The organism is Rhodococcus sp. NPDC060176 (assembly GCF_042728675.1).
Lineage (GTDB): Bacteria > Actinomycetota > Actinomycetes > Mycobacteriales > Mycobacteriaceae > Rhodococcus_F.
In genome coordinates this window covers 913935-1143882 of the sequence record NZ_JBHWYS010000002.1, presented here as the reverse complement: position 1 = coordinate 1143882, position 229948 = coordinate 913935, and the positions used below count along the sequence as shown (strand labels likewise).

Sequence of the window (229948 nt, the reverse complement as noted above, 5' to 3'; positions counted from 1 at the left end):
TTCCGGGAATTCACCCGGTCATAGGCTTGGATTCATCGGGGGCAGTGACACATCAGCCGGAGTTCGCGGCGGCGTGTATCACCACCTCCGCAGATCGAGCGGTAGTCGACGGTGCAATTGCGTTGGCCCGCACTGCTGTCCGGGTAGCGTCCGATCCAGAACAACGCGCCCGTCTGTTGGAAGGGGTAGATCGCCGGTGAACGCGGCAATCGATACGTGGATTCACGCGCACACCGACGACCTCGTCGCGTGGCGCCGACACATCCATGCCAACCCGGAGTTGGCTCGCCGCGAATACGCGACCACCGAATTCGTCGCGACCCGCCTCACTGCCGCTGGGCTGTCGCCGAAGATCCTTCCCGGTGGTACCGGCCTCACGTGCGACATCGGACCGGAAGGTCCACGAATCGCACTCCGCGCCGACATGGACGCTTTGCCGATGCAGGAAGCGACAGGGGCGACGTATTCGTCCACGGTCCCCGGTGTGTCCCATGCGTGCGGGCACGACGCCCACACCACCATCCTGCTCGGCGCCGGACTGGCTCTGGCCACGCTGCCCGAACTTCCCGTCGGGGTTCGGCTGATCTTCCAGCCCGCCGAGGAAGTCATGCCAGGCGGAGCGCTCGACGTCATCGCGGCCGGCGCGCTCGACGGTGTGTCCAGAATCTTTGCTCTGCACTGCGATCCGCGACTCGAGGCAGGCCAGGTGGGCATGCGTCTGGGCGCGATTACCTCTGCTGCAGACACCATCGAGGTCGTCCTCGATTCTCCGGGCGGGCACACGTCGAGGCCGCACCTGACCACGGATCTGATCTACGCACTCGGCACAGTCGTGACCGGACTGCCTGGAATGCTCAGCCGTCGTATCGATCCGCGTACCGGCACCGTCATGGTGTGGGGCGCGGTCAGTGCAGGTCAGGCGCCCAACGCGATTCCGCAGACCGGCATGATGACGGGCACGGTACGTACCGGCGATCACGACACGTGGGAGTTGCTCGAACCGCTCGTGGAAGAAATCGTCCACGGACTGCTCGCACCCACCGGCGTCCGCTACCAACTCAACTATCGTCGCGGAGTGCCACCGGTCGTCAACGACGAGGTGTCCACCCGGATGTTCGAGGACGCCATCGCGACCGTCGGACAAGATGCTCTGGCGGACACCCCGCAATCCGGTGGTGGCGAAGACTTTTCGTGGTACCTCGAAACCGTGCCGGGTGCCATGGCGCGGCTCGGCGTGTGGTCGGGTGAAGGCGATCAGCTCGACATCCACCAACCCACTTTCGATCTCGACGAGCGTGCACTCGGCGTCGGTGTGAAGGTTCTCACGAGCCTGGTTCTGGGATAGTTCCGGTTCCCGTCGGGGGTACCGTTTTTCGTTCGTTCGAGTGAAGGTACGGGCATGTCCATAGGTGTGGGAGTGCGAATCGGCACATTGGTGTCGACGGCTGTCGTTGCGTCGAACGATCCGGGTTCGGCCGATCCGGTGGTGTTGGTTCGGGACACGATCCTCAATCAACGCAAGGACGGAACGACGGTGCTCGGTGGCACCGAGCAACTGGGTGCCGGTCGTGAGTTCGCCGAGAGCTGGTCTGGTTTTGTCGGTCGCGTCGGGGACCCGAGTGGCGTCGCAGGAACAGCCGATACTCGTTACCGCGCCGAGGATTTGGTGGCGACCTCGATTCGCTGTCTGTTGCAGGAATGTGAGCCGCTGCCTGATCGCGGTGGCCGGAGCGGGGGAGCCCCCGACATCGTCGCCACATACCCGTCGCGCTGGGACTCGTCCACTGCCGCCCTCATGCAGGATTCTCTCGTCTACGCGGGCCTCGAACGAGTCACACTCGTCTCGGATGCCGAGGCGGTTTCGGCGTGGTTCGAGTCGGAAATCGCGGCGCTCGCCGGCACGCTCATCGGCATCTATCACGTGGACGACACCGGAGCAGCGGTCACGCTGGTGCGTTCGGGTGTCGCCGCGGGCCGCGCATTCGGCTTTGCCGGCGACGGGAGTTCGCCGAGTTCACGCCTCGCGACGGCACTGGGTGCGTTCGGCTGGATGCCGGAGAACCTGGACGCCGTGGTCGTCACCGGTGACGGAGAACCGGCGACGGACAAAGCAGCAATGATGTCCATAGCTGCCGGGATTGCCGAAAAGCTCGGTGTCAGATGTGAACTCGGCCCCGGACCTGAGCAGTCGGCCGCGCTGGGAGCTGCGATCCTCGCTGCCGGATTCACCTCGACGTCGCACACGATCGTGCCGATCGGGTTGCCGCCTTCACACGACGTGACCGAGGTGTTCGACACTCTGGGACGCGAGAAGGTGGCGGCTGAAACTGCAGCCGGGGTGGCAACAGCCGAGCCGGAAACTGCAGTTGTCGCAGGCGAATCGGCGTCGCGCGGTTCGAAGCGCATTCTCGTCGGAGTCGCGATTGTGGTCGTGCTCGCGGCACTCGCAGTGCTCGCGTATTTCCTGCTGCTTTGAGCCGAGTATCCGGCTAGTCGGTAACTCCGTTACCCGGACCAACATTGCGGCTGTTTCGCGTCCGCAACTCTCGTACATACTCGGCCGGCGCTCCGGCAATCTCGGCAGCGTCGGCCATCACGCCGATGTAGCGGGCGGACGGCAGTCCGCCTTCGTACGCATCCATGACATAGAGCCACGCGAGGACTGCATCGCCGGCCGTGTCGACCCGCACTCGGATCTTGCGGTGCAGACCCAGTTCGGCGCCTTCCCAGCGGTCCAGACTTACTTCGTCCTCTTCCGGGACGTCGTAGAGAACCACGAAAACACTGGAGTCAGGATCTTCGACGACGGTGGCGAGAGCGCCCTCCCAGCCGAGGTCCTCGCCGCTGAAGGTCAGGCGCCAGCCTCGCAGCCACCCTGTCCCGGACATGGGCGAGTGTGGGCAGCGCAACAACATCTGCTCGGGATGCATGTTGGAACCGTAAGCGGCATAAATCGACACGGGCGCAAGCCTAAACCGTGGTCCGAGGGTGTGGCGAAGCGGACCACCGGACGCAAGTAATCTGGTACAAGCACTGCGCGACACGTAGTGCTCGAATAGCGTGACACTGGTCGACGGGAGACCCCTGCCGGCCACGCGAGGACTTGGAGGACACATGACCCGGATCGTGATCATCGGTGGCGGACCCGCCGGCTACGAGGCGGCACTGGTAGCCGCGCAGCACGGGGCCACGGTCACCCTGGTCGATTCGGACGGCGTCGGCGGTGCGTGTGTGCTGTTCGACTGTGTTCCGTCGAAGACATTCATCGCGTCCACCGGAATCCGCACCGACATGCGTCGTGCATCCGATCTCGGCATCACCTTGGATCCGGAGCAGGCTTCGGTTTCACTGCCGAAGATCCACTCCCGAGTCAAGAGTCTCGCGTTGTCCCAGTCCTCGGACATTCGCGCACGGTTGCAGACGGTTGGTGTCGAGGTTCTCTCCGGTACCGCCGAACTCACCGATCCGCTCCTCGGAATGGCGGCGCACCAGGTTCGCGCGACGCTCGGAAGCGGCGAGCAGAAGACCATCGACGCAGACGTCGTGTTGATCGCCACCGGCGCCAGCCCCCGCATCATCCCGGGAGCCGAGCCCGACGGTGAGCGAATCATGACGTGGCGTCAGCTCTACGACTTGGACGAGCTGCCCGAGCACCTGGTCGTGGTCGGTTCCGGTGTCACCGGTGCCGAGTTCGTCTCCGCGTACACCGAGATGGGCGTCAAGGTCACTCTCGTGTCCAGTCGTGACCGTGTTCTGCCCGGCGAGGATGCCGATGCGGCACTCGTGCTCGAGGACGCCCTCGCCGAGCGCGGGGTCTCCCTCGTCAAGCACGCCCGCGCGGACGCCGTCGAGCGCACCGAGAAGGGCATCGTCGTCAAGCTCTCCGACGGCCGCACGGTCGAAGGAAGCCACGCTTTGATGACCGTCGGTTCCGTCCCCAACACCAACGGTCTCGGCCTGGAACGGGTCGGCATCGAGCTGGACAAGGGTGGATACCTGCGTGTCGACCGGGTTTCGCGCACCACGGTTTCCGGAATCTACGCAGCCGGTGACTGCACCGGGCTGCTTCCGCTCGCCTCGGTGGCTGCGATGCAGGGACGCATCGCGATGTACCACGCGCTCGGTGAAGGCGTCAGCCCGATCAAGCTGAAGACTGTCGCGTCGGCCGTCTTCACGCGCCCCGAAATTGCAACGGTGGGTGTTTCGCAGGCGGCGATCGACAACGGAGAGGTGCCTGCTCGCACCGTCATGTTGCCGCTCAACACCAACCCGCGTGCCAAGATGTCCGGTTTGCGTCGCGGTTTCGTGAAAATCTTCTGCCGCCCGGCTACCGGCGTGGTTATCGGCGGTGTTGTGGTCGCACCCACCGCTTCGGAACTGATCCTGCCGATAGCGATCGCCGTGCAGAACAACTTGACGGTCAACGACCTGGCTCAGACGTTCTCGGTGTACCCGTCGTTGACCGGGTCGATCACCGAAGCTGCTCGTCAGCTCATGCGTCACGACGACCTGGACTGACAACCGACCAGAATTTTCTTACAATGTGAGAACTCTGTTTCACATACTGAAGTATTGGTGCGATAGTCGAGATACCGACCGAATCAAGGGTCGGTATCTCGGCGCTCTCCCGCCCCGTTGACCCAGGACGGCTCAGGGTGTTTTTCCTCTGACCTTCATTCTGCGTGCCCGGGAGCTTCACATGACACACGCCGCGCTGTCCGCTCGTATGGACGGACTCCGTAGTTCTGCAATTCGCGATCTACTCACCCTGACTGCCCGACCCGACGTCATCAGTTTGGCCGGCGGGCTACCTGACCCCGATTTCATTCCGCGGGAACGAATCTCGAAGGCGGCGCACGACGCACTCGGTGACCCCTCGTCCGTCCAGTACGGCGAGACCTCCGGCCTGCGGCGCCTCCGTGAGGTGATCGCCGAGCGCGAATCCACGAAAATCGGGCGATCACTCGACGCGTCCGAAGTTGTGATCACCCACGGTTCTCAGCAAGGTTTGAGCTTGCTCGCGCAGGTGCTCCTCGATGTCGGTGACGTCGTTGTCGTGGAGGAACCGGCGTATACCGGTGCGCTGCAGGTCTTTCGGACGGCGCAGGCCCGTCTCGTTCCGGTCCGGCTGGACGAGGACGGGATGGACATTGCCGCGCTCGAGGCGAAACTCGACGCCGGTCTTCGGCCCAAAGTTGTTCACACCGTGAGCAATTTCCACAACCCGCGCGGCGCGGTGCTCTCCGCGCAGCGCCGAACGCACCTGGCCGCACTGGCCGACCGATACGGATTCTGGGTTCTCGAGGACGACCCGTACGGCGAGCTGTACTTCGGCGACCAACCGCCCGCGCCGCTGGCTGCACTGTCGGACAGGGTGATTCGGCTGTCCAGTGCCTCCAAGGTGTTGGCGCCGGCGCTGCGCGTCGGCTGGCTGCACGGCGATCGGCGAGTCTGTGAGGCCGTCGAACTGATCAAGCAAGGCGCTGATCTGTGCGGTTCTTCGCTCACCCAGCAGATCGCCGCTGACCTCTTCTCCGACCGCGAGTGGTTCGACGCGCATCTCGACAAGCTCCGGGCGGGGTACGGAGCCAGAGCGAAGGCAATGGTCACAGCCGCCGAGACGGAATTGGATGGTCGTGCACGCTTTTCCGAGGTCCGCGGCGGCATGTTCTGCTGGATGGATTTTCTCGACGACGTCGATACCACCGAACTCCTGGGGGTGGCACTGAAATACGGAGTCGCTTTTGTCCCAGGTTCGGCGTTCGCAGTCGAAGCGGACCTCAGCCGAAGCGCTCGACTGTGTTTCGCGACGTATCCCGAAGCCGTGCTGGTCGATGCCGTCGGCAGGCTCCGGGACAGTGTCAGCGCAGGTACAGCCTGACCTTGTCGATCGTGTTGCGGAGCAGATCGATCTCCGTGCTCGACAGTGGGGTGGTGACGGTGACATGGTCGGCGACGGCCAGGTCCCATCCCGTCGACTCCCGTACCTGATCGACAGAGATTCCCTCGTGGACGCTGGTCAACTCCAGTTCGCCGCCGGGGCCCTGGTGTGTCAGGACGCCGAGGTTGGTGAATACCTTTCTCACTCCTGTACCTGCCGGCATGATGCCCTTTCCGCTGGCGAGGGCGCGGGCGGGGCTTGGCGAGGTGCAGAAGTCGAGCTCGGCCGGAAAGGAACTGAGGTCGTGGCGACGCATCACGACGAAGATTTCGGCGGCGTTCGCGATGATCTCGACAGCCCCGCCCGCCCCGGGCAGTCTGACCGTCGGATTCTTCCAGTCACCGATGAAACTCGTGTTCAGACTGCCCGTTCGATCGATTTGAGCGGCCCCGAGAAATCCGACGTCGACGTTGCCACCTTGCAGGACATAGCCGAAGAGCGCGGCCATGCTCAGCACGGATTCGGCACCGGAGACAACCACGGAGTCGGCGATACCCTCGGCCATGGCTGACGGGTGCGCGCCGCACACCCCGGACTCGTAGATCAGCTCGACGTCCGGATTCGACGTGTGCCTCGCGAGATCGACTGCGAGCGTGGGTAGCCCAACTCCGGCAAAGACTCGGCGCTTACCGGCCAATTCGCGTGCCGCGACGGCGACGATGGTCTCGGTGGAGGTGGCAGCCCCGGTGTCGATCGTGGTGGTCATAGTCTGCTCCCGTAGTCGACAGGTGTGGAAAGTTTTGATCCGACTTCGAGATCGGTCCAGTAGTCTGCTCCGAGTTTGGTGAGATACTCGCTGTGACTGTCGAGTGCGTACACCCAATCGTCGAGCCAATCTCTCAGCCGTGAAGGATCTTTGGAGATTTCGGTCCAGCGTCGGTAGAAGCCGCAATCGCGGTCGTAGTATCCCTGTGCGTACGACGGGTGCGCGCCGCGCGGGCAGACGACAACCGCGTCGACCGCGTGCGAGGGAATCAGAGTTCGGCTGGGGTCGGACCTGATGACCTCGTCGTCGACCAGTTCTTCGACAACGACGATCGCCTTCTTCGCGGCGTACACGGCTTCTTGCTGCACACCGGCGATGCCCCAGATCTGTGCGTTCCCAGACGAATCCGCCCGCTGTGCACCGATGATCGTCACATCCGGATTCAGTGGCGGCACGACGTAGACGCTCCCGCCGCCGTACGGGTCGTCGACGAGTCTCAGTTGCGGGTTGAGCGCGGGCAGATCACTCCCGGCGTACGACCGTAGAGGGAAGAAAGGAAGCCTGGCGGCTCCAGCCTGATACCGGCAGACCATGCCGTAGTGGCTGTATTCCTCGACCTCGAGGGGGAGCGGGTCCTGGTTCTCGATGCGTCTGCGTAACTCGTACAGAGACCCCGCGGACCCGCTGGCGAAGAACGATGCAACCAGCTTTCGGACGCAGCCGGCGGCGACGAGCTGATCGGAAACGATGTCCGGCGTCATTCGGCACAGCGTGAGGTCCTTCCTGCCCTGCCGGATGATCTCGTGTGCCGCGGCAAAGGGGATGAGATGCGAAAATCCCTCCAGCGCAACAGTCATGCCGTCTCCGACGTATCGACCGATGGCCTCTTTCATCGAGAGGGTCTTGTCCACGTGTGTACCTCTTCTTGTTCTCTCGCGCACTCGGTCGGTTTCGGAAACTTGACAGGGTCGGCCGGCGTGGCGCAACAATGTCGGGTGGAAATTCATCAGATCAACGCATTTCTCGCGGTGGCTGAGGAGCTACATTTCGGCCGTGCGGCGCAGCGGCTTCGGATTGCGCAACCTCCACTGAGTCGAACGATCAGGCAATTCGAGAAACAGCTCGGTTCGCCGTTGTTCGATCGAAGTACTCGAACCGTGCGGTTGACTGCTGCCGGCGAAGCGCTGCTGCTTCCGGCGCGCGAGATACTGGACGCGTGCCGGATGGCCGAGATCGCGGTGTCCGCGGCAGGCAAGGGAACGACAGGTCGCGTTCGCCTGGGTTTTGCGGGTACCTCGTCGCATCTGCTCGTCGGGCGGTGGGCGAAATTGGTGAGAAAGACCAATCCCGGTATCGAATTCGTGCTCGACAGTTCCGCTTTCGCGAACGAGGCGTTGTTGATGCTGCTCGATCGACGACTCGACATCGGGATGGTGCGGTGGACCGTCCCACCGCTCGGGATCACGTCGAGGCTGATCGCTGAGGAGGACTTTTTGGTTGCCATGTCGAAAGACCACCCGTTGGCGTCGAGGGACTCGGTTCGGTTGATCGAATTGGAGTCCGAGAATTGGGTGACGCTTCCGGCGGAACCGGGGTCGATTCTGCGGGAATCTCTGCTCACCGCGTCGAAGAACGCAGGGTTCCTCGCCCGAATCGTGCAGACGGCACCGGATTCGATGTCGTTGATCGCGCTGGTGTCCGCGGAAATCGGATGCTCGTTGACCATTTCCTCGGTAGCCCAGAGCATCGTGAACCCGGATGTGGTCTTTGTTCCCGTCATGGATCCACCTCCTCCTCTTCAACTGCGTATCGCCTGGCGAGAGGGAGACGACAGACCTGCTCTTCTCGAAGTGTTGAAATTGTCCGAGCAGGCGCTGCCGTCCCTGGCTTAGACGGTTGCCCGACCTGAAGGAATTTCACCCGCTTCGGATTTCGACGAGTTCGCAGTTTCGGCAAGGGTGTTCTCGAGTTCGAGTTCGTCGTAATCCGCCTGCTCGGCCGTCGAGAGTTCGCTTGCGTTGTATCCGGTACGGCGGAGCAGGAGAAGGGTGCAGATCAGCGAGACAAGTGCGTACAGCCCGGACACGATCGCGACCCCGACGATGTTGCCGGAGGTGTTGAGCATCCACTGCGCCAGTACCGGAGTTCCGCCGCCGACGATGAGGGAACACAGTTGGTACGCCGTCGACAGGCCGGTGTAACGGATGTTGGCGGGGAAGGCCCGAGCGAGAACGCCGGCGATCGCGCCGTAGAACATCGAGTGCGGGATCGTGGCCAGACACATCGCGACGACTGCAATGGTGAAGTTCCCGGTTCTGATGGCGAAGAACATCGCGGGCATGAGAACGAACTCCGGTATCACCATCAGACACATGGCTTTTCGCATGTCGATCTTGGAGACCAGGACGGCGCCGAACGGTTGGACGATGAACTGCACGACAAGCGCGATCGCGATGGCGGCGAGGAAGGTTCCTCGGTCGTATCCGAGTTCTTTCGTAGCCCAGGACAATGCGAAGGTGTTCTTGAAGTAGGTGACCTGTGCGAGGGGGAGTGCGCCGGCGCCGAGGAGAACCAGTACCCAATGCTTGCGCAACACTTCGGCGAGCGGAAGTTTGACGACCTTCTTGCGGGCGAGAACGGCTTTCATCTCGTCGGACTCTTCGAGTTTGAGGCGAATGATCATCCCGAGAATGACCAGGCCTGCCGAAACGAGAAATGGGATTCGCCAGCCGTAGAGGAGGAATGACGGCGTCGGCATCGAAGACAGCAGGAAGAATGCGATGGTGGCCAACAGATTTCCCGCGGGGGAGCCTTGTTGAGCGAACGCGGAGTAGAGGATGCTCTTGCCCTTCGGTGCGTTCTCGCTGGCGATGAGCACTGCGCCGCCCCATTCGCCACCGACCGCGACTCCCTGGATGACGCGAAGGGTGACCAGGCCGATCGGCGCCCAGATCCCTACCTGTGCATAGGTGGGAAGGAGTCCGATGCCGACGGTGGCGACGCCCATCATCATCAAGGTGATGACCAGAGTGTTCTTGCGTCCGATTCGGTCGCCGAGGTGTCCGAAGATGATCCCGCCGATCGGCCGGGCGAGGAAGCCTGCCCACAGAGTGATGAAGGCGAGGAGCGTTCCGACTCCGTTCGGGAGAGTGTCGGAGAAGAAGATGTCGCCGAATACCAGGGCAGCGGCAGTGCCGTAGATGTAGAAGTCGTACCACTCGATAGTGGTTCCGATGAACGAAGCGATACCGGCTCTTCGCGCCTTGGCGTTGATCTCCTCGGAACTGCGAGTGGGTGAACTCATGCGTGGCGACCTTTCTCTGCAACATTCGCGGCGCCGAAACGTGGCGTGCCTGAATGAGATTCGCAGAGTGGTGTAGGTCACGTCCAATACCAACTTGGTCGCCTATTGATACCTCAGGAGTATCAATAGGCGACCATGATCAGCTCTTCCGGTATGGAAGGATCGGGGTGATTATGCGGACCAGTTGTACGTCCGCTCGACGGCCTTGTTCCACTCCGCGTACAGCCGTGCCCGTTCGGACTCGTTCATCGCCGGTTCCCACGTCTTGCCGACGGCCCAGTTGTTGCGGATGTCTTCGGTGTCCGCCCAATAGCCGATGGCAAGGCCCGCTGCGTATGCAGCACCGAGTGCTGTTGTTTCGTTGACCACCGGGCGGATGACGGGAACTCCGAGGATGTCCGACTGGAACTGCATCAGGGTTTCGTTGACCACCATGCCGCCGTCGACCTTCAGGGCGGACAGTTCGACGCCTGAATCCGCACGCATGGCGTCGATGACCTCGCGGGTTTGGTATGCCGTCGCCTCGAGTGCCGCGCGGGCAAGGTGTCCCTTGTTGACGAAGCGCGTCAGGCCGACGATGACGCCGCGTGCGTCCGGTCGCCACCGAGGTGCGAACAGTCCCGAGAACGCGGGCACGAAGTAGGCGCCGCCGTTGTCGTCGACACTTGCGGCGAGCGGCTCGATGTCCTTGGCGTTCTGAATGATTCCGAGATTGTCCCGAAGCCACTGGACCAAGGATCCCGTCACCGCGACGGAACCTTCGAGTGCATAGACGGCGGGGGCTTCGCCGAGTTTGTAGCAGACGGTGGTCAGCAGTCCGTGCTTGCTGTGAACCGGCTTCGTTCCCGTATTGAGGAGCATGAAATTGCCGGTGCCGTAGGTGTTCTTGGCTTCACCCTCGGAGAGGCAGGCCTGACCGAAGGTCGCTGCCTGTTGGTCACCGAGAATTCCGGCGACCGGTACGCCGGCGAGATTGCCGCGAGGGCGGCCGGTGCCGTACACCTCGGAAGAACTACGGATTTCCGGGAGCATCGACATCGGGATTCCGAAGTCCGCACAGATCGATTCGTCCCACTGGAGGGTCTCGAGATCCATGAGCATCGTGCGTGACGCATTGGTGACATCTGTCACGTGAACACCCTCGGTCAAGTTCCACACGATCCACGTGTCGACAGTGCCGAAGCACAGCTCCCCGGCCTCCGCTTTGTCTCTCGCTCCGTCGACGTTGTCGAGAATCCAGCGGATTTTCGGCCCGGCGAAGTAGGTCGAGAGCGGTAGTCCGGTCTTGTCTCGGTACTTGTCCGGCCCTTCGTCTGCGCCCAGCTCGACGCACAGTTGATCGGTGCGCGTGTCCTGCCACACGATCGCGTTGTAGACCGGCTTGCCCGTCGAACGCTCCCAAACGACGGTCGTCTCACGCTGATTCGTGATTCCGACGGCAGCGATGTCGGCGCGCGTGAGATCGACCTTCGCGAGCGCTCCGGCGACCACCTCCCGGGTGTTGATCCACAGCGCCACCGGGTCGTGCTCGACCCAACCGGCGCGCGGGAAAATCTGTTCGTGTTCTTTCTGCGCAACGCTCACCACAGCGCCGTCGTGATCGAAGATCATGCAGCGGCTCGACGTCGTGCCTTGGTCGATGGCGGCGATGTATTGATTCACTGTGCTCCTAGGTTCGGGCGCGTTCGCAGTAATCCGTGCGCTGTCGCAGTATGTGGATCAAGCTACTAGCCTGTAAACGGATTCGTCGTCGACTTACAGGAGACCGGGTTGAGTAAGCAGCAAGGTGCGCAGTTTCTCGGCCCGCAGCAGCGTGAAGCTGCTTGGGAACAACTTCAGACCGAGCAATTCGACGTCGTCGTGGTCGGTGGCGGTGTGGTCGGTGTCGGAGCTGCTCTCGATGCGGCAACCCGCGGACTCAAGGTTGCGTTGGTCGAGGCCCGTGACTACGCATCCGGCACGTCCAGTCGCTCGTCGAAGATGTTCCACGGCGGTCTCCGCTATCTCGAGCAACTCGAATTCGGCCTCGTTCGTGAGGCGTTGCGTGAGCGCGAACTCTCGCTGACCACGCTGGCGCCGCACCTGGTCAAGCCCCTGAAGTTCCTCTTCCCCTTGGCTCACCGCGTGTGGGAACGCCCGTACATGGCCGCGGGAATCTTCCTCTACGACCGGATGGGTGGCGCAAAGTCGGTCCCCTCCCAGAAGCACCTGACCCGGGCGGGCGCGCTGCGCATGTCGCCGAGCCTCAAACGCAGTTCGCTGACCGGTGGCATCCAGTACTACGACACGGTCGTCGACGATGCTCGGCACACCATGACCGTCGCACGCACCGCTGCACATTACGGCGCAGTCGTGCGAACGTCGACGCAGGTCGTGGGCTTTCTGCGCGAGGCGGACCGGGTCTCGGGAGTTCGTGTTCGCGACTGCGAAGACGGACGTACCGCCGAGGTCAAGGGGCATGTCGTCATCAACGCGACCGGTGTCTGGACGGACGAGATCCAAGCGCTCTCACGTCAGCGCGGACGGTTCCGGGTGCGGGCCTCGAAGGGCGTACACATCGTCGTCCCGCGCGATCGCATCGTCAGTGAAGCCGCCATCATCCTGCGTACCGAGAAGTCGGTGCTGTTCGTCATTCCCTGGGGCAGTCACTGGATCATCGGAACCACCGACACCGACTGGAACTTGGATCTCGCCCACCCCGCGGCAACCAAAGCAGATATCGACTACATCCTCGGTCATGTGAACTCCGTCCTGGTCACGCCGTTGACGCACGCCGACATCGACGGTGTGTACGCCGGTCTGCGTCCGCTGCTCGCCGGTGAAAGCGACGAGACGTCGAAGCTTTCGCGCGAGCACGCTGTCGCCCGGGTGGCTCCCGGCCTGGTCGCCATCGCCGGAGGAAAGTACACGACGTATCGGGTGATGGCGGAAGACGCCGTCGACGTGGCTGCAGAAGACATTCCGGCGCGAGTGGCGTCGTCGATCACGGAGAAGGTACCGCTCGTCGGTGCCGACGGATACTTCGCACTGGTCAACCAGACGATGCAATTGGGTGAGCAGTACGGATTGCATCCGTATCGCGTCAAGCACCTGCTCGACCGGTACGGGTCGCTCATCACCGAGGTCCTCGAACTCGGCCGGCAGACGCCGGAGTTGTTGCAGCCCATCACGGATGCGCCTGACTACCTTCAGGTCGAAGCTGTGTACGCGGCTGCAGCCGAGGGGGCACTGCACCTCGACGACATCCTGGCCCGCCGCATGCGCATCGCCATCGAATATCCGCATCGCGGTGTCAACTGCGCGCAGCAGGTCGCCGGCTTGGTGGCCCCGATTCTCGGTTGGGATGCCGCCACCGTCGAACGCGAGGTCGACACGTATCGAGCGCGCGTCGAAGCGGAAATCGAGTCTCAGACCCAACCGGACGACGAGTCGGCCGATGCCTTGCGCGCCGCAGCGCCGGAGTCGAGGGCCGAGATCCTCGAGCCTGTCGTCGTGGTGCCGGATCGGGTTTGAGTCGCCTGTCGTTTGTTCTCGGTCCGCCGTGGGTAGACGGGTGTCGAATCACCACCCGTGTCAGCACAGACCGGTCGAGCGTCGCCCAGGAGGATCCCAATGTTCGGTAATCGGTCGCGATCTGCTGAGGAACACATAGCTACCGGCTATCTCGTCACTCATCTGTGCGGGGCGATGGTGGGGCTGCAGCTCTCGCGGTCGCTCTCGGACTCGTACGGCGTCTGGGCTGACGGTGAGCTGGATTCGTTGCCGGGCGAGCTCGAGTACGAGATCGAACAGCTGCTCCAACTGATCGAGGACACGCAGGGCATATCGCTGCCGCGGTACTCGAAGATCGACGCGACGGTCAATCGGATCAGACGTCTCGTCCACGTCGACGCCATCTGGCGCAACCGCCTCGTGAAGTTGGCAACACTCGAGATCATGCGGACCGCTCTGTGTGGCAAGAGCGCGATGTGGGAGGTCCTGCGAGACATTCCGGCCGGGGAGACGGAGGAACAGTACCGCGAGCTCAACGACCTGGTGTCCAAGCAGATCACCACCGTGACCGCTCTGCATCACCGCGCAGCCACGGAAGCTTTTCAGGGGACGGACGGCCGGGAATCGGCGAGCGGCGGCGACCCCATCCGCTCGAGTAAGTAAGGTTTGTACCGTTCGATGAAGAATTCGATGAACGGTAGACCCCGAGGTGTATGGAGATGGCTGAGCGCGACCAAGCACTGACAGATCCCAAGGCAGTGTTCGCGGCGTTGGCGGAGATCCTGTACTCCGCAACAGAGAGCGCCGAGGTGTACTCCGCGATTTGTTCGGCGGCTGTCGAGTTGATTCCCGGTTGCGATCACGCAAGCCTGATGCTGCGACGAGGAAACACCAACGTCACGGTAGCGGCAAGCGACGAGATTGCCGAGCACGCAGACGATCTCGAGCGGGCCACGGGGGAGGGGCCGTGCATCGACGCCCTCGACACGGAGGCGCCGCAACTCGAGTCGGACCTTCGCACACCGAGTCAGTGGCCTGAATTCGCTCGGAAAGTAGTGGCGGAGACACCCATTCGCGGATCGATGGGGTTCCGACTGATGGTCGATCGTCAGAAGTTCGGTGCCCTCAACCTCTTCTCGGATACTCCGGGGGCTTTCACGGAATCCGCTGCCGACCACGCGATCATGTTGGCGTCGTTTGCGTCCGTGGCAGTCACCGCGCTCACGCGAGGCGAGGATGCCGATTCGCTGCGGCGCGGTCTGGCCAGCAGCCGAGAAATCGGTCAGGCAGTTGGTCTATTGATGGGACTACATCGTGTGTCCGACGACGAGGCCTTCGACATCCTGGTGCGAACCTCACAGAACATGAACGTCAAGATCGCCGAGTTGGCACGCAAAGTCATCGTTCAGCATCGTTCGACTCTCGACTGAGCGCTTCGTTCGCCGGGGGCGAGCCGAGTAGTTGAGATCGCTTGCGATCCACAGTCTCTCGGAGAGTCGTCACCACAGCTGCCACTTCCGGGCGTCGCAGAGATTCCGAACGGGCCACCAACCAGTAGGAAAGTCTGACCTCGATGTGAGCCGGTAGCACGCGAATCAAATCGTCGTGCTGCTCGGCCATGAAGCAGGGGAGCAGGCCGATGCCTGCGCCGGCCCGCGTTGCCTCGATGTGCACGAACACGTTGGTGGACGTGACGGCTTCTCTCATGGAGACCGTGAGCTTGCGAGCCAGATCGAGTTCGTCGACCTGCAGCATCGAGTCGATGAAGTACACGAGCGAGTGATCGGCCAGATCTGCGGCACTCTCGGGAACAGCATTCTGACGTAGATAGTCTCGGGATGCGTACAAACCCAGCGCATAGTCGGCCAGATGGACTGCCTCGGCGCGGTGAACTTGAGGCTTGCCGACCACAACCTCGATGTCGAGCCCCGAGCGTATCTGTGACGCCTTTCTGGTTGCGACAACTATCTCCACGCTGACACGGGGATGGCGTCTGCGAACCGCTGCGCCGGCGGGGGCCGCGATGTAGGCGCTGAAGCCGTCGGTGGCCGAGACCCGCACGACGCCGTCGAGTTGCTGCTGACCGGTGGAGTCGAGTGCCAGTTCGTTCACTGCGGCCTCGATGCGCTCGGCTGCGCTGAGGGCTTGTCTGCCCAGGTCGGTCAACTCCCAGCCGCCGGATGAGCGAACCAGGACACGGCCGCCGAGGCTCTTCTCGAGCGAGGCGATGCGGCGCGAGATAGTGGTGTGATTGAGGCCCAAGTCGTCGGCGGCGGTGTTGAAGCGACCGGTGCGACCGACCGCGAGTAGCACCAGCAGGTCATCCGGGCTCAGTCCGAGATTCATATCTGCATTTTTGCACCTATATGGTGCGAGATTTGTCATTGTCGTGCCAAGAATCTGCACTGATACTCATCGAGTCACAAAAAATGTGCGAGCGGTCACATTCCTGATCGTGAAGAGCAGGCGAATCGCGAACTGAAGACGAGGGAGTCCACGATGAGCGTCGACAACATGCCGAAGCCCGAAAGCCAAGCCCCACCATCGGGGCTGAAGAAGGTGGTCGGCGCCTCGATGGCAGGCACTGTGGTCGAGTGGTACGAGTTCTTTCTGTACGGCACTGCGGCCACGCTGGTCTTCAGCAAGGTCTTCTTTCCCGGCGGCGGCAATGAGCTGGATGCGATCATCGCGGCTTTCATCACCTACGCCGTCGGATTCGCCGCCCGGCCACTCGGTGGGATCGTCTTCGGATACTTCGGAGACAAGTTCGGCCGGAAGCAGTTGCTTCAGTTCAGTTTGCTGCTTGTCGGTGCCGCGACATTCCTGATGGGCTGTCTGCCCACCTACGGTCAGATCGGTTACTGGGCACCGGCACTACTGGTCACGCTGCGCTTCATTCAAGGATTTGCAGTGGGCGGTGAATGGGGTGGGGCGGTACTCCTTGTCGCCGAGCACAGCCCGAATCGATCTCGTGGGTTCTGGTCGTCCTGGCCTCAGGCCGGCGTGCCGATGGGCAACCTGGTCGCGACGGTTGTGCTGTTGATCCTGACGTCGACGCTCTCGGACGAATCGTTCATGAGTTGGGGTTGGCGCGTGGCCTTCTGGCTCTCCGCGGTCATCGTTCTGGTCGGGTACTACGTTCGGACCAAGGTCACCGACGCTCCCATCTTCATCGCGGCACAGAAGGAAGCAGAACTGGTCGAGGCAACCTCGTACAGTGTTTTCGAGGTGGTCAAGCGCTACCCGCGTGGAGTGCTGACCGCGATGGGCCTGCGTTTCGCCGAGAACGTCATGTACTACCTCGTGGTGACCTTCTCGATCACCTATCTCAAGGTCGTCGTCCATGCGGACACGGCGCACATTCTCTGGTGGATGCTGATGGCACACGCCGTACACTTCGCGGTGATCCCGTTGGTAGGCAAGCTGTCCGACACGATCGGTCGACGCCCGGTGTACATGATCGGCGCCGTCACAGCCGGAACGTGGGGATTCTTCGCCTTCCCGATGATGAACAGCGGGCACAACGCCGTCATCCTGTCGGCAATCATCATCGGACTTGTCTTCCACGCCTTCATGTACGCCGGACAACCCGCGATCATGGCCGAGATGTTCCCGACCCGGATGCGCTATTCCGGTGTCTCCCTGGGGTATCAGGTGACTTCGATCGTCGCCGGCTCACTGGCTCCGATCATCGCGACAGCACTACTGAGCAAGTTCGACTCCTCGGTCCCCATCGCGATCTATCTGCTGCTGGCCTCCCTGGTCACCATCGTCGCAGTCATTTTCGCGCGTGAGACCAAAGGAATCTCGCTCGAGTCCGTGGACGCCGCTGACGCCCGTGTTCTCGCCAACGAGCGGGCCGGTGTTCCCGCGTGACGCTCTCTGGCAAATCGGCACTGGTCACCGGTGGTGCGAGCGGGATCGGCGAGGCTTGTGTACGGATGCTCGCTGCCCGTGGCGCGCATGTGACCGTCGCTGATCTCGACGACGTCGCAGCGAAGGCGCTGGCCGAGGAGATCGACGGCACCGCATGGGCCGTCGATCTCCTCGACACCGACCAACTCGTGGATCTGGCGCTCGAGACGGACATCCTTGTCAACAATGCAGGTATTCAACGGGTCAGTCCCATCGAGGACTTCGACGTCGAGGACTTTCGGAAGATCCAGCGCCTCATGGTCGAAGCGCCGTTCCTCCTCGCTCGGTCCGTTCTGCCGTACATGTACCGCAACGGTTTCGGCCGCATCGTGAACATTTCCTCGGTCCACGGGCTCCGTGCTTCGGCATTCAAGAGTGCGTACGTCACGGCCAAGCACGGACTCGAAGGGTTGTCGAAAGTTGTTGCACTCGAGGGCGCCCCGCGCGGCGTCACCAGCAACTGCGTCAATCCTGGCTACGTCCTGACGCCCCTCGTGCAATCCCAGATTGCCGACCAGGCAAAGGTTCACGGCATCAGTGAATCCGAGGTTGTCGAGAAGGTGATGCTCACCGAGAGCGCGATCAAACGGATGGTCGAGCCTACGGAGGTGGCATCCCTGGTGGGATGGCTGACGTCGACCGAGGCGTCGATGGTGACGGGGGCGTCGTACACCATCGACGGTGGGTGGAGCGCCAGCTGAACCACTCAGGCTGCTGAGTTGTTCAGGCTGTCGGGTTCAGGCTTCGGGGATCTCGATTCCGAACTTCTCGCGGGTGATGACCTCGGGTTCGGGACCGCCGCGAACTCCGGTGTCGAGGGCGTCGATTGCGGAGAGTTCTTCGGCGGTGAGTTCGAAGTCGAACACGTCGAAGTTCTCCGCGATGCGCGAGGGAGTCACTGACTTGGGGATCACCTGGCGGCCTTGCTGAAGGTGCCAGCGCAGCATCACCTGCGCGGGAGACTTTCCGTGAGCGGACGCGATCGCTCCGATGGTGGCGTCTTCGAGAGTCGAGCCGTGCGAGCCGTCGCGGTAGAACGTGATTCCGCCGATCGGTGACCATGCCTGCGACAGAATGCCGTGATCGGCGTCGGCCTCGAGCAAGGCCGACTGCCTGAAGTACGGATGGACCTCGATCTGGTTCACCGCCGGCACGACGGACGTTGCGCCCAAGAGTCGGGTGAGGTGGTCCGGCATGAAGTTACTGACTCCGATGGCACGGACCTTGCCATCTGCCAGCAGAGTTTCCAGTGCCTTGTACGCGTCGATGGTGCGTTCGAACTCGCTCGGCAACGCCTGATGGAGGATGAGGAGGTCGAGTTGTTCGACACCGAGCTTGCCTGCGCTCTTGTCGAAGGCGTGCAGAGTCTCGTCGTATCCGTAGTCGGTGATCCAGACTTTCGTTTCCACGAAGATCTCGTCGCGATCGAGGCCGGATCGTCGGATCGCCTCACCGACGCCCTTCTCGTTGCCGTAGGCCGCAGCAGTGTCGATATGGCGATAACCCGTCGACAGCGCGGACTCGACGGCGGCGACTGTTTCGTCCGGCGGTGTCTGGTACACGCCGAAACCCAGCGCGGGGATGTCGACGCCGTTGTTCAGCAGACTCGGGATGCTCATGTCGTCCACGGTAGCGGCGGCCGGGGGTTCGGCGGGAGTGACTGCTCAGCCGGGTAACGGCAGTACCCCTTCAGGCCAGGGAATTCGCGATCGGGAGACTCGTCAATGAGTGAGCACTATCTTCAATCCGACGATCAGAGTTGCGACGGCGGCCAGGGCAAGGGCCGCGAGGTGTGTGTTGGTACCGACTTTCTCACCGTGAAGTCGGCTGATCACGTAACTGGTGGACCCGATGCGCAGGATCAAGACGATTTCCGCGATCAACTGCGCCGTCCGCGGTTCCAGGATGTTGAACCACGCCGTCGCGAGAATGACGACAGGAACGACCGCGGAGGTGAGGATCGGGACGGAATCGCGAAGCGAGTCGATTCTTTCCGCGGTGGTGAGGCGGCGGTCGTTGCGAATGCTCTCGCCGACGCTCTCGGCAAATGTGTGGGCGATGTATGTCGACAATGCCGTGCCAACCACGATCGCGGCGCCCAGCGATTCCTGAGATTTCGTCACCGGTATGAGTGCGGCGAGGACAAGAATGTTGCCGTAGATGTACGCGGTGGTTCTCGCCGCCACACGTTCTTGTCCCAGCGGCGAACCGTGAGACGTGATCGGCCGGTTCAGCAGGGTTCGCAGGTCCCACTCCATGCTCCGAGCATGGCAGATCAGACCCTCGGGCTGTAGTGCATCGGATTATCTCGCTGTTCGAGCGGGGGTAGATTGCGCGCCGGCGTGTGGACCAGTGGTGTGTCGGCGGGGATTCGGCCGCTCGCTCGATCCCATCCTGCGCGAGCGCGTGGCTGATACCGGTAACGCCACGGCACCAGACGGAAGACGGCGTTGACGGTGCGGCCGACAGCGTTGTGAATTTTCTGATCTCGGCTACCCCACGAGTAACCGAGAAGGTCGCGAACAGGTTGGTCGTACATGCCCACCGTGAGCCACACGAATCCGCGTGCGAGGGGAATCCGCGCGAGTCGCCACAACGGATCGGGAAGCCAGGTCATGTACGGGGGCTTTCCGAGGCCGGACAGGTCGAGGACGTCGCGGGTTGCCTTGTTGTCTTCGAGTACGTTGCGGCACATGTGGTCCCAGTACTCCTGAAATGCTTCCCAGGTCTCGGGAACCGGGCGCATGCTCATTCCGTACAGGCGATACCACTGAATGTGTTCGGTGAAGAGCTGTCGCTTCTGGGCCTCGGTCAAGCCACCGGAGAAGTTGTCGGCCGTGACGATGGTGCCCATGAAAAACGTTGCGTGTGCCCAGTAGAAGGTGTCGGGATCGAGGGCGTGGTATCGGCGCCCCAACTTGTCGACGCCCTTGATTCGCGTGTGATATCCGCGGACTTCTTCGGCTGTCTGCTGCGCGCGATCGCCGTCGAACACCACGCCCGCAATGGGATACAGCGAGCGGTACAGCCGTTCCCAGCGCTCGTCGAAGAACTGCGAGTGCTCCTCGACGCCGGCGCCGAGCCCTGGATGCATGTTCTGCATCGAACCGGCCCAGACGCCTTGGAGCATCCCGCGCCAGTCGCCGAAATACTTCCAGGTCAGGGAATCCGGACCGAGAGGAACCGGGGTGCTGCTGTCATCAAGTTGACTACGCATGTTGTCAGATTAGGATCGACAACAGCGGTAGTCAAGGATCGAATACCGGTTGAAATCGAATTCCGGTTGCATCGAAGAACAAGTGTCGGCGAAGTGGGGAAGTTGTGAGCATCGAAGAACGCAGGGCCACTCGAAAGGCGACGTTGTTCGACGTCGGAGTGACACTGCTCGGTGCGGTCGACGGTCCGGCCGTCAACGTGCGTGCGGTCTGCAAGGCCGCCGGTCTGACCGAGCGGTATTTCTACGAGAGTTTCACCGATCGTGATCAGTACGTCGTCGCGGTCCACACATTCGTTGCCGAGCGCGCGCAGTCGGCGCTTGCCGCGGCAGTGGAGTCGGAGACGACATCCGAGGCCGTCGCCACGGCTGCGGTCGACGCTTTCGTCAAGCTCATGGTCGACGATCCGGCTATGGGGCGAGTACTTCTGATCGCTCCGCTCTCCGAACCTGTCTTGAGTGGACGCGGTATCGAATCGATGCCGGCGTTCGTGGATCTGGTGTACGACCAGTTGTCCGAGATAGCTGATCCGGTGGACAAGCAATTGGTGGCAGTCGGACTGGTCGGGGCGTTGTTCACGCTGTTCATCGGTTACCTCGACGGCACGATCGTGGTAGACCGCGAACGATTTGTCCGCCACTGCGTCAGGCTGCTGATCAACGCTAATCAGGCGTGAACGGCTGGCACGCAGGGCAGAAGAAGATATTTCGCTCGGTGAGCTGATCCGGTCCCAGGGTGTCTTCTCTGATGCGGGTTCCGCATCGGCGGCACGGTTTTCCGCGCCTGCCGTACACCCATGTCTGCCTACCTGGACGGGTGTCGCCGGTCGTGACCCGGATGCGACGCGCCTTGTTGACGTTGATGGTGCGGAACGACAAGTCCACTATCGCGTCGAGATTTCCGGCGAGGCGCGTCGGTGTTTTCGGGTGAATGCCTCGTAGGAAGCAGATCTCGTTGCGGTACACGTTGCCCAGCCCGGCCATTACCCGCTGATCCAGGAGCGCAATTCCGATCGGTTCGGAGTCGGCAGCGCGAAGATTTTGGGCGGCCACGGAACTGTCCCAGTCGGGCCCGAGCAGGTCCGGTCCGAGATGCCCGACGGCCTCCTGTTCCTGCCCGAGTTCGAGGATCTCGGTAATTCCTAGTGAAAAGCCCACTGCTACAGAGTCTTCGGTGGCCAAGATGATGCGTGCTTGATGGGCGGGTCTGCGCCAGCGCTCGCCGGGGCGATAAATCTGCCACTGACCTTCCATTTTCAGATGCGTGTGAATTGACGCCTCGCCCACTCGGATCAGGAGATGCTTTCCGCGGCTGGCGACGGAATCCACGCGATGGCCCGACAGATCAACGGTGGCATAACGAGGAACGCGGACGTCGCAGGTGGTGAGTACCTTCTCGGCTAGGGCCGCTCGCAGTTCGTTGGCGGCCCGCCACACGGTATCGCCCTCAGGCATGGTCGTCGCTCCCACACTTCAGGATCTCAACTGCCACGATCTCAATCATCATGACCCCAATCCTCATGACCGCAACCGGAATCCGCGAGGGGTGGCCGCGAAGCCGGCTTCGACCAGGACCGGAGCGAAGTCGTTGCCGTGGATGGTCTCTCCGTCGACCTTCTCCACTACCAACTTGTCGATAGCGCGAGAAGTCACCTTCTGAGCGAGTGACAGTGCTGCCATGCGCAACGTTCCGCCGTCGTCGGTGAATGTCAGGATCGTGCGACCGCCGCGCTCGACGAACAGAACCAACTCACCCTCCACCAGAACTACCAATGCGCCGGCTTTTCGTCCGGGCCGGTGCCCAGGGGATTCCTCACCCCCCGACGCCGGCCACGGCAGCGCCGCGCCGTACGGGTTTGCCGGATCGCACGCCGCGAGAGTGACTGCAGCCGAAGAGGTGTGGCGTCCCTCGATGGAATCACCGAACGTGCGCAAGCGGTCCACCACGGGAGGCGTGGAGAACTGGGCGCCGCCCAAGGTGTCAACGAAGTATCCGCGTCGAGCGCGGCCGTTGTCCTCGAACGTGCTCAGTACCTTGTAGATCAACGCGAAGCCGCCCGGCACGTTCTCACTCATCACCGAACCGCGGGTGACCACGCCGTACCGTTCGAGCAACAGATCGGCCGTGGCGTGCGCCCGGATGGTCGGATCCGGTTCGACGGCTGGCAGTTGGAACCACCGACCGGAGGCAGTTGCCGGTCCGGTGCGAGCGGGCGTGGAAGCGCGGGCCATTCCGCGGTACGGACGGGCCCGCGGAACACGGCGAGGTGATCGGTGACTGGTTGTTGTTCTAGCGGTGTCGGAGAGAAGTGCGCGAAGCGGTGCGACGGTGTCGTTTCCGATGTGTCCCAGCCACACCAACTCCCACAGTGCCGTCGTCACCGCGCTGTCGACCGTGTCCGCAGCCGACTCCGTAGTTCGCAACGCGTCGACCAACTGTCGGAAGAAGTAGGCACCGCCGCCGGACAACAGGTCGAGGATGCGCTTCTGCAACTCCGAGACGTCGGTGTCGGCGGGCGAATTGAGCGTGATCGGTGCCAGGTCGGCGGGGTGCAGCACTACCCACCCGTCCTTGCCGGAGATTGCTCCGGATCCGGACCACAGGACTTCACCGGTGGACGTGAGTTCGTCCAACATCGCGGGAGAGTAGTCGGCGACACGACTCGGCAGGATCAACGATTCGAGAGCCGACGCCGGAATCGGAACGCCGGCGAGTTGATCGACCACCGTTGCAACACCGTCGATTCCGCGAAGCGTGCCGCCCACGTGCTGCCAGCTGGGAAGGAATCGTCCGAGCGTTGCGGTACTGACCGGCTCGACCTCTTGGCGTGCAGCGGCGAGCGAGCGGCGGCGTAGGCGGCGCAGGACCTCGGCGTCGCACCATTCGCTCCCGGTTGCATACGGGCGGAATTCGCCTTCGAGGACCCGCTTTTCGAGTGCGAGTCGACCGAGAACGTCACGTGCGACGGAAACACCGATACCGAACCGTGCGGCAGCGTCGGCGAGGGTGAAGGGGCCGTGGGTGCGGGCATAACGGCTCAAGAGATCGTCGAGAGGTTGATCGACCGGCTCGATGAACGCGGCGGGAACGCCGATCGGTAGGGGAACGCCGAGTCCGTCGCGAAGGCGCGCGGCGTCTTCGACGACGGTCCACCAGCTCTCGCCCGCATACGAGACGTGGAGGGCACGTTTGTCGGCGACCAACTTCTCGAGCCACGAGAGCGGGTCCTCGAGACAGCGATCGGTGACTTCTTCGGTGGTCAGCGGGCCGAGCATGCGCAGGAGGTCGGCAACACCCTCGAGGTCCTTGGCCTTGCGGTCAGGGACGAGCCGTTGCAGCTCGTTTTCGGCCTGCTCGATCACTCCGGCGTCGAGTAGCTCGCGCAGTTCGACGCGCCCCAGCAGTTCGGCCAACAGCGTGGAGTCCAGCGACAGTGCGGCAGCGCGTCGCTCGGCGAGGGGACTGTCGCCCTCGTACATGAATGCGCCCACATAGTTGAACAGGAGCGCACTCGCGAACGGAGACGGCGAGGCCGTCTCCACCTCGACGATCCGGATCTGCCGTTTCTCGATCTTGCCGAACAGTTCCTTCAGTGCAGGCAGGTCGTAGACGTCCTGCAAACACTCCCGCACCGTCTCGAGCAGGATCGGGAATGTCGGGAACTTGCGGGCGACGTCCAGCAGTTGTGCTGACCGCTGACGCTGCTGCCACAGCGGTGCACGTTTTCCGGGGTTGCGGCGCGGGAGAAGTAGTGCGCGGGCGGCACATTCGCGGAATCGAGAAGCGAACAGCGCGGAGCCGCCCACCTCCTGGGTGACCAGATCTTCGATGTCTTCGACGTCGAAGGTGAACAGTTCGGCGCCGGGAGGTTCGTTCTCGGTGTCCGGGAGCCGGATGATGATGCCGTCGTCGGAGGCCGTCGGGCTGGAATCGACCCCGTATCGTTCATGGAGGCGTGCGCCGATCGCGAGCGCCCACGGCGCGTGAACCCGTTGGCCGTACGGGGAATGCAGCACCAGACGCCAGTCACCGAGTTCGTCGCGGAAACGCTCGACCACCAGCGTCCGATCCGACGGCACCTGACCGGTGGCATTCTTCTGCTCGCCGACGAGTTGAATCAGATTGTTGGTGGCATTGTGATCGAGCCCGCCGACTCGGCAACGCTCGACGACGTCGGCCTCGTTACCGAGGGCCGTCTCGCGGACGAACTGTCCCAACGCCTGCCCGAGTTCGGCAGGGCGGCCGAGTCCGTCGCCGTGCCAGAAGGGCAAACGACCCGGCATGCCGTAGGCGGGGCTGACCAGAACCCGATCGAAGGTGATCTCCTCGATCCGCCAACTGGTAGCGCCGAGCGCGAAGACGTCGCCGACCCGGGACTCGTAGACCATTTCCTCGTCGAGTTCGCCGACGCGTGACGCTTTCTCGCCCACCATGTAGACGGTGAAGAGGCCGCGGTCGGGGATGGCGCCGCCGGAAGTGACGGCCAAACGCTGCGAACCCGGGCGCCCCGTCAGAGTATTGGACTCACGATCCCACACCAGGCGCGGACGTAATTCGGCGAACTCGTCCGAGGGGTACCGCCCGGCGAGCAGATCCAGAGTCGACTCGTACGCCGAACGGGGAAGCGTTGCAAAGGAACCGCTTCGGCGCACGGTCTCGAACCAGTCGTCGACGTCGATCGGTTCGAGTGCGGTGGCCGCAACAGTTTGCTGGGCGAGGATGTCGAGGGGATTGGCCGGAACGGCCATCGCTTCGATCTTGCCTTCGACCATGCGCTCGACCGTCACCGCGCAATGAATCAGGTCGGTGCGATGCTTGGGGAAGACAACGCCTCGCGATATCTCACCGACCTGGTGGCCGGCGCGACCGACACGTTGCAGCCCGCTGGCAACCGAAGGCGGTGCCTCGACCTGAATGACCAAGTCGACGGCGCCCATGTCGATTCCGAGTTCGAGACTGCTGGTGGCGACGACGCATCGCAATCGACCCGATTTGAGGTCGTCTTCGATGAGGGCGCGCTGGTCCTTGCTGACCGATCCGTGGTGGGCGCGAGCAAGGAGAGGTTCCGCGCCGTAGTTGACCTCGGTGGGAGCCCCGATCTGCGCGGGTGGTCGTGGCAACTTGTCGAGGACGAGGCCGGCGCGCTCGGCATGAATTTCGTTGAGTCTGGCCGTCAATCGTTCTGCGAGGCGGCGAGAGTTGGCGAACACGATGGATGATCGGTGATCGAGAACGAGGTCGACGATCTGTTCCTCGACGTGGGGCCAGATCGAACCGGCTTGCGGGGTGGGGGATTCGGAACCCTCGGCCGGCGTCGCAATACCCAATTCCGTCATGTCCTCGACGGGAACACGGACGGTGAGGTCGAAGGTCTTGGCGGCAGGCGGCGCCACGATCCGGATGGGTGCCGAACCAGCGAGGAAGCGCCCGACCTCCTCGTGCGGACGAACCGTGGCCGACAATCCGATGCGCTGCGCCGGACGGTCGAGCAAGCCGTCCAGACGTTCCAGGGAGAGCGCAAGGTGTGAACCCCGCTTGGTACCCGCCACCGCGTGAACCTCGTCGACGATCACGGTGTCGACGCCGACCAGTGTTTCCCGGGCAGCGGAGGTGAGCATCAGGAACAACGACTCAGGCGTGGTGATCAGGATGTCCGGAGGCCGCTTGATCAAAGAGCGCCGATCGGCCTGGGAAGTGTCACCGGAACGGACACCGACGGTGATCTCGGGCGGAGTGAGGCCCAGACGCTTCGCAGTCTGTGCGATGCCGACCAGCGGTGCGCGAAGGTTTCGTTCGACGTCCACACCCAGCGCTTTGAGCGGCGAGATGTAGAGGACTTTGGTGGTGCGTTCGCCCTCGTCCTTGGCTGCGAGCTGATCGAGCGCCCAGAGAAAGGCGGACAATGTCTTGCCGGAGCCGGTGGGTGCGACGACAAGTGTGTGAGAGCCACTCGCGATGGATTCCCAGGCACCGAGCTGCGCAGCGGTGGGAGCGCTGAAAGCACCGCCGAACCACTCGCGTGTTGCGGGCGAGAATCTGTCGAGGACATTGGTCACGACCACCATATTGCCCCTTCCCACCGACAGCGTGTTCGTGCCCGCAGCCGAAGTGCAGAGCATACTATTTGCCCTGTTATAGCGATTCTCTTGTTATCGAGAAGGCGAGTGCCTGATGGAAGCAGTCAAGATTGTCCTCGAGCTGGCGGTAGTGCTCGGGGCGATTGTCATGGGTACCAGATCGAGCGGTGTCGCTCTCGGTCTGTGGGGCGGCGCGGGTGTTGCCGTCCTCGTGTTCGTCTTCGGAGAGGACGTCGGCAGTCCGCCGGTCGACGCTCTACTCATCGTCCTGTCCGTCGTTCTCGCGTCGTCGATGATGCAAGCGGCCGGTGGTATCGACTGGATGGTCACCATCGCAGCCAAACTGATCGAATCCCGACCGAAACAGATCACGCTGATCGCGCCGTTGGTGTCGTTCCTGTTCTCGGTCGGTGCCGGTACGTCCAACATCCTCTACCCGCTGCTTCCCGTCATCTACGACGTCTCGTACAAGAACGGTGTGCGGCCGTCACGGCCGCTGTCGCTGTCAGTCGTCTCCACCGGCGTGGCGTTGGCGTGTAGCCCGGTGTCAGCGGCGATGGCGGCCATGGTCACGCTCACCGATGTCGCGCCCTACGATTTCGAACTCATCGACATCATCAAGATCACCTTCCCGGCGGCCGTGGTCGGCATCGTCCTCTCGTCCATCGCGGTCAACCGCCTGGGCAAGGACCTCGACGACGACCCGGAGATACAGGCGAAGTTGAAGTCGGGCGAGTTGGCGGGACCGGGTGCAGCGTCCAAGACCGAACTCGTCTCGACGAAGACCGGACGAAACGCGGCACTGATCTTCCTGGCCGGCGTTCTGGCCATCGTGATCTTCGGTCTGTTCAAGGGAATTCGCCCCGAGGCCGCCGACGGCACTCCGATGGGGATGACACCGATCATCGAGATGCTGATGTTCGTCGTGGGTACGTTGATCCTGTTGGTGTGCCGCCCGAATGTCGCCGACGTGCCGTCCTCGACAGTGTTCCGTGCCGGTATGGTCTCGGCCATCGCGTTGTTCGGTCTGGCATGGCTGACGGACACGTTCATCAGCGCCCATTCCGAGCTGATCACGAGCACTGTCGGCGACTGGGTCAACGCCGCTCCGTGGATCTTCGCGCTCGGTGTTTTCCTGGTCTGTGTACTGACGACCAGTCAGTCGACAGCGACCAGGACCATTGTGCCGATCGGTCTCGCAGCGGGGATCGCACCCGGCCTCGTGAGCGGCATGTGGGCCGGAGCGTTTGCCGGCGTCTATCTGTTGCCGACTAACGGTTCTCAGATCGCGGCTGCGAACTTCGACCTCTCCGGCAGCACGAAGCTCGGTTCCAAGCTTGTCGACCACTCGTTCTTCCTGCCGACCATCATCTTGGCCGTCACGACGATTGCGGCCGGCGCGTTGTTCGGAGTGGTACTCGGCTGACTATTGCGGCTGAGTCAGCCGTTGCGGTAGTGGTCCCAGCTCGCCTTGCACGCGTGGGCGAGCTGGTCCACCCGCTCGGCATCGGGTGTCGGCCAGTCGACGCCGGGTTCCATGATGTAGGCAGCCAGTTCGTCTCCCAGTAGGAATTCTCGTTTGAATTCGGCCTGTACCGCACTCAACGTGATTCCTGCCTCGGCTGCGCGTGTATTCAACTCGGCGAATCTGGCTCCGGCCGCGATGATTTCGAAACTGCCGAGGTATGGCTGATTGAGCGCTACCGCGTCCGGATCGTCGACCTGAAATCCCTTGCGATGTGAGACCGCGAGTGCGCGAATGAGCTCCGGATCCATCGTGACGGGATTGTCTCCGCGTCGATTACCTTCGTGATCGCCACGATTGGAGAGCGCGACGACGTCGGGGAGTCGATCTGCTTCCGGCCGTTCGACATTGACGGCGCCGTCGCGGCGAGTGGTGTGGTTCATCGTGTCGTGGAACGACAACGTCGTGAACGAACGGCCGAGTTCGAAGCTCTTCTCGACCATGGTTTCGATCAGTGCGTCGCGAGTTCTCTCGTAGACGCCCAAACCGTGTTCGGCTGTCTCGGTGAAGGTCTCGGCGAGGTTCTTCCAGCCCGCGTCGTCGGTCGGCTCGAGCAGTAGTGGGTAGAACGAAAAGGTGACAGGGCGAACTGCGTCGACACCGGTGAGGTCCGCCTTGTTTCCCGCTCCGGCCTTGTGCACGCGGGCGAAGGCTTCGCGTAGTGACGCCTCCAGGTTTTCGGGCTTTGCACGGTTGGGATCACGAATCATGCGGGGGTGCGGGTTCTCCACGTACACGATGCGCGAATCGATTTCGGCCCAGCGGCGCACGATGGGACTGGTGGACATATCGGTGAAGTCGAACTGCAGTCGCTGGGTGAACTCGGGTGCGAGAAAGCGTGAGAGTTCTGCCGGAATCGCGGAACCCGAGTGTGGGCAACTGACAAGAAGGTCGGCTTCGGCGATGGCGTCGTCGAGACTGCGGGAGTCACGATCGGCATAGAACGTCAGGTCCTCCGGCGTGAACACGGTTCCGGCCGGGATGAGTACTGGTTCTCCACTGGTCATGATCCCCAGCGTAATCGAGCACGACCGTGCATACTCAATATCCGCTGAGTCGTTCCACAAGAGCAGTTTTGATCTCCGGTCGACCAGCCGCGACCAGAGTGAAGGTGGCTTCACGCATGAGCCGCTCGGGGGTGTTGCTGCCGACCAGGGCGCGGCTTCCGGTCGCAGTCACGAGTGCGGCCGACGCTCGTATCGCAAGTTCCGACGCTCGGGCGCGGGCGGCTGACATGTCGCCTCGATCGCGCAAAGCGGAATCAAGTTCTGTGCGAGCCCTGGCGGCTTGTTCTTCGAAAGCGCCGGCGTCGACGCCGAGATCCGCAAGTTCGGTAACAGCGCGGCGGGTGATGCCCATGGCCATCGCGCCGTTCAGCCATAGGCCGGGTAGCTGGGTGCTCTGGAATTGTTCGTCGCTGACGACGGAACAGACGTCGGTATCGGGGATTTCGAAAGCGTCGAACACGATTCGGACGGTGTTGCTCCCGCGCGCCGCGATCAGGGGAAGCTCCTCGGTCGTCAGGCCCGGGGCTTCGCCAACCGGTACAACGGAATGAACGATGGAATTGTCGAACTCGTCCCGCGCCGACACCAAGAGAACATCGACGATGCCCCAACCGGTGACGAAGGGTGCGATTCCGTCGAGGACGTAGCCGTCGTTCACCCGTTTCGCCCACAGGAGCGGCGGGCGGGGGATGGCGCCGGCATACGCAACTCCGCCGCGAATCGTGCCGGAAACGAGGCCGTCCCAGTATTGTTCGCGCAGAGACATATTGGGACTGGCTGCGAGGGCTCCGACGACGCCGTGATGCTGCATCCAGGTGAACGTCGTCGCGAGGCAACCGCCACACAAGGTTTCGAGGACGTCGACCAGTTCTTCGCCGCTGGGGCCACCGTCCCCGAGGGCAGCGATGCCGTAGAAGCCGTCGGCGGCGAGCGCGTCGAAATGGCTGCTGGGGATTTCTCCGTCGGCGTCGACGCTGTCGGCGACGGGAAACAGAACGGTGTCGGCGATTTCGCGCGCAAGTTCCGGCCACATGGTCACGCTGTCAGGGTAAGCCGTGAGCGGGGGTTGTGGTGTGGAACTACAGCCGCGCATCTAGAACGAGGGAGGTGAGCTCACGATGAGGAATCTCGCGACCGCATCGGTGCGATTGAACCACCGGTGCGGGATAGTCGAGGTGTAGAGGAGGGTGTCGCCGACGTGAAGAACGTGATGCTCGTCCAGTCCAACCTCGACCTCGACAGATCCCTCGAGAACATGAATGAACTCTTCGCCGGCGTGCTCGGTGTGCTCACCTGCCTCGGAATGAGGTGCTGCCGTGATCTCGTTGGGTTCCATGGTCCGTGAGCCGGTGGAGCAGAATCGAATCACCGAATCGTGTGCCAGTTCGAAGGTTCGCCCCTCACCGGCGCGGACGAGGCTGGACGGAGTTCGCTCACCCTGTGCCAAGAGTGCGTGCGCTGTGGTGCCGAGCGATTGCGCGAGGCGATGAAGGTTCATGACACTGGGTACTGCATGGCCGTTTTCGGTCTGGCTCAGGAAGGGCTGCGACAAGCCCGACTTCACGGCAACCTCGCGCAACGTCAGACCGGCTTCTTTTCGCGCCGTCCGCACGGCAGCCCCGATTGCGGTCGCTATCGCCCTTTGGTCGTCGTCCATGTGCCGAAGATAGCAGTGCTCTGGTGAAAGTTTTGATTACACAGACGAAACAAATTCGACCACGGTAAGAAATTATCGACGTGCTGAATAGTCCCGTACACGAAACACTTCCAGCTTCGGACGGAGATCGGCGCATGGCCATCCATCCTGTCGACCAGCGGCTCCCATTTGCCCGCCAGTCTGCTTTTGCTCTTCAGCACGTCCTCATCATGTACACCGGCTGCATCACGGTTCCGCTGGTTTTCGGTGCCGCCGTAGGGCTGGACCGCAGCACAGTCGCGATGCTGATCAGCGCGGACTTGCTCGTTGCAGGCATCATCACGATCATTCAGAGCCTGGGCGTCGGGAAGGTCGCCGGTGTCCGCCTGCCGATCGTCTGCGGGGCGACCTTCGCTGGGCTGACGCCGATGATTCTGATCGCCAAGGAGTACGGCCTGCAGGCCGTGTACGGGTCCATGCTGGTCGGTGGTGTTGTCGGCATAGCTTTGGCCGTACCGTTCGCCAAGATCGTCCGATACTTCCCGCCCCTGGTCACCGGCGTCGTCCTGACAGTTATCGGCATCTCGTTGATCGGTGTCGCAGGAGGCTTGATCGTCGGAAACGACCCGACCTCCCCGTCGTTTGCCGATCCGAAGAATCTGGCGCTGGCTGCGGCTGTCGTTGTGGTCGCGGTGGCGTTCATCTGCCTCGGTCGCGGGATGTGGACTCAGCTCGGTGTGCTGATGGCGTTGGTGATCGGTACCGTGATCGCCATCCCGATGGGTCTGATCGATCTGAGTGGCGTCGGCGGCTCGGCGTGGGTGGGCTTCCCGATGCCGTTCCACTTCGGTGCTCCGGAGTTTCCCGTCACCGCCGTGGTGGCGATGAGTATCGTCATGGCAGTCGTTTTCGCCGAATCGACGGCCAGCATGCTCGCCGTCAGCGAGATCACCGGAAAGCCTTTGAAGAAAGCAGATCTCGCACGAGGGCTGGTGGCCGACGGTATGTCGGGAGTTCTGGGCGGGATCTTCAACGCGTTTGTCGACACCGTCTTCTCGCAGAATGTCGGCGCCGTTGCCACTACCCGGGTGTACAGCCGGTACGTGACCGCTACCAGCGGCGCCATTTTGATCGTCCTCGGTCTGATCCCGCGAATGGGTGAAGTGGTTGCCGCCCTTCCTGATCCGGTGGTCGGCGGCGTGGGAATCATCTTGTTCTCGACGGTCGCGGTCGTCGGAATCAATACACTGCGCAAGGTCGACCTCAGCGACCCGATCAACACCACGATCGCCGCCGTATCCGTGGGGATCGGTATCTTGCCGGAATTTGCGGAGGGCATGTTCGAGCGCTTCCCGTCCTCGGCCCAGATCCTCCTCGGTAGCGGCATCACCTTGGCTGCGGCCTCGGCTTTTTCGCTCAATCTACTGTTCAACCACACCAGGCTCGGTGAACTCGCCAGGCGATCACGCGAGAGCCTCCACTCCGCTGCACATACTGAACCCGCTACCAGCTCTGCAGGAGACGCCAGTGCCATCGTCACAGTCTGAAATTTTCGAAGTTCCCGATCTTTTCGAAGTCCCTGTCGTCGACATCTCGCCTTACGTGCTCGGAGGCGCCGACGAGGACAGGGCGCGAGTGGCTGCCGAAGTCGACCATGCCTGTCGGACTGTAGGTTTCATGCAGATTCGGGGCCACGGTGTTCCGGCCGCTGTTTCTTCCGGCCTCGCCGAAGCGATGGACGACTTCTTCCGGTTGCCGATGGAGACGAAGTCGGGCTACCGAATCGAGGGCGCGAATCGTGGGTACAGCCCGCCCAAGAGCGAGTCGCTGAGCCTGAGTCTCGGCGTCGAATCCGCGACTCGGATGAACGACTTCTTCGAGGCGTTCAACGTAGGAACCGAAGCTCGATTGTTTACCGAACTCGAACTCTCGGAGGAGGATTACGGAATCAACCTGTGGCCCGCTGTTCGCGGATTCAGGGAGCGCGTAGAGGACTACTACGCCCACGGCGTGCGGGTGGCACACACACTGACCACAATATTCGAAGATGCGCTGGGTCTGGCCCCGGGATTCTTCGAGTCGATCACCGACCATTCCATCGACGTACTGCGGATGAACAACTACGCATTGCCGCAGGGGACGGTGACATTGGACGGCGAGTTGAAGGGAATGGGGGAACACACCGATTTCGGGCTGGTCACCGTGTTGTGGGCGGATCAGGTGGAGGGTTTGCAAGTGCTCGGGAGCGACCGACGCTGGCACGACGTCTGGCCGGAAGACGATGCGCTGTTGGTCAACCTCGGGGATCTCACCGCCCGACTGACCAACGATCGGTGGATGTCCACTCTGCACCGGGTCGCGCCGCCGGTGGTGAACGGCACCATCAAGCGTCGGCGATCCGCGGCCTTTTTTCACGACGGAAACGTCGACGCGGTCATTGCGACTCTGCCGAGTTTTCAGGACGACTCGGGCTTGGAATACGAACCCATCACCGTTCGCGATCACATCAAGGCCAAACTGGCCGGGTCGAGGCAGGGAAGGTCCAATACCGCCGCAGTTCGTGAGGCGGCTCGGGTGCTTGCGGCGGCAGAGTCCGAGGTCAAGCAGTGAGCGCTCGGAACATCGTCTTGATACACGGCGCCTGGGCCGGTGGTTGGGTCTGGGATCGCGTGTGTGGCCCTTTGAAGACCGCCGGCTTCGATCCTGTCGTGGTGGAGCTTCCCGGCACGGGGAGTTGGAACCCCGACGACGTGATCGATCTTGCCGCTGTTACCGAACATGTTGTGGCAGTGGTCGAGTCATTGGACGGGCCGGCAGTCCTGGTCGGCCACTCGGGCGGCGGCATCGTGGCCTCACAGGTGGCCGAGCGGATACCTTCGCAAGTAACGGGTCTCGTGTATGTCGCAGGGATGATGCTGCCGTCGCAGATGGATTTCGGAACGCTTTGTGCAGAAGTCGGTTTGGCAAGTCCGGTCGGAATCTCGCGTTGGCTGGTTCCCGTCGGCGACGGCGACGCAACGGCAGTTCCGCCGGAAGCCGGTGCCGCCGTGTTCTTCCACGAAGCGCCGGTCGCCGATGCGATCGGTGCAGCGCGCATGCTGGTCCCACAATTGGAGTCCGCCCGCCTGATGGCCCCGGTCTGGACCGAAGAGCGGTTCGGAACCGTGCCGAGGCGCTATGTCGAGTGCACCCTGGATCGAACCGTGCCGATCGAGGCTCAACGTGCCATGCAGCGACTTGTCCCCGGCGCCCAGGTGGTCAGCCTGGACACCGATCACGCACCGCAGTTGTCGGCGCTCCCGGAGCTGATCGACGCGATCACCGATTTCGCCCAGCAGGCGTTCAGCCGAACTCGACGCCTTGAGCCAGCGGCAGTTGGTCCGAGTAGTTGACGGTATTGGTGGCTCGGCGCATGTAGGCCTTCCACGAATCCGAACCCGACTCGCGACCGCCACCGGTCTCCTTCTCCCCGCCGAAAGCGCCGCCGATCTCCGCACCCGACGTTCCGATGTTCACGTTCGCGATACCGCAATCGGAGCCGTCGGCGGCGAGAAAACGCTCGGCTTCACGCTGATCGAGTGTGAAGATCGAGGATGAAAGTCCCTGAGGTACACCGTTGTGCAGCGTGATGGCCTCGTCGAAATCGGCGTATGTCAAGACGTAGAGAATGGGTGCAAACGTCTCCGCCCGTACCACCTCGGTCTGTGCGGGCATACGAACGAGAGCGGGCGTCACGTAGAACCCGGAATCGCCGACGCGGTCGCCGCCGCACACCACGGTGCCGCCGTCGGCGCGCGCGGCCGAGAGGGACTTCTGCATCGCTTCGAACGCAGCCTCGTTGATCAGCGGCCCGACCAGAACACCGGAATCGAAGGGACTGCCGACCCCTAGCTGGGCGTACGCGGCCGCAACGCGCTCGACGATATGATCGGTGATCGACTCGTGCACGATGAGCCGACGAAGTGAGGTGCAGCGCTGCCCCGCAGTTCCGGCGGCGGAGAACACGATTCCGCGTACGGCAAGCTCGAGATCTGCCGACGGTGTGACGACTGCGGCGTTGTTGCCACCCAACTCGAGGAGGCTTCGCCCGAAGCGTTCGGCGACCCGCGGAGCCACGGCGCGGCCCATTCGCACGGAACCGGTGGCGCTGACCAAGGCCACCAGTGGGTTGTCCACCAAGGCCTCACCGACATCGCGTCCGCCGATGATCAACTGGTGCACGTCGATCGGTGCATCACAGTCGGCGAGTGCGCGTCGTAGGAGGGCGTCACATGCCAGTGCAGTCAGCGGCGTGGTCTCCGAAGGCTTCCAGACGACGGCGTCGCCGCACACGAGAGCGATGGCGGTATTCCACGACCACACCGCGACGGGAAAGTTGAACGCGGAGATGACTCCGACAACGCCGAGAGGGTGCCACGTTTCCGTCAACCGGTGTCCGGGACGCTCGGACGGCATGGTGCGTCCGTAGAGCTGCCGGGAGAGACCGACGGCGAACTCGCAGATGTCGATCATCTCCTGTACCTCGCCGAGAGCCTCCGAGGTGACTTTGCCTGCTTCGAGGGTCACGATCTCCGCGAGGTCCTCCTTGTGCTCGGTAAGAAGGCTGCCCAGCCGGCGCACGACCGCGCCGCGCGCCGGAGCGGGGACGGTGCGCCAGGTGAGGAACGCGCGATGCGCCGCGTCGACGGCGTCGTCGACTTCTCTAGCGGAGTGCTGCCGAACGGTACGCAGTTGCGTACCGGTGATCGGGGTATGTGCGCTCAGGTCGCCGGTGGGCCACTCGACACCGCACGCGGCAAGGGCGCTTTCGGCGCGATCGGCGAGGCTCGAAGAATCAGGCAGGTTCACTGGGGAGTCCTCTGTTGTTGTAGGCGGCAGTGGTTATGGGCGGCTGTGGTTGTAGGCGGGAGAAAGCGCGGCACGTGACGCCTCTTGTTGTGCGTGGTACAGCTCGAACGGATCTTCGATGGTGCGGTCGATGGCGCCCTCCAATCGATCCTGCCCGTATTCGGCGCCGGGCGCATCGGAAACGAATCCGGTCACCGAATCGAGATTGGATGCGAAGATGCCGGCCGCGGAGGCCGGTAGGAAGTCCTCGTAGACGATGGGATCGCGGACGAGCGTCGATCCTTCGTTTCGGTACGTGAAGTAGGCCAACCCCGCCGCATCGAGCCCGTCTTCGGAGTGCGGAAATTCCCTGTCCCAGTGTGCATCCTCCGGCCTGGTGATCAGTCGGTCGTAGATCTCTCGACCGCTGCGGGTCAATGCGATACCGCGGGCCTCCACCTCACCGAATCTGACGCGGACCGGTTCTGTGGTGATCGATCCGTCCGGCCGGCGGAAGCGCCTGTCTTCGGCCAATGCGCGAAACGACGTCTGCCGCAGAAGCAGTGGCGGTCCACTCCATCTCGGCGGGCCTTGGATGCGGTCGATCATGGTGATGCCGCGCTCGGTCATTCGGCGGTACAACTCGTCGATGTCGAGTACCCGCGGGGTGAGGTGATTGACATGTGTCGAGCCCTGCCCCGCAATGTCTGCAGCGACCGGTGAGATCGCGGCAAGTTCGCGGTACCAGGCCGCGTCGATGGGATCGGTGCCGAGCCGAAACGCGGAGGTCGCCGCGTCGACGAAGTGTGTCGCCTCGGGCTCTGGCAGGCCGCCCTCGCGGCTCGATTGCCGTGCCCATTGAAGAAGTTCGGGAGAGAACAGGGTGCGGCGACGCAGAAACGCAGTGATCCGACGCTCGAGGTCGGAGTCGAAGAACCTGGAATCGGAGATGGTCAGTACCGAGGTGAAAACGCGAAACGGGTTCCGGGCGAGTTCGGCGGGATCGGTCGGACGAAATGCTGTCGAGACAACAGGAATAGGGGAGTCCGTGAGCCGGAGGTCGTAGTAGCCGACCGGAAACATACCGAATCCGCCGAAGACGATGGCCACGTCACGCAGTTCGTCGAGGGTGCCCAGCCTGATGGCCCCGTGACGCTCGGCACTGACCCGCGCGAGAGTGCCCAGACGCTCCGCAGAATCCGGATGTGCCGCGGCAAAGTTACGGTTCACCTGCAGCGTTACGTCAACCAGCGTGTTGTAAGCGGGGACCTCCTCGCCGTACATCCGTGCAAGTGTCGCAGCGAACCGTGCACGTAGCTCCCAGGTTTCAACCATACGAATGTCCGATTGCGTTAGCCTGCGCAGGTGCGAGAAACAGAAACCAGTGACGTTGCCGGTGTTCCGGTCGACGAAACCGATCGTCTTTTGATGCGCGAATTGGTCTTGGACGGGCGTGCCACTCTCGCGAGTCTTGCTGAGAAGGCTGGACTCTCGATCTCCGCAGTCCAGTCGAGAGTGCGTCGTTTGGAATCTCGCAAGGTGATTCGTGGGTACTCGGCGAAGATCGATCCGGAGGCACTCGGTCACAATCTGTCCGCATTTGTCGCCATCACTCCTCTCGATCCTTCGCAGCCCGACGATGCGCCTGCTCGCTTGCGTCATCTGCCGGCGGTCGTCTCGTGTCACTCGGTAGCCGGGAGTGAAAGCTACGTCCTCCTGGTCCGGGTGGCGTCACCTCGGGCGTTGGAGCGATTGCTGCAGGAGATCCGTACGGCAGCCAACGTCAACACACGAAGCACCATCATCCTACAAACTTTTTACGACGAATGACGGGCGTTCAGTAACTTTTACGGTGTTCTATCGACACTTTCGTAAAATTGACATAATCTTCGCGTATGAGTACTGCGATGCGAGACTTCGGTGACAGTGCGCTCTTTCCGGTCTACGAGGTGTTGAAGGCCAGCATCCTCGTCGACGGATTCGATCTGATTCTCGACGTCGAAGGGTCGAGGGGTTCCTACCTCCGCGACCTGCGGGACGGAACCGAGTTTCTGGACATGTTCGGTTTCTTCGGCTCTTCCGCCCTGGGGATGAATCACCCGGCGATCACAGGCGACGAGGAGTTCCAGCAGGAGTTGGCCGTCGTGGCCTCCAACAAGCCGAGTAATTCCGACATCTACACCGAACCCATGGCGCGCTTCGTTGCGGCTTTCGCTCGCGTCCTGGGGGATTCGGCACTTCCACACTTGTTCTTCGTCGACGGCGGCGCCCTTGCGGTGGAAAATGCGCTCAAGGTTGCCTTCGACTGGAAGAGTCGGTTGAACGAAAGTCGTGGATTGTCAGGAGATCTGGGGACGAAGGTCCTGCATCTGAGCGAGGCTTTTCACGGCCGCAGTGGATATACGATGTCGCTCACCAACACCGAACCGGGCAAGGTTGCGAGATTCCCCAAGTTCGACTGGCCACGTATCGACTCGCCGTACCTGGCAGACGGCCGCGATGTCGAAGCTGCCGAGAGGCAAGCTCTCGATCAAGCGCGCCGAGCTTTTGCCGACAACCCCGACGACATCGCCTGTTTCATCGCCGAACCGATCCAGGGTGAGGGCGGCGACCATCACCTCAGACCGGAATTTCTGCAGGCGATGCAGGAGTTGTGCCACGAAAACGACGCCCTCTTCATTCTCGACGAGGTGCAAACCGGGTGCGGAATCACCGGAACTGCCTGGGCTTACCAACAATTGGGTCTGCATCCGGATGTGGTGGCTTTCGGCAAGAAAACGCAGGCGTGCGGCATCATGGCTGGTGGTCGCGTGGATGAGGTGCGCGACAACGTGTTTCACGTCAGTTCCCGGATCAATTCGACGTGGGGTGGCAACCTCACTGACATGGTTCGTGCCCGGCGAATACTCGAAGTCATCGAGCAGGACCGACTGATCGACCGGGCGCGATTCACGGGTGCGCATCTCCTTGCCCGGTTGACCGAAGTCTGCGAACAGTACGCGGCGGCGACGGAGCCGCGAGGTCGTGGGCTGATGTGCGCGATCACGTTGGCAGACAGCGACCTTCGCGATCGCGTCGTGCAGCGACTACGAGAAGACGAGCACGTGATGATTCTGCCCACCGGGAAGAGGGGAATCCGATTCCGGCCCGCGTTGACCGTGACCACCGGAGAGCTGGACGACGCAGTCGATGCAGTCGAGCGCGTACTTGCTCGCGAGACTTAGGGCCTCTGCATCTCGCCCCACACCCGGTCCGGTGTCATCGGAGTGGAGTACATCCGAACTCCACATGCATTCGCGATTGCGTTTGCCAACGCCGGTGCCACCGGATTGAAGGGTGCTTCACTCATCGATTTTGCGCCGAAAGGCCCCAGCTTGTCGTACGTGTCCGCAAACAGTACTTCGGTGATCGGCAGATCCCCGATCTGTGGAACGTGGTAATTGCGCAGCTGCGGATTGATCACCCGGCCTTCCTCGATGACGATTTCCTCCGACAGCGCAGCGCCCAGGGCTTGTCCCACACCACCTTCCACCTGCCCTCGGAGCTGGGCCGGGTTCATGACGGTTCCGGCGTCGGCGCCCTGAACGGACTGCAGAATTTTCACCCGGCCGGTGTACGTGTCGACGGCGACGCGAAAACCGTGGACGTTGAAGGAGACCGAGCGGGGTGTTCCGTCGTGACGGCCGTCCGCGGTGAGCGGGCCGCCTTCGAGCAGTGTCGGGAAATCGATGCAACCGAGCGAGGATTCGACCCCGTTCGGCGAAAGATCGCGGACCTGCGCTCCGTGCCCGCTCACTCGTACAGCGCGGGTCAGTATCCGCTCACGGAGGCGTTCGCAGGCGATCAGGAGAGCCTTTCCGGCAACTACCGTTCCCGTCGACCCGAACGCTCCGGTGTCATATCCACCGGCGTCGGTGTCGGATTGAACAATCCTGATGCGATCCACCGTCGTCCGCAATTCCGTGGCAGCGATCTGTTGATGAACCGTGGTGGTTCCGTTGCCGAACTCGGCGGTCCCGATGTTCACGACGTACCGACCGTCGACCTCGAGTGTGACGGAGGCGTCGGAGAAGTGACCGCGCGGCGGAATCGTCGCAATCATCGCAATCGCCATGCCCTGGCCGGTCTTCCAACGGGACCCGGTCGGTGCCTGTTCTCCGCGTCCGCTCGAGAGCGCACCGTCGACGAGGTCGATGCACTGGTCCAACCCGTAGCTGCCGAACTCGAGATCGCCGTCTTCGACGTGCCAGTCGACGAAGTCGTCTCCGGGCAGGACGACGTTGCGCCGCCGAAAATCGAAGGGGTCCATGCCGAGACGCTCCGCGAGCTGATCCATGGCCGACTCGACGGCGAAGATGATCTGACCGAGTCCATAACCACGGAAGGCCCCGGACGGAACGTTGTTCGTGTAAACCGCCTCGGCGTCGACGCGTTTTGTCGCAGCGCGATAGACCGCCATGGATTCGGCGCAACCGTGGAACATGACTCCGATCGAATGGTTCCCGTACGCCCCGGCGTCAGAAAGGACGTCGATGGCGAGCGCGGTGAGAGTTCCGTCGGCACCGGCGCCGGCACGTACCGAGACCCGCATCGGGTGCCGCGACGGTGCGATGGTGAACTGATCGCTTCGACTGAACTCGTAGGTCACAGGTCTGCCGGTTCGCAGGACGGCCAGTGCGACCAGATCCTCGGTGAGTAGTTCCTGCTTCCCGCCGAAACCTCCGCCCACCCGCTTGGCGAACACGCGGATGCGGCTGCGGTCGAGGTCGAAGATGTGGGCCAACTCGTCGCGAACCAGGAACGGCACCTGCGTGCTGCTTCTGATGACGAGGCGGTCATCCTCGTCGAGCCATCCCACTGCGCCGTGGGTTTCCAATGCCACGTGCTGGACCCGTGCGGTTTGCCAGGTGCCCTCGACGACGGCAGCCGCATCCTGCAGCGCGCGATCCAGGTCACCGACACCATCGTGAAGTGCTGCAACCACATTGCGGGAGGCCGCGGCGATCCGGGAACTCTCGTCCTTCTCACCGTGCAGGAGCGGAGCGCCGGGGGAGCGCGCACGGTCGGGTTCGAAAACCGCGTCGACGACCTCGTAATCCACCTCGATCAGGGCGAGGGCACGCCAAGCCTGCTCAGGGGTTTCGGCGATGACCGCGGCGACGCGTTGGCCGCGGAAACGGAGAGTGCGATCGAACACCCGTGTGTCGTCTGGATCGTCGTTGCGGTCCTCGTGCCGAGCAGTCGAGAACAACACGTCCGGACTGTCACGGAAGGTGAGTACCGTCACGACGCCTGGCGCCGCTTCGGCTGCCAGCGTGTCGATCCCGGTGATGTGCGCGTGTGCGTGCGGACTCCCGAGCACCGCGGTGTGAAGCAAGCCGTTCGGCATCTCGCCCGGGGCGAAGTCCATCGTGAACTGCTCGGTACCCGTGACGATTCGAGTGGAAGCCGGCGCGGCGATCGAACGGCCTTGGGCCGAGCCCAACGCGGCCGTCTCCGTGTTCGCAGTACCCGCCAGGGCGTCACGAATCGATCTGTACCCAGTGCAGCGGCACAGGTTGCCCTTCATCGAGCAGGTGAGATCGGTCTTCTGCTCCGGAGACAGTGCCGATGCCGTGACCACCATTCCTGCTGTGCAGAACCCACATTGGAAGCCGCCCGCATCCACGAAGGCCTGTTGAGTGGGATGCAGACTCTCCGGTGTACCGAGACCGGCGGCGGTGACGATCTCGCGGCCGTCGACGCGATGGGCTGGAAAGATGCACGAGTGGGTCGGGTGCCCGTCCACGAGCACCGAGCACGCCCCACAGTCCCCGGCGTCGCACCCCTTCTTGACGGAGTTCGTTCCATGCTCGCGGAGGAGGGTTCTCAGGCACTGCCCAGGGCGGGGTTGGTCGTCGCGGGGAACTCCGTCCACCGAGTACTTCATTCCAGTTCACCTCGGATTTCTTCGGCGAGGAGCGCAGCCATCGCCTGCCGCCATGGCGCAGTTCCATGAACATCGGTGAAGTAGGCGTCTTCCGGAATCCTGTTGCGCAACGCATTCGCGAGTGCAGCGGTGTCGGGGAGCTTGTCGAATTTCAGAGCGTACGGACGTCGGGTGGCAGCGGTGACCGCCAGGGTGAAACCGTCGACGCCGCACCGGCCGGCCACGGCGACGGCAGAGCGCCCGAGCGACGTCTGCGCCAGTTTCCGCATCGCGGTGCGTGCGGTCAATGCGTGTGCGGGAATCCGGATACTGCGGATGATCTCGCCGGGGCCGAGGACGTTGCGAGAATCGTCGATGACGAATTCGACTACGGGTAACGAGTATTCGGTTCCGTCCGGGCGCCAGATCGTCAGATCGGCATCGAGGGCAGTGCACAGCGTCGTCATGGCGCCGGCCGGGAAGGACAGTGCGATGTTGCCGCCGACTGTCGCGTATCGCAGCACTTTCCACGATGCGAGCAATGCATCGGCGCACTCACGGAAGAGCGGAGCGGCGGTCCACGACGCGGGCAGTTCGGCGCGGCACAGTTCCTCGATCGTGCAGGTGGCCGCGATCTCGAGACCGTGATCGCTGACCTCGACGGCTTCCCAGTCGAGGCCCGACAGGTCGACGAGCGTGGTCAGGTGTGGCTGCGGTTCCGAATACAGCCAGGTGCCACCGCCGATGAACCCGATTCCGGGTGATGCGCAGGGGATCTCGGCTCGGCTCCGCGGCACCAGTACTTCGTCGACACTGTGCAGATCCATCGCGCCGTCACGCCTTTCCGAGGAGGTCGCGGTGTGCTCGTGCGACATCCGAGGCCACGACATCCTCGTCGACGGTGGTGACTCGGCCGTCGGCAATGACGATTCGACCGTTCACGAGCAGTAACTTCAACGGGGGAGTCGAGCCGAGTACGAGCGCCGCCACCGGATCGGTGATGCCGGCATGGGCGACGGTGTCGAGCTTCCACACCGCCAGGTCGGCAAGCTTCCCCACCTCGATCGATCCGATCTCGGCGTCGCGGCCCAGAACTCGTGCGCCGCCGACAGAGCCAAGTTCCAATGCTTTTCGCACGGTCATCGCCTGCGGGCCGCCCTTGGCACGAGCGAACAGAAGTGCGTGACGCGACTCCTCGATCAGGCTGCACGCTTCGTTGCTCGCCGCACCGTCCACGCCGAGGCCCACGGTGACCCCGCCGTTCACCAGATCCACGGCACGGGCAATACCGGCTCCCAGTCGAGCATTGGAGGTCGGGCAGTGCGCCGCCGCAGTTCCGGTTCGCGCCATCGTCTCGATACCGGCGTCGTCGAGATGGACTGCGTGTGCGTACCAGACGTCCGGGCCCACCCAGCCGACGCGTTCCATGTATTCGACAGGTGTGCAACCGAAAAACTCTTTGCAGAAGCTTTCCTCGTCCAACGTCTCGGCCAGATGCGTGTGCATCCTGACACCGGCTTCACGCGCCAGCGTCGCGGACTCGCGGAGTAACGACTCCGTCACCGAGAAGGGTGAGCAGGGTGCAACCGCGATCTGCAGCATCGATCCGGGACTCGGGTCGTGCCAGCGATCGATGACGGCCTGCGTTCCGGTCAGGATGTCATCGAGGTTCTCCACGACGTGATCCGGTGGTAGGCCGCCGGAACTCTGGCCGAGATCCATCGACCCACGGCACGGATGGAATCGGAGACCGACCTGTGCGGCAGCATTGATCTCGGCCTCGAAAACGTCCCCGGCATCGCGGGGAACGACGTAGTGGTGGTCGGTGGTGGTCGTGCACCCGGTCTTTGCCAACCAGGTGAGCCCGCCGGTGGCCGCCACGTGCACGGCGTCGGCGTCGATACCCGCCCAGACGGGGTACAGGGTGGTCAGCCACTCGAAAAGCGTCGAATCCGCAGCCAGGCCTCGGGTGATCCATTGGTAGAGATGATGATGTGTGTTGACCAGACCCGGCGTGATCAGGCAACCACTCCCGTCGATCACTTGCGCACCCGGGTATTCGGGTGGCTTTCCGGCGCCGACGTCGACGATCTTGTTGCCAGAGATCACCACATAGCCGTCGGTGTACTCGGAGCGGTCACCGTCCATCGTGACCACATGGGCGCCTGCGACGACGAGGGCTGCCCCTGGGGCTGATTCGGTCACGACAACCAACCGGCATAGGTGGTCCACGACGGTCCTGCGTCCGGCGCGTCGGATCGGCTGACCGCAGCTTGGATCAGCCCGTAGGGACGATCCGCAGCGTGGAACACCTCGTTGTCGTTCTCCACACCGAAGCGGCCGAGTGCATATTCGAAATGATGCTTGTTGGGTGCCGAGAGTCGAACCTCCGCAATGATCGGGAATTCCTCGAGAATTGCCTTACCGATGTGGAAGAGTGTCTGCTGCAGGGCAAGTGAATGTACCTGTGCGAACTGTTTGACGATCTGTGCCTTGATGCCCACGTAGACCGATTCCCAATCGACGTCGGTGGTGACGAATCGCCACTGGGCGACCAACGTCGTTGCCATGACCCGGTCGTCGGTCGGCTCGAGAACGGTGTACGGGTCTTCGAGAAAACCCGAGAACTCACTACCGGTCGATTTGAGGATCACCAGGTCCTTCAAGCCACCGATCACCCATGTCCCGGTATCGGAGATGGTGATCGACGCCGTTCGAACTTCCTGACCCTTCCGGATCCAGGTGTAGTCGTGCTCGCTGCCGTCGACAACCGCACGCTCCCAGGCATATTCCTCGATCTCGATCCGCGCGCCACTGACCGGTTCGATGTCGTCGACGAAATGACGGGCGAGTTCGAGTCCGTACGTCTCGATCGAGATCAGGCCCTTTTCCTTGGCGTAGGAATAGGCCGTTTGTTTCTGCGTGTCGGTCGGCAGAACCTTCGACTGATCACCGGTGAGGTACGCGTCGGCGAAATCTCCACGCAGGCAGGTGGAGACGTTGATGTCGTGGATCTCGTGACGAGGAGTGTCGCGATAGATTCGGACTACCCGATTTTCCGCTTTGCCGTACTGGTGGCCCGAGAGTTCGATGGATCCGCTCAACCGGTCGGTGTTCGTACTGCCAGTCGTCATGTTGCCGGTTGTGATGTTTTCGGTAGTCACGTTTTCAGCTCCCGCGATAGGTGGAATAAGCAAAGGGCGACAGCAACAATGGGACGTGATAGCCCCGTGCGGTGTCGTCCACCCGGAAGGTCACTGTCACTTCCGGGTAGAAGTTCTCTTGTCCGTTGGTCTCGAAATACGTTCCGGTGTCGAAAGTCAGGGTGTAGTGACCGGCGGTCAGGCCGCCCGGAGCAAGTTCGGGGATGCGGCCGTCGGAATCGGTCTCGGCAGTGGTGATCGTGGCGCCGCCTCGATCACGAAGTTCGACGCGAATCCCCGCCGCGGGATTGCCTGTCGTCGCGTCGAGAACGTGCGTGCTCAGGGACTTGCTCATGCTGTGCCTCCGGCGAGTGAATCGATCAGACGGGTAAGTCTGATCCGATTGATGGCGGCCAATTCGGTTCGAAGCACGGAACGCTCGGTCGCCGGGTCGTTTCGGAGACGGCCTCGAAGGATGTCGAGGAGCTCCGTTCCAGATTTCCCCGACGCGCAGACCAGGTAAACATGGCCGAATTTGTCCTCGTACTCGGCGTTCTTCTGCCGAAGTTCCGCGAGTACGTCTTCTGTCGCGGACGAAACGCCTGACTGTTCCCGGGTCGAGGACGCGCTCTCGCTTCGCTCACCGATTCGTGGGTGGCCGGACAGTGCGTCGTCGATCTCGGACTCGGGAAGCTCGGCCAGCACCGCATCTGCTTTGTCGAACAGAGCTTCCAGATCGGTGAACGGGCGAGACGAGGCGATTTCCTGTGCCCACACGGCGGAATGGCAACACTCGAGCAGGGCCGCGACTGCCTGGTGGTCACCGAGCGCATCGAAGGCTCCGAGACCACTGGAATTCGTTGTAGGCATGTCCACAGGATTACTTGAGCATGTTACGGATCTGTAGCGCAGCAATTACGGGAGATGATGTGTCTCGATCTTGTTTCTCCGGCCGCCCTTTTCCGGTGACAGATACATTCATAGGTATGACCGATACTCCGAACTTGTCTTCCGTCGTACCGTCACTGGCGAACCTCCGAGACATCGGTGGCCCCGAATCGAGCTTCGGTGGCACCGTGCGCACCGGGAGCGTGTTTCGTTCCACGGACCTGGCGTCGCTCAGTGCGGAGGGCGCACAGACCCTCGCCGATCTGGGCATCGTCACGATCTACGATCTGCGCACCGAATCCGAACGTGAGACGGCGCCGGACTTGACACCGGACGGTATCCGGGAACTCGGCCTGGACGTGTTGGCGGACAAGCAGTATCGCGCCATTCCAGCTCAGATGCAGCAGATGATCGCCGACCCGGCATTCGCTGCCGAAGCGTTGGGGAGCGGCCAGGCACTCGAATACTTCCAGGGAAGTTACCGCGATTTCGTGACCTTGCCGAGTGCGGTCGCGTCGTACCGGCAACTGTTCGTCGACTTGGCGCAGCCGTCCAGTTCGCCGGCACTCGTTCACTGCACCACGGGCAAGGATCGCACGGGTTGGGCCGCAGCCGCGCTATTGCTGTTCCTGGGTGCCTCCGAGGACGCGGTCTTCGCGGACTACCTCGAAACCAACAAGATTCTGTTGCCGATGTTCGCGCCACTCCTCGAACGATTCGAGGCGAAGGGTATCGACCCCACCCTGCTCGAAGGTGTCCTCGGTGTCAGGCGCGAGTACCTGGAGGCGTCGATGGCAGAACTCGAGCAGGTCCACGGATCGATCGAGGCGTACTTCACCGACGGCTTGAAGATCGACGCGTCGACCCAGGACCAGTTGCGGAGCAACCTGCTCAGCTGATCAGGACCTGCTCGGCTCGTCGTCGCGGGCGCTTCGACGCCGCATCACGAGGCTGACGATACCGATTCCGATGGCAATGCCGAGCAGGTCGGCGGTGCCGTCCCAGATCGAACCCGAACGCGAAATGGGCAGCGCTGCTTGAAGAACCTCCGATGTCGCGGCAAAGATCACCAACCACACCGCCGTGAGCCACGCCGGGATCCGGGCGTGCAGCGAGGTGATCGCCAACACCGCGAACATCAACGTGTGGGTGATCTTGTCGGTGTTCTCCGGGCTCGACGGCACGGTGGAGCCCGGAGAGAACAGCATGATCAGAGCAATGACCACGGCTATCGCCAGCGGCCAGTATCGGCTGTTCTTCAATTCGTCTGTCCCTCGACGACAACGAGTCCGAGTGCACCTTCGGCGAACCTCGTGACGGCCTCGGCAGCTGTCGCGAGTGCCTCGGTGTGCCCGTCGCGGGCCCAGCCGGTGAGAAGGGCAGTGGAGTCGAGAGGCGTCAGAACGACCTCGGCGAGGAGCTCACCGGTGTTGGGTTGGCAGACGGCCCAGGAGTAGACGCTGTTTTCGTGCCACTGAGCGCTCCGCTGACTCACGTACTCGGGGTTGGTGATACCGCCGTCGGCAAGCGCTGGGCGGTCGTCCACACGCTCGTCTGCGCGCAACGCCCGCAGATACCAGCCACCTGCGTTGATCTCGATCGGCTCCATCAGTCGGAGCCCCGCTCGCGGCGGCGCTTGGCTTTGCGTTCCCTGTCGGTGCCGAACAGCAGCGCACCGGCAAGGGGAATGGCGAGGAACCACAACCAGGTACCGGTGACGAAGAACAGGATCACCGCGAGAATCGGAATGACGGCCATGATCCGTCCGGACCAGTCGGGGGTGAACCCTCGCTCCGCCGGTGCGTCGGGAGGCGTCACCATCGACAGGGGAGCTGTGCCGGGGGATTGATAGTTGCCCGGTAGATCGGCGAACACCGGCACGAGTTCACTGCGAGTTGTTGCGGCACTGACGATTCCGCTTCTCTCGTCGAATTCCGTGACGGTGAGGCGCCCTGCAGCGAAGTGCTCGCTCAGGAGATCGAGTGCCTGCTCGCGTTCTGCAGTGCCGATGCGAATGTCGGGGACGTCAGCCATCGTTACAGCCTACTCAAACGACTGTGCGCCTTTCCGGTAGTGGGGACTACCGGAAAGGCGCACGGGGCCGGAGGCCTTACTTCAGTTCAGCGAGAACCGTTCCCTGCGTGATTGCTGCACCCGGCTCGACGGACAGTCCGGTGACGACACCGGCCTTGTGCGCGTTGACGGGGTTTTCCATCTTCATCGCTTCGAGAACCGCGATCAGATCGCCTTCGGCGACTTCCTGGCCTTCGGTCACTGCGACCTTGACGACGGTGCCCTGCATCGGAGCGGTGACAGCGTCACCCGATGCTGCACCTCCGCCTGCGCCGCCGCGCTTGCGCGCCTTCGGCTTCTTGCGGATAGCACCGGAGGCAGCGCCGCCGCCGTTGCCGAGCGAGAACTGACCCGGGAGAGAAACCTCGACGCGACGTCCACCGACCTCGACGACGACGTTCTGACGCGGCAGAGCCTCGTCCTCGTCGTCCGCGGGAGCACCGGAACCGGCGTACGGCTCGATGGGGTTTTCCCAGTCGGTTTCGATCCACTTGGTGTAGATGTCGAACTTCTCGCCGTCACCGACGAATGCCGGGTTCTCGACGATGTGGCGGTGGAACGGGAGGACGGTCGCGAGGCCGTCGATCTCGAACTCGGCCAGGGCGCGCGAAGCCCGCTGGAGGGCTTCTTCGCGCGTGGCTCCGGTGACGATGAGCTTGGCGAGCATGGAGTCGAACTGTCCGCCGATGACGTCGCCGGCGACAACACCGGAATCGACGCGAACGCCGGGGCCCGTGGGCTCGCGGTAGACGGAGACCGGGCCGGGGGCAGGCATGAAGCCGCGTCCGGCGTCTTCACCGTTGATGCGGAACTCGAAGGAGTGTCCACGCGGGGTGGGATCTTCCTTGATGGAGAGTTCTTCGCCGTTGGCGATGAGGAACTGCTGACGCACGAGGTCGATGCCCGCGGTCTCTTCCGTGACGGGGTGCTCGACCTGGAGGCGGGTGTTGACCTCGAGGAAGGAGATGGTGTCGCCCTGAACCAGGTACTCGACCGTTCCGGCGCCGTAGTAGCCGGCTTCCTTGCAGATGGCCTTCGCGGACGCGTGGATGCGTGCGCGCTGGTCGTCCGTCAGGAAGGGGGCCGGAGCCTCTTCGACGAGCTTCTGGAAGCGACGCTGCAGCGAGCAGTCGCGGGTACCGGCGACGACGACGTTGCCGTGCTGGTCGGCGATGACCTGAGCTTCGACGTGGCGGGCCTTGTCGAGGTACTGCTCGACGAAGCACTCGCCGCGACCGAAGGCTGCGATGGCCTCACGGGTTGCCGACTCGAACAGTTCGGGGATTTCCTCGATGGTCTGCGCGACCTTCATGCCACGTCCACCGCCGCCGAAGGCAGCCTTGATCGCAACCGGTACGCCGTATTCCTTGGCGAATGCGACGACCTCGTCGGCGCCCTTGACGGGATCCTTGGTGCCGGCCGCCATCGGTGCCTTCGCACGCTCCGCGATGTGGCGAGCGGTGACCTTGTCGCCGAGGTCGCGGATGGACTGCGGCGAGGGACCGATCCAGATCAGGTTCGCGTCGATGACGGCCTGGGCGAAGTCGGCGTTCTCGGAGAGGAAACCGTAGCCGGGGTGGATGGCGTCGGCGCCGGACTTCTTGGCTGCGTCGAGGATCTTGTCGAACACGAGGTAGGACTCGGCGGACGTCTGTCCACCGAGGGCGAATGCCTCGTCTGCGAGCTTCACGAACTGCGCTTCTGCATCGGGCTCGGCGTAGACGGCAACGCTGCCGTAGCCGGCATCCTTGGCCGCCCGGATGACCCGTACCGCGATTTCACCGCGGTTCGCGACAAGCACCTTCGTAATGTGCGCGCTGGCATGACTGGGCACTGAGCCTCCTGTGGTTCGCATAGTCTGTCTCCGCGGTGTATTCCTCTGGGATTTCACCATCGGGGGATTGGCATCACTTCGGAGTGTATGCATCGCTTCGGCGCTGGTTGTAACCGGATCGCTAAAGCCCACTCCGGCTTAGGAAACGGTTTCGAAAACTACCGATGAGTAGCTGTCGGAGGTGCCGGTGTCCGGTTCGGTGACGATTTCTTCGACGGTCCGGCGCAGTGCGGCCACGTAGGCGTGGACCGCGGCATTCGCCGTCTCGTTGCCTGGGTACCTGACTGCGAGGTTGAGGCCCTGGGGTGTGCGGTTGATCCAGATGTAGACGTCGTGTGTGTATGCCTTGCTTCGGAGTGCTCTGGCGTTCCATTCGGGCCACTGTGCGGCCTCGGGTACAAAGCGAACGTCCATGTAGGACACCACGAATCGCGGTCGGATGGGCGTTCCGAGGTGCTCGCCGATCCGATCGAACGGGACAGCGGCGGCAGGCTTGACCGAAGCGATCGAGTCGGCGGCGCGCTTCGCGAGGTCGCCGAACGAACAGTTCGATCCGACCACGAACTCGACTGGGCACAGTCCGACGAACCATCCGAGCGCACCCGCCCATTCCTGGGCGCTACGGGTGTGAACCGGCGTCACGACCTCGAATCGATCGGCTGCCGCGACTTCGCGACCCACGGCGGCAAGGCCGCCGAGCAGTCCGGCGAAATACCCCACGCCAGAGGCTGCGCACGTAGAACTGAAGGCCTTGGACTGGTCGGCGTCGAGAAGCCAGGTCGACAAGCCGTTCTGAGATTCGTTTCCACGTTCACCGATCGGTAGCGGGAACTGGGGTAATCCGTCACTGCCGAGCGCGCCGCGCCAGATCTCGACCGCAGCCTTTTCGGCCTCCATATCGGCCATCTGCTCGCGTTCGACGGCACCGAAATCGACGTAGCTGCCCACGGGGAACAGATTCGCCGCACTGCCGGTCGCCGCCTCGCGGTACAGCGCTGCGATCTCGTGAGCGACGAGCACGATGGAAAACCCGTCGATGATCGAATGGTCCGCTGCGAAGAACACGGTGAACGGACCGTCGCCACCGCGCGGCGTCAACGTCGCGAAGACGTACGACGGCCAACTGTGCGGCGACGCGTAGTCGTCGAAGAGGCGGTGAAGGTGATCGAAGTTGTCCTGGCTGGACGCGTCGTAGCCGTGGCTGACGACCCCGATGTCGATGCCGCCGATCGGGACGGTGTGCCGCGTGATCTCGCCGCTCGAGGGTTCGAGGACGGTATGCGAGCGCAGAACTTCATGACGGTCGATCCACCGGCCGAGTGCAACTCGGAAGGCGTCGACGTCGAGCGGGCCGGAAATCTCGAAAGCTGTTCCCAGCCAAGACTTGTCGCCTGCGCCGGCAGCGGAACGGTTGAGATGTGCCTCGTGAATGTAGGAGACGGGCCGCGGATCCGGAACCCAGGGCCCGGTTGCGCACGGCAACCATTCGACGAGTGCGCCGGCCGGAATCGCATAGTCGGCCAGTTCGGTGAACTCCATGTTTTCAGCCCCGCAAGTGCCGCTTGATGCGCGCGAGCATGGCCGACATTCCGCGCAGACGGAGCGGGCTCACGGCTTCTGCGAGACCGAGTGCCGAATAGAAGTCGTCGGGTACACCGAGGATCTCGTCGGCGCTGTGACCGTCGAGCCCCTGCGCGAGGATCGATGCGAAACCACGCGTGGTGGGAGCCTCGGGGGGAGCGCTGAAGTACAGGCGAACGTTGTCGCGGTCCGAATCGTCGACCGAGAGGAACAGCGGCGACTGGCATTCGGGGACCGGCTCCATCGCGCTCTGTTCGAGCTCCGCCGGCAACGGCGGCAGTTCTCGGCTGAACTCGAGGAGAAGGGTGAGCTTGTCCGAGGCTCCGACGGCTGCGAAGTCTTCGACGATCTCGGCCAGAGCCGAAGGTAGAGCGCTCATGACGCCGATACGGAGGAAGGAACGGCGCCGGGCTCTTCGCCCTGGACGATCGGGACGCGCACGGCATTGCCCCACTCGGTCCATGAACCGTCGTAGTTGCGAACGTTCGGGTAGCCGAGAAGGTGGGTCAACACGAACCAGGTGTGACTGGAACGCTCACCGATGCGGCAGTACGCGACGATGTCGTCGTCGGCCGACAGGTCGCCGTAGATCTCGCCGAGTTCCGTGCGGGTGCGGAAGCGGCTGTCCGGGGCCGCTGCCTTCGCCCAGGGAATGCTGAGAGCGCTGGGGATGTGTCCGCCGCGCAACGCACCCTCTTCGGGGTAGTCGGGCATGTGGGTGCGCTCGCCGGTGTACTCCTGCGGAGATCGCACGTCGATGAGCGGCCCGTCGCCCAAGTGTGCGAGAACGTCGTCCTTGAATGCGCGAATGGGAGCGTCGTTGCGCTCGACGACCGGGTAATCGGTCGACGTGATTTCGGGAACGTCGAAAGCGGTGTCGCGGTTCTCGGCGATCCACGCGTCGCGGCCACCGTCGAGCAGGCGGACGTCCTCGTGGCCGAACAGGGTGAAGACCCACAGTGCGTACGCGGCCCACCAGTTGCTCTTGTCGCCGTAGATGACCACGGTGTCGTCGCGGCTGATGCCCTTGCGGTTCATCAACTCCGCGAACTTTGCGCCGTCGATGTAGTCGCGGGTGACCGGATCGTTGAGGTCGAGATGCCAGTCGATCTTGACGGCACCGGGGATGTGGCCGACGTCGTACAACAACACGTCTTCATCGGATTCGACGACCTTGAGACCCGGCGCGCCGAGATTCGCCGAGAGCCATTCCGTCGAGACCAACCGGTCGGGATGCGCGAACTCGGCAAACGCGGTGGAGGGATCGGGGGCAACGGGCACGGGCGTACTCCTGAAGACGAATCGTTCGGTTCGAACACGGACTTGATCGATTCTATGCGCTGTGCGCAAGGCGAGACGCCTGGAAGCAGGTTCTGCCTGCTCGTACCCGTTGCCGAAACTAAATTCTCGGTGTTCCTGCTCCGACGCTCGAATCTCTCAATTGTTCGGTGACACTTCCGATCGGCGTCACGCCCCGGGCGCAGACCTCTCTCAGAATCCGGTCGAGCTCGGTGAGGAAATTCACCATGGTTTCGTTTGCGGTGTCGGTGTCCGGGAAGCGAGAGCGCAGCGAGAGACCGCGGTTCGTCCGCGAAATCCAGAACTGGGCATCGTCGGCGACCGTCACGTTGCTGATGTGATGAGCGTTGAGGAGATCGTGATCGTCGGTGCCGGGCAGTTTGCGGTAGTCGATGTACGACACCATGAAGACGTCGGTACGCGTGCGTCGAATCTTGTCGCCCAAAGCATCTCGAACCTGAGCCATGGTGACGCCTTCGAGCGTCAACGCAACCCGGAACGACGCGTGCGTATGCGCAAGGGATGCACCGAAATCCGCATCGGGAGTGATCTGCACCGTGATCGGCGCACTCGTGGTGAGCCAACCGATCGCGTCGGCCCATCGCGGATCTTTGCGGATGTGCAGTGGGAATTGCAGCGGAAGTGTCGACTGTCCAGTGTACGAGTGAACGGAAAGGCCCATCGCAGTGAGGATTCCGGTGAAAACGCTACCGCCGGCGGAGAGGCAGATCTCGTCGAACGTCGCCGTCAATTCCTCGTCGAGCAGCACGCGCACATCGGCGCCCTGCGGCGCGGGCTTTCCTCCTTCGACGCCGAGATCCAAGGGGAAACTCGGCGAGGTGCCGCCGCAGATCTCGTAGAACCTGGCCCACTCGCGGATTCGGGGGTCGTTGTCGACGGGAAGCAGAGCGTCGGCCTCCAATTCGCAGTACCGCACGAAACTTCCCGGGTCACCCAGCCGGTTCATCACTGCGTCGACGGCCTCGCGGTCGCCGAGTTCGGGGAGGACGATCAGTCCCTCGTAGATCTGTCGCAGTTCCCCGAGGGCGATGACCAACGAATAACCGTCGACGAGTGTGTGATCGAACGCGCTCAGAACCGTGTAGTGCTCTTCGCGTTCGACCGTGGCAAACGTGTAGGCAGGGAAGGTCAGAGGATCGCACACCGTCGTGAATCGCTTCTTGAGGTGCGCTCGTAGGTCTTCGGTGGAATCGAATTTCAGAGGCTCGGAAGTCTCGATGTGTGTGCCGTCAGGGTCGAGTCCCATTCGGGTGGTGGTGAACTCGCCCACCTCGAATCCCGTGTGCAGCGTGTCATGGCGACTGATGAACAGGCGCAGTGCGAGATCGAGTGCCGGCCGATTCAGCTCGCCGGGAAGGTCGAATGCGGCTGCCATCCACACACTCCGGCCCATGCCGTGTGTTCGCGCAGTTTCGAGATGAAAATGCTGGTTGTACGACGGTGGTACCTCCGACTCCGTGACGGCGCCGTCAGCGGGTTGGAGCGACCATTCGGTGACGATTCCGGGCTCGAGTCCGTATCGATCGATCGAGGTGACATGCATCAGGACACTCCCTCTGGTGCGGAGAACGAGTAGTCGCCCTGAGCTGCAACAGTTTTGATGATGTTGGAGACGTGCTCGGCGAAGCGGGTGGCCGACTCGTGGGCAATGGGGGTGTCGGGGTGTGACACGGCGATCCACGTACCGGTGTGCATCCGGTTGATCCACATCGACGCGATCTGAGTCTCTTTGCCGCCGACGATTCCCGTAGCCTTCGTCTCGACGTAACTGTATGGATCCGGCATGCGTCGACCGTCGATGTACGAGACGATCGGCGGCGGCGTGAGCGTTTTCGACAGTCCGCCGGGTGCTGAGGAGTTCTCGTCCGACATGCTGGAGAGAACGAGATCGATGACCTGCTGAACGGAAACGTCCAGCAGCGCTTTGCCGTCGTGGTAACCCTGCTGTCCGACTTTCGCCAATTCGGTGAAACGTCGTTTGTCGTCGACGTCGATGCCGACGGGGATCAGATTGATGTACCAACCCTGCGCAAACGAGTCGGCCTCGGTTCGCGTGCTGACCGGCGAGAGAGCGATGTACTTGTCGCGCCCGGCCAGTTCGAATTCCGCGATCGCGAGAGCGGTGAAAATTCCGCCGATGAAGTTGGCGCCGTTGGCTTTACAAATCGCGCCGAATTTTTCGCACTCGGTGTCGTCGGCCAGGTCGAATCGCGAACCGATAGCCGGTTTGGGGGCGTCCTCGGCCCCGAGTGGGAGGGGAAATCCGGGAAACGAGCCGCCGCTGCGCATGAGGTAACCGAGCCACTGGTGTACTTCGGGTGACTGCATCGTCAGCTCGGTTGTCCGTGCTTGCTCGACTCGGCCGAACTGCGCGTAACTTCCCGCAGGGCCTAGCTCGGGATGTGTCCCGGTCGTTTCCGCTGCATACAGCTGACGCAATTCTGCGTACATCAGGACCATCGAGTTCATGTCCGAGTGAGCGTGGTCGACGGCGTGAAACAGGGTGAAACTCGGCTCGGCTTCCGTGTGCGTGTGATCGTGCTCGACGGCGCCGAAAACGAATGCCGGCCACTGCAGCGCGCTGGTTTCCGTGGCGAATTTGGTGGCGACGAGCGCGCGAATCGCCTCGGCTTCGGAGACGTCGTCGCCGATGCGGTACTCGAGTTCGATGCTCTCGACCGGCACGACGTGTCGACGGACCTCGAACGAGGTGTCTGCTGCGTCGGTGGTGGCCTCGTCGAAGGAGAACCAGCTGTGCAGTGTGTCGTGTCGTCGGACGTATCGCTGCAGGGCTCGCGTCATGGCGTCGCGGTCGAGGGTTCCGGCGAAATCGAAGGCGATACCGATCCACGGAGACTGAGGATCGCCCTTTTCTGCTGTGACGCGGGCGCGTCGCAGGTGGCGATCCTGCATCGTGGTCGGGGGTAGTTCTCGGTCGATCTCGGCTTCGGCGGCTCGCTGAGCGGAAGCATGCGTGACGCCCCATTCGATTACCCGTCCAGGAAGCGGGTGCCAATGGGTGATCAAGTTCAGATCCATCGAGTAGAACTCCTGCGTGTGTCGTCGAGAAGCCTGCTCTGAAAATGGGCAGACGACGAACTATCCCATCTGCGGGACTGAATTGTCCGAAATACTACAATCTAAACAAGAACAGGTTCTAGAAGGGTCGTGTCGATTAGGATCATTCGGTGCTTCCGGACCCTTTAGGTGACGCTGTCGGCGCCGACCACAAGGGCGGACGGCGATCAACTTCTCTGACGCCCTGGCTCGGTTTGGCCACGAGTCTGGCGGCGGCGTTCATGCAGTTGCTCGACGCAACCATCGTCAATGTCGCGCTACCGAGCATCGCCGTCGATCTTCAAGCCGGCGTCTCAGCGCAGTTGCTCATGGTCAGTGTGTACATCCTGGCCTTCGCGTGTTCCTTGATCACCGCGGCCCGGCTGGGGGACCTGTTCGGTCGCAGGGTTGTGTTTCTGACCGCCCTGTCCGTATTCGTCGCAGCCTCGTTGCTGTGCGGGCTTGCTCAGAGCGCGACGATGTTAATCGTCTTCCGCGGCCTGCAAGGGCTGGCGGCCGGTTCGATGTCGGCGCAGACGTTTGCCATCATCTCGGGTCTGTTCCCGAAGGCGAGGCATCCGCGGGTGTTCGGGATCTACGGAGCGACGATAGGGCTGGCAACGGTCAGTGGACCCCTCGTCGGCGGGCTGCTCATCGAATGGAATCTCTTCGACTGGGGTTGGCGCCTGATCTTTTTCGTCAACGTCCCCATCGGTATCGCCGCCTTGATCCTCGGGTTCTTCCATCTCGTCGATGCTCGCGCCGAGCATGTGCGCTCACTGGACCTCATCGGCGCCGCACTGTCATCACTGGCGCTGTTCCTGCTGATCCTTCCCCTGGCCGAGGGAAGGGCGCGCGGATGGCCCACAGGTCTTGTCGTAATGCTCGCGATGTCGGTGCCGGTGGCAGTGGCGTTTGTGCTCTACGAATCGCGTTTGGCGAAACGAGGCGGCGATCCCGTCCTTCGTCTCGAGCTTTTCCGCGACCGAGCCTTCACAATCGGTGCGAGTCTTGCCTTCGTGTTCTTCGGGACCTTGACTTCGCTGATCTTCACCATCAGCCTCACGCTGCAGTTCGGATTCGGATTCTCCGCGCTGAGGGCGGGCGTGATGACGCTGCCGTGGGCTGTCGGCATGGGTGTGGCGGCAGTTCTCTCGTCGGCGGTGTACCGGATGCTCGGAAACCGTGTCCTGATTCTGGGGATGGTGGTTTTTGCCGGTTCGCTGATCGCATTGTCGGTGATCCTCGAACACGAGGGAACTGATCCGCGCTGGCTGGCGCTCGCCGGGCCACTGCTTCTGGGAGGCGCTGGGCTGGGACTGTTCGTGGCACCTCTGCAAACCGCGATTCTCTCGACGGTCGAGCCGGCGCACGCAGGTTCGGTGTCCGGGCTTCTCCCGACCGTTCAGCAGGTCGGTAGCTCCATCGGACTGGCATTGATCGGCGTGGTGTTCTTCTCGCTCGTGGCAGGGCAGGCTCCGCAAGCGGTGCAGGGGGAGCGGCCTGAATACGTTGCACACCTCGAAGCGGCCGGTGTGGCCCCTGGTCTCGTCGACATCGCAGAAAAGGCCTTTGTCGATTGTGCGACAAGTCAATTGGCATCGGGAACACCGATGGAGGTGGCGCCGCAATGTCGCCGCGACGGTTCCGCTGGTGCCGGGGGTCAATCCGTTCAGGTGGCAGTTGATGCCGCGTACGCATCCACTCGGGCCGCTGCCGGCGAAGCGTTTCTCGAAGCTCAGCGCCGTGTACTCGCGATCATTGCAGCAATTGCGCTCGGCATCGGGTTGGCGTCGACTGCCCTACCTCGGGTCAATTCGCCAGTCTGAGAATTGCCCTTGACTCGAACGGGTGTTCGAGTACCCTGTGTGTAGGGGATCGGGGGATTCTATGAGTGTCTATCTGTCGGACGTGGTGTCTGGCTCGGCGGTGGGGTTACGCGGACGCCTGTGGCGATTGTCTGCCGCCGAGTTACGGGCTGCTGCTGTCGAGGCGAGTGCGGAGATTCTTCGCCTGGAAGCGGTGCGGGTGGCGGTGGTGGACGAACTGGCGATGCGTCCGGATGATCAGGTGATCGCGTCCCGCGGGGTGGGTGCGTGGTTGGCGGCGAACACGATGCTGCAGGTTCGGGACGGGAAGAAGATCGCCGCGCTGGGTGCAGCGCTGCGCGCGTTTCCGGCCGTGGCGGCAGGCTTCGATGATGGGGACTGCTCGTTCGATCACGCCGTCTTGATCGTCGCGTTCTGTGAGTCCCCGCCGAAGGGGATGCCGGAGGAGGCGTTACCTCGCTGCATCGATTTGTTGTTGGCGGCTGCGTCGGGTGTGGAGGCGACGACGACGAAGGTGCGGCATGTCATCGCGACGTTGGAGCGGGTGTTCGAATCGGATGAGATTCCGCCGGCCGAAGACGTGGATCGGAACGAGCTCCGGATCGCCTCGACGCTGAATGGTCGGGTGGTGGTGCGCGGTGATTTCGACGCTCTCACCGGCGAAATGTTGCTGTCGGCGTTGTCGAATCTGACGATGCCGACCCCGGCGCCCGATGGAACGCCGGATGCTCGGTCGGCGGCGAAGCGGACGGCAGACGGGTTCACTGAACTGATCCGCCGGTATCTGGACTGCGCCAAGACCGGTACCGATGGTGGTCAACGTCCGCACATGAACGTGCACATCAACGCCCGTGATCTGGCTGAGCATCGGGACTGCGCCGCTACGCCTTCTGATGGTGAAGAGTCTCGGTCGGATCTTGATGTCGGGCACATGCCATGGCTCGGACCACTGTCGGTCTCGCAGACGAGGCTTCTCGGCTGTGATTGTTTCCTGTCGACTGTATTGCTCGATGATCACGGGGCGCCGTTGGATGCGAAACCCGGAAAACGGTTGGTCAGCGCGGAACAGAGGGTGGCGTTGATCGCCCGCGACAAGGGCTGCGCGTTCCCGGGGTGTTCATGCGTACCGGCGTGGACGGATGCGCACCATATCCGGCATTGGGCGAACGGCGGTCCGACGGTGATGAACAACCTTGTGCTGCTGTGCCGTTCGCATCACCGGCTGATGCACCGCAAAGCGGGGTTCGTCGGAAAATGGGAAATCAGAATGGGTGTCGACAACAAACCGTGGTTCATCCCGCCGCCCTCGATCGACCCGCAGCAGCACCCCAGGCCGGCGAACACCACCTTCAAAACCTGAAGACGCAAACCTCTACGGAGACAACAAAAAGACCAGCTTCGCATCGGCATGGACCCGATGCGGGGCTGGTCAGTGGTGCTTGGAGAAAACGTGCTTGGGGAAAACGGGCTTGGAGAAAACGCGTCAGAAGATGCTCTGCGTGCGCCAGAGATCCGAGACGGAAACTCCAACGCGCTCGAGAAGCGTTCGCACCAAAGGCAATCCGATACCGATGACACTCGAGGGATCGCCCTCGATCCTCTCCACGAACCAGCCGCCGAGACTGTCGAGGGTGAATGCTCCGGCAACTTGGAGCGGCTCGCCCGTTGCCAGGTATGCCTCGAGATCCTCGGTGGAAGGTTGCGCAAAATGAACGACCGTTGCGCTGTGATCCGAGGCCATGCGAACGATGCGGCCGTCGGCCACGCGCAGGACACAGTGCCCGGTCAAGAGGGTGGCGCTGCGACCGGCCATTGCAGCCCATCGCTTTCGGGCGATATCGACGCTGCCCGGCTTACCTTGAAGCTGCCCGTCGATCAGGAGCATCGAATCGCACCCGACAACCACGACGTCGGTGAGATTGTCGGCGGCGAGGCCGGGGACGATTTCGGCGGCCTTGGCTTCGGCCAACACCGTCACGACTTTTTCGGGAGCGGCGTCGGGGCCGAGGTTGTCGGCAATCTTGTCCTCGTCGACACCGGAGACACGGACAAGCGGCGAAACCCCGGCCGCCCGCAGAACTGCGAGGCGAGCCGGGGACGCTGAAGCTAGAACCAGTTGAGTCACGTCAGCAGATACTGATTGTCAGCTGCGACGGATCGCGGGGTTCAGGTACGCGTACGGCGAGAACGGCGCACGCGTGCGGTGGAACTGAGTCGGATCGCCCCAGGTCTCCGCGGGAACATTGGACTCGGGAGCCTGACCGCTGCCGGCAGCTGCAGCAAGCACGCTGACCAGTGCCGCGATCTCGACGTCGGTGGGCGAACCCTTGACGATCTTGATGACCGACGCGTCGGAGGTCGACGTCTCGGTCAGCTCGGTGAGCGGGACGTCCGTCGCGCTTCCCTCGACGACTGCACCGTTGGTCGGTGCAGTCTCCGCCAGTGCGACATCTTCGCTGAGAATGTCCTCGGTGGTTGCGGTCATAGGGGAATGTTCCCATGCTTCTTGGGCGGAAGGGAAACGGCCTTGCGCTCGAGCAGTCGCAATGCGGAGACGATTTGTCCGCGGGTGTGCGACGGAGGAATGACTGCGTCGACGTATCCGCGCTCAGCGGCGACGTACGGGTTGACGAGTGTGTCCTCGTACTCGTTCTGCAGCTTGAGGCGCAATGCATCGACGTCTTCGCCGTTCTTGGCGGCTTCGAGAAGCTGCTTGCGGTAGACGAATCCGACTGCTCCGGATGCACCCATGACGGCGATCTGAGCGGTGGGCCATGCCAGGTTGACGTCGGCGCCCATGTGCTTGGAGCCCATGACGTCGTACGCTCCGCCGTACGCCTTGCGGGTGATGACCGTGATCTTGCCGACCGTTGCTTCGCCGTACGCGTAGAGGAGCTTCGCGCCGCGGCGGATGATGCCGTTGTATTCCTGCTCGGTTCCGGGGAGGAAGCCGGGAACGTCGACGAGGGTGATGATCGGGACGTTGAACGCGTCGCAGGTGCGCACGAAGCGAGCGGCCTTCTCGGACGCATCGATGTCCAGGCAGCCGGCGAACTGGGTGGGCTGGTTGGCGACAATGCCGACCGAGCGTCCGTCGACGCGACCGAAACCGACGATGATGTTCATCGCGCGCTCGGCCTGGACCTCGAGGAACTCGTCGTCGTCGAGAATGCGACGGATGACCTCGTGCATGTCGTACGGCTGGTTGGCCGAATCCGGGATGAGGGTGTCGAGTTCGATGTCCTCGGCGGTCAGGCTGTCTTCGATCGAACCGACGATGGGGTCGGTGATCTCGCCGCGGGGAGCTGCTGCCTGGTTGTTGGACGGCAGGTAGCTGAGCAGGTCCTTGACGTAGTCGAGTGCGTCCTGCTCGCCGGAAGCGACGTAGTGGGCGACACCGGACTTGACCATGTGGGTGCGAGCACCGCCGAGGTCTTCCATCGTGACGTCTTCACCGGTGACCGTCTTGATGACGTCGGGGCCGGTGACGAACATCTGGGAGGTCTCGTCGACCATCACGACGAAGTCGGTCAGCGCGGGGGAGTAGACGTGGCCGCCGGCGGCGGGTCCCATGATCAGTGAGATCTGGGGGATGACACCCGAGGCCTGGACGTTGCGGTGGAAGATCTCGCCGTAGAGGCCGAGCGAGACGACGCCTTCCTGGATGCGCGCGCCTGCACCTTCGTTGATGCCGACGAGGGGGCGACCGGTGCGGATCGCGAGGTCCATGACCTTGACGATCTTCTCACCGTAGATTTCGCCGAGCGATCCGCCGAAGACGGTGGCGTCCTGTGAGAAGACACAGACGTCGCGGCCGTCGATGGTGCCGTAACCGGTGACGACGCCGTCGCCGACCGGGCGGTTGTCAGCGAGGCCGAAGTTCACACTTCGGTGCCGTGCCAGTGCGTCGAGTTCGACGAAGGAGCCCTCGTCGAGGAGGGCGGTGATGCGCTCGCGGGCGGTCAGCTTGCCTTTGGCGTGCACCTTGTCGATGGCGGCTTCGCCGCTCGGTGCCTGCGCCTGGGCTTGGCGATTCCGCAGGTCCGCGAGCTTTCCCGCGGTCGTGTGGATATCGGGTGCGGCCGCCGCCTCCGGCGCGTTCGGCTCTTGGACAGTGGTCATGGACGTGAGCTTAACGAGAGTGTGTGGGGGGCTTCGAAGGCAGGTCCGATTGTCGCGGTTTCGCGGGCTCAAGCTACTGACCAGTACATTCTCGCCGTCGTCATAGGCTGGGGCTATGTGGACCGACTTGAACCGACCGCCCCTCGACGGCAATGCCCTACGCCGCGCACTCGTGCGCAGCGACAACGACGACGCGCGCGTTTTCTGGAACCGCCTCGACGTGGTCGCGGAGACCGGTTCGACGAACGCGGATCTCCTTGCGCGAGCGGCAGATCCGGATGCCGACCGTCATGTTCTGATCGCCGAATATCAGGCGAGTGCGCGCGGCCGGCATTCGCGCACTTGGGTGAGTCCGCCGCAAGCGCAGATCTCGATGTCGGTTCTGTTGTCGATGCCCGGAATGAATCTCGCAGACATGGGCTGGCTCCCGCTGCTGTCGGGAATCGCGGTCGTCGATGCATTGCGCAACGTGGCGGAAGTGCCCGCAGAACTCAAGTGGCCGAACGACGTTCTCATCGGTGACAAGAAGGTGGCTGGAATTCTGGCCGAGGTGGCAAGGACGGCGCCCGATCCCGCGGTGGTGGTGGGCATCGGACTGAACGTGAGCTTGGGTGTCGAGGAACTGCCCGTCCCGACCGCCACATCGCTCCTGATCGAAGAAGCATCGACCGTCGACCGCGACACCCTCGTTCGAGCAATCGCACGCGAGTTGGCGACTCAATTCCGTGCTTGGGAATCATCGAAATGGGATACATCTGTGTTGGCTGCCGAGTACCGGCAGCGCTGCGGGACGCTGGGTAAACGAGTCCGCGCGGTTTTGCCGGGCGACAAGGAGGTGTTCGGTATCGCGACCGACGTCGACACTTCCGGCCGCGTCGTCATCGAAATCGAGGGAGCAGAAGGAGAGACCTTTGCGGTCGCAGCGGGTGACATCACACACCTTCGGGCCGCCCCGGTAACCGAATCGTGAGCCTTGCCGGATTTTCTGGCACCAAAGTGCTAATTTTTGGCCCGGACCTGTTTCGAACCAACCGTCCGTCCTTCATTTCACTCGACTGCGGGATCTACTTAGCTGCCTAGGGGCGTCATGACCACACCGATCGTTGTTCCGACCGAAGCCGAGACGGCCGAGAGCGCCCGCCGCGTACTCACCGGCGTGACGGTGTTGCTCGGTGTCCTCACATTGGGCCTGGGTATCGCGGTACTCGCGTGGCCGGATGCCACCCTGTTCGTGGTGGCGGTTGTCATCGCGATTCAGCTGTTCGGATTCGGACTCGTCCAGATCATTCGTTCGTTCGCAGACGCGACGGCTACGGGTGGAACCCGGACGTTGGTCGCGATCTCCGGAGCGTTGGCAGTGCTCCTCGGATTCCTCGTTCTCCGAAGCCCTTTGCAGACCGTGGTCCTGATCGCATTGGTGATCGGCGCGTGGTGGGTATTCCGAGGCGTGCTCGACCTGGTCGATGCGGCATCCGGTCACACGGTCGATCGCGGTCTGTCGATCGTGCTCGGAGTCATCAGCATCGTCGCCGGCGCAATCGTCCTGTTGCAGCCGGAACTTTCACTCGACGTTTTCCGCATCGTGGTCGGTGTGTGGATGGTGCTGTACGGCATCATCATCGTCGTGACCCCGCTGGTGCTGCGAAAGATCGCGCAGCCCTGAGCGTCCGCCCGAAAGTCGGTGTGCCTGAAAGTCGGTGTGCCTGAAAGTCGGTGCGGGATGGCAGACTTCCCGTCATGGGATATCCCGAAGACGCCCTCGCTCAGGACGAGGAACTGATACTGCATCGCCATCCTCATTGGAAGATGTTGGTGCTTCCGGCGCTGACGTTCGTGCTTGCCACGGCCGTCGCCGGGTTCTTGTTGGGCCTCGCTCAGACGAGATTGGACGGCACGGCTCGGGCCGTGTCGTCCATCGCCGTCGGAATCGTCTGGCTCGCCGTCGTGGCGTGGAGATCGATTGCGCCGTTCACGGTCTGGAAGTTCACGCATTTCATCGTCACCGATCGGCGTGTACTCATCCGCCACGGAGTGCTCACGCACACCGGTATCGACATTCCCATGGGGCGGATAAGCAATGTTCAGTTCCGCCACGGCCTGATCGATCGAATGCTCAAGACCGGAACTCTGGTCATCGCTTCTGCCAGTGACGATCCGCTCGAGTTCGACGACATCCCGGATGTCGAGCACGTTCACGCCCTGCTGTATCACCAGGTTTTCGATTCCACACAGCAGTCGCCACCGCCTCCGCCACAGCGGCCGCCAGGTGAAAACGACGACCCGAACGATCGAAATGGCTGGTAATCAACGTGCAAAGGCGTGTTGTCCGTAGTCTGTTCGTGTGACTGCCGTATTGCTAGCCGAAGACGACGAGGCCATTGCTGCACCCCTCTCCCGCGCATTGGGGCGTGAAGGGTATTCGGTGACGGTCGAACCGACCGGACCCGCTGCGTTGCAGCAGGCGCTCGAAGGTGATTTCGATCTGCTGATTCTCGATCTCGGCCTTCCCGGTATGGACGGCCTCGAAGTGTGTCGACAGATTCGTGCGCATCGCACCTCGCTCGCCGTGCTGATGCTGACCGCCAGGACCGACGAAGTCGACTTCGTGGTCGGCCTGGACGCCGGCGCTGACGACTACGTCAGTAAGCCGTTTCGTCTCGCCGAGTTGATGGCACGCGTGCGAGCACTCTTGCGTCGCCACGGTGGCCGCGAGGACACGATCGTCGAGGTCGGTGGCATCAGGCTCGAGCCGGCGGCGCGTCGCGTACTCGTCAACGGCTCCGAAATCGCCTTGGCTAACAAGGAATACGAACTTCTGCGAGTCCTCCTCGAGCATGCCGGGGAAGTAGTCTCGCGCGATACGATCCTTCGCGAGGTGTGGGGCGACGTCGAGCTACGTGGATCGAAGACACTCGACATGCACATGTCGTGGTTGCGCCGAAAGATCGGTGACGAAGGCCCGGCCGTGGAACGCAGAATCGCCACCGTCCGCGGTGTCGGTTTCCGAATCAACACCGATTAGCTTCTCGAGAATCAGGAACTGCCGGCATGCGGCGTCGCATATTGCAGTCGATTCTCGCTGTCGTGATCATGACGGCGTTGCTGCTGGGGGTTCCGCTGATCTACACGGCGTGGCTCTGGGTGGAGGACGTCACGCGGAGTGATCTCCGGGTGCGACTCGACCGGATGGCCGCCGAGGTCATTGCGCAAGAAGGGACCAACGGACTCGTCGAAGGTGCGTTGAACACCGATTCGCTCAAGGTCCTCACTCCCAACGACGGGCGCCTGGTTGTCGTGTATCCGACTGCCGTCGACGGCGCCGCGCGTGTCGACGTCGGCGAGGCGACGGTCAAGAACGCGCTCGTCGAATCGCTCGCGATGGGCACCTCCGGCTCGTTGCGCCTCGAGGTGCCGTCGGAGAACCTGCGCACCCAGCAGAAGCAGGCGGTGATGGCGGTCGGCGTACTCGTCCTTCTGTCCATCACGGCAGGCACCGTGGTCGCCGTGGTCACTGCGCGTCGGCTTGCCGATCCGCTGCAGGACGTGGCCGACCGGGCGGCGCGCCTCGCCGAAGGTGACTTCCGTCCAGATCCTCGTCGGCACGACATCCCCGAACTCGACCGCGTTTCCGACGTCCTCGACGCGGCAACCGTGGAGATCTCCGTGCGACTGCAACGAGAGCGCGCGCTGGTCGCGGACGTCTCGCATCAACTGCGCAGTCGACTGACCGCGGTGCGGCTGCGCCTGGACGAGTTGTCCGTTCACGAAGATCCTGACGTCGTGAACGAGGCAGAGGAAGCCATGGCTCAAGTCGACAGGCTCACCGACGGAATCGACGATCTGATTCGCTCGTCGCGTACCAGCGGGTCATCGGCGAGTTTGGTCTCGGTAGTCGGCGAGCTGGAACAGGTGACCCGCGACTGGCAGGCTCAGTTCGACGGAGAGGGGCGCAGGCTCCGCCTACGAGGGGACCGCACGGTGATGGCCGCGACCACCGGTTCGCGTCTGCGTGAAGCTGTTTCCGTTCTGGTCGACAACTCGTTCGAACACGGTGAAGGCACATGCACGGTGTCTGTCCGATTGATCGACGGTGCAGGGCGCAGTTCGTCTCGTCGTGACTCGATGGTGTGCGTCGAGGTCACCGACGAGGGCGCCGGCGTGGAGAACGATCTTGCGCCCCATATCTTCGACAGAGGATTCTCGGGGGCCGGGTCCACCGGCGTCGGGTTGGCGCTCGCACGCGCTCTGATCGAAGCCGACGGGGGGCGATTGGAACTGCAGCGGCGTAAGCCTGCCCTGTTCGCGGTCTTCCTGCCGGTGGCCAATACTGCGCCACCCGCGGACGTCGTTCCGCACCGCGAACCGCGTTGACCGAAAACTCAGGAGTGTCCGAGTTCCTCTTCGGCATCCGGAATTACCGGGTCAGGCGCGGTGGTTTCCGATAGCGCTGTGGTTCCGGACAATCCTGTGGTGTCGGATAGTTCGAGCGGTTCGGGATTCTCGTCGGGAAACACGAACTTGCGGAACGCCCAGAATCGGAACGCCATCTGCAGCAGGTTGCCGATGACGTATGCACTGATGAAGTCGGCAATGTTCTCCGTCGCCAAGCTCACTTCGGGTACGCGCAGGTTGAAGACGTAGCTGGAGATGTACAGCGGGATGAAACTGATGACCACACCGATGGCGCTGATGATGAAGAACAGCGCAGCTTCGTGCGCTGGTTCACGGCCACCACGGTTCTTGAACGACCACTCCCGGTTGAGAATGTACGACGCGATGACCGCGACGACGCCGGCGATGATCTTGGCCGTGATCGGCTTGGATTCGAGGATCGACAGCTTGAGTGTGTAGAAGATGCCGGAGTCGATCAGGAAGGTCGTGCCGCCGACGATCGCGAATTTGATCAGCTCGCTGTGACGCAGAGCGATGTCACGAAACGGTTGGGGTATGCGGGCAATGACCCCGTCGACAAATGGCACAACATATGAGTTTACGAAACGAAACCGCGTTACCACCAATTTGCCGCGGAATCATCAGCAGAATCACAGATTGGGAACGCTGAATGAACGGGCGAACGCGGCACATGACAACATAGAGAGCCGTGACCGGCAACAACGATCCCGCGCAGATCCCCGCCCGCCCGACCACCCCTCGACCGGCAAAAGCATCCATGCCCGTCGTCACCATGATCGGTGGCGGACAGTTGGCCAGGATGACGCACCAGGCGGCGGTGGCCCTGGGCCAGACGCTCCGAGTGCTCTCCGGGACCGCGGACGAACCGGCAGCTCAGGTCAGCCCCGACGTCGTACTGGGGAGCCACACCGACCTCGATGCTCTCCGCCGTGCAGCGGTCGGTTCCAACGCACTGACGTTCGACCACGAGCACGTGCCGACCGAGCACCTCGAGGTTCTAGTTGCCGAAGGCGTGAACGTTCAGCCGCCGCCGCAGGCTCTGATCTTCGCTCAGGACAAACTGCTCATGCGTCGCAAACTTGCCGAACTGGGCGCACCCGTACCCGCGTACGCCGAAGTGACGTGGGCGGAAGACGTCGTGCGTTTCGGCTCCGAACACGGTTGGCCGCTCGTCATCAAGGCAACACGCGGAGGCTACGACGGCCGCGGCGTCTGGATCACCGACGATCAGGACGAAGCAGAAGCCATCGTCACCGAGCAGCTCAACAAGGGTGTTCCGCTGATCGTCGAGGAAATGGTCTCGATGCGTCGGGAGCTGTCCGCCATGGTGGCGCGGTCGCCGTTCGGGCAGGGCGCTACGTGGCCGGTCGTGGAAACGGTTCAGCGCAACGGCCAGTGCGCTGTCGTGATCGCACCTGCCCCCGAGCTTTCGAGTGCCGTTGCCGAGGAAGCCGAACAGCTGGCGCTGCGCATCGCGTCGGAGCTCGGCGTGGTCGGCTCGATGGCCGTCGAACTGTTCGAGACGACCGACGGCACTCTCGTGGTCAACGAGTTGGCGATGCGCCCGCACAACTCCGGCCACTGGACGATGGACGGCGCCCGCACCTCTCAGTTCGAGCAGCACCTGCGCGCGGTTCTCGACTACCCGCTCGGCGATACGTCGCCGATCGCGCCGGTCACCGTGATGGCCAACGTTCTCGGTGCGCCGGAAGCTCCCGAGATGACGATGGACGAGCGTGTCCATCACCTGTTCGCGCGGATGCCTGACGCGAAGATCCACCTGTACGGCAAGGGTGAGCGCAAGGATCGCAAGATCGGGCACGTCAACATCGTGGGCGGCGCCGGATCCATCGACGATCCGAATTACGTTGCCGCAGTTCGGGAACGCGCCGAGCGCGCAGCACATTGGCTTTCGTACGCGGTTTGGACCGACGGATGGGATGTACACGGTGAGTGAGAGCGCGCAGGTCGGCCTGATCATGGGCAGCGATTCGGATTGGCCGATCATGGAAGCTGCAGCCGAAGCTCTTGCGGAGTTCGGTATCCGGTTCGAGGTCGGTGTCGTCTCGGCGCACCGCACGCCTCAGCGGATGCTCGACTATGCCAAGGAAGCTTCCGGCCGCGGAATCAAGGTCATCATCGCCGGTGCCGGCGGCGCCGCGCATCTTCCGGGCATGGTTGCATCGGCTACGCCGTTGCCCGTCATCGGTGTTCCGGTGCCGCTCAAGTACCTCGACGGTATGGATTCGCTGCTTTCGATCGTCCAGATGCCGGCCGGCGTCCCGGTGGCGACAGTGTCGATCGGTGGCGCTCGCAACGCCGGTCTGCTGGCTGCTCGGATTCTCGGTGCTTCGGATCCCGCACTGCAGCAGCGGATGGTGGCGTTCCAGGAGAGCCTCGAGTCCATGGTGCTCGACAAGGACAAGGCGCTCCGCGAAAAACTGCTGGGCTGATCTTCTCGTGTGTGCAAGACGCGGGCTGCCGCTGATCCGAGCGAGTCGGGGCAGCGCGCAGTCCGCGTTCGTCACCCGCGTCGCCCTGCTGTACGCCAGGATTCTCGGCGCGGGCATCCGCTTCGACGACGAGTCCGGAATCTTTGTCGCCTCCGGACTGCGCCGCGGGTTCGCCAGAGGCGGAACAACTCTCGGTGGTGTATATCTCACCCGACGGAACACGACTCGATCCGTCCTTCGTCACGAGGCCGTTCACGCAGACCAATGGGCCAGGTACGGAATCGCATTCGGGCTGTTGTACCTGCGTGAGGAACTGCGTCACAGGGGGCCGCGGAACCGATTCGAAATCGAGGCCGGACTCGAAGACGGCGGTTACCGCGCCTGAGTTGAAGTTGCCGAAGCTGAGTAAAAGCTACTGTTGGCGGCATGGCTCGTTTTCCGACTAGTGAGCGCTTCGTCCGTTGGAGCGCGGATCATGCTCGCGGTGTGGACATCTGCATTGCGACGGTTGCCGCACTGTTCAGCGTTGTCGTTGCGGTCGAGGCGAGTCCACTTGCGGTGTTCATCTCGCTGGGAATGACCGTTCCGCTGGCATGGCGACGCTCACGGCCGGAACTCTCGGGGATGGTCATCGCGGCGTTCGCGGTTCTGCACGTGATCGTCATCGGCAATACGCTGCTCGCGTCCGCCGTCGTAGTTCCCATCTCTCTGTATGCACTTGCTGCCTACGGCGCACGGTGGAGTTCGCTGACAGGCCTGGTGCTGGCATTGCTCGGGTCGATCGCCGGGAGTGTTCGATACTTCAGCTACGACCGAATCACCGTGTCTTCGCAGGTCATGCAGTCCGTGGCCGTCATGATCTTCATGCTTGCTGTCTGGGCGTTCGGCGATCTGCGCCGAGTGCGCACCAAACAGTTGGAAGGTCTGACCGAGCGTGCTCGGCTTCTCGAACTCGAGCGTGCGCAGGAAGCGGAAATTGCGACGATCAGCGAACGCTCGAGGATTGCGCGCGAGATGCACGACATCGTCGCGCATTCGTTGACCGTTGTCATCGCTCAGGCCGACGGCGGACGCTACAGTGCGGCCAAAGATCCTCAGGCTGCAATTCAGGCACTCGAAACCATTGCCTCCACCGGGCGCCAGGCGTTGACCGACATGCGATCGCTTCTGTCCGTCCTGCGTGAGGACACACCGCGCGATTTCTCGGTGATCCCGGGTGCCGGCGACATCGACAGTCTCTTCCACGAGTTGCGCAGCAGCGGACTCGATATCACCGTCAGTGTCAGCGGGGAACCGCGTGAACTCTCCGCCGGCGCAGGGTTGACGGCGTACCGCATCGTTCAGGAATCGCTGACGAACGTTCTCAAGCACGCCGGGCCGGGAGCTCAGGCGAGCGTCGAGATGACGTGGAGTGACACCGAACTCGTTCTCGGTATCACCGACGACGGACGAGGCGGCAGCGCCGCGCTGGTCGAATCGTCACCAGGCGGACAGGGACTGATCGGGATGGCCGAGCGAGCCAAACTGCACGGAGGCAAAGTAACCGCCGGACCGAAATCGGGCGGCGGATACAGCGTCCGGGCCGTCCTGCCGTACGAACGAACGTCTGGGTAGGTCTTGAAACGTCCGAAGGTCTTAAGGTGAGTGGCATGGACGAAAACGAGGCTCCGATCGCAGTGGCACTGATCGACGATCAGCAGCTGGTCCGCGCAGGATTTCGAATGGTCATCGACTCACAGCCGGATCTGTCGGTGGTTGTCGAGGCTTCGGACGGTCAGCAGGCGTTGACCGAGTTGGCCGCCCGTCATGTAGACGTTGTCCTGATGGATGTCCAGATGCCGAAGATGGACGGCATCGAGGCGACTCGTCGGCTCCTGGCCGACCCCGATGCGCCGAAGGTCGTGGTGCTCACCACTTTCGACAACGACGAGTACGTGATGTCGGCCATCAGGGCGGGCGCCAGCGGATTCCTGCTCAAGGACGTGCCACCGGAGCAGTTGCTCGACGCCATCCGCACCGTGCACCGCGGGGACGCGGTGATCGAAGCCCGGGCCACTCGGCGACTGCTACAACACGTCGGACCGCTCCTGGAAGGCTCGGCGCCCGAAGCGCAGTTGCCCGAAGAGTTGACACCGCGCGAGGTCGAGGTGCTCGAGGCCATGGCGTACGGGCTGTCCAATTCGGAGATCGCCGCGAAATTCCACGTCTCTGAGACGACAGTGAAAACCCATGTCGGACGGGTTCTTTCGAAGACCCATTCACGTGATCGTGTGCAGGCAGTCGTCTTCGCTTTCCAGGTCGGACTTGTCCGGCGCGCAGATCTCCTCGGTACCGAGGGCTGACGAGCAGCTCTGTTCAGTCCTACCCCGGGATGACTCCGGGCTTTCCAAGATCGCCCCGCGCTCCGACGCGGAGACCACTTGCGCTGCAATAACGTCGATTCCGTCATAGCGAGAAGCTTTACGGAGGGCAAAAGAATGCATGCGCACACCACGACGGAACCAGCCGAAGTGCCGGCGATCACTGCCCGCGGCGTCACCAAGGTGTACGGCACCGGTGAAACCACGGTGCACGCGCTCGGCGGAGTCGACGTGGACTTCGGGCGCGAGCGCTTCACCGCGATCATGGGCCCGTCCGGCTCCGGAAAGTCGACGCTCATGCACTGCCTTGCCGGACTCGACACGGTCTCGGGTGGGCAGGTTTTCCTGGGCGACACCGAGGTCACGAAACTCGGCGACACCGAACTCACCGAACTGCGGCGCGAGCGAATCGGGTTCGTCTTCCAGGCGTTCAACCTGCTACCGGTGCTCACTGCTCGGGAAAACATGCTGCTGCCGATGAAGTTGGCGGGCAGTGAACCCTCGCCCGAGTGGATGGACGAGGTGATCGGCAAGCTGGGCCTGTCGCAGCGTCTCGATCACCTGCCGCACGAGTTGTCGGGCGGTCAGCAGCAACGCGTAGCCGTCGCCCGCGCACTACTGCCGCAGCCCGACGTGATCTTTGCCGACGAGCCCACCGGCAACCTGGATTCCCGTTCCGGGACAGAGGTTCTGGGTCTCTTGCGCACCAGTGTCCGGGAGACCGGTCAGACCGTCGTCATGGTGACGCACGATCCGGTGGCGGCGTCGTACGCGGACCGCGTCGTGTTGATCGCAGACGGGCGCATTGCCGGCGAGATCGACGCTCCCACTGTCGACTCGGTGATCGGTGCCATGCGAGCCCTCGGTGCCGACGACCTGGCCGATGTTCCCGTAGCTTCGGGCGCACTGCGATGAAGGGTCTGGCTTTTGCCCAGGCGCGGGCGCATGCCGGGCGCTATGTGGCGTCGATACTTGCCGTGGTGATCGCGGTCGGATACATCGTCGCGACTTTGACATTGAGCTCGACGGTTGACGCGAGTGTGAGTAAATCACTTGCGTCGCAATACGAAACCACGGACGTTGTCGCCTCCGGTCCAGGCGTGACGGAAGCCCTCCTGAGCGCAGTGCCGGGTGTCTCGGCGGTGGCCGAGGACGTGTCGACGTACGTTCGTGTCGATTCCGAGGCGAAGGGTGCGTCCTACGGGGACGCGCTCTCGATCGCCGACAACCCCGAATTGCGTTGGGAGAAGCTGTCGGAGGGTTCGCTCCCTGTCGGTCTCGGTCAGGCGTTGGTGAGTGCGGACTCCGGTATACCGGTGGGTGCCCGAATCACTGTCACGGCACGGGATTCGACGGTAGGTGCCGCTGCGCCCACTGCGCAGGTTGTCGGACTGGTCGATCTCTCCGGTTCGGCGCAGCGCCTGGGCGGGATGAAAGTGTTCACCACTGCCGAGCAAGTGAGCGCTTGGGCCGGAGACAGCGCCGCACGTGAATTCCGCGTAGCCGGTGACGGCTCTCGCTCGCAGCAGCAGTTGGTGGATTCGGTTGAGAGCGCGTTGCCTGCGGACTCCACGGTGCTGACCGGCGAAGAAGCTACCGACAACGCGGCAGCGAAGTACATGGGCGGCACCAAGATCCTCAGCACGGTACTGCTCGCCTTCGGTGCTATCGCCGTTGTTGTTGCCGCGCTGGTGATCGCCAATACGTTTGCCGTGCTCCTCGCGGCGCGCACTCAGGAACTCGCGTTGCTCCGATGCGTCGGCGCCACGGCCAAGCAGGTTCGCCGGAGCATTCGCAGCGAAGCCGCGGCGGTCGGCGTGATCGCCTCGGTGATCGGCGTCGGGCTCGGTATCGGACTCGCCTGGGCGATCGGTCGCGTGGCCACGGCTGCGGATGTGCCGGTTCCACTTTCGTCACTCAGCGTCACTCCGTTGACCGTGGTGGTCGGCCTTGCGGTCGGCATCGTGATGACGTTGCTCGCTGCATCTGCGCCCGGTCGGGCGGCAACGAGGCTCTCCCCGTTGGCAGCACTGCAGCCGATGGAGTCCAAGCCCGAGAGCGTTCAGGTATCGGTGGTCCGACGGGTTCTCGGCATAGTGATCCTGCTCGCGGGCATCGCGATGACCGTCTTGGGCGTGACGAATCAGCAGGTTCTGGCGGCAACCGCCGGTGGACTGTTCTCGTTCCTCGGGATTGCAGCCCTGTCCGGTCGAATCGTGCCTGCACTGATCAATGCAGCCGGCGGAGTGTTGGCGAGGGTGATCGGTCCCGTGGGCAGCCTGGCAGCAGGCAACGCCGGCCGGAATCCACGCCGGACCTCGGCAACTGCCACGGCGCTGCTGATCGGCGTCGCCTTGACGAGCACGCTCGTCGTGGGAATCGCGACGGTCAAGGAAGCTGCACCCGCGGCGATGGACAGTCAATTCCCCGTCGACGTGATGGTGAGCAGTTCCGGTTCGGTGCCCCTTCCGGCCGGTTTGGGGACCGACATCGCCGCCGTCAACGGGGTCGGCGCAGTGAGCGGTCTGGAAAAAGCCGAGCTGACGATCGACGGGCGCGGCTCGTTGGCCGGATTCGGTGTCGACGCTGCCCAGGTGAAAGATGTTCTGCGTACCGAGATCTCGGTACCTGCTGCCGGTCAACTGGTGCTCTCTCCGGCCGATCTGAGCGGATACAACCTCTCGGCGGGCGATACGGCAACGGTGCGCGGGGATCGCGGCGCCGTGAACGTCAGCGTGATCGAAGGGGTGAAAGGTCAACCAGCACTGCTGGATCGAGGAGATCTCGGTGCAGCGGCCTCCGCGCCCACCACCGATTCGTACTGGGTCAGGTTGGGCACGGACACTGACGAACAGGCTTTGGCCACCACCGACCGCATCACCGAACTCGCACGCCAGGAAGCCCCGGGCAGCGAAGTTCAGGGAATGACCGAAATGCGTTCGGCCCTCGATTCGATCCTCGACACCATGCTCATGGTGGTTGCCGGATTGCTGTCGGTAGCGGTGTTGATCGCCTTGATCGGCGTCGGAAACACCATGGCGTTGTCCGTTCTCGAACGGCGCCGCGAATCCGGACTGCTTCGCGCACTCGGACTGACCAAGAAGGGAATTCGAGCCATGTTGATCTGGGAAGCACTGCTGGTGGCAGGAGTTGCATCGGTGATCGGAGTGCTGTTCGGGATGGTGTTCGGCGTAGCCGGTACCGCTTCGGTGTTCGGGATCGAGGACGTCGCCCTCAGCGCAGTCCCGTGGGTGCAGTTGGTCGCCATCGTGTTGATCGGCGGAATCTGCGGCGTGATCGCGTCACTGCTCCCCGCTCGGCGGGCGGGATTGGTCTCGCCGGTGACAGCTCTCGCGAGCTGACACTCAGAACTGCTTCGTGACCTTTTCGGTGCCCACTCGGCGCGCGGTAGCTTCCGCGTCCGGGTGGGCCACTTGCACGAGTGAGGCGCCTGCAGCGAGAACTGCCAGAAGTCCGTCGATCAACTCGTCTGCCGTCTCCCACGTGCGGCTCGAGAGGACACGATCTGTCGATGCCAGTGCGGAGTTCTTCGCCGATTCCCGGGCCGCGTCGATCGTGTCCGCAACAGACCGGCCTTCCAGTGCCGAACCGGCTCCGGCGCTACGGAATTGGTCGCCGTGTACTCGAATGGAGGTCGCGTAGTCGGTAACACCGAGCGGAAGATCGCTCAGGCCCTTGCCGAACGCGTCGAGTGAGAGCGCGGCGACTTCGGGTACGTCCGCAACATCTTCCAGGCGGTCGGCAGTGACAAAAGCGAGTTCAGCATCAGCGTCGGGGGAGAGGACCACCTCGCCGCCTGCCCACCACACACCCAACAGCACAGCGACGCTCTGCCAGTGCGCGGGAAGCAGCACGGCAACCTTGCCGCCGGGCTCGAGAGCGAACTCGTCCCGAACCATGTTCGCTGTCTTTGCCGCCCAGTTGGCCAGCGTGCTCGCAGACAATTCGATGCGCTCGCCGGTGGCGTCGTCGTAGTAGGTCACGCGAGGCCCGGCCGGGTCGGCAGTCAAGATCGGTCCGAGAAGGGCATCGGTCAGGTTGTCTACAGGCGAAGGCACCCGATCAGCTTACGCAGATGTTCAGTTAACGCAGCGCGGGCCGTTGGAGGCTGCGTCGATCGGGGGACCGGGAGGGGCCGGGGTGGGGCTGGTCTCGGTGGTGCTCGCCGATTCAGTGGTGGTTGACACCCCGCCGGACGGGGACACCGCGTCTGCGGACTGCGGTCCGCTGTAGTCCTCGGCGATGACAACACGAACCTTGCCGGAGGACAGTGACGAATCGGCCTTGACCGTCAGGCCGCCGAGTGCCTCGGCGACTGCGAGTGCAGCGTCGTCGTCCGCAGACTTTGCGAACACCGTGGATTCGGTGACGTCCGCTCCGGTGTTGTTGCCGACCTGACCCTGCTTGTACCCGAGGGCGCTCAAGGCCTCAGAGACCCCACTGGCCAATCCTGCGATGTCACTGGCGTTTGCGACGTCGACCGTGATCGAGGACGCATTCACCGTGGTCGGTGCCTCGGAGGTCTCGTCCGAGTCCTCGCTGTCGGCGCCGACCAATCCGGCGATGTACTTCTTGACGGCCTTGGGGTCGACCTTGACGATGGACTCGCCGTAGTCCGTCATGCCGTTGATGTCGAGGACGGGAATCGTCTCGAACTGCACCTTGCCGCCGGCCAGATTCTGCAACTGCTTGGCGAATTCGATGATGTCCCAGTCGTCGTCGATCACAACGGAACGCTGAACGGCCGAGGTCAACTGACTGAGCTTGCCGGGGTCACTGAGGGTTTTCGCGCTGAGCACCTTGCTGACGAGGGACGCCATGAACACCTGCTGGCGCACGATCCGGTCGAGGTCGCCGCGGGGGAGGTCGTGTCGTTGACGGACGAAGCTCAGCGCGTCGGCACCGTCGAGTGTCTGTTTCCCGGCTGCGAAGTTGGCTCCGGACATCGGTTCGTCGACCGGCGCGTTGAGGCAGACGTCGACTCCGCCCACTGCGTTGGTCAGCAGGACGAATCCGAGCAGACCGACTTCGGCGTAGTGATCGACGGTGATTCCGGTCAGATTCGCCACGGCTCCGATGAGCGCGGTCCGGCCGGCTTCCGTCGACTTCTTGTCGGCGTCGCTGTCGGACGACCCGTTGTTGACCAACTTCAGTCGCTCGGTTTCCTTGGTGGCACCGAACGCGGCGTTGATCTTCGACATACCGATACCGGGGACGTTGACGTACGCATCGCGGGGAATCGAGATCGCGGTCGCGGAACTTCCGTCGTTGGGGACGCGGATCAAGATGATGGTGTCGGTGTTGGACGCAACTTCCTCGCCAGCGCGCAACGAGTCGAGCTCGCTTTGTGAGAGCGGGTTGCCGTGTGCGTCCGTGCGACTGTCGGTTCCCACCATCAGGATGTCGATGGCGCCGTCCTTGCCGCCACCGAGGCCGAGGCCGCTGGCAGTGGCAAGGCTGTTCCTCAACGAGTCCACACCCCGCCATGCGAACCCGGTGACCAGCAGTACGAGCACGGAGAGCACCGCGACCGCTACGCGAGCCGGGCTCGTCTTGGTCCGAATCGGCGCAGGTCGTGGACGCGCGCGGCGCTGCGGTTGCTGGTGGGACACCCCTTCAGGTTACTGGTCCGATGCTCGGCCGCGGGTACCTCGACGCGGCGTGCCAGACTGAACCGTGTGACGAATATCCTGCTCACCGGCGCCCGAGGGCAGCTCGGGACCCGTGTCGAAACCCTCGCTACCTCGGCGGGTCTTCCCGTCACGGCCGTCGGATCCGACGAGCTGGACATCACCGACAGCCATGCCGTCGACGAATTCGTCTCGCCCGGTTCGGTGCTGATCAACTGCGCCGCGTACACGGCTGTCGACGCCGCAGAGGCCGACCAGGAGGCAGCGAAGGCCGTCAACGAGATCGGACCGGGAAATCTCGCGCAAGCCTGTGCGCGGGTGGGTTCGCGATTGATCCACGTCTCGACCGACTACGTGTTTCCCGGCGACGCGAGCACACCGTACGACGTCGACGCAGCCACCGGTCCGGCGACGGTATACGGACGAACGAAACTGGCCGGCGAGGTAGCTGTCCGGAAGTCCGGGGCAGACGTGGCGGTTGTCCGTACCGCGTGGGTGTATTCCGGTGTCGGCTCGGATTTCGTCGCCACGATGCGAAGGCTCGAAGCCGAACGTGAATTCGTGAACGTCGTGGACGATCAGGTCGGGTCACCTACTTACAGCCTCGACCTGGCGGGCGGGATCGTCGAACTCGCGCTGCGGGACTTCACGGGTTCGTCGACATTCCACGTGACCAATGGTGGGCAGGCAAGTTGGTACGAGTTGGCACGCGCTGTGTTCGAGGAGATCGGCGCAGACCCGGCTCGGGTGCGGCCGTGCAGCAGCGCGGACTTCGTGCGCCCTGCTCCCCGCCCGGCATATTCGGTCTTGTCCGAGCGCGCGTGGGTTACCGCGGGAATGACGCCACTGCGTCCGTGGCGAGAGGCTCTGCACGCCGCTCTGGCGTGAGCTTTGTTCGGGGCAGTGCCCGCGGACGGCTAGGCTGACCGGCGTGAGTCCCAAGCTGGCCGTGGTAACGGTGACCTACTCGCCAGGCGAGCATCTCGAGAATTTCTTGAGCACGCTCGCCGTGGCGACGACAGAAAAACCCCAGGTCATCATGGCCGACAACGGGTCGACCGATGGCGCCCCCGAGGCCGCTGATGCCAAGTACGAGCATGTTCGTCTGCTTCGAACCGGTGGAAACATCGGCTACGGCGGAGCGATAAATCGGGCAGTGGCGGAGATCGATTCGTCTATCGAATTTGTCGTGATTTCCAATCCAGACGTCCAATGGGCACCCGGTTCACTCGACGAATTGGTCGCCGCGGCAAATCGGTGGCCAAGGGCCGGTGCACTCGGGCCGAAGGTCCTCGAACCGGACGGCAGCGTCTATCCGTCGGCGCGAACCGTGCCCGACATCACCTCGGGCGTCGGGCACGCATTGCTCGGCACGGTGTGGCCGAAAAACCCGTGGACTGCTCGGTACCGTCAGGAGAACGAGGCCGTCACCGAGCGCGCAGTGGGCTGGCTTTCCGGCTCGTGCCTGCTGGTACGACGCGACGCCTTCGACTCCATCTCCGGGTTCGACTCGCGATACTTCATGTACATGGAGGACGTCGATTTCGGTGACCGCCTCGGAAAAGCCGGGTGGCTGAACGTCTTCGTCCCCTCGGCCGTCGTCACGCATGCCAAAGGCCATGCGGCAGGACGTCATCCGGAACTGATGTTGCCCGCTCATCATCGCAGCGCCTATCAGTTCCAGGCCGATCGCCATCCGCACTGGTGGCAGGCTCCGCTGCGACTCGCGTTGCGCGGTGGCCTGGCCGTGCGGTCCAAGATCGCCGTAGCTTCTGCTGTTCGCGAGCGCGCTCGCACCGACAACTCCACCGACAACCCATCAGTTTCGAACCACGGGGGAAAATGATGTCCGATCCGAATCCGACCGACGCCGTAATCCTGGTAGGCGGCAAGGGCACTCGGCTGCGTCCGCTGACGTTGTCTGCGCCCAAGCCGATGCTTCCGACCGCCGGCCTGCCGTTCTTGACACACCTGCTCGCCCGGATCGAGGCGGCCGGTATCAAGCACGTGGTGCTCGGAACGTCTTTCAAGGCAGAGGTATTCGAGGATTACTTCGGCGACGGCTCCAAGATGGGCCTCGAGATCGACTACGTCTTCGAGACCGAACCGCTGGGCACCGGCGGCGGAATTCGCAACGTGCTCCCGAAGTTGCGCGGCGACAACGTCATGGTGTTCAACGGTGACGTGCTCGGTGGCACAGACCTGAACGCCATTCTCGAGACCCACGAGAAGACGGACGCCGACGTGACCCTGCATCTGGTTCGCGTGGGAGACCCGCGTGCATTCGGTTGCGTTCCGACCGACGAGGACGGACGAGTCTCGGCATTCCTGGAGAAGACCCAGGATCCGCCGACGGATCAGATCAACGCCGGCTGCTACGTCTTCAAGCGCGAGATCATCGAGCAGATCCCCGAGGGACGACCGGTGTCGGTCGAGCGCGAGGTGTTCCCGAATCTGCTTGCCGAGGGCAAGCGGGTGTTCGGCCACGTCGACTCGTCGTACTGGCGTGACATGGGAACCCCCGAGGACTTCGTCCGCGGTTCCGCCGACCTGGTGCGAGGTATCGCGCCCTCACCCGCACTCGAAGGTCCGCGCGGCGAGTCGTTGGTGCACCCCGGAGCCGGAATCGCACCCGGCGCCGTCCTGATCGGCGGCACGGTTGTCGGTCGAGGCGCAGAAGTCGGCGCAGGTGCGCGCCTCGACGGTGCGATTCTCTTCGACGGCGCCGTAGTGGAAGCCGGTGCGGTGGTCGAGCGATCGATCCTCGGATTCGGCGTCCGTATCGGACCCAGAGCGCTGGTCCGCGACGCCGTCATCGGTGACGGCGCGGACATCGGTGCGCGGTGCGAATTGTTGCGCGGCGCACGCGTGTGGCCGGGGGTGACGCTGCCGGACGGTGGCGTGCGCTTCAGCACAGATGTGTGATCGTTAGCTGACCTACTGGAATACTGGCGGGTATGACTTCTCTTCCGAGCCGTTACGTTGCCCTCGGTGACTCGTTCACCGAGGGCGTCGGCGACGCCGACGAACGATTCCCCAACGGTCTGCGCGGGTGGGCAGACCGAGTGGCCGAGCAGTTGGCGGTGAACAACCCCGAGTTCCGCTACGCCAACCTGGCGATTCGTGGTCGCCTGCTCGGACCGATCATCGACGAGCAGGTGGAACCGGCTCTGGCGTTGAAGCCCGATCTGGTGACCATCTACGCCGGCGGAAACGACATGATGCGTCCCAAGCTCGACATCGACGCGGTCGTCGCCCGCTACGATTCGGCAATCGGCCAGCTCACGGCTTCCGGCGCGCGGGTTCTCATGTTCACCGCGTACGACACCGGATGGTCCGCCTTCTTCGGCAAGCTCCGCGGACGCTTGGCGATCTACAACGAGCTTGTTCGCGAGGTCGCGGACCGTCACGGTGCGACCCTCGTCGACTTCTGGCGATTCTCCGAGTATCAGGACCTGCGGATGTGGGACTGGGACCGACTGCACATGTCGCCCGCCGGGCACGAGAACATGGCGATGCGGGTGCTCGACGTCCTGGGCGTCGAACACGGTTTGATCCCACCAGATCTGGGGCCCGCGCCGGTTCTCACCAAAGCCGAAACTCGCCGCGAGGATCGTCAATGGGCGCGAGAGTTCTTGGTGCCGTGGGTAGCTCGGCGAGTGAAGGGAACGTCTTCGGGCGATGGCGTGAGTGCCAAGCAACCCGAACTGTCGCCGTTTCAGTCCTGATTCTTGCGCTGATGTGCGAGCGCGACCAGGTGGTCGATGGTCTCGCGTTCGGCAGTCGGCGGCAGCGCGTCCACCGGCCACCATCGGAGGTCGGTGGACTCCGCGCTCCGGACGATATGCGAATTGTCCGGTGCCACAACAAGAAACCGTAGATCGAGATGGCGAGTCGGAACCCCGAGCGAGCACGTGATCGGATGTGTGTGGGCGGAGAGTAGGTCCGCCTCTATCCGAACGTCGTGGATACCTGACTCTTCGCGAGCTTCACGCAAGGCCGCATCGACCACCGTCTCGTCGTCGGGCTCACAATGACCGCCGAGCTGAATCCACCTGCCCACCTTGGGATGCAGGGTCAACAGGACGTGGCAGCCACTCTCGTCGAGAACCAGAGACGACGCGGTGATGTGTCCCGGTGCATGGCGACGAAGGCATCCGTCCGGAGCCGAATCGAGGAACGCGAGCATTGTGTGCCGCAGTGACTCGTCCGCTTCGGAGGATGTCGCCCAGTCCTCCAGAACGCCCTTGGCCGAGGCGTGCAGCGATTCGGCTGACATGACTTACAACTCCACCAACGCGTCCCCGGGGGCGGAGACGGTGCGCGGAGTCAGGGGCTCGAGTGGGTGCCCGATTGCGACCGCGCCGAGTGGCTGCCAGTCCGCCGGGAGATCGAGCTGTTCTCGTACGAGGTCGGCGGCGAATATGGTCGAGCCGATCCAGCAGCTTCCCACGCCGCGTGTTGCCAGCGAGACCAGCAGGCCCTGCACTGCCGCGCCGGCGGCGACCGTGAACATCGTCGACTCCGCCGCGGTTCGTCTGGCATCCGGATAACTGTGTGCGCCATCGGGCACGCAGAAGGGAATGACGACCTCGGGGGCGTCGAACAGGATGTTTCCGCGGGCAACCCGGGCCTCGACGGATTCGTCACTGCGACCGTCGGCGCGAAGATCGGCGGCCCACTGCTCACGCATCTTCGCGAGGAGAGCCGTGCGGACGGACTCGGTACGCAGCCACACGAATCGAACCGGTCTCGTGTGGTGTGGTGCGGGGGCGGTCAGTGCCTCGGCGATCGAGCTGCGAATGATCTCCGCGTCGACGGGGTCAGCTGCGAACTGCCGAACCGACCGACGCAGCAGCAGTGCCTGGCCGCGGCCCATCACCGTGGCCTCCTCGGTGCCCAGCCAGAACAGATCGTCCGGGCCGCGGCGGATCAGATCCTGGCCGCTGGAACCGTCGTCCTCGAACCGAAGCCCGCGAACAACGGCGACGGGAACGCCGCCCAGCTTGCCCTTGACCAGATCGCCGGCAGCGGCGATCTCGTCCGCGATCGCGATCTCGGTGACGATCAGGTCATTGCCCTGGCTGTCCTGTGCTCCGAGATAGCCGTGCAAGACCGCAATGCCGGACGAACCGATTGCGGCGTCGGTCTGCCCGTTGCGCCACGCACGACCCATCGTGTCGGTGACGACGACCGCGACGGACTTGCCCGTGCTCTCGAGGATCCGGGCGCGCAGACCCGCAGCGCTTGCATCAGGATCCACGGGGAGCAGAGCCAACTCGGCACCGTCGACGTTGGAGCCGTCGATGCCCGATGCGGCCTGCACGATCCCGAGTTTGTTCTCGGTGATCAGAGTGCGGCCCTTGCGCGCCACGACGCGGACGGCTTCCTGATCCACCAGGAGGCGCCGCGCTGCGTCGCGCTCTTCCGGATCGGTCGGCGAGGAAACGATGCGACCCTCGACTTTGGAGAACACCTTGCTCGTGACCACAACGACGTCGCCGTTCTCGATCCACGGCGTCGCGTCGACGACAGCGGCGGCCAAGTCGTCTCCGGGCCGGAACTCGGGAAGGCCGAACACGGGAATGATTTCGATTGCGGCGCCGGGGGAGTGATCTCTGTCCTGGTTTGCTCGAGCTCCGGGTTCGGTCACAGTTCGACTCCGGCGATCTCGAAAGCAGTTCGAACCATTTTTGCGGTCTCTTCGGGGGACGTCATCAAAAGTGGGATGCTTCGCACGTCCACCCCGTCGATGTCGGCCGTGTCACCTTCGTCGACGAGCCAGCCGTCGAGAATGCCGTTGATCGAACGAGCTCCGTAGTGGCGGCCGATCGCCTCGGAAGTCGTGTCGACCCCGATTACGTCGAGGCACTCGTCAGCCATGCCGCGCAACGGTTTTCCGCCGATGACGGGGGAGAGCCCGACAACCTTCGCTGCAGTGGTTCGCAGGGCTCCGCGAATTCCGGGCACCGCGAGGATCGCGCCGACGCTCACGACGGGATTGGACGGTGCGATCAGCACGATGTCGGCACCGTCGATCGCCTCGACCACCCCTGGCGCGGGCTTGGCCTGCTCGGCGCCGACGTGAGCGAAGCTGTGAGTTTCCACCTGTGCTCGATGGCGTACCCACCACTCCTGGAAATGAATCGCCTTCTGCTCACCGTCTTCCGGATCGGTGATCACAACGTGTGTTTCGCTGCGGTCGTCGCTCACGGGAAGCAGTGCGACACCTGGATTCCAGCGATTGCACAACGCTTCGGTGATCGCGGACAACGGATATCCCGTTCGGAGCATCTGGCTGCGAATCAAATGTGTTGCGATATCGCGATCTCCGAGACCGAACCAGTCCGGCTTCGCTCCGTATGCCGCGAGTTCTTCTTTCGCATTCCAGGTTTCGCCGGCGTGCCCCCACCCGCGTTCGGTGTCGATACCGCCGCCGAGTGTGTACATACAAGTGTCCAGATCGGGGCAGATACGCAGACCGTGCATCCAGACGTCGTCCCCGACGTTGACGACGGCCGTGATGCGATGTGGGCCTTCGTATTTCTCGAGGGATTCACCACCGACGATTCCGAGCGCATTTTGTACACCTTGAAGGAAACGGGCCCCGCCGACGCCGCCAACCAATACAGTCACGTTCACGACAACAGAGCCTAGGCGGTCGGCGCGTCGCCGTGTCTGGCGGGCAGAAGGTCCCGTCAATTGGGGGCCGGAATACTAATGGATTCATCTCGTTTAGCTTGACCGCGACACGCTGGACGTGTGTAATCTCAAATGTGTCATTCCAACCGCTACTTGTGAGTTCACTTGCAGCGGGGCCGGTTTCGAACACAGTTTCGAACGGTCGACGGGGTGGGGTTGAAGATGGAGTGAAAATTCTGCGCTATTACAGGTGAGGAGGCGGAACGATGCCCAATGAAAATGTCGAGATCAGTTCTCTCGCAATGACAGTAAGCGACGAACCGCAGACCGATTCCCGAGCAGGCGCAGCAGAAGGTGCCTGCAGCAGTGAGTTCGACGGTATGAGTACTCGGCCAGTGCTGAGTCTCGTCACCGGCTTCGAAGAATTGTTCGACACCATCGAGGATCAGTGGCAGGAGCGTGCTCTCTGCGCGCAGACCGATCCCGAAGCGTTCTTTCCTGAAAAGGGCGGATCGACGAGGGAAGCAAAACGGATCTGCCTCGGTTGTGAAGTTCGTGACGAGTGCCTCGAGTACGCGCTCGCGAACGACGAACGGTTCGGAATCTGGGGAGGGTTGTCCGAGCGCGAGCGTCGGCGACTCAAGCGGGGGATCATCTGATCTGCTGCTGAATCGGTTCTGTCAGCGTCGGGGCTGACGGGCGGTCTTCGAAAGTCTGACCTGCAACGGGGAATTGCAGGTCAAGCAACGACTGTTTTGTTCTTCGTGTGGATTTACATCTTCGTGTGACATCAGTTTTTTCGTCTGACAGTGCGTCAGTCCTCGTCGGGCAGTATTAGTCCTGTTCAGGAAGTTTCAGTCCTCGTCGGGCAGTGTGGGGTCGATGACCTGTGGGTCGACGCCCAGATACGTGCCGACTTGATGGACCAACACGTCGTGCACCAGATCCGTGAGTTCTTCCGGATCCTTCGCGCGCTGCTCCAGTGGGCGGCGAAACAGCACAATTCTTGCGCGAGTGGTATTTCCGTGACGGTCGATTCCGGCCGGAATCAGTCGTGACAGTGGAACCGGGCCGTCTGCGATGACCTCCGGTGGCCACGTCACGGACTCCGGATCGTGCGCGTGAATCTTCGGGACTTCGTCGACTGCGATGTCGAGTTTCGTCAACCGGTCGTGCCACGCGAGGTCGACTGGCGAGAAGGCGTCGAGCACCAGGAGATCGAACTTCTCGGCCCGGGTACGCCGTGCGGGCACCTCCGGGGGAAGTAGCGGTCCGCGCAGGCCACGGCCGTGTCGCTCGATGGAACGAGTGGTGACCGAGCGTCGGCGGCGGGCTTGTGGCATGGCGCCCAGATTACGACAGAAGAAACTGCTCGGTGTGTCCGAGTAGGTTCCGGACGTAGGGAGGGCTAGGCTCCGTACCTGTGAGATCTCTGCGTCGCTGCTGCCGCCCCGGGTGCAAGAACCCCGCCGTCGCGACGCTTACGTATGTCTACTCGGACTCCACTGCGGTTGTCGGGCCGCTGGCAACCGTCGCCGAGCCTCATTCGTGGGATTTGTGTGACACGCACGGTTCGCGAATCACTGCCCCGAAGGGCTGGGAACTCGTCCGCCACGAAGGCGGATTCGCGTCGAGCACTCCCGACGAAGACGATCTGACCGCTTTGGCCGAAGCTGTACGTGAAGCCGGTCTCGGAGATCGCAGCAAGTCCAACGTCGACGCAGATGAGGACATACGTCCCGCAGCTCCGAGTACTGCCCGTACAGGGCGTCGTGGCCACCTCCGCGTTCTGCCCGACCCGTCCAACTGACGCGAGATTCGTCGCCGCAGACGCTAGGCTCGACCGAGTACTTCCACACCCGAGTACTGCGAATCTCCGGACGCCATGCGCCCGGACGTTCCCGTCTGTGAGGGTGCATGCACAAGGAGAGTTTTCAGTGGGGCGAACAGCCGAGTCGGTTGCTGCAATCATCAAGGCGTACGACGTGCGCGGCGTGGTCGGTGAGCAGATCGACGAAGATTTTGTCCGCGACGTCGGTGCATCGTTCGCCCGTCTGGTCCGCGACGAGGCCGGCGCCGCCACGACGGTTGTGATCGGCTACGACATGCGTGCATCGTCGCCCACACTGTCTTCGGCTTTCGGTGACGGCGTGCTCGCTCAAGGGCTCGACGTCGTCTACATCGGATTGGCGTCGACGGACGAGCTCTACTTTGCATCCGGTTTGCTGAACTGCCCGGGCGCGATGTTCACAGCGAGTCACAATCCGGCCAAGTACAACGGCATCAAGATGTGCCGGGCGGGCGCCAAGCCGGTCGGTCAGGACACCGGTCTCGCGACCATCTCCGCCGAGGTCGTCTCGGGTGTGCCCGCGTACGACGGGCCGGCAGGCACCGCCACCACCAAGGACGTCCTCGAGGAATACGCGAGCTACCTACGCGGATTGGTCGACCTGGCTGCGTTGCGTCCGCTGAAGGTCGCAGTCGACGCGGGCAACGGCATGGGTGGACACACCTCTCCGGCCGTATTCGGGCCGATGCCTCTCGAGGTTCTCCCGCTGTACTTCGAGCTCGACGGCACGTTCCCCAACCACGAAGCCAATCCGCTCGATCCGGCCAACCTCGTCGACCTGCAGGCCTACGTGCGTGAAACCGGTGCAGACATCGGTTTGGCGTTCGACGGTGACGCAGACCGTTGCTTCGTCGTCGACGAGAAGGGTGACCCAGTCTCGCCGTCCGCGGTGACGGCACTTGTCGCCAAGCGTGAACTCGCGAAGGAACCGGGCGCGTCGATCATCCACAACCTGATCACGTCACGGGCAGTGCCCGAACTGGTCGAAGAACTCGGCGGCGTCGCAATTCGTACCCGAGTCGGCCACTCGTTCATCAAGCAGGAGATGGCCGAGACCGGTGCCGTCTTCGGCGGCGAGCACTCCGCTCACTACTACTTCCGCGACTTCTGGGGCGCCGACTCCGGCATGCTCGCGGCGTTGCACGTACTCGCTGCGCTGGGCGAGCAGGACCGCCCGCTGTCGGAGTTGATGGCGGAGTACACGCGCTACGCGGCCTCGGGCGAGATCAACTCCACGGTGGCGGACGCAGCCGATCGCACGGCCGCCGTCCTGGCAGCATTCGCGGACCGCACCGAGTCGGTGGATCGCCTCGACGGAGTCACGGTCAGCCTCGAGGGAAATGCCTGGTTCAACCTGCGCGCGTCCAACACCGAACCCTTGCTGCGACTCAACGTCGAAGCACCCACGTCCGCCGATGTCGACGCATTGGTGAACGAAATTCTGGCGATCGTCCGGGCTTGAATCCGAGTCTGATCGGTTTGTCGGTGAGCCGAAGCCCTGGGATAGTTGAGGGACTGTTTCGGGAACGACGGCGTCGGGAACGAAGGCTTTGCCACCACGAACCGCGTAGAGCTGGAATGCTGGATGGTGCGGGAACTGCTAACGGAGAAGGGGGTGCGGTGAGATGACAGCGCCGATGCCGCTTCTCGACCTCGACGACAGCGAGGGTTTGTCGGCTGCCGATTCGGAGGGGCTGCTGCGGTCTGTAGCCATGGGGGGCGCACAGATTCGAGCCACCGCGTCGGCCGTCGGGGAGGGTGTGATCTCTCGGCTCGCCGGTCTGCGTCCGCGCAGCGTCGTGCTGATCGCCGGCGCCGGTGGCGCTCGACACGGAGCCAGGATCGCGCTCGCCCTCGTCGGAGATTCGATCGGGTGTCCGCTCATCGTGCTCGACCGGACGCCGTCGTGGGCCGGACCGTTGGACGTGATCGTCGTCGCCGGTGACGATGCCGGTGATCCACGCCTGGTCGAATCGGTCGACAGTGCCGTTCGCCGTGGCGCCGAAGTTGTTGTCGCCGTTCCGGACGAGGGGCCCATGCGAGCTGTGGCGGCCGGGCGCACCATGCCGTTGCCGCCGCGGCTCTACGCCTCGCCGAGGCACACGATGACGCGGTTCCTCGCCGTTTTCCTCGCGGTTGCCGCCGAAATCGAGGGCAAGGGATCGATCGAGGACCGTTCGGCGGTGCTCGGTCGAATCGCCGACGCGGTTGACACGGAAGCGTTGCGGGACGGGCCGGCCAACGAGGTATTCCACAACCCGGCCAAGTCGTTGGCCACCAGAATGAGCGGTCGACGCGTCGTTCTGTGTGGAAGTGGTTCCGTGACAACAGCACTCGCAGAGTTTTCGAGTGTTTCGCTGATGAGCTCGGGCCTGAATGCCGCTGCCGCCGAGATGTCGGAGGTGATCCGTTCGGCACGAGCGTTGTTCGCGCCCGACGCAGCTTCGCGTGATTCGGTTTTCCACGACCCGTTCTTTCACGATCCGCAACTGGACGGCGCACTGCCGACCGCGCCGGCGCGGGCGTTCGTTTTCGCGACCGAATCCACGCGCGGGGAGGCGAAACGGCGGATGGACGCACTGGCCGACGCGGATCTGGTGGTGGCGGCAGACGAAGACCAGACCAACGTGGTGATATCGGAGATGGAGCAGGTGTTCGTGTTGGCGTCTCGAGTAGACATGGCTGCGGCGTACGTGCAGTTGACGGGTGGTGCGAAGTAAGTGCGTGAACTCGAAGGTGCACTTCGTTCTTACGCGTGGGGTTCGCGAACGGCAATTGCCGAACTGCGCGGCCTCGCGACCCCGTCGAATCATCCCGAAGCGGAGTTGTGGTTGGGCGCGCATCCGGGTGACCCGGCGCGCGTGATCACCGAATCCGGAAGCGAGTCGTTGCTCGAGGTCCTGCACCGCGAACCCGAGCGTGAACTCGGGCGTGAGAACCTCGAGGCTTTCGGTGAGCGACTCCCGTTCCTGCTCAAGTTGCTTGCGGCGGAAGAACCGCTGTCGCTTCAGGCTCATCCCAGTGCGGTTCAAGCCGACGAGGGCTTTCGTCGTGAGAACGCTCTCGGCGTTCCCATGGAATCGCCGATTCGCAACTACAAGGACGGCAGTCACAAGCCCGAACTCGTTGTCGCGCTGAGCAGATTCGAAGCTCTTGCCGGATTCCGTGAGCCGACGCGCACTGTCAAACTGCTGCGCGCTCTGGCCGTCGACGAGTTGGAGCCGTATATCGGTCTGCTCGAAGGCCAACCCGATTCCGACGGGCTCCGGGCGTTGTTCACCACATGGATCACGCTGCCGTCCACGGTGCTCGGGACGTTGCTCCCTGCCGTACTTGCCGGGTGCATCACCTACGTCGCGCATCACGACGCCGAATTCGTGACCGAGATCCGCACCGCGTTGGAATTGAGCGAGGCATACCCCGGCGACGCCGGCGTACTGGCGGCCCTGCTGCTCAACCGCGTCACACTCGAGCCCGGACAGGGACTGTTCCTCGCTGCCGGCAATCTCCATGCGTATCTCCATGGACTCGCGGTGGAGATCATGGCCAACTCCGACAACGTGCTACGCGGGGGACTGACGCCCAAACACGTCGACGTGCCCGAACTGCTGAGGGTTCTGGACTTCGTCGGGGCGGATATCGAAGTGCTCGATCCGGCCCCGTCATCAGGATCAGGTCAGTCAGGTTCGGGTAGATACGAGTACGTCACGCCGGCGCCCGAATTTCGTCTGACGCGTCTGGAGTTCGACTCGAATTCCACCGACCTCGTGGTCGATTCTTCCGGCCCGCGGATTCTGATCTGCACCGACGGCGCGGTCACTGCGACGTGCGGCGCCGACACTCTCGACCTCGATCGGGGCCGAGCGGCGTGGATCGCGGCCGACGAGCCCGCGATACACCTGAGCGCACGGACTCCGACTGCGCAGGTTTTCAGTGCAGTAGTCGGGAACTAGGAGAGCGTGTGTCGGCTCATGGTGGCAAGAAGGCAATTCTGGCGGCTCTCGCAGCCAACGCCGGAATTGCCGTAGCGAAGTTCGCCGGATTCTTGATCACCGGATCGTCGTCGATGCTCGCCGAATCGGTGCACTCGGTGGCCGACACGTCCAATCAAGGGTTGCTGCTCCTGGGACAGAAGAAGGCAGAACGTGAGGCAGATCAACTGCACCCGTTCGGCTACGGGCGCAACCGGTACTTCTATTCGTTTGTCGTGGCACTGGTGCTCTTCACCCTCGGCTCGCTGTTCGCGATCTACGAAGGTATTCACAAGATTCAGCATCCGGAAGAACTCAATTCGGCCTTCGTGGCAATTGCGATTCTTGTCATCGCGATTTGTCTGGAGGGCTACAGCTTCCGGACCGCAGCGAAGGAATCACGACCGCTCAAGGGAAACGCGTCGTGGTGGAACTTCATCCGAACCTCTCGTAGCCCGGAACTTCCGGTTGTGCTGCTCGAGGACACCGGCGCATTGATCGGTCTGGTCCTTGCACTCGGCGGCGTCGGCCTCACGATGGTGACCGGAAATCCGGTCTTCGACGGCATCGGAACTCTGTGCATCGGTGTCCTGCTCGGCATCATCGCGATCATTCTGATCATAGAAATGCAGTCGCTCCTGATCGGTGAGGGCGCAACGGCGGTGGAGACCGAACTGATCCTGAACGCCCTGGTCGACGGAACTCGTATCGAACGCGTCATTCATTGCAAGACGCAGTACCTCGGTCCCGAGGAGATCCTTGTTGCTGCCAAGGTTGCGGTGCCGATCGGATCGACGATCTCGGATGTGGCGACGGCGATCGACGAGGCAGAGTCTCGCGTGCGCGCTGCCGTACCTGCGGCGCGGGTGATCTACCTCGAGCCGGACCTGGATCGTCTCAGGACAGATCGACCTGGGACAGATCTACAGGCTCCCGACAAACCCTGAACAAAGCCGCGCCTGCGGGCTTAGGCTGATGCCATCTCTCTACTTGCCCATAGTGGGACCTGCTGGTCCCCAGCAAGGAGGCGGCAATGGCTGTCAAGGACGAGCAGGCCGGATCTGGACGGTCGAAGCTGTTTCGAACGAAATCGATCGAGCAGTCCATCAAGGACACGGATGAACCGGAAACCAAACTCCGGAAAGAACTGAACTCGTGGGATCTCACCGTGTTCGGTGTCGCGGTGGTCATCGGCGCGGGCATCTTCACACTCACGGCTCGGACGGCGGGAAATGTCGCCGGGCCGTCGGTCTCCCTGGCGTTTGTCATTGCCGCCATCGCCTGCGGACTTGCAGCGCTGTGTTATGCCGAGTTCGCATCGACGGTGCCGGTCGCCGGGAGCGCCTACACATTCTCGTACGCGACGTTCGGCGAATTCGTCGCCTGGATCATCGGCTGGGATCTCATCCTCGAATTCGCCTTGGCGTCTTCGGTGGTCGCAAAAGGCTGGTCGCTGTACCTCGGCGAAGTGATGGGCTCGCGGAGTCCGATCGTCGAGTTGGGGCCGATCTCCTTCGACTGGGGAGCGGTGCTGGTGATCGTGGTCATCACGGTGCTGCTCGCGACCGGTACCAAACTCTCGTCGAGGGTTTCGCTGGTGATCACGGCGATCAAGGTCGCGGTGGTCTTGCTGGTGATCATCGTCGGTCTGTTCTACATCGACACCGACAATTACTCGCCGTACATTCCGCCATCTGAACCGGGATCGACGGGGGAGGGCATCCACCAGTCCTTGTTCTCGTACGTGACGGGGGCCGGTGGCAGCACGTTCGGGTGGTACGGATTGCTCGCGGCAGCCAGTCTGGTGTTCTTCGCGTTCATCGGCTTCGACGTCGTCGCCACGACGGCGGAGGAGGCGAAGGAACCGCAGAAGGCGTTGCCACGCGGCATCCTGGGCTCTCTCCTGATCGTCACGGTTCTGTACGTGGCGGTGACACTCGTGCTGACGGGGATGGTGAAATACACCGAACTCGAGGGCGATACTTCCAACCTGGCAACGGCATTCGCCTTCCACGACATCACGTGGGCGAAAAACGTCATCTCGTTCGGTGCGTTGGCCGGCCTGACGACAGTGGTGATGGTGCTGATGCTCGGTCAGACCAGGGTGCTCTTCGCGATGGCACGCGACGGTCTGATGCCACGACGCCTGGCGCCGACCGGCAAACACGGAACGCCGGTGCGGATCACCGTGTTGGTCGGCGTTGTGGTCGCGGTGCTCGCCGGAGTGTTTCCGATCGGAACCCTCGAGGAAATGGTCAACATCGGCACGCTGTTCGCGTTTGTTCTCGTGTCGTTGGGGGTTCTCGTGCTTCGTCGGACGCGGCCGGACCTACCCCGCGGTTTCAGGGTGCCGCTGGTCCCGCTGGTCCCGATCCTGGCCGTACTCGCGTGTCTCTGGTTGATGTTCAACCTGTCGGTGGAGACCTGGATGAGGTTCGTGGTCTGGATGGCCCTCGGTGTGGTCATCTACTTCGCCTACAGCAGACAGCATTCGTTGATCGGAAAGCGTGAACGCGGCGAAATAGAGTAATTGTACAAATTTTGCTATTTGTCTATCGCATGTACAAATCAAGTAGTACTGTCTACCTCATAGTGAACTGACTCACAGTTGTCGAGTCGGTCCGAATCGAGGAGGTAGACCGTGTCGACGCACGTGAACTCGCACTCCGGGCAGACGCTCCCGCCGGAGCAGTGGCGGGACAAGAAGAGGTATCTCTGGCTGCTCGGCCTGGTGCCGCCGACGGCGGTTTTCATCGCCGTCGGATTGGTCGCGTTGTTCAACAGTCTCGGCTGGAATGCGGTCTCGCCGGTGTGGTGGTGGATCGGGCCACTGCTCGTCTACATCCTGCTCCCGATCCTCGACATCTTCTTCGGCCCCGACGGCGAGAATCCGCCGGACGAGGTGATGGAGCGTCTCGAGAACGACAGGTACTACCGGTACTGCACGTACATCTACATACCGTTCCAGTTGGCCAGCCTCGTCCTGGCCTGCTATCTCTGGTCGGCGACGGATCTGGCCTGGCTCGGAATCGACGGGGGACTGGGGCTGATCTCCAAGATCGGTCTGGCGATCAGTATCGGTTGTGTCGCGGGAATCGGGATCAACACCGCACACGAGCTCGGTCACAAGAAGGACGATCTCGAGCGCTGGTTGTCGAAGATCACTCTGGCGCAGTCGTTTTACGGCCATTTTTACATCGAGCACAATCGCGGACACCACGTGCGTGTCGCCACGCCCGAGGACCCGGCGTCGTCTCGCTTCGGTGAGAGTTTCTGGACCTTCCTCCCGCGCAGTGTGTGGGGATCTCTGCGCTCGTCGTGGTCACTGGAAAAAGCCAGACTGGATCGACTGGGTAAGAAGCCGTGGACAATTCGCAACGACGTCCTGCATTCGTGGATGATGTCCGTTGTACTCTTCGGTGTCCTCGTCGCCGCCTTCGGGCTCTCGGTGCTGCCGTTCCTGGTGCTGCAGGCCGTGTTCGGGTTCTGCCTGCTCGAAACGGTCAACTACCTCGAGCACTACGGACTGAAGCGTCGCCGTTTGGACAGTGGGCGGTACGAGCGAGCTGCACCGGAGCACAGTTGGAACAGCGATCACATCTGCACCAACATTTTCCTGTATCACCTCCAGCGTCACAGTGACCATCACGCGAACCCGACGCGTCGATATCAGACGCTACGAAGCATGGACGGTGCACCGAACTTGCCGAGCGGGTACGCGAGCATGATCATGCTCGCCTACGTTCCGCCGTTGTGGCGAAAAGTCATGGACCCCAAAGTGCTTGCCCATTACGACGGTGACATCACCCGGGTCAACGTTGAGCCGTCCAAGCGCGATCGCATCCTTGACCGATACGGGGCAGCGTGATGAGCAGCTACCGATGCCCGGTGTGCGAATACGTCTACGACGAGTCCAAGGGTGCACCACGAGAAGGGTTTCCGGCGGGAACGCCGTGGGATGCCGTTCCGGACGACTGGTGCTGTCCGGACTGCGGCGTGAGGGAAAAGCTGGACTTCGAGCCGATGCCGGCAACGGCGGGGAGTGAATCATGAACGAATACAAGCTGTATCAGTGCGCGCAATGCGGATTCGAGTACGACGAGGCGGTCGGCTGGCCGGAGGACGGTATCGAACCGGGGACTCGCTGGGACGGCATTCCCGAAGACTGGAGTTGCCCCGACTGTGGGGCGGCGAAGAGCGACTTCTTCATGGTGGAGGTCGAGCGGCAGTGAGATGCGTCGGCGTCGAACGGACCTAGGTGCGGCGGTAATGTCGTCACCATGACTTCGACGCCCACCCGCCTGCCGCAGAAAGAAGCGTCGCGACTGCTGCTGCGTACCTCGGTGCTCGATTCGATGCGTGAATTGTTGACCGAACGCGATTGGTCGGAGGTGACCCTGACTGTTCTGGCCAAGCATGCCGGTGTGAGCCGTCAGACGCTCTACAACGAGTTCGGTTCGAGGCAAGGGCTCGCCGAGGCGTACGCGCTCAGGCTCGCCGACGGCTTCGTCGACGCGGTCGACGAGGCCATGGTGGCGCACGAGGGGCGTGCAGTCGAGGCATTGATGGCGGGCTTCGGCTCGTTTTTCGCCTCCAGTGCCACCGACCCGCTGGTGATCTCGTTGCTCACCGGTGAGGCCAAACCGGACCTGCTTCGCCTGATCACGACCGACAGTGCGGTCATCATCGAGCGGGCGTCGTCGCGGCTTGCGGAGAGTTTCCAGCGAGGGTGGATTCAAGCGTCACCCGCTGATGCCGGGATTCTGGCGAGGGCGATTGCGCGCCTCGGGCTGAGCTACATTTCGATGCCGCCGGAGTCCGGAGCTTCGGTCGCGGAGGATCTGGGTACTTTGCTCGGACCGTTCATCGACGTGGCGCGCGCGGGCCGCGCAGTAGAGGGGCGGGCGGGAGAGGGCGTCTAACCGATAGCCTGGTACACCGATAGGCTTGTGCAGAGTATGCACGTCAACCAGGAGAGGCAGATGACGACCTCAGTTTCAACAACGCCCGTGGCCGAGAGCCGTAACGGCATCGACTTCAAAGTTGCAGATCTTTCGCTCGCGGAGTTCGGTCGCAAGGAAATCCGTCTGGCAGAGCACGAGATGCCCGGCCTCATGGCGCTTCGTCGCGAATACGCAGAGGTGTTGCCGCTCAAGGGCGCTCGCGTTTCCGGCTCGCTGCACATGACCATTCAGACTGCGGTTCTGATCGAGACGCTGACCGCGCTCGGTGCCGAGGTGCGCTGGGCTTCGTGCAACATCTTCTCCACGCAGGACCACGCTGCCGCCGCTATCGTCGTCGGTCCGCACGGCACCCCGGAAGAGCCCAAGGGCGTTCCGGTTTTCGCCTGGAAGGGTGAAACCCTCGAGGAGTACTGGTGGGCAGCGGAGCAGATGCTGACCTGGCCGGGTGAGCCTGCCAACATGATTCTCGACGACGGTGGCGACGCCACCATGCTGGTGCTCAAGGGCGCACAGTTCGAGAAGGCCGGCGTCGTGCCGCCGACGGACGACGACCAGGATTCCGACGAGTACAAGGTCTTCCTTGCACTTCTGCGTCAGTCCCTCGAGTCCGACAAGGGCAAGTGGACCGCGATCGCCGAGTCCGTCCAGGGCGTCACCGAGGAGACCACCACGGGCGTTCTGCGTCTGTACCAGGTTGCCGCTGCCGGTGAACTCACGTTCCCCGCGATCAACGTCAACGACTCGGTCACCAAGAGCAAGTTCGACAACAAGTACGGCACGCGCCACTCCCTGCTCGACGGCATCAACCGCGGCACCGACGTTCTGATCGGTGGCAAGGCTGCGCTGGTCTGCGGTTACGGCGACGTCGGCAAGGGTTGTGCCGAGGCACTTCGTGGCCAGGGCGCTCGCGTCGCGGTCACCGAGGTCGACCCCATCAACGCCCTTCAGGCGCTCATGGACGGCTTCGAGGTCAAGACGGTCGAGCAGGCCATCGGCTGGGCCGACATCGTGATCACGTCCACCGGTAACAAGGACATCATCACGTTCGAGCACATGAAGGCCATGAAGCACCAGGCCATCCTGGGCAACATCGGTCACTTCGACAACGAGATCGACATGGCCGGCCTCGAGAAGTCCGGCGACGTCACGCGGATCAACATCAAGCCGCAGGTCGACGAGTTCACGTTCGCCGACGGACACTCGATCATCGTGCTGTCCGAAGGCCGCCTGCTCAACCTCGGCAACGCGACGGGCCACCCGTCGTTCGTGATGAGCAACAGCTTCTCCAACCAGGTCATCGCGCAGATCGAACTGTGGACGAAGCCGGACGAGTACGACAACGAGGTCTACCGCCTCCCCAAGCACCTCGACGAGAAGGTCGCCAAGATCCACGTCGAGGCACTCGGTGGCACGCTGACCAAGCTCACCAAGGATCAGGCAGAGTACATCGGCGTCGACGTCGAAGGCCCGTACAAGCCGGAGCACTACCGCTACTGACCCGGTGATTCATCGCTGAGGATGTAGTGCCCGCCGTCCCCCGGTCTGCGCAAGCAGGCCGGGGGATAGGCTTGTCCGCCGTGGGAACACTGGTGGCATTGGAAGGTCTCGACGGAGCTGGAAAGCGGACGTTGATCGGCAAAGTGGAGGGCGAACTCCGCCGCGGCGGCACGTCGATCGCGACTCTGGATTTTCCGCGGTACGGAAAGTCGATCCACGCGGATCTTGCTGCTGAGGCGCTCAAAGGTTCACACGGAGACCTGGCCGAGTCCGTGAACGCGATGGCAGTACTGTTCGCCTTGGACCGCGCCGGTGCAGCAGGTCAGATCTCGGAACTGTTGTCCACCAACGACATTGTTCTCCTCGATCGCTACGTGGCGTCCAACGCTGCCTACAACGCGGCGCGGGTGCATCAGGGTGTGGACGGCGAGATGGTCGCCTGGGTCCGTGAATTGGAGCTGGGCCGACTCGCTCTCCCTTCTCCTGATCTGCAGTTGTACCTCGACGTACCGGTAGCGCTCGCCGAGCAGCGCGCCCGCTCCCGCGAGGCCGAGGACGCGTCGCGTCAGCTCGACGCGTACGAGCGTGACGGCGGCCTGCAGGCCCGAACCGGTGAGCTGTACACCCAGTTGGCAGCGACGGACTGGGTCTCACCCTGGTGGATCGTGGGGCCGGAGACGGACCCGGCCGACCTGGCGCGCAGGCTCGCGGATTTCGCATGATCGGTCACCCTTGCAGCCGGGATTCGAACTTTCCGGCACAGTAGAGGGAAAGACGCGGCACGCCGCACGGCCTCGTAACGGTCTGATTCATCGCTCCGAGATGCAACGATAGGGATATGAAACCAAGGATTCTGGTTGTCGACGACGACACGGCACTCGCCGAGATGCTCACGATCGTGCTGCGTGGTGAGGGTTTCGATCCCTACGTGGTAGGCGACGGAACCCTGGCGCTCGCGGCAGTGCGTGAGACTCGCCCCGATCTCGTCCTGCTCGATCTCATGCTTCCCGGAATGAACGGGATCGACGTATGCCGGGTTCTGCGTGCGGATTCCGGTGTGCCCATCGTGATGTTGACGGCCAAGACCGACACAGTCGACGTCGTGCTCGGCCTCGAATCCGGCGCAGACGACTACATCATGAAGCCGTTCAAGCCGAAGGAATTGGTGGCGCGGGTGCGCGCTCGTCTGCGCCGCACCGAAGAGGAGCCCGCGGAGCTGCTGAGCATCGCCGACATCGTGATCGACGTTCCGGCTCACAAGGTCAGCCGCGGCAGCGAGCAGATCTCGCTCACACCACTCGAATTCGACCTGCTGGTCGCATTGGCGCGCAAGCCGCGCCAGGTGTTCACCCGTGAAGTCCTTCTCGAGCAGGTGTGGGGATACCGCCACGCCGCCGACACCCGTCTGGTGAACGTGCACGTTCAGCGTTTGCGCGCCAAGGTCGAAACTGATCCCGAGAATCCCGAAGTGGTTCTGACGGTCAGGGGGGTCGGCTACAAGGCCGGACCGCCGTGAGCGGAGTTTCCAGGTGGCGTCGTCGTCTCAACCGACGGCTGACGCCATTTCTGCGGTGGTGTCACTCGATGAGCAACACCCTCGCGCACACGTGGCGACGCTCGCTCCAGTTGCGAGTGGTCGTCTCGACTTTGACGTTGTCTCTGATCGTCATCGTCATTCTCGGTGTCGTGCTCACCAGCCAGATCACCGATCGGCTGTTGGAAACGAAGATCACCGCAGCGACCGAGGAAATGGACCGTGCCCGCGGCATCGTCGAAGACCAACTCGCGGGCGTCGACGATTCGACGGCGCTCAACGTCCAATTGGAAAGCGCTGCGTCCGGACTGACGAGTCGTAGAAACCAGACCTCGGGCCAAGCCTCCGGGTCTGCCGGCACCTTCGACCCGGTACTGATCGTCCCAGGGGACGGGCCGCGCCAGCCCACCAGTTCGGGACCGGTGGAGCAGATCCCGGACAACCTCCGCGAGTTCGTCAAGCGAGGCCAGATCAGCTACCAATTCGCGACGGTGTCCAACCCGAACGGTTACTCCGGTCCCGCGCTGATCATCGGCAGCCCCACCGCGTCGTCGATCTCGGGACTTGAGCTGTACCTGATCTTCCCGCTCGCCAGTGAAGACCGAAGCCTGTCACTTGTTCGAAGCACCCTGCTGATCGGTGGAGCAGTCCTGCTTGTGCTCCTCGCTGCGATTTCGCTGTTGGTTGCCAGGCAGGTCGTGCTCCCCATCCGCTCGGCCTCACGAATCGCGGTGCGTTTCGCCGACGGCCGACTCAAGGAACGCATGCCGGTCCGCGGCGAGGACGACATGGCGCGCCTGGCCATGTCCTTCAACGAGATGGCCGAGAGTCTGTCCAAACAGATCACCCAGCTCGAGGAGTTCGGCAGTCTCCAGAAACGCTTCACGTCCGATGTCAGCCATGAACTCCGCACACCGCTGACCACGGTCCGAATGGCCGCCGACCTGATTTACGACGGCAGCGAGAACCTCGACCCGATGCTGCGCCGGTCGTCGGAACTGCTTGTCGCCGAACTGGACAGGTTCGAAGGGCTCCTGGCGGATCTCCTCGAGATCTCCCGACACGATGCCGGTGTCGCGGAGTTGGCGTCCGAACAACTCGACGTGCGGATGTGTGCGCGAGCGGCGGTCTCCACGGTTCGCCATCTCGCCCGCGAATCCGGCACCGAACTGATCGTGGACATGCCCGACGAGCCGGTCATGGCAGATGTGGATCCGCGCCGCGTCGAACGCATCCTGCGAAATCTCCTGGCCAACGCCATCGACCACGGTGAGGGAAAGCCGATTCTGCTTCGCCTTCGCGCCGACGAGAATGCCCTCGCCTTCATCGTCCGCGACAGCGGCGTGGGGTTGCGGCCGGGCGAGGAGAAGTTGGTCTTCAACCGGTTCTGGCGCTCGGACCCGTCCCGCGTCCGCCGCAGTGGTGGCACGGGACTCGGCCTCGCGATCAGCGTCGAAGACGCGAATCTGCACGACGGCAAGCTCGAGGCCTGGGGCGAACCGGGAGTTGGCGCCTGCTTCCGGCTGACGCTCTCGCGTACCCGCGGCAAGAAAGTCGTGTCGAGTCCGCTGCCGCTCAAGCCGACGACCACCAAATTCGTGCGCACGCCGAGCGAAGCCGACATCGTCGCCGATACCGTCGGCGAGGTCACGTCGTCACTGCCGACTCCGCGCGAACCGGACTCACGGAACGAGTCCAACGGTGGTGATCGATCATGATCGCAGCCCGCCGTCGTCTGGGACTTCTTGCAACCACGCTCAGCGTGCTGTTGCTGACCGGTGCGTGCGCCAGTTTGCCGGAGTCCTCGTCGCCGCAGGCAATCGGAACTCTGGCAACTGCCGTGCCCGGGACGTCCGTCGAATCACCGGCATCGGGGCGAGAGCCGGACCTACTGGTACGCGACTTCGTCAAGGCGAGTACCGACCCGTCCAACCGGCATGCCGCAGCACGTCAGTACCTCACCAAAGACGCGTCGGCGCGCTGGGACGACGCGTCCAGCGCTGTCATCGTCGACAAGGTCGACGTGCTCTCGGTTTCTCGAACCAGCACCGAAGCCGTCTACACGATTCGTGTGAACAAGGTCGGTCGCCTCGACCCGGGCGGGCTGTATGTTCCCGAAGAGGGCAGCTTCGAAGCGAGGATGACGCTGACGTTGACCGACGGCGAATGGCGGATCAGTGATCTGCCTCCCGGTGTGATCATGGAACGACCACAGTTCCTCGGCGCCTATCAGCGGAAGTCGTTGTTCTTCCTCGACCCGACGAGTCAGACAGTCGTCCCCGACCTTCGCTGGATCTCCGGCGGTCAGGACCAGGTAGCGGCTCAGTTGATCGGTCTGATGATCGACGGACCGAAGGCGGCGCTGGCACCGGCCGTACGAAACGAGCTCGGCAACGGTGTGTCGGTGATAGGTCCGATCACCAAGGCCGACGGCAAGCCTGGGCAGGTCGGAGTCGGTCTCGGTGGCGTGCGCATCAACTTCCGCCTGGACAACCCGATGGATGCTGCGACTCGCGGATTGTTTGCAGCGCAGGTCATTTGGACGCTCGCCAATGCCGATGTCGCGGGGCCGTACGTTCTGGAGATCGACGGCGAACCACTCGACGCCGCTCATGCGGACGGCTGGACCACTGCCGACGTCGCATCCACCAACCCGCTGGCCACCACCAGTGCGACCGTCGGACTGCATGCCTTGCGCAACGGTTCACTGGTGAGCGTCACCGAGCAGGAGGCGACTCCGGTGCCCGGTTTCGCAGGCAACGCGGGCAACCTCACGGCGGCTGCTCTCTCACGGGACGGCAAGTTGGTGGCAGCCGTCGCGGACACCGCTCGGCCGGATCCAGGCACCAGGTTCGACTTGTCACTCGGGACATACGGCGATGGTTCCGTTCCGGTACTCGAAGGCAGCGCCATCACCCGACCTTCGTGGGAGCTGGACAACAACGCGGTCTGGGCGGCGGTGAACGGCAATACCGTCGTTCGGGTCGTCCGCGAACCCGGGACAGGTCGAGTGTCGGTCACCAATGTCGACGTCGGGGCCCTCTCGTCGGTCGGTTCCACGATCTCCGAACTGCGTCTCTCGCGCGACGGCGTGCGAGCCGCGATGATCATCGACGGCAAGGTTTACCTGGCTGTGGTCGTGCGCACCGCCAGCGGGGTCTACGCCCTGACGAGTCCACGCGCGGTGGCCTCTGGCTTGGGAAGCACCGCGCTCTCACTCGACTGGAGCAACAGCGACACCATCGTCATCGCACGCAGTGGCGCTGACATACCGGTCGTCCAGGTTGCGATCGACGGTTCCCGAATGGACGCGCTGCCGAGTGGAAACCTGACCGCTCCCGTCACCTCCGTGGATGCGTCGCCGACCACCGAGTACGTCGCCGACGCGCGTGCGGTGTTCCAACTGAACAACAACGACCCCGCAGGTGATCGTCGTTGGCGTGAAGTGACTGTGCTGACCGGACAGAAAGCGATTCCGGTTCTGCCTGGCTGACTTGTCGGTGCTCGTGTTCATGTCGGTGCTCTCATTCATGATTCGGCCATGGGGGACAAGAAATTCGGTGCCGGCCTGCTCGATCTGTTGTTGCCACGCGAGTGTGGTGGGTGCGCCCGCACAGGGACTCTGTGGTGTCGTGAGTGCGCGGAACTGCTGAGCGACCATCCGGTTCAACTGAGTCCGCGCGTCGATCCGGGCGCACCGGTGTGGGCACTCGGCCGCTACGACGGCCCCAGGCGTCGCAGTGTGATCGCGATGAAGGAACGCGGTCGCCGCGATCTCGCGATGCCTCTGGGGGCCGCTGTGGCCGGTGCACTGGCCATGCTGGAACGGTGGGGCGAGCTCGGTGGCGGAAATCGTGCGCCAATCGTCCTGGTTCCGGCTCCCACGCGCGCCCGGGCGGCGCGATCTCGCGGAGGTGACCCGGTTCGCCGGATAGCTGAAAGTGTGCGAGACAAGCGCAGAGTGGAAGCGTGGGAAACCGGTTGTGTCGAGGGGCGCCCGATACAAGTCTGTCCGATTCTCCGGATGACGCGAGGCGTACGTGACTCGGTCGGACTGTCCGCGGCCGACCGAGTGACCAATGTGAACGGTCATGTGTCTCTCGACACCACTGCGATCCGTTCCATTGCGGGGGACAGCGCCATCGTCCTGCTCGACGACGTCCTGACGACGGGAGCGACTGCGGCAGAGTCGGTTCGGGCTCTCTCGCTCCGTGGGATTCGGACAACTATCGTGCTCGTACTTGCAGGGGCTTAGATGAATTTCGTTGGAACAGTGGCACTCGCGCGCGTTACGTACTAGCGTCGGCGGCACACCCGAAAATACTGGTAGGAGGTGGTACTTCGATACTGGTGCCGGGCGGATCCCCTCTCGGTACTTGCAGAATTTGCCGCCGCCCACCGTGGGGCGGGGCCGTAATTGGGAGGTACGAGTGACGACCCCTTCGCAAGCCTCGTTTTTCATCGAGGACGCCACCATCGAGCGTTCCGAGAATGCCGCAGCTCCGAGATCCGACGTCGTAGTCAAGGGACGAAATGTCGAGATCCCCGATCACTTCCGAATCTACGTTTCGGAAAAGCTGGCGCGACTCGAACACTTCGACCCCTCCATATTCCACTTCGACGTGGAACTCCAACATGAACGCAACCGACGACAGGCCAAGAGTTGCCAGCGCGTCGAGATCACCGCTCGAGGTAAAGGCCCGGTGGCCCGAGCCGAAGCGTCCGCAGACAGCTTCTACGCCGCCTTCGAATCGGTGATCGACAAGCTCGAGAGTCGCCTCCGTCGAACCAAGGACCGCAAGAAGGTCCATTACGGTGACAAGCGACCGGTGTCCGTCGCGGAGGCAACCGCCTCCCTCGTCGACGCAGACTCACTCGGAGTCACACCGGACATTTCGCTGAACGGTCAAGAACCGGACGAGTACGACGGCCCGGGACGCGTGGTCCGCACGAAGGATCACCCGGCCGAGCCGATGACCATCGACGACGCTCTCTACGAGATGGAACTGGTCGGACACGACTTCTTTCTCTTCCACGACAAGGAGTCGGACAAGCCGTCCGTCGTCTACCGTCGTCACGCTTTCGACTACGGATTGATCCGCCTGACATGACCCAATCGGTGGTGGGTTTGCTCGCTCGCCGCCGGTAGCGCCTACCATGGAATCCGGCCGGAGTTTTCGGACCCCGGCCGGATTTTCAGTGTGTGACCCCCTGTCGCCGAAGATTGAGGACGAAGAAGACTGTGCCGTCGCTGTCGCTATCGAAGCTGCTCCGTGTTGGTGAAGGTCGCATGGTCAAGCGGCTCAAGCACATCGCCGAGCATGTGGAATCTCTGTCGCCCGATGTCGAAGGCCTGACAGACGAGCAACTCAAAGCCAAGACCACCGAGTTCCGTGAGCGTTACGCCGCCGGGGAAACTCTCGACGAGTTGCTGCCCGAGGCTTTCTCTGTAGCCCGCGAGGCGTCGTGGCGCGTGATCGACCAGAAGCACTTCCACGTGCAGATCATGGGTGGCGCGGCCCTGCACTTCGGCAACGTCGCCGAGATGAAGACCGGTGAGGGCAAGACCCTGACCTGCGTTCTTCCGGCTTACCTCAACGCGATCGCCGGCGACGGCGTCCATGTGGTCACTGTCAACGACTACCTCGCCAAGCGCGACTCCGAATGGATGGGCCGCGTTCACCGCGCCCTCGGCCTCGAGACCAGCGTGATCCTCTCGGGCATGACGCCGGCCGAGCGCCGCGTCGCTTACGCAGCGGACATCACCTACGGCACCAACAACGAGTTCGGCTTCGATTACCTGCGTGACAACATGACGCATTCGTTGGACGACCTGGTCCAACGTGGCCATGCGTTTGCCATCGTGGACGAGGTCGACTCGATCCTCATCGACGAAGCCCGAACCCCGCTCATCATCTCGGGCCCGGCTGACGGCTCCAGCAAGTGGTACAGCGAGTTCGCCCGCATCGCGCCGCTGCTGAAGAAGGACGTTCACTACGAGGTCGACATCCGCAAGCGCACCATCGGTGTTCACGAGGCGGGCGTCGAACTGGTCGAGGACCAGCTCGGTATCGACAACCTGTACGAAGCCGCGAATTCGCCGTTGGTGAGTTACCTCAACAACGCGATCAAGGCCAAAGAGCTCTACACCAAGGACAAGGACTACATCGTCCGCGACGGCGAGGTCATCATCGTCGACGAGTTCACCGGCCGCGTGCTGGTCGGTCGCCGTTACAACGAGGGCATGCACCAGGCGATCGAGGCCAAGGAGAAGGTGGAGATCAAGGCCGAGAATCAGACCCTCGCCACCATCACCTTGCAGAACTACTTCCGTCTGTACGACAAGTTGTCGGGCATGACGGGTACCGCCGAGACGGAAGCTGCCGAGCTTCACCAGACCTACACCCTCGGCGTTATCCCGATCCCGACCAACCGTCCGATGGTCCGAGTCGACAACGGCGACCTCATCTACAAGACCGAGGAAGCCAAGTTCGACGCGGTGGTCGACGACGTCGTCGAGCGTCACGAGAACGGCCAGCCCGTTCTGATCGGTACCACCAGCGTCGAGCGCTCGGAGTACCTGTCCAAGCAGTTCACCAAGCGTGGCGTTGCCCACAACGTCCTCAACGCGAAGTTCCACGAGAAGGAAGCGACCATCATCGCCGAGGCCGGCCGCTCCGGTGCGGTCACCGTCGCGACCAACATGGCCGGCCGCGGTACCGACGTCGTGCTCGGTGGTAACCCGGACATCATCGCGGACATCGCGCTGCGCAAGAAGGGCCTCGACCCGGTGACGACGCCGGACGAGTACGAGGCAGCCTGGGACGCCGTCCTCGACGAGGTCAAGGCTGAAGTGAAGGAAGACGCGGAGAAGGTCCGCGATGCCGGTGGCCTGTACGTCCTGGGCACCGAGCGTCACGAATCGCGTCGTATCGACAACCAGTTGCGTGGTCGTTCCGGACGTCAGGGTGATCCCGGCGAATCGCGGTTCTACCTTTCGCTCGGTGACGAGCTGATGCGCCGCTTCAACGGGTCGGCACTGGAGTCGATCATGACGCGCCTCAACCTGCCTGACGACGTCCCGATCGAAGCCAAGATGGTCTCGAAGGCCATCAAGAGCGCTCAGACGCAGGTCGAGCAGCAGAACTTCGAAATTCGCAAAAATGTCCTCAAGTACGACGAGGTCATGAACCAGCAGCGAACGGTCATCTACAAGGAGCGCCGCCAGATCCTCGAGGGTGAGGACATGGAGGGCCAGGTCGAGCAGATGATCACCGACGTGGTCACCGCCTACGTGGACGGTGCCACCGCGGAGGGCTACGTCGAGGACTGGGATCTCGAGCAGCTGTGGACGGCGCTGAAGACGCTGTACCCGGTCGGCATCGATCACAAGGCGTTGGCGGGGGAGGACGGTGCAGGTATCAACAGCGACCTGAGCCGTGACGACCTGCGCACCGCGTTGCTCGAAGACGCCCACGCGGCGTACAAGAAGCGCGAAGCCGAGATCGACGCGATCGCCGGCGAAAACGGCATGCGTGAACTCGAGCGTCGTGTCTTCCTCTCGGTCCTGGACCGCAAGTGGCGTGAGCATCTCTACGAGATGGATTACCTCAAGGAGGGAATCGGCCTGCGTGCGATGGCCCAGCGTGACCCACTGGTCGAGTATCAGCGCGAGGGCTACGACATGTTCATCGGCATGCTCGACGGATTGAAGGAAGAGTCCGTCGGATTCCTCTTCAACCTGCAGGTCGAGGCAGCTCCGGCACAGCCTGCGAGCGGAATTTCCGTCACGGCGGGCTCGGCTGCTGCGGCTTCCGCCACGGCGCCCAAGCCGCTCCCGACGCAGCAAGCCGCGGCCAGGACAACCGGCACGGCTGCCCCGACGGCGTTGCGCGCCAAGGGACTTGACGACGAAGGTCCGTCACGATTGACGTACACCGGCCCGGACGAGGACGGCAAGGCGAAGGCAACCCGCGACTCGGCCGCCGACTCCGGTGACGGGGCAGCCTCACGTCGCGAACGTCGTGAAGCAGCGCGGACGCAGTCGAAGAGCAACCGAGCTCCGAAGTCCAAGCGCAAGCGCTGAGGTTTCAGTACGGACAGTTCTCGACAGGCTGGACGGTCACACCACGTGTAGTGCGGTGACCGTCCAGCCTGTTCCGTCTGTGTGGTCGATCCGACCTGCGACGGCAAATGTCTGCTTGCCTCGTGTGTACGTCGCACAGACTTCGGCGGTGCGCTCCGAAACCGCTTGAACGTGGGTGCGGTGAACGGCCGCGCCGCCCATCTTTCGGGCCGAATAGTCTGAAGCGTAAAGTCGCGCAACAACTTCCAGGACTCCTGGCGTCAGTACGCCGCTGAGCTGGCGTGGATTTCGTCGTCGGTCGACGGTTTCGAGAACCAGACGCAGTGATCGGTTCCAGAAGATGTCGGCACCTGCCAGCCGCGGTTCCGGAGCGTGAGTGAACCCGGTACTGGTCGATGTTCCGTTGTGTGGCGTCTTTCGCGGGCGACGCACCATCCGGTCTGTTCGACACTGCGTCAGGTCTGGTCGGCACTGCGGCCGCGACAGCACGACGGTGTGCGCGTGAGGCTCGAATTGTGGTGCCGGCTCGAGAACAATTTTGCAGTCCTGCTCCATGACATCCCCCCGGATGATCGTGCGTCCGAGTTGGCCGACTCGGACTTTCGCTCCCCCGAGCGATGGTGAGAAGCATGACACGAAATGCTCGAGATGTCGCCGTGATCACCATCGCGACTTAGGGTGATGGCGTGCGGGGACTTCTGTTGGATGTCGGTGGCGTGCTGTTCGGTCCGGGATCGGATCTCGAGGGCTTGAGCGCGCTCGTGCGCGCTGTGAGGGCCCGCGGAATCGTGACGGGAATCGTCAGTAACGATCCCGGCGGCGCCAGTGCTCAGTGGTTGCGGGATCTCGGCGACGGGGTCTTGGTCGACGACGTGATCCTGTCCGGTGACGTGGAGATGGCGAAGCCGGATGCCGAGATCTATCTGCTGGCGGCGAGTCGGTTGGGCGTCGACCCGGGGGAATTCGTTTTCGTGGACGATCTCGAGGTCAACGTGCGCGCGGCGGTGGCCGTCGGGATGGTCGGCGTCCATCACGTCGGCTCGGAATCCACGATCGAGGAGTTGTCGATTCTGTTCGATCTGGGCGAAGGAGGGGACACGAAGCCATGGTGAACAGACTGACCACTCAGGACGCGGCTTTCTACTTCCTCGAAGCCGGGACGACGCCGATGCATGTCGGCTCGTTGGGGATTTTCAGGCAACTGCGAAACGGGATCGATCACGAGGAATTGCTTCGTCTGGTCGAAGATCGGCTCGGATCGGTTCCGCGGTACCGCCAGAGGGTTCGTGAGGTGGCGTTCGGCCTGGCCCGTCCGGTGTGGGTGGACGACTCGGATTTCGACATCACCTACCACGTACGCCGATCGGCTCTGCCGAAGCCCGGTTCAGACGAACAGCTGATGGATCTGATCGCCCGGCTGACGTCCAGACCGCTCGACAGCACGAGGCCGTTGTGGGAGATGTACCTGGTCGAGGGGCTGACCAGAAACAGATTTGCCATCTTCACGAAGTCTCATTCGTCGTTGGTCGACGGCGAAGCGGCTCCCGAGATCAGCCAGGTGATCTTCGATCCGGAGAAGAATCGAGCGCCCGGCCCCGAGGAACTGTGGATGCCGGCCAGGCCGCCGAGCGACACCAGCTTGTTGGTCAGTGCACTGGCAGACCTCGTGACGAGCCCGGGGGAGGGGATCGCACGGGCGCGCGCAACATTCAACGACGTGACCACGTCTGTCACCGAGGCGGTCAGTGCACTCGGAAAACTTGCAGAAGTGGTTCGAACTGCGACGCAGGTGGCCCCGTCGAGCCCGCTCAACGCGACGATCTCGCGCAATCGACGCCTCGCGGTGGCCAAGACATCTCTCGAGGACTACCGACGTATTCGGGCGAGGTACGGGTGCGAGATCAACGACGTGATTCTGACCGTCATCGCAGGTGCGATGCGGAACTGGCTGCTCTCGCGCGGCGAACCGGTGACCGAGGCGACCATCGTGCGGGCGATGGTGCCCATGTCGGTCTACACGGACGGCCCCGAGAGTCCCGACGTCGACGATCCGCAGGCGCCGGGACATGTTTCCTCGTTCCTGATCGACCTGCCTGTCGGTGAACCCAACGCGGTGGTTCGGCTCTCGCACGTTGCGCATGCGACGGAGGCGTTTGCACGCCAGGGCCGGCGGGTCACCGCGCAGACGATGGTCCGAATGTCCGGGTTTGCGCCGGCGACGCTGCATGCGATGAGCTCACGTGCGGCCAGCAGTCTCTCGCAGCGAATGTTCAATCTGATGATCACCAACGCACCGGGTCCGCAGTTCCCGCTCTACCTCGGCGGGGCTCGGATGCTGGAGATGTATCCGGTGTCGCCACTGCTCAAGAATCAGACACTCAGCATCGCCCTGACGTCGTACGACGGAAATGTCTACTACGGTTTGAATGCCGACCGTGACGCGATGTCGGACGTCGACGTCGTTCGTTCGCTGATTTTCGAGTCACTCGAGGAATTGACGGATGCGAGTCGGTGACGAACGAACGAGCAGGGACGAACGAGCATGAAGGTGGTCTCATGAGGGTGTACGTGCCGGCGACGGTCGAGATTTTGCAGAAGTTGGTCGCAGATCAGGAGTTCGACCCGATGAGCCGGACGGCTTTTGCGGTCACCCCGACCCTGCGTGAGTCGTATGCGGCGGGGGACGACGACGAGTTGGCCGAGGTCGCCATGGGTGAGGCGGCGCGTGCGTCGCTGCGATTGATCGCCGGAACCGAGGGTGACGTCACCTTCCGGCGCGCCGTCGTCGCTGCCGACGTCGACGATGCCGACGTCAAACTGCGGCCCGATCTCGACGATTCGGTGGTTCGACTAGCAGGTCCCGTCACGATGGCTCAGGTCGCATCTGTGCATGTCGACCTCGAACAGGCAGAATCGGACATCGAGCGCGCTGCTGGCATAGTCGACGCGGCGGATCTCGGTGATGCCGATGCCGAGTTCACGCTCGGCGACGCGGAGGACCACGAGTTGGCGTGGTATGCCGCGCAGGAGTTGCCGTTCTTGCTCGACCTGCTGTGAATGTGCTTACTGTTAAGTAACCTACGGTACCGTAACCTGATAACCTACGGTACCGTAGGCAGTGGGTTCGGAAGGTGAGAGGTGGAGGTCTGATGGGTCTGAAGGACTGGATCGAGGCACCGGCAGCGTCGGTGGTTCCGGCAGCGCGGTCGAAGCTCAATCTGCTTCGCGGTGCGGCGGCTCGGCTGACCACACCATTGCTTCCCGACGACTATCTCCACCTCGCAAATCCGTTGTGGTCGGCCCGCGAGTTGCGTGGTCAGATCGTCGAAGTACGGCCCGAGACCACGGATTCGGCGACCATCGTCATCAAGCCGGGTTGGGGATTCGACTTCAACTACCAGCCGGGGCAGTACATCGGTATCGGCCTCCACATCGACGGTCGTTGGCATTGGCGCTCGTACTCCCTGACTTCTCCGCCCAACTGGGAGAACAAGCGAATCTCCATCGCGGTCAAGGCCATGCCCGAGGGCTTCCTGTCGAGCCACCTCGTCAGTGGCGCGGTCCCGTCGGGAACCATCGTTCGACTGGCCACGCCGTCCGGCAACTTCGCTCTGCCGGATCCGCCGCCGGAGAAGATCCTGTTCATCACTGCGGGCAGTGGCATCACTCCGGTCATGGGCATGTTGCGGACGATGAACCGTCGCGGGCAATTGCCCGACGTCATGCACATCCACTCGGCTCCGACGGAATCCGACGTCATGTTCGCCGACGAACTCACGGCGCTGCACGTCGAGCACGAGGACTTCGTCAGCCACGTCCAACTCACACGGCGTGACGGAAAGTTCAAACTCAGCTCTCTCGACACGGTCTGCCCCGATTGGCGCGAGCGCCACACCTGGGCGTGCGGACCGCTTCCGTTGCTCGACGAACTCGAGGATGTCTGGAAGGCGGAAGGTATCGAGGATCGCCTCCACATGGAGCGATTCGCGGTATCGCGCATCGACGCTTCGGCGGACGGCGGCACGGTCACGTTCGAGAAGTCGGGTAAGACGATCACCGTCGACGGCGCGACGACGCTTCTGGAGGCCGGCGAGCAGTCCGGTGCGTTGATGCCGTTCGGTTGCCGCATGGGCATCTGCCAGACGTGTGTCGTACCTCTCGTTGCCGGTCACGCGATCGATCTACGCTCGGGGAAACAGCACGCGGAGGGTGAGCGCATCCAGACGTGCATCTCCGCCGCCGCGGGCGACTGTACGCTGGACGCATAGCTTCTAGGCACACGGAGGACCACGGTGGCCATCACCGATATCAAAGAGTTTTCGCACCTCACCGAGGCCGATGTCGAAGCTCTCGGACGTGAACTCGATCAGATTCGACTCGACATCGAAGACTCTCGCGGAATCCGGGACGCCCGCTACATTCGTCGCGTCATTCGCGTGCAACGCGCGTTGGAGCTCGGCGGGCGTATCGCGCTGTTCGGCAGTCGGTATCGACCGGCGTGGCTGGTCGGTACAACCCTGCTGAGCCTGTCGAAGATCATCGAGAACATGGAACTCGGGCATAACGTCATGCACGGGCAATGGGACTGGATGAACGATCCCGAGATTCACTCGGTCTCGTGGGAGTGGGATCAGACCGGTCCTTCCGAGCACTGGAAGCGTGCACACAACTACCAGCACCACACGTACACCAACGTCGTAGGGATGGACGAGGATCTCGGTTTCGGGATTCTGCGTATGACGCGTGACGAGCCGTGGAAGCCGATCAACCTCTTCCAGCCGATCGCCAACGTGATCTTGGCGGCCACGTTCGAGTGGGGTATCGCGCTGCACGACCTCACAGCGGCAGCCGAGTTGGAGGGCGCGGAGAAGGGCCAACTGAACTCGCAGGCGAACAAAGACTTCGCGCGCAAGATCTTTCGTCAGGTCGGCAAAGACTTCATCTTGTTCCCGGCGCTGACGGGGCCGGCGTGGAAGTCGACCATGACGGCCAATGCCACTGCGAATCTCGTGCGCAACCTGTGGGCGTACGTCGTCATCTTCTGTGGCCACTTCCCGGACGGCGCCGAGAAGTTCACAGTTGCCGAATTCCAGCAGGAGACTCGTCACGAGTGGTACCTGCGTCAGATGCTCGGCAGTGCGAACTTCAATTCCGGCAAGCTCATGGGTCTGATGAGTGGCAACCTGAGCTACCAGATCGAGCACCACGTGTTTCCCGATCTTCCGAGCAATCGCTACCCCGAGATTGCCGTGAAGATGCGTGCGCTGTGCGAGAAGTTCGATCTCCCGTACACCACCGGTTCGCTCTTCAAGCAGTACCTTCTGGCACTGCGCACGATCCACAAGCTGGCATTGCCGGACAAGTGGCTCACTGCGACCTCGGACAATGCTCCGGAAACGTCCTCGGAACTACGTTTCCGTGACTCAGGGTTCCGGGATGCAGCCATGGCGATGGTCGAGGACCTGCGTACCGATCCGGTCACCGGTAAGCGTCTGGGATTGTTGACTGCACTCAAGTCGCAGGCCCGTTCCCGCATGCCGAAGCGCCGGAAGTGATATAGGTTACATCGGGAAAAACCTAACCTACGGTGCCGTAAGTTACGCTACAGTAGGTGCAGTTGATCTGAACGATTCGGAATCATGATCGTTCTGCACTTACTACTTTGCGCCTAACTCACTGCTAGGAGGCTTTCCATGGCGATTGCAGATGTCAAGGAATACGCACATCTCACGGACGCTGACATCGAGGCGCTCGGCCGCGAACTCGACGCGATTCGTCGCGACATCGAGGAGTCGCGCGGCGAGAAGGACGCGCGCTACGTGCGCAACGTCATTCGCCTGCAGCGTTCGCTCGAAATCAGCGGCCGTGCAGTGCTTTTCGCCAGCCGTCGCCGTCCGGCGTGGCTCGCCGGAGTGGGCCTGCTGACGCTCTCGAAGATCATCGAGAACATGGAACTCGGGCACAACGTGATGCACGGGCAGTGGGACTGGATGAACGACCCGGAGATCCACTCCACCTCGTGGGAGTGGGACGTCACCGGCCCGTCTGCGCACTGGAAGCAGACCCACAACTACCTGCATCACAAGTACACCAACGTCCTCGGAATGGACGACGACGTCGGATACGGGCTCCTCCGCGTCACCCGCGATCAGCGGTGGAAGCCCTTCAACGCCGGCAACCTGGTCTACAACACCCTGCTCGCCCTGTTCTTCGAGTACGGCATCGCTGCTCAGCACCTCGAGCTGGGCAAGGTGGCCAAGGGCCGCGCCGACAAGGAAGAGACGCAGCGCAAGCTCCGTGAGGTCGGCGAGAAGATCGGCAAGCAGGTCCTGCGCGACTACGTCATCTACCCGGCCATCACCGGCCCGGCGTGGAAGAGCACGTTGTCGGCCAACTTCACCGCCAACACCCTGCGGAACGTGTGGACCAACGCGGTCATCTTCTGCGGCCACTTCCCGGACGGCGCCGAGAAGTTCACCAAGGAAGACATCGACAAGGAAACGCAGGCTCAGTGGTACCTGCGCCAGATGCTCGGCAGCGCCAACATCGAGGGCAGCGCGCTCATGGACTTCATGACGGGCAACCTGAGCTACCAGATCGAGCATCACCTGTTCCCCGATCTGCCCAGCAACCGCTACAAGGACATTGCGGTCACGGTGCGTCAGCTCGCGGACAAGTACGACCTGCCGTACACGACGGGCCCGCTTGCCGTGCAGTACGCCAAGTCGTGGCGCACCATCGCCAAGCTGTCGCTGCCCAACAAGTACCTCAAGGACACCGTCGACAATGCGCCCGAGACGGCGTCGGAGCGGATGTTCGACGGGGATCCGACGTCGACTGTGGATCCCGTGACCGGGCGTCGTAGCGGCCTCAAGAGCGCCATCGCACGTAAGCGTAAGAGTGGAAAGCTGCGCAGCCTCCTCGGCCTGCGCTGATTCCCGATTTCGCTGACAAGAGGCAACAAGCGGCCCGACACCATTCGATGGTGTCGGGCCGCTTTTCTTGCGCGGTCTTGCTCAGTACTGATCGTTGGACTTGATCGCTTCCAGCAGTTGTCGCACAGCGACGACGCGCCGTGCGGATTTGCCCTCCAGTAGGTCGAGCTTGCATTCGGGATCCGCCGGCGGACCCAGGTGCGTGCATCCGCGCGGGCAATCCTCGATGGCCGCGGCCAGGTCCGAGAACGCCGCCACCACGTTCTCGGGTGAGATGTGCGCCAGACCGAATGAACGGATGCCGGGGGTGTCGATCACCCAGCCGCCACCGGCTAGGGGGAGCGCCACCGATTGGGTCGAAGTGTGCCGCCCCTTGCCGACGCCGGACACGATGCCGACCGCCCGATTGGCGTCGGGGACAAGGCGATTGACCAGTGTCGACTTTCCGACGCCGGAATGCCCGATCAGGGCGGTCAACTTGTGCTCGAGGATCTGGGTCAGTTCGTCGAGGGGGTCGTCACGGCCGGCGACGACCACTTGGATGTCGAGGTCGGCGAAAGTGCTCGCGAATTCCTCGGGTGGTTCGAGGTCGCTCTTGGTCAGGCAGACGATCGGCGTCAGGCCACCCACGTAGGCGGCGACCAGTGCGCGCTCGACAAAGCCGGTGCGCGGTGGGGGATCCGCGAGTGCCACGACGATGAGCAACTGCTCGGCGTTCGCGACGACGATGCGTTCGAAGGGATCGGTGTCGTCGGCTGTTCGGCGCAAAACCGTCGAGCGCTCGGAGACCCGGATGATGCGAGCGAGGGTGTCGGTTTTGCCCGACAGGTCGCCGACAATGTCCACCTGATCGCCGACGACGATGGGGGTGCGGCCCAGCTCGCGGGCGCGCATCGTCACGATCAGCCGGTCGGGATCGCCGCCCAGGACGCAACCCCAACGGCCACGATCCTTCGACACCACCATCCCCGATTCAGCCGACAGATGTTCGGGCCGTGTCTTCGTACGGGGGCGTGATCCGCGTCCAGGGCGTACCCGGACGTCGGACTCGTCGTACTGCCGCGGAGTCAGAAGCTTGCCTTCGGCGTCGCGGTCGAACTTTCGAGCATGTCGACCCACATGTTCTCGAAGCCGGGCAACGTCTTGGCGGTGGTTCCGACGTCGTCGACCTCGACGCCGTCGACGACCAGGCCGATGATGGCACCGGCTGTCGCCATGCGGTGGTCGGCGTACGAGAGCCATTGTCCGCCATGGAGTTCCGCGGGGACGATGGTCAGTCCGTCGTCGGTTTCGGTGACGGAGCCGCCGAGCTTGTTGATCTCGTCGGCTAGGGCGGCCAGACGGTCGGTCTCGTGCCCGCGCAGGTGCGCGATACCTCGTAGGTGCGAGGTGCCCTCGGCGAGAGCGGCCAGTGCCGCGACGGTGGGGGTGAGTTCTCCCTCGTCGTGGAGGTCGATGTCGATGCCGCGCAATTTCTCCGGACCGCGAACAGTCAGCACGCCGTCGGCAAGAGTGACGTCGGCGCCCATCGACGCGAGGATCCCGCGGATCGCGTCACCAGGCTGTGTCGTCGACGACGGCCACATCGGGACACTGACGGTTCCTCCGGTGACTGCGGCAGCGGCCAGGAACGGTGTGGCGTTGGAGAGATCGGGTTCGATCGCCCAGTCCACGGCGCGTACGGGCCCCGGTGCCACTCGCCAGGTGTCCGCGTCGCCACCCGTGGCGGGCGTCGTCACGGAAATGCCGGCCTGCCTGAGCATTTCGACGGTCATGTCGATGTGCGGCATGGAGGGAACTGGCTTGCCGTCGTGATGGACGGTGACACCCTCCTCGAAGGCGGCGGCTGAGAGGAGGAGACCGGAGACGAACTGCGACGAACCGGATGCGTCGATGGTGACCGTCCCGCCGCGTAGGGATCCGGTTCCGGAAACGGTGAACGGGAGTGCGTCACCCTCGATGTGTGCGCCGAGTCCGCGCAGTGCCTCCAGGATGGTGCCGAGAGGTCGTGTGCGTGCCTGCTCGTCGCCGTCGAAGTGGACGATTCCGTCGGCCATCGCGGCGAGCGGCGGCAGGAAGCGCATGACGGTGCCGGCGAGTCCGCAGTCGACGTCTCCGCCGCGGAGGGGACCGGGAACTACGCGAAGTGTGGTCGGATCGCCGGCTTCCTCGACGCCGATACCGAGGTCGCGCAAAGCGGCGATCATCAGGTCTGCGTCACGACTGCGGAGTGCACCCGTGATCGTGGAGGGGCCATCCGCCAGCGCGGCCAGAATCAGAGCTCGATTGGTGATGGACTTGGATCCGGGCAGCGTCACCACTGCATCGACGGGTGCTTGGGCCCTCGGGGCGCTCCACAGACTCAGACTCACATGGTCCATCTTCTCTCATCGGTGGGGGAATGGTCGAAACCGTGCCACCCTGGGTGTCATGTGCGGAAGGTATGCGACCACAGCGGACCCGGCCACCCTGGCGGTGGAACTCGATGCGCTCGACGAGACCGACCACTCGGCGCCCGTCGAAGCCGACTACAACGTGGCTCCGACGACCGAGGTGTTGACCGTCGTGGAACGCCACGATCGGGAAAACCCCGACAGCGATCCGACCAAGAGGATTCGGCGGATGCGCTGGGGATTGGTGCCCTCGTGGACCAAGGAACTGGGTAAAGGCCCGGTCCTGTTCAACGCGCGTGCCGACTCGTTGGCGGACAAGCCCGCGTTTCGGACCGCGTTCAAGTTCAAGCGTTGCCTGGTCCCGATGGACGGGTGGTACGAGTGGCAGACCGAGGCCACTGGCGGGAAAAAGGCAGCGAAGATTCCTTACTACATGCACCCCGACGACGGATCACGGCTGTTCATGGCTGGTGTGTGGTCTGCCTGGCGAGACCCGAAGGTCGAGAATGCGAGCCCCGTCCTGAGCTGCTCGATCGTCACAGTCGACTCACTCGGTCATCTGGAGCAGGTTCACGACCGGATGCCCCTCGCCCTGCCTCGAGACCGCTGGGAGGCGTGGCTCGATCCCGACAACACCGTCGATTCGGCCCTGCTCGAACCGACCCCGGACCTTTTCGAGCGGATCGACATCGCTCGAGTCCGGCCGCTGGTCAACAGTGTCAAGAACAACGGACACGAATTGATCGAGCCGGACATCGACCGTGCCGGAGAGCAGATCAGTCTGCTCTAGCGGTCAGCCGAGAGACCAGGTGACGGTCACTTCGAACGAAACCTGCTGGGTTCCCGGGGCGAGAACGATGTCGGACATCGAGGCGTCGCCGGGAGCGCGCATGGTCTGGCCACCGCTCGTGTCGTGCGCCTCGGTGATGGTCACGACGTTCTTCAATGACGTACCCGACAGATCCGCGTACTGCTCGGCACGGTTCTTCGCGTCCTCGAAAGCCCGAGTGCGTGCGTCGGCCAGAAGCTGGGAGTTGTCGTCGATGGCGAAGGCGACGTTGCCGAGTCGCGCTGCGTTTCCACCCGCCGCGATACCGGCGTCCAGGACACCCGAAGCCTTGTCGAGATCGCGGACGACGATCCGTACCGAGTTGGTTGCCCGGTAGCCCGTCACGTTGCCGCCGACGAACGGCCCACCACTGGCGTCGTACTGCGGCTGAACCGACAGATCGCTTGTCTGCACGTCCTCGGCGGCCACGCCGGCATTGACTATCGCGTCAATCATCTGGCGGGCCTTGTCATTCGACTCGGAAACCGCTCCCGATACATCCGCGGCGACAACCTCGATGCCGATGTCCGCGTTGAGGATGTCCGGCGCCCCGCGGACCTGTCCTGATCCGACCACCGTGACTTCCTTGGCGGCGCTGTCGGAACTCCCGCAGGCCGTCAACGAGACGGTGAGGGCCGCGGCTGCAGCGGTCAGTGCAAAAATTTTCACGGGTGGACGCTTGGTTTGTGGACGCATGAACAGACTGTAGCGACCGGATCCTCAGCCCGCGGTGATTTGTGCGGTGACCGCGCCGCTCAGCTGAGCAAGGTCGGCCGGAGCCAGTTCGATTTCGAGGCCGCGTCGTCCGGCACTACAGAGAACCCGATCCCAGTCGAGAGCCGAGGCGTCGATCACGGTCGGCAGCTTCTTGCGTTGGCCGAGCGGTGAGATACCACCGAAGACGTAGCCGCTCGAGCGCTCGGCTTCGGCGCGATCTGCCATGACGGCTTTGCTTGCGCCGAGGGCAGCGGCCGCAGCTTTGAGTGAGAGTTTGGCCGGTACCGGCAGAACCGCGACGGCGAGCTTGCCCGTGTCGAGTTTGACGACCAAGGTCTTGAAGATCTGGGCGGCCTCGACGCCTACGAACTCGGCCAGCGCCGTGACCGCCTCGTCGCCGAACGATTCGGCGCGGGGGTCGTGGTCGTAGCTGTGAACGCGGTGCGGTGTCTTCGACTTGCCGAGCAGTGCGGTTGCAGGGGTCGCTGTTCCAGCCATGACGAAGACCTTAGGTGGACCCCTCTATAAGGACTCCGACCAGGCCGGGAACAGAGTCGCAGACTCCCGTGTTGGTAACAGTTGATGAAACTTGTCCCGAGAAGCGAAGGAGCGACCGTGCTGGCTGTGTGTGAGCCACCACCGGCCCGTGGGTCGGATCTTCAGTTGGCGGTAACCTTGATCCCTACGGCTAGTGAAGGGATCAGAGTGCTGGAACACGACCGGCCCAAGGACGAACCGTCGGAGGTTTCCGAACCTGTCGATGGTGCGGTGTCCGAAACGCCCGAAACTGCGGATGAGTTGATTGCCCGGTTCGAGCGTGACGCGCTCCCGTTGCTCGACCAGTTGTACGGCGCTGCACTGCGCATGACGAGGAACCCGGCTGATGCCGAAGACCTAGTGCAGGAGACGTACGTCAAGGCGTACACGGCTTTCCGCTCGTTCCGTGCCGGTACCAACCTGAAAGCCTGGCTGTACCGGATTCTCACCAACACCTACATCAACTCGTACCGCAAGAAGCAGCGCCAACCCGCGCAGTATCCGACGGACGAGATCACCGACTGGCAGTTGGCCGCCACCGCAGAGCACACGTCCACCGGGCTGCGTTCGGCCGAGGTGGAGGCGCTCGACGCGCTGCCGGACGACGACATCAAGGCGGCGCTGCAGTCGCTGCCCGAGGAATTCCGGATGGCGGTGTACTACGCCGACGTCGAGGGATTCCCGTACAAGGAGATCGCGGAGATCATGGGCACACCAATCGGAACGGTGATGTCACGGCTGCATCGTGGTCGTAAGCAATTGCGTGGTCTCTTGGCCGATGTCGCCAAAGATCGTGGATTCAATCGGGACGGCGCAGTCGACACGGCCACGGCCGGCGCAGCCACCGAGGCGGAAGGTGTCAAACGATGAGTGAGCAGGACGAATTCGAAAGGCTCGACTGCTCGGCAGTCATCGCCGACGTCTGGTTGATGCTCGACGGTGAATGCGACGATTCCAGTCGCGCTCGTCTGCAACGTCATATCGACGACTGCGGATCGTGCCTTGAGGCCTACGGGATCGAGGAGAAGGTCAAGAGCCTGATCAACCGCAAGTGCGGCGGGGATCACGCACCGGAAAGCCTGCGTCAGCGGCTCACCGTCGAATTGCGTCGGACCATCGTCATCACGACTACCGAAACCGACAGCTAGCCCGTCAGCGAAGATCTGAGCGGCAGTAGTCGGAAGGCAGTAACGCCGAGGGGCGGGGAAGCAATGCTTCCCCGCCCCTCGGACGTTTTGTTGCGCTACATGTCAGGCGTTTGGACGCTTGCCATGGTTAGCGGCGTTGCCCTTACGGCTGCGCTTCTTACGACCACGCTTACCCATGATTGGTCTCCCTTCTGTTTCTTTCGCGTCATTGTTTCACGCCGATGCCGGTGTGGTTCCATTGGCAGGTCGATCGAGTAATCCGTCGACGTATTTTCGTGGTCAGAGTGCAGTTCCGACAGAAGTGAGGTTCACGATGGCAGAAGACGTGCGCGCCGAGATGGTTTCGACGGTCTACCAGGTCGTCGTGAGCGAGGGAGACGTCGTTGCGGACGGCGACACCCTGGTCATCCTCGAATCGATGAAGATGGAAATTCCCGTCCTGGCCGAGGTTCCGGGCACGGTGACGACGGTGGGCGTCAAGGTCGGCGACGTGATTCAGCAAGGCGATCTGATCGCCGTGATCTCCTAAGTAAGCCTATGTCCACTCTCAGTGACCTCCTCGCCGAACACACCGATCTGCCGGGTGCGGCGGTCGACCATCTCCAGCGCGTCGTGGGGGAGTGGCAACTGCTCGCCGACCTCTCTTTTGCAGACGTTCTCCTGTGGGTGGGCACCGAATCGGAGAAGAACCGATCCGAAGGGACGGTCATCTGCGTAGCGCACTGCCGGCCGACCACGGCATCGACGGCTTTCCCGGAGGACGCGGTCGGAACGGTCGTTTCCGAGTCCGAGCATCCGCAGGTCCTTCGCGCTCTTGTCGAGGGGCGCGTCGTGCGTGGGGAAGACGAGACGTGGCGTAAAGGAATGCCGCCGCGTAAGGAAGCGGTTCCGGTGCGTCTGGACGGGCGAGTCATCGCGGTTCTGAGCCGCGACACCAATCTGTCGCACCAGCGAGCGCAGAGTCCGCTCGAGCTCGCGTATCTCGATTGCGCCGAAGACCTGTGTCAGATGATCAGCGACGGAACCTTCCCGATCCGAGAATCGCGCTCCGACACGAACTCGAGCCCACGTGCCGGCGACGGTTTCATCCGTCTCGACACCGAAGGCACCGTCGTCTACGCGAGCCCGAACGCTCTCTCGGCGTATCACCGGATGGGTCTGAGTTCGGATCTGGTGGGACAAGATCTCGCGGCGTTGACCCGTTCGTTGGTCACCGACCCGTTCGAGTCTCAGGAAGCTGCGGGTTACATCCGAGATACGTTGGCGGACAAGCCTGGCCGTCGGATGGAGATCGAGGCGCGTGGGGCGACCGTTCTGCTGCGCGCTCTGGTACTCAAGCCGGGTGGTCGGCACGTCGGTGCTGCGGTCGTGGTTCGCGACGTCACCGAGGTCAAGCGTCGTGATCGCGCGCTCCTGAGCAAGGACGCGACCATCCGCGAGATTCACCATCGAGTGAAGAACAACCTGCAAACCGTCGCGGCGCTGCTGCGTCTACAGGCCAGGCGAACCGGCAACGACGAAGCGCGACAAGCATTGACGGAATCGGTGCGACGCGTGACATCCATCGCCCTCGTTCACGACACCCTGTCTATGTCGGTGGACGAAGAGGTAGATCTCGACGAGGTGATCGACCGGTTGGTTCCCATGCTCTCCGATGTCGCGGGAGTGGGTGTGCCGGTGACGATTCGGCGCGAGGGAAGTTTCGGAGTGTTCTCCGCCGAGCGCGCCACCCCGCTGGTCATGGTGCTGACCGAGTTGGTGCAGAACGCGATCGAGCACGCTTTCGATCCGGGACTCACCGGCACGGTCACACTCAGCGCTGAGCGTTCTGCGCGCTGGTTGGACGTGATCATCCACGACAACGGGCGCGGCCTGCCGGAGAACTTCGACCTCGAGAAGTCCGATCGCCTCGGACTCCAGATCGTGCGGACTCTGCTGGGCGCCGAACTCGGCGGCTCGCTCGGACTGCACCCGGGAAGTGGCGGCGGCACCGACGCGGTTCTGCGTGTGCCGCTCGGTAGACGTACTGCGCGTTACTGATTCGAGCAGCGCTGTTAATTCGAGCAGCGCTGTTAATTCGAGCAGCGCTGTTAATTCGAGCAGCGCTGTTAATTCGAGCAGACAAAAAGCCCGGCACCATGTGGTGCAGGGCTGTCGTCTTCGACTGTGTGGAGGGGCTGTTCTCCGCCGCGAGTCGAACGTCTCGGTTCTACCTAGACGGAAGTGCGTGCACGGGTACGTGCGTTACGACGCTTGAGTGCGCGACGCTCGTCTTCGCTCATTCCGCCCCAGACGCCTGCATCCTGACCGGACTCGAGGGCCCAGGACAGGCACTCAGCGGTGACGGGGCAGCGGTTGCAGACAACCTTGGCATCAGCGATCTGAGCGAGGGCCGGTCCACTGTTTCCCACGGGGAAGAACAGTTCGGGATCCTCGTCGCGACAGATTGCGTTGTGGCGCCAGTCCATCTTTTTTCGCTCCTTAATTGGGTGTGTATTCACACCATTTGGTACCAATGAGTTTGTGTGTGCGTCATCAACGTTTCCGCACTGTTACTTGTGAATGCTTTCACGAACTCGCGGTATGTCAATAGGTTTGAACGGGTTCGTGGGCCAACTCACTAATTTGTGACACACCTGACGGCCACCTGGTCGTCACCGGCATTTTACCCGATTTTGGCTATTCGGCACCAGTGTTTATGCAGGTCAAACGTGTTGCCTGACTCACGTCGTAATCGGCGCGAACACTTCCAGTGCATCCGGGACCGAGGTGAATTCGACCTTTTCGCGAAGTCCGATGTAGTCGCCGTCCATCTGGAGTCCGATCGGTCGCGACGATTCGATGGTGATTGTCGGGACGTCGTCCGTGCGTAGGAGGACCTTCGATTTCGGCTCTGCGCCGCGCGCGAGGAGCTGCCGCACAACCCGCAGGGACGGTAGGACTTTGGTGCTCGTCATGGCGAAGATTCCGAGTCCGCTGTCGAAGGTGGTTTCCGGATTGGTGTGTACGGGACGCTCTTCCAGATATGTCCACGGGCTCGAGTTCGACACGAACGCGTAGTGGACTCCGGAGACGGGATCCTGATCGGGAAGGTGGACCGTCAGGGCTGGTTCGGCTCGCTTCGCGCGGAAGAACGCTGCGATCGCGGTTCGGACATATCGGGCGGGCGTGGCAGCGTCACCATTCTTGCGGCTGGCGTCGACGGCTTCGCACACATCGGCGTCGAGGCCCATTCCGGCATTGAACGTGAACCAACGGTTGTCGCAATGTGCGAGCCCGATTCGGCGTCTCGTCCGCTCCGAGAGTAGGTCGACGAGTTGGTTTGTGGCGTCGATCGGGTCGGCGGCAATACCGAGTGAACGCGCGAAAACGTTTGCCGAGCCCCCTGGAACGACCGCGATCGTCGGGATCGGACCGACCGGAACCGATTTCATCGACGCGGGATGCGGTGCCCCGAGCAGCCCGTTGACCACTTCGTTGACCGTTCCGTCGCCGCCGTGGACGATCACCGAGCCGAAGCCGTCTTCGTGGGCTTCGCGCGCCAGTTCGGCAGCGTGTCCACGATGTGTGGTGTGCGCCACAGTAAGTCGCACCCGGCTCTCGAGGGCGTGTGCCAACAGGTCACGACCGGCGGCGGTGGTGGAGGTGGCATTGGGATTGACGATCAGCAGTGCGCGCACGGGGCATGAGCCTATCCGGTGTCGTGTTCTAGGCTGGCCTCGTGCCGAATACCGCCAGTCCGAACGCCCTGCCCAAGACAGTCAGATGGGCAGGTGCCCTCGTGACGCTGCAAGGGCTGGTTGCCGCCGGGTTCGCGATCGTCGCGGTGATTCGCGGCGCAACCGGGCACGATCAGAGCGTCACCAACGGGTACGGCTTCGCCGCCTGGGTCGCGATTCTCGGCGGCGCGGTGTTGGCTGCCGGTATCGCTTTGCTGAACGGTCGCCGATGGGGCCGCGCAATCGCCGTCGTCGCCCAGTTGCTGCTCCTACCTGTCGCCTGGTCGCTGCTGACCGATTCGCATCAGGTGCCGCTCGGCGTCGTTCTGGGTGTCGTCGTTCTCGGCGCTCTCGGTTGCCTGTTCTCGGCGCCGACGTCTCGGTGGATGGCAGCGGAGTACGGCGCGTACGCAGACGAGGTATCGCCGGAAGAGGGAAACCCCGGCGCTGACGAGCCCGAAGAGCCGCGGGACAAGTAGGGCTGACCGCCAACTCTGCTTCGGACCAACTTTGTTTGGGCCTACTCGGCTTCGGCGGCGAGAGCTCCGAGGTGGGCGCCGGTCAGGCGATACGTGGTCCACTCGGTTTTCGCGTCGGCGCCGAGTGACTCGTAGAACTTGATCGAGGGGGTGTTCCAGTTGAGCACCGACCAGGACAGCCGCGTGTAGTCGTTGTCGGTGCACTCCTTGGCAAGTGCGGCCAGAAGAGCCTTCCTGTGCCCTGATCCGCGCTGGCTGGGCTGGACGTACAGATCTTCGAGGTAGATGCCGTGCGCGCCGTCCCAGGTCGAGAAATTGCGAAACCACAGCGCCATGCCGACGACGTCGTCGGCTGAATTCACCGCTACGTGTGCGAAGGCCGTCGCGGCCGGCCCGAACAGAGCCTCGCCGATCTGTTCCGCCTTCACGGTGCACTCGTCGAGGGCCTTCTGGTAGTCCGCCAACTCGTAGATCATGTCGGTGATCGGCTGGACGTCTGCGGGCGTGGCGCGTCGAATCATGGAGAGAATCTTAAGCCTCGACCAGTGGCGGCACGTTGTGATGAACGAGGTGGGTGGCGCCGTGCTCGTAGCCGAGAACCGTGTATGCACCCGGGAACAATGCGAAACGCTTTCCTTCCGTCACCGGGAGCTCGAGCCAGCGTGCGATGAGTGCGCGCGAGAAGTGTCCGTGCCCGATCAAGATCACGTCCCGCTCGGGTAGTTGTGAACGCACCATCGACAGCACCATGTCGGTGCGGGCATGGATCTGATCCGACTGCTCGCCGCCGGGGCACGGGTGCGTCCAGACGGTCCAGTCGGGCACTGTTGCGCGAATCTCGGGCGTCGTGAGGCCCTCGTAGTCGCCGTAGTCCCATTCGGAGAGCGCATCCCAGGTTCGCTCCTCCGGAAGGCCGGCGAGATCACCGGTCAACTGAGCGCGCAAGCGAGGACTCGTGAGAATCATGGGATTGCGGAGGTCGAGTGTCCGCAGGCGGTTTCCGGTCGCGGTGGCCTGCATCTCGCCGAGCGGAGTCAGCGGAACCTCGGTCCGTCCCGTGTGTTTCCCGGTGCGTGCCCACTCGGTTTCACCGTGGCGCATGAGTACGACGCGAGCGTTGAGAGGTATAGCCGAGGGGGCGGACTGGGAAGCCATGTGGACCATCATTGCAGGCTGCCTCGCGTGTGTAGCTCGCCTCCTGGCGCGAAGTGCGCAAGGATCTACGTGTGACGACGGTTCTCGCAGTGGCGAATCAAAAGGGCGGCGTGGCTAAAACCACCACAGTCGCCTCCCTCGGTGCGGCTTTGTCCGCGCTCGGACAGCGAGTCCTGGTGGTGGATCTCGACCCGCAGGGCTGCCTGACCTTCTCGCTCGGACACAATCCGGATCGCCTCGAGCGTTCGGTCAACGAGGTCCTGGCGGGTGATCTCGACGCGGTTGACGCCGTGCTGCAGACGGAAGACGGCATGGACCTCCTGCCGGCGACCATCGACCTCGCGGGCGCCGAAGCCCTGCTCCTGATGCGACCCGGTCGCGAGTTCGCGCTCAAGCGGGCGCTGTCTCCGCTCCTGGGTAGTTACGACGTCATCATCATCGACTGCCCGCCGTCGTTGGGAGTGCTCACACTCAACGGATTGACTGCGGCGCAGTCGGTTCTGGTCCCGTTGCAATGCGAGACCCTCGCGCACCGCGGCGTCGGACAGCTGCTGCGTACGGTTCGTGAAGTCCAGGCCATCACCAACCCGGATCTTGTTCTGCTCGGCGCACTTCCGACTCTGTACGACGCTCGGACCACTCACAGTCGCGACGTGCTCGCCGACGTCAGCGACCGCTACTCCCTGGCCGTTCTGGCGCCGCCGATCCCACGCACAGTCAAGTTCGCGGAGGCCTCTGCTTCGGGTGCGACGGTGCTCGCGGGACGAAAGAACAAGGGCGCGGACGCCTATCGTGAACTCGCCGACAATCTTTTGAAGCATTGGGCTGGAAACGAAGTCGTGACTTTCGCGCCGGAACTGACGCTCTGAGCGCAGCGAGAAGTACTAGCGCAGCGCGAACACGGTGTCGCCGCGCTGTTCGAGAATCGTCTCGCCCGCACTGGCGAGCACGATCGGTGTCGTCGTCTCACCGCGGTCGACGGCGATCATGCGCTGAACCGTTCCGTCCGAAGGACTGACGGCTGCAATGCCGCCCGGAACGGGGATGAGCATCTGACCGGCGACCATGCTTCCGGGCCCTGACGTTCCGTTGACGATCCACGTCGGAGCAAGATCGCTCAGGCGTAGGTTGACGGTCTGGGAGCCGGTCCACCACGTGATCGAAGCCTTGTCGGCGTGGGTGCGGGCGCCTTCGGTCACCGCTCCCTCGATCGGATAGTCGACGATCGGATTGCCGGATCCGTCGAAAATGCTTATGCGAGAAACAGTTCCGTTGGCTGCGGGGAGATAGACCGCCGTCTTTTCGCCGGCCACGGCAAGCAGGCGGGCGCCCTCGGAGTCGAGGAGAATCGCGGATCCGTACTCTTCGGGTTCCTGGGCGTCCTTGGGTGCGGGATTCATCACCGTCAACCTGTTGGAGGCTTCACCGGGGCAGCGTTCGAGTACCGAGACTCGGTTGGCGCTCGACGCGGCATCGAGCAGCGTGCATCCGGTGCGGGGTTGCTTGTTGGGGTTGACCTTCGCGTCGACCCGGCCGTACTCGAGGGTTCGGACGAGGTCCGAGCGCCACAGTTCCATTCGCTCACTGCCGCGCGAAATCAGGTAGGTGCCGTCCGCTGAAAGGCTGACCGCGGAATCGGCGTCGCTGTTGCGTTGGTCCTTGCGGGCACCGGTGTCGGCGACCAGTGACGTGACCTGCGAGCAACCACGATTGTCTTGGTAGACACCGACGACGCGATCCCACGAACCGATCGCGCCGCACAGCGGGATGTTGCGCGCGTACCGCCACACTTCTTCGCCCGTAGCCGGATCGCGGCCGATCACTTCGGAACCGTCGGCGGTGACGACGGCATTTCCGACGGTGATGGGCGCCGTCGAGGCGGCGCTGGGGGATTCCCACGTCTGCCTCAGGATGTCGGGCAACAACACCGACGTCGACAGAGGTGGGAGTGACGTGTCAGCGGTGACCGAGGTGGTTCCGTGCGCATCACTGCGCAACCACACCACGGTCACCGCTACGACTACGGCCAGCGCGAGAGCCAGCGCACCGATCAGATCTGAGCGAGTACGCCTTTCAGGAGCCAGCACATCGGCAGCTTACTCTGCGGCGCCTGCCGTCGCGGTAGCCGCGGGGCGACGACGCCGACGTCGACGCGGCTTGGCTGCTCCGTCGTCGTCCGTGTTCTCGGCACCGGTTGCGGCGGGTGCCGAAGGGGGAGCGGTGGTCGCGGTAGCGGTGGCGCCGGTCGCGGCGTCGGCCGAAGCGCCGGCGCGGGTCCGGCGACGGGTCCGGTTGCGGCGGGGAGCGGCCTTCTCTTCGGTGCCGTCCGAGTCGGTCGTCTTCGGCGCGTCTACCTTGTCCGTTGCGGCCTTCTCGGGCGCAGCCTTCGCCTTGCGGACAGTGCCCTTGGCATCGGCCGGAATCGACAGCTCTTCGTAGAGGTGCGGCGAGCTCGAGTACGTCTCGACCGGGTCGGGGATTCCGAGGCTCAGGGCCTTGTCGATGAGCTGCCAGCGAGGGATGTCGTCCCAGTCGACCAGTGTGACCGCGATGCCGGTGCGGCCTGCACGGCCGGTACGACCGATGCGGTGGACGTAGGTCTTCTCGTCCTCGGGGCACTGGTAGTTGATGACGTGGGTGACGTCGTCGATGTCGATACCGCGGGCAGCGACGTCGGTGGCGACCAGAACGTCGACCTTTCCGTTGCGGAAGCCCTTCAGTGCCTTTTCACGGGCGATCTGTCCGAGGTCACCGTGGACGGCACCGACTGAGAAGCCGCGCTCGGCAAGATCGTCGGCAACCTTCTGGGCGGTGCGCTTGGTGCGGGTGAAGATCATCGTCGCGCCGCGACCTTCGGCCTGCAGCACGCGGGCGACCATCTCGGCCTTGTCGAGTGCGTGTGCACGGTAGATGTGCTGGCTCGTGCGGTCGTGCACTGCGGAGGATTCGGCCTCTTCGGCGCGGATGTGCGTCGGCTGCGTCAGGAAGGTGCGCGCCAGGGTGATGATCGGGCCGGGCATCGTCGCGGAGAAGAGCATCGTCTGACGCTTGTCAGGGACCATGCCCATGAGGCGTTCGATGTCGGGCAGGAAGCCGAGGTCGAGCATTTCGTCGGCCTCGTCGAGGACGAGGACGCCGACCTTGCCCAGGATCAGATGCGACTGGTTGGCGAGGTCGAGAAGGCGGCCCGGGGTACCGACGACGACGTCGACGCCCTTCTGGAGTGCCGAGATCTGCGCCTCGTACGGCCGGCCGCCGTAGATCGGCAGAACCTGGAGACCACGATCGCCGACGCGAAGGTACTTGCTGGCGTTCTCGAGGTCGCGGGCGACCTGGATGCACAGTTCGCGGGTGGGAACGATGATCAGGGCGCGGGGCGTGCCGTCGAGGACAGCCGTGCCGTTCTCGGCGGTGACGATGCGATGCAGAAGCGGGACGCCGAAACCGAAGGTCTTGCCCATTCCGGTTCGTGCCTGACCGATGAGGTCGTCACCGGCGAGAGCCAATGGAAGGGTGAGTTCCTGGATGGCGAAGGTGCGCTCGATGCCGATCTCGTTCAGCGCGCGGACGATTTCGTCGCGGACACCGAGCTCGGCAAAGGTCGGGGGTACGTGGGTGTCGTCGAGCTGGACGGAAACGGTGTTCTCGGTTGCTTCGTCTTCGTGGTCGACAGTGATCTTGCTCAGGGGACTAGCCTTTCCTCGTGGCGGTACGCACGCACAAGGTAAGGGGCCAGGCCGTAAGTCGGCCGATGTCGATGCCCTCTTTTTCTTCGGTCATGCCTACGCCTCAGCACTGAATTCCACTCGGACGAATTCGAACCGTCCGGAGATCTCGGCGAAGCGGGCAACAACCGTCGATGCAGGTGCGCGCACATTATCGGTGGGGTCCGCGTGAGCACAGTCGTGTCGGCTGATCTAAAGCAGCCGTCCCGGCTAACCATAAGAGCCGGGGGAACTGGCGAACTCCCAAGACCATTGTAGCTGCACATTGTCCGCCCCTCGCGATGACATGTCGAAGATCACCGAATCGGACATGCGGTCCTTGGCGGTCGCGTCGGCCGTCGAAGCACTACAGTTCGTAGTCATGGGCGCACACGATCTTGATGCTTCGACGGACGCTGGAACCGGAGGCCGAGTCGCTTCCGATCACCCTGGCGTGATCGATTTGTTTGCCGTTCTCGCGTATGGCGAGATTTCGGCGTTCTACCGTTTGGCGGAAGACGCACAAATGGCACCGGACCTGCGCGGCAAGGTGGCGTTCGCCAGCATGGCCGCCGCCGAGATGGACCACTTCGAGACTCTCGAAACAGCGTTGACGGAACGTGGCCACGAGATCTTTGCCGTCATGGACCCGTTCGTTCGCGCTCTCGACAATTATCACGCGTCGACCACGCCGTCGACGTGGCTGGAATCGCTCGTGAAGGCGTATGTCGGAGACGGAATCGCTGCCGATTTCTACCGCGAGATCGGGCATTCACTCCCCGCGGATGTGGCCGAGATCGTGGAGGACGTGCTCTCTCAAACGGGCCACTCGGAGTTCGTGGTGCTCGAGGTGAAGGCTGCAGTAGAGGCCAGTACCCGCGCCAAGGACCGGTTGATGTTGTGGGGACGCCGACTCCTCGGTGAGGCGATCACACAGGCGCAGTTCGTGTTGGCGCAGCGTGAGGACCTCACGGATCTGGTGATCTCGGCCTCCGGCGATCTCAACGGAGTTGTTGCGTTGTTCGACGGTATGCAGGCCAAGCATGCCGAGCGGATGGCGATCCTCGGACTCGTCTAGGTGCCTGTTCGCTCTGGGCACAGCGTGCAGAGGAGCGTGGGCGGTCGCTGCTGCATTAGCCTTGCGTCGACAACGGATGTAATTCACGAACAGTTCGGAGGTTGACCGTGGAGGTCAAGATCGGTGTAATCGACAGCCCGCGTGAGCTCATCGTCAACAGCGAACAGACCCCTGACGAGGTCGAGACACAGGTCGCGGCTGTCCTCGGCGGCCGTGAGCCGGTTCTGGCACTCGTCGACGACAAGGGCCGCAAGTTCCTGGTGCAGGCTGCTCGTGTGGCGTACGTGGAGATCGGCCCGTCCGATATCCGCAAGGTCGGGTTCGCGCCTACCGTCTGACGCGTAGCTGTAACAGCAGAATGGGCGGGCAGTCGTTACGACTGCCCGCCCATTCTCGTTCTGGGGTTCGGTTACTTGGTTTCGGCCTGCAGCGGCACGTGGGAGAGGCCGCCCCACGCCAGTGCCACCGTGATCTCGACGGCTTCTTCCTTGGGAATGGGCCGGGCAGCTTCGAGCCAGTACCGCGCGGTGAACTGGCTGGCACCGACAAGCCCGACGGCAAGGATGCGTGCGCGATACGGATCGAGTCCGGAATCCTGGCTGACCAGGTCGAACACGGCGTCGACGCAGGCTTCGGTGGCTTGTTCGACGCGCGTCTGCACCTGGGGCTCGCCCATGATGTCGGACTCGAACACCAGGCGGAAACCCTGCGAGTCGTTGTCGACGAAGTCGAAGAACGCCTGGACTGCGGCGCGGACACGCTGTTTGTTGTCCGTCGTCGATCGCAGGGCTTGGCGCACTCCCGAGATGAGACTGTCGACGTAGCTCTGGAGAACCGCTACGTACAGCTCGAGCTTGCCTGGGAAATGTTGGTACAAGACTGGTTTGCTGACACCGGCGCATTCGGCGATCTCGTCCATACCGGCCGAGTGGTACCCGTTCGCGACGAAGACCTCGCTTGCCGCTGCGAGGAGCTGGAGGCGGCGCGCATCGCGGGGGAGTCGGGTGCTGCGACGTGTTCCGGCAGGCTTGCCGGCCGTTGTACCGCGATCGGAGTCTGTCCGATCCGCGAGTTCTGTCATGTCGCTTCCAATCTGAGCAAAAGTAAAATTCGGTCGGCGCGCGGATCCGCGAGTCGCGTGTGCGTACCCGCCAGTATCCTCCGTCACACCGGTCGTAACCGAATGAACGATACCGTGTATCGCCCGGGCGAGCCGCGTGTGCCTCGGTGAGCGAGACCAGCGGTCTTTCTCGTTACAGAACGGGTTGCCATGACACGCCAGGACCAGCAGGTTTCGGTCAGCCTGGGCGAGCGACTTGCCGTGTGTGAGATTCTGGACGACGTGACTGACCCAGGGGGACCGCGCATGCGTGGACGAACTACGCAGAACCCTGATCGTGAGGAACTTCGAATGCGTAGCGGAACTGGAGCACCCCGCGACGAACGTCGGCCGGAGGTGCCGGACGATCGTGCCTACGGTGAACGCGACTATCGAGGCATTTCCTCCCATCAGCCTTTGCGTGCCCAATGGGATCCGACCAAACGAGAAGTGGGCCGTACGCCGCGCAATCCGCGGCCGGACCGGGCAGCGCGAAAGCAGAGCAAGCTCGGGCGCTTCGTCTCGACGTACGGCTGGCGGGCCTACGCGATCCCGGTCCTCGTGGTGCTCACCATCCTTGTGATCGTCGATGCAGTACGTCCGGACACCACCGAGTCCGCGAGTAAGACGTCGGCCACCGCCGACCTCGCGCACAGCACCGACGGAACCGACGTCATCGGCGCACCACCGGTCGGAGACGGAACTTTTGCGTCGTCGATACCGTCCGGTGCACTTCCCGACGGTGGTCCGTTCACCGTCGCCGGCGGTGGTACGTGGCATGTCGTACCGGGTACGACGGGCAAGGTCGGACAGGGAACCGAACGCGAGTTCACGTACACGGTCGAGATCGAGGACGGCGTCGACACCACCGGCTTCGGCGGTGACGAATCGTACGGACGCATGGTCGATCAGACACTGGCCAATCCGAAGAGTTGGACCAACGATCCCAAGGTCGCGTTCCGGCGCGTCGACGCGGGTGAGCCGGACTTCCGGATCTCCCTGACCTCACAGATGACTATCCGCGAAGGCTGCGGCTACGAGATCGAACTCGAAGGATCCTGCTACAACCCGAGCATGGACCGAGTCCTGCTCAACGAACCGCGGTGGGTTCGAGGCGCCATTTCGTTCCAGGGTGACATCGGTTCGTATCGCCAGTATCAGATCAATCACGAGGTCGGCCATGCCATCGGTTACGCCGCTCATCAGCCGTGCGAGACCGAGGGCGGACTCGCGCCGATCATGATGCAGCAGACCTTCGGAACCGCGAACAACGACATCGCTAGGCTGGATCCCGAGGGCGTCGTTCCGATGAACGGACTCACGTGCCGCTTCAATCCGTGGCCGTACCCCCGAGCGTGACCGGATCAAGAACCCCTGATCTCGTCTTGAACTAGGAGTGTTTCGCGGTGTCTGCAACACCCGTCGTATTGCCACCACTGGTGGAGCCGGCAGCCGAGTTGAGCCGGGAGGAAGTTGCCCGATACAGCAGGCACCTGATCATTCCGAACGTCGGCATGACCGGTCAGAAGCGGCTCAAGAATGCACGAGTCCTCTTCATCGGCGCCGGTGGATTGGGATCGCCTGCACTGCTCTATCTCGCCGCTGCAGGAGTGGGCACGATCGGAATCGTCGAGTTCGACGAGGTCGACATGTCGAACCTGCAGCGTCAGGTGATTCACGGACGTTCCGACGTCGGACGCCCGAAGGGGGTCAGCGCGAAAGAGTCGATTCTCGAGATCAACGAACACGTCGACGTCCGGTTGCACGAGTTCCGCCTGGACAACTCCAACGCGGTCGAGTTGTTCTCCGAGTACGACCTGATCCTCGACGGCACGGACAACTTCGCGACGCGGTACCTCGTCAACGATGCCGCCGTGATCGCTGGAAAGCCGTACGTATGGGGCTCGATCTACCGTTTCGAAGGGCAGGTCTCGGTCTTCTGGGAAAACGCCCCGGACGGCGCGGGACTGAACTATCGCGACCTCTACCCCGAGGCGCCGCCGCCGGGCATGGTCCCCTCGTGTGCCGAGGGCGGTGTTCTCGGAGTCCTGCCGGCGACCATCGGTTCGATCATGGCGACCGAGGCGGTCAAGCTCATCACCGGTATCGGTGAACCTCTTCTCGGACGCCTGATGATCTACGACGCACTTGCGATGACGTTCCGGACGATCCGCCTTCAGCGTGATCCGACCAGAGTTCCGGTCACCGCCTTGATCGACTACGACGCGTTCTGCGGTGTCGTGTCCGAAGAGGCGAGCGCTGCCGCTGCCGGCTCGACGATCACGGCGCCGGAACTCAAGGCCATGATCGGCGAGGGTCGATCGATCGAATTGGTCGACGTACGAGAACCGGTCGAATGGGACATCATGCATCTGCCGGGGGCGGTGCTGATCCCGAAGGACCGCATCCTGTCCGGTGAAGCCCTGGCGACCTTGCCGCAGAACAAGCAGATAGTCCTGTACTGCAAGACCGGAATTCGTTCGGCCGAGGCGCTGGCCTTTCTCAAGAACGCGGGCTTCGCCGACGCAGTTCACGTTCACGGCGGCGCGATCGCCTGGGCGAACCAAGTGGATGCGAGTCTGCCGGTCTACTAGGCGCGCCTCGCGGGAGGCAGCGGTGCGCACCGGTAGCGTTGTGGTGTGAGCACAGGCCAACCTCCCCAGCACGTGTGCTCCACCTTTGGCCTACGTGAAGTCGACCCCATCCCACTCGGTGCGGATTGGGACGGCGGTTGGCTGTGTGGAGACGTCGTCCTTTCAGCAGTCGCGGATCATGCCCGCGCAGCGTGGTCGGCGAAGGTGCGAGAGAACCTCGAAGTCGACGGTGTTCGACTGGCTCGGCCGGTGCGTTCGACCGACGGTCGGTACGTCGTCTCGGGCTGGCGCGCCGACACATTCATCGTCGGATCGCCGGAACCGCGTCACGACGAAGTGGTCTCGATGTCCTGCCGACTGCATGCGGCGACGGCCTCGCTCGAGCGCCCGCGCTTCCTTGCACAACCGCCGGTGCCGCCGTGGGCCGAGGTCGACGTATTCGTCGCGGCTGATCGCGCGGCGTGGGAGACGGTCCCGCTGAGGATCGCGAAGGGCGTCGAGCAGCTCGAGACGCCTACGCCGGACGGCCGCAAGAGTTTGGAACTGATTGCCGGGCTCGCGACTTTGCGTAAGCCGGTGCAGAGTCCCGACCAGCTCGTGCACGGCGATTTGTTCGGGACCGTGCTGTTCTCGGGCAGTATGGCGCCCGGAATCACCGACATCACGCCGTATTGGCGTCCGGCAGCGTGGGCGGCCGCCGTCGCGGTGGTCGACGCGATCTCGTGGGGCGGTGCCGACGAGGCGCTGGTCGGCCGTTGGGAAGACCTACCCGAGTGGCCGCAGATGCTTCTACGTGCGGTGATGTTCCGCTTGGCCGTTCATGTTCTGCATCCTCGCTCGACGGCGGACGCGTTTCCGGGGCTGGCCCGCACGTCCGACATCGTGCGCTTGCTGCTCTAGAGGGCCGCACCTGCACCGAAGTCCGAGACCAGGCCTTCGAACAACTCGCGTGCGGCGTTCGAGGCGGCCACCGTGTCCCCGTCGACGACAGCCTCGACGAGCTTCGCGTGCTGCGAGTGAAATCCCTCACCGGTCGCATCGATGTGCTGTTGAATCGTGGTTTCGATGACCGGGAGCAGGGAGTCGTAGAACTCCAGGTAGACCTCGTTGTGGCTGGCCGCGACTATCGCCCGGTGCAGGGCGACGTCCGCAGTGGTGGCGGCGTCGATGTCCTGGCCTTCCCACGACGCGGTGCGGAGCGCGAGTAAGCGCGTCAGTTCGGCGATGTCGTCTTCGGTTCGGCGTGCGGCGGCGAGAGTGGCCGCGGTGATGTCGAGCGCGCGCCTGAGTTCGAGCACATCCCGCTGGTGGGCGCCGGCAAAGTAGTTGCCGAGAGTGCCGCCGAGGTCGGAGAGGGCAACGACGTAGGTGCCCGATCCCTGACGACGTTCCAGCATTCCGGCGTGAACGAGCGCCTGGACCGCCTCGCGCACCGTGTTGCGTCCGGTGCCGGTCAGCTCCGACAGTTCCGGTTCGGTGGGGATTTTGGAGCCGATCGGCCAGGTTCCGCTCCGGATTTCGTTGCGGAGTTGTTCGGTGACCTGCGAGATGAGGCTTGCGCGTCGAACGGGTTGCACGTGGTGTTTCCTCGGGTCCGGGTTGTGACTCTGGGTCGTGGTGTGAATGTGACGTTAGAGTACCGCGCTTGTGCGAGTTCGTCCGGTCATCCTATGATTTGCCGGTGACTGCTCAACTGGAGAGAACCGAAACCCGCTCGTTGGTGCAAGGCCGTGTGCTCGTCTTCGCCGCTATTGCGATGTCTGCGCTCGTACTTCGACTTGCGGTGACCTCCTTCTCGCCGTTGGCGGCAGAGATTCGCGACGAGATCGGCTTCTCCGCCTCGATCGTCGGCGTCTTCGGCATGGTTCCGACCGCTATGTTCGCGATCTTCGGTCTCATCACCCCGGCCATCGCGAAACGGATCGGGCTCGAACGCACCGCCCTCGTCGCGATGCTGATGGCGGGCGTCGGAATGCTGTTGCGCGCCATGATGTCTCAGACGTGGTCGTTGCTGGCTCTGTCGGCTCTGGCGCTGGCCGGCATGGGAATCGGCAATGTCGTGATCCCGCCGTTGGTCAAGCGGTACTTCTCCGATCGCCTCGCCACCATGAGTTCGGTCTACATCGTGGCCGTGCAGATCGGCACCATCGTTCCGGCGTTCGTCGCCGTTCCGGTTGCCGACGCCTTCGGGTGGAGGTTCTCGATCGGCTGGTGGTCGGCCTTCGGCTTCGCCGCCGCAGTGCCGTGGTTGATCACCCTCGCTCGCTCACGCAAGGCTCGTGCGAACGAAGCCGGGTCCGTCGAGAATGCATCGGATTCTGTTGCGGCAGTGACGGAACAGCCGCGCGGTCAGGTCTGGCGTTCGCCCGTGGCCTGGGGAATGGCCGGCATGTTCGGCATGACTTCGCTGATCACCTATTCGATGTTCACGTGGATTCCCTCGATCCTTCGTGATGCCGGCGCCAGCGACGCATTCGGCGGAACCATGGTCGGTATGTTCTCCGTGATCGGGCTCGTCGCAGCTTTCGGGGCACCGACGCTGTGCGCCCGCATGGCCAATCCGTTCCCCGTCGTGATCGCGTGTGCCGTCTGCTACCTCGTCGGAATGGGCGGACTCTACTTCGCCCCGATGGCGGCACCGATCGTGTGGGTTGTCGTCCTGGGCCTCGGCCCGAGTACGTTCCCGATGTCACTCACACTGATCAATCTGCGCACGCGTTCGCACATCGGCTCCTCCGCCCTGTCCGGTTTCACCCAGGGCATCGGCTACTCCGTTGCCTGCCTCGGTCCGCTCCTGTTCGGCGTTTTCCATGACGTGTCCGGTGGATACGCTGCGCCGTTCGGCTTGCTCGTCGTCGCGGTGATCGTGGTGCTCCTGGGCGCCTACCAGGCATGTAAGCCTCGGATGCTCGAGGATTCCTGGCACGCACCCGCGAAAAACTAGCTCACACCCGGCCTTGTTACCGGGTGAGGATCAATTGACTTCGCGGTCATCGCGCGCAGCACCGGCGCAATAACAGTTTTCTACCTTTGGGTCTCCAACATATTCAGGAGGCCCTGGTGAGTCATTACATCGAGCATTGGGATGCAGAGGACGTCGACGCCTGGGAATCCGGCGGCAAGGACATCGCGAAGCGGAACCTGATCTGGTCAGTGGTAGCCGAACACGTCGGCTTCTCGATCTGGTCGATCTGGTCCGTGATGGTGTTGTTCATGCCGACGGATATCTACGGCATCGACGCGGCCGGAAAGTTCTTCCTCGTCGCAGTGCCCACACTCGTCGGGTCCGTCCTCCGCATTCCGTACACGGTTGCCACCGCACGCTTCGGCGGTCGCAACTGGACGGTCATGAGTGCTCTGTTCCTTTTCATACCAACACTTCTCACGCTCTACCTGATGATGAATCCGGGCGCGTCCTACACCACGTTCATGTTGGTGGCGGCCACAGCCGGCATCGGTGGCGGCAACTTCGCGTCGTCGATGACCAACATCAATGCCTTCTACCCGCAGCGCCTCAAGGGGTGGGCGCTCGGTCTCAACGCGGGCGGCGGCAACATCGGTGTGCCGATGATCCAGCTGATCGGCCTGCTGGTGATCGCCACCGTGGGTAACCGAGCTCCGTGGATCGTCTGCGCTGTCTATCTCGTGTTCATCGCGGCCGCTGCCGTCGGTGCTGCACTGTTCATGGACAACCTGGGCAACCAGAAGTCGGACCTGCGATCGATGGCCAAGGCGCTGAAGTTCTCCGAGTCCTGGGTGATCAGCTTCTTGTACATCGGTACGTTCGGTTCCTTCATCGGATTCAGTTTCGCCTTCGGTCAGGTTCTGCAGATCAACTTCCTCGCCGGCGGTGCCACTCCGGCAGCGGCGGCACTGCATGCGGCACAGATCGCATTCATCGGACCGCTCCTCGGTTCGATCGCTCGCCCCCTCGGCGGAAAGCTGGCCGACCGCATCGGTGGCGGCAAGATCACGATGTGGACGTTTGTGGCCATGGCGTTCGCGGCATCGATCCTCGTGACGGCCGGAACGATGGACGACAACACCGCGGGCGTCGCGAGCGCCGGGATCATGGTGACGTTCGTTCTCGGGTTCATCGCCCTGTTCCTGCTCTCCGGCATCGGAAACGGATCCGTCTACAAGATGATCCCGGCAATCTTCGAAGCGAAGGCTCAGAGCTTCGACCACATGGATCGCAGCGAGAAGGCAACGTGGTCGCGCAGCATTTCCGGCGCGCTCATCGGATTCGCCGGTGCGGTAGGCGGTTTGGGCGGTGTCGGCATCAACCTGGTCCTGCGCGCGTCGTACAGCAGCCCCGCGAAGTCGGCGACCATGGCCTTCTGGGTCTTCCTTGCCTTCTACATCGCCTGCATCGCGGTCACCTGGTTCGTCTTCCTGCGCAAGCCGTCGACACTGACCACGGACGTCGACGACACGAAGGTCGCCGTCACGGCATGACGACCGCTCCGCAGAATCTCAGAACTCTCTCGTACCTCAGGAAGTAGGCGTCATGAGCAAGTCGGTTGTTGTCATCGGACACGGAATGGTCGGACACCGATTCGTCGAGGCACTGCGTTCGCGCGACGAAGCGAACAACTGGTCGGTGACCGTGCTCTGCGACGAGCAGTACGCAGCGTACGACCGAGTCGGGCTGTCCTCGTACGTCGGAGCGTGGGACCCCAAGGAATTGGCACTGGCCGGCAACGACTACGTCGGCGACAGCCTGGTCGATCTCCGGGTCGGGGAGGGCGCGCTCTCGATCGACAAGGACGCCCGCACGGTCACGACAACCACCGGCAACACGATCTCCTACGACGCTCTGGTGATGGCGACCGGCTCGTATCCGTTCGTACCTCCCGTACCGGGGCACGACGGTGACGGATGTTTTGTCTACCGCACTCTCGACGACCTCGACGGCATCCGGGCTGCCGCCGACAAGGCGGGCCCTGGCGCTGTCGGCGTCGTGGTGGGTGGCGGTCTTCTCGGACTCGAGGCGGCAAATGCGCTCTCGCTCATGGGAATGACGGCACACGTTGTCGAACACAATGCGCGACTGATGCCGATGCAGGTCGACGAGGGCGGCGGCGCGCTGCTCGCCCGGCTCGTCACCGAGCTGGGGCTCACCGTCCACACCGGTGTCGGCACAGCAGGAATCTCTCAGGCCGACAACGGAATTGTGGTCGAGCTGTCCGACGGTTCCACCATCGACGCGTCGTTGCTCGTTTTTTCGGCGGGAGTTCGGCCGCGCGATCAGCTGGCCCGCGACGCCGGCATCGCGGTGGGTGAGCGCGGCGGTATCCTGACCGACCTCGGCTGCGTGACTTCGGATGAGAACGTCTACGCAGTCGGCGAATGTGCTGCGGTGGAGGGTCGTTGCTACGGACTGGTTGCTCCCGGCTACACGACGGCCGAGATCGTTGCCGACCGCCTGCTCGGCGGTGCCGCGGATTTCCCGGGCGCCGACATGTCCACCAAACTCAAGCTCATGGGTGTCGACGTCGCCAGCTTCGGTGACGCGATGGCGACCTCGCCGGGCGCTCTCGAAGTTGTCCTCAGTGACGCATCCAAGGGGACGTACGCGAAGCTCGTCGTCTCCGACGACGCGAAGATCCTGCTCGGCGGCATTCTTGTCGGTGACGCGTCAGCCTATGCGTCACTGCGCCCGCTGGTCGGTCGCGAATTGCCCGGCGACCCGGCGGCATTGATCTCGCCTGCAGGCGAGAAGCCGGGTGCAGGATCGCTGCCCGACGACGCCGAGGTGTGCTCGTGCAACGCGGTGACCAAGGGTGCCATCTGCGGCGCTATCGCAGCCGGTGCGTGCGACATCGCTTCGGTGAAAGCGTGCACCAGCGCCGGAACCACCTGTGGTGGTTGTCTTCCCACGGTCAAGCAGCTGCTGGCCGATTCCGGCGTCGTGATGTCGAAGGCGTTGTGTGAGCACTTCGCGCAGTCACGCGCTGAGCTGTTCCAGATCGTGCAGTCGACGCAGACCCGAACCTTCTCGGCTCTGATCGCCAAGTACGGCAAGGGAGCCGGCTGCGATATCTGCAAGCCGGTTGTCGCCTCGATTCTGGCGTCGACGGATTCCGATCACATTCTGCACCGGCAGCAGGCGTCGCTGCAGGACACGAACGATCACTTCCTGGCGAACATCCAGAAGAACGGTACGTACTCGGTGGTCCCGCGGATGCCCGGCGGAGAGGTCACGGGCGAGCAGCTCATCGTCATCGGCGAGGTGGCGCGCGACTTCGGCCTGTACACGAAGGTGACCGGCGGTCAGCGCATCGACTTGTTCGGCGCCCGCGTCGAACAGTTGCCGGCGATCTGGAAGCGTCTCGTCGACGCTGGGATGGAATCGGGCCAGGCATACGGCAAATCTCTTCGTACCGTCAAGAGTTGTGTCGGTTCGAGTTGGTGCCGCTACGGCGTCCAGGACTCGGTGGGTATGGCCGTCGATCTCGAGAACCGCTACCGCGGCCTGCGTTCGCCGCACAAGATCAAGTTCGGCGTCTCGGGTTGCGCCCGTGAATGTGCCGAAGCGCGTGGCAAGGACGTCGGCGTCATCGCGACGGAGAACGGTTGGAATCTGTATGTAGGCGGTAACGGCGGACAGTCGCCCAAACACGCTCAGTTGCTTGCCGGAGGCCTCGACGACGCGACCTTGGTCAAGTACATCGACCGCTACCTCATGTTCTACATCCGCACCGCCGATCGCCTTCAGCGCACCGCGCCGTGGGTCGAATCACTCGAAGGAGGGCTCGACCACCTCAAGGCCGTGATTTGTGGAGACAGCCTGGGAATCGGCGAAGAACTCGAGGCTCTGATGGCCAAGCACGTCGAGGGCTACCAGGACGAATGGGCTGGTGTGCTGGGTGATCCGGAGAAGTTGTCGAGGTTCGTCTCGTTTGTCAACGCACCGGAAGAAGCCGACCCGACGGTTGTGTTCGACGAGACCGGAGTGCGCAAGGTTCCAGTCCTGATGGGTATGCCGAGCATCCCTACGCGCCGGTAATAGTCGCGTAACCCGTGGGAAACACGGGGTCCGTAGAAACGTAGACAAGAACCCGCGCGACGTTGTCGCCGGATCGACAGGAGGACTTCGATGAGTGTCATCGATGCGCAGATCGCCAAGCTGGATTCGGATCGACTCGAATGGACGTCGGCCTGCCCGCTGAGCCATCTGATCCCTGGACGCGGGGTCGCCGTGCTTCTGCGCGGTGGCGAGCAGGTGGCACTGTTCCTACTCGAGGACGGCACGCTGAGAGCCGTCAGCAACTTCGATCCGTACGGACGCGCTGCGGTGATGTCGCGCGGACTCGTCGGCGACCGTGACGGTGAACCGATCGTGGTCTCGCCGCTGCTCAAGCAGGTGTTCTCGCTGGTCGACGGCCGAGCACTGGACGACTCCTCGGTCGCGCTGCCGGTATACGGGGTCCGCGTCTGGGCCGGTGTGGTTCAGGTACACAGCCTACAAATGCAGGGCGTTCGCTCGACTGTCCCCGATGCAGTCTCGTGAGTGACGACATGCCGTTGGCTGGATTCACGGTAGGTATCACCGCTTCGCGCCGCGCCGAGGAATTCGCGACGTTGCTGACTCGTCGGGGAGCCGATGTCATTCACGCTCCGGCGATTCGAATCATCCCGCTGGCCGACGACCGTGAGCTCGAAAGGGTGACGCAGCAGATCATCTCGGATCCTCCGGAGGTGGTTGTCGCGACTACCGGGATCGGATTCCGGGGGTGGCTGGAAGCCGCCGACGGGTGGGGCGAGGCCGAAAATCTCGGATCCGCGTTGGGCTCGGCTCGTCTGCTTGCGCGCGGGCCCAAAGCCAAAGGCGCAATCCGCGCAGCCGACCTGCGTGAAGAATGGTCGCCGGCGTCCGAGTCTTCCGCCGAAGTGCTCGAACATCTTCTTGCAGAGGGCGTCTCGGGCAAGAGAATCGCCGTACAGCTGCACGGTGCAACCACCGAATGGGAGCCGATTCCGGATTTCTGTCAGGTGTTGCGCGAGGCGGGTGCGGAGGTCATCGCGGTGCCGGTCTACCGATGGGAACCGCCGGAGGATCCGACGCTGCTCGACCGGATGATCGACGCCATCGCTTCAGCCGGAATCGACGCCGTCAGTTTCACCAGTGCACCGGCCGTAGCCTCGATGTTGATGCGAGCCGACAAGACCGGCGACCTCGGCGACATCCTCGACGCGATGCGAGGTCCGGTGGCGGCAATGTGCGTCGGCCCGGTGACGTCAGCGCCGCTCGAGGCGTTGAACGTGCCGACCACGGCTCCGGCGCGAGCGCGTCTCGGGGCGCTCGCGCGTCATATCGTCGACGAACTCCCGCAGCGAGCCAACAAGATTCAAGCCGGTGAACATGAAATCAGTATCCGTGGAGGATGCGTCGTCGTAGACGGTGAAGTGAAGCAGTTGCCGCCGGCGGCAATGTCGTTGATCCGCACGCTCGGGGCCAGTCCCGGCCGAGTCGTCTCCCGCGACGAGCTCCTCGCTTCACTTCCAGGTGGCGGCGGCGACACCCACGCCGTCGAGACCGCCGTCGCCCGATTGCGCGCGTGCCTCGGCGCGCCCAAAGCCGTTCAGACCGTGGTCAAACGAGGCTACCGACTTGCCCTCGACCCCGGCGACTACGTACAGAATTCAGGTGACTATGCAACGCGATGACGACGCACTCGTACTGGTAGCTCACGGCACGCGTAGTGCACGCGGCGTGGAAATGGTTGCCGCACTTGCCGAAGCCGTCGGCAAGCGCGTCGGGCGTACTCGCGTTGCCTTCGTCGATGTGCTCGGTCCGTCTCCTTCGGAAGTTCTCCGGGACACTCCGGGCCGAGCGATTCTCGTTCCCGCTTTCCTGGCGTCGGGCTATCACGTCCACACCGACGTTCGACGCGAAGTTGCGATCAGTGAGCACGCGGCCGTGACTGTGACGCCTGCTCTCGGACCCGATCCGGCCCTGGCGCGGGTACTGCTTGGACGATTGGCCGAGGCGGGGTGGAATCCGGATGACGCGATAGTGCTTGCTGCTGCCGGGTCCTCCGATGCCCGCGCGCTGCGAGACGTCGGACGCGCTGCACTGATGCTCGCCGAAGTGGCGGGAAATCGCGTGGATATCGGGTACATCGCGACCGGAGAACCGAAGGTAGCCGATGTTGTTGCAGCAGCACGCGTTCGCGGCGCGAAGCGAGTTTTTGTCGCCTCGTACCTCCTCGCGCACGGACTTTTTCACGAAAGGTTGCACGCTGCGGGGGCCGACGGTGTCACCGAACCACTCGGTGTCGACCAAGGAGTGGTGGACCTTGTCGTGAATCGGTATGAGAGTGCGCGAGGGGAACTAGTATCGCTGCATGACGTCTCACTCCGTAACACCGACGTATGCCGACCTGGTCGCAGCGGTTCGTGAATCCGACGTCAAGGCACAAGCTCTCATCGGTGAACTGACCGAAAAACAGGCGCGTGAGCCGTCCGGGCTACCCGGCTGGAGCCGGGGGCACGTCGTCACCCACATGGCGCGCAACGCCGACGCGCTGGGTAGATTTGTAGCCGGAGTACACCGCGGCGAGTCGGGGGAGATGTACCCCGGGGGTCCGGACGCGCGCAACGCCGCAATCGACGAAGGCGCCGATCGCCCGGCCGAGTTGTTGGCACTCGACTATCGCTTCTCGGGGACGAGACTGGTCGACGCATTGGCTGACCTCCCGACAGATCGACTGGACACGCCGGTTCCGTGGCGCAAACCTGTCACTGCTTTCGATCTTCCGATCCTGCGCTGGAACGAGATCGAGATTCACTTGCTCGACCTCGACATCGGTTACACCTGCCACGATTGGCCGGCCGCGTTCGTGGAGTTCACGCTCGCCAGTCAGTTGGGCGCACTAGAGACGGCTGTTCCGGGTGTACGAGTGCCGTCACTGTCCGACGCGGAGACCTTGGCGTGGTTGGTCGGGAGGCCGACGAGAGTGGGGCTGCCTACCCTGCCTGCCTGGCCGTTCTGAGATACAGCCTTTCTGAGACACAACCTTTCTGAGATACAGCCGTTCTGAGAGTTAGAAGAGGGTGGGGGCGCTGACGTCGTTGCGCGCTTGGGCGAGTCGCGCACTCCACCGCTTCACCAACCACATCTCGACGATCTCGGGTTGGGTGCCGGCGGCATAGGCCCAACTGTCGAGCAGTTCGCAGTACCGGCGGTAGCGGCGCGTCGTGAACCCGGTGACGGAAGGATCCTCGAGCCAGCCCTCGTGGATGAGCGTCGAGACGCCGTACTGGTCGATCATCTGAGCGCGTCGGCCTTCGTCCTGTACGCCCACCGCCCACATGAATGCGGCTATGAGCGATACCCCGACGCCGGGGGTGAGTGGCCAACCCGACCAGGTGTCGCGCCGAACGACGGGCATGGACTTGTGTTTCGAACAGTGGTCGAGAATGGCTGTGATCTGGGTCAGCGGGTCCTCGTCCTCGCGGTGATGCGGGTTGAAGACGTTGGGGAATCGCCGCGTGAACCGTCTGCTCTCGTGCGAGCCCTGCCAGGCTGCGCAGAGGAACAGCAGTCCGAGACCGTCGTGCTGGGCGACGACGAGATCGCTCGACGGGCGAAGGTCGTTGCGTTGAACGATGGCTCGGCCTTCGGTGATCACCTTGCCGTCCAGATCGCGCCCGCGCAGGCTGATCGTGTGGCCGGCATCCTCGAGGTGCGCGTTCCACCAGTCCAGGTCGACGGTCGCTTCGTCGTCGAGGACGTGCAGTGGAAAGGTGCGGGAGCGGCACCACTCGACCAATGCGTCCGGCGGTTCGAATCCTTCGTCGACACGATTCATGGCGCGATGATCCCACGAGTCGCCGACAGAAACCCGTCGACCTGATCGAACCGGACACTCGCGGTACGCTCCGCTCATGAAATTGGCGTCCCCGCGGGTGCGGCCGGTGCTGTGGATTGCGGCCCTCGCCCTGACGGCCTCGAGTCTGAGCGGATGCATCGGTGCCGTCGACCGGATGGATTTCGATGATCAGATGCGTGAACGTGGCGGTGGGATGACGTCGGATCTGGTGCGGAACGGGTTCGACAGCCTCGCAGAGCGATACGGCGTCGACGCGGTGGCGGTGACCAGCGTCGACATCAGTCCGATCGAGACGCTCGGCGTCACCGTTCGAGACCCGGGGAAGCCGTCGCAGCTCGACCGGTTCTCTTTCGACGGCGTCATTCTCGGCGAGCCGAGCCCCGTGCAAGTGAGCGTCACCGAAAATCTTGATGCACGATCGTTCACGTTGGATCAAGTACCGGCATTGGCGAACGTCGAGAAGTTGGTCGACGACGCGCTGGCGAGCAGCGGCATCGACGAGGGTGAAGTCACCGGGATCTCGGTCGGTCGCACCGAGGCGATACACGCCTCCGTGATGGTGGAATCCTCACGCTCTCAGGTGCTGGTGGTCTTCGACCCGGACGGAACTCCCTTTCTGGTGCAGCCGCTGTGAGCCGCCGTATCGTTCCGCTGGTCATCTCGGTGGTGGTGATCGTGGTCGTGGGAATCTTTGCCGCACTGTTGTCTTCGGTGATCTGGCCCGGGCAGGTGGCTCACTTGGCGCCGATCTTCTGTGAAGATCCGACATCGAGCGCGATGGTCGTCTCGGATACCTTTACCGACGGCGACGGTACGTCCACCAATTTCACCCTGTATTGCGTCGGGCCGCGCGGTCAGACCGTCGATGCCGGTTGGCTGCTTCCGTTCGTGGTGCTGTGGGGCGTGTATTCGCTGGTTCTCGCGGTCGGTGTCGCCGTGATCGTGCTGGCGGGCGTCGGCCGGCGTAGGCGCCGGAACAGTCTCGGGGTCAGCGATGCCCCGGCGGCGTCGTCCTACCAGGAGTTCTGACCGCGGGGTGCTTGCCCCGATCAGTCTGGGAGGACGATCAATTCGGCAACGGCGCCGTTCTGTGCGTGTGCCGGCACGAGGGCAAACGCCGAGCGTCCGATCAACCCTGCAAGGTGCGCGGTACGCACGGACGGATCGGCTCGCCAGCGACCGTCGGGGGATTGTACGACCGGAAGTAGGCGTACCGCATCGGAACTCACCGCAGCAGCGTTCTCGATGATGCCGAGCAGCGGCGGCGGCGTCTCGCGCCCGGTCAGGGCGGCCACGACGGTAGGCAGCATCGTCAACAGGGTGGTCACGGCGGCGTAGGGGTTGCCGGGGAGGCCGAGAACCACCCGACCGCTGGGCAGGACCGCCGTTATCTGAGATCCGCCCGGGCGCGAGGCAACCCGGCCGACGATCGTGCGAGCGCCGAGTCGATCGAGTGCACTGCGCATTTCGTCGGCCGCGCCGCCACCCGTCGCACCGATGACAACAAGCAGGTCCTGTTCGGTCGCATCCGCGAGCACACGCTCGAAACTGTCCGCCGTGTCGCGCAGGTGCGAATTCGACTCGCACCGTACGCCGTTGCGTTCGAGCAGGTAGGGAAGAATTCCGCCGACGGAGTCGCGGGTCTGACCTTCACGCAGTGGGCCTCTCTGCCGGATCTCGTCGCCGGTGACTATCAGGCGTGCCCGGACCGGACCACGGACGAGGGCGGCGAAGACTTCGCCGCTGGCAGCCGCCGAGATCACCGACGGGGTCACCGCGGTACCAGTCGGGGCAATCGTGAATCCAGTGGTCCAGTCTTCCCCCCGCGGGCGAGCGTCGTTGCGGTACGGCGCATCCGGCAGCCGTCGCAGTATCCGAGTTGGCTCGTCGAGGGACAGATACTCGTCCCGGACCACCGAGGTGGCACCGGCGGGCAGGTGCGCTCCCGTGGCAATGCGGATCGCTTCGCCTTCGCCGAGCTCGAGTTGCCCGTCGGCGCCCGCGATGCGGATCTCGGTACGCACCCGCCACGGACCCTCGCCGGAGACGGCGTACCCGTCCATCGCCGAGACATCGGATCGAGGAAGATCACCCAGGGCGACGAGAGGCTGCGCGAGGGTCGATCCCAGACTGTCGGCGAGGTCGGCCCGGTGCGGGGACAGCGGTGTCAAGGCGTTCGCGACGGCGATGCGGGCTTGATCGATCGTCAGGCGCGGATGCCTTCGCGCGCGATCGATGTCCGCCGGTGTGTCGCAGTCGGTGGTACCAGCCACACGCAGGGTCGAGAACGGTTCGGTGACAATCGCTTTCATCGGTTGGTTCTCGAGCCCTGAGCTTTCACGCAAAGCGGCGAGGCGCTTTCGGAGTTCACGAACAGTCCAGGCGGAGAACAGGAATTGGGTTCGGTTGGTCTCGTCCACCGCGCACGTGACCGGATTGTCCGTCGACGTCGCAGCGATCAACGCGTCGACCGATTCGGCCCCGACGTGCGGTAGATCGGATGCCAGCACGACCACCAGAGCGTCTTCATGCAACCCGGATGACAACCCGGTCGCGGACAACCCCGCCCAGATCGCCGCAACGGGTCCGCCGCCGATCGGAGATTCCTGGGTCTGGGTGATGCGCGCATCCAGTTCGGGTCGATGCGGACCGACAACGACGACGGCGTCCAGATGCGCCGTCGCTGAAAGCGCGATGTCGAGGAGCCTGCGGCCGTGAACGAGCAGGCCAGGTTTGTCGACACCACCCATTCGGGTCCCGCGACCACCCGCCAGAATGACGGCGGCGGTCGGCGGCGTGACGGTCATACCTCCATGCTGCCCCATCGCCCGGGTCACGACGACCGGTGACACGTGAATCAGAAGTGATACCGAGCTTTCTTCAGGTCGATCCGACCGTCCTTGATCGGCACGCCTTCGAGTTCGAGCTTGGCGATCTGACGATGGGCCAGGTGCGCCGACGGTTTGCCGGAGGCACCGAGAACCCGATGCCACGGCAGATCGGCAGAGTCGGTCCGCATGATCCAGCCGACCGTACGAGCACTGGAAAGTCCTGCGGCGTCGGCGATGTCGCCGTACGTCGCCACGAAGCCGGCGGGAATCGAGGCGATGAGTCGCCTTACCTCTTCGATCTGTTCTTCCGTGGTGGCCGCCATCGGGCCCTCGTCAGAGCACTGTCCGGACGAGGGACGCCACCTCGTCGGCCCGCACGTGCGGGACCATGTGGTCACAATCGAATTCGACACTGGTCAGATTTTCACCGAGGCGTTCGGTGAGCGCTGAGCGGAACTCGTCGGTGACATAGGGAGGCTGAACTTTCATTGCCTGAACCAGCACGGTCGGCATCGATGACGGTGGCAGCACGATCGGGCGAGCGAGTTCACCCCACCCCGTCACGATCGCAGGGGTGGACAGGCGCCAATTGACGCGCCCGTTGCCCAGTTGGATCAGGTGCTCGGCCATCTCGATGTCGAGATCCGGGGTGGGAACCTCACCCCACGAGCCGTGAATCTTCTCGGAGTAAGCCTCTGCCGCATCGGTGTAATCCGGTGAGCCGATTGTGAGTTCGGCCACTTCCTGCATGAAAGTCGGATCCAAACCGATCGCCGGGTCGAGCAGGACGAGCCCACGAACGCGTTCCGGTGCGGTAGCCGCGAGGTGCAGCGCCAGCATTCCGCCGAACGAATGCGCGAGGATCACCACCGGTCCGGTGGCGTGTTCGTCGAGCGTCTCCATCAGGCTGGCCACGTGGGATTCGATGTTCCACGGGGGAGCCCAGGTAGAGCGCCCGTGACCGCGCAGATCGGGCGAGATCCAGCGCGCTTCGGGCAGTTGGTTCTCGGCCATCGACTGCCAACGCCGGCCGTGACCGGTCAGGCCGTGCAGCGAAAGGATCTCCGGCGCCCCGACGGGTCCGTAGAGATACGTATGGAGTGCAGACACACGAGCAATCATGCCGGATGTGGGCGATGCATGAGTTGTCGGTGCGCTCTGGTGGAATGCCTGGGTGAGTGAGACGGCAACACGCAGCAAGGTCACCATTCCGCGGGCGCGGTTGGTGCACCGAACTGCGCCGTCTCCGATACCCCGAACGTGGGACGAAGGGACGGCGCGGCTGTTCGCTCCGCCGTCAGAAGATCCGTTTCAGCTCGCATTCGGCCCGGCGTCATTCGGCTCCGCGTCATTCGGCTCGGCGGCCGCCTGGAATCCCTGGCAGGTGCTCGGCAGCCCAGGAACCGGCAAGACGTCCCTTCTCGTGGATCTGGCAGTGCAGAAGATCTCCGGTGGCGAAGATCCTGAATCGGTCCTCGTGCTCACCCAGTCACGCCGGGCAGCGACGCAGGTCCGTGAGCAGATCACAGCCGGATTGCTCGGGTACGAACAAGAACGCGGACCGCAGGCAACTCGTGAGCCGTTGGTCCGCACCGTTCACTCCTACGCCTTCGCCGTTCTTCGGCTTCAAGCCGCAGCACACGGCAACGCGCCGCCACGCCTGATCACCGGCGCCGAGCAGGATTCGGTGCTGCGCGAGATGTTGCGCGGCGACATCGAAGACGGTGCACTCCGGTGGCCGGAGCGCCTGCGACCCGCGCTGGGCTTGAACGGCTTTGCCGTCGAACTCAGAGACCTGATGCTGCGTGCCAACGAACGCGGACTCGGTCCCGAAGATCTGGTCAAGCTCGGTAAGAAGCGCGGCCGACCAGAGTGGGTGGCGGCCGGCCGGTTCGCCGAGGCTTACGAGCAGGGTGTGCTGCTGCGCGGAAGCGTCGGCGTCGAGGCTCCGGAGGCCACAGCGCCGGCACTGGACGCAGCTGAGTTGATCGGCGCCGCGCTGACCGCGTTTGCCACCGACCCCGAGCTGCTCCGCTCCGAGCGCGCCCGCATCCGGCACCTCCTGGTCGACGACGCGCAGCACCTGGATCCCCAGGCGGCGCAACTGGTTCGACTGATCGGAACCGGAACCGCAGGCACTGTGATCGCCGGCGATCCGGATCAGTCGGTCTTCGGGTTCCGCGGTGCGGATTCGGCGTTCCTGCTCGGACTCGCCGAGCGCGGAGACGAGCGCCAGATCGTCCTGCCCACCACGTTTCGAAACAATGCCGACGTCGCGTCGATCTCGGCCAAGATCGCTGCGCGGCTGCCCGGCAACCTCGCTCACCGCATCGCGGTTCCGTCCGATCTCACCGATGACGACCCCGGACGGGCGTCGGTGCGTGTTCTCGGCACGACGGCCAAAGAAGCGGCCGTTGTCGCAGATACCTTGCGCCGGGCGCATCTGCTGGACGGGATTGCGTGGTCCGACATGGCAGTCGTCGTGCGGTCGGTCCCGCGCACCCTTGCCCCTCTCCGGCGGGCCCTGCTCGCAGCGGGGGTGCCCGTCACCACTGCTGCCACCGAATTGCCGCTCGCCAGACAACACGGCGTGTCCGGTCTGTTGCTGGTCCTTCGGGCGCTCGGCGGCGATCAGTTCACCGGAGACGACGCTCTGGCCCTGATGGCCGGCCCCATCGGCGGCGCCGAACCGGTCACTCTGCGCCGGTTGCGTCGAGGTCTGCGCCGCGTCGAGTTGGCGTCGGGAAGTGATCGGGACTCGTCGGAGTTGTTGCGGCTGATCCTGATCGACGAGGATCGCGCGCAGTCCAAGCGGCTCATGGGCAAACTGACGGACGTCGAGGCTGCCGCCCTGAATCGAGTGCTGTCGGTCCTTCGCAAGGCCCGGGTACCTCTCGAACGTGGTCTCGGGGTCGAGGAAGTTCTCTGGGCGGCCTGGCAGGCGACGGGACTGGAACGGCGCTGGGCGGCTGCGTCGGCGCGCGGGGGTCCTATCGGCTCACAAGCCGATCGCGACCTGGACGCCGTCGTCGCACTCTTCGACGCGGCCGCCAACTACGTCGACCGACTGCCGCGTTCGCAACTCGCCGGTTTTGTCGACTACTTGACCAGCCAGGAGATACCGACCGACTCGCGGAGCCGATCGGTCATCGCTCCGGACGCCGTCACCGTGGTCAGCGCTCACGCCGCGGCGGGTCGCGAATGGGCCGTCGTGGCGGTGGCGGGTGTGCAGGAAGGGCTCTGGCCGAGTTTGCGGGCACGCGGATCGCTGCTGCGCACCGAAGCGCTGATCGACCTGGTCAACGGAGTCTCCGACGGCAGTGACTCGGCTGCTGAACGACTCTCGCGAACCGCGCCCCTGCTGGCCGAAGAACGCAGGTTGTTCCTGGTCGCCTGTAGCCGTGCTCGTCGCCGTCTGCTGATCACCGCAGTCGAATCGGCTTCGGGGGACACCGATCTGGTGCCTTCGCGGTTCGTGGACGAATTGATCCGTGGTGACGCGTACTCGGACGACCCGACTTCCGATCTCGACGTCGTTGCACCGGAGACCGGAGATACCCGGGTTCTGTCGCTGCCGGCACTGGTCGCACAGCTTCGCAGCGTGGTGTGTGATCCCGACATCGCGCATTTCGACCCCGAGAAGCACTCCCGTGCCGCACACCAGTTGGCGCGTCTGGCTGCTGCCGGAGTACGAGGCGCTCATCCGGATCAGTGGTACGGCACAGCCGCGCCGAGCACCGCTGCTCCCATGTGGCAACCCGAGGACGGACCGGTGTCACTCTCGCCGTCCACCATCGAGCTTCTCGAAACTTGCCCTCTCCGATGGGTGTTCGAGCGTCATGGGGGCAGCGACGGAGACAACACTCACGCGATCGCCGGCACCCTGGTCCATACTTTGGTGCAGGCGCTGGCCGGCCGGATACCACCGGACCAGGTCGAGAAGGCACTCGAAAATGCCTGGGAGTCGATCGATCTGGGTTCGCAGTGGTACTCGCGCCGCGAACTCAATCGAACGCGCGAGATGCTGGCGACCTTCACCGCCTGGATGAACGCAACTCGCGGTGAACTGACCGAAGTCGGCGTCGAGGTCGCGGTCGAGGGGGTCCTCGAACCGCGCGAAGAAGGAGCGCCTGCAGTCAAGCTTCGCGGCCGTATCGACCGGCTCGAGCGTGACACCGAAGGACGCCCGGTCGTCGTCGACGTCAAGACTGCGCGAAATCCCGTCAGCAACGAGGCCGCCCAATCTCACGCGCAGCTGGCGGCGTACCAGGTCGCAGCGGCCGAGGGCGCGATAGCAGGCGAACCGGCGACACAACCCGGCGGCGCACGCCTGGTATTCGTGGCCAAGTCCAACAAGAAAGACGGTGCGGCGCAGCGAGTTCAGCCGCCGTTGACTGCCGAAGCAGTAGAGATGTGGCGGGACGTCATTCACAACGCCGCGGCAGCGACCCAAGGACCCGAGTACCTGGCCAGGGTCAACGACGGATGTAGACATTGCCCGGTGCGTTCGAGTTGCCCGGCACACGACGAGGGACGACAGGTGAGTAACTAAGTGGCTGCCGCGACGCAGAAGGCACGCCGACCGAAGATCGACCCTGTCGACCTCGCGGTCGCGCTCGGCCAACACCCGCCGACGCCGGAACAGGCGGCAGTGATCGCCGCACCGCTCGGTCCGACATTGGTGGTCGCCGGTGCCGGTGCCGGTAAGACCGAGACGATGGCTGCTCGCGTCGTGTGGCTGGTGGCCAACGGCTTCGTCGATCCCGAAGCCGTTCTCGGATTGACCTTCACGCGTAAAGCGGCGCAACAGCTCACGTCGCGAATCCGCAAGCGCTTGGCGCGACTGGCGGGTTCGGACGTGCTGCGGGCACTCGACCCGACCGGCGGAGTGCGTTCCCGGATTCTGGCCGGGGAACCCGAAGTCAGTACCTACCACGCTTACGCGGGACGGTTGCTGTCCGAACACGGACTCCTGTTGCCCATCGAACCCTCGGCGACGCTGCTGTCCGAGACCGAACTGTGGCAGGTTGCGCACCGCGTCGTGAGCGGCTGGGACAGCGATCTGGACACCGACAAAAATCCGGGGTCGATCACCGAAACCGTTCTGGCCCTTGCCGGTCAATTGGCGGAGCATCTGGTCGATCCCGAGCAGCTGCTCGAGGCCCACACCGAGTTGGACAAGCTGATTCACACTCTGCCTGCCGGTCCGAAACAGCGGGGCGGACCCAGCAAGGAATTACTGAATTACCTTGATGTGCAACACAAACGCATCGAGCTACTGCCCCTCGTCGCCCGGCTTGGCGAGACGTTGCGGCGCGAAGGAGCACTGGACTTCGGAAGTCAGATGTCGCTGTCGGCGCGGGTCGCTTCCGAGCACCCCGAGGTCGGGCAGACCGAGCGTGAGCGCTTTCGGGTGGTTCTTCTCGACGAGTACCAGGACACCGGCCACGCTCAGCGAGTGTTGTTGTCGTCGTTGTTCGGTGGGGGAGCAGACGGCCGGTTGGCGTTGACGGCCGTCGGCGATCCGATGCAGTCGATCTACGGTTGGCGCGGCGCGTCGGCGGCCAACCTGCCTCGGTTCGCAACCGATTTCCCGCTCGCCAACGGAAAGCCGGCTCCGACACTCGAACTGCTCACCAGTTGGCGCAACCCTCCGGAGGCTCTCGAGCTGGCCAACCTGTCTTCGGCGCCGTTGCGTCGACGCGGCGTGGCCGTCAGCACTCTTCGTGCGCGGCCAGGAGCCGTCGCCGGAGATGTTCGACTGGCGTTGCTCGGTGACGTCGAACAGGAACGTCAGTGGGTGGCGGAGAAGATCGCCGAAGAATACGAGGCGGCACGTGCCGAAGACCGCCCGACACCCACGGCAGCGGTGTTGATCCGCCGAAACGCGGACGCTGCCCCGCTGGCCGAAGCTCTGCGGTCCAAAGGTCTGCCGGTCGAAGTGGTCGGCCTCGGTGGGCTTCTGCACACACCTGAGGTGGCGGACGTGATCGCCATGCTCCGAGTGGTCGCCGATCCACTGGCGGGCAGCGCAGCGGTTCGGCTACTCACGGGAGCGAGATGGCAAATCGGGGCGAAGGACCTCGCCGCACTCTCGCAACGCTCCCGCGAGCTCGCCATCTCCGCGGGATACGGAACGGCAGGTGCGGTCACCGACGCCGAGGCGCTCACCTCGGCGGTCCACGATGCATTGCCGGGGGAGAACGCCGAGCAAGCAGGTTTGGTCGACTCGATCTCCGATCCAGGTCCGGCAGAACGCTATTCAGCCCTCGGGTACACACGCATCAACGCGATAGCAGCAGAGTTGGCGTCGTTGCGCGAACGCATCGGCCAACCGCTCACCGAATTGGTGGCGGAGGTCGAGCGGGTGCTCGGTATCGGAATCGAGGCGGGAGCGCGGACCCGAGTCGGTGTCGTCGGCACCGCAGGCCGTGAGCATCTCGACGCGTTTGCCGACGTCGTCGCCAATTACGCGACGCGTCCGACGGCCAATCTGACCGGGATGCTCGCATTCTTCGCGGCCGCCGAACAGATCGAGAAGGGCCTGACCCCGGGCGAGGTGGAGGTGGCGCCAGATCGCGTGCAGATCTTGACCGTGCACTCGGCGAAGGGGCTGGAATGGGAAGTGGTCGCGATCCCGCATGTCAGCGACGGCGTGTTCCCCTCGTCCACCGCGTCCGGGTCCTGGCTCGGTGCGCTCGCCGAACTGCCACCGTCGTTGCGCGGTGACCGGGCGGTCGACGCGGATTCGGCGGACGGCGTGCCAGTGCTCGACCTCGAGGAGTTGTACAACCGCAAGGACCTCGAGAACGCGATAACGGCTCACAAGAAGGCACTGTCCAACCGTCGACTGGACGAGGACCGTCGATTGTTCTACGTCGCGTTGACCAGAACCGAACGGGCACTGTTCATCTCGGCTCATCATTGGGCGGAATCCGGTTCGGAACCGAAGGGGCCTTCGGAGTTCCTGGACGAGCTGCATCAGATGGTCACTGCCGAAAACGACGCCGGTGAAGACGGTTCACGCGGTGCGATCGGCGTTGTGGAGGAATGGGCGCCGGCACCGGAACCCGACACCGAGAACCCGTTGGCCTCCACGCCCCGCACGGCGCAGTGGCCACCCGATCCGCTGGGTGCGCGCCGCGGGGCCGTCGAGGCGGGAGCCGCGAGCGTCCTGTCCGCTCTCGCTTCGCTGCCGAAAGACAGCGAAGAGACGGAAGAACCGGAGGACGATCCGGAAAACTGGTCATCGGATGTCGACGTTCTCTTGGCCGAGCGCGAAGCCCGGGCAAACGCGCGTGCCGAAGTGATTCTCCCCGCACAGCTTTCGGTGACTCAGCTCGTCGACCTCAAAGCCGACCCGGACGAACTCGCGGCACGACTGCGTAGACCACTGCCGTACCCACCGAATCCGCTCGCTCGGCGAGGCACGGCTTTTCACGCCTGGATCGAGCGAAGGTTCGGTGCGACCCGGCTGTTGGATCTCGACGAACTACCCGGCGCCGCGGATACCGGCGCGGGCCCCGAGACCGATCTGGTGAAACTTCAAGATGCATTCCTGCGGTCCCCGTGGGCCAATCGCAGCCCGATCGAAGTGGAGGTTCCCTTCGAGACTTCTATCGCGGGAACGGTACTGCGGGGCCGGATCGATGCCGTGTTCGCCGACCCCGACGGCGGTTGGACGGTGATCGACTGGAAGACCGGTGCCGAACCTTCGGCCGCCAACGAGGACGCGGTTGTCATGCAGTTGGCCGCGTATCGAGTGGCCTGGGCCGAATTGATGTCGGCCAGAGCTCGTTCGGCGGGGCGCAACGAACAGTTCCCGGCAGACAAGGTGCGCGCGGCGTTTCACTACGTACGATCGGGTCGCACCATCGCCCCCGAGAACCTGCCGGACGGTGAGGCCCTCGCGCACCTCATCCGAACGGCAGGCGCGCAGGACTAGCCGGCGTTTCGACGAGCCTTGAGCGCTTCGGTCACCAGCGGAACCTGCAGGGGGAGACGTGCGATCGAACCGATCTTCTGCGGTGTGGACGTCTTCGGGCTTCGGCACCAGTCGATCGCCATCTGAATGTTGGCGGGGAAGACGGCAACAAAGAGCGCGGCGGCAAGGCCCGCACCGAGCTTGCGAGTCTTCGGCACGGCCAAGGCCGCGCCGATCGCCAATTCCGCGACGCCCGACACCTGCGTGTAGGTGCGCGCCTGACCGGGAAGCTGGCGGGGAACGGTGCTGTCGAAGAAGGAGGGCGCAACAAAATGCATGGTCCCGGCGCCGAGAAGGATGGCCGACAAACGAAGAGCGGCTGCTTGGCTGGGAGTGGACGTCGAACTGGTGAAAGGCATTTGCCCAGCCTGCCTCACAGTGGACCTTCTTGCCAGTAACGGCACCACTACCGGTCCGCCATTCGGCGCCCGAGTTCCGAAGTCGATCTTCGAGGGTTACGCTGCCTGCCGATGTCCGTGTAGGTATTTCGTAAGTTCGAGTGAGAGAGTCGATGTATGGCCGGTAAGCTCCGGGCGCGTTTGACCAGGTCGGAAGCATTGACCGATCAACCTGACTTCGCCCTTGTAGGGGTGCTGCGAATTCCCCAGCTGCAGACCAGTCCAGCTCGGGCGATCTACAAGCGAGTTCTCATCGCATTGGGTGCTCTCGGCGCCGCCGTGTTGATCGTGTACATCGATCGTGCGGGCTACCGTGACGCTCAGGACAACGAACTTTCCCTGCTCGACTGCATCTACTATGCGACGGTTTCGCTCTCGACCACCGGCTACGGCGACATCACCCCGTTCACGCCGTCCGCGCGCCTGGTCAACGTCCTGTTGATCACGCCACTTCGAATCTTCTTCTTGATCGTGTTGGTCGGCACCACACTTTCAGCTCTGACCGAGAGTTCGCGTCAGGCGTTCAAAATTCAGCGTTGGAGGCAGCACGTGCGTAATCACACCGTCGTCGTCGGATACGGAACCAAGGGACGCACGGCAATCGAAGCCATGCTCGGGGACGGTGTGCCGGCGTCGGAGATCGTGGTCGTCGACACCGATCAGGCCGTGCTGGATTCCGCTGCCAGCAAGGGGTTGGTGACGGTATTCGGTTCGGCTACGAAATCGGATGTACTCCGGTTGGCGGGCGCGCAGAATGCGTCGTCGATCATCGTGGCAACCAACCGCGACGACACCGCAGTGCTCGTGACGCTGACAGCTCGGGAAATTGCGCCGAAGGCCAAGATCGCCGCAGCCATCCGTGAAGCCGACAATGCGCATCTCCTGCGTCAGTCCGGCGCAGACTCGGTGGTCGTCTCGTCGGAGACGGCCGGCCGACTCCTCGGCATCGCGACCACGACGCCAACCGTCGTGGAGATGATCGAAGACCTGCTGACTCCGGAAGCCGGATTCGCGATCGCCGAGCGTGCTGTCGAGCGTGACGAGGTCGGTGGCTCTCCGCGTCATCTCTCCGACATCGTGCTCGGCGTCGTTCGCGACGGTCGCCTGGTTCGCGTCGGTTCGCCCGAGGTGGACGCCGTCGAGGAGAACGATCGCCTGCTGTACATCCGCCGCGTCACGAACTGAGTGCTACCGAGCTTCGTGCGCGCAGTAATGTCGTGAGCGTGAACGACTTCCAGCTGACCGAAACACCTCTGCTCTCACGTTCGAGCGTCGGCCGCGCCGAGGAATTGCGGTCGGACGCCGCTGCACTGACCACGGGCTGGACGGATGCGCTGCTTCTACGAGTGAATTCACGGGGGCAGGTCAAGGTGTCGCCGGAAGGTCAATTGGTCTTCGCCGAGGCAACCGAGTTGGGACCCGAACCGGTGCGCGGTGCGGTGTTCCTGGGAATTCGCGAGAATCGCCACGTGTGGGCAGTGCGGGTGTCGCTGCTGGCGGGCACGTTGTCCGAATTGCGGATGCTCGGCGGAACACTCGACGACGCGGACGCCGGCCTGCTGACCGGTGCCGTCGCGATTCTCAACTGGCACGACAGTGCCGGATTCAGCGCTATCGACGGCGCACCGAGTGAGCCCACCATGTCCGGCTGGTCTCGCATCTCCACGTCCACGGGCCACGAGGAGTTTCCCCGAACCGATCCGGCGGTCATCTGCCTGGTGCACGACGGCGGCGATCGAGTTCTGCTCGCGCGTCAGCCGACCTGGCCGCAGCGGCGTTTCTCGATTCTCGCGGGATTCGTCGAGGCCGGGGAGTCGCTCGAAACGTGTGTTGTCCGCGAGATCAAGGAAGAGGTCGGTATCGACGTGCACAGCGTCCGATACCTCGGCAGCCAGCCCTGGCCGTTCCCGCGCTCGGTGATGTTGGGATTTGCCGCAATCGGCGATCCCGCCGCTCCGCTGCTGTTCGCAGACGGCGAGATCGCCGAGGGCACCTGGTTCACCAAGGACGAGGTGCGCGCCGCTCTCGAACTCGGCGACTGGGGTTCGGAAGCGGACGCGCCGTTGCTGCTGCCCGGATCGATCTCCATCGCTCGCGGAATGCTCGAGAGCTGGGTCAAATAGGGGCTGGGTCAAGTAGCAGCCGGAGAAGACCTACAGACCCAGAGCCTGCTTGACCTGGTTGAGCGACGGGTTGGTCGCGACGCTGCCGTCGCCGTACTTCACGGTCGGAACGACGTGATTGCCACCGTTGACGCTGCCGACAAAGTCAGCTGCTGCCGGATCGTTCTCGATGTCGATCTCGGTGTACTCGATCCCCGACGCGTTGAGCTGCGTCTTGAGGCGGCGGCAGTAGCCGCACCACGTGGTCGAGTAGATGGTCAGGGCAGGCGCGTTTTCGGTAGAAGTCACGGCCGATATAACACCACGACCGAGAGCGTTGTTCCGTATCGGCCCGTGTTCTCTTGCCCACATACCGTCGGGCGCGGCGATTGGAGTGTCGGAACGTCCTGCCATGATGGTGCCCATGCCTGCGGACACCGGACTGGATCCAGAACAATCGGCCGCCGTGCTCGCGCCACGCGGCCCGGTGTGCGTCCTCGCGGGCGCTGGAACAGGCAAAACCCGCACCATTACACGTCGGATCGCTCATCTGGTTGCCGACGGTCATGTGTCGGCCGGTCAGGTGCTTGCCGTGACATTCACCGCTCGTGCGGCCGGGGAAATGCGTGGGCGTCTCCGTGAACTGGGCGTCGGCGGAAGTGGGCCGCAGGTCCAGGCTCGAACCTTTCACGCCGCTGCTCTGCGGCAACTGAAGTACTTCTGGCCGCAGGTTGTCGGTGACACGCCCTGGCGTCTGCTCGACCGAAAGTTCGCAGTTGTCAGTAGCGCCGCAGCTCGGGTGGGATTGTCCACCAGCACTGAAAGCGTCCGGGACCTCGCCAGCGAGATCGAATGGTCGAAGGCTTCGCTGATCGCGCCGGAGGACTACCCACGGGCGATCGCCAAGATTCGCCGTGAGGCACCGGTCGACGCCACCAAGGTGGCCCAGGTTTATGCGGCATACGAAGAGCTGAAAGCACGCGGCCAGGACGGCATGCTCCTGGACTTCGACGATCTCCTACTTCACACAGCGGCAGCTCTCGAAGAGCATTCGACGGTCGCCGACGAGTTCCGCGAGCGCTATCGCTGCTTCGTTGTGGACGAGTATCAGGACGTCACCCCACTTCAGCAGCGTGTGCTCGACGCCTGGCTGGGGGACCGCGACGACCTGACCGTGGTGGGCGATGCGAATCAGACCATCTACTCCTTCACCGGAGCCACCCCGAACTACCTGTTGGACTTCTCCCGCAAATTCCCCGAGGCGACCGTCGTCCGGCTCGAACGCGACTACCGCTCCACACCTGAGGTCGTGTCGTTGGCGAACCGCGTGATCGGTGCGGCACGCGGGCGGATCGCCGGGACGCGTCTGCAGCTGATCGGGCAGCGCGCACCGGGGCCCGAGCCGGAGTTCATGGAGTTCGACGACGAGCCGGCCGAGGCGCTCGGCGTTGCGCGGGCGATCAAACGGCTGATCGCGGCAGGCACCCCCGCCGCCGAGATCGCTGTTCTGTACCGGATCAATGCCCAGTCCGAGGCGCACGAGCAGGCGCTCACCAAGCTCGGCATCCCGTTCCAGGTGCGCGGTGGAGAGGGCTTCTTCACTCGCACCGAGGTCCGTCAGGCAGTGGCGGCGCTGCGCCAGGCTGCCGGACGCGACGACCTCCCCGAAGGTGCAGACAACGGCGAAGCGCTGGTCTCACTCGTTCGCGCCGTACTCGCTCCGCTCGGCCTGACCAACGAGGAGCCTTCGGGTACTCAGGCACGCGAACGCTGGGCGTCGCTCTCGGCTCTCGTGGCGCTGACCGAAGAACAACTCGTCCATGAACCCGAACTCACGCTCACCGGGCTCCTGCAGGAGCTCACGGCCCGAGCCGAGGCGCGGCACCCACCGACAGTGCAGGGCGTGACGCTGGCTTCGCTCCACGCGGCCAAGGGACTCGAATGGGATGCGGTGTTCCTGGTCGGCCTCAACGACGGCACCCTGCCGATCCAACACGTTCTCGGCGACGCCAATTCGGGCGCCGACGACGTAGCAGTGGAGGAGGAGCGTCGGCTTCTCTACGTGGGGGTGACCCGCGCTCGTGAGCATCTGCAGCTGTCGTGGGCGCTGGCCCGCAACGAGGGCGGACGCAAGTCCCGTCGCCGGTCGAGATTCCTCAACGGACTCGTCCCGGAGGACTCGCCTGCCTCGCGCGTCGCCGCGCCGTCGTCGGGGAACAAGAAGCGTCCGCGCTGCCGCGTGTGCGGTAAACCGCTGATCGGGACGTCGGCGACAATGCTCGGACGCTGCGAGAAGTGCCCGTCCAATGTCGACCTGGAATTGCTCGAACATCTCAAGGCCTGGCGTCTGGACAAATCCCGTGAACTCAAAGTTCCGGCCTATGTCGTCTTCAGTGACAACACACTGATGGCTATTGCCGAACAACGACCACAAGACAATCGTGGACTGGTCTCGATTCCCGGAATCGGGCCGAAGAAACTCGACAATTTCGGCGAAGACGTACTTGCTGTCATTCGCGGTGAACTCCGAGCAGCAACACTCGATATCTGACAACACATCTGAAACGACAACCGTGAGTTACATAACCGCAGGTCAAAAATAGGTTGTGCAGATTCGAGAGATTCTCTACTCTGGTTTTCAGTGTTACGGGGCAACCTGTGCGCAGAAACTATCCGGACCGACACGAAATGGAGGTGGCAAATAAATGACGAACTTGATCTCTTACGAAGCGTGCGCAAGCGCAAAGTTCGCTGTTGCCGCCCCCATGCTGCCGCGTGCAGCGGGATGGGCGCAGCATGCGTTCCGCCTGCGCCCTCAATCAGCAGCAAAGAAAGCAGCTGTCGAGTCCGTGTTCTTAAGCCATCGAGGTATTTCTCGGTAGGACACATCCGTTCACTTACGGCCACGGACCCGCAGCCCCTGCGGACCGTGGCCTTTGTGTTGGATACCCCTCTTGATCTGGTTTCCGACTCGGCTCAGGTTCGCACCCATCGAACCCATATCGTGCGACACAGTTTCGCATCCGAGCACTAGGAGACCGAGTTGTCTGCCCAGACAATCCGCGTGGAATCCGAAAACTCCACCACTGCAGCAACATCCACCGACGTCACTTCGGCTGCAGTGACATTCATCGAGGTCGCGTCCACCCGCCGCGACCTGCCGTGCCGGGCATCCAACCCCGATCTCTGGTTCGCCGAAGCTCCGGCCGAACTCGAGCAGGCCAAGGCACTGTGCGCGCAGTGCCCCATCCGTTCCCGTTGTCTCAGTGCGGCTCTCGACCGCGCCGAGCCCTGGGGGGTGTGGGGAGGCGAGATACTCGATCAGGGGGCCGTCATAGCGCGCAAGAGACCGAGGGGGCGCCCACGCAAGCAACTCGTGTGCGCGTGAGAGCTCTATTCGGCGGAGCCGGTTTCATCCAGATCCGGCTCCGCGAACCCTGGCAACCAACGAGTCAGGATTTCCATGTACGGGGCATATGCGTCCAACTGGGCGCATATGCCGACCGAACCGAGAAGAACACGGAAAATCATCAAATACTCGGCCGGAAGGTTGAGTGCACGGGCCGTTCGGAACTGCGCACTGTTGAAGTCAGTGGCGGTTCCGGCGGCCTTTTGCAGCCATGACCGAGTGAAGTGAAATGACTCGGTCTGGATCGGGTCGGTGAACGGGCGCAGGTAATCTGCGATTTCCTTGTCGGTCACCGTGCGACCGGGAATCACGAAACCGTTGGCGCGCAACAACTCCGTCAACTCGTCGAATTGTTCCTCGACCGCCAAGCGCACCATCGTCCCGAGAACCCGTGGCAATCCGTTCGGGAACGGCGCTGCAGCACCGAAGTCGATGACGCCGAGTCGGCCGTCCTCGAGAAGCATGAAGTTGCCGGGGTGCGGATCACAGTGGAGCAAGCCGACGCGTGCCGGAGACGCGAAGTGGAACTCGGCGAGTAGCGCACCGGCAGCATTGCGCTGATCCGGCGTTCCACTTTCGATGATTCTGGTCAACGGGGTCGCCGTCATCCATTCGGTCACGACTACTTTCGGCGCGCTCGCAACGACGTGCGGGATCACGAATTGCGGATCCCCGTCGAATTCTTTCGCGAATGCTCGCTGATTGTTCGCCTCGATCCGATAGTCGAGTTCTTCCTCCGTGCGGGCGGTGAACTCCTCGATCACGGGTCGCACGTCGACACCGGGCATGACCGAACCGAACAGGCCGGCAAATCTGCCCAAGGTCTTGAGATCGGCGCGAAGAGCTTCGTCGGCGCCGGGGTACTGAACTTTCACGGCTACGTCGCGGCCGTCCGCCCAGACCGCACGGTGAACCTGCCCGATGCTTGCCGACGCGGTCGGTTCGTCGTCGAACGACTGGAATCGATCGCGCCACTTGGTTCCGAGTTGCTGATCGAGCATCTTGTGTACTTGCTTGGTCGGCAGCGGCGGGGCAGCGGCCTGGAGCTTGTTCAGCGACTCACGGTACGGTTCCGCGAATTCCTCCGGAATAGCCGCCTCCATGACGCTGAGCGCTTGCCCCAGCTTCATCGCGCCACCCTTGAGCTCACCCAGCACCGCGAACAATTGCTCGGCAGCCTTCGCGCTCAACTGTGCGTCGATCTCTCCTTTGTCGCCGCCGGCGAGCTTGCGTCCGAAGCCCATGGCGGCGCGACCGGCCATCCCCAGGGGGATGCTCGCGAGTTTGGCAGTTCGGGCAGAACTCTTGCGTGGGATCTCGGACACCACACCATCATGTCTGACTGGGGCGCCCTTTGCCCGAAACAGGTGCCAGGTATTGGCAACTGCAGGATATTTGCCGAGGCCAGCGCCTCGTTGTGATTCGATACGGACGGAGCGCGATCTCGAGCGTCGACGACAGACTGGCTGCGGATGTTGCACCGTGCCGGTCCACCACACCGAGAGCCGCGTCGATCTCGGCCAGGGCCAGCGCGACGCTTGCATGGATCATCGCCGATTCCGCGTGGCCCGCGCTGCCGAGTAGCTGCGCGGACAGATGAAGCCAATGAGGGTCGAGTTCGGATCGGATGATGTCGGCGCACCGCAGGCAACTCGACTGACCCGGCAGGACTAGAGGGCCGACCACACCGTTGCCGTCCCGGATGCGGACGGAAAGGTGGGGGAGTCCGCATCGAACGAGATCGCTGACCAAGCGAGGATCTGTGACGACGTCGTCGGCCAAGACAACCAGTTGTTCGTTCCACGTGCGCACGACGTCGGTATTGCGGTAGCCCCGCGAGCGTCGCGTGGTGATCCCGCCGGTCACGAGGGCTCGCTCGACGGCGTCCGAGAGAGGGCCGACGCCGTGGATCCGGACGGACGCGGCGCTTGTGCCGGAAGTGTGGACGAATCCGGAATCGGCGAGTTGGTCGAGCAACGCCTCCGTCACCGACGTCGAAATCCCGCGCTTCGACGCTTCCCAGAGGATGGTGGCGCGTGATCTCGAGCCGTCCATCGTGCGAAGGATGGACTTCACCGCCCGCGCATCGACCCCGACAGGCAGCGTCAGCAGGACGGCGCGTCCGGGTGTCCATCCCAGCTGCAGCCGACCGTCCGGGCGTGACAGAACAGCGATCCGTGGATCCCATCGGGGTCCCACGGATCGCTGTGTGTTCTGTGTCGTGCTGTCGTGTATCGCGCTGTTCTGCGTGTCACCGGTCATCGCTCGATGCTGGCATGACGCGCGGCCGGAGAGTCCGCTTCAGCGACAGTTATCCACAGGCCGTCAGCTTGGCTGAACTGCGAAAATGTGTCGAGAAGGAATTACTTCTCTTCGTCGTCCTCGCGGGTCTTGTCCATCGCAGCCTCAGCCGCACGCTCTTTTGCCTCGACGGCTTCGAGCTGGGCGATCGGGTCGTCGAAATTGCCGGCTTCGCCGCCGCCGAGGACACGGGCGACAAACCCGTCCGGTGCGTCGAGATCGCTCGAATCGGGCATGAGGTCGGGATGTGACCAGACGCCGTCACGAGTATCCATACCGGCTTCCGCAGTGAGCTTCTGCCACAATCCGGCCGCTTCCCGGACCTTACGAGGACGAAGTTCCAGTCCGACGAGCGTCGCAAACGTCTGTTCGGCCGGTCCACCGGTGGCACGGCGCCGCCGCAACGTCTCGCTCATCGCGGCGACACCGGGCAGTCGCTCGCCGAGTGCGGCGGTGACGACGGTCTCCACCCAACCTTCGACCAGCGCAAGCAGTGTCTCGAGACGCTCGAGAGCGGCCTTCTGCTCCGGTGTGTTCTGCGGCTCGAACGTGCCCTGCTGCATCAGCGCTTCGAGCTTGCTCGGATCGGTGAGAGCAGACGGGTCGAGGTCCTTGGCGAATTCTTCCATCGCCGAGAAGTCCATCGTGATCCCGCGGGCGTACTCCTCGACTGTCGCGAGGACGCGCTGGCGCAGCCACGGAACGTGACTGTAGAGGCGCTGATGAGCTGCTTCCCGCGCGGCGAGGAACACGAGAACTTCCTGATGCGGCTGTTCGAGACCCTCACTGAAAGCCTGAACCGCAGCGGGGAGAAGGGCCGCGGTGCCTTCGGGTCCGAGGGGCAAGCCGATGTCCGTGGAGGAGAGCACCTCGGTGGACAGTTGACCCAGTGCCTGGCCCAATTGCGAGCCGAACGCGAGTCCGCCCATCTGGCCTAGCATGCCCAGCATCGGGCCCGCCATCTGCTGCGCTTCGGCGGGAAGTCCCTGGACCCACATGCCAGCTACCTTCTCGGCTACCGGATCACAGAGTCGTTTCCACGTGTCGATCGTGTTGTCGAGCCAGTCATTCGGAGTCCAGGCGAGGGTGCGGCTCGCTCCGGCGGGGAGCGTTGTCGCGGCGTCCAGCCACATCTCTGCCAGATGCGCTGCATCGGCGATCGCCTTGACGTTGCCCTCGGTGATCGGTGTGACCGACCCGATCTGTTGGCGTGCCAGCTTCTTGGCGATGTCGTAGTTCACCGGGCCGGACGAATCGCCCTGGCCCATCGACGAGCCCATTCCGCTCAGCATCTGACCGAACTGGGTAAGCATCTGGCCGAGTTGAGCCGGATCGAATCCCTCACCGCCCGCGCCGAACCCGAACGGCATGTCACCACCCCCGAACGGATTGCCACCCGCCGCGTTCTTGTCGCGATCGGGATCGTCGTCGGAGTTGGAGAAGCCGAACGGCATATTGCTCATACCTCAACGGTACAAGGCTCGAGCGGTCGGAGTCGCCCTCCGAGTCACGCTGACGGCGAACACGCACGGCGCTCAGGCGGTGCGATCGGTGCTCCGGCGCCTTCGCGCTTTACTCTGGATCAGGTGAATCGACGGATAGTGACGCTCTTGGCCGCACTCGCACCCATCGTCGTGTTGGGCGTCGTCGGAACAATGGTCACTGTTCCTTATGTCGCTCTCGGTCCGGGCCCCACCTTCAACACGCTCGGCGACGTCGACGGTAAGCCCGTTGTCGACATCCAAGGGGCCGAGGTCGATCCCACCGACGGCAACCTCAACATGACAACGGTGTCTGTTCGCGACGGCCTCAACATCTTCGAATCATTCGGACTGTGGGCGAGTGGCAGCAACGGACTCGTCCCGCGCTCGGAGATCTATCCGCCCGAGAAGTCGAAGGAAGAGATCCAGCAGGCCAACACCGCCGACTTCCAGCAGTCCGAGGACAGTGCCGAGTTGGCGGCACTGCACTTTCTCGGCAAGCCGGTGGCGCTGACTGTTTCGAAGGTGACCCCCGACGGTCCCGCTGCGGGTGCGCTGCAAGAAGGCGATGTCCTGGTCAAGATCGGTGACACTCCGGTCACCACGATCAGCGGCGTTCAGGACACGGTCGGGGCGATTGCTCCCGGCACTGCGATCAACGTCACCGTCATTCGCGCGGGCGTGGAGACCGTTGTGCCGGTCACCGTCGGGGCGCGGCCCAACAAGCCCGAATCGGGTTACCTCGGCGTCACGCCCAACGAGGTCCCGGACGTCCCCTTCACCGTGCAGTTCAACCTCGCCGACATCGGTGGCCCTTCTGCCGGACTGATGTTCACGCTGGCCTTGGTGGACAAACTGACACCGGGGGAGCTCAACGGCGGAAAGTTCGTGGCCGGAACGGGCACCATCGACTCCGCCGGTGAAGTGGGTCCGATCGGCGGTATCAGGTACAAGTTGATCGCCGCGTCCGAAGCAGGTGCGGAGACGTTCCTCGTGCCGGCCCAGAATTGTGACGAGGCGAAACAGAATGCGCCGGACGGGCTTCGACTCGTCAAGGTCGACAACCTGCCCGGCGCAGTGGACTCACTCGAGAGCCTCAACACCGGCGGCGATGCACCCCGCTGCTGAAAGCAGTCTCTGTCAGTCTTCTTCGACCTCGTCGAGCGTCGCGTACAGCGCGTGCACGAGGTGAGGTGCGAGACCGTCGTAGGTGAGCAGTTCCAGGTCGCCGTACGGATCTGCATCCTCGTCGGGACGCATCTGCAACAGCGACAGTGACGGACCGTCACGCAGCACGCCGACGAAGAGTCGAGCTTCGCGTCGATCAGGATGTGCGTTGGCAGTCAGTCGAGCGACCTCGTCCGCTGCGTGCTGATCGGTCAACACCGGCGCTGTGGCGTGGTCGAGATCCGATTCCGCCTCGGGCGGTAGGACGACGATTTCCTGCACCAGGATGCAACCCTGGACCGACTCGGGCCAATGCGTCGTTGCCAGGAACTCGTCGAGTGCGCGTGAACCGCCGATGATGTCCTCGGGGAGCGATTCCTGCTCGATCGGTGTGTATTCGGCACCCTCGGCGAGTTGGTCCAGCAGTCCGGGTTCGGCTGCGGCGAGCATTTCGGTGGGTACCAACGCGTACAGCTTCGGCGGTTGATCCCAGCCTTCGGCGTCGATGTGGTCGACTACTTCATGAACGCACCGGGCGAGGGCACTCGGTGATCTGCTCATATTCTCTTCACTCACACGTTCATCCTCGCATCTTCTGCCTGGCTTCCCGCTCTCCGTGTTGTCAACCCGTGACCGTTGTTACGTAGAGTGGTCGGAAACGGCCAAGTCCACTCGGGCGTGGCCGCAGTGATCGATGCAATCGGTTGCGACGCCACGGCGTCGCCAAATCTTGGAGCGTGGCACGTGGGCATGCGGCCCCCCGCAGGTTTACCCTCTCTGTCCAGACGCAGTCGAATCTTGTTGGTGGTGGCTGTCGTTGTGGCGGCCTTGCTGCTCGTGGGGCCGCGACTGATCGGCATGTACACGGACTGGTTGTGGTTCGGCGAAGTCGGCTTCCGTGGTGTGTTCACCAAGGTTCTGCTGACGCGATTCGTTCTCTTCCTCGTTGTCGGAATTGTCGTCGGAGCCATCGTGTGGCTCGCGATGCTTCTCGCGTACCGTGCACGTCCGGTGTTCGTCCCGGTCTCCGGACCCAATGATCCGATCGCGCGCTACCGCACCACCGTCATGTCGCGACTTCGTCTGTTCGGCGTGATCATTCCGGTAGCGATCGGCATCCTGTCCGGTCTCATCGCGCAGGCCAACTGGGTCACCATCCAGTTGTTCCTCAACGGTCAGCAGTTCGGCATCACCGATCCCCAGTTCCATCTGGACGTCGGCTTCTACACCTTCGATCTGCCGTTCTACCGTTTCGTTCTGAACTGGTTGTTCGTCTCGATCCTGCTGGCATTCGTGGCAAATCTGATCACCCACTACGTTTTCGGTGGAATCAAATTGGCCGGGCGCGCTGGGACATTCACCACTGCCGCTCGTATTCAACTCGCTGTTATCGCCGGAACCTTCGTGCTCCTCAAGGCGGTTGCGTACTGGTTCGATCGGTACTCGTTGATGTCGAGCAGTCGTAAGGAACCGACGTTCACCGGTCCGGGCTTCACCGACATCAATGCGGTGCTGCCGGCGAAGCTCATTCTGTTGTCCATCGCCGTCATCTGCGCCTTGGCGTTCTTCGCGTCGATCTTCACGCGGGATCTTCGGATACCGGCCATGGCAGTCGCTCTCCTGGTTCTCTCGTCGGTGCTCGTCGGTGCGGTCTACCCGATGATCGTCGAGCAGTTCTCCGTCAAGCCCAATGCGGCGCAGAAGGAGAGCACGTACATCGAGCGGAACATCGAAGCGACCCGTCAGGCGTACGGGATCACCGAAGAGAACGTCGACTACGTCGACTATCCGGGCATCGGCACCAAGCAACCCCAGGATGTTCCGGCCGACCGGACCACGATCGCGAACACACGATTGTTGGATCCGACGATCCTGTCGCCGACGTTCACCGCTCAGCGTCAGCTCAAGAACTTCTACGGGTTCCCGCAGACGCTCAACGTCGACCGTTACGAACAAGACGGACAGTTGCGCGACTTCGTTGTCGCAGCGCGTGAGCTGTCGCCGAACAACCTTTCCGGCAACCAGACGGACTGGATCAACAAGCACACGGTCTACACGCATGGCAACGGCTTCGTCGCGGCCCAGGCAAACGAAGTCACGGCCGTGCAGGGCGACAGTCAGAACAACACCGGTGGTTACCCGATCTACTCGGTGAGCGACCTGACGACCACACCCGAGAACGAGAACCTCAAGGTGGACAATCCTCGTTCGTACTACGGCGAGGTGATCAGTCAGTCGGACGCCGATTACTCGATCGTCGGTTCCGTCGACGGTGAGGGACCGCGGGAGTACGACACCGACACCTCGAAGTACACCTACACAGGCTCGGGTGGCGTTTCGATCGGCAACTGGTTCAACCGTCTTGCATTCGCGGCGAAGTACACCGAGCGCAACATCCTGTTCTCGAGTGCAATCGGCTCGAACTCCAAGATCATCTTCAAGCGTGATCCGAAGGAAAGGGTCGAGGAGGTCGCGCCTTGGCTGACGACTGACGGCGCTGCTTACCCCGCAGTGGTCGACGGCAAGATGCAGTGGATCATCGACGGCTACACCACTGCCCAGGACTACCCGTACGCGCAGCGCAGTTCGCTCGACGGTTTGGTCGAGGACAGTATCGACCAGACGACCGGGCGCCTCATTCCGCGCCAGGAGTTCTCCTACATCCGCAACTCCGTGAAGGCCACGGTCGATGCCTACGACGGCACCGTCACGCTGTACCAGGTCGACGAGCAGGATCCGGTTCTGAAGGCGTGGATGGGGGTCTTCCCGGACACGGTCAAGCCGAAGAGCGAAATTTCGGACGACCTGCAGGCGCACTTCCGGTACCCGGAAGACATGTTCAAGGTCCAGCGCGAGATGCTGGCGAAGTACCACGTCGACGATCCGAGTGAGTTCTTCACCAACAACGCGTTCTGGTCGGTTCCGAGCGATCCGACGATCGACACGACCGCCAACCAGCCGCCGTACTACGTGCTGGTGGGCGACAAGGACACCGCGAAGGCGGATTTCCGTCTGACCAGTCCGATGGTCGGGTTCAGTCGTGAGTTGCTGTCGGCCTACATTTCGGTGGCGAACGACAAGGAGAACTACGGCAAGTTCACGGTGCTGCAGTTGCCCACCGATACGCAGACTCAGGGTCCACAGCAGGCGCAGTCTGCGATGACGTCGGATTCGCGTGTTGCTTCGGAAGTGTCACTGCTCAAGCAGTCGAACAAGATTCAGTACGGAAACCTGCTGACTCTGCCGATTGCCGAGGGCGGAATCCTCTACGTCGAGCCCTTGTATTCGCAGCGAAACTCGCAGAACGCGTTCCCTCAGTTGGCGCGTGTGCTGGTGAGCTTCAGCGACACCAACGGCATTCGGATCGGTTATGCACCGACCGTCTCCGAGGCGATCAGTCAGATTTGGCCGGGCGCGGGTTCGGCAGCGACGGTCACCCAGCCGGCACCCGATCCGGATACCGGAGCGCAACCGGAAACGCCGACAACTCCGACGGCACCGGCCCCGCCGGCTTCTTCGGACGACGTCACGAAGGCACTCGCCGAGGTCAATTCGGCAATGGCCGCATTGAAGTCGGCGCAGCAGAGCGGTGACTTCACCAGCTACGGTGCTGCGCTCGACCGCCTGCAGAAGGCTGTTGACGCGTACCAGGCGCTGCCGAGGTAAGCAGCGTCAGTTCGTGAACAGCGTCGGTTCGTGAACAGCAGAAGGCCCACCATCCTTCGGATGGTGGGCCTTCTTGTGTGCTCAGGTGAAACTGTGCGAGCTGAATCAGCGCAGTGCTGCAACGATCGGTGCGTTGGCATCGGAGAGCTGCTGGAACTGTGCTGCGAAGCCGTACTGGCCGGCGAGGTCACGAGCGGTGTCGTAGGCCTGCTGTGCGGCGGGCTTGAGCTCGGCCGGGATCTCGAGGGCGGGTGCAACTGCGGGTGCCTCGGCGACGGGAGCCGGTGCTGCTGCGGGAGCTTCTTCGACTGCGGGCTCGCTCGCGACGGTCAGACGCTGGCCGCAGACGGGCCATGCGCCGGGGCCCTGGCTCTGCAGGGTGTTCTCGGCGACGCGGATCTGCTCTTCCTTGGAAGCGTTGGCGGGCGAGCCGCTGCCACCGTTGGCGGTCCAGGTGCTCTGCGAGAACTGCAGGCCGCCGTAGTAGCCGTTGCCGGTGTTGATGTTCCAGTCGCCACCGCTCTCGCACTGTGCGACGCCGTCCCAGTTGTGGGTGGCTGCGGAAGCGGTGCCGGTGCTGATGGTGAGGGGCACTGCGACAAGTGCGCCGGCTACTGCCAATGTGCCGAGTGCACGCTTGCTGATGCTGGTGTACGTCATGTCGGGGTAAATCCTCTCCGCGCTTGCTGACATCGGCGGGCCTGCGGGTCGGCGGTGGTGCTGGCTTTCCCGGGCGCTTGTCTCTCCGTGTCTCTGCCCCTCGAAGGTTTCGGGGGTTCCGATCCCGCGGGGCAGAGTCGAGCAGCGGCGGGTCGGCGTTCGCCCGGTTGATTCGGGCCGGGACCGACCGTACGGGAGCGCTGAACGAGGGTCGATTCGCAAATTTCCGGACCTTCTGGTCTGCTCCCACTGGCGAACTCCGACGTTTACGCTGGTAGAGCCTTTCTGATGCGGTTTCGAGGTACGTTCGTTACATGCCTGTTATGTGTTGATGCTCACGGGCATTTTGTGAAGCCAGTCACTCGGATTTGCGACTTTCAGGCGTGTATTTCACTCCAGCGCAGGCGATTTGCGTTCCGTTCATCTGCTCGTGTAACTTTGTCCATGCATCGCGGGGTGGAGCAGCTCGGTAGCTCGCTGGGCTCATAACCCAGAGGTCGCAGGTTCAAATCCTGTCCCCGCTACTGGAAAAGGACCGCCGTACTGGATTCCAGTGCGGCGGTCCTTTTTTGCGTGCGTCCGTCGTAGGGTTGCGACGTGCGATTCTCGAAGGTGCCCCTGTTATCGGCCGTCATCGCTTTTCTGGCGATTGCGGCGCCGGTGCTCTCTGCGAGCAATGCTGCAGCCGGTGGATGGGTCGAGACGGGGAAGCGCGTGGTCTTCATCGTTCCGGGCCAGCAGCTCTACAGCTCAGGTGAAGCCCATCAAGCGTCTTACCGCGCCCTCGACGAGGCACTGCAGGATGCGGGCTACGAGACGTATTTCGTCGATGCACCCGGCAAAACGATTGCCGCAGATGCCGAACTGATCGCCGAGTCGATTCGCACCTACGCTGCTGACGCCACATTCGTCGGCGTAGTCGCGCACAGTGCGGGCGGGCTGAGCTCCCGGTACTACGCGAAGTTCCTCGGTGGCTCGGACATCGTGGATTCATACGTCGCTATTGGCGCTCCGCAGTACGGCAGCCCCGGTGGCTGCGTGCAGGGCCCCGCCGACGGCTACGACACCTGTATGTTCTCCGAAGTTCTCACCAAGCTCAATGCAGGTGAGGACACTCCTGGTCCTGCCTACTATTCGGTGGTGCAGAGCTCGGGCGAGTGGGCGGACGGTCGGCTGGACGGGGGCCAGTGCCGGGTGTACGTCGATGGCGTTCCCGGTTCCGGAAGCGGAGCAGACCACCTGACCGAGCTCGAGCACCCCGAGGTGATCTCGGGATCGATCAGCGCGTTGGGGCGCGACTGTGTCGGCACTTTCGTGGACGAGAACGACGGCGACATCACGTGGCCGGACACGTTGTTCCCGTCCTTCCGGTAAAGCTTCAGGTCCGGGTTGTTCGGACGAGTAGCCCGGCCACGTGCGCGCTCGCGGCGGTTCTCGCTCCCAAGGCGTCACCAGATTCGATGGCCGCGACTATACGAGCGTGCTCGGTGACAGCGATCCGGCGATTGAGCTCGAGGCTCCACATGTCCGAACGGTAGAGATGTGACTGCCCATCCAGACGGTGTAGGGCTTCACTGAGTGGGTGATTGCATGCAGTCTCACGAATCAACGTGTGGAACTCGAGGTCCAGCTTCGAGTCTCGACGCTGATCCGGCGGACTCTCGAGAAGTTCGCGTTGCACCTGCACCATCTTGCTGAGCTGCGACACGGTTTCGTGAGTGGCATTCGCCGTCGCGTTGAACGCTGCGAGACCGTCGAGTACCTCACGCACCTCGAAAACAGCGCGCAGCGACTCCGCGTCCAGCGAATCGACTTTTGCACCCGCATTTCGGGTGTGGACGGCGATGCCCTCGTAGATCAACTGCTGCACGGCCTCGCGGACCGGCGTTCTACTGACATTGAGTTTGCTCGCCAGCGCGGGAACACTCAGCGGTGTCCCCGGCGCCAGTTCCCCCGAGAAGATCAGTTCGCGAAGCGTCTCGTGCACGGACTCGGTGAGCAAAGCTCGTTCGGTGGTGGTCATCTTGTCCTCACTTCGATCCTGCACGATATCGACGGTACCCGGGAGCGCTACCCGGCACCGTCACCCGGCGGCGCGCACCCGGTCAGCGCTGCGGCGGTCGACCTCGGGCGCCGTCGCGCCTTTCAGTCCGGCCACCTTGGCTGCGATGTTCTCGGCGATCGTGATCGGCGGGTATCCCACTTCACCCGGTGCGAGAGTTCCTGGCAGCGCTTCGATGACGGCGTCGTAGTTTCCGTCGAAAAAGAATGCAGCAGAGCGACGTCGGATGATCTGACCGTCGACGATCGGCGGGTCGACTCGGTGCACTGTCGAGCGCCATCGGTCGTTCGTCCAGCGCGCCATCGCGTCACCGAGGTTGATCAAGAGTGCGCCGTCGGCAGGTTGGACGTCGTGCCACACGCCGTCGGTACTCAGAACTTGTAGGCCCGGAACCTGATCTGCCCACAGGATGGTCAAGATTCCGAAGTCGGTGTGAGCGCCCATTCCCGTCATGTCGCCGGAGATCCGGATCTCGCCCTCGGGCAGTGCGTAGTTGTTCATCTTCATCGCGTCGATCGAGTGGTCGAGCATCGAATCGAAGTACCCGGGCTGCAATCCGAGGGCGTCGGTGAAGGCGCACATCAGGATTCGTGCCAAACTCTGTGCCTGGCGGAAATACTCTTCGATTGCCGGTCGGAAGCCGGGCGCAGCGTCGGGCCAGGTGTTGTCGGCGTAGCTGGACTGGGGTAGGTCGACGCCTGGATAGTCGCTCACCTCTGTACCGACGACTATCGCTTCGTAGAAATCGTTCATCTGGTTCGCAGACGCGACGCCCAGGCTCATGCTGAGTGATTCCGACTTCGGTGGTGAGTAACCACGGTTCTCGGACGAGGGGCGGCGATAGTCGTTCTTGAGCGCAAGTGGGAGCGCAAAGAACTCGTCAAGAGCATCGGCCAGTCCGTCGGTCGCTGATCGTGGAATATTGTGCCCAACAATCTGTATGAAGCCGACGTCCCGGCACGCGCGATCGAGTTGAGCTGCGACCTCAGCGCAGGCAGTGCTGTTGGTGGCGTTTGTAACCGCTGCCTCGCCGCGGAGGTACGGGCTGATATCGATCGTAGGAATTTCGAAGACAGGAGTTTCGTGGGTCATTTAAAGTCCTTGCGGCCGGACGTGTGCCACTTACCGACGAGCACACGTGAGAGGAATCCAAAGGCAGAGAAGACTAGGACGCCGAACACCGACGCGATCACGATCGCGGCGATCAGGTCCTCGGACTGAAGGCGGCTTCGGTAGACGTCGAGCAGCGTTCCGATCCCGGGTTGTCCTTTGGCGAAGAACATGTCGCCGATGATGGCGCCGACGACAACAAGGCCGGATGCGGTGCGGATACCGGTGAGAATGGCCGGCATTGCCGCTCGCAGTTCGAGTTTCACCAGTCGATCCCACCGCGACGCTCGTCCGAGGGTGAAGAGTTCGTGCAATCCGCGATCGACCGACTGTAATCCGAAGTGTGTGTTGGTGATGATCGGGAAGGCTGCGATGAGAACACACACCAGAGTACGAGCGGTCATGCCGTAGCCGAACCAGAGGCCGATGAGGGGCACGATGGCGAGGATGGGAATGACTTGCAGCACAACGGCGTACGGATAGACGATCCGCTCGATCCACTTGGCTTGGCTCATCAACACACCGGTTCCGACGCCGACTGCCACCGCGACGACGAAGCCGACCAGCGCAACCTGCGCCGTCACGGCGAGGGCTTCGAGCATGGGAGAGAGATGTTTCCAGTCGAGCAGCGACTTGGTCAGCACCTGACTCGGTGGCGGGAGGAGAAACCGACGTTCGGGGGAGAGGACGAGATAGCTGACGATCGACCAGGCCGCGACCGCGCCGGCAAGGGAGAGCAGCGGATAAAGGACGAGGGCACCGAGCGCTCTCATTCGCGAGTTCCGTCCGTTCTGTGCCTCTGCTTGTATGGTGGTCGCAGAGTCAGAGCGAACCGCGGTCTTGCGTGTGGTGTTGCCTCGCCCAACTGCAAGAACTTCGGTCATCGTAGGCTCCCGTGCAGACTGGCCGAGATATCGGCGACGTACTCGGTGTAGCGGGCGTCGTAGCGCAGTTCCGGGCTACGTGGGTAAGGGAAATCGATGTCGACGACCGAATGTATTCGTCCGGGCCTGGCGGTCATGACAACCACCTTGCTTGCCAGGTACACGGCCTCGGATACCGAGTGCGTGATGAACATCGAGGTGAATCCTTTTTCGGTGTACAACCTTTGAAGTTCCACCTGCATCTCCAGGCGGGTCATCTCGTCGAGTGCGCCGAAAGGTTCGTCGAGGAGCATCACAGCGGGTGCGAGCGTGAGGGCGCGAGCCAACGACACGCGCATCTTCATTCCGCCGGACAACGCATTGGGCAGTTGCTGTGCAAAGTCCGCAAGGCCTACCGCGCGGATTGCCTCGTCGGCGCGCAACTTTCGCGCTGCTTTGTCGCCGCCACCGAGTTCGGCTGACAATTCGACGTTGGCCTGCACATTCCGCCAGGGGAGAAGGGTCGGCTCTTGGAATATGAAGCCTACTGATTCGGTGTCGAGGGCAACCGCGCCGCTCGTCGGTCGTTCGAGGCCGGCCGCCATGCGCAACAAGGTCGACTTGCCACAGCCGGAGGGTCCGACCACGGCGACAAATTCTCCCCGCTCCACGTCCAGATCGATGCCGTCCAGCGCGACTGTGCCGGTGTCGAACTTCTTGACGACGTCGGAAAAGACCATCTGCATCGGCGCGGTGAGTTTGCGAGCGTCGGCATCCTGCATCGTGTTCGCGAGTTCCATCTGAGCCTCCGGTTCAATAATGCATGCAAACGTTCTTCAAGATCTACGACATATCTTGGATTGCATGTATGTCGTCGAGATTGCTGAATGTAAATGTGAGGTGACATTGCAGGTAAGGAAAGGATCTTGGCCTGCGTTACCTGATGGAAACAACCAGGCGATTGCATGTAATCCAAGTGCTGCAGAGTGTGCTCATCGGATCACCCTTCTTGGTTCGCCCCCATCCCAATTGTTTTCACGAAGGAGACGCTGTGTATTCGAATCGCAAGGTGTATTCCAATCGCAAGAGTGTGGGAGTGGCCGGCGTGGCACTGGCCATGTGTGCGGCCATCGGATTGACTGCTTGCAGCTCCAGCGAAGCCGATACGGCCACAGCCGAATCGCTCGAACCCGCCGCCGAGGCTCAGAACCTGGCGGGGCTCTGTCCGGAAAACGTTGTGGTTCAACTTCAATGGCAGCCACAGTCGGACATGGGAGCACTGTTCGAGATGCTGGGTCCCGGGTACTCGGTCGACACCGATGACAAGTCGGTCAGTGGAACTCTCGTCGCGGGAGGGAAGGACACCGGAGTCGACCTGACCTTGCGAGCCGGGGGACCGGCAATCGGGTTCCAGTCCGTGAGCTCCCAGATGTACGTCGACGATTCGATCACCCTCGGACTCGTGCACGGCGATCAGGTGATTGCGGCAGCAGCAAGTCAGCCCGTCGTGGCCGTTACTCCACTGCTCAAATACAGTCCGGCAATCCTCATGTGGGACAAAGAGTCTCATCCGGACTGGACGAGTGTTGCCGATATCGGTAAGTCCGACGCGAGTGTCGTCGTTTCCAAGGAGCAGCTTTTCCCACAGTGGCTCGTGGCAAAGGGACTACTGAAGCAGTCCCAGCTCGACACGAGCTACGACGGAGCTCCCTCGCGATTTGTCGGTGACCCGACCATTGCTCAGCAAGGATTCGCGAATTCGGAACCGTACACGTACGAGAAGGAGACGCCGGCATGGGACAAGCCGGTTTCTTATGACCTGCTGAAAGATTCGGGTTTCGACATCTATGCCTCCAATGTTTCCGTCCGAGCCGACAAGGTCGAGACACTCTCGCCGTGCTTGAGCAAGCTGGTTCCGATCATTCAGCAGGCCACGGCCGACTACATCACCGCGCCGGATGCTGCGAATGCCGCCATTGTCGACGTCGTCTCGCAGGACGTGTCGTTCTCGCCGTACACCGAGGGTGAGGCGGCGTTCAGTGCCCAGCTCCTGAAAGAGAAAGGCCTGATCGCGAATGAGTCGGACGGCTCCGTCGGGACGTTCGACATGACCCGAGTCGCCCATACCGTCGAAGAACTCAAGCCCATCCTGATCGCCGGAGGTGCGGCGATACCGCAGTCACTGACCGCGGAAGAGATCTACACCGACAAGTTCACCGATCCGTCCATCGGAATCCGCTGAAGGAGCTGACAGTACATGACTTACGACATGACAGAACTCAACCGCGAGACCCGCATGGGTGGCCTGGGTACCGAGACGACCGACCGCGAGGTCCGAAGGATCGATCTCGCGGACTTCGAGAACCGGCGCAGCGAGATCGCCGAGGAGTTGTGGTCGGCAGCGACCGACATCGGGTTCTTCCAAATCGTCAATCACGGAATCGATCTGGACCAGGTTCGCGAGGCTTTCGCGGCGGCCGAGGCATTCTTTGCGCTCCCCGCCGAGGTCAAAGCGCAGTATCCGCTCAAGAAGGGGTTCAACTCCGGCTGGGAGAGTATGACGCAGGTGCGTCCGTCCATCGGAACACCTGATCAGAAAGAGTCCTACCAGGTGACCCGCCCGCATATGGGAGATCTGTGGCCCACAGCAGACGAATTGGCCGGGTTCCGCGAGACGATCCTGGACTTCGAAGCCAAGTGTTGGGGCATTGCGATGGATCTGCTCTCGTGCTTCGCCGAGAAGCTGGGATTCGAGCGAGACTTCTTCACCAAGGCGCACGATCCGTCGGTGGAGAGCTACCAGAGCACACTGCGGCTGCTGCATTACTTCCCCCTTGCCGCCGACGCGGATGTCGAAGGGATGTGGCGCGCCGGTGCGCACACCGATTTCGATTGCCTGACATTGCTTTTCCAGCGTGACGGTCAGGGTGGTTTGCAACTGTGCCCGGGCAAGGAGATGGACACCCAGGAATGGACGTCGGTGGTGCCGGCTGAGGAAGCGATCACCTGCAATATCGGCGACATGCTGATGAGATGGAGTGATGATGTCCTGCCGTCGAACTTTCATCGGGTGAAGAGTCCCGGCGTCACCGACTACCGGGGACCTCGCTACAGCCTCGCGTTCTTCGCTCAGGCGAACCGCGACGTGACCATCGAGGGCCCCGCGGGCAAGTACCCTCCGATCACCGCGGAGGACTACATCGACCAGCGAGTACGCGCGAACTTCGCACGTTGATCCGCACCCGTTCCGTCACACACTTTCAGGAGGATTGTCGATGACTACCGCACAACGGAACTCGGCCGACACGATCGTCACGGACGTCACGCTCTACAGCGGCGGCCAATGGCTGAGCGGCCGCGATGTCGTCGTCTCGAACGGCGTTGTCGAATCGATCGAGGTTTCCGCCGGGAGCGCCGGCGCAGGCAGTGTGGACGGATCGGGGGCGTATCTGATCCCTGGGTTCGTCAACACCCATACGCACCTTCAACAGTCACTGATGCGTGGGATCGCCGAAGGGACACCGCTTCTCGAATGGTTGCTCGCGGTCGCGGAAGAGTCCGTCCAGATCACCCCGGAGCGGGCGTACGCGGCCGCCGTCGCAGCCTCGTTGGAAGCATTGCGCAGCGGTACGACCACCCTGGTCGAACACATGTGGCCGCACCCGTCCAGCGAGGTTCACGACGCCGTGATCCGGGCGTTGCACGACACCGGGATTCGAGCGGTGCTAGGACGCGGAACTGCAGACAGGGCGGACCCGACGAGGAAGTGGGGGTTCGATCCACGGCTGATGCAACCACTCGGAGATGTCCTCGCACATACAGATCAGATGATGCACGACGTGACTGGTTCCCGCGTCGACGTGGCAGTGGCGGTACCGAACCCGCGATCGCTGACCCCGGAGGGGATGTCGGCAGTGCGTGAATTCGCGCAGTCTCGCGACATGACGGTCTCGATCCACCTGCTCGAGACGCAGACCGACAACACGATGTGTACCGAACATGCAGGCGTGAACGCTGTCGACTACCTCGATTCCCACGGATTTCTGTGGGATCGGGTGCTGGCGGTCCATTGTGTCGAACTCGACGACCGTGGCCAGAAAGTGTTGGCGGAGCGCGGCGTCGGAGTGTCGTACAACCCGGTCAGCAACATGCGCCTCGGCAGTGGGATCGCACCGGTCCCGAGCTTCCTCGACGCGGGGATCGCGGTGGGGTTGGGCGTGGACGGTGCGGCCAGCAACGACACCCAGGACATGCTGGAGACGCTGCGCACGGGCGCCTACGTGCAGCGAGCCGCCCGCGGTCGCGCCGACCTGTTCGGCTTCGAAGCCATGATCGACATCGCGTCCGGCGGCGCGAACGCAGCGCTCGGTCTGCCCGCCAGGTCCGGCGGAATCTCCGTCGGTGATCCCGCTGACCTCACCATGATTCGGTTCGAACGAGACTTCGGTTGCCTCCCGGTACGAGATCCGGGTGCGTCCATTCTCACGACGGGAAGTCGTCAGATCGTAGACACGGTGTTGGTTGCAGGCGAGGTCGTGATTCGCGACGGGCATTCGACCCGCGTCGACGAGGTGGAATTGATCCGGACGCTCAGCGCATTGTGACTGCGCTCAGTCCTCACTGACCTCCATTTCGATGAGGACGCGGCGCAACAACTTTCCTGTGGCGTTTCGGGGAAGTTCGTCGATGAAGACGATCTCGCGGGGAACCTTGTAACGGGCCAGGTTGGACCGAACGTGGTCTTTCAATTCGTCGGAGTTCTGCTCGGCGCCGTGAGCGACGACGACAAAGGCTCGCAGGCGGTGGCCGAAGTCGGCATCTTCGACTCCGATCACGGCGGCTTCCAGGACGTCCTCGCGGTCGGCGAGGAGGTTCTCGACTTCGAGGGGGTAGACGTTCTCGCCGCCGGAAACGATCATGTCGTCGTCGCGGCCGTCGACGAAGAGGAGGCCGTTGGCGTCGAAGTGTCCGACGTCGCCGGTGGAGAGAAGTCCGTCGATACGTTCCTTGTCCCGTCCGTCGGTGTAGCCCTCGAAGCTCAGTCCGCTCGCGACGAAGATTCGGCCGATCGTGTGGGGAGTGGTAATTCTCTTGTTGTTTTCGTCGAAGAGTTCGACGTGGCACGTCACTGGAGCTCGGCCCGCGGTTCCCGGAGCGATGGTCAGGTCCTCGGGAGTCGCGACCGTAGCCACGGCGACCTCGGTGGATCCGTACAAGTTGTAGAGGACGTATCCGAACGAGGCAGTGACTCGCTTACACAAGTCGGGGGAGAGCGACGAACCTGCCGAGAAGATGATCTTCAGGTTCGACGTGTCGTACTTGGACAGCACCTCGGGGCCGAGGTCGATGATACGAGCGAGCATCGTCGGGACCACTACCAGACTGTCGCACTTGTGTTGCGCGACAAGTTTGATCGTGTTCTCCGGGTCGAACTTTCGATGCATGATCACGGTCTGCCCGAGCGCCAAGGCGAGAGCGAACTGCGAGACGCCGGTGCCGTGGAAGGCCGGGGCGGCCATCATCATGGTCTGTCCGCGGCGCAACGGAACGCGGTCGAGGAACTGCGCCGAAGCGAGCGGGGAGGTGTGGCCACGCGGCGCACCCTTGGGAGTTCCAGTCGTACCGCTGGTGAGGAGAACGAAGCCACCGTTCTTCTCGGGAGCCGGCACCGACGACGTGGTGCGACCGGCGATGGCCTCGTCGAGAGTCGTCGCTGAGGAGCTTTCGGCCGACGCGTCCGTCTCCGGCCACGAGCGATACCGGACGACGTCGCCTGGCAAGGCATCGGCGACGTTCGCGAACTCGTCGTCGTAGACGAAGGCGACAACCTTCTCGCGCGCGGCGACGTCCACAAGTTGGGGCCGAGCGAAGCCCGTGTTCATGAGTACGAGCTTGGTTCCGTTCTTTGCCGCAGCCAGCATGGTCAGCACCAAGCCACGATGGTTGCGACACATCGCGCCCATGACGGAGTCGGACGTGATGCCGTCCGCCTGCCATGCTCGGACCAACGCGTTGCTCTGACGTTCGAGTTCGGCGTAGGTGATGGGTCCACGTTCGTCGATGATCGCCACCGCGTCGTAGCCGTTCTCGGCGTGCGCGTGGACCGGCCCGGCGAAGGGCCCGTACTTGTCTACCGCTGCAATGGATTTGAGTCCGCGATCGAGGCGGGGGAACGGAACGAGCCCGGCTCGGAACATGACCCCCGCCGCGCCGATGGTGTCAGTGACCTTGGTGACCAATCCGGGCATACGTGAACCTCTTCCGAGCGTCGTTGTAGGACTGATTACACACTAATGCGCAAACACGGCTCGGTGGTGGAATTTCCGGATGGCGACCGAGCACTCCGCCCCGCCATCTCGGAAGGTGGCGGGGCGGAGCGTGTGCGATGTTGTTTTTCTGGTATTCGACCTACGGGACCGTCACTTCAGTTCGGCGGACGACTTTCCGAGCAGGCGGCGTGCGACGATCAGCTGCTGGATCTGCTGGGTGCCCTCGAAGATGTCGAGAATCTTCGAGTCGCGGCCCCACTTTTCGAGCAACGGGCGCTGCGAGTAGCCGTATGTGCCGGCCAACTCCACTGCCTTGAGCGTCACGTCGGTGCCGGTGCGGCCGGCCTTCGCTTTGGACATCGAGGCTTCGAGCGAGTTCGGCTTCTTGTTGTCGGCCATCCACGCCGCGCGCAGAGACAGCAGGTATGCGGCCTCCCAGTCGGCTTCCAAACGGATGAACTCGGCTGCAGCTGCATGCTGGTTGTAGACCGGTGTGTCGTAGGAGATCTCGACTCCGGCTTCGGTCAGGATGGCGCGCAGTTCTTCGAGAGCTGCGCGTCCGACGCCGACGGCCATGGCTGCAACGAGCGGGCGGGTGTTGTCGAACGTCTGCATGACGCCGGCAAAGCCCTGCTCCACGTTGACCTCCGGGCTGCCGAGGATGTTGTCTGCCGGAATGCGGCAATCCTGGAGTAGGAGGACGGCGGTGTCGGAAGCCTTGATGCCCAGCTTGTGCTCGAGACGAGCGACGCTCAGGCCCGGGGCGTCACGCGGTACGACGAACGACTTGATGGCCGCGCGGCCCTTCGACTTGTCGACCGACGCCCACACGACGATGTGCGTCGAACGCTCACCAGCGGTGACGAAGATCTTCTCGCCGTTGAGGACCCACTCGTCGCCGTCGAGAACAGCGGTGGTGGTGACGGCAGCGGAGTCGGAACCGAAACTCGGTTCGGTGATGGCCATCGAGGCCCACACCTTGCCGAAACGTTCGAGCTGCTCGTCGGTGGACACTGCGGCGATCGCGGCGTTGCCGAGTCCCTGGTAGGGGATCGAGAGCATGAGTCCGACGTCGCCCCAAGATGTTTCGAGCGAGTTGAGAAGCGCGGACATGTTGCCGCCGTTGGCGTTGCCGCCCTTGGCGCTCGCGTCGGAACGTCCGCCGCTGGCACCGCCGATGTCTCCACCGGAATCGGAGAGGCCTTCGACCATGGCGGCCATGGTGTCGAGTTCGACGGGATACTCGTGCTCGGCCAGATCGTACTTACGTGAAATGGGTCGGAAGATCTGCGCCGCGACCTGATGTGCCTGGTTCGCTGATGCTTTGAGCTTCTTGGGAAGTTCGAGGTTGATCATCGTGGTTCTCCTGGAAGTTCAGCGGCGTCAGATGAGGACGATGCCCTCGGCAACGCCGATGGCACGGAGGTCGCGGTACCAGCGCTCGACCGGGTGTTCCTTGGTGAACCCGTGTCCACCGAGGAGTTGCACACCGTCGAGGCCGATCTGCATGCCCTTCTCGGAAGCCAGCTTCCGGGCCAGAGCGGATTCGCGGGCGAAGGACAAGCCCTGCTCGGCGCGTGAAGCGCCGCGAAGCGTGACCAGACGCAGTCCGTCGAGTTCGATGCCGATGTTGGCGACCATGAAGGCAACCGCCTGGCGGTGGCTGATCGGCTCGCCGAACGCTTCGCGCTCGTTGACGTACGGAATCACGTAGTCGAGAACTGCCTGGCTGGTGCCGACGGCCATGGACGCCCAACCGAGGCGGGCCAGGCGAATCGCGTCGGCGTATTCGGCCTTGCGCTGATCGGCGTCACCGTCACCGAGCAGTGCCGACTCCGACACCGCGACGTCGGTGAGGATCAGGCGACCCAGACCGGCGGCGCGCAGACCCATGCTGGGATCTGCCTCGACGACAAGTCCCTTCGTGTCGGACTCGACGATGAAGAAGGACGGCTTGCCGTCGAGTTCTGCGGCGATGACGAAGAGCTCGGATGTGGCCGCTGCCGGCACCAGGCTCTTGACGCCGTTGAGCTTGTAGCCGCTGGGCGAGCGAACTGCCTTGGTCTGCAGGGCAAACGGGTCGAACAGAGCGCGGGGCTCGTTGACCACCACTGCTGCGCCGGGGACCTGCTCGCCGGTGAACGCCGGGAGGTAGGTCTTCTGCTGCGCGTCGGTGCCCCACTGGGTCAGTGCGACTGCAACACCACTGGGTGCGAGGATCGGCAGTGCCAGACCCATGTCTCCGTGCGCAAGAGCCTCGGCAACAAGAGAATTGGTGACCGCGCCACGATCGGCGGCCGCTCCGTCGAGTTCTTCGGGAACGTTGATCAGCGTGATACCGAGCTCGGCCGCACGCTTGGAGAGATCGGCGGGGGCCTGAGCTGCACCGTCGGCGTCGTAGGCCGCGGGACGCAGAATTTCGGCCGCGAACTCGCGCACGGTCTCGACGATCATCTTCTGATCGTCGTCCGGGGTGAGGTCGAAGTAGTCGGCATTCTTGCTCGGGTTGTCGGGGAGGCGCTTGGGTGCACCGTTGCCCGAGACCTTCTGGAATCCACGAGTAGCGGCGCCCAGGGTTTTGAAGCCCGTCTTGGTGCCCTCGTAGGTCACACGATCGATGGTCTGACGCAGATTGAACTTCTCGGCCAGTTCCGAACCGGTGATCTTGGTAAGCACGCGCATGGCTGCGCCCATGGCGTCGCGTTTGATCGGGTTCAGGCCGACGGCGGACGTGTCGCGGGGCGCACCCTTGGTGCCGCCGCGCTGCGCGCCCGATTCGCTGCGCTGAGCGCTCTTGTCGGAGGCAACACTGTCTTGCTTGGTCATGATCACCAGCTGTTTCTCGGTGTTGGGGCGTTGGACGATTCTTATCTTACTCATCAGTAAGGTCTGTTGTCGAGAAACGGCAAAATGATGCGCGTCATAGGCTCGACGGGTGAACCGGACAGAGGTGCCAGATCGGATACAGCGGTACGTGCGCTACGTGCGCTACGTGCCGTTGGTGGTTGTTCCGTGCCTGTTGATCGCCAGCACGTATCCCGGGGAGTATCGAGTCCCGCTCACCTACTGGATCTTCGCGATGCTGTCGGCGCTCGTCTTCGTCGCCGGCCGTCGATGGCCGGTCCTCGCGTCCCTGGCCGTCTCGGCGCTGGCCATTCCGATGTTCGTCGCCGACGCCTGGGGGCTGTCCGAACTTGTCCCGTACCTCGGCGCGGTAGCGGTTGTCGACGTCACGATACGGGCCGATCGCAGAGAGTGGGTCGCCGTTTCGGCAGCAGGCTGGTGCGGTTCGGTGCTCGCGGGGATCTGGTTCGAATCTCACGAAGCACTCTGGTCGGTCACCACTGCTGTGAAAGTGCTTGCTTACGTGGGGTTGCCGCTGCTGCTCGGGCTGTATCTGCGCTCGCAGCGTGAATTGGCCGCGAACAATCTTGCGCAGACCCGCGCTGCGGAGCGGAGCGCGCTCGCCCGCGAACTCCACGACCTCGTTGCGCACCACATGGCGTCGATCGTTTTGAGAATCGGTGTGGCTCAGCATGTCTTGGCGCCCCAGGACGAGGCCGTGCGTGAGGTCCTCGCGGATGTGCGTGCCACGGCGTCGGATGCGCTGACCGATATTCGTCGCCTTCTGATAGCCCTTCGTGATCCCTCGCTCGGCGAGGTTGCTCTGGTCGAGCCGGATGCCGTCGACGCGGAAATCGCGGCGGCGGTCGATCGTGTGCGTGCAGCGGGTTTCGAGGTGCAGGCCGACTTCGATGTTCAGGGGAATGTCGAGTCAGGCGCAGCTGATCTCGATGCGATCGGCAGGCTGACGTTGTTACGGGTGATTCAGGAATCACTGACCAACGTCATGAAGCATGGCGATCGGAAGGGGTCGGTCTCGGTCTCGGTTCGTCGTCTCGACGGTCGGGTGGACGTAAGGGTGATCAACAGCTGCGAGGGATCGGCAAGGAGTGCCGGACACGGACTGGTCGGAATGCGAGAGCGTGCAGAACTGGTCGGCGGCGAGATGGCTGCCGGCATCAACAGCGACGGGAAATGGGAAGTGCACGTGAGTATTCCACTCGTCACCACAGGCGGTGCCTCGTGATCAGCGTGCTCATCGTCGACGACCAGCGACTGGTGCGTGCGGGTTTACGGATGTTGTGCACGGCAGCTGAGGACATGACCGTAGCGGGTGAGGCGTCGAACGGGGTCGAGGCGGTAGCGCTAGCTGCCGAACTGGATCCCGACGTGGTCCTGATGGATTTGCGGATGCCCGGGCTCGACGGGATCGGTGCCACACAGCAGATCGTCAAGGCCGGTCGGCGAGCACGCATTCTCGTGCTGACAACCTTCGACGACGACGATCACCTGTATCCCGCGCTCGCCGCCGGGGCATCCGGGTTTCTGGTGAAAGACACCGAACCGACCGAGTTGCTCAGCGCCATTCGACGGATCGCCGAGGGAGAGATGGTGTTCTCCCCGGAACTGCTCCGCCGCGTCGTGGATCGGGCGGTGATCGGCGCAGACGCCGACACTGCTGTGACGGAGAAGGTTCCGCTGACCGATCGCGAATCGCAGGTCCTCGCACTGGTGGCGGAAGGGCAGAGCAATCAGGAGATCGCGGACGCGCTCCATCTGGGTGTGACCACGGTCAAGACGCACGTGGCGAACCTGATGTCGAAGACCGGCTGTGACAATCGGGTTCGCCTCGCCGTGTACCACCTGCAGAACTTTCAGTGACCGGAGTGCGAACCAGGCGAAGGCATCGGCATGTCCATCGGCATGTCCATCTGCATCGGAGCCGCCTTCTGTCCCGGCTCGAGGACGAGGAATTGGCCCATCATGCCTTGGTCCTCGTGCATCAGCAGGTGGCAGTGGAACATGTACGGGAAGGTGGGATCGGTGTACTCGGACCACTGCAGCGCGACGCGAATCCTACTGCCCGGTGGTGTGTAGACGGTGTCCTTGAGTCCGCGTAAGTGAGGCGAAGGAGTGCGGCCGTCGACGTCGAGGATCTGGAACTGTACGTCGTGGACATGGAAATTGTGTGGCCAGTTGTCCTTGTTGGTGATCGTCCACACCTCGGTCGCGCCGACCTCGGCCTCGAAGTCGATGCGGTTCATGTCCATTCGTTGTCCGTTGATCATGTACCACTGCAGATCGAAGGTTCGGGAAACGCTAGCCTTCGACGGGTCGAGGCGCGCCAGGGTGGCCAACTGCGCCGGAAGACTCGACCGCGACGCGCGAGTGCCGGCGCCCCGAAGTTCGACGATGTCGAAGCGGTCGTTCATGCCGAAGTTCTCTGCGTCCGACGAGTTCACACCACCGCCGTCCTCGATCGGGAACGACACCAATGTGGTCGTCGCGCCGGGGTCGACGCGAACCACGATCTCGGCTCTTTCCCCGGGGCTGAGCTGAATCCGCTTGATCGCAATCGGTGATTCGAGCAGTCCGCCGTCGGTGGCGATCAGATCGAAGGTCCGGTCGTCGGGGAACCCCAGGTTGTAAAGACGGCCGGAAGAGCCGTTCAGGATGCGCAGCCTGACAACCCCGGTGGTGACGTCGAGGTAGGCGTCGGAGATGCCGTTGGTGACGATGGTGTCGCCGAGCAGGCCGATGTCGGTCGGGTCGGACTCGTCGAAACTGCCGTCGCCAAGGAATCGACGATCCTGGATTATCAACGGAACATCGTCAACCCCATAAGTTTTGGGGACGTCCAGCCTGTCGGTATCGGCGTCGTCGATCAGGAACAGTCCGGCGAGTCCGCGCTGCACGTGCCGCTCGGTGGATCCGTGCGGGTGTGGGTGATACCAGAGCGTCGAAGCCGCTTGGTCGATCGTCCACGCTGGTTCCCAGCGTCCGCCGGCTTCGATGGTCTGGTGCGGGCCACCGTCGAACCTTGCCGGCAGATGCATGCCGTGCCAGTGGACGGTCGTCGGCTCGGCCAGTGTGTTGTCGATCGTGAATGCGACAGATTCTCCGCGTGCGGCTCGAATGGTCGGTCCAAGGATGGATCCGTTGAAACCCCAAGTGTCGGTGATCTTTCCCGCGACGATCTCGGTGGCTGCGGCACCGGCGCGGAGTGTGAAGTGGCGAACGCCGGCGTCGTCGACAGTCGATTCGGCCAGCGGCGGAACCGGTAGCGGGCGAGAGGTTCCGGGTACCGCCTGTGCGGCGCTTCGTGCTGCCGAGTTGGCCCCGCAGCCCACCGCGAGCCCGAGGGGCACGGCGGCAAGACCGAACAGAATCGTGCGCCTGGAAATCCGGTTCATCGTTCTCCTGGAAGTAGTGCGTGATCAACTACTTCCAGTCAACGGGTCGCGGCGCGCTGCCGAATCCTGCCGACGGGCCTGTCGGGACTCCTCCCTCGGACCCTTGCGGCGGGTGGGATGTTCTGGTACGGGGGTTACCGCAGGCGGGTCAGAACGTCTTCGTGCAGCAGGCCGTTGGTGGCGACCGCACTGCCGCCGTGAGGACCCGCGCCGCCGTCCAGATCAGTGAACGCACCGCCGGCCTCACGGACCAGAACATCGAGCGCTGCCAGATCCCACAGGGAAACCTCGGGTTCGGCAGCGATGTCGACGGCACCTTCGGCGACGAGGCAGTAGGAGAAGAAGTCGCCGTAACCGCGCACGCGCCACACATGGTCGGTGAGTTCGACGAACTGGTCGCGAATTCCGCGGTCCTTCCAGCCGGACAGGCTCGAGAAGCTCAGGCTCGCCGATTCGCTGCGATCGACGGCGGATACCTGGATTGCCCGCGCATCGCCGTCTCCGAAAGACGTATGTGCGCCCAATCCTGTTGCAGCCCACCATCGCCGATTCAGTGCCGGTGCGCTCACGACGCCGATGACCGGGACGCCGTCCTCGAGCAAGCTGATCAGAGTGGCCCACACCGGTACGTTGCGGACGAAGTTCTTGGTCCCGTCGATGGGATCGACCACCCACTGCCTGCCCTCGAAGACTGCGTCGCCGCCGAATTCTTCGCCGAGCACGGAGTCTGCAGGCCGATGCGCACCGAGCGTCGCGCGCACGGCCCGCTCGACAGCGAGGTCGGCGTCGGAGACGGGGGTGAGGTCCGGCTTGTCGTCCACTCGAAGATCGAGTGCGCCGAAGCGGGCGCGAGTGATCGCGTCAGCCTCGTCGGCGATACGGAGGGCGAGTGCGAGGTCGGATGCGCGATCGGTCACGGGTACACAACCTACCGGCTCAAACGGGGAGGACTTCGTTCAGCTTTCCGGTCGCGACGTCGAAGACGAATCCGCGGAGGGACGTCGTCGCGGTGATGAACGGACTGTTCTCGATACGCTTCAACGACTGACGGACGTCCTCGTCGATATCGGAGAACGATTCGGCAGCCCAGTTGGGTTTGATGCCGATCTCGTCTTGGATCGAACGCTTGAAGTCGTCGTCGGTGAACGTCAGCATTCCGCAGTCGGTGTGGTGGATGAGGATGATCTCGGTGGTTCCCAGCAGCCGCTGGCTGATGGCCAGGGATCGGATCTCGTCGTCGGTGACGACTCCACCCGCATTGCGGATGACGTGCGATTCACCTTCCTTGATTCCCAGGACCCGATAGACGTCGATGCGGGCGTCCATGCAGGCGAGAACGGCAACGTGTCTGCTGGGTGGGAGGGGGAGCGGTCCGGTGAACTGCTCGGCGTAGACGGCGTTGTTCTGGAGGTATTCGTCGGTGACAGTCATCGTTCCAGTAGGTTCCCTCAGGCCGACGTTGGCAAGGCTTCGAGTCCCGGTGATCTCAATACGTGACGCGCGGCGGACCTGAGAAGGTGACGCACGGCAGAGCCGAGGTCGGCACCCGGTAGCCTTGAGAACCGTGCATCCCGACGTAATTGCAGACCTGAACGCCCTCGACACCACCCTTCGCACCTGCGAATCGGTTGTGGACGTCGAGGAGCTGCGCCGACGCATCGACGAGCTCGAGCACCAGGCAGCCGACCCGGGTCTGTGGAACGACCAGGAACACGCCCAGCAGGTCACCAGCCAGCTCTCCCACGCGCAGGCCGAACTGCGGCGCATCGTGGCACTGCGCGAGCGGCTCGACGAGATGCCGATCCTCTACGAATTGGCCGAAGACGAAGGACCAGACGCGCTGGCCGATGCCGACGCCGAGCGAGCCAGCCTGCGCGAAGACATCGCGGCGATGGAAGTCAAGACCATGCTCTCGGGCGAGTACGACGAGCGCGACGCACTGATCAACATCCGCTCCGGTGCCGGCGGAATCGACGCCGCGGACTGGGCCGAGATGCTCATGCGCATGTACATCCGCTGGGCTGAGAAGCACGACTACGGCGTCGAGGTCTACGACACGTCGTACGCCGAGGAAGCCGGACTCAAGAGCGCGACGTTCGCGATCAAGGGCCCGTACACCTACGGAACGCTGTCCGTCGAGATGGGCACTCACCGGCTCGTCCGGATCAGTCCCTTCGACAACCAGGGCCGCCGCCAGACGTCGTTCGCCGAGGTCGAGGTCCTGCCGGTCGTCGAGACCACCGACCACATCGAGATCAACGAGAACGACATCCGAGTCGACGTCTACCGCTCGTCCGGTCCCGGTGGTCAGTCCGTGAACACCACGGACTCCGCAGTTCGACTCACACACATCCCGACCGGAATCGTCGTCACCTGTCAGAACGAGAAGTCGCAGCTCCAGAACAAGGTGTCGGCGATGCGCGTTCTGCAGGCCAAGCTGCTCGCGGTCAAGCGTCAGGAAGAGCGTGCCGAGATGGATGCGCTCAAGGGCGACAGCGGCAGCTCGTGGGGCAACCAGATGCGTTCTTACGTCCTTCATCCGTACCAGATGGTCAAGGACCTGCGTACCGAGTACGAGGTCAACAACCCGTCGGCAGTGCTCGACGGTGACATCGACGGGTTCCTCGAGGCCGGCATCCGTTGGCGCATGAGCGAGAACCAGTCCGCATAGCGTTCGGATACCGAAAGGCACGATGACTTTACTCAGACCTGGGCAGAACCTGCTCGATTGGCTTCAAACCACCGGTTTGTCAGTCCTCATGACCGTGCTCGGCGCGATGATTCTCGCCCGTTTGGTCAGTTGGGGAGGCAACAAGGTCACCGACCAGATCGACTCCAACTATCAGTTGGGCGATGCGCTGGTTCGTTCCGAGGCGACCAAGCATCGTCACTCGGTCGCGCAGGTCATCACCTGGGTGGTCATCACGTTCATCTACGTGATCGCGACGCTGAAGGTCCTCGACCAACTGAACCTGCCGATCGGAAGTCTCGTCGCGCCGGCGACCGTTCTCGGTGCGGCGCTCGGTTTCGGCGCGCAGCGCGTCGTGCAGGACATCCTTGCCGGTTTCTTCATCATCACCGAACGCCAGTACGGCTTCGGTGACACCGTCCGGCTTGCGATCACCGGATCCTCCGACGACGCCGAAGGTGTCATCGAGGACGTGACCCTGCGAGTGACGCGGATGCGTAACTCCGACGGCGAGGTCATCACCGTCCCCAACGGCCAGATCGTGAAAGCGACCAACCTGTCCAAGGACTGGGCCCGCGCCGTCATCGACGTTCCGGTACCGGCGACTGCCGACCTCACCCGGGTCAACGAGGTACTTCGTCAGGTCGGAGTCGACGCGATGGCCGACCGCGGACTCAAGAAACTGCTGCTCGACGAGCCCACCGTCATGGGCGTCGAAAGTCTCGAGGTCGATCAGGTCAACGTACGGATGGTTGCGCGCACGCTTCCTGGCAAACAATTCCAGGTCGGACGCGCACTTCGCGTCCGCGTCGCGGCAGCGCTGCGACGTCAGGGGATCACGGTGTCACCGGATCTGCACACCGTACGGACCGAGGAGGCGAGCGAATGACCGATCAGGAACCGCGCCGCGGACTCGACCGACTGATCCATCTGGACTGGCTACCGTCACGGATCTTCGGCGGCCGGATGCGAACTTCGACTTTCATCCTCATCGTGGCGTGGATACTGACGTATCTGCTGCATACGTACCTCAATCCGGAGGACCCGACCGCAGCGACACCACCGCCCAGCGTGGACACGTCGCAGACCGAACCGTACGTCGCTCCCTCGGTGAAGCCGTCGACGACGACCCCGGTACCGTCGTCGACCGAGCCGACGACCACCTCCGAGACCCCGTCCTCGGAAACGAGTACGGACAGTTCCGGTTCTCCGACGCCGACTTCGGGTCCCGCGCCTGCGCCGGGCAACGCCGAACAGTCCGCGACCACCGTGCCGACCACTCCTGCGACGACGACCGTCCCGCAACCCGGCGCGGCGATGCAGGCACCGACGTCGGTGCCGCAGTCACCTGCGACCACCGGTACCGGATAAGGACGAGGGTGCTCGCGCGTGGCGCCAAGGTCACCGTTAGATAACGGCTAGACTGGCTAGTTGTGATCAGCATGAAGAATGTGTCGAAGTCCTACAAGGCCTCCACCAGGCCGGCGCTCGACAAAGTCAGCGTGGAGGTGGAGAAGGGGGAGTTCGTCTTCCTCATCGGCCCCTCCGGCTCTGGCAAGTCGACGTTCATGCGGTTGCTGCTCAAGATGGAGTCGCCCACGTCCGGCGATATCGAGGTCGCGGATTTCCACGTCAACAAGTTGGCGGCCCGCCGTGTGCCGAAGCTTCGTCAGAGCATGGGCTGTGTGTTTCAGGACTTCCGCTTGCTTCAGCAGAAGACGGTCTCCGAGAATGTCGCCTTCGCGTTGGAAGTCATCGGCAAGCCCCGCAACGTCATCGCACGCACTGTTCCCGAGGTGCTCGACATGGTCGGTCTGGCCGGTAAAGCCGACCGACTGCCCACCGAGCTCTCCGGCGGTGAGCAGCAGCGCGTCGCCATCGCTCGTGCATTCGTGAACCGCCCACTCGTCCTGCTCGCCGACGAGCCCACCGGCAACCTGGACCCCGAAACGAGCCAGGACATCATGCTGCTGCTCGAGCGGATCAACCGCACGGGCACCACCGTCGTCATGGCGACCCACGATCACCACATCGTCGACTCCATGCGTCGACGCGTCATCGAACTCGATCTCGGCAAGGTGACCAGAGACGAAGCGCGGGGTGTGTACGGCGTCGGCAGGTAGCGCCGACTACGACCACACGTCCCGTACGCCCACCGGTTGTCGTGAAACAACCGGCCTCTCGAAAAGGAATCGGATTCCCCGATGCGCGCCAGCTTTATTTTCAGCGAAGTACTGACCGGCCTACGCCGCAACATCACGATGACCATCGCCATGATCTTGACGACGGCGATCTCCCTCGGTCTCTTCGGCGGTGGTCTGCTGGTCGTGCAGATGGCAGGCAAGACCCAGCAGATCTTCCTCGAACGCGTCGAGGTGCAGATCTTCCTGACCGACGACATCTCTTCGGCCGATCCCGGTTGCGAGCAGGAGATCTGCAGTTCGCTGCGCAAGGAACTCGAGCAGACTCCGTCCGTCGTCGCGGTTCAGTACCTCAACCGTGAAGACGCGGTGAAGGACGCCACCGAGCGCGTGTTCAAGGACCAGCCCGAATTGGCAGCGCTGGTGAGCCCGGACAGCTTCCCGGCGTCGTTCAAGGTCAAGCTCAGTGACCCGGAGCGGTTCGGCGTCATCAACGACACCTTCGGTTCGAGGCCCGGCGTCGAGAGTGTGCTCAATCAGCGCGAGTTGGTTGACCGACTCTTCAGCGTGCTGGGTGGAGTGCGCAACGCGGCATTCGCGATCGCGATCGTCCAGGCGATCGCAGCGATCCTGCTGATCGCCAACATGGTCCAGATCGCGGCGTTCACGCGTCGTACCGAGGTCAACATCATGAGGTTGGTCGGCGCGACGCGTTGGTACACCCAGCTTCCGTTCCTCCTCGAAGCCGTCGTCGCGGCCCTGATCGGCGCGGTGCTCGCCATCGCCGGACTGTTCACCGCGAAGAACGTCTTCATCGACGGGGTCCTGGCCGACGTCTACGAAGCCAACATCGTGGCGCGCATTTCCAACAGCGACGTGCTGTTCGTTTCGCCGATCCTCGTGCTCGCCGGTGTCGGAATGGCCGCGGTGACGGCGTACGTGACGCTGCGTCTGTACGTCCGCGAATAATCGGTTTGCACGAGCTTCTATGCTGGAACTGTATTTGACGGTAAGACAGTATTCGACAGCAAGACAGCGGACTGAGAGGCCCGGACAGTGAAGGAAAAGGGCCGCAAGGTCATTGCGACCAATCGCAAAGCACGCCACAACTACACGATCATCGACACCTACGAGGCCGGCATCGCTCTCGTCGGGACCGAGGTCAAGAGTTTGCGTGAAGGCAAGGCATCGCTCGTCGACGCCTTCGCAACCGTGGACAACGGCGAAGTATGGCTGCGATCGTTGCACATTCCGGAGTACACGCAAGGCACGTGGAACAACCATTCGCCACGTCGTACCCGAAAGCTCCTGCTGCACAAGCGTGAGATCGAGCACCTCGTCGGCAAGACGCGCGAGGGAAACCAGACGCTGGTCCCGCTGTCGATGTACTTCAACGACGGCAAGGTCAAGGTCGAACTCGCGCTGGCAAAGGGTAAGCAGGACTACGACAAGCGCCAGGACATGGCCAAGCGCACCGCCGAGCGCGAGGTGACCCGCGAGCTCGGTCGTCGTATCAAGGGCATGCGCTGACCTCCATCCTGCTTGCCCTCGTGGCTGCAGTTGCCTACGGAGTCAGCGACTTCGTCGGTGGAGTTGCGTCACGACGGGTTGCCGCACTGCGCGTGGTGATCGTCTCGTATCCTCTTTCGCTCGTCATCGTGTTGATCGCAGCACCTTTCGTCTCCGGGACGCTGACGCTGAACGGGTTGATCTGGGGTGCGATCGCCGGCATCACGAGTGGTCTGGCGGTGTGGTGGTTCTATCTCGCGTTGGCGACCGGCCCCATGTCGGTGGTCTCGCCGCTCACCGCCGTTCTGGTGGCGGGTATTCCGGTGCTCGTCGGATTCGCTTTCGGTGAGCGGCCGGGACTGATCGCGTACCTGGGTATCGCCGTCGCGTTGGTCGCCGTCGTTCTGGTCAGTCGCGAGTCGCCCGACGACACCGCGGGTGAAGTTGCCGGCGGAATCACTCTCCGTTTCACCAGACAGGTGGCGCTGCTGACCGTCGGAAGCGGTGGCGCATTTGCACTCTCGTTCATCGCACTTCACCAGATCGGTGAGGGTAGTGGGCTGTGGGCGTTGGCCGTATCTCGCGGCGCCGCGACCGTCGTGGTGTGGTTGGTCGCGTTGGCGGCCGGTCACTTCGTTCTCCCGCGAGGTGAGCCACTCAAGCTCGCGGTGTACGTCAGCGTCCTCGACGTCGTCGCCAACGGGACGATGATCTACGCCTTCCAAGGCGGAATGCTCTCGCTCGTCAGCGTGATCGGTTCGCTGTACCCGGCTGCGACGGTTCTGCTCGCGATGGTGATGCTGGGCGAGCGGGTCAGCCGCGTGCAACAAGCGGGAATGCTGTTGGCGCTGGCGGCAGTCGGCATGATTGCCGTCGCGGGCGCCTAGATTCTTTTCAGCCCCAGCGTTTTCCGTCTCAGCGTTTTCAGTCTCAGTGTTTCAGCCGCGTCTGTCGGCCGGTGCAGCGCGTAGGTGAACCCGCTCGCCTTGTTTTCCGAAGAGGCTGATCGCCTCGGCCGGTCGACCGTCGGCAGCACTGATGCGGTGCGGGATGTGTGTATCGAATTCGGCTGCCTCGCCGGCACCCATGATGAAATCACGGTCGCCGAGTTGGAGTCTGATGCGCCCGGACAGAACGTAGACCCACTCGTAACCCTCGTGAGATCCGGGCTCGCGATCGTCGTCGGTGGGGGAGATGATCATCTTGTAGGCCTGCAGATTGCCGGGCTGGCTCGTCAGCGGAATGACCGTCATACATCCGACCGTCCGAGGTTCTTCTCGCACACGCGGATCTTTGATCTTGCTGTTCACGAGGTCGTCCAACGGGACGCCGTGTGCCTTGGCGATCGGCAGCAGAAGCTCCAAGTTGGCTCGGCGAGTACCTGATTCGAGTCTCGACAGTGTGCTCACACTGATGTCGGTGGCCTCCGACAAATCGGCCAGGGTCATGTCGGACTGTTGGCGCAGCGCACGTAGGCGAGGGCCGATGCCGGCCAGTACGGCTTCGAACGATGTCTCGGTCATGCATTCATTTTGCCAAAGTGGCAACAGTGTTTGTCAAGATTGCGTTCTCTTGTCATTCTGGATTCATGACGCAGAACTCATTCGACGTAGCAGTAATCGGAGCCGGTGCGGCAGGCCTCAACGCCGCACTCATTCTCGGTCAGGCACGCAGGTCCGTGATCGTCTTCGACAACGGATCGCCACGAAACGCGGCCGCCGACCACATGAACGGATTCCTCTCCCGTGACGGCATGAACCCTGCCGAACTGTTGACCATCGGCAGAGGTGAGGTCCGCAAATTCGGCGGCGAGTTCCACGACGGCACGGTCGTCTCCGTGACACGGGACAGTGAGGATCCTTCGGCCGATTTCTCCGTCGAACTCGCTGACGGCAGCAAGATTCAGGTACGCAAAGTCCTTGTCGCAACGGGCCTGACGGACCGTCTACCGGCAGAACTCGAAGTCTTCGGTGAGCGATGGGGCCGCGACGTGTTGCACTGCCCGTACTGCCACGGGTACAGCGTGCGTGATCAGCCGCTCGGCGTGATCGCCAAGAGCGCGGAGTTTGCGATGCACCAGGCACTCATGGTGCGCCAGTGGTCCGACGACGTGGTTCTCTTCCTCCATCGAATCACCGAACTGAGTGCCGAAGATCGGGAAAAGCTTGCAGCCCGAGATATTTCGATCGTGGAGGGTGAGGTCGCCGGTCCTGCCGTAGAGGACGATCGCTTGGTGGGCGTGCGATTGGTGGACGGCACTGTGGTCGCGCGTTCGGCAGTTTTTGTCGGCGGAGCCCTCACGATGGATCCCAACGATGCGATCTTGCGTACATTCGGCGCGCAGCGCGCAGAGACGATGATGGGCGATTTCGCCACTGTCGACATGATGGGGGCCACAAGTGTGCCCGGCGTGTTCGCTGCCGGCAACGTCGTCGACCCGGGTGCCCAGGTCATCATGGCCGCAGCCGCCGGGGCGAAGGCCGGGGCGGGGATCAACATGATGCTGACGAACGACGACCTCGAGGTTGCACTCGCGCTTCGGAGCTGAATTCTGCGTAGCGTGGGGTGATGGACGCAGTGAGAGTGTTGATCACGGGTGCGACCGGATACATCGGCGGACGTCTTGCCCCTCGCCTGGTCGAAGAGGGACACCACGTGCGGGTGGTGGTGCGAAGTCCCGAGAAGCTTCGCGATGTGCCCTGGCATGATTCGGTGGAGATCAAGCGCGGGGATTTGACCGACAGTGATTCACTCACAGGTGTTTTCGACAACATCGACGTGGTCTACTACCTCGTTCACGCCATGGGCGGGGGAGGGTCTTTCTCTGACATCGACAAGCGGAGCGCGCAGAACGTCGCCGCCGCCGCACGCGATGCGGGGGTGCGCCGGATCGTCTACCTCGGTGGGCTTCATCCGTCCGACCGAGAGTTGTCGACTCACTTGCAGTCTCGGCTCGAAGTCGGTCGGATCCTGCTCGACTCCGAGGTTCCGACGGTTGTGTTCCAAGCTGGAGTGGTGATCGGATCGGGTTCGGCGTCCTTCGAAATGGTGCGTCACTTGACCAATCGACTTCCGGTGATGACCACCCCCAAGTGGGTGCACAACAACATCCAGCCGATCGCGGTGCGTGACGTACTCCACTATCTGACCGCAGCCGCGGCAACAACGCCGGAGGTCAACCGCGCCTTCGACATCGGTGGGCCGGATGTCATGCAGTACGGCGAGATGATGAACACCTACGCCGACGTTGCAGGACTGGTACGTCGCCGCATCCTCGTCCTGCCTGTTCTCACGCCGAGGCTGGCAGGTCACTGGGTGGGATTGGTCACCCCGATCCCACGGGGCTTGGCGATGCCGTTGATCGAGTCACTGCAGAACGACGCGGTGATGCACGATCACGACATCGACGACTTCATCCCGCCTCCCGCCTGTGGCCTCACGTCGTATCGGGAAGCGGTGCGTTTGGCACTTCACAAGATCGAGACCGGTGAGGTGGAGACGGCGTGGTCCGGTGCAACGATCGCGGGAGCACCCTCCGATCCTCTTCCATCCGACCCGGATTGGGCTGGTGAAGCGGTCTACGTCGATCATCGCGAACGCGACTGTGCTGCCGATCCGAAAACCCTCTGGTCGGTCGTCGAGTCGATCGGCGGTGAGAATGGTTGGTATTCCTTCCCTTTGGCGTGGGCGATCCGGGGGTGGATGGATCGAGCAGTTGGCGGTGTCGGCCTACGCCGAGGTCGACGCGATCCCCGGCGACTCAACACCGGTGAAGCCCTGGACTTCTGGCGCGTCGAAGAGATCGATCGAGGCAAGTTGCTCCGTTTGCGCGCCGAGATGAAGGTTCCCGGCGGGGCATGGTTGGAGTTGCGAGTATCGGAAGGTCCGACGGGCGCGGACGGCCGACCGGTGGGTTCGCACCTCGATCAACGTGCGGTCTTCTTTCCGCGCGGGCTCGCCGGCCGGGCTTACTGGTACTCGATCCTGCCCTTCCACGGAGTTGTCTTCCAGGGCATGATCACCAACATCACCGGTGCCGCCGAGCGTGAGATGGCTGCAGTGCAGGAAACGGCTGGGGCGAGAGACACGGAAAGTGCCGCCGATTAATTGGTATGACTTCCGAACTTCGGCGCGTTATAGTGAATAGCCCCACGAAAGACGCGGGGCACACACGGGGCTGAACGGTTTCGACTGCGTGTGTTGAGTTAGGGGAAGCGTGTCGGTGCAGGCAAGAGACCACCGTAAGCGTCGCTGCAAACCTATAAGCGCCGATTCCAATCAGCGCGACTACGCTCTCGCTGCCTAAGTAGCGAAGCGTGTCTGTCAGCCCGGGGTTGCCCTCGACCCGGTTCCTGGCATCAGCTAGAGGGCTTTACTGTTCGGCTCGGTCACGGAGTCGAATGGGACATCAAACAGTGACTGGGATCGTCATCCTGGCTTGTTCGCGAGACTGGGAGATCCAAGTAGAGACTTAGCGAACTGCACACGGAGAAGCCCTAGCGATTCAACGTAGGACCCGGGTTCAATTCCCGGCAGCTCCACAAAGAGGCAGGTCAGACACTCGAGACAGGGTGTAGGGCCTGCCTCATTTTTTGTGTCCGAAATAGGTCACTGTCCACTTACGTTCCACTTTCGCGCCCCGGCTACTTCCCGGAAACCGCAGTATCCAGCGCGTCCGCAGCAGCAGTATGCACCTTCCCTCGACCGAAGTACACGTCCTGCGTCATGCTGACCTGAGCGTGCCCGAGCTGGTCCGCAGCCTGCCGGGCAGTTAAGCCTTCCTCGTCGAGGATCGTCGCGAGGTTCTTGCGGAAGGTGTGTGAGGTGACCCATTCCAAGTCCACGGCGGCCCGGATCTGACGCCACCGACGACCGACCGTCTCCGGATCCAGAATTGTTCCCGCCAAGGACTCGAATACGTACACCGAATCCTGACGGCGTCCGCGAAGCATGGTTATAGCGAACGCTGGCAGCGGAAGGTCTCGGTCATCGCCGGCCTCCGACTTCGTCCGGTCCTGTCGCACCAGTCCTTCGCCGCGGATCCGGACGATCTGGCCTGTCACTGCGACTGTCTTGGTGTCGAGGTTGATGTCTTGCCAGCGGATCGCGAGTAGTTCACCGATGCGGCAGCTGGTAGCAGCGAACATTGTGATGATGTCGGCCATGTCGTTCGACGCACAAAACTTCGCAACAGTCGGGATGTCAGTGGAAGAAGTTTTCTGCCCGCGAGCGAGCTGGTACGGCGCCAAGATGACCGGGCACGGCACATCTGAGGTACGAAGGTCCCGAAGTAGCGCAGCCAACGATTCGGGGTCCAATGACCGTGCCCGCTTCTTTCGTTTCCCTGCGATCGAGGTGAGCTCGCGGATCGGGTTGACCGGGATTGCGTTGTAGCGGACAGCGATCTTGAACATGCCGAGCAGGATGGTGCGGTTCTTCCTGGTTGTCGGCACACCACGATTGACGGCCACGTCCTGAACGAACGAGTCGAGCGCTTGGGTGGTGACTTCCCAGATCTGTAAGTCGCCTAGGCGTTGAAGGATGTGCTTGGACTGTCGCCGGTAGTCCTTCAACGTGTTCTCGGCTTTGCCTTGGGTGATGAGTTGTGTTTCGAATTCGGTCCACAGGTAGTGGACTGAGCTGGTTCAGGTGATTTGGCCGGCGGCTTGGACGTGTCGGGTTTTGAGTGATTCGAGCAGGGTGCGTTCGGCGACGGCGCCGTGTTTGTCGCGGATGCCGAGGGGTGTTTGTTTGGTGGCTTGGCGGCGTTTGCCGTCTTCGTCACGTACCCAGCATGTGGCGACCCACCGCCCGTCTGGGAGTCTCGGCGGCTGATCTTCCCGTGCTCACCCACAGATAGTCGGGGCCGAGGCATCAGTTTCCGCCAGAGACGTTTCGGTTGATGACGCTGACCATGATGCAGTCGGATACAGCAGATCCGAACTCGTCGCCTGCGCTGATGTCGAGCAGCTTTCGTCCATCAGGTAGGGCAGTACGTCTGCGTGCGTCACTCGATAGCGAGAAGAGCATGCCGTCGCTTTGCACCCATATGTCAGCGCTCGACACTCGGGTGCCTGCGGAGTCCACGATGTTCGCGCCGATGTAGGCGACATCTTTGCGGCCGTAGACCATGAACACATCTTCAAGGTGTCTGTCGGCTTCGATAAAGGACGCATCGATCTGGTCAATTACCGATTGCGCTGGAGTCTTGCATGTGGCCGGCAGTGGCTTCGAGGTTTGCGCGGCGACGGGCAGGGTGGTCGAACTGGGTACTGCGGATGTCGTTAGCGGGGTGGCCGCAGCACCAGCTGTTGTCGTACGGGCTGTTGTGGTTGTGCGAGCTGCCTGCGTGGTCGTTGTTTCGGCTGCTGCGGTTTCAGTGTCGTCGCTGCTGAAGTCGATGCTCTTGAAGATAGCGATGCTCGCTACCGCAGCGATGATGATGCCAATGGCGACGAGCTGACGCTTTCGATCTTTCTTCTGCTCGGGCGTTTCCAGTGTCGGGGTCTGCGCGGCGGGCATGGGTTGTGTCGCGCTGGTCCATTGTTGACCGTCCCAGTAGCGGAGCTGCTTATTGTCTTCGGGGTCGGGATGCCAGCCGGCCGGGGGAGTGCTCATTGTGTGGGCCTTTCAGTTGGTGGATGCGATGCGTCGTTGGATGTATGCGTGTTCTTCGCGGCGGTAGTCGTTCGATACATGATTTGAACACAGGCAGTGTGACCCAGAAGGCTTAGGCGGCGTGACCGGTGATCCGCTGTTCATGCTCGATGAGTGCTAGCGCAGGATTGTGCCACTGGCATTAGACGCTGAGCGGTTCGGAGTCGGTGGCGCGATGGTTGAAGGCGCCGGTCGAGCTGGAGTCCGCTCCGGGGCCAGCGTTCGATGCATTCGATTCTTTTCGAGGTTCACGAACTCCGTTTTTAGGTTTGCGAGGGCGCGTCATGGTAGTGGATTGTGAGGTAAGGCATCTATAAAAACAGAATAATTGACAAATCTGAGGCGTCACCTTGAGACTCGCGGCCGGCGGCGCCGGTCCCACTCTGGCAGGCACAATCACCGTCGCTTGATCAAGCCCATCCATTCCGGGTAGTCGTTGATCGGCCCGCAAAGGACTCAATGTAAATTGGCTCGGCATGCACCGACTCGGTGAAACTACGGCGAAATGAGTTCTGAGTGTCAGACGTGAATGGCACCGTTGCAATTGTCGTGGGTGTTGTAGCTGCAGCCTCGTCGATAGTTGTGGGGTTGATTGGTGCGCGACAGAATCGGCGTGACGACCGAGACAACATTCGGCGAGATGTCGAACTGTTGGCATTGCTCCCAGAGGACCTTCCGGCGCACCTGATGATGAAGGATGAAATAGACAGAGCAGTCCGAGAGTTGGTGTCCAAACACAACTTGGCGTATCACCGATTCATGTCACTCTTCAGCCTGTCCTTGGGAGCAGGAGCGATGGCCGCCTTAGCAGTTATCAGTGTGGCCAAACAACCCGATGGCATAGAGGATGTGCTGGCTGGCGTTGCAATTGTGTGCATTTTCGTTGCTGTATTTAATATTGCAGCGCGAGGAAGGCAACTGAATAAGGAGGAGCAACGGCTGGCAGCGAAGTATCCGCAGCCATCTAATTCTTCAAGTTCCTAGTGTCCGGCATTGGTGATCTCCTTTCTATTGGTATCCAGGTCTAATATTGTCGCCGATATGAAGAACCAAACCTGCCTGCACTGCGATAAGCGCGGGGGAAGTGCGCCGTGACGGATCCGAGTGGACTAATGACAGAACTCGTCCTTGGAAGTTCTTCGAGCACGAACTCGAAGACCGACGTGGGGATTCCTACATCCGGGCGGGCTGCCCAGGCTCGGGATGAAAATAATTGGGTGCCACGAGAAGATTGTAATGTTGTAAACTGAGATTCCTCACTATAGAGCCCCCGCAGCTTTGCAAGGGTTCTTAGTGCCCGTAGAAAGGTGGGGAGATCCGAACGCCCGAACGCGCCGGAGTTGACCCGCAAACCAACCGCCGGCACAACCGCAAGTAATCGATCGATCGTGCGAGGATTGTAGTTAAGAAGTCACAGCTACTCACCACTGTAGGTTCCGGGTTTAATTCCCGGCAGCTCCACAACAGGTCGGGCCGGAGAGCACACGCTCTCCGGCCCGACCTTTTTGTTGTCTTGCTGCTGTCATGTTGCGGCGCTTTGCGGCCGCGCAGGGGCTTTCTTGCGATCAGGAGCCGAAGAATCCCAGGTCGACCGAGCCGACGAAGCCGGGAGCTTCCTCGGCTAGCGGCTTGCCGTCCAGGTCGGCAGGCAATGCAACGCCCAGACTCTGGAGGATTGTCGGAGTGATGTCGGCGATCGTGTACGCGTGGGTGGTCTTACCGGCCGCGTATCCCGCACCGCGCGCTATGGCGAATGTCGTTGCTTCCGCCGGTGTCTGACCGCCATGCCCGCCGGTGGGCTTGTGCCCGTGATCCGCAGTGACCAGTACAGTCCACTTCTCGCCGGTCTTCGCTGCGCGCTGATCGACAGCATCGACAATCTTGCCCACCTGGGCGTCGACCGAGGCAATCGACTCGTCGTACGCAGCGCCGTTGGTGCCGCCGCTGTGCCCTGCGCCGTCCACCTGATCGAGTTGGGTGAAGATCAGGTCAGGTCCCTTGTCGGTGATGTCCCGGGCGACGGCGTCTGCCGTTGCAGCGTCGGTGGCCGCTTCGGAACCTGCATCGGCTGTGGTCACGACAACGTCAGCTTTCGGTGTCCCACTAGAAGCGATGTTGTCGATGCCGCCCCAGGTGGAGATCGATTCGGTGAGGAGGGAGGGCTTTGCTGTTTCCAATCGGGTGAAGACGCTCGGGTAGAGGTCGAAGCGGGCGCCCGCGTACGTGTTGTCCTTGACGCCGTGCTTAGTGTCCCAGACCCCGGTCAGGATCGTCGACCACGACGGTCCGGAGATAGTGGTGTGGCCGAGGATGGAAGATTCTCCGCTGGTTCCTTCGGCGATCAGCTTCTGGAGACGGGGAGCGTCGGCGGTCTTGATGTGGCTGAGCATGGTGCCGTCGAGGCCGATGACAACTGTCTTCTCGGCAGCCGACGGATTGAGGTCGGATGATCCGGGAATTGCTGCAGCGGTTGCAGTTCCGGCTGCTACCGCGCCGGCGAGGAGGAGTGTGATGGCGGCTGAGGTGCGTGCGATTTTCTTGGTCACGCTAAGCATCTTGCGATAGGACTAGACCAATTGCACTACCTGGATGTGAGGGTTGTCCAGTTGTTCACGGCAGATTCAGATTGGACTAGACCAATGTTTCCTCAGGCGGCCCAGCCGTCGAGGATGACGCTGACCGCGTGTTCGAGGTGGAGGGGTTCGCCGTCCCATGTCGCGGCGATCGCATCGTCGGGTATGTCTCCGCGCAGTAGGCCATCGGCGAATCCTTCGGTCGGCGGTGCTGGGTCGATGACGTGACCATTGGCGTAAACGAACTCGAACTTCTGCTCGCCGAGTGCAGTGATGGTGAACTGGCCGTCGTGCAGTGCACGGTGGCAGGTTCCGCAAAGCGTGATCAAGTTGTCCAGATCCGTGGTGCCGCCGCGTCCCCAGAATTTGACGTGGTGCGCGTGCAGGAAACGAGTCCGCCCGCAACCTGGTGTGCGGCAACATCCGTCGCGGTAATTCAATGCCAACATTTGTTTGGCGCTGACGACACGGGTCCGTCGGCCTAGACTCAGAACGCATCTCTCCTTTGTCGTTCCCAGGCGAAGTTTCGCGTTGCAGAGCACTTCCTCGGCGGCATTTCGGGGGAGCGCGGGTCCACTCGGTACTCGGACGCTGTTCGCTTCGTGGAAGAACACAACTTCGTTGGTGGCGGCCTTGGACGTGCGGTCTGCGACCACGGTGGTGGCGAGCTCGGCCATGGCGACCAGGACTGGCCCGATGTTTCCGACTGGGGTCTTCGTGGCTGACTCGTCGACGGGGTGGATGGACGCGGTTCGGGTGCGTTCACGTTCCGCCACCGCCAGCGCTGCGAGGATTCGGGCGCCGTCCTGCGCGGGCAGGCGTCCTTTGATGACAAATTCGCCCGTATCCGGGTCCCAATGCCACCGGACCTGAAGGTGTTCGGGTGCTTTGCCTTTGCCGGATTCGTTGTCGGTTGCTTTACGTAGACCGGCGGCGAGGCGATCGATCTGGGCTGCGGGTGCTTCACAGCCGAACCGAACCATCTGCTTTTCGTTGGACGGCGTGGTGACCCGAGTGAGTGCGCGAACCTTCGAGTAGGACAGCCGGCCTTGCTCGAAGGCCTTCCGCATCTCAGGTAATGGTCGGAGTGCCTTGGCGACGCGAACGTATTCCCTGCCGGTATGCAGGCTCATTCCACATTTCCACGACAGCCAGTGGGCGCACGAGTGCAGTCCAGGGCCGGTCCAGCCGCGGTCTTCGTCGAATTTCGACAGGAGGGTGAGGAATCGGGCAGTGGCCGCGGCGATCTGGCCGGCGAGAGCGCAGATTTCGGAGCCGAGTTCCTCCACGTCCACTCGGGCGGAGCACCGCGTCTCTTCATCGGTCAGTGCTGCGGTATCGGTCAGTGCTGCGTTGTTGATCAGTGCTGCGTTCATCGTTGCCCCCCGGCGCGAGTCCGACATCGTTTCGAATGTACGTTCGATACTAGATGTGGGTGCCGACATCCATGGATGCGGACTGAAAGCGTCCCCGCGGGGACGTCTAACCGCAGCCGATCGAGTACTCGGCGTAGGTGCCGACATCCTTGAAGCCGAGGTTTCGATAGAGCTGGGCGCCGTCGCTGGACGCCTGAAGTACGGCGATTCGGGCGCCCCGCTCGCGGGCGATGTCGAGCGCGGCCAGGGTGACCGCCGAGCCGAATCCGCGTCGGCGGGCCGCGTCGAGTGTGACGACGCCGTACAGTCCTGCGACGCCGGCAGCAAAATGGACCTCGGCTCCGGCGACGGGCTGGGAGTTCGCGTACCCGACGACAAACGAACTGCGCGAACGCTCATCGAGGACGGCATGGGCAGTTTCTTCGAAGAAGCCAATTGTTGCCGCCGAGGGCGGCGACCAATTAGCGGCCATCACGGCGGCATAGTCGGCGAGCTGTGAACGAGTCGTCACTCGCTGAACGGAGAATTCTCCGACAGGCGTTGGGCGCGGGACGACATCTAGGTCTGCCGTCATCGCTCGTTCTTCCTCGGAGCGCACGCAGCCGAGGGCTGACAAGCGAGCGCCGAGGTCTGAGGGCTTGTCGCGCGGACCCGTCCACCAGGAGAACGGACGTCCCGTTGCTCGAATCGACGAGAGAATGTCGAGCAGTCGTCGGTCTTCGTCGGGGTCTTCGTCGGGGCCTTCATCAGGTACGGCTAAGCGAGCGCCGGCGATGATGTTGAAAGTGTCGTCGGCGAGGCCGCTGTCTGCGACGGCAACATCTGCAGCGAGAGTGACCGACGCCGTCGGTAAGTGTTCATGCAGGTGGCAGGCATGGGAGACCAAGTTGGCGTCCATGGCGTCGAGGACGTCACCGACGGGTGCTTCACGATTCACAAAAGAAATTCTACGAACCCCATCCAAATGGTTTTCGGCTCCGAATGCCTTGCATGACGCCTACCCGACGGCAAGAGCAGGACGGTGACCAGCACCTGGTGGTGCTCGTGCTGCCTGGAGGAAAGGTCTCGAGCCATCGCCCTGCCCGAGCGTGGCACCTGTCCAACCTTCGGATGCGCCCGTTCACTGCTCAGATTCGCCGCTCCGGTGTGACAGCGGTGCAGGTTCGGTACCGGGTCCGTGGTTGGAACGGCGCCGAGCGCAGTCCGGTAGCCGATGCCCGAGCCGCACTCGACGCGATCACGAGACGTGATGCACAAGCTCAGGTGATCCTGCTCGGGCACTCGATGGGTGGACGAGTTGCCGCTGAACTGTGTGGCGATCCGGCGGTGGTCGGTGTGGTTGCGCTGGCGCCGTGGTGGCCGGAAGGAACGCTCGAAGGAACGTCGGTGAATCTGCGTTCCGACACACCACTGGTGGTGCTCCACGGCACGGCCGACTCCTGGACTGACCCGGCAGCGTCTCGTCGGAAAGTTGACGAACTGCAGAAGTCTGGAAAGAGCGCCGAATGGTTCGGCATCGACGGCGCCGGGCACTTCATGCTCCGCCGGGCGGCGACCTGGCATCGCCTCGTCGCCGATGCAGTTGCAGGGATGAGCCGCGGGGTAGCCGCGACGAAGACGGGAGAACGACGATGAGTTCCGACAAGCGCAGGGTTGCAGTCGTCGGCAGTGGGGTCGCGGGTCTGACAGCGGCGTGGGTGCTGAGTAAGGACAGTGACGTGACGCTCTACGAAGCGGATTCACGGCTCGGTGGGCACGCGGACACCCATTCGGTCACCGACCCGGAAGGGCGAAGCCTCGCCATCGACACCGGGTTCATCGTCCACAACGACCGCACCTATCCGACTTTGTTGCGATTGTTCGCAGAACTCGATGTGCCTACGCAGGAATCCGACATGAGTATGTCGGTCAGGTGTGGGGGTTGCGGGCTCGAGTACTCGGGAGGCCAAGGGTTGCGCGGCGTTCTCCCGACGCCGGGGCTCCTTGTCAACGGCAGCTTTCTGTCGATGTTGATGGAGGTCAAGCGCTTCCATCGCCGTGCCCGCGCCCTGCTCGACAACACGGATCCGTCGGCACCCGACCAGACACTGGGAGTGTTTCTGCGCAGCGGCCGGTTCTCCGACTACTTCACCGCTCACTTCATGACTCCGCTCGTGTCGGCAGTCTGGTCGTGTGATCCCGGCTCGGCGCTGAAGTATCCCGCGCGGTACCTGTTCTCGTTCCTCGATCACCACGGAATGCTGAGCGTCACTGGATCGCCGACCTGGCGAACAGTCACCGGTGGATCGGGCGAATACGTTCGTCTCGTCGCCAAAAGTATCGGGGATATCCGCCTGAACACGCCAGTTCGCGCCGTCCACCGGTTCGACGATCGCGTCGACATTCGTGACGGCGACGACCAGATCCAGACCTTCGACGCAGTTGTGGTCGCAACGCATCCGCAGCAAGCGCTGAAGATCTTGGCCGAACCGACGGCCGTCGAATCGCAGGTCCTCGGCGCAATGCCGTACTCCGTCAACCACACCCAACTTCACACCGACGAAAATGTGCTGCCCGACAACACCAATGCGCGCGCGTCATGGAATTACTACATCCCGGAATGCAACGCGAAGCCCGATCACGTTCTGGTCAGCTATGACATGACGAGGTTGCAACGGCTCCCAGATACCGGCCGGCGATACATAGTGACCTTGGGGGGAGGCGAGATGGTGTCGCCGGAGTCGGTGATCGATCAGATGACTTACGAGCATCCGCAGTACACACCGACTTCCGTCGCAGCTCAGGGACGGCTTCCCGAGTTGGACTCGAACGTGCTCGCGTTTGCCGGCGCGTACCACGGATGGGGCTTCCACGAGGACGGCGCACTGTCGGGCCTGCGTGCCGCCGAACGCGTCGGAGGTCGGTGGCCGTGACGACTCCCATCACGCCGTCCATCGTTCATACGAGCGTCCGACACGTACGAACGGAGCCGTTGCACAACGAGTTCGAGTACCGAAGCTACAGCTGGCTGGTCGACGTCGACGAATTGCCCGAGCTCCCGAAGGCATTGCGCCCCTTGGCTACGTTCGACGCCGGGGATCACCTCGGCGACCCCACCCGATCGATTCGTACCAACGTCGAGACTTTTCTGGCGACCAACGGATTCGACTTCTCCGGCGGCCGGATCCTCATGCTTGCGAACGCACGTGTGTTCGGCCATGTTTTCAACCCGCTGAGCGTGTTCTGGTGCTTGAACGACGACGGAACTCAGCGTTGCGTTGTTGCAGAGGTTCACAACACCTACGGCGAGCGGCACTGTTACCTGCTCGAACCCGACGAACGTGGCGCCGCTCGCACGTCCAAAGAGTTCTACGTGTCTCCGTTCAACGATCTGGACGGCGAGTACCGGATGCGACTCCCACTACCCGACACCGCGCTCGCGCTTTCGATAGTTCTGGCCCGAGACGGCAAGGCGCCATTCGTAGCCACGGTGTCAGGTCGATGCGTGCCGGCGACGACGCGCGAGATCGTCCGCAGTGCGCTCTCTGTTCCGCTGGCTCCTCTCCGAGTCGCCGCGCAGATCAGATTTCAAGGAATCCGGCTGTGGGCCAGGCGCTTACCCATCGTTCCCCGACCGCAACATCACCCGCAGGAGGCAGTGCAATGACCACAACTACTCTCGGCACCGAACCTTCCGCTCACACGATCGAAACCGAGCGGTGGCCAGGCGTTGCCACGGTGCCCAGCGGAGTCAAAGTGCGGGTTGCGTCGCCGGTTGCCCGCTCTCTGTTCCACAAGGCGGTCGCGCGCTTGCCGCTGCGTGTTCAGATGCCGAATGGTGAGTTCTCCGGTGGTGGTAGTCCGGATTCGCCGTTGATGGTCATTCATCGCCCGGACGACTTCGCCGCTCGTGTGGGAGACAGTGGTTTGATCGGATTCGGCGAGTCGTACATGGCGGGCGATTGGGAAGCTTCCGACCTCACTGCGGTCCTGGAAGTCTTCGCCTCCCGCGTCGCGACGCTGATTCCCGACTTTCTGCAGCGGTTGCGAGGCCTGTACATTCCGAAGCAGCCTCGCAGTGAGCGGAATTCGACGCAGAACACGCGCTCGAACATCTCCAGGCACTACGACCTATCGAACGAGATGTTCGAACTGTTCCTCGATGACACGATGACCTATTCCAGTGCACTCTTCGAGGATCTGTCGGTAGGAGCATCCCCGTCGTGGGATGTGTTCGCAGCTGCCCAGCACCGGAAAATCGATCGCCTGCTGGACGGCGCGGGCGTCGGTCCAGGTTCACGAGTGCTCGAAATCGGCACAGGCTGGGGAGAATTGGCGATCCGAGCGGCCCAGCGCGGCGCAACGGTGCGCTCGGTGACTCTTTCGGTCGAACAGCAGGAATTGGCAGCGAAGCGGATAAGCGCTGCGGGACTGGCAGATCGCGTTCAGGTCGACCTTCTCGACTATCGGCAGGTGCAGGGGGAGTATGACGCCGTTGTGTCGGTCGAGATGATCGAGGCCGTCGGACACCAATACTGGGGAAGCTACTTCCAAACGATCGACGCTTTGTTGGCGCCGGGTGGGCGCGCGGCGATCCAAGCGATCACGATGCCGCACGATCGGATGCTCGCGACCCGCAACACCTATACCTGGGTACACAAGTACATTTTCCCCGGTGGGTTTCTTCCGTCGGTGCGGGCGATCGAGGATGTCACCGAACGTTTGACGACGCTCCGGGTGCGTGAGCGGATGTCGATGGGCGATCACTACGCGCAGACGTTGCGGCTGTGGGACGAGCGTTTCAGCGCTCGCACCGACGAGGCATCTGCACTCGGGTTCGACGCAGTGTTCGCGCGCATGTGGCATTTCTATCTCTGCTATTCCGAGGCGGGCTTCCGATCGGGGTATCTCGACGTTCAGCAAATTGTTCTCGATCGGAGGAACCAGCGATGACCGCCACCATGGATCGAGCGATACAAGGCACCGGTGTTGCGAGCCGTCTGTCGGAAATTCTGAGTCCACTTGTCGGCGGCGAGCTTCCGGTGCGGTTGACTGCGTGGGACGGCAGCACGGCAGGACCGGAGGACGCTCCGAAGGTGACGCTCTACAGCGCGAACGTGTTGCGTCGCCTGCTCTGGAATCCCGGCGAGTTGGGAGCTGCGCAGGCATATGTTCTCGGCGAACTCGACGTCGAGGGTGATCTGGGCGATGCGCTCACACACGTGTGGAAGGTGTCTGCCGAGCGGGGACTCGGGTCGATCACCCCGACGCCGTCGCTCGTCCTCGCGGCGGTCAAGGCCGCGCGGTCCTACGGTGCTTTCGGGAGACCTTTGGCTCCACCGGCGTCGCAGGCCCAAGTGAAGGGCCGCTTGCACAGTCTCGCCCGCGACCGCGAGGCGATCGGGCACCACTACGATTTGTCGAACGATTTTTACGAGCTGATTCTCGACGAGAACATGGCTTACTCCTCGGGATACTGGACTTCCGATGCACCGGAATACACGCTCGAAGACTCGCAGACAGACAAGTTGGACCTGGTGTGCCGCAAAGTCGGTCTTGATCGGGCGCGAGGGCTGCGGTTTCTCGACGTCGGCTGTGGTTGGGGCTCGCTGAGCCTGCATGCAGCGCGGGAGTACGGCGCTCGGGTCGTCGGCATCACTATCTCGGCTGAGCAGAAGGCATTTGTCGACGCGAAGATCCGCGCACTCGGTTTGGAAGACTGGGTCGAGATCCGATTACAAGATTATCGCGAGATCCCCGACTGTCCGTTCGACGCGGTCGCGTCGATCGAGATGGGTGAGCACGTCGGCGAAGACAACTATTCGACGTACGTGAAAGCGCTCCACGACAACGTGATTGCGGGTGGGCGTGTGCTGATTCAGCAGATGTCGCGCACCGGCTCGCATCCCGGGGGAGGCCCGTTCATCGAGTCGTTCATCGCGCCGGACATGTACATGAGGCCTGTGGGCCGGACCGTTGCGATGATCGAGGAAGGCGGTCTCGAAGTCCGTGACGTCCACGCCCTGCGTGAGCACTACGTGCGGACGGTGGACGCGTGGATCGAGACTTTCGAATCGAATTGGGACCGCGTCGTGGAACTCGTGGGCGTCGAAGTCGCTCGGGTGTGGCGTCTCTACCTCGTCGGCGGGGGAATGGCTTTTCGGGACGGCAGGATGGGCGTCGATCAGATTCTGTCGGTCCGGCCGCTCGGTGATGGTCGATCGGGCATGGAACCGGTCCGGCCGCAGTGGGTGTCGCGGCGATGAACGGATTCGACTGGGGCGCATTCGGAGTGGTCACGCTCACGAGTCTGCTGGCGATCGCCATCGGAATGGCAGTGACAGCCACGATCGGTGTACGGATCGGGCGCCACAATGTTGTCGACGTGTCGTGGGGCGCCGGCTTCGTTCTCATCGCGCTCGTGTCCGCGATAGTGGGAACCGGCGACCTCTGGCGCCGGTTGCTGATGCTTGCGCTCGTGGCGATCTGGGGTCTGCGCTTGGCGACCCACATGGCGATCCGATCGCGTGGCAAGGGTGAAGATCCGCGGTACGAGGAAATGCTCGGACGGACGACGGGTAGTCGAACGCTCTACGCGATCCGCAAGATCTATCTCACGCAGGGGATTTCGTTGTGGTTCGTCTCCCTGCCGATCCAGGTCGCTGCGGTCTCGCACGGCAGCTTCGGGCTTCTTGTTGTACTCGGTATCGCGCTGTGGATTGTCGGCGTCACGTTCGAGACGGTTGGCGATCGGCAGATGGAGGAGTTCAAATCCGATCCGGGTAGCCGTGGCCACATCATGGATCAAGGTTTGTGGGCGTGGACGCGTCATCCCAACTACTTCGGCGACGCGTGCGTGTGGTGGGGGATCTTCCTCGTCTCGGCCTCGGTGTGGCCGGGGGTGTTGACCGTCCTCTCGCCGATCGCGATGACGTACTTCCTGGTCTTCGCGACCGGAGCGCGGTTGCTCGAGCGACACATGGAAGAGCGCCCGGGCTATCGCGAGTATCAGCAGCGGACAAGCTACTTCATTCCGCGCCCGCCGAAAGCCCGATCCGGGACGTAGGCTCTTTCGGATGAGGCGAGAGCATGGGTGATCTGAAGCTGCCGGCTGCAGTGAGCGCGGTTGCCGTCGGTGGAGCATTGGGGGCACTGGGCCGATACGGTCTGGGAGAGCTGTTCCCCCACATCTGGACGACGCTGGTCATCAACGTCGTCGGCTCGTTCGTTCTCGGCATACTCGCGGCCCTGCTGGTCCACAACAAGGTGGGGTACCTCTTTCTCGGCACCGGGTTCTGCGGCGGCTTCACGACCTTCTCGTCATTCGCGGTTCACGCGGTGACGGAGAGTCCGTGGCGATCGATTCTCTATGTACTCGGGACGCTGATTCCTGCCATCCTCGCCGCAGCGCTGGGCAAAGGGCTCGGTGAACGCTGGATCCGTGCGCGGGACGGGGTGTCGGCATGACGGTTCTCCTGGTGGCACTCGGCGGCGGCGCGGGTGCGAGCGGCCGGTACCTGTTGGCGCGGTATGTGCCCGCTTACAGGGGATTCCCGGCTGCAACCTTCGCCGCGAACGTGATCGGCTGCTTTCTGCTCGGATTGTTCACCGGGGCAGCTCTTTCCACCGAGATGGCCGCGCTCCTGGCGACTGGCTTCTGCGGCGGCCTGTCCACCTACTCGACCTTCGCGACCGAGAATGTGGGCATGGTCGAGCGGCGTCAGACGATGCTTTCGCTGATCTACATCGTCGTCAGTCTGATCGTCGGCTTGTCCGCTGCGTGGGTGGGAATCCAGATCACGGACTGACGTATTCGGCGTCGAGCGTGCACGCCACGCGGCCAGGGTAGACAATTGTCCACAGTCGCGTCGACACAGTGGTCGACCACCGGGCCGAGGGGGATTCGTGGCGCACGAACGAGCAGGACAAGTGGCTCTGCCAGAGGATCTGATCGACGTTCCTCATCTGGTCACCGCGTATTACACGCGCACTCCGGATCCCGAGAACCCGATGCAGCAGGTACTTTTCGGCACTTCCGGACATCGCGGTTCCAGTCTCGACTCGGCTTTCAACGAAGCTCATATCCTGGCGACAACCCAGGCGATCGTCGAGTACCGCGCTTCGCAGGGAATCGACGGCCCGCTGTTCATCGGCCGGGATACACACGCGCTGTCCGAACCCGCCTGGCTCTCCGCGTTGGAGGTCCTCGTCGCCAACGACGTCGTCGTTCTTGTCGACTCGCGCGACGCCTACACGCCCACCCCGGCTGTGAGCCACGCGATCTTGCGATACAACTCGACGGGGCCGGAGGCCAAGGCCGACGGTATCGTCGTGACACCGTCACACAATCCGCCTCGTGACGGCGGCTTCAAATACAACCCGCCGCACGGCGGACCCGCGGACACGGATGCGACGTCGGTAATCGCCGACCGAGCGAACGAGCTTCTGCGCAAAGGGCTTTCCGGGGTAAGGCGCGTCACGGCAGCGCAGGCGTTGGACCGTGTCGAACGCTACGACTTCCTCCGCTACTACGTCGAAGATCTCCCTTCTGTCCTCAACCTCGATGCGATCCGCGACGCCGGAATCCGGATCGGTGCAGACCCCCTCGGCGGGGCAAGTGTCGACTACTGGGGCGCGATCGCCGACACTCATCGACTCGACCTCGAAGTGGTGAATCCTCTCGTGGATCCGACCTGGCGGTTCATGACGCTGGACACGGACGGCAAGATCCGCATGGACTGCTCGTCGCCCGACGCGATGGCGTCGCTGATCGGGATTCGAGATCGCTACGACATCGCGACCGGAAACGATGCGGACTCCGACCGCCACGGCATCGTCACTCCCGACGGCGGTTTGATGAACCCGAATCACTATCTCGCCGTTGCCATCGAGTACCTGTTTGCGAACCGGCCAGGGTGGGGCGCAGATACCAAGGTCGGCAAGACCCTCGTGAGTTCCTCGATGATCGACCGTGTGGTCAGCGGCCTGGGTCGCGAATTGCTCGAGGTCCCGGTCGGGTTCAAGTGGTTCGTTCCAGGATTACTCGACGGGTCTGTGGGATTCGGCGGCGAGGAAAGCGCCGGCGCGTCCTTCCTCCGACACGACGGTTCCGTCTGGACGACGGACAAGGACGGCATCATCCTTGCGCTGCTCGCCTCGGAAATCACCGCTGTGACGGGAAAGTCTCCGGCAGCGCACTACGCCGCGTTGGCCGAGAAGTTCGGGAGCCCCGCGTACGCACGTATCGATGCGCCCGCAACACGCGCACAGAAGGCAGTCCTGGCAAAGCTGTCTCCTGATCAGGTGAGTGCAACCGAACTGGCGGGTGAGCCGATCACCGCGACACTGACAGCGGCGCCCGGAAACGGTGCGGCGATCGGTGGTCTCAAAGTGACGACGGAAAATGCGTGGTTTGCAGCGAGGCCGTCCGGCACGGAGGACGTGTACAAGATCTATGCCGAGTCGATGAAGGGCACCGATCATCTGGCTCAGGTTCAGGCAGCGGCCAAGGACTTGGTGTCCGGAGTCTTGAAGGCGAACTAGCCCGCGGACCCCTCATGTCGCCCGGCTAGAATTCCGGGCGACATGAAAACTCGTGCAGCCAAGCTGCCACAGGAAATTTGGGTACTGGTCGCCGCCAGCTTCGTCATCGCCCTCGGATTCGGATTGGTCGCTCCGGCGCTACCGCAGTTCGCGCGAAGCTTCGACGTATCGGTCACCGCCGCCACGATCGTGATTTCGTCTTTCGCGTTCATGCGATTGGTGTTCGCGCCGATGAGCGGCTCTTTGGTACAGAAACTCGGTGAGCGACCGGTCTACATCGTCGGCCTTCTGATCGTCGCGGTCTCGACCGGCGCGTGCGCTTTCGCGGGGGAGTACTGGCAACTTCTGCTGTTCCGGTCGTTGGGCGGCATCGGGTCGACCATGTTCACCGTGTCGGCTCTCGGGCTGATCATTCGCATGTCACCGCCGGACAGTCGCGGCCGCGTGTCGGGTCTGTATGCGACAAGCTTTCTCATGGGATCGATCGGCGGCCCGCTGGTCGGCGGTGCGCTGTTGCAGTTCGGTCTCCGGATGCCGTTCATCATCTACGCAATTGCGTTGGTGATCGCCGCGCTCGTTGTCTTCGTGAGCCTGCGTGGATCTCATTTGGCGTCACCGGACAAGGCTGTCGATGTGAAGTCGATGACTCTCACAGAAGGCCTCCAGTCGCCGGTGTACCGGGCAGCGCTCGGATCGAATCTCGCCTTCGGCGGGGTCATCTTCGGAGTTCGCGTTGCCATGGTCCCCCTGTTCGTCGTGGAGTTCCTCGATCGGGATCCGTCGATTGCGGCCTACGCCCTGACGATCTTCGCCGTCGGCAATGCGTTGGTGTTGATCGTTTCCGGACGACTCTCGGACCGCTTCGGACGCAAGCCCTTTGTCGTGAGCGGCCTGCTCATCTGTGGTGTGGGCACCATCGCGATGGGATTCACGGACAACCTCGTGGTGTTCTTTGTCATCGCTGCAGTGACGGGCGTCGGTTCAGGGCTCATGAGCCCGGCTCAGCAAGCAGCGGTTGCCGATGTGGTCGGGTCGACGGCTCGCGGCGGACCCGTCCTGGCGGTATTCCAGATGATGTCGGACATCGGTGGGGTAGTGGCGCCGATTTGTGCCGGGCTGATCGCCCAGCATGTGTCGTACTCTGCGGCCTTCGCGGTGATGGGAGCGGTCGTCGTCGTGTCGGCTACGGGTTGGTTGTTCGTCCCGTCGCGAACGAAGACAGTCGAATCCGTCGTCGAAGATCTGACTGATGTGACGGTGCTTACGGATACGCCTGCGCGGACAAACCTGGACTGACCGGGCATTCTGTACTCTCGATCGGGTGGCAATTCGTATCGTGAGTCTTGTAGCCCGATTGGGCTTGGCGGCCGTCTGGCTGATTTCCGGCGGGCTCAAGTTCCTTGATCCCGTGCAGACGAAGATCGCGGTGCGTGCCTATCAACTGTTGCCCGAGTCACTGGTGGGTCCGGTGGCGACGGCTCTTCCTCTGGTCGAAATAGTCCTGGGACTGCTGATCCTCGTCGGTCTGGCGGTTCGAGTATCCGCCGCAGTCTCGGTGGTGATTCTCACGGTCCTCATCGCGGTGATCATTTCGGTGTGGGCCAGGGGATTGTCCATCGACTGTGGATGTTTCGGCGGCGGCGGTGCTGCTGACGTCGGTGCTTGGGACTATTTGAAGGAGATTCTCCGGGACCTCGGCTTCATGGCGCTTGCCGTGTGGCTGCTCGTGTTCCCGCGTTCGCCGTTGGCATTGGGCCCCGGATCACGCGCGGCGTTCTCAGTGGATACTCAGTCTTCAGTGGCAAGGTAAGCAATCGGTAAATCGTTTCGACGCACGAAGGACTGCATCAGCGTGAGCACCAAGAGCAGCAAGAACAAATACTCGCCGGAACCGGTTTCGAGCCGCTCCACCTACATCATCGGTGGCCTCGCAGTGCTCGTGATCGCGGCCCTCGTCATCGGCGGTGTCTTGTGGACGAACAACAAGAACAAGCCCCAGAACGACGGCTACGGCTCCGTGCAGAATTCCGAAGTTGCCGTCACAGTGCAGGACAACGGCGTGGTGCTGCTCGGCAAGCCCAGCGCCGCAACGACCATTGATCTCTTCGAGGATCCGCTGTGCCCGGCTTGTGCTGCTCTCGAGCACCTCAGTGGCCAAGCGCTCTCGGCTGCCGTTGACAACGGTGACGTCGCCGTTCGCTACCACATGCTGAATTTCCTCAATCGGGCGTCGGGCAGCGGTGACTACTCCACACGGGCCGGCGCCGCTCTGCTGTGCGTCGCTCAGGGTGGCGACGCGATCGCGTACTCCGCATTCCACACAAAGCTTTTCGCGACCGACACGCAGCCTGCGGAGGGCGGCAGCAGCGATCACACCAACGACGACCTCGCCCAGATCGCTCGGGATGCGGGAGCATCCGAGGATGTGGCAACCTGCATCTCTTCCGGCACCAACGTCGAGGCCGCCGCAACCAACGCCGCAGCCGCGAGCCAGGCGCTCAAGGATGCCGGATCGACCGGGACCCCCACCGTAGTGGCGAACGGCAAGATTGTTGACACGCGCAGCAGCGACTGGGTTTCCAAGCTTTCCTGAGTCGAAGCGGCCGCTCCGATGAGGAGCGGCCGCCTCGCTCTGAGCAGGCGATTTGTTGCCCAGGATCGAAGTGGTGTAACTTTCTTCAAGCAAGCGGAAAGCAGAAAAGCCGCTGCGAGTTCGACTGTTAGAGTTAATTGAATACGGGGCTATGGCGCAGCTGGTAGCGCACCACACTGGCAGTGTGGGGGTCAGGGGTTCGAGTCCCCTTAGCTCCACCCAAGACAAATGCTCTGCACCAATCGGTGCAGAGCATTTGTTGTTTTCGGAATGGGGAGTCATGCGCGCACACTTGGTGATAATCGGTGCAGGATATGCGGGCGCCATGGCAGCGAAGCGGCTGCTGAGAACTCGTTCGGACGTCACGGTCACCGTCGTGAATCCGCGCCCACACTTCGTGCAAAGAATCAGGCTCCATCAGATGATCGCGGCTGGCTACGATGCGACGGTCTCGTTCGACAGGGCGCTACCGCGTGCGGCACACCGAGTCTTCGGAGAGGTGACGACGATCGAGGCGGCGCTCGGCAGGCTCACCCTCGACGACGGCAGTGTGCTCGACTACGACTATCTGGTCTACGCAGTCGGAAGTGGGCAGTCACCCAGCACTGTCGCCGGGGCGGCGGAGCACGGGTTCAGCGTTTCCGAATTCGAGGACGCGGTACGCCTCGAATCCAGGCTGTCGGCAATCGACGAGAAGGCTGCAGTCTGCGTTGTCGGCGGCGGTCTCACCGGAGTCGAGACTGCCGCAGAATTGGCTGAGCAGCGGAGCAGCCGAATCACTTTGGTGACGGGTGGAATCGTGGCCCCGGACCTGTCAGAGCGTGCGCGATCGGCAATTCTCAGAACATTGACCGATCTTGGGGTCGATATTGTCACCGAATCCCGGGTGACTCGGATCGATGATGCGTTTTGCGAGCTAGCGGGAGGCGTGCGGGTGGAGGCAGATTGCACGATTCTCGCGACAGAATTCGGCGTCCCGGAGCTGGCGCGCCGAAGTGGCCTTCCCGTGGACGATCTCGGTCGCCTGAAACTCGACGACCGACTCGAATGCCCGTCCCACCCCAACATCGTCGGTGCGGGCGATGCGGTTGCGGTCGGTGATCTGTCACTGAGGATGAGTTGCCAGGCCGCGATCCCCTTGGGAGTTCATGCGGCCGAGACGATCCTGCATCGACTCGAAGGTTCCGCGCCGCGCCCGGTGGCTCCGAAGTTCGCAGGCCGGTGCATCAGTCTCGGGAGGCGGCGAGGTGTGTTCCAGCGGACCACTCGTGTCGACGACGCAACGGGCATGTTCGTCGCAGGCAGGGCGGGTGCGTTCGTCAAGGAACGAGTGTGTTCGTCGACGACCGACTGGGCACTCACTCCGCGCCGCTCGTTCTTCTACAGCTGGACATGAGGAGCGCTGGTCACGCTCGATCACAGACTCGATCGATGATCGCCGCAGTCTTGCGGACGTACGGTTGGCGGACGACGTCTTCGTGACACGCGTCGACGTCGTCGAAATCGAGTGAGCCCGTGGCAATGAGTGACCAGATCTCGCGTCCACGGTTGTTGGTGGCTCCACGGATCACGGTGACGGGCGCAGAGCACTCCCGCATCCGATGCTTCCGGAGCGCCTGGCCTCCGATGTAGAGGAACACTGTCCACTGGGTGGCCGGTGGGTACTGCAGAATGCCGGCGAACAGCGTGCGGATCCACATCGCGGCTACGGTGCGTCTGGTCGGCTTCCAGCGGGTATTGGTGGATGGCTGTGGTGCGAGGTCGACGATCGATGGATCCAAACTGATGCCCGCACGGTCGGCTAGTCGTGCGGCAGTGTCGGTGGGGATTCTGGTGTCGAGAACGGTGACGTGCTCGACAGTGTCACCGGTCTCGGACAGCTGTGACGCCATTTCCAGCGCCACGTAGCCGCCGTACGAGTAGCCGGCGAGGAGGTAGGGGCCCGTGGGCTGAATCTTCTTGATTTCGAATATGAAACGGCGAGCGCTTGCCTCTACCGACCGATCGGGCAGTCCGCGAGATTCGAAGCCGTGTGGCTGAAGTGCGTAGACCGGGCGATCGGTGTTGAGCGCGTTCGACAAGGTGGACAGTGTTGTCGAGGGGCACCCTGCACCGTTCATGATGAACAGCGGTCGCCCTGACCCTTCGAGCTTCAGTGGAACCATCATGTCGTGAGAGACGCGATCGTCGGGATCGATTGTGCACCGATCGATCAGCGCTGCAAGGTCTTTGACGGTGCTCGCGGTCGCGAACTCTGCCGCCGTGATCCGGACCCTGAACATGTCGTGAATTTTGGCCACCACCTCGGTCGAAGCAAGGGAGTCGCCGCCGAGCTCGAAGAAGTCGTCCTCACGGTCGATGGAATCGATGCCGAGAATCGACTCCCAGATCGAGGACAGCCACAGTTCGGCAGGTCCGGCGAGAGTTGGGGGAGTGTCCCTCACCGCGACGGATGGCAATGTTGTTCTCTCGACCTTCCCCCTTTCGTTACGGGGCAGCTCGGCCATGAGAACAAAATGTCGCGGAAGCATCCAGGCGGGCAGGTATTTCGCCAATTCCCGCCGCATCTCGGCCCCCGACCGTGTCATCACGGATTTGGTCAGGACCACGTAAGCGACAATCTCCGGTCGATCGTTCTCGAGTACGGCAGCGACGAAAACATCGGCGACGCCGGGAATTCGACGAATATGCGACTCGACTTCCATCGGTTCTACCAGGTAGCCCCGAATCTTGACGGCGTCGTCGACCCGTCCACGCAGTTGTAGTTCGCCGTGTTCGTCGATGCGGCCCCGGTCACCGGTCCGGTAGATACTCACCCCCTCGCCGAGACGTGTGAATCGTGCTGCAGTTCGATCCGGGTCGCCGTGGTATCCGTCGGCAAGATCGCTGGAGACAACCTGAATCTCGCCGATCTCCCCGTCGGGGAGAGGCACGCCGTTCACATCGACGATCTGTACGTCCTTGCCATCGCGAGCACGTCCGGCAGGCACCACTCCGTCGGGCAGTTCGGAATGCGGCGGGAACGCGTTGTATGCGACGACGCCGGTCTCAGTGGTGGCCAGCCAGTTGACGTAGGTGACCCGTGCAAAGCCGTGACTGCGATGGCGCGCGTAGTCCTCGCCGTGAACCGGTTCCCCATACGTCACGACGACCCTCAGCGATCCGAGCGAATTATCCGGTGCTTCATCGGATTCGAGATCCGACCACGCTCGCAGGAATGACGGTGCGCAGTGCGTGGTCGTGATCGAATTCTCGATCAGCCAGTCGTCGATTCCCGAGACGCCGTCGATACGTGGATCCCAGCAGAAGACCGTGACTCCGTTCATCAGGCCCATGATCAGGGCCGTGATTCCGGCTCCGAAACTGACGGGCAACAGGTTCCCGATGTGATCATCGGGTCGCAGGTCGATTGCTGCGGCAAGTTCGTCGGCCTTGTTCAGGCACATGGAGTGGCTCAACACGACTCCCTTGGGTGCCCCGCTGGTGCCTGACGTGAACGCGATCATGGCAGGGTCGGAACTCGATGGTTCCAACGCGCTGTCGAATCTGAAGCCCGTCGCAGCAGACTCGTCGAGTATCGACTGCAGCGCGACGGCGCCCGAGGTGCTCATGATGTGCGCTCGGCGGGCCTCGGGGAGTTGTGGGTCGATCATGACCAAGGGCCGACCGGAAATCAGAGTGGCGAGGATGGCGGGCACCGACTCGGCCGTTGGTTCGAGATCGACCGCAACCGGGCGTGCCCCGTGTGACCCACGTAGGCGAAGTTCGCGGACCAATGCGTCGGTCCGGAGTTCGAGTTCGGCGAAAGTGATCCGGTCGCGCGGAGTCACGACGGCAACGGCGTCGTGCTGCATAGAGGTGACGCGGCGCCACCTCGACTCGATCGTCTCGTCGATGACTGCATAGCGAGTGCGTTCTAGACCTAAGTCGACAACCTTCATCATAGTAGCTCCGTCCGACTTTCAGCTATCTTTTAGCAAAGACTACATAAGGTTTGTGAAGTAGGTCCATAACAAACCAAAAGTAGTTTTACATACGGCCCCATCCTCCAGTCCGTCAGCTCCGAATGTCTTGAGGAACCAATGCCGATCGAGCGTTGTACAGACGAGGAGCAGTGACATGAAGTGGTCGGGGCGAAGTGCGATTGCGATTGCGGGAGTGTGCGCCGCAGCGACGATGTTTTCGGGAACCGCGCAGGCGAGCCCACTCTGGGAACCCTTGCAGCCGGTGGCGAACCTGGACGTCGCGCGCTACGTAGGGGAATGGAACCAGGTGGCGGCGATTCCTCAGCCCTTCAACCTCGCGTGCGCGAAGGACACCCGGGCGAGTTACGGGATCGTCGATTCGTCGAACGTGAGCGTGAAGAATACGTGTACGACGTGGACCGGTCAAGCCAACGAGATCGTCGGGAATGCCCGAGTTACCGATCCAGCAACGGGTGCCCAGTTGCATGTGAGCTTCCCCGGGGTGCCCTCACAGGAAAGCTTGGACGGCCCACCCAACTACATCGTCACCTACATTGCCGACGACTATTCGTGGGCACTGGTGGGCGATCCGCTCAGGCTTTCCGGGTTCGTGCTCTCACGGTCGGCGGTCATCGACGCGGCAGGCTGGAGTGAGATCCGCCGGGTCGCCGAATCCCGTGGATACAACGCATGCACGATCCTGACGTCGCCGACCACCGAGGGCACGTCGGACATCCGTCCGCTCTGCACGGTGTGAGTCTGCTGTCAGCGTGAACCTTCCGGAGCCACACTCCACTACGATCACTGATCGGTACGTGTGGTTTCGGAAGGTTGTGTGGTGGCGAAGAAGCAGATTCCCGTAATAGTCGTCGCAGGCTTTCTCGGTTCGGGCAAGACGACGCTGCTCAACCATCTTCTGCGTAACAACGACGGTGTACGCATCGGCGTGATCGTCAACGACTTCGGCTCCGTCAACATCGACTCGATGATGGTCGCCGGTCAGGTCGATTCGATGGTCTCTCTCAGCAACGGCTGTTTGTGCTGTGCTGTCGACGTCTCCGACATGGACGAGATGCTGAACAAGCTGGCGCACCGGCAATCAGGGATCGACGTGATCGTCGTCGAGGCCAGCGGGCTTGCCGAGCCGCGGAACATGATTCGACTCGTCCTCGGAAGTGAGAACCCGTCCGTCGTCTACGGCGGCCTGGTGGTCTTGGTCGACGGAGCCAATTTCTCCACCGTTCGCAGCGAACATCCCGAACTCGATCAACATGTCCGCCTGGCAGACCTGGTGGTAGTCAACAAGATCGACAGCGTTCCCGCCGCCGAGCGCGAGCAATTCTCGGCCGGAATTCGTGAGTTGAATCCGCGAGCGCCGATAGTTGAAACGTCGCACTCGCGGATAGACCCCGCTCTGTTGTTCGATTCCGGTGAGGTGACCCCTCCCGCTCCGGGCGATCAACTGAGCCTTGACGAGCTCCTGCGCGACGGACTCGACCACGATCACGGGCACGACCATGATGACGGCTCCTGTCACCACGATCACCTGCATCATCGCTACGAGTCGGTTGATTTCATATCGGAGACACCACTCGATGCCAGGGCTCTGACGCACTTTCTCGAGAATCAGCCGTCGGGTGTTTACCGCATCAAGGGATTCGTGAACTTCGAAATTCCCGGGTACACAGGAAAATTCGAGATCCAGTCGGTGGGTGATCATGTTCGGATCACCCCGCTGCGATGGAAGTCGGGCGAACCTCGAACTACGCAACTGGTCGTGATCGGTACCGGGATGGATTCGGGAGCGGTGGGCAGAGCCCTGCGCACCTGCGTACGAGAAGAAACGGCCGAACCGCACCCCGACGCCATGCTGGGATTGCACCGCTATACCGTCGGAGCGTGAGTGAATCAGATGTATCCGTGTACGAAGCGATTCGGCGACGGCGAGACGTTCGCGCCGAGTTCTCGGGAGAGGTCATCCCGGACGAAACCCTGATGCGAATTCTCGACGCCGCCCACCGCGCGCCGAGCGTGGGAAACACGCAGCCGTGGGATTTTGTCGTCGTTCGTAATCCGGAGACGCTCAACACCTTCGCGGCACACGTCGCCGATGCCCGGATGAATTTCGCGCAGTCTTTGCCCGAGGATCGCCGCTCGACGTTCGACCCCATCAAGATCGAGGGAATCGCTGAGAGCGGTACCGGGATTGTCGTCACTTACGACCCGTCACGCGGTGGCCCGAACATCCTCGGCCGCCACACCGTCGACGACACCGGCCTGTTCTCGGCAGTGCTCGCGATTCAGAATCTGTGGCTCGCCGCGGTCGCCGAGGAGATCGGCATCGGCTGGGTCTCGTTCTACGACGAGAAGTACCTCACCGAACTCATGGGCATTCCCTCACCCGTTCGCCCCATCGCCTGGCTCTGCGTCGGGAAGGTGACTGAATTCCAACAGGTTCCGGATCTCGAGCGCTTCGGATGGCGACAGCGCCGGCCATTGGCCGACGCTGTCCACTACGAAACCTATTGAATTGTGCCTGTGCGGCCTAGCGCGCGGGACGGCCACCGGTGGAGCCCGCAGTGCGAGCGCCGCCGCCGGTGCGGGGACGGCGAGCGCCGCCGCCGGCATGTTCCTGACGGGCAGCGCCGCCGGTGCGTGCACCGCGTGACTGACCGCCCTGTCCGGAGCGAGCCTGACCCGAACGTGCTGCGCCGCCGCGTCCACCCTGGCCGGCGGGGCGCTGTCCGCGTCCACCGTTCGGCTGGGCCGGAGCCTTCGGAGCCGGAGTGACGTGCGGTGCGATGTCGCCGACCAACTTGACGACGTGCTCGGAGTTGGCCGTCGAACGAACCGGCGTCACCTTGATGGCTGCCTTACGCATGAGGATCGCGAGATCCTTACGCTGCTCGGGCAAGACCACTGTGACCACGTCGCCGGCGCTGCCTGCGCGAGCCGTGCGACCACTGCGGTGCAGGTAAGCCTTGTGCTCGGCCGGGGGATCGACGTGAACGACCAACTCGACGTCGTCGACGTGGACGCCGCGCGCTGCGACGTCGGTGGCGACGAGGACACGCGCTTCACCGGCGGAGAAAGCTGCCAGGTTACGGTCGCGAGCGGCCTGGGAGAGGTTGCCGTGCAGGTCGACGGACGGGATGCCCGACTCGGTGAGCTGGCGAGCCAACTTGCGAGCCTGGTGCTTGGTGCGCATGAACAGGATGCGACGACCGGTACCGGAAGCGAGCTTCTCGACCAGAGCCTTCTTGGCTTCGACGCCGTCGACGTCGAACACGTGGTGCGTCATCGCGGCGACGGGGGAGTTGGCCTCGTCGACCGAATGCATGACCTCGTTCTTGAGGAAACGCTTGACGAGCTTGTCGACGCCGTTGTCGAGCGTTGCCGAGAACAGCAGGCGCTGCCCGTCCTGCGGCGTGGACGAGAGGATGCGGGTGACGACGGGCAGGAAGCCGAGGTCGGCCATGTGGTCGGCCTCGTCGAGCACGGTGATCTCGACGGCGTCGAGGCTGACGAACTTCTGCTTCATGAGGTCTTCGAGGCGACCGGGGCAGGCGACGACGATGTCGACTCCGGCCTTCAGAGCCTGAACCTGGCGGTGCTGCGAGACGCCGCCGAAGATCGTGGTCACGCGCAAGTCGTATGCGGCGGCCAACGGTTCGAGGGTTGCGGTGATCTGGGTGGCGAGCTCACGCGTGGGTGCGAGCACCAAGCCGAGCGGTCGACCCGGGCGACGCTTGCCGCCGGACAGTTCGCCGGCGAGGCGAGAGACCATGGGGATGGAGAACGCGAGGGTCTTTCCGCTTCCGGTCTTTCCGCGGCCCAGTACGTCGCGACCCGAGAGAGTGTCGGGGAGGGTGTCGATCTGGATCGGGAACGGAGAAGTGATTCCGCCGTCTTCGAGAGCTTTCACCAGCGGTGCGCGCACACCGAGGGCTGCGAAGGTGGTAGCGGGCGTAGAGATGTCAGACAAGTGTGTTCAGAGCCTTTCGGGCACGTGTTCGTGCCCGGATGCCGACACGGGAATTAACCGGTCGAACAATCAAGCACAGTGGTGGCGGCGCTGCCGGTCGGCAGGCTTCTTCGCCGTAAGAAGAGCGGGTGCATTGAGCACTCAGCAAGAAATTTTGCGTTCTACGACGCTGGATGCCCGATTTCAGGCACCTAGTGATCGCAACTCTACCTTCCCAGAGCGTTCGACCTACAACCCGACCCATTCGGAGACGCCGTTCGCGAAGTGTTGCCGCTTCCAGATCGGTACCTCGTGCTTGATGCGCTCGACCAGTTCGGCGCACGCGGCAAACGCCTCCGCGCGGTGTGGCGCGGCGACGGCGGCGACCAGTGCGAGGTCTCCGATCTCGAGATGCCCGACGCGATGAATCGCGGCAACCGGTAGGCCGGTCGAGGCTGCAACTTCTTGGCAGCATGTCTGGAGGAAGCGTTCGGCATCCGGATGCGCTTGGTACTCCAACGCCGAAACCGCTTGGCCTCCATCGTGATTGCGCACCGTTCCCGTGAACACCACAACAGCACCGTTCTTCGGACCGGCCACGGCCGCGTCGACGGTGTCTGCATGGATCGGTTGCTCGGAGATCCGAGCCAGTAGCTCACTCATCGTGTGCTCCTCCGCCTGCGACCTGCGCGAGCAGGTGATCGATGATGGGTTCGAGGACGGCGAGACCGTCCTTCACTCCGCCGGGAGAACCCGGAAGATTGACGATGACCGTCGTACCTGTGAGACCTGCCACACCACGGCTCAGTGATGCGTGCGGGGTCTTCTCGAGGCCTTTGGTTCGGATCGCTTCTGCGACCCCGGGCAACTCACGGGTCAAGACCGAGCGGGTAGCTTCCGGGGTTGCATCCGTGGGGGAAGCGCCGGTGCCGCCGGTACTGATGACAAGCGACGGGGAGCCCTGCTTCGCGTCCGCTATGCCCGCCGCAATGTCTGCGTCGGCGTACACGAGCGGTCCACGCACCTCGAAGTCCCGCTCGCGGAGCCAGTCCGCGATCTTCGGTCCGGTGGTGTCGGGTCTGGTTCCGTTGGCGCCGCCAGTTGAAGCGACTAGCACGGTCGCGGACCTCGTCGAGGTGAAGACGTGCTCCGGAGTAGCCGGGGCGCCCTGAGCCTCGCGGGTCCAATGCCCGCGTTTACCACCGTCTTTGGTGAGCAGACGCACACCGTTCATGGTGGCGCCGGGATCGACTGCTTTGACCATGTCGTGCAAGGTCAGGCCGGCCACCGCGACGGCGGTGAGTGCTTCCATCTCGACGCCGGTCTGTCCGCGAGTCTTTGCCGTCGCTTCGACGGTGATCGAGGTTTCGGTGAATCCGAACTCCACCTTGACCGACGAAAGTGCGAGCTGATGACACAACGGAATCAGTTCGGACGTCTTCTTTGCGCCGGCGATTCCGGCGATGCGTGCGGTGGTGAGGACATCGGCCTTGGGCATGCCGTCGGCGCGGACGAGGCGGACCACCTCGGCGGTCGTGACAAGTTCACCGGCAGCGACGGCGATACGCGTCGTCTCGGCCTTGGCGCTGACGTCGACCATGCGTGCGCGGCCTTCGCTGTCGACGTGTGTCAATTCGGTCATGAGTGTCCTTTGAATCAGATCGAGTGAATCAAATCGAGGAAGTCGAGAGCGGGACGACGTCGACGAGATCGCCTGCGCCGAGTTCGGTCACGGCGGCGGGGATGTCGATCAGGACGTCGGCCCACGCCATGGCTGCAACGAGGTGCGATCCGGGTCCGGCAACGAGTTCGATACCGTCCGCAGTTCTGCGTGCCCGCAGGAACTGCCGTTTGCCGTCCACCGAACGCAGCGGTGCAGTCAACGGGAGTCGCTCGCGCGGGATCTCGGGCAGGCCCGCGGCCCGGCGCAGTTCGCCCCGTGCGAAGACCTCGAACGAGACCATCGTGCTGACCGGGTTGCCAGGGAAGCTCAGTACCGGCACTTCGTTCACCACGGCAGTGCCTTGCGGGCCGCCCGGTTGCATTGCGACGTGGCCGAATTGCGCCCCCAAGGGTGTGAGGGTCTCCTTCACCACTTCGAAGTCACCCATCGATACTCCGCCGGAAGTGAAAACCAGATCGGCGACCGAGGTTGCGTACGAGAGCAATTCGCGGAATTCAGCCGGATCGTCACTGCTTCGAGCGACGGAGACGACATCGGCACCGTTGGCTTCGGCCAATGTTGCCAAAGCTGCACCGTTGGAATCGTAAATCTCGCCGGGTTCGAGAGTTGTTCCGGCACTCTTGAGTTCGGCGCCCGTCGTGATGACGGCGACCCGTGGTCTCGTGTACGTGTCGAGTGAGGCCAACCCGACGGCGCTCAGCGCAGCGATATGGCGAGGTTCCAAGTGCGTTCCCGCCGTGACCAGTAGCATTCCGGCAGTGATGTCACTGCCGCGTTCGCGAACGAATTCGCCTACAGACCTGCCCCGTTCGATGGTGACCACGTGTTCGGTGACGCCCGTGGTGTCCTCGACGGGAACGACGGCGTCGGCACCCTCGGGGAGCGGCGCACCGGTCATGATGCGAAATGCCGATCCTGGAAGGTGTTTCGGTGGTTTTCCGCTTCCGGCGGCGATCACACCTCGAACCGTCAGCGTGGTGGGAACCGAGGCCACTGAGGCGGCGTCGACCGCATATCCGTCCATCTGAGAGTTACGAAAGAGCGGGAGGTCCACCGGAGATGCGATATCAGAGCAAGTTATGCGCCCCAACGCTTCTGCCGTCGGAACCTCCGACGGAGAGAGGGTGTGCAGGCCCGAGAGCAATTCGGAGATGTGCGACGCGTGTTCCTCGACCGAACGCGCGCTCATGACCGAACGCGCGCTCATGACAGTAACCTCGACAACCTCGACATGTTTTGATCCTAGGCGGTGTGGTCCGTCCGACACACGGAGTACGGCTTTCGGTCATACTGGAGCAATACGGAAGTTGGTGAAGTGATGACAGTGGTCTCGATGGGAATTCCCACCGTGCGGTTTGACGCCGCCGCCCTCACCGGCCGTCCCGAGACCGATCTCCTGGTCGACAGGTTCGGGCGTGTTGCCCGAGATCTGCGAGTGTCGATCACCGAGAAGTGTTCGCTTCGTTGTACGTATTGCATGCCGGAAGAAGGCCTACCGGCCATCGCCGCGGAAGATCTTCTGAGCGCTGACGAGATCATTCGAGTGGTCGGAATCGGCGTCGAACGAGCCGGTATTCGTGAAGTGAGGTTCACCGGCGGGGAACCACTGATGCGCAGCGACCTCGAAAAGATCATCGCCGGGTGCGCTACTCGCGTGCCGGGTATTCCACTTGCCATGACTACCAATGCCGTTGGGCTCGAACATCGGGCTGCGAAGTTGGCCGCAGCGGGTCTGACCCGCGTCAATGTTTCTCTGGATTCGGTTGATCGCGCCCATTTCGCAGAATTGACACGTAGAGACAGGCTGCCATCGGTTCTCGCGGGAATTCGAGCAGCTGCGGCGGCCGGACTCGCGCCACTGAAGATAAATGCGGTTCTCATGCGTGAAACGCTCCACGGAGCGGCGGACCTTTTGCAGTGGTGTCTCGATGCCGGCGTCGAATTGCGTTTCATCGAGCAAATGCCTCTGGATGCAGATCACGCATGGGCCCGCGAGAATATGGTGACCGCCGCTGAATTGTTGTCCGTATTGAGTGGTCGTTTCGAATTGGACGCAATAGGCCGCGAAGACCCGTCGGCTCCAGCTGAAGAATGGCGTGTCAATGGGACCTCGATGACGGTAGGAATCATCGCTTCCGTGACCCGTTCTTTCTGCAGTGATTGCGACCGGACCCGAATGACCGCCGAAGGGACAATTCGGTCATGTTTGTTCAGTGATCGCGAAGTCGATTTGCGTGCGGCGCTCAGGTCGGGAGCAAGTGATGACGAACTTGCGGATTTGTGGCGCGGTGCGATGTGGAACAAGTGGGCAGGGCACGGCATCGACGCCGCGGACTTCGTTCCGCCGGAAAGAAGTATGGGAGCGATTGGTGGCTGATTCGCATTCGATCTCGGTTCGATACTTTGCTGCTGCAGCGGATGTGTCCGGGTGTCGCAGCGAGGTAGTCGCTATCTCGCCCGACAACACACTTGCAGAGTTGGTGGCGGTGCTGGTCGGGCAATACGGGCCGGAGATGGAGCGAGTGCTGTCGGTCTCGGCGTTCCTCGTGGGTGACGAGTTGACTCGCGACGTCACTCGGCCCTCCGGTAGTGCTGTCGATATTCTTCCGCCTTTCGCGGGAGGATAGTCCGAGGATTGTCGGCGTAGCTATTTGTCGGCGGCAGATTTATTGTCGGATTTCAGCGGCCCGGTTCAAATGGGCTGATAGATATTACTGCACTTCACGTAGCGTTTATCCTCATGTTCTCTATTCTTGGTCAATTGTCCAGAATTGGTCGTTTTGTTTCAATTCTCCTACTTTTAGGGGAGTGATTGCACTTTTGTTTGCCGATACAAATTGTCATCTGTTCGGATGACAAAAGAAATTCCTCCGCTGTTGGTAATTGTCGACATGTGTTAATTTTGGCGCAATTCCAGTCGGGATATGCGAAAGGTATTTCAATGTCGATTAATTCCACGCGCCGTGTCGGAGTTGTCGTAGCGCTCCTCGGAGCAGCTGCACTCACCGCTCCGGCAATTGCTACTGCGCTTCCGTCCACCGGTTCGCTCGGCTCTTCTGCGCCGGAAGCCTCGTGCTCGACCCTGTCCACCGAAGCGACGCCGAACGGATGGGGCATCCCGTTCGCCGACGAGAAGGACCAGATCGCGTCGTACTCGGCCGAAAATGTCCTGGACAAGGACGGTTCACTGAAGCTCGCCGTCGACGGCGCCGGCGATCGTTCGGTTTCTTATCATTCGGCCGGCGGCATCAAGCTCTCCGACGCAGTCAGCAAGGCGATCGGCTTTGCCGAGCGCGCCGCCACGCCGACTGCAGCGTTCCAGCTCCGCCTCACCGGAACCACCGGCGGAAAGTTCGAGAACGGATTCACCACCCTGGTATGGGTCCCCGGACCCGACGCGACGCCGACGGCTGACGGCGGCGTTCACGCGGATCTTCAGAAGGGGGTGTGGTGGAGCACTCAGGACATCGACGGTGCCAAGAACCGCGTGTCAGTGCCTTTGGCAGACATCGTCGCGGCGAACCCGAAGGCAGTTGTCGATCACTACGGAGTCAGCGTGGGCACCGGATCCGCAGCCACTTCGACTCTGGTCGATGCGGTGCAGTTCAACGGATGCACCACCAACTTCGCGAAGAATGATCCGGCCTCGGGAACGGGTTCGCTGGGCAACATCTTCGGCAGCCTGTTCGGTAGCTAGTCGCTGGTAAGAGCTCTGGTAGGAGTTACTGCCACCAGTTATCCAGGGGGGTGACCGGCACCGTCCGCTTGTGACGAGTGTTGGTGAACATCTTCTCGAGCTTCTCGGCTACCTCGGAGGAAACGTCCTTTCCTTCGAGGTAGTCGTCTATCTGTGAGTACGTGACGCCCAGGGCAACTTCGTCGGGCAGCGCGGGCCGGTCGTCCTCGAGGTCGGCGGTCGGAACCTTGCGCCACGTGCTCTCCGGTGCGCCCAATTCCTGCAGCAATGCAGCGCCCTGGCGTTTGCTCAGACCGGTGAGCGGGGTGATGTCGACGCCGCCGTCGCCGAATTTCGTGAAGAAGCCGGTAATCGCTTCTGCGGCGTGGTCGGTACCGATCACCAGGTAGCCGAGCTGCCCGGCAATCGCATACTGAATGACCATGCGTTCGCGCGCTTTGATGTTGCCGCGGACGAAGTCGCGCAGTTCGCCGTTCCCCAACGCCTCGGAGGCCTCACGGGCTGTGGCGTCGGCGCCCGGCTTGACGTTGACCGTGAGCGAGCGGTCCGGCTTGATGAAGCCGAGTGCGATCTGCGCATCGGATTCGTCGGCTTGTGCGCCATAGGGGAGTCGAACGGCGACGAACTCGGCGTCGTGGCCTTCTTCGCGAAGCTCGGTGACGGCGCGTTGGGCGAGGGCCCCGGCGAGCGTGCTGTCCTGACCGCCGCTGATTCCCAGAACGAACCCTTTGGCGGGGGTCGAGCGCACGTAGTCCTTCAGGAACTGGACTCGCGCGCGAACCTCCGCCGCGGCGTCGATTGTCGGCTTTGTGCCGAGTTCTTCGATGATGCTTTCACGCAGTGTGGCCATGAATGGACTCTAGCGATGTGAGCAGTCGCGTGCAGTGCCACCGTATCCGGGGCGGTACGGTCGCGCACATGAGTGCGAACAACGTTCTGGTGGTCAGTGCGACGAAGTCGGAAGCGGCATACGTGCCGCAAGGATACGAACTGCTGATCACGGGGATTGGAAAGGTCAGTGCTGCAACAGCAGTCGCCTCTGCTCTCGCGCGGTACGAGCGGGAGAATCTGCCGCTGGTCGTCAACATCGGGACCGCCGGTGCGCTGCACGCGCACCACGGTGGCCTCTATGTTCCCGGGGTTGTCATCAATCACGACATCAGCAGCACCGCGATCCGAGCGCTGGGGCACGACGTCGCGGACCGTTTGGTGCTCGGCGGCGGTGACGACTCGGTGTTGGCGACCGGCGACGCATTCATCGCCGACACTGCGACCCGGGACGCTCTCGCTCAGCGAGCCGATCTGGTCGACATGGAGGGGTTTGCCATCGCATTCGCCGCGCAGGCTGCGGGTGCTAGCTGCCGACTCGTCAAACATGTCAGCGATCACGCGGACGACTCGGCCTTGGACTGGCCCGCGAAGATCGATGCCAGCGCCCGCGAATTGGGGCGCTGGCTGCTCGACAACGTCTGATCGAGCCTGCAGCGTCTGGTCAAGCCTGCGCAGTCAGTATCAATCCGGTGTTGTCGGGCTTGCGCAGCGTCAGCGTGTCGGCGTCGACGGTGTAGCTCACTTCACCGTCGAGTACCGCCAGGATCTGACGCTCGATGTCCATGTTCTCCTCGGGGCAGGCCATTCGCGTGGTTGCCATCGGCGTGAACGTGACTGTGGTGTCGGATATCTGGGCGCTGCCGGTCATGCGATTGCATCCAGTGGACCCGCTGACCGAACCGTCTGCGGCAATCGTGAGTTCGGGAGCTGACGTCTCCAGAGCCAGGCTCGTACTGATCGCATCGGGACTGATGAGCGACGTGACGGTCCACGTCGTGCCCTGGAGCGCTCGATCCGGCGTGACGATCTTCTTGTCCTGCAGGGTCACTGTGGCCTCGTCCGATGCCAGGGTGAGGGTGTCGCCGTCGAGGGTCCACGTCGGCGCGGAGGTCAGCAATGTTGTTGTCCAGGCGTCGGATTCGGCGATGCCGGGAGGGCAGCCCATCATGGTCGACGCCATGGTGCCGGTGGTCAGCTTGCCGTCGGTGAACTCGACCGAGCCGTTTGCCGTGTTGCATCCGGCGCTCGCGGACACTCGACCCGCTTGGCTGAAATCGAGAGTCAGCGGGCCGCCGCCGGGAATTTGTGTTCCGTCGACGGAGGTCGAGATGAAGACGCGGCCGGAGGGCTCCGTCTTGTCCTCGGGGGAGTCGGACGAAGCGGAGCAACCGCTTACCGCGGCGATGGTCAGGAGGCCGATGACGGCAGCTGCGATGCGCATGGGCTCACATTAAGTGGTGGGACGGATCTGGGGAGTCAACATCGAGTAACGCGCCGGGCAAGGTCTTCCCAGCCGGCGGCCAGGCGCTCGGTGGTCATCCCGAGATCGCGCACCTGATGAAGGACAAGCGACGCTTCGAGTGGTGCCAACAGCGCTGAAGCGAGCAGATCGAGGTCGCCCTCGACGCCGGCTCCTCGAAGAAGTCCGATGACGTGAGCGATGCCGAGTGCTCGGGCCGGACCGCCGAAGCGGTATTCAGGAGCGTTTTCCGCCGCTCGGAGGACTTCGCCCTGTACTTCCACCATGGCGATCCGGGCTCGTCCGAACGCGATGAGGCGCTCGATCGGCGGCGCGCCAGGACCCAACGGTGGGGGGCCGAACATGAATGCCTGCTGCAGTTCTCGCTCGGTGTGATCGAGCAGTGCCTGCATCAGTCCCGATCGATTGCCGAAGCGCCGAAAAACTGTGCCCTTGCCCACACCGGCCCGGCACGCGACGGCATCCATCGTGACCGCGTCGACACCTCGCTCGGCGACGAGGAGGGCTGCGGCGTCGAGCAGAAGTACGCGGTTACGTGCTGCGTCACCGCGCTCGACGGGTACGGCGCCGATCTGGGGGAGGGGGATTGCGCTCACAGGATCAGGTTACAGGGCCGGGGAATGTAAGTGGACCGCGGTCCGTTTAGTTGATATAACTTT

217 protein-coding genes, 2 tRNA genes and 1 other RNA gene (1 of these 220 running past the window's edge) are annotated in these 229948 nt (G+C 63.0%); 130 read left to right on the top strand and 90 right to left on the bottom strand.

Annotated elements, in window-relative coordinates; all coding sequences use genetic code 11:
- The 3 genes in view from ACFWEM_RS13725 to ACFWEM_RS13715 are tightly spaced (at most 54 nt apart) and all read left to right on the top strand, a layout consistent with a single transcriptional unit that may run on beyond the window.
- Positions 1-200, top strand: the 3' end of a protein-coding gene (locus ACFWEM_RS13725) for a M20 family metallopeptidase (RefSeq protein ID WP_378534181.1). 961 nt of this gene lie to the left of the window's left edge; the window shows 200 of its 1161 coding nt (coding positions 962-1161); its start codon lies off the left edge, out of view; it ends in the stop codon at positions 198-200.
- The gene (locus ACFWEM_RS13720) at positions 197-1345 is read left to right on the top strand and encodes a M20 family metallopeptidase (RefSeq protein WP_003940741.1); all 1149 of its coding nucleotides are present in this window, start codon (positions 197-199) and stop codon (positions 1343-1345) included. The genes ACFWEM_RS13725 and ACFWEM_RS13720 overlap by 4 nt, the downstream gene beginning before the upstream one ends.
- Before the next feature lie 54 nt (positions 1346-1399).
- Positions 1400-2476 carry a hypothetical protein gene (locus ACFWEM_RS13715; RefSeq protein ID WP_378447684.1) on the top strand — a complete coding sequence of 359 codons (1077 nt, stop codon included), beginning with the start codon at positions 1400-1402 and terminating at the stop codon, positions 2474-2476.
- A gap of 13 nt (positions 2477-2489) precedes the next feature.
- On the opposite strand, the gene ACFWEM_RS13710 is transcribed toward ACFWEM_RS13715, so the two are convergent.
- Positions 2490-2960, bottom strand: coding sequence for a gamma-glutamylcyclotransferase (locus ACFWEM_RS13710; protein ID WP_003940753.1), 471 nt, complete (start codon positions 2958-2960; stop codon positions 2490-2492).
- Positions 2961-3114: 154 nt separating this feature from the next.
- On the opposite strand from ACFWEM_RS13710, the gene ACFWEM_RS13705 reads away from it, so the two are divergent.
- Complete coding sequence (locus ACFWEM_RS13705) at positions 3115-4518, top strand: NAD(P)H-quinone dehydrogenase (RefSeq protein WP_230812434.1); 1404 nt, start codon at positions 3115-3117, stop codon at positions 4516-4518.
- Positions 4519-4699: 181 nt separating this feature from the next.
- Complete coding sequence (locus tag ACFWEM_RS13700) at positions 4700-5881, top strand: PLP-dependent aminotransferase family protein (RefSeq protein ID WP_378534178.1); 1182 nt, start codon at positions 4700-4702, stop codon at positions 5879-5881.
- Here the strand turns inward: ACFWEM_RS13700 and ACFWEM_RS13695 are convergent.
- Both ACFWEM_RS13695 and ACFWEM_RS13690 read right to left on the bottom strand, forming a co-directional pair.
- A complete protein-coding gene (locus ACFWEM_RS13695) occupies positions 5862-6647 on the bottom strand; it encodes a CoA-transferase subunit beta (RefSeq protein WP_378534176.1) in 786 nt (261 codons plus the stop codon). The two genes, ACFWEM_RS13700 and ACFWEM_RS13695, sit on opposite strands and share 20 nt — an antisense overlap.
- Positions 6644-7558 carry a CoA transferase subunit A gene (locus ACFWEM_RS13690; protein WP_378534174.1) on the bottom strand — a complete coding sequence of 305 codons (915 nt, stop codon included), beginning with the start codon at positions 7556-7558 and terminating at the stop codon, positions 6644-6646. Before ACFWEM_RS13690 ends, ACFWEM_RS13695 begins: the two co-directional genes overlap by 4 nt.
- An 84-nt stretch (positions 7559-7642) precedes the next feature.
- Between ACFWEM_RS13690 and ACFWEM_RS13685 the strand changes: the two genes are divergently transcribed.
- Positions 7643-8539 (top strand): LysR substrate-binding domain-containing protein, encoded by an 897-nt coding sequence (locus ACFWEM_RS13685; protein WP_230812442.1) that lies wholly within the window; start codon positions 7643-7645, stop codon positions 8537-8539.
- On the opposite strand, the gene ACFWEM_RS13680 is transcribed toward ACFWEM_RS13685, so the two are convergent.
- Together ACFWEM_RS13680 and glpK are read right to left on the bottom strand one after the other, a co-directional pair.
- On the bottom strand, positions 8536-9951 hold the full coding sequence (locus ACFWEM_RS13680; RefSeq protein ID WP_378534172.1) for an MFS transporter: 1416 nt from the start codon (positions 9949-9951) through the stop codon (positions 8536-8538). The two genes, ACFWEM_RS13685 and ACFWEM_RS13680, sit on opposite strands and share 4 nt — an antisense overlap.
- Before the next feature lie 171 nt (positions 9952-10122).
- A complete protein-coding gene (gene glpK / locus ACFWEM_RS13675) occupies positions 10123-11613 on the bottom strand; it encodes a glycerol kinase GlpK (protein ID WP_378534170.1) in 1491 nt (496 codons plus the stop codon).
- 108 nt (positions 11614-11721) lie between these two features.
- On the opposite strand from glpK, the gene ACFWEM_RS13670 reads away from it, so the two are divergent.
- From ACFWEM_RS13670 to ACFWEM_RS13660, 3 genes are all read left to right on the top strand, one after another.
- A complete protein-coding gene (locus tag ACFWEM_RS13670) occupies positions 11722-13464 on the top strand; it encodes a glycerol-3-phosphate dehydrogenase/oxidase (RefSeq protein ID WP_378534168.1) in 1743 nt (580 codons plus the stop codon).
- Positions 13465-13563: 99 nt separating this feature from the next.
- Entirely contained in the window at positions 13564-14106 is a 543-nt protein-coding gene (locus tag ACFWEM_RS13665; protein WP_019747713.1) for a hypothetical protein, read from the top strand.
- 50 nt (positions 14107-14156) lie between these two features.
- Positions 14157-14873 carry a GAF and ANTAR domain-containing protein gene (locus ACFWEM_RS13660; RefSeq protein WP_378534166.1) on the top strand — a complete coding sequence of 239 codons (717 nt, stop codon included), beginning with the start codon at positions 14157-14159 and terminating at the stop codon, positions 14871-14873.
- On the opposite strand, the gene ACFWEM_RS13655 is transcribed toward ACFWEM_RS13660, so the two are convergent.
- The gene (locus ACFWEM_RS13655) at positions 14842-15789 is read right to left on the bottom strand and encodes a LysR family transcriptional regulator (RefSeq protein ID WP_378534164.1); all 948 of its coding nucleotides are present in this window, start codon (positions 15787-15789) and stop codon (positions 14842-14844) included. The genes ACFWEM_RS13660 and ACFWEM_RS13655 overlap by 32 nt on opposite strands.
- Before the next feature lie 153 nt (positions 15790-15942).
- On the opposite strand from ACFWEM_RS13655, the gene ACFWEM_RS13650 reads away from it, so the two are divergent.
- Together ACFWEM_RS13650 and ACFWEM_RS13645 are read left to right on the top strand one after the other, a co-directional pair.
- A complete protein-coding gene (locus ACFWEM_RS13650; RefSeq protein WP_378534162.1) occupies positions 15943-17319 on the top strand; it encodes an MFS transporter in 1377 nt (458 codons plus the stop codon).
- Entirely contained in the window at positions 17316-18059 is a 744-nt protein-coding gene (locus tag ACFWEM_RS13645) for a 3-hydroxybutyrate dehydrogenase (RefSeq protein ID WP_378534160.1), read from the top strand. Before ACFWEM_RS13650 ends, ACFWEM_RS13645 begins: the two co-directional genes overlap by 4 nt.
- A 36-nt stretch (positions 18060-18095) precedes the next feature.
- Here ACFWEM_RS13645 and ACFWEM_RS13640 read toward each other — a convergent pair whose 3' ends face one another.
- The 3 genes from ACFWEM_RS13640 to ACFWEM_RS13630 all read right to left on the bottom strand — a co-directional run bounded on the left by ACFWEM_RS13640 (position 18096) and on the right by ACFWEM_RS13630 (position 20575).
- Positions 18096-18977, bottom strand: a complete 882-nt coding sequence (locus tag ACFWEM_RS13640) for an aldo/keto reductase (RefSeq protein WP_378534158.1) — start codon at positions 18975-18977, stop codon at positions 18096-18098.
- Positions 18978-19079: 102 nt separating this feature from the next.
- On the bottom strand, positions 19080-19616 hold the full coding sequence (locus ACFWEM_RS13635; protein ID WP_378534156.1) for a hypothetical protein: 537 nt from the start codon (positions 19614-19616) through the stop codon (positions 19080-19082).
- A 17-nt stretch (positions 19617-19633) separates the two neighbouring features.
- Positions 19634-20575 (bottom strand): oxygenase MpaB family protein, encoded by a 942-nt coding sequence (locus ACFWEM_RS13630; RefSeq protein WP_378534154.1) that lies wholly within the window; start codon positions 20573-20575, stop codon positions 19634-19636.
- 104 nt (positions 20576-20679) lie between these two features.
- Between ACFWEM_RS13630 and ACFWEM_RS13625 the strand changes: the two genes are divergently transcribed.
- Positions 20680-21249 carry a TetR/AcrR family transcriptional regulator gene (locus ACFWEM_RS13625; protein ID WP_378447667.1) on the top strand — a complete coding sequence of 190 codons (570 nt, stop codon included), beginning with the start codon at positions 20680-20682 and terminating at the stop codon, positions 21247-21249.
- Here the strand turns inward: ACFWEM_RS13625 and ACFWEM_RS13620 are convergent.
- Together ACFWEM_RS13620 and ACFWEM_RS13615 are read right to left on the bottom strand one after the other, a co-directional pair.
- Positions 21236-22027, bottom strand: a complete 792-nt coding sequence (locus tag ACFWEM_RS13620) for a DNA-formamidopyrimidine glycosylase family protein (protein WP_378447666.1) — start codon at positions 22025-22027, stop codon at positions 21236-21238. The two genes, ACFWEM_RS13625 and ACFWEM_RS13620, sit on opposite strands and share 14 nt — an antisense overlap.
- Before the next feature lie 63 nt (positions 22028-22090).
- Entirely contained in the window at positions 22091-26638 is a 4548-nt protein-coding gene (locus ACFWEM_RS13615; RefSeq protein ID WP_378534152.1) for an ATP-dependent helicase, read from the bottom strand.
- A 106-nt stretch (positions 26639-26744) separates the two neighbouring features.
- On the opposite strand from ACFWEM_RS13615, the gene ACFWEM_RS13610 reads away from it, so the two are divergent.
- Entirely contained in the window at positions 26745-28076 is a 1332-nt protein-coding gene (locus ACFWEM_RS13610) for an anaerobic C4-dicarboxylate transporter family protein (protein ID WP_378534150.1), read from the top strand.
- A 14-nt stretch (positions 28077-28090) separates the two neighbouring features.
- On the opposite strand, the gene ACFWEM_RS13605 is transcribed toward ACFWEM_RS13610, so the two are convergent.
- From ACFWEM_RS13605 to ACFWEM_RS13595, 3 genes are read right to left on the bottom strand one after another with little or no spacing between them, the layout of a single operon-like run.
- Positions 28091-29182, bottom strand: coding sequence for an N-formylglutamate amidohydrolase (locus ACFWEM_RS13605; RefSeq protein WP_378534148.1), 1092 nt, complete (start codon positions 29180-29182; stop codon positions 28091-28093).
- A 34-nt stretch (positions 29183-29216) separates the two neighbouring features.
- A complete protein-coding gene (locus ACFWEM_RS13600; RefSeq protein ID WP_378534577.1) occupies positions 29217-30215 on the bottom strand; it encodes an acyl-CoA dehydrogenase family protein in 999 nt (332 codons plus the stop codon).
- A 60-nt stretch (positions 30216-30275) separates the two neighbouring features.
- The gene (locus tag ACFWEM_RS13595) at positions 30276-30839 is read right to left on the bottom strand and encodes a helix-turn-helix domain-containing protein (protein WP_230812473.1); all 564 of its coding nucleotides are present in this window, start codon (positions 30837-30839) and stop codon (positions 30276-30278) included.
- A gap of 134 nt (positions 30840-30973) precedes the next feature.
- Here ACFWEM_RS13595 and ACFWEM_RS13590 point away from each other — a divergent pair, with 134 nt between their 5' ends.
- From ACFWEM_RS13590 to ACFWEM_RS13580, 3 genes are read left to right on the top strand one after another with little or no spacing between them, the layout of a single operon-like run.
- Entirely contained in the window at positions 30974-32365 is a 1392-nt protein-coding gene (locus tag ACFWEM_RS13590) for a uracil-xanthine permease family protein (protein WP_378534146.1), read from the top strand.
- Entirely contained in the window at positions 32346-33428 is a 1083-nt protein-coding gene (locus tag ACFWEM_RS13585) for an isopenicillin N synthase family dioxygenase (RefSeq protein ID WP_378534144.1), read from the top strand. Before ACFWEM_RS13590 ends, ACFWEM_RS13585 begins: the two co-directional genes overlap by 20 nt.
- Complete coding sequence (locus ACFWEM_RS13580; protein WP_378534142.1) at positions 33425-34210, top strand: alpha/beta fold hydrolase; 786 nt, start codon at positions 33425-33427, stop codon at positions 34208-34210. The genes ACFWEM_RS13585 and ACFWEM_RS13580 overlap by 4 nt, the downstream gene beginning before the upstream one ends.
- Here the strand turns inward: ACFWEM_RS13580 and ACFWEM_RS13575 are convergent.
- Together ACFWEM_RS13575 and ACFWEM_RS13570 are read right to left on the bottom strand one after the other, a co-directional pair.
- Positions 34161-35666 carry an aldehyde dehydrogenase family protein gene (locus ACFWEM_RS13575; protein WP_378534140.1) on the bottom strand — a complete coding sequence of 502 codons (1506 nt, stop codon included), beginning with the start codon at positions 35664-35666 and terminating at the stop codon, positions 34161-34163. The genes ACFWEM_RS13580 and ACFWEM_RS13575 overlap by 50 nt on opposite strands.
- Before the next feature lie 33 nt (positions 35667-35699).
- A complete protein-coding gene (locus ACFWEM_RS13570) occupies positions 35700-36980 on the bottom strand; it encodes a 2-oxoadipate dioxygenase/decarboxylase family protein (protein ID WP_378534138.1) in 1281 nt (426 codons plus the stop codon).
- Positions 36981-37010: 30 nt separating this feature from the next.
- Here ACFWEM_RS13570 and ACFWEM_RS13565 point away from each other — a divergent pair, with 30 nt between their 5' ends.
- Positions 37011-37475 carry an Lrp/AsnC family transcriptional regulator gene (locus tag ACFWEM_RS13565; RefSeq protein WP_003940830.1) on the top strand — a complete coding sequence of 155 codons (465 nt, stop codon included), beginning with the start codon at positions 37011-37013 and terminating at the stop codon, positions 37473-37475.
- Between the two features lie 65 nt (positions 37476-37540).
- Positions 37541-38869, top strand: a complete 1329-nt coding sequence (lat, locus tag ACFWEM_RS13560) for an L-lysine 6-transaminase (protein WP_378534135.1) — start codon at positions 37541-37543, stop codon at positions 38867-38869.
- Here the strand turns inward: lat and ACFWEM_RS13555 are convergent.
- The 6 genes from ACFWEM_RS13555 to uraD are packed head-to-tail and all read right to left on the bottom strand — an operon-like array spanning position 38866 to position 45566.
- A complete protein-coding gene (locus ACFWEM_RS13555) occupies positions 38866-41574 on the bottom strand; it encodes a molybdopterin-dependent oxidoreductase (protein WP_378534133.1) in 2709 nt (902 codons plus the stop codon). The two genes, lat and ACFWEM_RS13555, sit on opposite strands and share 4 nt — an antisense overlap.
- Positions 41571-42380 (bottom strand): FAD binding domain-containing protein, encoded by an 810-nt coding sequence (locus ACFWEM_RS13550; RefSeq protein WP_378534131.1) that lies wholly within the window; start codon positions 42378-42380, stop codon positions 41571-41573. The genes ACFWEM_RS13555 and ACFWEM_RS13550 overlap by 4 nt, the downstream gene beginning before the upstream one ends.
- Before the next feature lie 7 nt (positions 42381-42387).
- Positions 42388-43701, bottom strand: coding sequence for an 8-oxoguanine deaminase (locus ACFWEM_RS13545; RefSeq protein ID WP_378534575.1), 1314 nt, complete (start codon positions 43699-43701; stop codon positions 42388-42390).
- A 53-nt stretch (positions 43702-43754) separates the two neighbouring features.
- Entirely contained in the window at positions 43755-44687 is a 933-nt protein-coding gene (gene pucL, locus ACFWEM_RS13540; protein WP_378534573.1) for a factor-independent urate hydroxylase, read from the bottom strand.
- Positions 44688-44721: 34 nt separating this feature from the next.
- A complete protein-coding gene (gene uraH, locus ACFWEM_RS13535; RefSeq protein WP_378534128.1) occupies positions 44722-45051 on the bottom strand; it encodes a hydroxyisourate hydrolase in 330 nt (109 codons plus the stop codon).
- Entirely contained in the window at positions 45048-45566 is a 519-nt protein-coding gene (gene uraD, locus ACFWEM_RS13530; protein ID WP_378534123.1) for a 2-oxo-4-hydroxy-4-carboxy-5-ureidoimidazoline decarboxylase, read from the bottom strand. Before uraD ends, uraH begins: the two co-directional genes overlap by 4 nt.
- A gap of 116 nt (positions 45567-45682) precedes the next feature.
- On the opposite strand from uraD, the gene ACFWEM_RS13525 reads away from it, so the two are divergent.
- Positions 45683-46483 (top strand): tyrosine-protein phosphatase, encoded by an 801-nt coding sequence (locus ACFWEM_RS13525; RefSeq protein ID WP_378534121.1) that lies wholly within the window; start codon positions 45683-45685, stop codon positions 46481-46483.
- Here ACFWEM_RS13525 and ACFWEM_RS13520 read toward each other — a convergent pair whose 3' ends face one another.
- The 9 genes from ACFWEM_RS13520 to ACFWEM_RS13480 form a co-directional block, all read right to left on the bottom strand.
- Positions 46484-46846 carry a VanZ family protein gene (locus tag ACFWEM_RS13520; protein WP_378534119.1) on the bottom strand — a complete coding sequence of 121 codons (363 nt, stop codon included), beginning with the start codon at positions 46844-46846 and terminating at the stop codon, positions 46484-46486.
- Entirely contained in the window at positions 46843-47193 is a 351-nt protein-coding gene (locus ACFWEM_RS13515) for a hypothetical protein (protein ID WP_378534117.1), read from the bottom strand. The genes ACFWEM_RS13520 and ACFWEM_RS13515 overlap by 4 nt, the downstream gene beginning before the upstream one ends.
- Positions 47193-47618, bottom strand: coding sequence for a DUF1707 domain-containing protein (locus ACFWEM_RS13510; RefSeq protein ID WP_378534115.1), 426 nt, complete (start codon positions 47616-47618; stop codon positions 47193-47195). Before ACFWEM_RS13510 ends, ACFWEM_RS13515 begins: the two co-directional genes overlap by 1 nt.
- Before the next feature lie 76 nt (positions 47619-47694).
- Positions 47695-49491: an acetyl/propionyl/methylcrotonyl-CoA carboxylase subunit alpha gene (locus ACFWEM_RS13505; RefSeq protein WP_378534113.1), complete on the bottom strand. Its 1797-nt coding sequence runs from the start codon at positions 49489-49491 to the stop codon at positions 47695-47697.
- A gap of 138 nt (positions 49492-49629) precedes the next feature.
- The gene (locus ACFWEM_RS13500; protein WP_378534111.1) at positions 49630-51030 is read right to left on the bottom strand and encodes a condensation domain-containing protein; all 1401 of its coding nucleotides are present in this window, start codon (positions 51028-51030) and stop codon (positions 49630-49632) included.
- Positions 51031-51034: 4 nt separating this feature from the next.
- Positions 51035-51451 carry a SufE family protein gene (locus tag ACFWEM_RS13495; protein ID WP_317553297.1) on the bottom strand — a complete coding sequence of 139 codons (417 nt, stop codon included), beginning with the start codon at positions 51449-51451 and terminating at the stop codon, positions 51035-51037.
- Positions 51448-52353 (bottom strand): sulfurtransferase, encoded by a 906-nt coding sequence (locus ACFWEM_RS13490; RefSeq protein ID WP_378447646.1) that lies wholly within the window; start codon positions 52351-52353, stop codon positions 51448-51450. The genes ACFWEM_RS13495 and ACFWEM_RS13490 overlap by 4 nt, the downstream gene beginning before the upstream one ends.
- Positions 52354-52471: 118 nt before the next feature.
- A complete protein-coding gene (locus tag ACFWEM_RS13485) occupies positions 52472-53935 on the bottom strand; it encodes a condensation domain-containing protein (RefSeq protein ID WP_378447645.1) in 1464 nt (487 codons plus the stop codon).
- The gene (locus ACFWEM_RS13480; RefSeq protein ID WP_378534108.1) at positions 53935-55431 is read right to left on the bottom strand and encodes a condensation domain-containing protein; all 1497 of its coding nucleotides are present in this window, start codon (positions 55429-55431) and stop codon (positions 53935-53937) included. The genes ACFWEM_RS13485 and ACFWEM_RS13480 overlap by 1 nt, the downstream gene beginning before the upstream one ends.
- Positions 55432-55580: 149 nt before the next feature.
- On the opposite strand from ACFWEM_RS13480, the gene ACFWEM_RS13475 reads away from it, so the two are divergent.
- Positions 55581-57278 (top strand): MFS transporter, encoded by a 1698-nt coding sequence (locus ACFWEM_RS13475; protein WP_378534106.1) that lies wholly within the window; start codon positions 55581-55583, stop codon positions 57276-57278.
- A 61-nt stretch (positions 57279-57339) separates the two neighbouring features.
- Positions 57340-58638 carry a DUF222 domain-containing protein gene (locus ACFWEM_RS13470; RefSeq protein WP_378534104.1) on the top strand — a complete coding sequence of 433 codons (1299 nt, stop codon included), beginning with the start codon at positions 57340-57342 and terminating at the stop codon, positions 58636-58638.
- A gap of 123 nt (positions 58639-58761) precedes the next feature.
- Here the strand turns inward: ACFWEM_RS13470 and ACFWEM_RS13465 are convergent, their stop codons facing one another.
- The 3 genes from ACFWEM_RS13465 to ACFWEM_RS13455 are packed head-to-tail and all read right to left on the bottom strand — an operon-like array spanning position 58762 to position 61400.
- A complete protein-coding gene (locus tag ACFWEM_RS13465; protein ID WP_007731146.1) occupies positions 58762-59403 on the bottom strand; it encodes a nucleoside triphosphate pyrophosphatase in 642 nt (213 codons plus the stop codon).
- 18 nt (positions 59404-59421) lie between these two features.
- Positions 59422-59763: an acyl-CoA carboxylase subunit epsilon gene (locus tag ACFWEM_RS13460; protein WP_378534102.1), complete on the bottom strand. Its 342-nt coding sequence runs from the start codon at positions 59761-59763 to the stop codon at positions 59422-59424.
- Positions 59760-61400, bottom strand: a complete 1641-nt coding sequence (locus ACFWEM_RS13455) for an acyl-CoA carboxylase subunit beta (protein ID WP_003940853.1) — start codon at positions 61398-61400, stop codon at positions 59760-59762. Before ACFWEM_RS13455 ends, ACFWEM_RS13460 begins: the two co-directional genes overlap by 4 nt.
- A 115-nt stretch (positions 61401-61515) precedes the next feature.
- On the opposite strand from ACFWEM_RS13455, the gene ACFWEM_RS13450 reads away from it, so the two are divergent.
- From ACFWEM_RS13450 to ACFWEM_RS13430, 5 genes are all read left to right on the top strand, one after another.
- Positions 61516-62370 carry a biotin--[acetyl-CoA-carboxylase] ligase gene (locus ACFWEM_RS13450; protein WP_378447640.1) on the top strand — a complete coding sequence of 285 codons (855 nt, stop codon included), beginning with the start codon at positions 61516-61518 and terminating at the stop codon, positions 62368-62370.
- Positions 62371-62487: 117 nt separating this feature from the next.
- Positions 62488-63063, top strand: a complete 576-nt coding sequence (locus ACFWEM_RS13445; protein WP_378534100.1) for an HdeD family acid-resistance protein — start codon at positions 62488-62490, stop codon at positions 63061-63063.
- Between the two features lie 74 nt (positions 63064-63137).
- Positions 63138-63704 (top strand): PH domain-containing protein, encoded by a 567-nt coding sequence (locus ACFWEM_RS13440; RefSeq protein ID WP_378534098.1) that lies wholly within the window; start codon positions 63138-63140, stop codon positions 63702-63704.
- Positions 63705-63741: 37 nt separating this feature from the next.
- A complete protein-coding gene (locus ACFWEM_RS13435) occupies positions 63742-64422 on the top strand; it encodes a response regulator transcription factor (protein WP_003940916.1) in 681 nt (226 codons plus the stop codon).
- 26 nt (positions 64423-64448) lie between these two features.
- Entirely contained in the window at positions 64449-65771 is a 1323-nt protein-coding gene (locus ACFWEM_RS13430) for a HAMP domain-containing sensor histidine kinase (RefSeq protein WP_283303545.1), read from the top strand.
- A gap of 8 nt (positions 65772-65779) precedes the next feature.
- Here the strand turns inward: ACFWEM_RS13430 and ACFWEM_RS13425 are convergent, their stop codons facing one another.
- Entirely contained in the window at positions 65780-66379 is a 600-nt protein-coding gene (locus ACFWEM_RS13425; RefSeq protein WP_378534096.1) for a GtrA family protein, read from the bottom strand.
- Positions 66380-66570: 191 nt separating this feature from the next.
- Here ACFWEM_RS13425 and ACFWEM_RS13420 point away from each other — a divergent pair, with 191 nt between their 5' ends.
- The 7 genes from ACFWEM_RS13420 to ACFWEM_RS13390 all read left to right on the top strand — a co-directional run bounded on the left by ACFWEM_RS13420 (position 66571) and on the right by ACFWEM_RS13390 (position 73988).
- Positions 66571-67770: a 5-(carboxyamino)imidazole ribonucleotide synthase gene (locus tag ACFWEM_RS13420; protein WP_378447830.1), complete on the top strand. Its 1200-nt coding sequence runs from the start codon at positions 66571-66573 to the stop codon at positions 67768-67770.
- Positions 67754-68266, top strand: coding sequence for a 5-(carboxyamino)imidazole ribonucleotide mutase (gene purE / locus ACFWEM_RS13415; protein ID WP_378534094.1), 513 nt, complete (start codon positions 67754-67756; stop codon positions 68264-68266). The genes ACFWEM_RS13420 and purE overlap by 17 nt, the downstream gene beginning before the upstream one ends.
- A gap of 7 nt (positions 68267-68273) precedes the next feature.
- Positions 68274-68651, top strand: coding sequence for a hypothetical protein (locus ACFWEM_RS13410; RefSeq protein WP_378534092.1), 378 nt, complete (start codon positions 68274-68276; stop codon positions 68649-68651).
- Positions 68652-68692: 41 nt separating this feature from the next.
- Positions 68693-69880, top strand: a complete 1188-nt coding sequence (locus ACFWEM_RS13405; RefSeq protein WP_378534090.1) for a histidine kinase — start codon at positions 68693-68695, stop codon at positions 69878-69880.
- Between the two features lie 35 nt (positions 69881-69915).
- The gene (locus ACFWEM_RS13400) at positions 69916-70608 is read left to right on the top strand and encodes a response regulator (RefSeq protein ID WP_378534088.1); all 693 of its coding nucleotides are present in this window, start codon (positions 69916-69918) and stop codon (positions 70606-70608) included.
- 135 nt (positions 70609-70743) lie between these two features.
- Positions 70744-71541, top strand: coding sequence for an ABC transporter ATP-binding protein (locus ACFWEM_RS13395; protein ID WP_378534086.1), 798 nt, complete (start codon positions 70744-70746; stop codon positions 71539-71541).
- Positions 71538-73988, top strand: a complete 2451-nt coding sequence (locus tag ACFWEM_RS13390) for an ABC transporter permease (protein WP_378534084.1) — start codon at positions 71538-71540, stop codon at positions 73986-73988. Before ACFWEM_RS13395 ends, ACFWEM_RS13390 begins: the two co-directional genes overlap by 4 nt.
- Before the next feature lie 3 nt (positions 73989-73991).
- Here the strand turns inward: ACFWEM_RS13390 and ACFWEM_RS13385 are convergent, their stop codons facing one another.
- Together ACFWEM_RS13385 and ACFWEM_RS13380 are read right to left on the bottom strand one after the other, a co-directional pair.
- Positions 73992-74705 (bottom strand): TIGR03089 family protein, encoded by a 714-nt coding sequence (locus tag ACFWEM_RS13385; protein ID WP_378534082.1) that lies wholly within the window; start codon positions 74703-74705, stop codon positions 73992-73994.
- A 21-nt stretch (positions 74706-74726) separates the two neighbouring features.
- Positions 74727-76211 carry an LCP family protein gene (locus ACFWEM_RS13380; protein ID WP_378534571.1) on the bottom strand — a complete coding sequence of 495 codons (1485 nt, stop codon included), beginning with the start codon at positions 76209-76211 and terminating at the stop codon, positions 74727-74729.
- 114 nt (positions 76212-76325) lie between these two features.
- On the opposite strand from ACFWEM_RS13380, the gene rfbD reads away from it, so the two are divergent.
- Genes rfbD through ACFWEM_RS13360 form a run of 4 tightly spaced genes read left to right on the top strand, consistent with a single transcriptional unit; the run spans position 76326 to position 80005 of the window.
- Positions 76326-77165, top strand: a complete 840-nt coding sequence (gene rfbD, locus ACFWEM_RS13375; RefSeq protein WP_378534080.1) for a dTDP-4-dehydrorhamnose reductase — start codon at positions 76326-76328, stop codon at positions 77163-77165.
- Positions 77166-77208: 43 nt separating this feature from the next.
- Complete coding sequence (locus tag ACFWEM_RS13370) at positions 77209-78123, top strand: glycosyltransferase family 2 protein (RefSeq protein WP_378534079.1); 915 nt, start codon at positions 77209-77211, stop codon at positions 78121-78123.
- A complete protein-coding gene (locus tag ACFWEM_RS13365) occupies positions 78120-79202 on the top strand; it encodes a sugar phosphate nucleotidyltransferase (protein ID WP_019747766.1) in 1083 nt (360 codons plus the stop codon). Before ACFWEM_RS13370 ends, ACFWEM_RS13365 begins: the two co-directional genes overlap by 4 nt.
- Positions 79203-79234: 32 nt before the next feature.
- Positions 79235-80005, top strand: a complete 771-nt coding sequence (locus ACFWEM_RS13360; protein WP_378534078.1) for an SGNH/GDSL hydrolase family protein — start codon at positions 79235-79237, stop codon at positions 80003-80005.
- Here ACFWEM_RS13360 and ACFWEM_RS13355 read toward each other — a convergent pair.
- Genes ACFWEM_RS13355 through cofD form a run of 3 tightly spaced genes read right to left on the bottom strand, consistent with a single transcriptional unit; the run spans position 79996 to position 82919 of the window.
- Positions 79996-80556: an NUDIX hydrolase gene (locus ACFWEM_RS13355; protein WP_378534077.1), complete on the bottom strand. Its 561-nt coding sequence runs from the start codon at positions 80554-80556 to the stop codon at positions 79996-79998. The genes ACFWEM_RS13360 and ACFWEM_RS13355 overlap by 10 nt on opposite strands.
- A 3-nt stretch (positions 80557-80559) precedes the next feature.
- Entirely contained in the window at positions 80560-81930 is a 1371-nt protein-coding gene (locus tag ACFWEM_RS13350) for a coenzyme F420-0:L-glutamate ligase (RefSeq protein ID WP_378534075.1), read from the bottom strand.
- Positions 81927-82919: a 2-phospho-L-lactate transferase gene (gene cofD, locus ACFWEM_RS13345; RefSeq protein ID WP_378447627.1), complete on the bottom strand. Its 993-nt coding sequence runs from the start codon at positions 82917-82919 to the stop codon at positions 81927-81929. The genes ACFWEM_RS13350 and cofD overlap by 4 nt, the downstream gene beginning before the upstream one ends.
- Positions 82920-83299: 380 nt before the next feature.
- Between cofD and ACFWEM_RS13340 the strand changes: the two genes are divergently transcribed.
- Complete coding sequence (locus tag ACFWEM_RS13340) at positions 83300-83578, top strand: WhiB family transcriptional regulator (RefSeq protein WP_020907098.1); 279 nt, start codon at positions 83300-83302, stop codon at positions 83576-83578.
- Positions 83579-83773: 195 nt separating this feature from the next.
- Here the strand turns inward: ACFWEM_RS13340 and ACFWEM_RS13335 are convergent, their stop codons facing one another.
- The gene (locus tag ACFWEM_RS13335) at positions 83774-84262 is read right to left on the bottom strand and encodes a metallopeptidase family protein (protein WP_003940797.1); all 489 of its coding nucleotides are present in this window, start codon (positions 84260-84262) and stop codon (positions 83774-83776) included.
- Between the two features lie 80 nt (positions 84263-84342).
- Here ACFWEM_RS13335 and ACFWEM_RS13330 point away from each other — a divergent pair, with 80 nt between their 5' ends.
- The 18 genes from ACFWEM_RS13330 to secA all read left to right on the top strand — a co-directional run bounded on the left by ACFWEM_RS13330 (position 84343) and on the right by secA (position 104820).
- Positions 84343-84729: a DUF3499 domain-containing protein gene (locus ACFWEM_RS13330; protein WP_007731177.1), complete on the top strand. Its 387-nt coding sequence runs from the start codon at positions 84343-84345 to the stop codon at positions 84727-84729.
- A gap of 127 nt (positions 84730-84856) precedes the next feature.
- A complete protein-coding gene (locus tag ACFWEM_RS13325) occupies positions 84857-86230 on the top strand; it encodes a phosphomannomutase/phosphoglucomutase (RefSeq protein ID WP_378534073.1) in 1374 nt (457 codons plus the stop codon).
- 163 nt (positions 86231-86393) lie between these two features.
- Complete coding sequence (locus ACFWEM_RS13320; RefSeq protein WP_378447623.1) at positions 86394-87488, top strand: tobH protein; 1095 nt, start codon at positions 86394-86396, stop codon at positions 87486-87488.
- Positions 87489-88721: a mannose-6-phosphate isomerase, class I gene (manA, locus tag ACFWEM_RS13315; protein WP_378534071.1), complete on the top strand. Its 1233-nt coding sequence runs from the start codon at positions 87489-87491 to the stop codon at positions 88719-88721.
- Positions 88722-88729: 8 nt separating this feature from the next.
- Positions 88730-89686, top strand: a complete 957-nt coding sequence (locus ACFWEM_RS13310; RefSeq protein ID WP_378447621.1) for a cation diffusion facilitator family transporter — start codon at positions 88730-88732, stop codon at positions 89684-89686.
- Positions 89687-89772: 86 nt separating this feature from the next.
- On the top strand, positions 89773-91269 hold the full coding sequence (locus tag ACFWEM_RS13305; protein WP_378447620.1) for an amino acid permease: 1497 nt from the start codon (positions 89773-89775) through the stop codon (positions 91267-91269).
- Positions 91270-91380: 111 nt separating this feature from the next.
- Positions 91381-92607, top strand: coding sequence for an alkane 1-monooxygenase (locus ACFWEM_RS13300; RefSeq protein WP_378534069.1), 1227 nt, complete (start codon positions 91381-91383; stop codon positions 92605-92607).
- Positions 92607-92792 carry a rubredoxin gene (locus ACFWEM_RS13295; protein WP_003940827.1) on the top strand — a complete coding sequence of 62 codons (186 nt, stop codon included), beginning with the start codon at positions 92607-92609 and terminating at the stop codon, positions 92790-92792. The genes ACFWEM_RS13300 and ACFWEM_RS13295 overlap by 1 nt, the downstream gene beginning before the upstream one ends.
- A complete protein-coding gene (locus ACFWEM_RS13290; protein ID WP_378534067.1) occupies positions 92789-92971 on the top strand; it encodes a rubredoxin in 183 nt (60 codons plus the stop codon). The genes ACFWEM_RS13295 and ACFWEM_RS13290 overlap by 4 nt, the downstream gene beginning before the upstream one ends.
- Before the next feature lie 48 nt (positions 92972-93019).
- The gene (locus ACFWEM_RS13285) at positions 93020-93661 is read left to right on the top strand and encodes a TetR family transcriptional regulator (protein WP_378534065.1); all 642 of its coding nucleotides are present in this window, start codon (positions 93020-93022) and stop codon (positions 93659-93661) included.
- A gap of 60 nt (positions 93662-93721) precedes the next feature.
- A complete protein-coding gene (gene ahcY, locus ACFWEM_RS13280; RefSeq protein ID WP_003940766.1) occupies positions 93722-95200 on the top strand; it encodes an adenosylhomocysteinase in 1479 nt (492 codons plus the stop codon).
- A gap of 80 nt (positions 95201-95280) precedes the next feature.
- On the top strand, positions 95281-95922 hold the full coding sequence (locus tag ACFWEM_RS13275) for a dTMP kinase (protein WP_378534063.1): 642 nt from the start codon (positions 95281-95283) through the stop codon (positions 95920-95922).
- 116 nt (positions 95923-96038) lie between these two features.
- Entirely contained in the window at positions 96039-96716 is a 678-nt protein-coding gene (gene mtrA, locus ACFWEM_RS13270; RefSeq protein ID WP_003941013.1) for an MtrAB system response regulator MtrA, read from the top strand.
- The gene (mtrB, locus tag ACFWEM_RS13265; RefSeq protein WP_269590691.1) at positions 96713-98452 is read left to right on the top strand and encodes an MtrAB system histidine kinase MtrB; all 1740 of its coding nucleotides are present in this window, start codon (positions 96713-96715) and stop codon (positions 98450-98452) included. The genes mtrA and mtrB overlap by 4 nt, the downstream gene beginning before the upstream one ends.
- Positions 98449-100227: an MtrAB system accessory lipoprotein LpqB gene (gene lpqB / locus ACFWEM_RS13260; protein WP_378534061.1), complete on the top strand. Its 1779-nt coding sequence runs from the start codon at positions 98449-98451 to the stop codon at positions 100225-100227. Before mtrB ends, lpqB begins: the two co-directional genes overlap by 4 nt.
- Before the next feature lie 48 nt (positions 100228-100275).
- Positions 100276-100989, top strand: a complete 714-nt coding sequence (locus tag ACFWEM_RS13255) for a ComF family protein (RefSeq protein ID WP_378534059.1) — start codon at positions 100276-100278, stop codon at positions 100987-100989.
- A gap of 175 nt (positions 100990-101164) precedes the next feature.
- Complete coding sequence (gene hpf / locus ACFWEM_RS13250; RefSeq protein ID WP_003940893.1) at positions 101165-101845, top strand: ribosome hibernation-promoting factor, HPF/YfiA family; 681 nt, start codon at positions 101165-101167, stop codon at positions 101843-101845.
- A 131-nt stretch (positions 101846-101976) separates the two neighbouring features.
- Positions 101977-104820 (top strand): preprotein translocase subunit SecA, encoded by a 2844-nt coding sequence (gene secA / locus ACFWEM_RS13245; protein WP_378534056.1) that lies wholly within the window; start codon positions 101977-101979, stop codon positions 104818-104820.
- A gap of 36 nt (positions 104821-104856) precedes the next feature.
- On the opposite strand, the gene ACFWEM_RS13240 is transcribed toward secA, so the two are convergent.
- The gene (locus ACFWEM_RS13240) at positions 104857-105252 is read right to left on the bottom strand and encodes an Rv3235 family protein (RefSeq protein ID WP_378534054.1); all 396 of its coding nucleotides are present in this window, start codon (positions 105250-105252) and stop codon (positions 104857-104859) included.
- Between the two features lie 254 nt (positions 105253-105506).
- On the opposite strand from ACFWEM_RS13240, the gene ACFWEM_RS13235 reads away from it, so the two are divergent.
- The 6 genes from ACFWEM_RS13235 (at position 105507) to ACFWEM_RS13210 (ending at position 111755) form a co-directional block, all read left to right on the top strand.
- Positions 105507-105932, top strand: a complete 426-nt coding sequence (locus tag ACFWEM_RS13235) for an HAD-IA family hydrolase (protein ID WP_378534052.1) — start codon at positions 105507-105509, stop codon at positions 105930-105932.
- Entirely contained in the window at positions 105926-107335 is a 1410-nt protein-coding gene (locus ACFWEM_RS13230; RefSeq protein ID WP_378447610.1) for a wax ester/triacylglycerol synthase family O-acyltransferase, read from the top strand. Before ACFWEM_RS13235 ends, ACFWEM_RS13230 begins: the two co-directional genes overlap by 7 nt.
- A gap of 41 nt (positions 107336-107376) precedes the next feature.
- Complete coding sequence (locus ACFWEM_RS13225; RefSeq protein ID WP_020969223.1) at positions 107377-107877, top strand: DUF6912 family protein; 501 nt, start codon at positions 107377-107379, stop codon at positions 107875-107877.
- Between the two features lie 92 nt (positions 107878-107969).
- A complete protein-coding gene (locus ACFWEM_RS13220; RefSeq protein ID WP_230812599.1) occupies positions 107970-109088 on the top strand; it encodes a ferredoxin reductase in 1119 nt (372 codons plus the stop codon).
- 24 nt (positions 109089-109112) lie between these two features.
- Complete coding sequence (locus ACFWEM_RS13215; protein WP_378534050.1) at positions 109113-110375, top strand: fatty acid desaturase family protein; 1263 nt, start codon at positions 109113-109115, stop codon at positions 110373-110375.
- A 138-nt stretch (positions 110376-110513) separates the two neighbouring features.
- Positions 110514-111755, top strand: coding sequence for a fatty acid desaturase family protein (locus ACFWEM_RS13210; protein ID WP_378447609.1), 1242 nt, complete (start codon positions 110514-110516; stop codon positions 111753-111755).
- 81 nt (positions 111756-111836) lie between these two features.
- Here the strand turns inward: ACFWEM_RS13210 and rsgA are convergent, their stop codons facing one another.
- Together rsgA and aroA are read right to left on the bottom strand one after the other, a co-directional pair.
- Positions 111837-112874, bottom strand: a complete 1038-nt coding sequence (gene rsgA, locus ACFWEM_RS13205) for a ribosome small subunit-dependent GTPase A (protein WP_378447608.1) — start codon at positions 112872-112874, stop codon at positions 111837-111839.
- Positions 112823-114136, bottom strand: coding sequence for a 3-phosphoshikimate 1-carboxyvinyltransferase (gene aroA, locus ACFWEM_RS13200; RefSeq protein WP_378534048.1), 1314 nt, complete (start codon positions 114134-114136; stop codon positions 112823-112825). Before aroA ends, rsgA begins: the two co-directional genes overlap by 52 nt.
- A 49-nt stretch (positions 114137-114185) precedes the next feature.
- Between aroA and ACFWEM_RS13195 the strand changes: the two genes are divergently transcribed.
- Positions 114186-114938, top strand: coding sequence for an SOS response-associated peptidase (locus tag ACFWEM_RS13195; RefSeq protein WP_378534046.1), 753 nt, complete (start codon positions 114186-114188; stop codon positions 114936-114938).
- Positions 114939-114941: 3 nt separating this feature from the next.
- Here ACFWEM_RS13195 and ACFWEM_RS13190 read toward each other — a convergent pair whose 3' ends face one another.
- Positions 114942-115673: an SIMPL domain-containing protein gene (locus ACFWEM_RS13190; RefSeq protein ID WP_378534043.1), complete on the bottom strand. Its 732-nt coding sequence runs from the start codon at positions 115671-115673 to the stop codon at positions 114942-114944.
- 24 nt (positions 115674-115697) lie between these two features.
- Positions 115698-116192 (bottom strand): Cys-tRNA(Pro) deacylase, encoded by a 495-nt coding sequence (gene ybaK / locus ACFWEM_RS13185; RefSeq protein ID WP_378534041.1) that lies wholly within the window; start codon positions 116190-116192, stop codon positions 115698-115700.
- Positions 116193-116399: 207 nt separating this feature from the next.
- On the opposite strand from ybaK, the gene ACFWEM_RS13180 reads away from it, so the two are divergent.
- Positions 116400-117101, top strand: coding sequence for a sigma-70 family RNA polymerase sigma factor (locus ACFWEM_RS13180; protein WP_378447603.1), 702 nt, complete (start codon positions 116400-116402; stop codon positions 117099-117101).
- A complete protein-coding gene (rsrA, locus tag ACFWEM_RS13175) occupies positions 117098-117379 on the top strand; it encodes a mycothiol system anti-sigma-R factor (RefSeq protein WP_003940722.1) in 282 nt (93 codons plus the stop codon). Before ACFWEM_RS13180 ends, rsrA begins: the two co-directional genes overlap by 4 nt.
- A 102-nt stretch (positions 117380-117481) precedes the next feature.
- Here the strand turns inward: rsrA and ACFWEM_RS13170 are convergent, their stop codons facing one another.
- Positions 117482-117556, bottom strand: a complete 75-nt coding sequence (locus tag ACFWEM_RS13170; protein ID WP_022597109.1) for a 50S ribosomal protein bL37 — start codon at positions 117554-117556, stop codon at positions 117482-117484.
- Between the two features lie 136 nt (positions 117557-117692).
- On the opposite strand from ACFWEM_RS13170, the gene ACFWEM_RS13165 reads away from it, so the two are divergent.
- Complete coding sequence (locus tag ACFWEM_RS13165; protein ID WP_007731208.1) at positions 117693-117908, top strand: biotin/lipoyl-binding carrier protein; 216 nt, start codon at positions 117693-117695, stop codon at positions 117906-117908.
- 8 nt (positions 117909-117916) lie between these two features.
- A complete protein-coding gene (locus tag ACFWEM_RS13160; protein ID WP_230812615.1) occupies positions 117917-119419 on the top strand; it encodes a sensor histidine kinase in 1503 nt (500 codons plus the stop codon).
- A gap of 173 nt (positions 119420-119592) precedes the next feature.
- On the opposite strand, the gene ACFWEM_RS13155 is transcribed toward ACFWEM_RS13160, so the two are convergent.
- Positions 119593-119847: a WhiB family transcriptional regulator gene (locus tag ACFWEM_RS13155; protein ID WP_003940950.1), complete on the bottom strand. Its 255-nt coding sequence runs from the start codon at positions 119845-119847 to the stop codon at positions 119593-119595.
- A gap of 255 nt (positions 119848-120102) precedes the next feature.
- Complete coding sequence (locus tag ACFWEM_RS13150; RefSeq protein WP_378534039.1) at positions 120103-121059, bottom strand: diacylglycerol/lipid kinase family protein; 957 nt, start codon at positions 121057-121059, stop codon at positions 120103-120105.
- 41 nt (positions 121060-121100) lie between these two features.
- On the opposite strand from ACFWEM_RS13150, the gene ACFWEM_RS13145 reads away from it, so the two are divergent.
- On the top strand, positions 121101-121577 hold the full coding sequence (locus ACFWEM_RS13145; RefSeq protein WP_378534037.1) for a hypothetical protein: 477 nt from the start codon (positions 121101-121103) through the stop codon (positions 121575-121577).
- A gap of 41 nt (positions 121578-121618) precedes the next feature.
- On the opposite strand, the gene ACFWEM_RS13140 is transcribed toward ACFWEM_RS13145, so the two are convergent.
- Positions 121619-122098, bottom strand: a complete 480-nt coding sequence (locus ACFWEM_RS13140) for a GNAT family N-acetyltransferase (RefSeq protein ID WP_378534035.1) — start codon at positions 122096-122098, stop codon at positions 121619-121621.
- 10 nt (positions 122099-122108) lie between these two features.
- The gene (locus ACFWEM_RS13135; protein WP_230812622.1) at positions 122109-122732 is read right to left on the bottom strand and encodes an acid phosphatase; all 624 of its coding nucleotides are present in this window, start codon (positions 122730-122732) and stop codon (positions 122109-122111) included.
- Between the two features lie 71 nt (positions 122733-122803).
- Here ACFWEM_RS13135 and ACFWEM_RS13130 point away from each other — a divergent pair, with 71 nt between their 5' ends.
- Positions 122804-123601 carry a ParA family protein gene (locus ACFWEM_RS13130; protein WP_378534032.1) on the top strand — a complete coding sequence of 266 codons (798 nt, stop codon included), beginning with the start codon at positions 122804-122806 and terminating at the stop codon, positions 123599-123601.
- A 15-nt stretch (positions 123602-123616) separates the two neighbouring features.
- Here the strand turns inward: ACFWEM_RS13130 and ACFWEM_RS13125 are convergent, their stop codons facing one another.
- A complete protein-coding gene (locus ACFWEM_RS13125; protein WP_378534030.1) occupies positions 123617-124819 on the bottom strand; it encodes a hypothetical protein in 1203 nt (400 codons plus the stop codon).
- A 9-nt stretch (positions 124820-124828) separates the two neighbouring features.
- Complete coding sequence (locus ACFWEM_RS13120) at positions 124829-126418, bottom strand: DEAD/DEAH box helicase (protein WP_378534569.1); 1590 nt, start codon at positions 126416-126418, stop codon at positions 124829-124831.
- Between the two features lie 400 nt (positions 126419-126818).
- Here ACFWEM_RS13120 and ACFWEM_RS13115 point away from each other — a divergent pair, with 400 nt between their 5' ends.
- A complete protein-coding gene (locus ACFWEM_RS13115; RefSeq protein WP_029255047.1) occupies positions 126819-127514 on the top strand; it encodes a ferritin-like fold-containing protein in 696 nt (231 codons plus the stop codon).
- 107 nt (positions 127515-127621) lie between these two features.
- Entirely contained in the window at positions 127622-127852 is a 231-nt protein-coding gene (locus tag ACFWEM_RS13110; protein WP_230812632.1) for a DUF3107 domain-containing protein, read from the top strand.
- Between the two features lie 71 nt (positions 127853-127923).
- On the opposite strand, the gene ACFWEM_RS13105 is transcribed toward ACFWEM_RS13110, so the two are convergent.
- Positions 127924-128595, bottom strand: coding sequence for a TetR/AcrR family transcriptional regulator (locus tag ACFWEM_RS13105; RefSeq protein ID WP_230812633.1), 672 nt, complete (start codon positions 128593-128595; stop codon positions 127924-127926).
- Positions 128596-128925: 330 nt separating this feature from the next.
- Between ACFWEM_RS13105 and ACFWEM_RS13100 the strand changes: the two genes are divergently transcribed.
- From ACFWEM_RS13100 to ACFWEM_RS13090, 3 genes are read left to right on the top strand one after another with little or no spacing between them, the layout of a single operon-like run.
- Complete coding sequence (locus tag ACFWEM_RS13100; RefSeq protein ID WP_378534567.1) at positions 128926-129972, top strand: DUF3152 domain-containing protein; 1047 nt, start codon at positions 128926-128928, stop codon at positions 129970-129972.
- Positions 129973-130019: 47 nt separating this feature from the next.
- Entirely contained in the window at positions 130020-131207 is a 1188-nt protein-coding gene (moeZ, locus tag ACFWEM_RS13095; RefSeq protein ID WP_378534028.1) for an adenylyltransferase/sulfurtransferase MoeZ, read from the top strand.
- Positions 131208-131252: 45 nt separating this feature from the next.
- Complete coding sequence (locus tag ACFWEM_RS13090) at positions 131253-132107, top strand: TIGR02569 family protein (RefSeq protein WP_007731227.1); 855 nt, start codon at positions 131253-131255, stop codon at positions 132105-132107.
- Here ACFWEM_RS13090 and ACFWEM_RS13085 read toward each other — a convergent pair.
- The gene (locus tag ACFWEM_RS13085) at positions 132104-132784 is read right to left on the bottom strand and encodes a FadR/GntR family transcriptional regulator (protein ID WP_378449208.1); all 681 of its coding nucleotides are present in this window, start codon (positions 132782-132784) and stop codon (positions 132104-132106) included. The genes ACFWEM_RS13090 and ACFWEM_RS13085 overlap by 4 nt on opposite strands.
- 104 nt (positions 132785-132888) lie before the next feature.
- On the opposite strand from ACFWEM_RS13085, the gene ACFWEM_RS13080 reads away from it, so the two are divergent.
- From ACFWEM_RS13080 to ACFWEM_RS13050, 7 genes are all read left to right on the top strand, one after another.
- Entirely contained in the window at positions 132889-134151 is a 1263-nt protein-coding gene (locus tag ACFWEM_RS13080; RefSeq protein ID WP_378534026.1) for a CynX/NimT family MFS transporter, read from the top strand.
- 113 nt (positions 134152-134264) lie between these two features.
- Positions 134265-135665, top strand: a complete 1401-nt coding sequence (locus ACFWEM_RS13075; RefSeq protein ID WP_230813212.1) for a nitrate/nitrite transporter — start codon at positions 134265-134267, stop codon at positions 135663-135665.
- A gap of 52 nt (positions 135666-135717) precedes the next feature.
- Entirely contained in the window at positions 135718-138219 is a 2502-nt protein-coding gene (nirB, locus tag ACFWEM_RS13070) for a nitrite reductase large subunit NirB (protein ID WP_378534024.1), read from the top strand.
- A 90-nt stretch (positions 138220-138309) separates the two neighbouring features.
- A complete protein-coding gene (nirD, locus tag ACFWEM_RS13065; protein WP_378534022.1) occupies positions 138310-138723 on the top strand; it encodes a nitrite reductase small subunit NirD in 414 nt (137 codons plus the stop codon).
- Positions 138720-139880, top strand: coding sequence for a uroporphyrinogen-III synthase (locus ACFWEM_RS13060; RefSeq protein WP_378534020.1), 1161 nt, complete (start codon positions 138720-138722; stop codon positions 139878-139880). The genes nirD and ACFWEM_RS13060 overlap by 4 nt, the downstream gene beginning before the upstream one ends.
- Entirely contained in the window at positions 139867-140616 is a 750-nt protein-coding gene (locus tag ACFWEM_RS13055) for a sirohydrochlorin chelatase (protein WP_378534564.1), read from the top strand. The genes ACFWEM_RS13060 and ACFWEM_RS13055 overlap by 14 nt, the downstream gene beginning before the upstream one ends.
- Positions 140561-141208, top strand: coding sequence for a maleylpyruvate isomerase family mycothiol-dependent enzyme (locus ACFWEM_RS13050; RefSeq protein ID WP_378534017.1), 648 nt, complete (start codon positions 140561-140563; stop codon positions 141206-141208). The genes ACFWEM_RS13055 and ACFWEM_RS13050 overlap by 56 nt, the downstream gene beginning before the upstream one ends.
- A gap of 51 nt (positions 141209-141259) precedes the next feature.
- On the opposite strand, the gene ACFWEM_RS13045 is transcribed toward ACFWEM_RS13050, so the two are convergent.
- A complete protein-coding gene (locus tag ACFWEM_RS13045; protein WP_378449202.1) occupies positions 141260-142027 on the bottom strand; it encodes a hypothetical protein in 768 nt (255 codons plus the stop codon).
- 76 nt (positions 142028-142103) lie between these two features.
- Here ACFWEM_RS13045 and ACFWEM_RS13040 point away from each other — a divergent pair, with 76 nt between their 5' ends.
- Complete coding sequence (locus tag ACFWEM_RS13040) at positions 142104-142682, top strand: hypothetical protein (protein WP_378534015.1); 579 nt, start codon at positions 142104-142106, stop codon at positions 142680-142682.
- Positions 142679-143077, top strand: a complete 399-nt coding sequence (locus ACFWEM_RS13035; RefSeq protein ID WP_378534013.1) for a hypothetical protein — start codon at positions 142679-142681, stop codon at positions 143075-143077. The genes ACFWEM_RS13040 and ACFWEM_RS13035 overlap by 4 nt, the downstream gene beginning before the upstream one ends.
- Before the next feature lie 20 nt (positions 143078-143097).
- Here ACFWEM_RS13035 and ACFWEM_RS13030 read toward each other — a convergent pair whose 3' ends face one another.
- From ACFWEM_RS13030 to ACFWEM_RS13020, 3 genes are read right to left on the bottom strand one after another with little or no spacing between them, the layout of a single operon-like run.
- A complete protein-coding gene (locus tag ACFWEM_RS13030) occupies positions 143098-144855 on the bottom strand; it encodes an NTP transferase domain-containing protein (RefSeq protein WP_378534011.1) in 1758 nt (585 codons plus the stop codon).
- 50 nt (positions 144856-144905) lie between these two features.
- Positions 144906-145202 carry an MGMT family protein gene (locus ACFWEM_RS13025; RefSeq protein WP_003942322.1) on the bottom strand — a complete coding sequence of 99 codons (297 nt, stop codon included), beginning with the start codon at positions 145200-145202 and terminating at the stop codon, positions 144906-144908.
- A gap of 10 nt (positions 145203-145212) precedes the next feature.
- Positions 145213-146001, bottom strand: coding sequence for an alpha/beta hydrolase (locus ACFWEM_RS13020; RefSeq protein ID WP_378534009.1), 789 nt, complete (start codon positions 145999-146001; stop codon positions 145213-145215).
- Between the two features lie 52 nt (positions 146002-146053).
- On the opposite strand from ACFWEM_RS13020, the gene ACFWEM_RS13015 reads away from it, so the two are divergent.
- Both ACFWEM_RS13015 and ACFWEM_RS13010 read left to right on the top strand, forming a co-directional pair.
- Positions 146054-149431 (top strand): ATP-dependent helicase, encoded by a 3378-nt coding sequence (locus ACFWEM_RS13015; RefSeq protein ID WP_378534007.1) that lies wholly within the window; start codon positions 146054-146056, stop codon positions 149429-149431.
- A complete protein-coding gene (locus tag ACFWEM_RS13010; protein WP_378534005.1) occupies positions 149432-152824 on the top strand; it encodes an ATP-dependent helicase in 3393 nt (1130 codons plus the stop codon).
- On the opposite strand, the gene ACFWEM_RS13005 is transcribed toward ACFWEM_RS13010, so the two are convergent.
- Positions 152821-153222 (bottom strand): hypothetical protein, encoded by a 402-nt coding sequence (locus tag ACFWEM_RS13005; protein ID WP_378449195.1) that lies wholly within the window; start codon positions 153220-153222, stop codon positions 152821-152823. The genes ACFWEM_RS13010 and ACFWEM_RS13005 overlap by 4 nt on opposite strands.
- A 156-nt stretch (positions 153223-153378) precedes the next feature.
- Between ACFWEM_RS13005 and ACFWEM_RS13000 the strand changes: the two genes are divergently transcribed.
- Complete coding sequence (locus tag ACFWEM_RS13000) at positions 153379-154446, top strand: potassium channel family protein (protein WP_378449194.1); 1068 nt, start codon at positions 153379-153381, stop codon at positions 154444-154446.
- 38 nt (positions 154447-154484) lie between these two features.
- Entirely contained in the window at positions 154485-155384 is a 900-nt protein-coding gene (nudC, locus tag ACFWEM_RS12995; RefSeq protein WP_378534003.1) for an NAD(+) diphosphatase, read from the top strand.
- 30 nt (positions 155385-155414) lie between these two features.
- On the opposite strand, the gene ACFWEM_RS12990 is transcribed toward nudC, so the two are convergent.
- Positions 155415-155672 (bottom strand): mycoredoxin, encoded by a 258-nt coding sequence (locus ACFWEM_RS12990; RefSeq protein ID WP_003942350.1) that lies wholly within the window; start codon positions 155670-155672, stop codon positions 155415-155417.
- A gap of 103 nt (positions 155673-155775) precedes the next feature.
- Between ACFWEM_RS12990 and ACFWEM_RS12985 the strand changes: the two genes are divergently transcribed.
- Complete coding sequence (locus tag ACFWEM_RS12985) at positions 155776-157914, top strand: ATP-dependent DNA helicase UvrD2 (protein WP_378534001.1); 2139 nt, start codon at positions 155776-155778, stop codon at positions 157912-157914.
- A gap of 513 nt (positions 157915-158427) precedes the next feature.
- Complete coding sequence (locus tag ACFWEM_RS12980) at positions 158428-158751, top strand: WhiB family transcriptional regulator (RefSeq protein WP_378533999.1); 324 nt, start codon at positions 158428-158430, stop codon at positions 158749-158751.
- Positions 158752-158756: 5 nt separating this feature from the next.
- Here the strand turns inward: ACFWEM_RS12980 and ACFWEM_RS12975 are convergent, their stop codons facing one another.
- From ACFWEM_RS12975 to ACFWEM_RS12965, 3 genes are all read right to left on the bottom strand, one after another.
- Positions 158757-160100, bottom strand: coding sequence for an ABC1 kinase family protein (locus ACFWEM_RS12975; RefSeq protein ID WP_378533997.1), 1344 nt, complete (start codon positions 160098-160100; stop codon positions 158757-158759).
- A gap of 4 nt (positions 160101-160104) precedes the next feature.
- On the bottom strand, positions 160105-161034 hold the full coding sequence (locus tag ACFWEM_RS12970; protein ID WP_378533995.1) for a hypothetical protein: 930 nt from the start codon (positions 161032-161034) through the stop codon (positions 160105-160107).
- 101 nt (positions 161035-161135) lie between these two features.
- A complete protein-coding gene (locus ACFWEM_RS12965; RefSeq protein WP_378533993.1) occupies positions 161136-162536 on the bottom strand; it encodes a zinc-dependent metalloprotease in 1401 nt (466 codons plus the stop codon).
- A gap of 123 nt (positions 162537-162659) precedes the next feature.
- Here ACFWEM_RS12965 and ACFWEM_RS12960 point away from each other — a divergent pair, with 123 nt between their 5' ends.
- Complete coding sequence (locus ACFWEM_RS12960; protein ID WP_378533991.1) at positions 162660-163682, top strand: PDZ domain-containing protein; 1023 nt, start codon at positions 162660-162662, stop codon at positions 163680-163682.
- Positions 163683-163694: 12 nt separating this feature from the next.
- Here the strand turns inward: ACFWEM_RS12960 and ACFWEM_RS12955 are convergent, their stop codons facing one another.
- Positions 163695-164297, bottom strand: coding sequence for a PPA1309 family protein (locus tag ACFWEM_RS12955; RefSeq protein WP_019747831.1), 603 nt, complete (start codon positions 164295-164297; stop codon positions 163695-163697).
- 174 nt (positions 164298-164471) lie between these two features.
- On the opposite strand from ACFWEM_RS12955, the gene ACFWEM_RS12950 reads away from it, so the two are divergent.
- A complete protein-coding gene (locus ACFWEM_RS12950; RefSeq protein WP_378533989.1) occupies positions 164472-167387 on the top strand; it encodes a UPF0182 family protein in 2916 nt (971 codons plus the stop codon).
- 105 nt (positions 167388-167492) lie between these two features.
- Here ACFWEM_RS12950 and ACFWEM_RS12945 read toward each other — a convergent pair whose 3' ends face one another.
- Entirely contained in the window at positions 167493-168047 is a 555-nt protein-coding gene (locus ACFWEM_RS12945; protein WP_347872101.1) for a transglycosylase family protein, read from the bottom strand.
- A 450-nt stretch (positions 168048-168497) separates the two neighbouring features.
- Here ACFWEM_RS12945 and ACFWEM_RS12940 point away from each other — a divergent pair.
- Positions 168498-168571 (top strand) — tRNA-Met (locus tag ACFWEM_RS12940).
- Between the two features lie 73 nt (positions 168572-168644).
- On the top strand, positions 168645-169421 hold the full coding sequence (locus tag ACFWEM_RS12935; RefSeq protein ID WP_378533987.1) for an esterase/lipase family protein: 777 nt from the start codon (positions 168645-168647) through the stop codon (positions 169419-169421).
- 4 nt (positions 169422-169425) lie between these two features.
- On the opposite strand, the gene ACFWEM_RS12930 is transcribed toward ACFWEM_RS12935, so the two are convergent.
- From ACFWEM_RS12930 to ACFWEM_RS12915, 4 genes are read right to left on the bottom strand one after another with little or no spacing between them, the layout of a single operon-like run.
- Positions 169426-170070, bottom strand: coding sequence for a GntR family transcriptional regulator (locus ACFWEM_RS12930; protein WP_378533985.1), 645 nt, complete (start codon positions 170068-170070; stop codon positions 169426-169428).
- A gap of 60 nt (positions 170071-170130) precedes the next feature.
- Positions 170131-171201, bottom strand: a complete 1071-nt coding sequence (locus tag ACFWEM_RS12925) for an isopenicillin N synthase family dioxygenase (RefSeq protein ID WP_378533983.1) — start codon at positions 171199-171201, stop codon at positions 170131-170133.
- A complete protein-coding gene (locus tag ACFWEM_RS12920; protein ID WP_378533981.1) occupies positions 171198-172103 on the bottom strand; it encodes an ABC transporter permease in 906 nt (301 codons plus the stop codon). Before ACFWEM_RS12920 ends, ACFWEM_RS12925 begins: the two co-directional genes overlap by 4 nt.
- Positions 172100-172882: an ABC transporter ATP-binding protein gene (locus tag ACFWEM_RS12915; RefSeq protein ID WP_378533979.1), complete on the bottom strand. Its 783-nt coding sequence runs from the start codon at positions 172880-172882 to the stop codon at positions 172100-172102. The genes ACFWEM_RS12920 and ACFWEM_RS12915 overlap by 4 nt, the downstream gene beginning before the upstream one ends.
- A 251-nt stretch (positions 172883-173133) precedes the next feature.
- Between ACFWEM_RS12915 and ACFWEM_RS12910 the strand changes: the two genes are divergently transcribed.
- Genes ACFWEM_RS12910 through ACFWEM_RS12900 form a run of 3 tightly spaced genes read left to right on the top strand, consistent with a single transcriptional unit; the run spans position 173134 to position 176686 of the window.
- Positions 173134-174324: a nitrate ABC transporter substrate-binding protein gene (locus ACFWEM_RS12910; RefSeq protein ID WP_378533977.1), complete on the top strand. Its 1191-nt coding sequence runs from the start codon at positions 173134-173136 to the stop codon at positions 174322-174324.
- 15 nt (positions 174325-174339) lie between these two features.
- Positions 174340-175317, top strand: coding sequence for an isopenicillin N synthase family dioxygenase (locus ACFWEM_RS12905; protein ID WP_378533975.1), 978 nt, complete (start codon positions 174340-174342; stop codon positions 175315-175317).
- 40 nt (positions 175318-175357) lie between these two features.
- Complete coding sequence (locus tag ACFWEM_RS12900; protein ID WP_378533973.1) at positions 175358-176686, top strand: amidohydrolase family protein; 1329 nt, start codon at positions 175358-175360, stop codon at positions 176684-176686.
- A 6-nt stretch (positions 176687-176692) separates the two neighbouring features.
- Here the strand turns inward: ACFWEM_RS12900 and ACFWEM_RS12895 are convergent, their stop codons facing one another.
- The 3 genes from ACFWEM_RS12895 to ACFWEM_RS12885 all read right to left on the bottom strand — a co-directional run bounded on the left by ACFWEM_RS12895 (position 176693) and on the right by ACFWEM_RS12885 (position 181183).
- Positions 176693-178330 carry an acyl-CoA synthetase gene (locus ACFWEM_RS12895; RefSeq protein ID WP_378533970.1) on the bottom strand — a complete coding sequence of 546 codons (1638 nt, stop codon included), beginning with the start codon at positions 178328-178330 and terminating at the stop codon, positions 176693-176695.
- Between the two features lie 171 nt (positions 178331-178501).
- The gene (locus tag ACFWEM_RS12890) at positions 178502-179707 is read right to left on the bottom strand and encodes an acyl-CoA dehydrogenase family protein (RefSeq protein WP_378533968.1); all 1206 of its coding nucleotides are present in this window, start codon (positions 179705-179707) and stop codon (positions 178502-178504) included.
- A 27-nt stretch (positions 179708-179734) separates the two neighbouring features.
- Complete coding sequence (locus ACFWEM_RS12885; RefSeq protein ID WP_378534562.1) at positions 179735-181183, bottom strand: acyl-CoA dehydrogenase family protein; 1449 nt, start codon at positions 181181-181183, stop codon at positions 179735-179737.
- Between the two features lie 103 nt (positions 181184-181286).
- On the opposite strand from ACFWEM_RS12885, the gene ACFWEM_RS12880 reads away from it, so the two are divergent.
- Positions 181287-182441: a sensor histidine kinase gene (locus ACFWEM_RS12880; protein WP_378533966.1), complete on the top strand. Its 1155-nt coding sequence runs from the start codon at positions 181287-181289 to the stop codon at positions 182439-182441.
- Positions 182438-183076: a response regulator gene (locus tag ACFWEM_RS12875; RefSeq protein ID WP_378533964.1), complete on the top strand. Its 639-nt coding sequence runs from the start codon at positions 182438-182440 to the stop codon at positions 183074-183076. The genes ACFWEM_RS12880 and ACFWEM_RS12875 overlap by 4 nt, the downstream gene beginning before the upstream one ends.
- On the opposite strand, the gene ACFWEM_RS12870 is transcribed toward ACFWEM_RS12875, so the two are convergent.
- The 3 genes from ACFWEM_RS12870 to ACFWEM_RS12860 form a co-directional block, all read right to left on the bottom strand.
- Positions 183070-184608 (bottom strand): multicopper oxidase family protein, encoded by a 1539-nt coding sequence (locus tag ACFWEM_RS12870; RefSeq protein ID WP_378533962.1) that lies wholly within the window; start codon positions 184606-184608, stop codon positions 183070-183072. The genes ACFWEM_RS12875 and ACFWEM_RS12870 overlap by 7 nt on opposite strands.
- Positions 184609-184742: 134 nt before the next feature.
- Positions 184743-185525, bottom strand: a complete 783-nt coding sequence (hisN, locus tag ACFWEM_RS12865) for a histidinol-phosphatase (protein WP_378533960.1) — start codon at positions 185523-185525, stop codon at positions 184743-184745.
- 19 nt (positions 185526-185544) lie between these two features.
- The gene (locus ACFWEM_RS12860) at positions 185545-186039 is read right to left on the bottom strand and encodes a beta-class carbonic anhydrase (RefSeq protein ID WP_378533958.1); all 495 of its coding nucleotides are present in this window, start codon (positions 186037-186039) and stop codon (positions 185545-185547) included.
- Between the two features lie 133 nt (positions 186040-186172).
- Between ACFWEM_RS12860 and prfB the strand changes: the two genes are divergently transcribed.
- From prfB to ACFWEM_RS12825, 7 genes are all read left to right on the top strand, one after another.
- Positions 186173-187279 carry a peptide chain release factor 2 gene (gene prfB, locus ACFWEM_RS12855; protein ID WP_058038579.1) on the top strand — a complete coding sequence of 369 codons (1107 nt, stop codon included), beginning with the start codon at positions 186173-186175 and terminating at the stop codon, positions 187277-187279.
- A gap of 22 nt (positions 187280-187301) precedes the next feature.
- On the top strand, positions 187302-188186 hold the full coding sequence (locus ACFWEM_RS12850; protein WP_003942304.1) for a mechanosensitive ion channel family protein: 885 nt from the start codon (positions 187302-187304) through the stop codon (positions 188184-188186).
- Positions 188183-188668, top strand: a complete 486-nt coding sequence (locus ACFWEM_RS12845; protein WP_378533956.1) for a hypothetical protein — start codon at positions 188183-188185, stop codon at positions 188666-188668. The genes ACFWEM_RS12850 and ACFWEM_RS12845 overlap by 4 nt, the downstream gene beginning before the upstream one ends.
- A gap of 71 nt (positions 188669-188739) precedes the next feature.
- Positions 188740-189420 carry a cell division ATP-binding protein FtsE gene (ftsE, locus tag ACFWEM_RS12840; RefSeq protein ID WP_020969258.1) on the top strand — a complete coding sequence of 227 codons (681 nt, stop codon included), beginning with the start codon at positions 188740-188742 and terminating at the stop codon, positions 189418-189420.
- Between the two features lie 81 nt (positions 189421-189501).
- Entirely contained in the window at positions 189502-190407 is a 906-nt protein-coding gene (gene ftsX / locus ACFWEM_RS12835) for a permease-like cell division protein FtsX (RefSeq protein ID WP_378449174.1), read from the top strand.
- A gap of 87 nt (positions 190408-190494) precedes the next feature.
- On the top strand, positions 190495-190968 hold the full coding sequence (gene smpB / locus ACFWEM_RS12830; RefSeq protein ID WP_003942330.1) for an SsrA-binding protein SmpB: 474 nt from the start codon (positions 190495-190497) through the stop codon (positions 190966-190968).
- Between the two features lie 8 nt (positions 190969-190976).
- The gene (locus tag ACFWEM_RS12825) at positions 190977-191834 is read left to right on the top strand and encodes a DMT family transporter (protein WP_317553422.1); all 858 of its coding nucleotides are present in this window, start codon (positions 190977-190979) and stop codon (positions 191832-191834) included.
- A 51-nt stretch (positions 191835-191885) separates the two neighbouring features.
- On the opposite strand, the gene ACFWEM_RS12820 is transcribed toward ACFWEM_RS12825, so the two are convergent.
- The gene (locus ACFWEM_RS12820; protein WP_283303635.1) at positions 191886-192470 is read right to left on the bottom strand and encodes a helix-turn-helix domain-containing protein; all 585 of its coding nucleotides are present in this window, start codon (positions 192468-192470) and stop codon (positions 191886-191888) included.
- Between the two features lie 65 nt (positions 192471-192535).
- On the opposite strand from ACFWEM_RS12820, the gene ACFWEM_RS12815 reads away from it, so the two are divergent.
- The 3 genes from ACFWEM_RS12815 to ssrA all read left to right on the top strand — a co-directional run bounded on the left by ACFWEM_RS12815 (position 192536) and on the right by ssrA (position 195491).
- Positions 192536-193495 (top strand): NAD(P)/FAD-dependent oxidoreductase, encoded by a 960-nt coding sequence (locus ACFWEM_RS12815; RefSeq protein ID WP_378533954.1) that lies wholly within the window; start codon positions 192536-192538, stop codon positions 193493-193495.
- A 20-nt stretch (positions 193496-193515) separates the two neighbouring features.
- On the top strand, positions 193516-195054 hold the full coding sequence (locus ACFWEM_RS12810; protein ID WP_378533952.1) for an SDR family oxidoreductase: 1539 nt from the start codon (positions 193516-193518) through the stop codon (positions 195052-195054).
- Between the two features lie 66 nt (positions 195055-195120).
- Positions 195121-195491: a transfer-messenger RNA gene (ssrA, locus tag ACFWEM_RS12805) on the top strand.
- 99 nt (positions 195492-195590) lie between these two features.
- Here ssrA and xerC read toward each other — a convergent pair.
- Both xerC and ACFWEM_RS12795 read right to left on the bottom strand, forming a co-directional pair.
- Positions 195591-196520 (bottom strand): tyrosine recombinase XerC, encoded by a 930-nt coding sequence (gene xerC, locus ACFWEM_RS12800; protein ID WP_378533950.1) that lies wholly within the window; start codon positions 196518-196520, stop codon positions 195591-195593.
- A gap of 301 nt (positions 196521-196821) precedes the next feature.
- Positions 196822-197565 carry a DUF2510 domain-containing protein gene (locus tag ACFWEM_RS12795; protein WP_378533948.1) on the bottom strand — a complete coding sequence of 248 codons (744 nt, stop codon included), beginning with the start codon at positions 197563-197565 and terminating at the stop codon, positions 196822-196824.
- A 564-nt stretch (positions 197566-198129) separates the two neighbouring features.
- On the opposite strand from ACFWEM_RS12795, the gene ACFWEM_RS12790 reads away from it, so the two are divergent.
- Positions 198130-198588, top strand: coding sequence for a hypothetical protein (locus ACFWEM_RS12790; RefSeq protein WP_378533946.1), 459 nt, complete (start codon positions 198130-198132; stop codon positions 198586-198588).
- A gap of 581 nt (positions 198589-199169) precedes the next feature.
- Here the strand turns inward: ACFWEM_RS12790 and ACFWEM_RS12785 are convergent.
- The 3 genes from ACFWEM_RS12785 to ACFWEM_RS12775 form a co-directional block, all read right to left on the bottom strand.
- On the bottom strand, positions 199170-200150 hold the full coding sequence (locus ACFWEM_RS12785) for an alkaline phosphatase family protein (RefSeq protein WP_378533943.1): 981 nt from the start codon (positions 200148-200150) through the stop codon (positions 199170-199172).
- Positions 200151-200251: 101 nt separating this feature from the next.
- The gene (locus tag ACFWEM_RS12780) at positions 200252-201553 is read right to left on the bottom strand and encodes a DUF222 domain-containing protein (RefSeq protein ID WP_378533941.1); all 1302 of its coding nucleotides are present in this window, start codon (positions 201551-201553) and stop codon (positions 200252-200254) included.
- A 106-nt stretch (positions 201554-201659) separates the two neighbouring features.
- Positions 201660-202490, bottom strand: coding sequence for a GNAT family N-acetyltransferase (locus tag ACFWEM_RS12775; RefSeq protein ID WP_378533939.1), 831 nt, complete (start codon positions 202488-202490; stop codon positions 201660-201662).
- Between the two features lie 53 nt (positions 202491-202543).
- Between ACFWEM_RS12775 and ACFWEM_RS12770 the strand changes: the two genes are divergently transcribed.
- The 14 genes from ACFWEM_RS12770 to ACFWEM_RS12705 all read left to right on the top strand — a co-directional run bounded on the left by ACFWEM_RS12770 (position 202544) and on the right by ACFWEM_RS12705 (position 215064).
- Entirely contained in the window at positions 202544-203188 is a 645-nt protein-coding gene (locus ACFWEM_RS12770; RefSeq protein ID WP_378533937.1) for an alpha/beta hydrolase, read from the top strand.
- A complete protein-coding gene (locus tag ACFWEM_RS12765; RefSeq protein ID WP_378533935.1) occupies positions 203185-204465 on the top strand; it encodes an NAD(P)/FAD-dependent oxidoreductase in 1281 nt (426 codons plus the stop codon). The genes ACFWEM_RS12770 and ACFWEM_RS12765 overlap by 4 nt, the downstream gene beginning before the upstream one ends.
- Positions 204456-205199, top strand: coding sequence for a DUF1365 domain-containing protein (locus tag ACFWEM_RS12760; protein ID WP_378533933.1), 744 nt, complete (start codon positions 204456-204458; stop codon positions 205197-205199). The genes ACFWEM_RS12765 and ACFWEM_RS12760 overlap by 10 nt, the downstream gene beginning before the upstream one ends.
- A complete protein-coding gene (locus ACFWEM_RS12755) occupies positions 205196-206485 on the top strand; it encodes a class I SAM-dependent methyltransferase (RefSeq protein WP_378533931.1) in 1290 nt (429 codons plus the stop codon). Before ACFWEM_RS12760 ends, ACFWEM_RS12755 begins: the two co-directional genes overlap by 4 nt.
- Positions 206482-207798, top strand: coding sequence for a class I SAM-dependent methyltransferase (locus ACFWEM_RS12750; protein WP_378533929.1), 1317 nt, complete (start codon positions 206482-206484; stop codon positions 207796-207798). The genes ACFWEM_RS12755 and ACFWEM_RS12750 overlap by 4 nt, the downstream gene beginning before the upstream one ends.
- Positions 207795-208598 carry a DUF1295 domain-containing protein gene (locus ACFWEM_RS12745; protein WP_378533927.1) on the top strand — a complete coding sequence of 268 codons (804 nt, stop codon included), beginning with the start codon at positions 207795-207797 and terminating at the stop codon, positions 208596-208598. The genes ACFWEM_RS12750 and ACFWEM_RS12745 overlap by 4 nt, the downstream gene beginning before the upstream one ends.
- Positions 208599-208621: 23 nt before the next feature.
- Positions 208622-208999 carry a fluoride efflux transporter FluC gene (locus tag ACFWEM_RS12740; protein WP_378533925.1) on the top strand — a complete coding sequence of 126 codons (378 nt, stop codon included), beginning with the start codon at positions 208622-208624 and terminating at the stop codon, positions 208997-208999.
- Positions 208996-209340, top strand: a complete 345-nt coding sequence (gene crcB, locus ACFWEM_RS12735) for a fluoride efflux transporter CrcB (protein ID WP_378533923.1) — start codon at positions 208996-208998, stop codon at positions 209338-209340. Before ACFWEM_RS12740 ends, crcB begins: the two co-directional genes overlap by 4 nt.
- 97 nt (positions 209341-209437) lie before the next feature.
- Positions 209438-211075 (top strand): phosphoglucomutase (alpha-D-glucose-1,6-bisphosphate-dependent), encoded by a 1638-nt coding sequence (pgm, locus tag ACFWEM_RS12730; RefSeq protein ID WP_378533921.1) that lies wholly within the window; start codon positions 209438-209440, stop codon positions 211073-211075.
- Between the two features lie 42 nt (positions 211076-211117).
- A complete protein-coding gene (locus ACFWEM_RS12725) occupies positions 211118-212371 on the top strand; it encodes an MFS transporter (RefSeq protein WP_378533919.1) in 1254 nt (417 codons plus the stop codon).
- A 25-nt stretch (positions 212372-212396) separates the two neighbouring features.
- Positions 212397-212885 carry a MauE/DoxX family redox-associated membrane protein gene (locus tag ACFWEM_RS12720; protein ID WP_283303651.1) on the top strand — a complete coding sequence of 163 codons (489 nt, stop codon included), beginning with the start codon at positions 212397-212399 and terminating at the stop codon, positions 212883-212885.
- 42 nt (positions 212886-212927) lie between these two features.
- A complete protein-coding gene (locus ACFWEM_RS12715; RefSeq protein ID WP_378533917.1) occupies positions 212928-213668 on the top strand; it encodes a thioredoxin domain-containing protein in 741 nt (246 codons plus the stop codon).
- Positions 213669-213813: 145 nt separating this feature from the next.
- Positions 213814-213886: transfer RNA gene (locus tag ACFWEM_RS12710), tRNA-Ala, on the top strand.
- A gap of 62 nt (positions 213887-213948) precedes the next feature.
- Positions 213949-215064: an NAD(P)/FAD-dependent oxidoreductase gene (locus ACFWEM_RS12705; protein WP_378533915.1), complete on the top strand. Its 1116-nt coding sequence runs from the start codon at positions 213949-213951 to the stop codon at positions 215062-215064.
- A 10-nt stretch (positions 215065-215074) separates the two neighbouring features.
- On the opposite strand, the gene ACFWEM_RS12700 is transcribed toward ACFWEM_RS12705, so the two are convergent.
- Positions 215075-217609: an alpha/beta fold hydrolase gene (locus ACFWEM_RS12700; protein ID WP_378533913.1), complete on the bottom strand. Its 2535-nt coding sequence runs from the start codon at positions 217607-217609 to the stop codon at positions 215075-215077.
- Positions 217610-217787: 178 nt separating this feature from the next.
- Between ACFWEM_RS12700 and ACFWEM_RS12695 the strand changes: the two genes are divergently transcribed.
- The 3 genes from ACFWEM_RS12695 to bluB all read left to right on the top strand — a co-directional run bounded on the left by ACFWEM_RS12695 (position 217788) and on the right by bluB (position 220162).
- Positions 217788-218390, top strand: coding sequence for a lipocalin family protein (locus ACFWEM_RS12695; protein ID WP_042924492.1), 603 nt, complete (start codon positions 217788-217790; stop codon positions 218388-218390).
- Between the two features lie 81 nt (positions 218391-218471).
- Positions 218472-219536, top strand: a complete 1065-nt coding sequence (locus ACFWEM_RS12690) for a CobW family GTP-binding protein (protein WP_378533911.1) — start codon at positions 218472-218474, stop codon at positions 219534-219536.
- Complete coding sequence (bluB, locus tag ACFWEM_RS12685) at positions 219533-220162, top strand: 5,6-dimethylbenzimidazole synthase (RefSeq protein ID WP_378533909.1); 630 nt, start codon at positions 219533-219535, stop codon at positions 220160-220162. The genes ACFWEM_RS12690 and bluB overlap by 4 nt, the downstream gene beginning before the upstream one ends.
- Positions 220163-220178: 16 nt before the next feature.
- Here bluB and ACFWEM_RS12680 read toward each other — a convergent pair whose 3' ends face one another.
- The 4 genes from ACFWEM_RS12680 to glp all read right to left on the bottom strand — a co-directional run bounded on the left by ACFWEM_RS12680 (position 220179) and on the right by glp (position 224470).
- Positions 220179-221618, bottom strand: a complete 1440-nt coding sequence (locus tag ACFWEM_RS12680) for a DEAD/DEAH box helicase (protein ID WP_042450056.1) — start codon at positions 221616-221618, stop codon at positions 220179-220181.
- Between the two features lie 228 nt (positions 221619-221846).
- Positions 221847-222260 (bottom strand): molybdenum cofactor biosynthesis protein MoaE, encoded by a 414-nt coding sequence (locus ACFWEM_RS12675; protein WP_007731311.1) that lies wholly within the window; start codon positions 222258-222260, stop codon positions 221847-221849.
- Entirely contained in the window at positions 222253-223239 is a 987-nt protein-coding gene (gene moaCB / locus ACFWEM_RS12670) for a bifunctional molybdenum cofactor biosynthesis protein MoaC/MoaB (RefSeq protein ID WP_378533906.1), read from the bottom strand. Before moaCB ends, ACFWEM_RS12675 begins: the two co-directional genes overlap by 8 nt.
- Positions 223240-223267: 28 nt before the next feature.
- On the bottom strand, positions 223268-224470 hold the full coding sequence (gene glp / locus ACFWEM_RS12665) for a gephyrin-like molybdotransferase Glp (RefSeq protein ID WP_378534560.1): 1203 nt from the start codon (positions 224468-224470) through the stop codon (positions 223268-223270).
- A 129-nt stretch (positions 224471-224599) separates the two neighbouring features.
- Between glp and moaA the strand changes: the two genes are divergently transcribed.
- From moaA to ACFWEM_RS12650, 3 genes are all read left to right on the top strand, one after another.
- Positions 224600-225658: a GTP 3',8-cyclase MoaA gene (moaA, locus tag ACFWEM_RS12660; RefSeq protein ID WP_378534558.1), complete on the top strand. Its 1059-nt coding sequence runs from the start codon at positions 224600-224602 to the stop codon at positions 225656-225658.
- Positions 225651-225908: a MoaD/ThiS family protein gene (locus tag ACFWEM_RS12655; RefSeq protein WP_317555389.1), complete on the top strand. Its 258-nt coding sequence runs from the start codon at positions 225651-225653 to the stop codon at positions 225906-225908. Before moaA ends, ACFWEM_RS12655 begins: the two co-directional genes overlap by 8 nt.
- Positions 225909-226222: 314 nt before the next feature.
- Complete coding sequence (locus ACFWEM_RS12650) at positions 226223-226978, top strand: hypothetical protein (protein ID WP_378533904.1); 756 nt, start codon at positions 226223-226225, stop codon at positions 226976-226978.
- 25 nt (positions 226979-227003) lie between these two features.
- Here ACFWEM_RS12650 and nadE read toward each other — a convergent pair whose 3' ends face one another.
- The gene (gene nadE / locus ACFWEM_RS12645; protein ID WP_378533900.1) at positions 227004-227828 is read right to left on the bottom strand and encodes an ammonia-dependent NAD(+) synthetase; all 825 of its coding nucleotides are present in this window, start codon (positions 227826-227828) and stop codon (positions 227004-227006) included.
- Positions 227829-227896: 68 nt separating this feature from the next.
- On the opposite strand from nadE, the gene ACFWEM_RS12640 reads away from it, so the two are divergent.
- Positions 227897-228451 (top strand): nucleosidase, encoded by a 555-nt coding sequence (locus ACFWEM_RS12640; protein ID WP_378533898.1) that lies wholly within the window; start codon positions 227897-227899, stop codon positions 228449-228451.
- A gap of 19 nt (positions 228452-228470) precedes the next feature.
- Here the strand turns inward: ACFWEM_RS12640 and ACFWEM_RS12635 are convergent, their stop codons facing one another.
- Positions 228471-229250 (bottom strand): META domain-containing protein, encoded by a 780-nt coding sequence (locus tag ACFWEM_RS12635; RefSeq protein ID WP_378533896.1) that lies wholly within the window; start codon positions 229248-229250, stop codon positions 228471-228473.
- Positions 229251-229285: 35 nt separating this feature from the next.
- Positions 229286-229885, bottom strand: coding sequence for a TetR/AcrR family transcriptional regulator (locus ACFWEM_RS12630; protein ID WP_019747883.1), 600 nt, complete (start codon positions 229883-229885; stop codon positions 229286-229288).
- Positions 229886-229948 lie beyond the last annotated feature (63 nt).

What these genes read in the sequence shown, in the direction of transcription:
- crcB (WP_378533923.1), top strand. Translation starts at nt 208,996, where the DNA reads ATGACGGTTCTCCTGGTGGCACTCGGCGGCGGCGCGGGTGCGAGCGGC.
- ACFWEM_RS12725 (WP_378533919.1), top strand. Translation starts at nt 211,118, where the DNA reads ATGAAAACTCGTGCAGCCAAGCTGCCACAGGAAATTTGGGTACTGGTC.
- moaCB (WP_378533906.1), bottom strand. Translation starts at nt 223,239, where the DNA reads ATGACCGAATTGACACACGTCGACAGCGAAGGCCGCGCACGCATGGTC.
- ACFWEM_RS13030 (WP_378534011.1), bottom strand. Translation starts at nt 144,855, where the DNA reads ATGACCGTCACGCCGCCGACCGCCGCCGTCATTCTGGCGGGTGGTCGC.
- ACFWEM_RS13005 (WP_378449195.1), bottom strand. Translation starts at nt 153,222, where the DNA reads ATGCCTTTCACCAGTTCGACGTCCACTCCCAGCCAAGCAGCCGCTCTT.
- ACFWEM_RS13355 (WP_378534077.1), bottom strand. Translation starts at nt 80,556, where the DNA reads ATGTCAGCCGAATCGCTGCACGCCTCGGCCAAGGGCGTTCTGGAGGAC.
- aroA (WP_378534048.1), bottom strand. Translation starts at nt 114,136, where the DNA reads ATGGACCATGTGAGTCTGAGTCTGTGGAGCGCCCCGAGGGCCCAAGCA.
- purE (WP_378534094.1), top strand. Translation starts at nt 67,754, where the DNA reads ATGTACACGGTGAGTGAGAGCGCGCAGGTCGGCCTGATCATGGGCAGC.
- ACFWEM_RS13445 (WP_378534100.1), top strand. Translation starts at nt 62,488, where the DNA reads ATGACCACACCGATCGTTGTTCCGACCGAAGCCGAGACGGCCGAGAGC.
- ACFWEM_RS13495 (WP_317553297.1), bottom strand. Translation starts at nt 51,451, where the DNA reads ATGAGCGCTCTACCTTCGGCTCTGGCCGAGATCGTCGAAGACTTCGCA.
- ACFWEM_RS13285 (WP_378534065.1), top strand. Translation starts at nt 93,020, where the DNA reads ATGACTTCGACGCCCACCCGCCTGCCGCAGAAAGAAGCGTCGCGACTG.
- ACFWEM_RS12925 (WP_378533983.1), bottom strand. Translation starts at nt 171,201, where the DNA reads ATGACCCACGAAACTCCTGTCTTCGAAATTCCTACGATCGATATCAGC.
- lpqB (WP_378534061.1), top strand. Translation starts at nt 98,449, where the DNA reads ATGATCGCAGCCCGCCGTCGTCTGGGACTTCTTGCAACCACGCTCAGC.
- ybaK (WP_378534041.1), bottom strand. Translation starts at nt 116,192, where the DNA reads ATGGCTGGAACAGCGACCCCTGCAACCGCACTGCTCGGCAAGTCGAAG.
- ACFWEM_RS12965 (WP_378533993.1), bottom strand. Translation starts at nt 162,536, where the DNA reads ATGAGCAATATGCCGTTCGGCTTCTCCAACTCCGACGACGATCCCGAT.
- ACFWEM_RS12695 (WP_042924492.1), top strand. Translation starts at nt 217,788, where the DNA reads ATGAAGTGGTCGGGGCGAAGTGCGATTGCGATTGCGGGAGTGTGCGCC.
- ACFWEM_RS12920 (WP_378533981.1), bottom strand. Translation starts at nt 172,103, where the DNA reads ATGACCGAAGTTCTTGCAGTTGGGCGAGGCAACACCACACGCAAGACC.
- ACFWEM_RS13255 (WP_378534059.1), top strand. Translation starts at nt 100,276, where the DNA reads ATGGGGGACAAGAAATTCGGTGCCGGCCTGCTCGATCTGTTGTTGCCA.
- ACFWEM_RS13020 (WP_378534009.1), bottom strand. Translation starts at nt 146,001, where the DNA reads ATGATTGCTCGTGTGTCTGCACTCCATACGTATCTCTACGGACCCGTC.
- ACFWEM_RS12945 (WP_347872101.1), bottom strand. Translation starts at nt 168,047, where the DNA reads ATGACGTACACCAGCATCAGCAAGCGTGCACTCGGCACATTGGCAGTA.
- ACFWEM_RS13165 (WP_007731208.1), top strand. Translation starts at nt 117,693, where the DNA reads ATGGCAGAAGACGTGCGCGCCGAGATGGTTTCGACGGTCTACCAGGTC.
- ACFWEM_RS13140 (WP_378534035.1), bottom strand. Translation starts at nt 122,098, where the DNA reads ATGATTCGACGCGCCACGCCCGCAGACGTCCAGCCGATCACCGACATG.
- ACFWEM_RS13420 (WP_378447830.1), top strand. Translation starts at nt 66,571, where the DNA reads ATGCCCGTCGTCACCATGATCGGTGGCGGACAGTTGGCCAGGATGACG.
- lat (WP_378534135.1), top strand. Translation starts at nt 37,541, where the DNA reads ATGAGTACTGCGATGCGAGACTTCGGTGACAGTGCGCTCTTTCCGGTC.
- ACFWEM_RS13615 (WP_378534152.1), bottom strand. Translation starts at nt 26,638, where the DNA reads ATGGTGGTCGTGACCAATGTCCTCGACAGATTCTCGCCCGCAACACGC.
- ACFWEM_RS13335 (WP_003940797.1), bottom strand. Translation starts at nt 84,262, where the DNA reads ATGCCACAAGCCCGCCGCCGACGCTCGGTCACCACTCGTTCCATCGAG.
- ACFWEM_RS12815 (WP_378533954.1), top strand. Translation starts at nt 192,536, where the DNA reads ATGACGCAGAACTCATTCGACGTAGCAGTAATCGGAGCCGGTGCGGCA.
- ACFWEM_RS12640 (WP_378533898.1), top strand. Translation starts at nt 227,897, where the DNA reads ATGAGTGCGAACAACGTTCTGGTGGTCAGTGCGACGAAGTCGGAAGCG.
- ACFWEM_RS13485 (WP_378447645.1), bottom strand. Translation starts at nt 53,935, where the DNA reads ATGCATGTCACCTCGATCGATCGATACGGACTCGAGCCCGGAATCGTC.
- ACFWEM_RS12750 (WP_378533929.1), top strand. Translation starts at nt 206,482, where the DNA reads ATGACCGCCACCATGGATCGAGCGATACAAGGCACCGGTGTTGCGAGC.
- ACFWEM_RS13510 (WP_378534115.1), bottom strand. Translation starts at nt 47,618, where the DNA reads ATGGCTGACGTCCCCGACATTCGCATCGGCACTGCAGAACGCGAGCAG.
- ACFWEM_RS13715 (WP_378447684.1), top strand. Translation starts at nt 1,400, where the DNA reads ATGTCCATAGGTGTGGGAGTGCGAATCGGCACATTGGTGTCGACGGCT.
- ACFWEM_RS13470 (WP_378534104.1), top strand. Translation starts at nt 57,340, where the DNA reads ATGAGTGTCTATCTGTCGGACGTGGTGTCTGGCTCGGCGGTGGGGTTA.
- moaA (WP_378534558.1), top strand. Translation starts at nt 224,600, where the DNA reads ATGACAGTGGTCTCGATGGGAATTCCCACCGTGCGGTTTGACGCCGCC.
- ACFWEM_RS12740 (WP_378533925.1), top strand. Translation starts at nt 208,622, where the DNA reads ATGGGTGATCTGAAGCTGCCGGCTGCAGTGAGCGCGGTTGCCGTCGGT.
- ACFWEM_RS13605 (WP_378534148.1), bottom strand. Translation starts at nt 29,182, where the DNA reads ATGACCAGTGGAGAACCAGTACTCATCCCGGCCGGAACCGTGTTCACG.
- ACFWEM_RS13360 (WP_378534078.1), top strand. Translation starts at nt 79,235, where the DNA reads ATGACTTCTCTTCCGAGCCGTTACGTTGCCCTCGGTGACTCGTTCACC.
- ACFWEM_RS13290 (WP_378534067.1), top strand. Translation starts at nt 92,789, where the DNA reads ATGAACGAATACAAGCTGTATCAGTGCGCGCAATGCGGATTCGAGTAC.
- ACFWEM_RS13450 (WP_378447640.1), top strand. Translation starts at nt 61,516, where the DNA reads ATGTGGACCGACTTGAACCGACCGCCCCTCGACGGCAATGCCCTACGC.
- ACFWEM_RS13155 (WP_003940950.1), bottom strand. Translation starts at nt 119,847, where the DNA reads ATGGACTGGCGCCACAACGCAATCTGTCGCGACGAGGATCCCGAACTG.
- nadE (WP_378533900.1), bottom strand. Translation starts at nt 227,828, where the DNA reads ATGGCCACACTGCGTGAAAGCATCATCGAAGAACTCGGCACAAAGCCG.
- ACFWEM_RS13000 (WP_378449194.1), top strand. Translation starts at nt 153,379, where the DNA reads ATGGCCGGTAAGCTCCGGGCGCGTTTGACCAGGTCGGAAGCATTGACC.
- ACFWEM_RS13295 (WP_003940827.1), top strand. Translation starts at nt 92,607, where the DNA reads ATGAGCAGCTACCGATGCCCGGTGTGCGAATACGTCTACGACGAGTCC.
- ACFWEM_RS13525 (WP_378534121.1), top strand. Translation starts at nt 45,683, where the DNA reads ATGACCGATACTCCGAACTTGTCTTCCGTCGTACCGTCACTGGCGAAC.
- ACFWEM_RS12895 (WP_378533970.1), bottom strand. Translation starts at nt 178,330, where the DNA reads ATGCCCGGATTGGTCACCAAGGTCACTGACACCATCGGCGCGGCGGGG.
- ACFWEM_RS12845 (WP_378533956.1), top strand. Translation starts at nt 188,183, where the DNA reads ATGACCGATCAGGAACCGCGCCGCGGACTCGACCGACTGATCCATCTG.
- ACFWEM_RS13630 (WP_378534154.1), bottom strand. Translation starts at nt 20,575, where the DNA reads ATGCGTAGTCAACTTGATGACAGCAGCACCCCGGTTCCTCTCGGTCCG.
- ACFWEM_RS13135 (WP_230812622.1), bottom strand. Translation starts at nt 122,732, where the DNA reads ATGGCTTCCCAGTCCGCCCCCTCGGCTATACCTCTCAACGCTCGCGTC.
- ACFWEM_RS12900 (WP_378533973.1), top strand. Translation starts at nt 175,358, where the DNA reads ATGACTACCGCACAACGGAACTCGGCCGACACGATCGTCACGGACGTC.
- nirB (WP_378534024.1), top strand. Translation starts at nt 135,718, where the DNA reads ATGAGCAAGTCGGTTGTTGTCATCGGACACGGAATGGTCGGACACCGA.
- ACFWEM_RS13045 (WP_378449202.1), bottom strand. Translation starts at nt 142,027, where the DNA reads ATGAATCGTGTCGACGAAGGATTCGAACCGCCGGACGCATTGGTCGAG.
- pucL (WP_378534573.1), bottom strand. Translation starts at nt 44,687, where the DNA reads ATGACGACTGGCAGTACGAACACCGACCGGTTGAGCGGATCCATCGAA.
- uraH (WP_378534128.1), bottom strand. Translation starts at nt 45,051, where the DNA reads ATGAGCAAGTCCCTGAGCACGCACGTTCTCGACGCGACGACAGGCAAT.
- ftsX (WP_378449174.1), top strand. Translation starts at nt 189,502, where the DNA reads ATGCGCGCCAGCTTTATTTTCAGCGAAGTACTGACCGGCCTACGCCGC.
- rsrA (WP_003940722.1), top strand. Translation starts at nt 117,098, where the DNA reads ATGAGTGAGCAGGACGAATTCGAAAGGCTCGACTGCTCGGCAGTCATC.
- ACFWEM_RS13480 (WP_378534108.1), bottom strand. Translation starts at nt 55,431, where the DNA reads ATGGATCTGAACTTGATCACCCATTGGCACCCGCTTCCTGGACGGGTA.
- ACFWEM_RS13700 (WP_378534178.1), top strand. Translation starts at nt 4,700, where the DNA reads ATGACACACGCCGCGCTGTCCGCTCGTATGGACGGACTCCGTAGTTCT.
- ACFWEM_RS12700 (WP_378533913.1), bottom strand. Translation starts at nt 217,609, where the DNA reads ATGAAGGTTGTCGACTTAGGTCTAGAACGCACTCGCTATGCAGTCATC.
- ACFWEM_RS13610 (WP_378534150.1), top strand. Translation starts at nt 26,745, where the DNA reads ATGGAAGCAGTCAAGATTGTCCTCGAGCTGGCGGTAGTGCTCGGGGCG.
- ACFWEM_RS13665 (WP_019747713.1), top strand. Translation starts at nt 13,564, where the DNA reads ATGTTCGGTAATCGGTCGCGATCTGCTGAGGAACACATAGCTACCGGC.
- ACFWEM_RS13500 (WP_378534111.1), bottom strand. Translation starts at nt 51,030, where the DNA reads ATGGAGTTCACCGAACTGGCCGACTATGCGATTCCGGCCGGCGCACTC.
- ACFWEM_RS13365 (WP_019747766.1), top strand. Translation starts at nt 78,120, where the DNA reads ATGATGTCCGATCCGAATCCGACCGACGCCGTAATCCTGGTAGGCGGC.
- ACFWEM_RS12985 (WP_378534001.1), top strand. Translation starts at nt 155,776, where the DNA reads ATGATGGTGCCCATGCCTGCGGACACCGGACTGGATCCAGAACAATCG.
- ACFWEM_RS13220 (WP_230812599.1), top strand. Translation starts at nt 107,970, where the DNA reads ATGGGTCTGAAGGACTGGATCGAGGCACCGGCAGCGTCGGTGGTTCCG.
- ACFWEM_RS13225 (WP_020969223.1), top strand. Translation starts at nt 107,377, where the DNA reads ATGAGGGTGTACGTGCCGGCGACGGTCGAGATTTTGCAGAAGTTGGTC.
- ACFWEM_RS13320 (WP_378447623.1), top strand. Translation starts at nt 86,394, where the DNA reads ATGACAGCGCCGATGCCGCTTCTCGACCTCGACGACAGCGAGGGTTTG.
- ACFWEM_RS13025 (WP_003942322.1), bottom strand. Translation starts at nt 145,202, where the DNA reads ATGGCGGCCACCACGGAAGAACAGATCGAAGAGGTAAGGCGACTCATC.
- ACFWEM_RS12765 (WP_378533935.1), top strand. Translation starts at nt 203,185, where the DNA reads ATGAGTTCCGACAAGCGCAGGGTTGCAGTCGTCGGCAGTGGGGTCGCG.
- ACFWEM_RS13105 (WP_230812633.1), bottom strand. Translation starts at nt 128,595, where the DNA reads ATGACAGAACTCGCGGATCGGACAGACTCCGATCGCGGTACAACGGCC.
- ACFWEM_RS13570 (WP_378534138.1), bottom strand. Translation starts at nt 36,980, where the DNA reads ATGGTTGAAACCTGGGAGCTACGTGCACGGTTCGCTGCGACACTTGCA.
- ACFWEM_RS12820 (WP_283303635.1), bottom strand. Translation starts at nt 192,470, where the DNA reads ATGACCGAGACATCGTTCGAAGCCGTACTGGCCGGCATCGGCCCTCGC.
- ACFWEM_RS13160 (WP_230812615.1), top strand. Translation starts at nt 117,917, where the DNA reads ATGTCCACTCTCAGTGACCTCCTCGCCGAACACACCGATCTGCCGGGT.
- ACFWEM_RS12675 (WP_007731311.1), bottom strand. Translation starts at nt 222,260, where the DNA reads ATGAGTGAGCTACTGGCTCGGATCTCCGAGCAACCGATCCATGCAGAC.
- ACFWEM_RS12795 (WP_378533948.1), bottom strand. Translation starts at nt 197,565, where the DNA reads ATGAGCACTCCCCCGGCCGGCTGGCATCCCGACCCCGAAGACAATAAG.
- ACFWEM_RS12770 (WP_378533937.1), top strand. Translation starts at nt 202,544, where the DNA reads ATGACGCCTACCCGACGGCAAGAGCAGGACGGTGACCAGCACCTGGTG.
- ACFWEM_RS12970 (WP_378533995.1), bottom strand. Translation starts at nt 161,034, where the DNA reads ATGACCGGTGACACGCAGAACAGCGCGATACACGACAGCACGACACAG.
- ACFWEM_RS12850 (WP_003942304.1), top strand. Translation starts at nt 187,302, where the DNA reads ATGACTTTACTCAGACCTGGGCAGAACCTGCTCGATTGGCTTCAAACC.
- ACFWEM_RS13640 (WP_378534158.1), bottom strand. Translation starts at nt 18,977, where the DNA reads ATGAGCATCCCGAGTCTGCTGAACAACGGCGTCGACATCCCCGCGCTG.
- uraD (WP_378534123.1), bottom strand. Translation starts at nt 45,566, where the DNA reads ATGCCTACAACGAATTCCAGTGGTCTCGGAGCCTTCGATGCGCTCGGT.
- ACFWEM_RS13455 (WP_003940853.1), bottom strand. Translation starts at nt 61,400, where the DNA reads ATGACCACTGTCCAAGAGCCGAACGCGCCGGAGGCGGCGGCCGCACCC.
- ACFWEM_RS12915 (WP_378533979.1), bottom strand. Translation starts at nt 172,882, where the DNA reads ATGGAACTCGCGAACACGATGCAGGATGCCGACGCTCGCAAACTCACC.
- ACFWEM_RS12810 (WP_378533952.1), top strand. Translation starts at nt 193,516, where the DNA reads ATGGACGCAGTGAGAGTGTTGATCACGGGTGCGACCGGATACATCGGC.
- ACFWEM_RS13680 (WP_378534172.1), bottom strand. Translation starts at nt 9,951, where the DNA reads ATGAGTTCACCCACTCGCAGTTCCGAGGAGATCAACGCCAAGGCGCGA.
- ACFWEM_RS13340 (WP_020907098.1), top strand. Translation starts at nt 83,300, where the DNA reads ATGAGTACTCGGCCAGTGCTGAGTCTCGTCACCGGCTTCGAAGAATTG.
- ACFWEM_RS13050 (WP_378534017.1), top strand. Translation starts at nt 140,561, where the DNA reads ATGACGTCTCACTCCGTAACACCGACGTATGCCGACCTGGTCGCAGCG.
- ACFWEM_RS13545 (WP_378534575.1), bottom strand. Translation starts at nt 43,701, where the DNA reads ATGGACGGTGACCGCTCCGAGTACACCGACGGCTATGTGGTGATCTCT.
- ACFWEM_RS12755 (WP_378533931.1), top strand. Translation starts at nt 205,196, where the DNA reads ATGACCACAACTACTCTCGGCACCGAACCTTCCGCTCACACGATCGAA.
- ACFWEM_RS12950 (WP_378533989.1), top strand. Translation starts at nt 164,472, where the DNA reads ATGCGGCCCCCCGCAGGTTTACCCTCTCTGTCCAGACGCAGTCGAATC.
- ACFWEM_RS12930 (WP_378533985.1), bottom strand. Translation starts at nt 170,070, where the DNA reads ATGACCACCACCGAACGAGCTTTGCTCACCGAGTCCGTGCACGAGACG.
- ACFWEM_RS13555 (WP_378534133.1), bottom strand. Translation starts at nt 41,574, where the DNA reads ATGAAGTACTCGGTGGACGGAGTTCCCCGCGACGACCAACCCCGCCCT.
- ACFWEM_RS13405 (WP_378534090.1), top strand. Translation starts at nt 68,693, where the DNA reads ATGGCTCGTTTTCCGACTAGTGAGCGCTTCGTCCGTTGGAGCGCGGAT.
- ACFWEM_RS13515 (WP_378534117.1), bottom strand. Translation starts at nt 47,193, where the DNA reads ATGGAGCCGATCGAGATCAACGCAGGTGGCTGGTATCTGCGGGCGTTG.
- ACFWEM_RS12650 (WP_378533904.1), top strand. Translation starts at nt 226,223, where the DNA reads ATGTCGATTAATTCCACGCGCCGTGTCGGAGTTGTCGTAGCGCTCCTC.
- ACFWEM_RS13210 (WP_378447609.1), top strand. Translation starts at nt 110,514, where the DNA reads ATGGCGATTGCAGATGTCAAGGAATACGCACATCTCACGGACGCTGAC.
- ACFWEM_RS13655 (WP_378534164.1), bottom strand. Translation starts at nt 15,789, where the DNA reads ATGAATCTCGGACTGAGCCCGGATGACCTGCTGGTGCTACTCGCGGTC.
- mtrA (WP_003941013.1), top strand. Translation starts at nt 96,039, where the DNA reads ATGAAACCAAGGATTCTGGTTGTCGACGACGACACGGCACTCGCCGAG.
- ftsE (WP_020969258.1), top strand. Translation starts at nt 188,740, where the DNA reads ATGAAGAATGTGTCGAAGTCCTACAAGGCCTCCACCAGGCCGGCGCTC.
- ACFWEM_RS13190 (WP_378534043.1), bottom strand. Translation starts at nt 115,673, where the DNA reads ATGCGTCCACAAACCAAGCGTCCACCCGTGAAAATTTTTGCACTGACC.
- ACFWEM_RS13055 (WP_378534564.1), top strand. Translation starts at nt 139,867, where the DNA reads ATGCAACGCGATGACGACGCACTCGTACTGGTAGCTCACGGCACGCGT.
- ACFWEM_RS13660 (WP_378534166.1), top strand. Translation starts at nt 14,157, where the DNA reads ATGGAGATGGCTGAGCGCGACCAAGCACTGACAGATCCCAAGGCAGTG.
- ACFWEM_RS12870 (WP_378533962.1), bottom strand. Translation starts at nt 184,608, where the DNA reads ATGAACCGGATTTCCAGGCGCACGATTCTGTTCGGTCTTGCCGCCGTG.
- ACFWEM_RS12890 (WP_378533968.1), bottom strand. Translation starts at nt 179,707, where the DNA reads ATGATCAACCTCGAACTTCCCAAGAAGCTCAAAGCATCAGCGAACCAG.
- ACFWEM_RS12635 (WP_378533896.1), bottom strand. Translation starts at nt 229,250, where the DNA reads ATGCGCATCGCAGCTGCCGTCATCGGCCTCCTGACCATCGCCGCGGTA.
- ACFWEM_RS13230 (WP_378447610.1), top strand. Translation starts at nt 105,926, where the DNA reads ATGGTGAACAGACTGACCACTCAGGACGCGGCTTTCTACTTCCTCGAA.
- ACFWEM_RS13040 (WP_378534015.1), top strand. Translation starts at nt 142,104, where the DNA reads ATGAAATTGGCGTCCCCGCGGGTGCGGCCGGTGCTGTGGATTGCGGCC.
- ACFWEM_RS13115 (WP_029255047.1), top strand. Translation starts at nt 126,819, where the DNA reads ATGGGCGCACACGATCTTGATGCTTCGACGGACGCTGGAACCGGAGGC.
- ACFWEM_RS13400 (WP_378534088.1), top strand. Translation starts at nt 69,916, where the DNA reads ATGGACGAAAACGAGGCTCCGATCGCAGTGGCACTGATCGACGATCAG.
- ACFWEM_RS13440 (WP_378534098.1), top strand. Translation starts at nt 63,138, where the DNA reads ATGGGATATCCCGAAGACGCCCTCGCTCAGGACGAGGAACTGATACTG.
- ACFWEM_RS12780 (WP_378533941.1), bottom strand. Translation starts at nt 201,553, where the DNA reads ATGAACGCAGCACTGATCAACAACGCAGCACTGACCGATACCGCAGCA.
- ACFWEM_RS13390 (WP_378534084.1), top strand. Translation starts at nt 71,538, where the DNA reads ATGAAGGGTCTGGCTTTTGCCCAGGCGCGGGCGCATGCCGGGCGCTAT.
- ACFWEM_RS12745 (WP_378533927.1), top strand. Translation starts at nt 207,795, where the DNA reads ATGAACGGATTCGACTGGGGCGCATTCGGAGTGGTCACGCTCACGAGT.
- nirD (WP_378534022.1), top strand. Translation starts at nt 138,310, where the DNA reads ATGAGTGTCATCGATGCGCAGATCGCCAAGCTGGATTCGGATCGACTC.
- ACFWEM_RS13305 (WP_378447620.1), top strand. Translation starts at nt 89,773, where the DNA reads ATGGCTGTCAAGGACGAGCAGGCCGGATCTGGACGGTCGAAGCTGTTT.
- ACFWEM_RS13695 (WP_378534176.1), bottom strand. Translation starts at nt 6,647, where the DNA reads ATGACCACCACGATCGACACCGGGGCTGCCACCTCCACCGAGACCATC.
- ACFWEM_RS13195 (WP_378534046.1), top strand. Translation starts at nt 114,186, where the DNA reads ATGTGCGGAAGGTATGCGACCACAGCGGACCCGGCCACCCTGGCGGTG.
- ACFWEM_RS13395 (WP_378534086.1), top strand. Translation starts at nt 70,744, where the DNA reads ATGCATGCGCACACCACGACGGAACCAGCCGAAGTGCCGGCGATCACT.
- ACFWEM_RS13635 (WP_378534156.1), bottom strand. Translation starts at nt 19,616, where the DNA reads ATGGAGTGGGACCTGCGAACCCTGCTGAACCGGCCGATCACGTCTCAC.
- ACFWEM_RS13430 (WP_283303545.1), top strand. Translation starts at nt 64,449, where the DNA reads ATGCGGCGTCGCATATTGCAGTCGATTCTCGCTGTCGTGATCATGACG.
- ACFWEM_RS12905 (WP_378533975.1), top strand. Translation starts at nt 174,340, where the DNA reads ATGACTTACGACATGACAGAACTCAACCGCGAGACCCGCATGGGTGGC.
- ACFWEM_RS13705 (WP_230812434.1), top strand. Translation starts at nt 3,115, where the DNA reads ATGACCCGGATCGTGATCATCGGTGGCGGACCCGCCGGCTACGAGGCG.
- ACFWEM_RS12705 (WP_378533915.1), top strand. Translation starts at nt 213,949, where the DNA reads ATGCGCGCACACTTGGTGATAATCGGTGCAGGATATGCGGGCGCCATG.
- ACFWEM_RS13590 (WP_378534146.1), top strand. Translation starts at nt 30,974, where the DNA reads ATGGCCATCCATCCTGTCGACCAGCGGCTCCCATTTGCCCGCCAGTCT.
- ACFWEM_RS13100 (WP_378534567.1), top strand. Translation starts at nt 128,926, where the DNA reads ATGCGTAGCGGAACTGGAGCACCCCGCGACGAACGTCGGCCGGAGGTG.
- ACFWEM_RS13595 (WP_230812473.1), bottom strand. Translation starts at nt 30,839, where the DNA reads ATGGACGACGACCAAAGGGCGATAGCGACCGCAATCGGGGCTGCCGTG.
- ACFWEM_RS13460 (WP_378534102.1), bottom strand. Translation starts at nt 59,763, where the DNA reads ATGACCGCAACCACCGAGGACATTCTCAGCGAAGATGTCGCACTGGCG.
- ACFWEM_RS13650 (WP_378534162.1), top strand. Translation starts at nt 15,943, where the DNA reads ATGAGCGTCGACAACATGCCGAAGCCCGAAAGCCAAGCCCCACCATCG.
- ahcY (WP_003940766.1), top strand. Translation starts at nt 93,722, where the DNA reads ATGACGACCTCAGTTTCAACAACGCCCGTGGCCGAGAGCCGTAACGGC.
- ACFWEM_RS13550 (WP_378534131.1), bottom strand. Translation starts at nt 42,380, where the DNA reads ATGGATCTGCACAGTGTCGACGAAGTACTGGTGCCGCGGAGCCGAGCC.
- ACFWEM_RS13620 (WP_378447666.1), bottom strand. Translation starts at nt 22,027, where the DNA reads ATGCCTGAGGGCGATACCGTGTGGCGGGCCGCCAACGAACTGCGAGCG.
- ACFWEM_RS13600 (WP_378534577.1), bottom strand. Translation starts at nt 30,215, where the DNA reads ATGTGGCCGGAACTTGCGCGCGAAATCGCCGACACCGTTCTGTTTCCC.
- ACFWEM_RS12860 (WP_378533958.1), bottom strand. Translation starts at nt 186,039, where the DNA reads ATGACTGTCACCGACGAATACCTCCAGAACAACGCCGTCTACGCCGAG.
- glp (WP_378534560.1), bottom strand. Translation starts at nt 224,470, where the DNA reads ATGAGCGCGCGTTCGGTCGAGGAACACGCGTCGCACATCTCCGAATTG.